The sequence below is a fragment of the Duganella guangzhouensis genome, assembly GCF_009674535.1.
GTDB classification, from domain to species: Bacteria; Pseudomonadota; Gammaproteobacteria; order Burkholderiales; family Burkholderiaceae_D; genus Rugamonas; species Rugamonas guangzhouensis.
The window spans coordinates 55,731-286,416 of the sequence record NZ_WKJK01000007.1 but is presented as its reverse complement, the minus strand read 5'-3'; the positions used below and the strand labels follow the sequence as shown (position 1 = coordinate 286,416).

Here is a 230,686-nt window from a genome sequence, read left to right as displayed (position 1 = left end):
ACGGCTTCCGCGTCACCGATGGTTCGGCGCCGGGGGAGACGCGTGCCAGCGCGGCCGGTCATGACTATGCGCTGATCCGGGTGGTGGTGCGCAATGTGAACACCAGCGGCTACCGCACCCGTGGTGCCGACAGCGGCGCCGATCCGTCCAAGCTCAATCCGCGCACTGGCAAGGTGTGGGGCGCGGAGGATGGTTGCGAGCTGGCGCCGGCGCGCAATGCACGCTGTGCCGACGATGCCGAGCTGGCGCCGGGACGGCCGATGGGGCTGATCTTCGGCGGCGCCTTGCCGTGGGAAGTCAACAGCCTGTCGTTCAGCACCATGGCGCAGGCGCAGTCGTGGCGCATCTCGCCATCGCTGGCCGAGATCCAGGCGGTGATGCGCGAGGTGGGCGCGGAACGCACGGTGCTGGAGATCTACTTCCGCAATCCGTATGTGCTGGATGAGGCCAGTGGCCTGCGCTCGGCCGGCGCGCTGGTGGCGACCTTTGGCGTTTCCGACCGTGCGCTGCTGGATGTGCTGAGCGGGCAGGTCAAGCCGCAAGGCAAGCTACCGTTCGCGCTGGCCAACCGCTTGCAAGCCGTGATCGACAACGATCCCGACGCGCCCGGATACCCGGCAGCCGACACGTTGTACCCTTACGGCTACGGGTTGAGCTACTAGGCCACGCCGGCGTAAATTGTGCGCATAGACCACAATTTGTTGATATAGTGATGTTAATAATTATTGCTAGTCACGACAATGAAAGCTAAGCGCCCCAAGTTATCGCCGGAAATCGTTGCGGAACGAAAAACGATCATGGCCGGACTGCATCCGATCGTGCAAATGTTGGGTGGAATCGTTGGTCCCCATATTGAAGTAGTGCTGCACGATATCACCAAGCCTGACGGCTCGGTGGTCGCCATCGCTAACGGTCACATCTCCGGCCGTAGCGTCGGCGCATCGATTCTGAACGGGCCCAAAGACGATAAGGGATTCGCGGCCGCCACTGCGGAGCTGTCCAAGAGTGGCGATCCGGTGCACTCGGTCATCGAGGGGTATGAGACCGTGAGTGCCAGCCATCGGCCATTGAAATCAGGCACGGTGATTTTCAGAGACAGCGCGGGTAATCCGTTTGCGGCTTTATGCTTGAACGCCGACATGAGCAATTTTGAAATGGCACATGCCTGGCTCGGACAGTTTTTGCGACCGGCATTGCTGGCGTCGCAGCCTGCGGGTGAAAAGCCCGAGATGGATGTTCTGATGCAGGAGATTATTGCTGACGCGGTGAGACGCAACGGCAAGCCGATCACCATGATGAGCAAAGCCGAGAAGACCCAGGCCGTGCTCACGATGCAGCAGCGGGGACTTTTTATCGTCAAAGGGGGCGTGGAACGCGCCGCTGCGGCGTTGGGTGTGACCCGCTACACCATCTATAACTATTTAGAGGCGCTGCGCCAAAACGAATCGGCGTAAATCACCGCCGCGCAATGGCGGCGGTTGGTGTCTTCTTACTTCAGGCGGCAGCCGGCGCCATGGCGATGCAATCTATCTCAACTTCCGCACCCAGCGCCAAACCGCTTGCGCCAAAGGCGCTGCGCGCCGGCAGGCGCGCAGCGTCAAAGTACGACACATAAATCGCGTTGAAGGCCGGCCATTTGTCCATGTCGTCCATGAACACCGAGCACTTGACCAGGTGTTCCATGCCCAGGCCCAGTCCTTTCAGCGTGGCCTGAACGTTATCCATCATCTGCTTCACTTGCGCGTCAAAGCCGGGCACCAGGCCGCCCGCGTTAATGCCGATCTGTCCTGAAAGGTATATCGTGTCTCCAACGCGGACCGCTTCCGAGAACGGATAACGGTTGTTTTCCGGCGCATAAAATTCCGCTACCGGGCCGCTGGTTTTTTTCAGGTGGGTCATGCTATTCCTTGCTGTCAGTGGTGAGTCAGGACATCAATCAACTTCTCGATATCGTCCATGGAGTTGAATACGGAAGGCGACACACGCAAGCGATGCGCATACAGCTGGATGTTGATCCCCGCATCGCGCAAGCGCGGTTGCAAGGACATGGCGTCGCGCCAGGCGAAAGCGGCAATCGGGCCGCCGCTGTCGCGCCGTGTCAGCGGAATGAAGCCGGCGCCGGGCAGCGCATCCTGCAGGCGCGCCATCATCGGCGCGCGGTGGGCCTGGATCACGTCCACGCCGGTCTCCAGCAGGTATTCCAGCGACACCCGCAGCGCCGCCACTGCGGCATTACCGAGCGTGCCGACTTCAAAACGCGCGCCGCTACCAGTACCTTGGTCAAAGCTGAACAGCGCATCGGCCGGCGATTCGAAGGGCAGGAAATTGGAGCCAAAGCGCGTCAGCTGGCGGTAACCATACTGCGACTGGCGCAACTGATCCAGGCGGTCGCGCCGCACGTAGAGGAAGCCGACGCCGAAATCACCCATCAGCCATTTGTAGGTGGAGCAGGCGCAGAAATCAACGCCGCTATCGCGCACATCGATCGGTACCGCGCCAGCCGCCTGGATGATGTCGGCAAACACCAGCGCGCCCTTGGCGTGGGCCAGCGCGCACACCGCCTTAAGGTCGTGCTGGAAGCCGTTCAGCGCCGACACCAGCGACAGCGCGACCAAGCGCGTGTCCGACCGGATCGCCTGCTCCAGCTGATCCAAGTCGATGCCGTTGTCTTGCAGCGGCAGCACCGTCACTTCCACGCCAGCGTGCCGCAGCTGCTCGTACATATAGAGCGAACCTTCGAAGTGCGCGGCATCGGTGACCACGTGCGCGCGGCGGCCGGCCAGATCCATGCCGGCGGTAATCAGGTTCTCGCCCACCATGGTGCTGGGCACCCAGCACAATTCATCCGCATCGCAATTGATCAAACGTGCAAACAGCGCTTTGGCCTGATTGCGGTCGTCCATCATGTTGTAGCCGTCGGCCAGGCCATTCGCCATGCGCGAGTCGACATAGGTCGCCATCGCGTCCGCGCTGGCACGGCTCATCGGGTGCGTGTAGGCCGAGTTGAGGAAGGTGCCGCGCACCTCGAAACGATCGCGGTGCGGCAGCGGCTTAATGGTCATCGCCAGCGTCCTTTATCATGGCGTGCAGATCGCTGCTGAGACGCTTCAAGCTGGCTTCGATGGTGTAGAACATATGCCCGCCCTGGTAGTAGTACAAGTGCGTGCGATTGGCCGGCCAGCTGGACTGGCTGACCGCATACTCGGTGGCGCCGACGGTGGTCAGCGTATCCTGATAACCGACACCGATGGCCAGCTTCAGCTTCGGCAGCAGCGTCATCGCCTTGCCGATGTTGTCCATGTATGGCCAGTTGCTGAACGGCGTGGTGGCGCCCCAGCGCCAGTCGTCCAGGCCACGCACCGGCGACTCGGTCAGGTAGTCACCATCGGCCGGCACGCCCAGCGTGGCGCTGATGTATTGTTTGAAGGCCGTGCCCACCGCCGGCACCACCGCATCGGCCGGATCGCCTTTGCCTGCGGGGCCGCTGTAGCGCGCATCGTTCGCGCCCAGCACCGCGCCATCGGCTTTCAGCAGTTGGTTGCGATACTGCGGCTTGGAGATGCGCAGATGGCTGGCCAGGAAGGTCTCGGCCGACAGGCCGGTCATGTCGGCCAGTTTGGCCGCCAGACGGCGCTCTTCGGTCACGTCCAGCGCGCTGCCCTGGTACAGCGCCACCAGATAGTCGGTGCGCGCGAACAGGCGTACTTCGTCCATGAACTGTTCAAAGCTGCGGCCGCGCCGCTCCACCTTGCCGTGATACCAGCCGGTGGCCGCCAGCGTTGGCAACGAGGCCGTGTAGCTGACGATATTGGCAGGGCGGTACACCGTTTCGACGATGTTCAGCGCTTGCCCCAGCAGGATCACGCCCCGCAGGTTTTGCGGTTCTTTCAGCTCGGCGATCTGCTGCGCGGCGACGGCGGCGCGGATGGTGCCATAGCTTTCACCCAGCAGATACTTGGGCGACGCCGTGCGGCCATGCTTGCGCGACCACTCCTGTACCAGGTTGGTGAGCTGGCGCGCGTCGGCGTCGGTGGAGAACATGGCTTCCGGCTTGGTGCCATCGGTCACGCGGCTATAGCCGGTGCCGGCAGGGTCGAAGAACACCAGATCCGCCACGTCCAGCAGCGAGTAGCTATTGTCGACCAGCTTGAAGCTCGATGGCGGCGTGCTCAGATCATCCGGAATCGCCAGCCGTTTTGGGCCCAGCGCCAGAATGTGCAGGAAGTAAGACGGCACAATCGGACCGCCGTTGAAAATAAAGACCACCGGCCGCGTGACCGGCGCTTTGCTGGCGACATAGGAAAACGCCACCAGATCGGCAGCGGTTCCGGCCTTGTCGTCGCGAACCGGGATGTGCTCGAGGTTAGCGGTGTAGCCAACCTTGACCTGGTTGAACACCCCCGACTGCGGCTTGCTGATCGTATCCACTGGTACTGCCGCCAGTGCCGCTCCAGACCAAGCCATGGTAATTGCCAACAGTATTTTTTTCATGCTTTTGCCGATCTAAACACTTGGTAATATATGACAACATTTTGTTGATATTAACCGTCATTTCAACAGAGTGTCAAGCAACGAAAATTCGCAAAACAACATTACAACAATTTGTTGATATGTCCTAAAAAATATGTAGAATCGATCGCATTTTATCGCCAGCTTGCAAAGAGAAATCCATGAAACTCACTCGCAGAAACTTGCTTACAGCCATAGGACTATCTGCCGCTGGCCTACCATTGGCTGGCCGCGCAGAAGAGGGCAGCACTTCAGCGGCACTGTCGCTTCCGGACCGCGCATCCTTCCTGACCGGTAAGCTGTGCTACCTGGATTCCGGCTCGCAGCATCCGCTCAGCAAAGGCGGGCGTCAGGCGGTCGATGGCTACCTGGCCCACCGCATGCTGGACCCCGACGCGCCGGCCACCCAGTTCGATGAAGACAAAGTGCGCGCCAAGTTCGCGCGCCTGATCAACGCCGATCCCGATGAAGTAGCCTTCGTCACCAGCACCACCGCCGGCGAGCAGATGGTGCTGCGCGGCCTGAATCTGCCGGCCAGCCGCGCCCACATCATCAGCGACGAGCTGCACTTCTTTGGCTCGCTGCCGCTGTATGAAGAGATGGCGCGCCAAGGGGCGAGTGTCAGCTGGATCAAGGCGGTCGATGGCCGCATCCGGCTTGACGACATTCGCCGCGCGCTGCGCAAGGACACCCGTTTGATCGCGCTGTCGCTGGTCTCCACCATCAACGGCTTTGAGCACGACCTGAAAGCGGTGTGTGACCTGGCCCACGCCAACGGCACGCTGGTGTATGCCGACATCGTGCATGCCGCCGGCTGCGTGCCGGTCGACGTCAAAGCCAGCGGCGTCGACTTCGCCGCCTGCGCCAGCTACAAATGGCTGATGGGCGAATTTGGCCTGGGCTTCATCTACGCCAGCAAAGCCGCCCAGGCGCAACTCAAGCGCACCGAATACGGCTACTACGGCATGAGCGCCTTCGACAGCCACATCTACCCATTCGACAAGCCGGGCGCGCGCGTGGTGGACTATGCTTACGCCGACAACGCCACCGGCCACTTCGCCCACGGCACCATGGCGCATCCGGTGATGGCGCAGCTGGACTACTCGCTGGACTATATCGACAAGCTGGGCGTGGCGCGCATTCAAGCACACGCGCGCACGCTCACCGCGCAACTCAAGGAAGAACTGCCACGCCTGGGCTACACGGTGATCACGCCGCCGGAGTCGGGCGCGCCCATCGTCACCTGCGCGCTGCAGGACGCGCGCACCAAGCTGGCGGCCCGTCTCAAGGCTGCCGGCATCCGCATCACCGTCTCGCAAAACCGCTTCCGCGTGACGCCTTCAGTTTTCAACACGCATGCCGACATCGAGTATCTGCTGTCCACGCTCGGCCGCGCGGCCGCGCGGCCTAACCCACCACGGAGTCCTGATCACATGCCATCGTTCCCTCGCGCCCTGCGCACCACCGCGCTGTTGCTTGCTCTCGCCACCTGCTATCCGCCGCTGCACGCCGGCGAAGCGCCCGCCGAGGGCGTGCGCCACACCCTGCAACTGCCTGGCGGTGCGATTTCTTACCGCGCCATCTGGAGCGAACTGGTTTTGAAGGACAGCGCTGGCGCCGAGCAGGCCACCATCTCCACCATCAGCTACCTGCGCGAAGGCGTGACCGCGCCGGAGCAACGTCCGGTGATCTTCGCCTTCAACGGCGGTCCCGGCGCCTCATCCTCGATGCTGCATACCGGCCTGCTTGGCCCGCAGTTGTCGGCCAAGGGCGTGTTCCGCGATAATCCGGACACGCTGCTGGACGCTGCCGACGTGGTGCTGATCGACCCGGTCGGCACCGGCTTCAATCGCGAGATCAAGCCGGGCGGCGCCAAAAGCTTCTGGACCGTGGAAGCCGATGCCAAGGCGGCCGAAGCCGCGATCCGCGACTGGCTGAACGTACACCAACGCACCGCTTCACCGATTTACATCATCGGCGAGAGCTACGGCGGTTACCGCCTGGCCACCATGTCCAGCAGCCTGAAAGACCTCAACGTCGGTGGCCTGATCATGATTTCGCCATTGCTGGACATCTCCGCCACGGCTGGCTTGGGCAACGACTTGCCCTTCATCTTCGAACTGCCGACCATGGCCGCCACCGCCTTCGCCCATGGCAAGATCAAGACCAAGGGCCGCACCGTCCACCAGGTATTTGAAGAAGCCCGCGCATTTGCACAGAGCGACTATGCCAGTGCGCTGCAACAGGGGAGCGAGCTGTCCGCGACCGAGCGCGATCGCATCGCCAGGCGCATGGCTGCGCTGATTGGCCTGACGCCGGAGGTGGTGGCCGGCTTCAATCTGCGGGTGCCGTCGCAGGAATTTCTGGAGCAACTGGTGCCCGGCAAAATTGTCGGCCGCATCGACACCCGCGTGACCGCGCCCAAGCCGGAAAAGGCGCTGGTGGAAGGGCGCAGCAAGGCAGCGGATGATCCGGCGTTGGGCATGGGTAAATCCAACGTCATCAAAAATGCGCCATTGCGCGACTACCTGAAACAAGCCACCGGCTGGCAGGGCGATCAGGATTACATCGGCCTGACCCTGGAGCTGAATTTTGCCTGGGATTGGCGCGCACCGACGGCGAAGTACGAAGACAACGCCGCGCGCCAAGCCACGCCTTCGTTGGCTGAATTCATGAAGGCCAAACCGCAGGCCAAACTGATGCTGATCAACGGCTACTACGATCTGGCCACGCCCGTGCTGGAACAGCGTTACAGCTTGCTGCACTCCGGCATAGAGCGTAGCCGCATGGAGCTGGTGACCTTCGATTCCGCCCATGCCGTGTACGACGATGCAAACCGCGCCACCGCCGCCGCCACATTGCGACGCTTTATTACGCGCTGATAGTCAACAACACGTTGAATTTTGGTGCGTGGTCGTATAAATCCGTGCACCAAACCGATCACTTGAACCGCGTATTTGCACTGTTATGGCGAGCGAAATATGCGACATGACATTTCGTTCAATCGCTTCAACAATCCGTTGTATTTTGACTGCGTTATTCCCTTCTAAACCAGCGATTTGGCTTGCACCCTGCGCAAATCTGATCATAGAATATCAACAGAACGTAGAGTAATAAACTAATTGTTGATTCATCGGTTCACGCGTTCAACGCACATATTTATAACGACCTATTGGGATGGAACATGATGCAAAAGAGCAAAACGAATTCTTCATTTGTCGTAACTGCTATCGATCGAGGTGGTGTTTCCCGTCCCACGCCACTGACCCGCGCGATCCGATACGCCTTGTATGGCAGCTTGTGCGGCGCCACCTTGGTCGCCAATGGCGCCTGGGCCGATGATGACAACACGACCGCCACTGCCGCCGCCGATACGCATGGCAAAGTACAGACCGTGGTGGTGACCGCGCAAAAGCGTTCCGAGAGCGTCAAGGAGGTGCCGATCTCGGTGGAAGTGGTCGACGGTGAAGCGCTGAGTAGTCAAGGCATGGTGAAGCTGGTTGACTATTTCTCCCAAATACCAGGACTGAGCTACACCCAAAACTATATGAGCAGCGCGATCGTGATGCGCGGCATCGGCACCGATAGCGGTATCGGCGTGCGTCCGACCGCCGGCGTGGTGGTCGACGACGTGCCATACGGCTCGGCCACCAACACCGGCGTGATTCCTGATCTGGACCCATCCGATCTGCGCCAGGTGGAAGTGCTACGTGGTCCGCAAGGCACGCTGTACGGCGCCAGCAGCATGGGTGGCCTGATCAAATATGTGATGAACGATCCCGATACCAAGCACGCCACGCGCCGCATTGAAGTGGGGAGCAGCACCGTCTCCCACGGCGATAACGGCTTCATTGGCCGCTTCGCCATCAATCAGCCGATCGGCGACGACATCGCGCTGCGCATCAGCGCTTTCCGCCGCAAGGACCCCGGCTTCATCAAGGACGTCAATTCTGGCGCCACCAACGACTCGGACGTGAAAGGCGCGCGCATCGCCGCCATCTGGAAGGTCTCGAAAGACGTGACGATACGCGCCTCGTCGACGATGCAGATGACCAGTACCGATGCCAGCCCGTATTCGGACGTGCATTACGATTTCACGCCAATCTACGGCACCTATGAACATAGCCGCGTGGTTGGCGCCGACACCTACGACGCGCGCAGCCAGATCACCACATTCAAAGTCAACGCGGACCTGGGCTTCGCCACGCTGGATGCGATCACTGGCTATAACTCCCACCGTCAATTCGCGCTGCAGGACGTGTCGTACACCTCGATCGGCTCGGCGGCGCCTGGACTGAACGCAGCCTTTGGCCTCGGCCTGGCGCACCCCGGCGCGTTGATCCAGAATGGCTACAACAGCCAAACCCCGTCGCAAGAATTGCGTCTCTCCTCCAAGGACGAGGGCAAACTGCAATGGCTGGTCGGCCTGTTCTTCAGCAGCGAACGGGTGCAGAGCAAGCAGAACTTCTATCTGGCCGAAAAACTGGTGCAGAAGGTGGTCGAAGATCCAGCGCTGCTGACCTCAGAAGACAGCAGCACCTACAAGACCACCGCGCTGTTTGGCGATACCACCTACCGCTTCACCGAACAGTTCGACATTCAGACCGGTGTGCGCTTCGCGCGCGGTAAATATTCAAGCAATTCGGTGTCCGGCGGCGCGCTGACCGATCCCGATGTGACCAGCGGCGTCAACCGCGACCACAACTTCACCTACCTGGTGTCGCCACGCTACAAGTTTGATAAAAACCTGATGGCCTACCTGCGTGTGTCGTCGGGCTACCGTCCGGGCGGCGACAATGGCGTTCTGTCCGGATCGACCGCACCAGCATCCTACAAATCCGACACGCTCAACAGCTATGAGCTGGGTTTCAAAGGCACTTTCCTGAACCAGACCCTCAGCCTGGACTCGGCTTTGTACCGCATCAACTGGAGCGATCTGCAACTGTCGCAAGTGGACTTGACCTACGGTTCGTCGTACACCACCAATGCCGGCAAGGCCACCAGCACCGGTCTGGAACTGAGCGGCACCTGGCTGCCGACGCAGGACTGGAAGGTCAAAGGCACCTACGCCTATACCGACGCGAAACTGGCCAGCGACATTCCCGGCTTTGTGCAAGGTTCCACCGCCTACGGTCTGAGCGGCGATCGCCTGCCGTATTCGGCCAAGCAGACGGCGGCGCTCAACGTCACCCGCTTCTTCACCGTCGGTAACAATCTGGACCTGTTCGTAGGCGCCAACGCTAACTATGTCGGCGATCGTCTGATGGAGTTCGTCCAGTCGAGCACTGTGCCGCGCATCCATCTGCCAAGCTACACGACTTACGGCCTCAACCTCGGTCTGCAAGGCATCAACTGGACGCTGACGACCTACGTGCACAACCTCAGCGACAAGGTGGCTTACACCAACGCCAACCGTCGCGCCGCATCGCTCTCCAGCGGCACCTCCGCCACCTTGGGCGCGGCCATGATCGCGCCACGTACCATCGGCGCGACGCTGTCCTGGGACCTGTAACACCTGCGGCATGACGCCGCCCATGGACAGTGTCGGGATGGCTAGCCCGACACTGTCCGCATAAGGGATACCATGAAAAAAGATGTGAGGGCATACGCTTCAATTTTTGCGCTGCTGATGACCGCAGGCGCCAACGCGATCGCCGCCACCACGCCTGACGCGGCCCTCGCCGTGCGCTTGAAGCCACTGGCGCCGGATGCGCATCAACACATACCTGCGCTGGATGTCACGATCACCGTCAACGGTCCAGGCGTACCGGCGGGGCAGCCCATACTGAAAATGCCATTGGTCACCTCCAATGTCGAGTCCATCGCAAAAACGCTCACCGGGTTGTCGGCCGAGGACGGACAAGGGCCGCTGTCGCTGACCATCGTGGATGACACCGGAGCGGGCGCCAGCCGCCACTGGAAAGCCGACCGTGCCACCTCCGGCGAGGTGGTCGTACATTACCGCGCCCCCATTTCCGATATTCTGGCCACGCGCGGCGCCGCGCCGCCGCTTGAATTACGCACCGACACAGGCGCCTTTTCCGGCCAGGGCGCCACCTTCCTGCTGCTGCCGGAAGCGAAGCTACCGTGGAAACTCTCCGTCGCATGGGATCTCAGCAATCTCGCGCCAGGCGCAATCGGTGTCTCCAGCTTTGGTCCAGGCAATGTGGCACCTGCCGTGAATGGCGCCGATGAAATGGGCGAGAGCTATTTCATGGCGGGCAAGGTACAGGTGTATCCGAACACCGCACCGGCCGCCGGCTTCTTCTCGGCCTGGTACGGCAAACCGCCATTCGAGCTGCATGACCTCATGGCGTCCGAGCAAAAACTCTACAGCTACTACGAGAAATTTTTCAGCCGCCCCAGCACCGCGCCGTATGTCGTCTTCATGCGCGAAAACCTGGTCAATGCCGGCGGCGGTGTCAGTCTTGGCACCAACTCCTTCGTCACCACCTTTGGACCCAAGACCGATCTACAGGACGTGAAGATTACGCTCGCCCATGAGATGCTCCACACGTTTGCCGGCCATATCGACGGCGATCTGGAAAGCTCATGGTACGGGGAAGGCCTGGCGGTCTACTACGCGCGCCTGCTGGCGCTGCGCGCCGGACAAATCACACCAGATGACTTCCTCAAAGATCTCAATGACACCGCTGGCCGTTACTACACCAACGCGATGATCGCTAGGCCAAACAGCGAAGTCGCCGCCAACTTCTGGCTCGACACCCGCATCCGCGTGCTGCCTTACGATCGCGGCTCGATGTATTTCGCCGTGCTGGATGGCACGCTACGCGCCGCTTCGGACGGCAAGGTCACACTCGACACGCTGTTACTGGCCATGTTGGAGCGGGAACACCGCGCCCTGCCAGTCAACCTGGACGCCTGGCGCGCGCTGCTGAAACAGCACCTTGGTGACGCCGGCGTGAAACAACTGGATGCGATGCTAAGCGGCGCCGTCATGCTGCCGGAAGCGCAGGGCTTCGGCCCATGCTTTACCCGCACCAGCAAACCAATGCGACGCTACCTGCTCGGCTTCGAACCGGCCGTGTTGGTTGAACCGAAACGCATCGTGCGCGGCCTGGTCGCAGGCTCCGCCGCTGAAAAAGCAGGCTTGCGCAATGGCGACGCGATCACCAAGCCGGTGCCGCAGGACATGATCCAAGGCCAGCAGAACGCCATGCTCACGCTGGAGATCCAGCGTGACGGCAAACCGTTGACCATCACGTATCTGCCACGCGCCGAAACCGTCGACGCCTACCAATGGGCACGCACCGGCAACCTGCCCGACAGCGCTTGTGCTTACTGACAGTCTTCACACGTAGCGGCCGGTGAAAGGCGACCGGCCCACGCTGTGCCGTCGGATAGCCTTGCGGCTACGGACTTAGTTGCTAAGCCATTCTTTGAATTATGAAGCTGTCGGGGCATCTGTAATGGCTATCAGGGGGGGCACTATAAGTCAAAGCCGCGTCTCTGGTCCTTGGACGGAAAAATTGAGCTGTCTCAGCGCCTCCGGGCACGTTCGATTGACAGAGAATGACTGTAAAAACTGCGCTTCTCTAAGTATTCGCTCCGTTGAGATTTGCTTAGAGTGGCGCTACATTCGTGATTGTTAACCATCCCACATAGAATGCTACCAGTATGTTGACACTCAGTAGCTATTAAGCACGGAATGGTATTTTTGAGCCGATAACCTCTATCCAGTATTCTATGTTTGAGGACTCTATCTGCCAATCACGCTCGATTCGTTCGCAAAATCCTCTCATCGAGAGGAGCGCTGCGCCTTGGTCGGCCATCGGGCCCACGTGGATTGCTTTTATGCAGTCGAGCGTAATAGGGCGCTCGATGTACGGTATGAGCATTTGGCCTCGAACTCGGTACTGTATGCCCCCGTTGGGCACCTCATCAACGATTAGTCTTGTTTCTTGCTCTTCTACGAAGCCGCCATTTTTAAAAGTCGAGGCAAGCTCATAGAGTGTTGTTATCGCTTCGGCTCCTTTTATGCCGACGACGTCATTGCTCTGAAAGTCTTTGCTAACTATGATGATTGCATCTGACAGACACTGCAGTGCAGCCTGCTGCTGTTCGGTTTCCCCGTAGATACATTCCCGTAAGCTCGGGATTTGCCGAGTAAGCTCCTCCTCGTTAAACTCGATAGCATAATGACCATATCCTCGCCATTGGCTCAACAAGTCGGACCTTCGGCTCAACGACATAACAAAGTACGGATTGTATTGAGAGAAGTCCGACACCGCTCTTTGGAGCGCATTGTGCACATATTCTCTGGCTGCTTTAGACCTCGGGTGGTATTCCATCCAACTTGGCATAACAATGGTGAAGGCGTTGCAAAGCTGTTCCACGCCATGCTTAAACTCAGCCTTGTCATTCAGATATCTTAAATCGGTGAACCTAAGTTTCGGTTCGGTTAAAATCGATACGACAGCGTTGAGGTCGGTATAGTGGATTAATGCCATGGTAGTTTGTTTTTAGTGCGCAGCATTTGCGAAAAATCGCATGGAAATTAGCACTGACGCGAGTCATCAAAATTCATCTGGAAGTTCGGCTGCGTTCGTAGTCGTGTCTATTTTCAGCAGCACTGCGGCCACCAATGACACCCCAAGCAAATCCTTCCACTTCAAGGTTCTTTTCTTTGCGAGCGAATGGGATGGCGCGTACCACAAGACCCATAAGCTGGTGAAGGCGGTTTGTTGATTAATGCTGTCTGATGCCGCGCGGTCAGGACCAATGGTTAAGTCAACATCGCCGGCCGCCACGGCGCCAGCCAATGCATCGACGGCGAGGTCGCGGACGCGGATGACGACTTTAGGACGCAAGGCCTGGTGCTCCCGTATCGCCTCCGGCAAAGCTGTGCTCGCTAGCACGAGGGGGCGCTCACTTGCACAATACCGGTTGCGCGATTGCGGACGTCAGAAGAGGCGCTTTCTGCCGCTCGGACGTGGCGCAGCATGGTTTCTGGCGACGGCAGCAAGTAACCAACCAATTTCTCAGTGTGCTTCCGAGGTGTTTTATTCGTTGAAACATTGTAATAAGATTACCGTTGTTTTTACACTACTTCACATAACACGATAACTGCACACTTTCTTTTAGGCGCATTATTTCTATAACTTCATAACCAAAGTGCAAGAGTACATCATGCTGATTCCAAATTGTCTAAGAATTATTTGGCTAGGTTTGGCGCTGTGGGCAGGTTCAGCTTTGGCACAACCGGGTGGTACAAGCACACGCTTGCGTGACGAGTTAATGCAGCATTTTTCGCAGGACAATTTGGTACCTGTATTTTTGCCCCGCAGCCAGGAGGTCGGCGACGTGCTCGATGTTCGAGGCGCCGTCTACGCGCGCCGCGCAGACTGTTTTCCTGGATTGGTCCTGTCCAAGCCGAAGCTTGGCAATACGCTGCAGGAAGTCTCCATCAGTTTGGAAACCGAAGGTAATTTCGGATTAGGCCTCAAACGGCTCGTCAGCGTTTTTGCTTCAGGAAAGGCCTCCGCCGCGACACGGCTGTCCATCGTGTTCACCGATCAGTATTACGTAAGCGCTTCGACCATGGAATTGAAAAACACTTATTCGAAAGCGAAATGCCCGTTCTTGGCTGCCATTGTCGAGGGCAAGGCACTTGACATTGCATCAGTGAAAGAACCGTTGCTGGTTTTGCAGGAAGTATTCTACGCCAAGAAAAAATTGGCAATTGATATTGGAAAGGATGCTGACGTAGGGGCTGAATTTGAGAAAGTCAAAGGGGCTCTGGCATTGGGGCCGAGCGGTCACCTTGGTGTCAAGCATACGTCAGGCAATCAAATTCTGGTGGAGTCGACGCAGCCCGTTCCTATAGCGGCTCGGGTCGCATTTTTGCCCACTACCATTACCGGCACCACGCTGGGCACCGGCGGCTCGCCAGTGGTCCGCAAAGTCCTCTGGCAACCAGCATCCACAAATCCCGCACTCGATGCCAAGGGAATGACGTTGATTTACAAGGAAGTCTACAATGCAACGGCAGGCGAGCAAAATCCTTTGCTCACCGACGACTGAGTACCGGTAATGGCGTGGACGCGCGCATCGCCGACCTTGCTCCTGGCAATGTTATGCCTCTTGGCGTGCGGGCTGTGCCAGGCTGGCATTCCGCAAAAGCTGGATGAGCGCGCGCTCATCGCGCGGCTCGAAACTAATCCAAGCAAGAAACCCCTGAATAGGGAAGAACGGGTTTGGACGCTCGCCGCGCTTGGCCGCCTGCGCATTGCCCAGAACCGCATCGGAGAGGCGGAAATATTTTTCGCTAAAGCGGATGTCGACGCTACTGTCGCTGGACTCGAAAACTTGAAATCGACGGTCGCGCAGTTCGCGCTCGACTTGTTTGCGCGTAACGCTGCGGCAAAAGGAGACTGGCAGCGGTTCGACGAGCTCGCTGCCGGCTTTCGGCCATACACGATGGCCGATGGGCCACGGCTGGTTCGCCCTGCGCTGGCATTGGGGTACTGCATGCGGCGTCCGGAAACACGTTGTTTGCGCCAAGCGCATTCCGATTTCATGCGGACATTGGACTCCATTCGAGGGCTGGCATGGACTGAGGATGTTTACGTATTGCAGGCCCTCGCGCGCATTGCCGCTGAGCGCGGATTCGGTATATGGGCGTCGGAACTTCAATTTCGGTTTGCCTCAAGTCTGAAACTCAGCGACGAGGAAAAAGTCCGGATGCTGCTGATAGGTGTGAGCTATGGGCTGGATAACGGATATGGGTTCGACATATTTGGCGTTGTGTTGCAGCAGACGCGTACGATTGTCGATCAGTGGCAAGAACTGGAATCAAAAAGCAAGAGTCGTATGTCGACGCAGCTTTTGTCAGTGCGCCATAATCTGCAACGGTTGCTGACCGTGCTAGAGACACGCCAGTATCTCATCACCGGCTCGCCAAAACGGGAAGAAGTATGGCGCCGTATCGACGATTCTCACGGGCTGGAAACCATCGCGGAGGATGACGTGAGAGACGTTGAGCAGTGGACTACTCAGCAATTTCTTGGTGCAAGTGGCTTGCTGCAAAGCGCACTTGAGCAGGCCACGAGTGACCAGTTGGGCGAGACGACGGCCCATCATTTTGACAGACGCGTTTATTTGATGATCCAAGTCCCGGCCCTCGCTTCCTCTCCGATGGGGCAGCTGTATGCGCGCGCCTACGCAGCGTCGATCCCGATGGATCCGTCGCTGCGTCGTCAGGATGCCCGTGCGACAGTCAACATACTGCGAAATAGCGGGCTGTTCGACGAGGCACTCGCGCGCGCCCTGCTCATCACGCGTCCACTGGTTGATTCTGCTGAAGCGGGCGGTCACTTTTCAGCGGTGCTGCGCAGTGACCTGGTGGGGTTGACGGAGCTTGCACTGCGGGCCACTGCTCCGAATGCATTGGTAGCGGTGCGGCAATTGACTGCGCGGGCCGCCGCTGTCGTCCAAGTCCAAGATGATATCCATGTGCTGCTGAAGGTGCAGGATGCAGCATTGGTACCGGCTCAGATACCGTTGTCGGAACGCGCAGTACAGGAAGTAGTGGCGTCCCCAACCCTGTCCGCTGACACAAAGATGAGGCTCCTTTGGTCAGTAGCCCGTATGCAGTCACAGAACCAAGCCCCGGCAGTCGACGATCTCCTGGCACAGATCGAAACCGCTGCAATTACGCTCAATGACGAGTTTCTGCAACACGTGCTGCCGCTCATCCGAGCGCATTTGGCACTCGGTCGACGCGACCAGCCTGGAATGGAGAGGCTCATCCGCCAATTGACCTTGGAGCGATACGCTGCGAGGTCCGTGCCCGAACTTGTCATTGCAGCGGCCATCATACAGCGCGCCGGGGCGCCGTCTAAGCCTGGCAATACCGCGCACGCCCTGTGCGCCGTGCGCGGGTTATATCAGCAAGCAGGCTCCCCGACGACAGGTTGGTTCGCATTAACGCCGGAGGAACACGCGGTATTAGCTTATCAGCCAAAGCCCGGCATACCGGCGCTCTGCCCGTCACAGACTCCGATGCCGGCAGTTCAGGGGGAGCGGCTCGGTGCTTTCCACGCGCTACCGTTCCCGCCTGACGCGGACCTGGAGCTCTCGAAGGAACTCGCACAGGCCGTACTCGAAATGGCGCGGTTACCGGACAATGCGCCCGAACGGGTGCGCATGATTGAGGCGGTTATCGACGGCATCGAAGCTAGTCCAAAGCGTGCGCAAAAAAATGAGCGTTACCGTCAACTGCTTTATGAGTTTGACCGCTTGAACTTGTCCTTTGCCCCTGAAGTGCTGCACCTTTGCAGCCGTGTGGTGAAGGCAACTGGGTTGGACGACAATCTGGTTGCCACCGCGACCGAACGCCTTGCGATGGCCTATGCTTTTGGCTTGGCGGTAGACACGCCAGCGCAACGCTTTCAGGACACGCTAGCCGGGCGCCTAATGAGCATCAAGCCTGACTCACTGAAATACGACGACGACGGCAAGGCGTTATTTGACCCGGCGCAGTCCGTGGATCACATCGGCCAAGGTGAACTTGCGTTCAACGAAAGCAATGTAGCGAACGAACTCTATTTAAACCGTGTGGTGCGCGAGACAGCTGCGGCACCGGCGGGAACTACTTGTACGGAGGAACAGGTCGAAACCATCAAGCGCATCGCGACATCGATAGACCAGCATCAAGGAGCACGCCTGCCAGTCCATTTGCAATACCGCCTCGCGCAGGCGCATCTTTTCTGCGGCGACACCGAAGCGGCAGAACGCCGCTTCAGCCAAGCGGTTAGCCCCGAATCTGACGCCGATATGGACCGTGTACGTTTGTACGGTTACTGGGCTGCGGATAACCGCGCGATGCGGCGGCCATCTGTGTCCGACGCTGTGGCACAGCGGATGCTGGACAGCTATGCGCTGCTCGACGAAGACAAGCGCACGTTCAAATCAGATCGGCTGTTTCAAAATTCATCGTTCGAACTCCTGAAGAGCACCCTGTTCGCGCTGGTGTCGGCAGGCATGCATGACTACGCCCGGCAGCTAAGTGAAAGTGCTTACAAGGAAATCTGTAAGTTGCAGCGTAGGCGTGTCGAATGTTCCGGGCTCGCTCTTGTGCACATACTGACAACACAAATCAACGTTGCGGATGGAGAGTTGGCGCCGCAACTTGCCACTGCAATCGACGGAGCCGACGCGGTTACCAAGCGGGAAATTGTGTCTGTCGCAACATTTGCTGCAAGACAGGCACTAAGTCGGGGCGACCGCGCGACCAGCCGGAAGCTGCTCGCGCAGGCAGAGGCAGCGCTGGCATCGCTTGGAAAGGCGGCTTCCGTGACTGTGGGCAATGCGCGCGTTCTCGATGTCGCTATCGGACACGCATGCCTGGGCGACTGGCAAAGCACCATACAACGCGCGCGCAACGTGCGGGGAACGCTCATGGAGCCTTGGCTGCACTGGGACAGGGACCCGAATGAACTCGGGCTGTCGGGCGAGTCGCAAGCGTTCGAGCGCGCGTTCACCTTGTCTCCCTTGGAAGCAATCATCTTTCAGGATCCCGAAGCGATAAAAGCGTGGAACAAGGCGGGCATGCCGTCGTTGACGCACATGGCAGGGCAACTTAGATCCATTTCCGTGAGTGTTCGCGCCAATGCCCTGTTTCTCGCAGGGTATCCAAACCAAGGTTTGGATTTGCTGCGGCAGCATCTGCCGCAGTTTGCCAAAGAGCTTGAATTTTTGTCGGATAAAAAATTCCTAGAAACGGTGTTGTCTCATCTTGCGAAAGTCGACGCGGCTGTTCTCTACCGCCATGGCGGCCTGATCGATGCCCTGTCTCATACCAGCCTTGGCCACGATGGTTCCACCGCCCAAGCCACGCTGCTTCGACTGCATGCTGCAATTGCACATGCGGCGGGCAGTTCGCGGGCGGCGCTCGATTGGCTGATCGCCGCAAACGCCATTGACGGCCGCGAAACGCAAACGCAGATGCAACCGTCAATGCAGGGCGAGGATATCCCGGGTGCATTGACGATTGCGGGTCAGATAACGCGCTATATGGTAGAGGATCTTGCGGCTGTAACTGGCAAAGTTCCAGGCAGATGGGCCGCAGTGGAGCAGCCACTGGCTGCGGCACACCAAGCCCTTCGGCGAGCGCAGCGCCCATTGCTTGCCCTGCTGCTGGTCCGTCATGGAAGTGCAATTGTGGCGGACAATCGCGCACGCCAGGATCTCGCTTTCAAAATCATGCAAGCTGCCACCGTTAGTCCGACCGCACTCGAATTGTCAACCACACTACAGCGTGCGGGAATTCTGGATACGGCACTGCGCGATGCGCAACAAACGGTACAACGTGAGGAGGAGGAGCGACGCGAGCGATTCCAAAACATCGCTCCCTGGTGGCTGCAGCTTGGCATTGAACGACGACTCGACATTCCCCGGCTTTGCCCAGGAAAGATCGAGAAGTCATCCGGGCCGCTTCTCGCGGCAGCCATCGCGCAACTGCCCGAAGCGATGGCACAATATGACGCATTTCCCCGAATTCCGACTGGCAACGACACGGAAAGTACCATGAAGGAGCGTGTGCGTGCAGAATCTGCCTGGAAAACGCTAACGACTGCACAGGGAGGATTGGTGGAATTTCGCTCCTCACCAGAGAATCTGGCGGGCGTAACGGCCACGTTGTCGCCGAAAAAGGCGATCTTACTGGCCGTGACTGAACGGGACGCGACTTATCTTGCGTTAATTGCCAAGAATGGCATGTCCATCGTTGAAATGACTGAGGCAGGCCGTGCCTTGGGGAGCGCTCCCGTTTCCGCCATGGTCGCCGAAGTGCGCAAACGGCTCGACCCCTCTGCTACCTTCCACATTCCGTCAGGTGGCGACGCTCTGTATCACGCCTTATTCGCGCCATTCAAGCAGCAGCTGGGGGAGATTGAAGAATTGGCCATCATCGCCCGCGGGCCGCTCGAAGCGTTGCCGTTTTCCGCACTCGCAATCAAGGGCGCAACCTTGACACACCCCGCCCCCTTGTGGCTGGATGACCGTTTTGTCTGGTCGTTTGCGATGGCTGCGGGCCGCCTCCAGCCCGCAGCCGATTCCACCAGCGTACAGCGCGTCATCCAGCTTGGGCCTCCTGAATTTTCAGGCGGGCCTGAGTGCAATCGTCCCATCGTGATGGGCGATACCGCCAACGCCGATTTACAACACAGGATGTGTAGTATCGACCAACTTGCGACACTACATGAAAGCTGGCCCGCGCTCCCCGGCACTCCCGGTAAAAAAGTGCTATTAACCGGAAAGTCGGCGACCAGGCAGCGCATTACGGCACTAGGTTTCGGCCCAGCGCAAAACACGGACGCGGTGATGATCGTGGCAACGCACGGCCTCTTGCCATCGGAAACGGCCATCCTGGTTGGCGTCGAAGAACCCGCAATTGTGCTAATGTCCAATACCTCGGGCGGCCCGCGCGAAGCGGTGATGTTGGCGTCCGATATCGCCCGCCTGAACCTGCATACCCAGGAAGTCATCCTCGCCGCATGCAATTCCGCCAGTGCGGCCAAATATGGCGATGAACGCGCATTTTCAGGACTTGTACGCGCCTTCATTAGGGCTGGCGCCGAGCGTGTTGTGGCGGCGATGGCTGCAGTTAATAGCGACACCACGCAACTGGCGCTTCAGTTCTATTTCGAGGAGCGTGCGAGGGGCCTAGATATGGCACATGCAATGAGCGCCGCGCGCCGCAGACTTCGCGATGCCGACTTGACCGAGCCGGAGTATTGGGCGGGTCTGGTTGCTATCGGCAGCTACTAAGAGCCGTTAACACAAGTCATCTAAGCAGCCCGAAGTTATAATCGCACCAGCTAGTGAGAGCAGCGCTTTACGAATTTCGAGTCGGCGTTTAAAACGGATTCGCGACTTCCCAAAACCGGCGAACCATGAGTATGTTAGTGCAGCGCCCCAGCGGTGCCGGCCTAGACGATCTTTGTTTTCGATGTCAACGGCTCCAGCGCTGCCCACAACCATGCAAGGGTTGGCAGCCATGAACATGAAAGGGAAGCTGATCCTGGCAGGCATTGAGGTGCTCAAAGACAGCAAGCGTGAAGTCCGTCAAAGCTGGATATGCGACTTGCTACCTCCGGACCATGCGAGGGGCTACAGGGTCACCGATATCTATAGCAATGGCAGTGCACGTCCGCGCAGCGCCATTCGGGACATGGGAAGCAACACTGGTGATCTTGACCGTATTGAGGCTTTTTGAGGCTGTGCTGAATCGACATGTGATGACGGCCGAACGGGCTGCTTATTGTTGATTTGCGGCGAAATCTGATAATCACCGTCGCTGAAAATCTACCACCGATTTGCCACCGATTCGTCCAGCATGGAGCTGGTGCTGCGATAACTCATTGTCCTGAAAGGAGTTTTTGGTCGGGGCGAGAGGATTCGAACCTCCGGTCTCTACGTCCCGAACGTAGCGCTTTACCGGACTAAGCTACGCCCCGACTGTGTTGTTAATTACAACATGTTTCCCCCTCCTTTTCAACTCCCACTCTCTTAATTGCAGGCAAGTAGTTGCATAAATGGAATTTCATTTTATAATTGGCTTTTTACCAATTATGGATGCACGCATGAAATTGAAGTTTCACCTGGCACTGCTCGCCGTCACTCTGCTGTCGCTGACCGCCCACGCTGAAGAAGAGGCGGTTCAAAATGTCGCGATGTTGTCGTTGATCGGCAATAACCTGACCACTGAAGTCTTCGCCGGCAACACCGGCACGCGCTTTCAGGACAACCGCAAGTTCGCGCTGCCGATCGATAATCCGGTATTTGACGTGGAAGCCATCCAGTCCGCCAACACGGTCTACAAGCGGCTGCGTCCCGGCGTAAAGACCACGCTGCTGGTCACGCAAGACCCTGGCCTGTATCAGGCGCAGAACGAGCTGTTCGACAACGAGGATGGCAACAAGGACAACCGCACCTATCTGAGCAGCCTGCTGAAGAATCGCGCTGTGACCAAGCTGATCCTCATTACCAAGTATCGCTCCTATGCCGAGTTCAAGCTGCTGGACGGTAAGGTCGGCAATGGTCGTATCGAGGGTCTTGGTTTTTACATGGACAATGAAACGCGCCTGATGAATTCCCGCTCGCTGGCGATGGGCAATGGCTTCATCGCCGCCTACGTCTATGCCAAGGTGCGCTTGATCGATGCCGATACCTTGACGGTGCTGAAGGAGGTCAACGTCAAGGAGTCCGATTTGAACGGCAATTTCCCGCTCACTGGCACCCATCTGGCGGCATGGGATGCGCTGACGTCGCAGCAGAAAGTCACGCGCCTGAATGACGTTATCAAGGGTTCCATCGCTGAGGCGATTCCGAAATTGCTGCAACCCTGAGCATAGGCTACTATTTCCAATTTAATAAAGGGGGAGTCATTGATGCGCGTTCATACTGGTTTGTCCCTGGCTGCGGCCTGCTTCGTCACTTGCGCTCAGGCCGCGCCAACTACCGTCGCCGTGCAGTGCGGCCAGCTGCTGGATACGCAAAGCGGCAAGCTGCTGGGCGCGACCACGGTGCTCATCGATGGCACGCGCATCACCCAGGTTAGCGCTGGCCGTAGCGCGCCGGATGGCGCCAAGGTGATCGATCTGGCCGGCCAGACTTGTCTGCCTGGTCTGATCGATAGCCACACCCACCTGACCATGGAGACCAGTCCCACCGCTTATTCCGACCAGTTCCGCTGGAATATCGCGGACCATGCGATCCGCTCCACCAACTACGCGCGCGTGACGCTGTTGGCTGGTTTCACCACGGTGCGCAATTTGGGCGATAGCGACAATATCTCGATCGCGCTGCGCAAAGCGATCAACGCCGGTGCGATTCCCGGTCCGCGCATTTTCACCGCCGGCAAACCGGTCGGCTCGACCGGTGGCCACGCCGATGGTTCGAACGCCTACCGCGCCGACCTGGCGGCCGACTATGGTCCCAAGAACGGCATCATCAACAGTCCGGAAGATGCGTGGAAGGCGGTGCGCCAGCATTACAAGGATGGCGCGGACCTGATCAAGATCATGCCGTCCGGTGGTGTGCTGGATGAGAGCAAGAGCGCGGACAACGCGCAGATGACGATCGAGGAAATCAAAGCGGTGGTGGCTGCCGCCCACGATTACGAGATGACGGTGGCGGCGCACGCGCACGGCGCCGAGGCGATCCGCCGCGCGGTTCTCGCCGGCGTCGATTCGATCGAGCATGGTACCTACATGAACGACGAGGACATGAAGCTGATGAAGGAGCATGGCACTTTCTACGTGCCGACCATCATCGCCGGCAAATACGTCGAGGCCAAGGCCAAGGTGCCGGGCTACTTCCCGCCACAGGTGGCGGTCAAGGCGGCGGCGGTCGGCCCGCTGATTCAGGCCACGGCCGGTCGTGCCTACAAGGCTGGCGTGAAGATCGCGTTTGGCACCGACTCCGCCGTCTATCCGCACGGTGAGAATGCCAAGGAATTCGGCTACATGGTGGAGGCGGGCATTCCGCCGCTGGTGGCGATTCAATCCGCCACCACGCAGGCGGCGCTGCTGCTCAAGCAGGACAAGGATCTGGGCAGCATCAGCGCCGGCAAGTTTGCCGATCTGGTGGCGGTGCCGGGCAATCCTCTGGCTGATATCGGCCTGATGTCGAAGGTGAGCTTTGTGATGAAGGCGGGCGTGGTCTACAAGCAGGATGACAAGCCACTGTCCTTCGTCGCCACCGATGACGGCGTGGCGCCGAAGGATGTGGACTACGGTTTTTAAGCCAACTAAGCCAACTGCATAGTCCGCAACAGGTTGGTGGTACCCGGCGTGCCGAATGGGATGCCGGCTGAAATCACAATGGTGTCGCCAGCCTGCGCCACGCCCTCGCGCTGCACGGTGCGGGCGGCCCAGTCGCTCATCTCCATCACGTCCACCACTTCGTGACACAGCACCGGATACACGCCCCAGGCCAGCGCCAGGCGACGTGCGATGGCGGCGCGTGGTGTCATGCCGACGATGGGCGCGTGCGGTCGTTCGCGCGCCATCCGCAGCGCCGAGTAGCCGGAGCTGGTGTAGGCCACCACCGCTGCCACCTGCATGGTCGACGCCACGCTGCGTACGGCGGCGCCGATGCCGTCCGAAGCCAGCGTGCCGGCGCCTGCGCACAGTCCCGACGCTACTGTCTCGCGGTAGTGCGGATCGGCCTCGGTGCGGGCGATGATGGAGTCCATGATGCGTACCGCGTCGCGCGGGTATTGGCCGGATGCCGATTCGGCCGACAGCATCACCGCGTCTGCGCCGTCGTAAATGGCGGTGGCGACGTCGGATGCTTCGGCGCGCGTGGGCACCGGTGCGCTGACCATCGATTCCAGCATTTGGGTGGCGACGATCACCGGTTTGCCGGCCTTGCGGCAGGCGCGCACGATGCGCTTCTGGATCGCCGGCACCTGCTCCGGCGGCATCTCCACACCCAGGTCGCCGCGCGCCACCATGATGGCGTCGCTGGCGGTGACGATGGCTTCCAGGCTGTGGATCGCGGCCGGCTTTTCCAGCTTGGCGACGATGCCGGCGCGGCCGTTGACGATGCGTTTGATTTCTTCAATGTCTTCGGGCCGCTGCACGAACGAGAGCGCGATCCAGTCCACGCCCAGGTTCAAGCCGTAGTCGAGGTCCGCGTGGTCTTTGGCGGTCATGGCGGACAGCGGCAGCACCACGCCGGGCACGTTGACTCCCTTGCGGTCAGATACGCGGCCACCGACCACCACCCGGGTTTCGGCATGTTCGGGGCCGAACGATTCAACCCGCAGGCGCACGCGCCCGTCGTCGATCAGCAGTTCGGCGCCGACTTCCAGCGCGGCGTAGATTTCGGCGTGCGGCAGCGGTGCGCGATGGCGGTCGCCCAGCAGTTCGTGGTCCATGTCGAGGCGGAAGCTGTCGCCGGCTTGCAGTGTGACCGGGCCGTCGACAAACGCGCCCAGACGCAGCTTGGGTCCTTGCAGATCGAGCAGCACGCCGATCGGGCGGCCGCTATCGCGTTCGATGGCGCGGATGATGTCGAGCCGTTGTTTGTGGTCGGCGTGGCTGCCGTGGCTGAAGTTGAGGCGGAACACGTCGGCACCGGCGTTGAACAGGGCTTCGATGGTGTCACGGTCGCTGCTGGCCGGGCCGAGCGTGGCGACGATTTTGGCGTTGCGTTGGCGGTGCATGCTCAGTTCCTCTCGGGTGCGATCAGCAGCGCCCGGAAATCGTTGACGTTGGTGAGGGTGGGGCCGGTGACGACGCTGTCGCCCAGTGCCTGGAAGAAGCCGTGGCCGTTGTTGTTATCCAGGTGGTCGGCGGGGCGCAGGCCGGCGGCCCAGGCGCGTGCCAGTGTGTCGGGTGCGATGCAGGCGCCGGCGATTTCTTCCTGGCCGTCGACGCCGTCGGTATCGCCGGCCAGGCCGTAGATGCCAACCTCGCCGCGCAGCGCGATGGCGCAGGACAGCAGGAATTCGACATTGCGTCCGCCACGTCCGCTGCCGCGCACGGTGACGGTGGTTTCGCCGCCGGATAGCAGTACGCAGGGTGTGCTAAATGGCTGGCCGTGGCGCGCGGTTTGCAGTGCGATGCCGGCCATGACTTTGCCGACGTCGCGTGCTTCGCCTTCGATGCTGTCGCCCAGGATGTGGGCGGTGATGCCGTGTGCTTGTGCCACGCGGGCGGCGGCTTCCAGCGCCATCTGCGGGGTGGCGATGATGTGGACTTCGTTGCCGGCCAGGCGGGCGTCGCCGGGTTTGATCGATTCGCCTCGGCCGCTGTGTAGCACGTCCAGCACGCGCTGAGGCAGGTCGATGCCGTAGCGTTGGATGATGGCGAGGGCGTCCTCGCAGGTGCTGGCGTCGGCTACGGTGGGGCCGGAGGCGATGTCGCGCGGGTCGTCGCCGGGGACGTCGGAGATCAGCAGGGTGACCACTTTGGCTGGGTGGCAGGCTGCCGCCAGACGGCCGCCTTTGATGGCGGATAGGTGGCGGCGCACGCAGTTCATTTCGCTGATGCTGGCGCCGGATTGCAGCAGCGCGTGGTTGACTTGTTGTTTGTCTTCCAGGGTGATGCCTTCCAGCGGCAGTGGCAGTAGTGAGGAGCCGCCGCCGGAGATCAGGCATAGCACGGTGTCGTCGGCGCTCAGGCCTTGCACGCGGTCGAGGATGCGGCGCGCGGCTTGTAGGCCGGCGGCGTCCGGCACCGGGTGTGCGGCTTCGACGATTTCGATCCGTTCGCATGGCACCGCGTAGCCGTAGCGTGTGACCACCAGGCCGGTGAGCGGGCCGTTCCAGTTGCGCTCCACCGCGCGCGCCATTTCGGCCGAAGCTTTGCCGGCGCCGATCACAATCAAGCGGCCCTTGGGCGTGGCCGGCAGCGCAGGCGGCACGCACAGCGCCGGCTGGGCGGCGGCGATGGCGGCGTCGAACATTTGGCGCAGCAGGGTGCGCGCATCGGCCGCCGTCAGCGGCGACGCTGCCGCAGCAGCACCGCCGACACGTGCGCCGCCGGTCAGCGCTGCTGGCGCAGACGCGCTGCCGATACGCGCGTCGCCCGGGGTGTGCGTGCCGCTCATGCCGGCACCTTGCGGATAGCGGTCACCTCGGCCGGCGTCGCGGCCACCGAGGCCGATGGCGCAGCCGTGGCGGCAGCGATGGCGACGGGGCGGGGGGCCGCATCGGTGGCATCTTGCGGTGCTTGCAGTTCTACGATGCCGATGTCTCCATTCAGCACTCGATGCATGCGCTCCTCATCCAACGCGCCGACCCATTTGGCGATCGCCATGGTGGCGACGGCGTTGCCGATGGTGTTGGTGATGGCGCGCGCTTCGGACATGAAGCGGTCCACGCCCAGCAGCAGCACCATGCCAGCCACCGGAATCTTGCCCATCGATGCCAGCGTGGCCGCCAGCGTGATGAAGCCGGAACCGGTCACACCGGCCGAACCCTTGGACGTCACCATCAGCACACCCAGCACGATGAACTGATCCATCATGGTCAGCGGCGTGTTGGTGGCCTGCGCGATGAAGATCGCGGCCATGGTGTAGTAGATGCACTGGCCATCCGGGTTGAAGGTCACGCCAGCCGGAATCACCAGCCCAACCACCGGCTTGGACACGCCAACATGCTCCAGCTTCTGCATCATCTGCGGCACCACCGACTCCGACGACGAGGTACCGAGCACAGTGAAAATCTCATCCTTGATATAGCGCAGGAATTTCCACAAGCTGAAGCCGGAAATCCGCGCCACCAGTCCCAGCACGCCGAACACGAAGGCGACGCAGGTCAAGTACATGCAGCCCATCAGCTGGCCCAGCGACAGCATCGAACCCAGACCGTATTTGCCAACCGTGAAAGCGATCGCGCCAAACGCCGCCAGCGGCGCCACACGCATGATCATGCCGACCACCACGAACATGCCGTTGCTGAACGCCTCCAGAAAATCCACCACCGGCTTGGCGCGCTGCCCCATGTGCGACAGCGCGATGCCGAGCAGCGTGGCAAACACCAGGATCTGCAGAATGTCGTTCTTGGCCAGCGCATCGACCACGCTGGTGGGGATCATGTGCAGCAGGAAGTCGACGAAGCCGCCGTTGTGCGCGGCGGCGGCGGTGTAGTTGGCGATGCTGTGCGTGTCCAGCGTGGAGGGATCGACGTTCATGCCAGCGCCGGGCCGTACCACGTTCACCACGATCAGGCCGAGCGCCAATGCGAAAGTGGACATCACCTCAAAGTAAATCAGGGCGCGCGTGCCGACGCGGCCTAGTTCCTTCAAGCTCTCCATCTTGGCGATGCCCAGCACCACCATGGCGAAGATCACCGGCGCGAACACCATCTTGATGAGTTTAATGAAGGCGTCGCCCAGCGGCTTGAAGTCGGCGCCGAGCGAGGGACAGAAATGGCCGAGCAGGCCGCCGGCGATCACGCCGATCAGCACCTGCACGTATAGCTTGCCGAAAAATCGCTTGGACATGATGTGTCTCCTATGGATGTGGCCAAGGCATGCCTCGCCAGGCTCTTGGCGGCTGGTCGAGGCGGAGGGGCGGAACGAAGGTCAGGCGGCTTTGCGCTCCTTGTCGGCGGCCAGGTGGGCGCACACCGCGTTGGTGACGTCGACCGTGGTGGCCTTGCCGCCCAGGTCACCGGTGTGCAGCGACGGCGTGGCGGTGACGGCTTCGATGGCTTGCATCACGCGTTGCGCGGCGGCGTGTTCGCCCAAGTGCTCCAGCAGCATCACCACCGACCAGAAGGTGCCGACCGGATTGGCCAGCCCCTTGCCCATGATGTCGAAGGCGGAACCATGAATCGGCTCGAACATCGACGGATAGCGGCGCTCCGGATCGATGTTGCCGGTCGGGGCGATGCCCAGGCTGCCCGCCAGCGCGGCGGCCAGGTCGCTCAGGATGTCGGCGTGCAGATTGGTGGCGACGATGGTGTCCAGCGTGGCCGGCTTGTTGACCATGCGCGCGGTGGCGGCGTCCACCAGTTCCTTGTCCCACTTCACGTCCGGGAAATCGCGCGACACTTCCAGCGCGATCTCGTCCCACATCACCATCGCGTGGCGCTGGGCGTTGGACTTTGTGACCACGGTCAGCTGCTTGCGTGGACGCGATTGCGCCAGCTTGAAGGCGTAGCGCAGAATGCGTTCGGCGCCAACGCGGGTCATCATCGAGACGTCGGTGGCGGCTTCGATCGGGTGGCCCTGATGCACGCGACCACCGACGCCGGAGTATTCCCCTTCCGAGTTTTCGCGCACGATGACCCAGTTCAGGTCTTCCGGTTTGCAGCGTTTCAGCGGACCGTCGATGCCGGGCAGGATGCGGGTAGGGCGCACGTTGGCGTACTGGTCGAAGCCCTGGCAGATTTTCAGGCGCAAGCCCCACAGCGTGATGTGGTCCGGGATGTCCGGATCGCCGGCGGAACCGAACAGGATGGCGTCCTTGTCGCGCAGCGCGTTCAGGCCGTCCTTCGGCATCATCTCGCCATGCAGGCGATAGTAGTCGCCGCCCCAGTCGAAGTCTTCAAACGTGAACTGGAAGCTGTCGCTGCCGGCGGCCAGCGCTTCCAGCACTTGGCGGCCTGCGGGCACGACTTCCTTGCCGATGCCGTCGCCTGGAATGGTTGCGATGTTGTAGGTTTTCATTGCGGTCTCCTTAAAGTGAATGGGGCTACTTTAAGGAATGGACGGCACGCGCTAAGGTGGCTAAACTCAATCCATTATTAACCCTGAACTCCACAATCAATGAACACCGGTTTTCAGCCTGCGGAGCTGAATTTTATTGTCGCGCTGTCCAACGCGGGCAGCTTGAGCGGGGCGGCGCGCGAGTTGGGCATCACCACTTCGGCGGTCAGCAAGCGGCTGGCGTTTATCGAATCGCGCGTCGGCGTGCCGCTGGTGAACCGCACCACGCGCCGTATGAGTCTGACGCCGGAAGGCGAGGTGCTGCTGGAGCATGCGCGCCGCATCCTCGGCGAGATTGCCGATCTCGATCAGCTGCTGACCAATTCCAAGGGCGTGCCGACCGGGCAGCTGCGGGTCAACGCCACGCTGGGTTTCGGCCGGTTGCACATCGCGCCGGCGATTTCGCAGTATGTGCTGAAGTACCCGCAGGTGGATGTGCAGCTGCAGCTGTCGGTCGATCCGCCGCCGCTGACGGACGACCAGTTCGACGTCTGCATCCGCTTCGGCGCGCCGGCCGATACGCGCGTGATCGCGCGCCGGCTGGCCGCCAACCGCCGTCTGCTGTGCGCCTCGCCGCGCTATCTGGAGCAACACGGCGAACCCAAATCGCCGGCCGAGCTGGCGCGCCACAACTGCATCTGCATCCGCCAGGGCGATGAGGCGTATGGCGTGTGGCGTTTGTTCAGCGGCCGCGAGACCGGCCGGGGCGGCGACGCGGTGCGGGTGCGTGGCAACCTCACCACCAACGATGGCGAAATCGCAGTCAACTGGGCGCTCGATGGTCACGGTATTCTGATGCGCGCCGAATGGGACATCGAGCGCTATCTGCAAAGCGGGCGGCTGGTGCAGGTGCTGCCGCAGTTTAAAACTCCGGACGCGGACATTTACGCGGTCTATCCGCAGCGGCACCAGCTGTCGGCCCGCATCCGCACCTTCGTCGACTTCCTCTCGGAGAGCTTCAAACGCTTCAAATAACTGTGGTGCGTGTCCAACGCCGTGGCAAACTTCTTGCTTTGCTAAAAGATTAATGTGGTTAATATTAGCAACGAGCCCGGAATGCATCATTTTGGGGCATAAGGAGATGATCGGACATGGATATTCGACGCAAACTCATCGCAACCGCCGTGTTGACGGCATTCGGGGCACCCGCCTGGGCGCAGCAACAGCAGGCACAGCCGGCGGACGAAATTGAAGTGGTCAAAGTGACCGCGCAAAAGCGCAAGGAAGACCCGGCCAAGGTGGCGATGAGCATCAGCGCCGTCACCGGCAGCCAGCTGCAGGCCGAGCATGTGCGCGACATCACCGACCTGACGCGGGTGGTGCCGAATATCTCCTTCACCGCCGCCAGCGGCAATGGCGGCGCCGGGCCGGGCACCTCCAACATCGAAATTCGCGGTATCAGCTCGACCGCCGGCGCGGCCACGGTTGGCGTTTATCTGGGCGATACGCCGGTCACCGTGGGTAACGTCTACACCATGGGGAATATCGAACCGCGCTTCTTCGACATCGACCGGGTGGAAGTGCTGCGCGGCCCGCAGGCCACGCTGTACGGCGCCAGCTCGATGGGCGGCACCATCAAGTTCGTGCCGAACGAGCCGGATCTGAAAGAGCGCGAATTCACCACCTACACCGAAGCTTCCAACACCAAGGGCGGCAGCGCCAATTACGCGGCCAATGTGGTCGGCAACTTCCCGCTGATTCCGGACGAACTGGCGCTGCGCATCGGCGTGCAGGCGCAGCACACCGGCGGCTACATCAACCAGGTGGATGGCGACGGCAATGTGCTGGCCAATAACATCAACAAGATCAGCGACCAGGAAATCCGCGCCTCGCTGAAGTGGCGGCCGACGCGCACGCTGACTATTTCGCCATCGATCTACTACCAGCGCATTGATGCCAAGGATATTTCGGCCTTCAACCTCGATCTGCCGCTGTATTCGGCGCAGAAGCAGATACGCGAACCGTCGATCGACAAGCTGCTGGCGCCCAGCGTCACCGTCAACTGGGATCTGGGTGAGGTCGACCTGACCTCGGCTACCAGCTACTTCCAGCGCAAGTTCGACCGCACGCAGAACGGATCGGCCTACAACAGCTATTCTCTGTCCACCTTCCTGACTTCGACCGCCGACGGCGGCAAGGCGCCGCCGGAACTGATCGACGCGATTGCCGGCCTGCCGTCGGCGGTCTACCTGAACAACCAGGTGCGCCAGGTGTCGCAGGAATTCCGCCTGGCTTCGCGGCCGTATGACGAGAAGGTGTCGCCGTGGACCTGGCTGGCGGGGACCTACTTCTCCAACCAGCACACCAACATCATCGAGAACGATCCGATCTTCGGCGTCACCAAGACCTTTGCCGATTACGGTTTCGACATCGCCGATCCGGACCTGCTGCCGGATGCGGTGCCGGGCCAGTTCCCGAACGATAACTCGTTTGCCGGCGCCTTCCACTATCGCGAGAAACAGGGCTCCGTGTTCGGCGAGCTGAATTACTACTTTTCGCCGACCGTGCACGTCACCGTCGGTGCGCGCTACCTGAAGGCGAATACCACGCTGAGCCAGCGCAATGGCAACTACCTGGCCGGCGCCGGTAACAACAGCAGTGCCGAAACCACCTCGCATGCGTTCACGCCGAAGTACGCGCTGACGTGGGAGGTTAGTCCGACCAATACCGTCTACACCAGCGTGGCCAAGGGCTTCCGTCTGGGCGGCGCCAACATCTACGTGCCGACCACCACCTGCGGCCCGGACCTGGAAGCGAACGGCATCACCGCCGGCCCGCCATCGTATGCGCCGGATAGTCTGTGGAGCTATGAAGTGGGCAGCAAATCGCGCTTCCTGAACAACCGCGTCAGCTTGAATGCGGACGTGTTCTACGTGAAGTGGAAGAACATCCAGCAGGGCGTGTACCTGCCGACCTGCGCCTACACCTACAACGCCAATGCCGGCGACGCCACCACCAAAGGCTTCGAGTTCGACATCAAGGCCAAGCCGCTGCCTGGCTTGACCTTGAGTGCATCCGGCGGCTATGTCGATGCCACGCTGTCCAACGACAAAGGCATCGAAAACGGCGTGGTCGGTGCGGTGGCTGGCGCGCGGATTCAGGGCGTGCCGAAATATAACGCCGCCGTCAACGCCACCTACAACTTCTCGGCGTGGGAGCGGCCGTCGTTTGTGATGGCGGGCATGCAGTGGGTGGGTTCCAGTCGTGGTTCGCTGGACCCGGATTCGACCGACTATGACCGTCCGGGCTATCACACCACCGACTTCAGCGCCGGCATGACGTTTGGCGCCTACGCCTTCACCGTGTTCGTGAAGAACGCGTTCGATACCGACACCATCATCCAGCATCCGCAGGTGGCGTCGATCGTACAGGGCTACCGCCTGACGCCGCGCAGCATAGGCGTCAGCATGGCCACCAAGTTCTAAGCGATAATGCTGCCTTTGTCATACAGCACAAGGGCAGCATCATGAGCATCACGATTTATCACAACACCGCCTGCGGCACCTCGCGCAAGACGCTGGAAGCGATCCGCGCCACCGGCGTTGAGCCGCAGGTAATCGACTACGTCAAAATTCCGCCATCGCGCGCGGCGTTGAAGGACATGATCGCCAAAGCCGGCATCAGCGTGCGCCAGGCCATGCGCAACAAAGGCGATCTGTATGTGGAGTTGGGGCTGGCCGATGCATCGCTATCAGACGAAGCGCTGCTGGACGCGATGATGGCGCATCCGATCCTGATCGAGCGCCCGTTCGTGGTCAGCGACAAAGGCGTGCGCCTGTGCCGCCCATCCGAGCTGGTACAAGAGATCCTGTAATGAAAAACGGCGCCTGAGGCGCCGTTTGTTTTAGTGGTTGCGGTGCACCGAGAAGTGCGCCAGTTGCAGCAGCGATTCTTTGTAGACGCTGTCCGGCAGGTCGGCAATCGCGTCGGCGGCGCGGCGCGAGGCGATTACGGCTTGTTCGCGCGTGTAGTCGAGCGCGCCGCTGCTGGTGATGGCCGACAGTACGGCGTCGAATTGCTCTTCGTCGCCATTCTCGATGCACGAGCGTACCAGCTGGCGCTGCTCGGCGGTGCCGTTTTCCATCAGGTAGATCAGCGGCAGCGTTGGCTTGCCTTCACGCAGGTCGTCGCCGACGTTCTTGCCGATTTCGCTGGCGTCGCCGGCGTAGTCCAGCACGTCGTCGATCAGCTGGAACGCGGTGCCCAGCGAGCGGCCGTATTCGCCGGCGGCGGCGATTTGCGCGTCGTTGGCGCCGGCCACCAGCGCGCCCAGCTCGGCCGCCGCTTCAAACAGCTTGGCGGTCTTGGAGCGGATCACTTGCAGGTAGCGTTCGCGCGTCACGTCCGGGTCGTGCATGTTCAGCAGCTGCAGCACTTCGCCTTCGGCGATCACGTTGGTGGCATCGGACAGGATTTGCATCACGCGCATATTGTTCAGGCTGACCATCATCTGGAACGAACGCGAGTACAGGAAGTCGCCCACCAGCACCGAGGCGGCGTTGCCGAACAGGGCGTTGGCGGTGGCGCGGCCGCGGCGCAGCGACGATTCGTCCACCACGTCGTCGTGCAGCAGGGTGGCGGTGTGGATGAATTCCACCACCGCCGCCAGCTCGTGATGGGCCACGCCTTTGTAACCGTAGGCGTTGGCCACCAGCAGCACCAGCACGGGACGGATGCGTTTGCCACCGGCGCTGATGATGTATTCGGCAATCTGATTGACGAGGCTAACCTCGGAATGCAGGCGTTGACGGATCACCGAGTTAACCGCGTCCATGTCGGCGGCGATAGTTTGGGTGATGGTGTTTTGAGTGGCGTTTTGGGTAGCGGCAGACAAGGCGAACCTGTAGCAGTTAGACTATTAGTGGCGAGATTATACGCCATGGCCCGCCAACGGTGGCTTGCAAGGCGGTAACGGGCGGAATAATTGGCGGAAGAGCAATGCTTTCTAGTCGCAAACTTGACTGACATACCACGCCCGTCCGCATTTGTGAATAGTTTTTGACGCGAATTCGCATCCCATGTATAATCTGCGGTTCTCCGGTTTCCCGGGGGATTTTTCCAACATTTGAAGAGGTTTCAAATCATGTACGCGGTCATAAAAACCGGCGGCAAACAATATAAAGTTGCTGCAGGCGAAAAACTCAAAGTAGAACAGATACCGGCTGACATTGGTTCCGAAATCACCATTGACCAAGTCCTCGCCGTTGGCGCGGGCGACAGCATCAAGTTTGGTGCTCCGCTGGTTGAAGGTGCAAAGGTTCTGGTCACCGTTGTTTCCCATGGTCGTCACGACAAAGTGAAGATCTTCAAGATGCGTCGTCGTAAGCACTACCAGAAGCATCAGGGTCACCGTCAGAACTACACCGAAATCCAAGTTGTTTCGATTAACGCCTAAGCGCGTATCGACACTTTTTTAGTATCCAAGGAGCTTTAGCATGGCACACAAAAAAGGCGGCGGCACTACGCGAAATGGTCGTGACTCAGAATCAAAACGTCTGGGCGTTAAAGTCTACGGCGGTCAGAAAATCAATGCAGGCGGCATCATCATTCGTCAACGCGGCACCCCAGTGCGCGCCGGCGAAGGTGTAGGCACCGGCAAAGATCACACCCTGTTCGCTCTGGTGGACGGCGTGGTCAAGTTCGTGATCAAGGGCGAAGGCTCGAAGCAGTTCGTCACCGTAGTCGCAGCGTAAATACGCTCACGGCCTGCTCGTCAGGCCGTCTTGTAAGGCGCAAGCCTTCAATCGAAAGGCTCTGCCCCCTAGGTAGAGCCTTTTAGTTTTATGGCGGTACATCATGAAGTTTATCGACGAAGCAAAAATTGAAGTGATCGGTGGCGACGGCGGCAATGGCTGCTCCTCGTTTTGCCGTGAAAAATTCCGCCCGTTTGGCGGCCCTGACGGCGGCGACGGCGGCAAGGGTGGCTCGATCTGGGCCATAGCGGACCGTAACATCAATACCTTGGTCGATTTCCGCTTCTCCAAAGTACACCGCGCCGGCAACGGCGAAGCCGGCCGTGGGGCCGACTGCTATGGCCGTGGCGCCGATGACGTGCAGCTGCGCATGCCGCTGGGCACCCTGATCATCGACGACGTCAGCGGCGAAATCCTGGCCGACCTGAGCGAACACGGTCAGCTGGAATTGCTGGCCAAGGGCGGCGAGGGCGGTTGGGGCAATATCCACTTCAAGACCTCGACCAATCGCGCGCCGCGTCAGAAGACTCCCGGCAAGGAAGGCGAACATCGCACGCTGCGCCTGGAACTGAAGGTGCTGGCCGATGTGGGCCTGCTGGGCATGCCGAACGCCGGCAAGTCGACCTTCATCACCGCCGTGTCGAACGCGCGTCCGAAGATCGCCGATTATCCGTTCACGACGCTGCACCCGAATCTGGGCGTGGTGCGCGTGTCGCACGAAAAGAGCTTCGTGATCGCGGACATTCCTGGCTTGATCGAAGGCGCCGCCGAAGGTGCGGGCCTGGGTCACCAGTTCCTGCGCCATTTGTCGCGTACCGGCCTGCTGCTGCACATCGTCGATCTGGCGCCGTTCGAGGCGACTGTCGATCCGGTGAAGGAAGCCAAGGCGCTGGTCAATGAACTGAAAAAATACGACGAAGAGCTGGTCGACAAACCGCGCTGGCTGGTGCTGAACAAGCTCGATATGGTGCCGGAAGAAGAACGCGCCAAGAAGATCAAGGACTTCGTCAAGAAGTTCGGCTTCAAGGGGCCGGTGTTCGAGATCTCCGCGCTGAGCCACGACGGCACGCAGGAACTGGTCAACGCGATCCAGAAGCATCTGGAAGAAACCCGTCAGACCGAGCAGCGCGCTGAAGAAACCCAGATGGAAGAAGATGTGCGCGGCATTTCGTCGATCGATCCGGACGATCCTCGCTTCAAAATCCTCGACTAACACACTGCATCACCGGCATAATCAGTTATCAGCTGATTATGCCTTCCCATTCGGCGCCGCCCTCGCATCACGGGGCCGGCGACTGTTCGCGGCAAAGCCGGGCAATCCGCCCGCCAAATCACAGCAGATTTTCCTACGCTTGTTTTGAGAATGTCGCCCCCATGAATTCCGTCATACAAAAAGCTAGCCGCATCATCATCAAGGTTGGCTCCTCGCTGGTCACCAACGATGGCCGCGGTCTCGATCACGCAGCGATCGCACGCTGGGCCGCGCAGATCGCCGGTTTGCGCTCGCTGGGCAAGCAAGTGGTGCTGGTATCGTCCGGCGCCATCGCCGAAGGCATGCTGCGCCTCGGCTTCGAGCAGCGCCCGACCGATATCCACGAACTGCAGGCATGCGCCGCCGTTGGTCAGATGGGCCTGGCCCAGATCTACGAAACCAGCTTCCGCGCGCACCAGCTGGGCACCGCGCAAGTGCTGCTGACGCACGCCGACCTGGCCGATCGTGAACGCTATCTGAACGCCCGTTCAACGCTGACCACCTTGCTGCGGCTGGGCGTGGTCCCCATCATCAACGAGAACGACACCGTGGTCACCGACGAAATCAAGTTCGGCGACAACGACACGCTGGGCGCGCTGGTGGCCAATCTGATCGAAGCCGACGCGCTGATCATCCTCACCGACCAGCAAGGGCTGTACAGCGCCGATCCGCGCAAGGACCCGTCGGCGGTGTTGATCCAGCAGGGTCGCGCAGGCGATCCGGCGCTGGAAGCGATGGCGGGCGGCGCCGGTTCAAGCCTGGGTCGTGGCGGCATGCTGACCAAGATCCTGGCCGCCAAGCGCGCCGCCAAATCCGGCGCGCACACGGTGATCGCCTATGGCCGCGAAAGCGAAGTGCTGGCGCGGCTGGCCAATGGCGAGTCCATCGGCACCGAACTGGTGGCGCAGACCGGCCACCTGACCGCGCGCAAGCAGTGGATGGCCGATCACCTGCACACCGTCGGCCAAGTGGTGCTGGACGCCGGCGCGGTGCAAAAGCTGACCGGTGATGGCAAATCGCTGCTGCCGATAGGCGTGGTGGGCGTGAAAGGCGAGTTTGGACGTGGCGCCGTCATCACCTGCGTCAACGAAGCCGGCGAGCCGGTGGCGCGTGGATTGTCCAACTACACCAGCGACGAAACCCGCCGCATCATGCGCAAGCCATCGAGCGAAATCGAAGCCATCCTCGGCTTCGTCGAAGGCAAAGAGCTCATCCACCGTGACAACCTGGTACTAGTCTAGAGCTCGTGTCCACTTCGGGGTCAGTTCCAAAAAACGGACATTGAGTCGCGCGCGACTCAATGTCCGTTTTTGGGAACTGACCCCGAAGTGGGGACATTTGGTCAGGCGCTGGCGGGGGCTGGGGTTTTGCTGCGGTAGTCGCACAGGTCGAGCTGGATGCAGTTCCAGCATTCGGGCTTGCGCGCTTTGCAGGTGTAGCGGCCATGCAGGATCAGCCAGTGGTGGGCGTCGTGCAGGAATTCTTTCGGGACGAATTTCAATAGCTTTTGCTCGACGATGTCGACGTTCTTCCCCGGCGCCAGGCCGGTGCGGTTGGAGACGCGGAAGATGTGAGTGTCTACCGCCATGGTCGGCTGGCCGAAGGCGGTGTTCAGCACGACGTTGGCGGTCTTGCGGCCGACGCCCGGCAGTTCTTCCAGCGATTCGCGATCTTCCGGTACTACGCCGCCATGCTTTTCCACCAGGATCTGGCAGGTGGCGATGACGTTCTTGGCTTTGGTCTTGTACAGGCCGATGGTGCGGATGTATTCGGTCAGTTCGTCGAGCCCCAGATCCAGCATCGCTTGCGGCGTGTTGGCCACCGGGTACAGCTTGCGCGTGGCTTTGTTGACGCCGACGTCGGTCGCTTGCGCCGATAGCAGCACGGCGATCAGCAATTCAAACGGTGTGGTGTATTCCAGTTCGGTGACGGGCTTGGGATTGGCGGCGCGGAAGCGCACAAACATTTCGTAGCGTTTGGCTGCGTTCATTTGTTCTCGGATTCTTTTTTCAATCGTGCACGCTCCATCGCGGCGGCGATGATGGCGCGTTTGCGTTCCAGCGCGGCCGCCGATTCGGCGTCGGCGGGATCGATGGTGTTCACTTTTTCCATCTTTTCCTGGGCCTTGGCGGCCAGGCGGGCGTCGTTTTCCTGCTTGTCGCGCTTGAGGCGGAAGCTGCGGAAGTCATGCCGTTCGCGCGCGGCGTTGGCATCGCTCTGCGTCCATGCGGCCCAGCCGGTGGTTTCGGTGACCGGGTACATGACGATGCAGTCGACCGGGCAGGGCGCCACGCACAGGTCGCAGCCGGTGCATAGCGATGGCACCACGGTGTGCATCAGCTTACCCGCGCCGACAATGGCGTCGACCGGGCACGCCTGGATGCACAGCGTGCAACCGATGCACAGCGATTCGTCGATGTAGGCGACCGCGCGCGGCCGTTCCAGTCCGTTGACCGGATTCAGTGGAATCACCTTGCGGCCGGTGACGGCCGACAGCCGTTCGATGCCCTCGGCGCCACCGGGCGGGCATTGGTTGATGTCGGCGGCGCCGGCCGCTATCGCTTCCGCGTACGGACGGCAGCCGTCATAGCCGCACTTGGTGCATTGCGTCTGCGGCAGGGCATTTTCGATGCGATCGGCGAGGGTAGCTTGGTCGGACACGGCGAACGGTGGTCAGGCAAAAACGCCATTATCCGATATCTGCCTGCGCCTTACCAAAAAACCTCACCTTGCGTACGGTTAGACGTTCCAGTTCCTCGGCATGCAAGGTCAGCGCCGGCTTCATTAAGTCGCTGTGGCTGATGATGCCGATCAGGCGGCGCGACTGCATGTCGGCCACCACCGGCAGCCGGCCGACGCCGTGCACCGCCAGCCGCGTGGCCAGCGCGCGGCAGGTTTCATCGGCCAGCGCGACGATCGGTACGTTGACGCCAAACAGGTCACCCACGCGCACAGCATCCGGCTTGCTGGCGATGCCGTGGCGGTCCAGCATGCCGACCAATGCGCCCTGACGCAGCACCGGATAGGCGCCGTGGCGCGGGTGGGCGTGGAAGTGAGTACTCATCACGTCGGTGATCAGGGCGTCGGCGTCGATGGTGTCCACCGCCGTGGTCATCACTTCGGCCACGCTGTGGCGCTCCATCGGGTCGATGCCGTATTCGCGGTAGATGTGGTGACCCCGCCGTGCAATCTTTTCGGTCAGGATCGAGCGGTGCATGGTGATGACGGTGAAGCCATACGCCACGGTGGCGGTGGCCAGTACCGGCAGCAGCGCGTTGACGTCGTGCGTCAGCTCGAACGCGAACACCACCGCCATCACCGGCGCGCGCATCATGCCGCCCAGCGTGGCGGCCATGAACACCAGCGGCCACACCGCCGGTTCGCCGCCCGGCAGATAAGGACCGAGCAGCGCGCCCAGGCCGGCGCCCAGCATCAGCAACGGCGCCAGCACGCCGCCCGAGGTGCCCGAGCCCAGTGCCAGCAGCCAGATCACGGCCTTGGCGATCAGCAGGCTGAGGATGGCGGCGGCGGCCATGTGGTTGTTCAGCAGGTCGGCGATGACGTCATAGCCGACGCCCAGCGCGCGCGGCTGGAAGTAGCCGCCGATGCCAACCGCCAGGCCGCCCAGCGCCGGCCACCACATCCAGTGGATCGGCAGTTTGTGGAAGCCGTCTTCGACGCGGTAAAGCGCGGTCGACAAGGCCCAGGCCATGGCGCCGCATAGCACGCCGCCGATCAGGCAGGAGATCAAGGCCGATGGCGGCAGCACGGCGGTGTGCAGCGGGAACAGCGGCCCGCTTTCGATCAGCAGCGGCCGCAGGAAGCCGGCCACGGCGCACGCCACCGCCACCGGCGCCAGGCTGCGCGGGCGCAGTTCAAACAGCAGCAGTTCCACCGCCAGCAGCAGCGCCGCGATCGGCGTGCCGAATACGGCGGTCATGCCAGCGGTGGCGCCGGCCACCAGCAGCGCCTTGCGCTCGGCGCTGGTCAGGTGGAAGTGCTGCGCCACCAGCGAGCCGACCGCGCCACCGGTCATGATGATCGGGCCTTCGGCGCCAAACGGGCCGCCGCTGCCGATGGCGATGCCGGACGCCAGCGGCTTCAGCACCGCGACCTTGGGCGACATGGTGGACTTCTTGAACATGATGGCTTCGATCGCCTCGGGGATGCCGTGGCCGCGGATGGCCTCGGTGCCGTAGCGGGCGATCAGGCCGATGATCAGGCCGCCGATCACCGGCACCACGATCACCCAGGCGCCCAGCGTGTGGGTGGCCGGCGAGGTGAATTGCGTCGACAGGGTCTGGAAGAAGAACAGGTTGGTGAAGAAGCGGATGGCGTGCAGCAGCAGGTCGGCGGTGACGGTGCTGCAGGCGCCGACCACGGCGGCGATGCTGGTGATCAGGATGAGCCGGGGCTGGCCATCGAAGTCGCGGCGATTGTCGTATTTATTCATGGCGGATGTTCGGAATGGTGAAGATGCCTTGCAGTGACAGCAGTTCAATCCGATGCTGTTCGGCCAGCTGGGCAAGGATGGTTTCGCCTTTCGGCAGCAAATGGACTTCGACCCGGCGCCGGTCTTCGACGCTGTGGCGGCGCGCCACCAGTTCCATGGCTTCGCAGCGCGTGATCAACGCGACCACGCCATGGTGTTTGGCTTGCAGGCGTTCGGCCAGTTCGCCCACGGTGGCCCAGTCGCGCTCGGGGTAGCCCTTCAGGTGCAGCAGCAGCAGGTATTGCAGCGGGGTGATGCCTTGCGCTTGCACCACGTCTTCGGAAAAGCGTTCGAAGCGGCGCATCTGGTAACGGAATTCGGACAGGGCGGCGAAGTCGGATTTTTTTAGCTTGGTGGAGGTCATTCGGCAAATATATCACAACGTGATGTATTTGGTCGAAAAAAAAGCCCTGTGTGCTGCGACGCTCAAGATCGTCGCACGGCCACAGGGCTTGGCTTGTGCTTAACCGTGCTTTTTGATGAACTCGGTAATTTTCGGACACACCATCTCGCGCCAGCGGCGGCCGGAGAAGATGCCGTAGTGGCCGGCACCCGGCGCCACGAAGTCTTGCTGCATGTCGGCTGGAATGCCGCTGCACAGGTCGTGTGCGGCCTGGGTCTGGCCGGCGCCGGAGATGTCGTCCAGCTCGCCTTCAACGGTGAACAGCGCGACGGTCGTGATGTCGGCCGGCTTGACCAGCTTGCCGCCCACCAGCCATTCGCCTTTCGGCAGCGCGAAGTCCTGGAACACGGTCTTGATGGTGTCTAGATAGTACTCGGCCGGCATGTCCAGCACGGCGTTGTATTCGTCGTAGAACTTGCGGTGCGATTCAGCGGTTTCCTCGTCGCCTTCCACCAGGTGGTTGTAGAAGTCGCGGTGGCTTTGCGCGTGACGGCCCGGGTTCATGGCGATGAAGCCGGCGTGCTGCAGGAAGCCCGGATAGACCTTGCGGCCAAAGCCCGGATAGTTCGGCGGCACCGCGTAGATCACGGTGTTTTCAAACCACGAGAATTTCTTTTCGGTGGCAAGATTGTTGACCGCGGTCGGCGAGCGGCGCGGATCGATCGGGCCGCCCATCATGGTCATGGTTTTCGGCAGCTTGGGATCGTTTTCAGAAGCCATCAACGAAATCGCCGCCAGCACTGGCACGGTAGGCTGGCAGACCGAAATCACATGCACGTCCGGGCCCAGCTCGCGGATGAATTCCTGCACGTAGAAGATGTAGTCGTCCAGGTGGAACGGGCCGGCCGACAGCGGCACCATGCGCGCGTCGGTCCAGTCGGTGATGAAGACGTCGTGGTCGACCAGCAGGCCGCGCACGGTGTCGCGCAGCAGCGTCGAGTGGTGACCGGACAGCGGCGCCACCAGCAGCACGGTCGGCTGCTTGAGTGCCTTGAACTTCTTGTCGTCCAGGTCTTTCTTGAAATGGATCAGGCGGCAGAACGGTTTGTTGACCGCGACATGCTCGATGATGCCGATTTGCTCGCCCTTGATCTCGGTGCTGTCGATTTCAAATGCCGGTTTTTCGTAATCCTTGCCCAGCCGGTACATCAGTTCGTAACCGGCGGCGATGCGCTGCGAGAACGGCGTGTGCGCCAGCGGCGATACCGGGTTGGTGAACAGTTTGGATGACGCGTCGGCCCACTGCATCAGTGGCGTGAGGAACGAGCGCTGCATTTCATGGAGTTGGTAGAGCATAGGGCGGTCCCGGATGGTGAGCGTGGTGCGATGCATCAATAACTGACATCATATGCCAAATTATCGGCGCTGTGTTCGTAACATAAAGCATATGCTCGTTCTTATGGGCAAGGCTACGTGGAATCCACAGGCAACCTTGTAAGAAAGAATAATACTGTTTAGGGAATAAAAAAAGCAGCCTTTCGGCTGCTTTTGTGTAGGACATTTGCCCGTCATAAGTATTTAATCGAACACTGGCGTCTCGACGCCCAGCACCTTGTGCAGTTTCGGCGAGGTGGTGGTGTACTGCATGTGGATCTTCTTGTCCGGGAAGATGTACGGCGCGGCGCCGAAGGCGGCCAGCGCGGCTTCGTGGAAGCCCGACAGGATCAGCTTTTTCTTGCCTGGGTAGGTGTTGATGTCACCCACGGCGAAGATGCCTGGCACGTTGGTTTCGAACTTCTCGGTGTTCTGCACTTTCAGCTGGCGGCGCTCGATGTCCAGACCCCACTCGGCGATCGGGCCCAGTTTAGGCGACAGGCCGTAGAACACCAGCAGCATGTCCAGCGGCACGCGGCGGGTAACGCCGTCGGCGGCGGTCACTTTCAGGTGTTCCAGCTTGCCGTCGGCCGAGGTTTCGTAGCCGGTGGCGGTGCCGATCAGCAGCTGCATTTCGTAGTCGTCGCACAGCGCTTTCATCTTGGCCACCGAGGCTGGCGCGGCGCGGAATTCGTCGCGGCGGTGCAGCAGAACCACCGATTCAGCTTTGCCGACGAAGTTCAGCGCCCAGTCCAGCGCGGAGTCGCCGCCGCCGCAGATGACCAGGTTTTTGCCTTCGAAGATCGATGGGTCTTTGACCTTGTAGTGCAGTTGCGAGCCTTCGAACACGTCGATGCCGTCCACTTTCAGGGTGCGGGCCTGGAACGAGCCAACGCCGGCGGCGATGAAGATGGTCTTGGTGATGAACTGGGTGCCCAGCGTAGTTTCGACGTCGAAGCGACCGTCGGTGCGACGCTCGACCTTGGTCACTTCCTGACCCAGGTGGAAGGTTGGTTCGAACGGTTCGATCTGCTTCAGCAGGTTGTCGGTCAGTTCCTGGCCGGTGCACGATGGCACGGCCGGGATGTCGTAGATTGGCTTGTCAGGATACAGTTCCACGCACTGGCCACCTACGGCGTTCAGCGAGTCGATCACATGGGCCTTGATTTCCAGCAGGCCGAGTTCGAAGACCTGGAACAAGCCGACCGGGCCGGCGCCGATGATGACGGCATCGGCTTCGATGACGCCCGTAGGGGTGACAGTGGTATTCATTCGTAATTTCCTGTGATTTCAATAATGGTTAGGCAGCGCAATGACTGCGCGGGGCGGATGCGCTCGCGATAGGCGCTGCTATGCTGCCTGGCCGGACAATCGGTCTCAGCGCACCAGCAGGTTCAGCTTTTCCTTGACGTCCTTGAATTGCTCGGCTTCCGGCAACGCAGGGATGGTCTTGGTGATCGAAGGCCATTTGCGCGCCAAATCAACGTTGATCTTGATGAATTGCTGCTGATCGCCTGGGACGTCTTCTTCGGCATAAATCGCGTTGACCGGGCATTCGGCGACGCATACGGCGCAGTCGATGCACTCGTCCGGATCGATGGCGAGGAAGTTCGGGCCTTGGCGGAAACAATCTACCGGGCAAACATCGACACAGTCCGTGTAACGGCAGGCGATGCAAGATTCGGTGACAACGTGGGTCATAACAGTCCTATCAATGTTGGTTTGCAGCGGCGTCGGTGGCGGGGCAGTTGCCTGGCTAACCTCGGCAAAGCACTGTATTTTAAGGTAATTCGCTATTTCTCACAAATTGCGCTTATATACAATACATATAAGCAAATTCATTCAGTCGAGACGATCTGGCGCAAGCCGGCGCCACTGGACTGGCGCGGCGGGGGCGCAACTGGCATCATGGCGCCTTTGTTTATTCAGAGCAGGGGGATCCGCATGGCGGACATCAACATCGTCCAGGAACATCAACTGGCGCCGGAGCAGGCCCGCGCGGCCGCCCAACAAGTGGCCGACAAGCTGGCCGAACAATTCGAATTGGCCTGCCGCTGGGACGGCGACGTGTTGCGTTTCGAGCGCAGCGGCGTCAATGGTTCGCTGACTTTACGGCCGAATCAGGCTCAGGTGCAGATCGCGCTGGGCTTCCCGATCAGCATGATGGCGGGCCAGGTGGAAGCCAAGGTCAGCGAGAAAATGCGGGCGTTGTTTGTCGCATAATTGCGTTGCATAATTTCAACTAAAGTTGTTTTTTGAAAAAATTAATTGCGTTATAGTATTGCATAGGTATAATCGCCGGCTTGGATGTATTTTAATTAACCAACCTGCCACCTGTTGAAGGATACCGTTATGCGTTCCACGCTCGCCATCGCCGCCGTAGTCGCTTCCGCGTTTGCTATTCCCACCGCAGCTTCCGCCACCGCCATCGACCTCAGCACGCTGAACCTGGCGGGCAGCGCCCAGCTGGTCGGCGGCAGCCTGCAGCTGACCCACACCAGCAGCGTTTCGAACGCGTCCGGTGTGTCGGGCGCGGCCTGGCTGACGCAGGGCATCTCCACCGCCAGCTCGTTCAGCACCACGTTTTCGTTTTCGCTGGCCGGCAACGACAGCGGCAGCATGGCGGACGGCATCGCGCTGGCGTTCCAGAACGTCGGCACCAATGTGACCGGCGTCGGCGGCGGCGATGTGGGCTACTGGAATATCGGCGGCTCGGGTTCGAGCGCGGTTGGTTCGGTGATCCGCACCTGGACCAATAACGACTATGGCTTGAGCACCAACGGCGTGGTGCAGGGCTTGAAGGACACCCCGTTCGACCTGGGCGCGGCCAACAAAGTGACGGGTACCGAAACGGTCAGCTACAACGCCACCACCCATGAGCTGACGCTGAGCGGCGTGTTCATCGATGCCAACACCGGCCAGTCCTATAACATCAGCGACAGCAAGACGGTGGACCTCAGCGCCAAGTTTGGCAGCACCATGTATGTCGGCTTCACCGGCGGCACCGCCGGCGCCGACGCCAACCAGAGCATCACCTCGTTCAGCCTGACTTCGGCGGTGCCGGAACCGGCGACGTATGCGATGCTGCTGGCCGGCCTGGGCATGGTCGGCGCCATCAGCCGCCGCCGCAAGAAAGCGGTGTAAGCAAAAAAAAAAGCCCCGCAAGGGGCTTTGTCTTTATTACTTCAGTATTACTTCAGATCTTCGATCAGATCGATGTACAGCTGTTTGGCCTCGTCCGAGGTTTTGCCTTTCAGCTCGGCCCAGGCATCGTATTTGGCGCGGCCGACGAAGTCGGTCATGCCGGGACGGTCGCCGTTAACGTCGCCGCTTGACGCCTGCTTGAACAGCGCGTAGATCTTCAGCAGCGTCATGTTGTCCGGACGTTCCGGCAGATTCTTCGAGTCCGCCTGGGCTTGTTCAAACTGTTCTTGCAAACTCATACCGCGCTCCTTGTGATGTGGTCGATGGATGCGCCATCATAACCGCAGCCACCTCAAAAGCCGCTAGAGGACAGGCTCCAAAACAGAACGGCGGTCATGCCGGGCCTGAGCCTGCATGAACCGCCGTTGCCGGTGCCCTCGCGGGCACTGCTCAAACCGCCTTAAGAATTACTTCTTTTTCGTCGGGTTGACAGCCGATTTCAGCGTGGCGCCAGCCGAGAATTTTGGGGTTTTCGACGCGGCGATTTTGATCGCTTCGCCGGTTGCAGGATTGCGGCCTTTACGTGCAGCGCGCTTGGCTACGGAGAAGGTGCCGAAGCCGGTGATGCCTACCGAGTCGCCTTTTTTCAGACGCTCAGTGATGATGGCGATCAGAGTGTTCACTGCGCCGTTGGCGGCAGCAGCGGACAGCTCGGTGCGTTTCGCAAATTCTGCAATCAGTTCGCCTTTTTTCATTACTACCTCCTTGGTTATTAGAGCGCGCAGATTAGCATAAATATTGTCAAATGTAATGGTTTCTGTGTGAAGCGAGCCTTATATTTGTTGAGCTGCTGCGGCGCGCTGCAAATAAGGCCTTGTATTTAAAGGGCTTACGTCATTTTCATGAAACCGCATGCTGACAAAAAAAGGTTTATGATGAATGCTTAAAGGACCGGGAAACATGAGCTTTTCAGATGAAACACTGATCGCATATGCCGATGGCGAACTGGACGAGGCGACCCGCTTGCAGGTCGACGCGGCCATGCGTCTCGACAGCAGCCTGGCGCGGCGCGTGGCGCGTTTGCGCGCGGCGCGCGATGAAGTGTTTGCTGATCAGCAGAACCCATCCGGTCTGCGCGCTCGCCAGGGGGCCAACGTGGTGCAGTTGGCGGCGGTGCGGGCGCAGCGCCTGGCCACGCAGCAGGCGGCGCGCAAGGCGTCCCGGCGGCGCTGGGGCTGGCTGGAATGGAGCGCGCTGGCGCTGGTGATGGTAGTCGGGCTGGCGGCCGGTAAATTCGGCCTGGCGCGCTGGCAGCCCAACTGGTTCAGCGATAGCACGCCGCCACCGACCGAGGTCAGTAGTCGCAATGGCTGGCTGGTGGCGCAGGGACGGTTGGCTGCCGCCCTTAGCCAGCAATTGGGCGGCGCCGCGCAGACCGAGGGCGATGTCCGGGTCGGGCTGAGTTTCTTGTCCAATGAGGGGAGTTACTGCCGCAGCTTTACGCTGGTGGGAGTGACGCAGGATCTGGTGGGGATTGCTTGTCGCGCCAACGAGGAGTGGCGGATACCAGCGCTGGTACAAAATGCGCGGCCGTTGCCGGCGATGGGAAATTACAGAATGGCCGGTACCGAGATGCCGACCGCGGTGCTGGAAGCGATAGACCAGCGCATTGTCGGCGGCATGCTCGATACCCGAGCAGAACTGGAAGCGCTGCGCAGAAACTGGCAGCGCTAAGCCGGCTTAAACCGCCAGCAGTTCGACGTCGAAGATCAGGGTAGCGTTCGGTGGGATCACGCCGCCGGCGCCGCGCGAGCCGTAGCCCAGATCCGATGGGATGATCAGCTGACGGCTGCCGCCAACCTTCATGCCTTGCACGCCTTCGTCCCAGCCACGGATGACCATGCCGGCGCCCAGGGCGAATTCAAACGGATCGTTACGGTCTTTGCTCGAATCGAATTTCGGGCCTTTGCTGCCGTCGTCGTTTTGCAGCCAGCCGGTGTAGTGCACGGTGACGTTCTGGCCGGCCTTGGCTTCGGCGCCTTCGCCGACGGTCAGTTCGATGTATTGCAGGCCGCTAGGAGTGGTGATGGTGGACATGGTTCTTCCTTTCATTAGAAACAGGCCGGAATTGTAGCAGGGCGGCCGTGAGCGTGAAGTTTTGTCGGCGTTGGCGCTTGCCCGCGCCCGGTTTGCACGTAAAATAAGGTTTTGCTTTTCTTATAGCGATTCCTTCATGCTCCGCAGTTTCCGTCGTATCGTCCTTTCCTGCGTGCTGGCCGCTGTCGGCAGCGCGCAAGCCAATGTGGTGGTGGTCCTCAATTCGCGCGACGCCACCGTGCAACTGCTGGACCAATCGACGTACCAGGACTTGTCCACCATCCCGGTTGGCAAGGAACCGCACCACCTGATGGCGACGCCGGACAACAAGTCGCTGATCGTCGCCAGCTCGGTCGGCAACGAGTTGATCTTCCTCGATCCGAAAACCGGCCAACCGCAGCGCACCGTCAAGAACATCCTCGATCCCTACCAGATCGGCTTTTCGCCGGACCAGAAGTGGTTTGTGTCGAACTCGCTGCGGCTGGACCGCGTCGACCTCTACCAATACGACGGCGCCAACATGACGCTGGCCAAGCGCATCCCGCTGGCCAAGCTGCCTAGCCACATGGCGTTCAACGCCGCCAGCAATATGGTGTTCATCACCCAGCAGGGCAGCGACCAGGTCAGCGCCATCGACCTGAGCACGCAAAGCGTCAAATGGACGCTGCCGGTTGGTAAGCTGCCGGCCGGGATCGCGATGACGCCGGATGACAAATATCTGTTGGTCGGCATCATGGGTGCTGACTATGTCGAGGTGATCGACTGGAAAGCGCAAAAGACCGTCAAGCGCATCAAGACCGGGCAGGGCGCGCACAACTTCCGCTCGGCCGGCGACGGGCGTTATACCTATGTGTCCAACCGTGTTTCCAATTCGATTAACATCATTGATCAGAAGATATTGGAAAACGTCGGCCAGATCAACGTCCCCGGCGGCCCGGACTGCATGGAAGTGACGGCCGACGGCAAGACCATGTGGGTCACGCTGCGCTGGATTAAAAAGGTGGCGGTGATCGATCTGCCGTCGCGCAAAGTCATCAAGATCATTCCGGTCGGGCGCTCGCCGCACGGCGTGTTCTTCTTTAATTCCGCGCAACGCTGATGAGACACGGCGCCGCCCTGATCCTGATGGCGCTGGCGGCCGCACCGGCCGTGCAGGCCGCCTGCAAAGGCACCATCTATCTGACCTTCGATACCGGCAGCCAGTCGCAAGCCGAGCTGATTGCCGACACACTGCAGCGCCACCACATCCAGGCCACTTTTTTCCTGGCCAACGAGAAAACCGTGCGCGGCGATTATTCGCTCGATCCGGCCTGGGCTGCTTACTGGAAGGCGCGCGTGGCCGAGGGCCATGCGATCGGCACCCACAGCTGGGACCACGCGGTGTTCGTGCGCGATGGCGCCGATGGTCAACTGGTGTTCAAGCCCGGCTTCGGTCCGCAGGCCGGCAAACTGGTCAGCTGGACCCCGCAGCAATACTGCGAGCAGCTAAAGCGCGTCGACCAACGCTTCAGTGAGCTGACCGGCAAGCATCTGGACCCGCTGTGGCGCGCGCCGGCCGGGCGCACCTCGCCACGGCTGCTGGCGGCCGGTCAGGCTTGTGGCTATGCGCATGTGGGCTGGTCGCCGGCCGGCTTCTCGGGCGATGAGCTGTCGAGCGAAAAGTATCCGAATCCGGTACTTCTGCAAAAATCGTTGCGCGAGCTGCGCGGCGGCGATATCGTGCTGATCCACATGGGCATCTGGTCGCGCAAGGATGCCTGGGCGCCCGCCAATCTTGAACCGCTGATTAGCGGACTGGAGCAGAAAGGCATGTGCTTTGCCACGCTGCGCGAACATCCGGATTACAAAAAATGATAGACACCTTGTCCGACTGGTTGGGCCTGGCTCAGGGCTGGTTGTTTGAAACCGCGATCCAGCCGCTGGTATTTCAGCTTGGCCTGGGCGCATATGTCGAGGATGCCTTCGAGGGCACCGAATGGCTGTTGATCGGCCTGCTGGAACTGGTGCTGCTGTTCCTGGTGTTGCGGCCGCTGGAAGCGCTGATCCCGGCGCAGCGCATCACCGATCCGCAGGCCCGCTGGAACGATTTCATCTACACCTTGTTGCATCGTATCGGCGTGTTTTCGGTGCTGATCTTCTTCACGCTGAACCCGCTGCTGGACAGCCTGGCCGCCGCGCTGCGCTTTGACGGCTTCCACCCATTTAATCTGGAAGCGCTGTGGCCAGGGATCAGTCCGCTGGGCGCGTTCTTCGTCTATTTCGTGGTGCTGGATTTCTGCGATTACTGGTATCACCGGGCCTCGCACCACTTCAACTGGTGGTGGGGGCTGCACAGCCTGCACCACAGCCAGCAGAACATGAACCTGTGGAGCGACGACCGCAACCATCTGCTGGACGACCTGCTGCGTGATATCTATATGGGGGTGATCGCGCTCGGCATTGGCGTCGAGCCGGCGCAGTATGTGCTGCTGGTGTCGGTATCGCGCATTCTGCAAAGCCTGCAGCACGCCAACGTGCGGCTGCATTTCGGCTGGCTGGGCGAGCGCCTGCTGGTGTCGCCGCGCTATCACCGCATGCACCATGCGATCGGCGTCGGCCACGAAGGCCGCGATGGCAAGCTGGGCGGTTGCAATTTCGCGGTGCTGCTGCCGGTGTGGGACATGGTGTTCCGCACCGCGAACTTCACGCCGCAATTCGTCGCCACCGGCATCCGCGACCAGCTGTCGGGCCGCGATTATGGCCGTGGCTTCTGGTCGCAGCATTGGTTGGGACTGAAACGCATGATTGAATATGCACGCAAGGAGATAGTCTGATGGGTGGTGTGTTGCGCGCCTGGGGCCGCGCTTTTCTGTCGCAGTGGCACGGCAAGATGCTGTTGATGAGTCTGGCGCCGTTCCTGCTGGCGCTGGGTGTCTGGGCCGCCGGCCTGTATTTCTTCCTGCAGCCGCTGATTGATTTCGTGCAGGCGCAGTTCGTCGCCTACGACGGTTTCAGCTACAGCAGCAGCTGGCTGGCGTCGCTCGGGCTTGGCACCTTGAAAACAGTTGTTGTGCCCCTGATAGCAATGCTGGCCTTGCTGCCGCTGATGATACTGACCGCGCTGATCTTCATCGGCGTGGTGGCGATGCCGCTGATCGGCCGTCACGTCGGCCTGCGCCACTTCCCGCAGCTGGAGCAGCGCAAGGGTGGTTCCATCCTCGGCAGCGTCGGCGTGGCGCTGGGCGGCATGCTGGTCTTCATCTTGCTGTGGGTGCTGACCCTGCCGCTGTATGCCTTCCCGCCGCTGGCGGTGCTGGTGCAGGCGTTGCTGTGGGGCTGGCTGACCATGCGCGTAATGGTGTACGACACGCTGGCCGATTACGCCGATGCCGACGAGCGCCGCGCCATCCTCAAGCAGCATCGCCTGCCGCTGCTGGTGATCGGCGTGGTGTCCGGCGCCGCCGGTGCGCTGCCGGGCGTGATCTGGCTGGGCGGGGTGATGGCGGTGGTGCTGTTCCCGCTGCTGGCGGCGGTATCGATCTGGCTGTACGTACTGATATTTATCTTCACCGGGCTGTGGTTCGCGTACTATTGCCTGGATGCGCTGGCGCGGTTGCGCGCGCAAACAGTGCTTGAATAAGGAGTAGGCTATGGCAATCGGACTCATCATTATTGGCGACGAAATTCTATCCGGGCGGCGGGTCGACCAGCATTTTCCGAAAGTGCTGCAAATGCTGACCGCGCGCGGGCTCAAGCTGGGCTGGGCCGAGATTCTGCCGGATGATCCGGCGCGCATCACCGCCACGCTGAAGCGCACCTTCGCCAGTGATGACATCGTGTTTTGCTGCGGCGGCATCGGCGCCACGCCGGACGACCACACCCGCCAGGCCGCGGCCGACGCGCTGGGCCTGCCGCTGGCGCTGCACGAGCAGGGCAAGCGCAACATCCAGCAGCGCATCCTGCAGATGGCGCAGGAGGCCGGCCAGCAGGCCGATCTGAATTCAGCCGAGAATCTGCACCGCCTCAAAATGGCAGAGTTCGCCGAGGGCGCGGCGCTGATCCCTAATCCGTATAACAACATCGCCGGCTTCGCGCTGCGCCAGCATTACTTCGTGCCGGGCTTCCCGGTGATGGCGTGGCCGATGATCGAATGGGTGCTGGACCACCACTACGCCGACCTGTTCAACCGCGAGCCGCATCTGGAGCAGTCGGTGCTGGTATACGAGACCGCCGAATCGGCGCTGACGCCGCTGATGGTGGCGATCGAGCAGCAATTCCCGCGCGTCAAAGTGTTCAGCCTGCCCAGCGTGGGCGATGCGCAGACGCGCCGCCATATCGAGCTGGGCGTCAAAGGCGAGCCGGTCCAAACCGCCACTGCTTTCATTCAATTGTGCGACGAGTTGCGCAGACTCAATGTAGAGTTCAGCAACACCTAATCCGTCTTGATCACGGCGGGCAGAAGCGGCGTTCCCCCATCCGGGAGAACGCCGTTGTTTTTTTGCGAAAAAAGAAGCGCGCAGTAAATTTATTGTGCGTCCGCTCCGGTTGGCGGCACGCTGATGTGGTGCAATGGAAGCTAGTAAGTTTGATTGAACATCGACCGGTTTGAATCATATGTTAAGCAATCGTCGTTTCCGCCGGCCCCGTATCGTTGTCCGCGCAGTGCGCAAATTGCGTGCAGGCGCGGCAGCATTTGGTTATCGCCGCAAACGCCACCTGCGGGTGGTGCCTCCTCCTACTCCCGAACAAACTGAAGCCCATCTGGCGCAGGCGCAAATGGATCCGCCGCTACCGCCTGACGCGGGCGCGCCCAGAAAGAGCAAGCGCTCGCGCAATGCCTTGTTGCTGGTGCTGTTGGTCGGCGTCTCGTTTGCGATCTGGTGGGGCTATCAGGAAACCCGCAGCTCAGCCATGCAGGCGCGCGTGTTCAGCGATCTCGCCAGCAAGATGACCTACAAGATGGGCAACGGGCCGAGCAAGTCGATCCGCTTCCCGCACGACAGCCCGTATGACGAGCGGCTGGGCTATGCCGGTCTGCCGGATTACATCGGCAAGCTGAGCCAGCGCGACTACCAGGTGGCGGCGCAGGTGCGCATCTCGCCCAAGATGGCGGAACTGGTCGACATGGGCGTGTTCGCCACCTACCACGAGAAGACCAAGACCGGCCTGACGATCTACGATTGCCGCGCGCAGGAATTGTTTGCCGCCAGCTATCCGGAACGCATCTACAACAAGTTCGAGGCGGCGCCGCCGGTGCTGGTCAGCAGCCTGCTGTTCATTGAAAACCGCGAGCTGCTGGACAACACCTATCCGAAGCGCAATCCGGCGGTGGAATGGGACCGTCTGGGCAAGGCGGTGCTGGAAAAGACTGCCAGCGCGGTGGCCGGCGGTCATCGCGCGGCTGGCGGCAGCACGCTGGCGACGCAGATCGAAAAGTATCGCCACTCGCCGGAAGGCCGCACCGGCTCGATGAAGGACAAGCTGCAGCAGATGGTGTCGGCCAGCCTGCGCTCCTATCAGGACGGCACCGACACTTCCAAGGCGCGGCGCCGCATCGTCATCGATTACCTGAACACGGTGCCGCTGTCGGCCAAGCCCGGCTATGGCGAAGTGAACGGCATCGGCGATGGCATGTGGGTGTGGTATGGCCGCCCATTTGACGAGGTCAACCGTCGTCTCAACGGCAAGCTGGACAATCCGGACGCGCAAACCGCGCTGGTCTACAAGGAAGCGCTGAGCCTGATGATCGCGCAACGCCGTCCCAGCTACTACCTGGGCGATGGCGCGGCGGATCTGGATGTGCTGGCCAACAGCCACCTGCGGATTCTGGCCACCGATGGCGCCATCACGCCGGCGATGCGCGACATGGCGCTGAAACAGACGCTGCATCCAGCGGCCGGCAACGGCCTGCAATTGGCGCCGCCGCAGACCTTCGTCAGCCGCAAGGCGTCGAACGCGATCCGCAACCATCTGGCCAATCTGCTGGGCGACAACCGCATGTACAACCTGGACCGGCTGGACCTGACCGTGGTCAGCACGCTGGACGCGCAGGCGCAGACCGCCGTCACGCAAGTGCTGCGCGATTTGCGCGACCCGGAAAAGGCCAAGGCCGCCGGCCTGACCGGCAAGGGCATGCTGGGCAATGGTGATCCGGCCAATGTGGTGTACAGCTTCACCTTGCTGGAGAAGGGCGAGCAGAACAATCTGCTGCGGCTGCAGACCGACAACTTCGACCAGCCGCTGGACATCAACGAAGGCGCCAAGCTGGACCTGGGCTCGACCGCCAAGCTGCGCACGCTGATCAGCTATCTGGACATCATGGACCAGATGCACAAGAAATACGCCGGCATGGACAACGCCGCGCTGTCGCAGGTGCGGGTCGATCCGCAGGACAAACTGACGCAGTGGGCGCTGGAGTACTTCAAGGGGCTGCCGCTGGACAAGCGCGAACTGACGCCGATGCTGAACGCGGCCATGGAGCGCAAGTATTCCGGCAATCCGGGCGAGGGCTTCTTCACCGGCGGCGGGCTGCACCACTTCGGCAACTTCTCGAAGGAAGACAACTTCAAGATCCTGACCGTGACCGAAGCGCTGCGCCATTCGACCAACCTGGTGTTCGTGCGGCTGATGCGCGACGTCGCCAAGTACTATATGTTCTCGAATCCGGGCTCGTCGGCTTCGCTGCTGTCGGATGCCGACGATCCGCGCCGCGCGGTGTATCTGGCGCGCTTCGCGGACAAGGAAGGCAAGGAATTCCTGGCGCGCTTCTATGCCAAGTACAAGGGCAAGCAACCGGGCGAGCTGGACGACATCCTGCTGGCCAACATCCGCAGTACGCCGGTGCGGCTGGCGGTGATTTACCGCACCGTGTATCCGGAGGCGACGGCGGAACAGTTTGCCGCCTTCCTCAAGCAGCATCTGCCATCGCAGAACGAGGTGCCGGAAGACCGCGTGGCCAAGCTGTATGAACAGTACGCGATCGACAACTGGTCGCTGGCCGATCGCGGCTATCTGGCCAGCGTGCATCCGCTGGAACTGTGGATGGCGGCTTATCTGCGCCAGCATCCGGGCGCCACCTTGAGCCAGATGACGGCGGCCAGCGAGAAGGAGCGTCAGGACGTCTACCAGTGGCTGTTCAAAACCCATCGCAAGCATGCGCAGGACAAACGTATCGCCGGCCTGATCGAGGTGGAAGGCTTCATGGAAATCCACAAACAGTGGAAGAAGATGGGCTATCCGTTCGAATCGCTGGTGCCGTCGTATGCCACCACGCTGGGCGCCTCGGCCGACCGGCCGGCGGCGCTGGCCGAGATGATGGGGATTATCGTCAACGGCGGCGTGCGCAAGAGCTCGCAGCGCGTGACCTCGCTGCACTTCGCCAAGGGAACGCCGTATGAAACCGTGGTGACCAAGGCGCCGCCGACCAGCAACGAGCAGGTGATCGCGCCGGAAGTGGCGCGGGTGGTGGCCGACGCGATTCGCGGCGTGGTGTCGGACGGTACCGCCAAGCGCGCCAAGGCGGCGTTTGTGGCGGCCGATGGCACGGTGATTCCGGTTGGTGGCAAGACCGGTACCGGCGACCAGCGCTTCGACGTGTATGCGGCCGGCGGCCGGCTGATTGAGTCGCGTTACGTCAACCGTTCGGCCACGTTTGTGTTCAACATCGGCGAGCGCTTCTTTGGTTCGATGACGGCTTATGTGCATGGGCCGGAATCGAAGAACTACGACTTCACCAGCGCGCTGCCGGTGCAATTGCTGGTGGTGCTGGCCCCGACGCTGATGCCGCTGATCGAGCCGCATCCGGTGGCCAAGCCAGGCGCCGTGCCGCCGGCGGTGGTGCTGCGGACTGGTGGACAGCCGGGCAACATGGCCGCTGCGCCGACTGCGCCGACTGCGCCACTGCGCGCTTGCGGCGGCTAACCGTCGTCGTCCCCGCCGGCGCGGGGACGACGGTTCCGCTTGCATAGTTGCTGATTTCTTGGCAATGTGTGTGCCCATGAAACCTATGCGCCATCACATGACCAAGATCCTCAAATTCACCCAGTTCTCGATCCGGGATCTGCTGGTTGCCGCCGCGCCCACCGTGCTGACCATCATCGGGGTTTGTTTGCTGGCCTATTGGGTGGTCGACCCGGCGCCGCCGCGCACCGTGCGGCTGGGCACCGGCCAGGAAAACTCGGCCTATGAAGACTTCGGCAAAAAATACGCTGCCGCGCTGTCCAAGCACGGCGTCAAGGTTTCGCTGGTGCCATCGGCCGGCTCCAGCGAAAACCTGCGCAACCTGAAGGAAGGCAAGGTCGACATCGCCTTCGTGCAGAGCGGCTCCACCAACGAAGAGGCGGCCGAGCGCGAAGGACTGTCGTCGCTGGGCAGCCTGTTTGTCGAACCGTTGTGGCTGTTCCTGCGCGAAGAGAAGGGCAAACCGCCGATCACCCAACTGACCCAGCTGCGCGGCAAGAAAATCAACTACGGCCCGAAAGGCTCGGGCTCGCCACGGCTGCTGCGTCAGATCCTGGAATTGAACGGCGTCGAAAAGGATGACGTGCAGCGTTTCGGCCTGGCCAACACGCCGGCCACGGTGGAGCTGCTGGAAGGTCGTATCGACGGCCTGGTGTTCACCTCGGCGCCGGAAGCGCCGCTGATCCAGATGCTGCTGCAAACGCCAGGCATCAAACTGTTCGACTTCAGCCAGGCCGAAGCCTATGCGCGCAAGCTGCCGTTCCTGACCCATGTCACGCTGCCGCAGGGCATCGTCGACCTGGGGCGCAACATCCCGGCCGAAGACTACAGCCTGATCGCGCCGACCGCCACCCTGGTCAGCCGCGAAGACCTGCATCCGGCGCTGGTGGACTTGTTCGTGCAGGCGGCGGCCGGCATTCATGGCGGCGCCGGCTGGTTCCAGCAGCAGGGCCAGTTCCCGTCGGCCAAATATTCTGAAATCCCGGTCGATGCCGAAGCGGCCAAGTTCTACAAGAGCGGCCCGCCATTCCTGCAGCGCTACATGACCTTCTGGCTGGCCAACTTCTTCGACCGCATGTGGGTGCTGGTGGTGGCGCTGGGCGCGCTAATCCTGCCGCTGTCGAAAGTGGTGCCGCCGATCTACGTGTGGCGCATCCGCTCGCGCGTCTACAAATGGTATGGCCAGCTGCGCCTGGTGGAGCAGAAAGTGGAAGACGCGCCAGCGGACACGCGCATGCAAGTGTATGAAGAACAGCTCAAGCGGCTGACCGAGATTGAAGAGCTGGTCAACCAGGTCTCGATCCCGCTATCGTTTGCGGACGGCTTGTACGGCTTGCGCAGCCACATACAATTCGTGCGCAAGCGCATCCTGTTCCTGATGGACGAAGCCGCGCCGGCCAGCGAGGCGGTGCCGGTTTAGGCGCCTAGCCAGGGCAGGCCGTCGTGGCACCAGCCGTTGAGGTTTTTGCGGTGGCCGTGCTCGTCCTTCTCGCCTTCGAAACCGCCCAGGATGTCGAAGCAGTGCTGGTAGCCGTGTTCGGACGCCAGCGTGGCTGCACCACGCGAGCGCACGCCGCTGCGGCACAGGAACAGCAACACCTGGTCTTTGCGCGCCACCGAGTTCAATTGTTCGATAAACGCGTGGTTGGCGACGCCGCCCGGATAGGTGCTCCATTGCACCGCACCATGTTGGGCGTCCGGAATGGCCACCCGGCCCACCCAGTCGCGCTCGGCGTTGGTGCGCACGTCGATGATCTTGACGGCGTTTTCCAGGCCGATTAATTCATACGCTTCCTGCGGCGTCACCGCGCCTTCATAGGCCCAATCACGGCTGCGGCTGCGGGCCTGGGCGAGGATCTCATCTATTTTGCTCATAGGGTGTTCCGGTTGTAAGTTTAAGTTTATTATATGGCGTCCGCGCAAGCCCGCGACCCGGATGCACCAAAACCATGCGCTTTTCAAAAAATATCCTAAAACGCACTCATAAGGTGCAAAATGTGAGAAACGCACTAAAGCGGTGCGAGCTTGATCTGCTGTAAATTTGGGCACTTAGACTCGCTGGTGCATTTTAGATTCATTTTGCCTGCGAGTTCAAAGACGCTACCAACATATCGATATACGTTTAGGGCTGGCACGGATACTGCTTATTGACCTCTCACGAGTTCCACATATTCCCTTTAGGAGATACGCATGGCAATTACGGCCGCAGAAGTTTTGAAAATGGTCCAGGAAAACGAAGTCAAATTCGTTGATTTCCGCTTCGCAGATACCCGTGGTAAAGAACAGCACGTCACCGTGCCTGTGTCGGCTTTCGACATCGACAAGTTTGAATCGGGTCACGCGTTCGACGGTTCCTCGATCGCCGGCTGGAAAGGTATTGAAGCATCGGACATGATTCTGCTGCCGGATCCAAACACCGCGCGCATCGACCCATTCATGGAAGAGACCACGCTGTTCATGCAGTGCGACGTGATCGAGCCAGCTGACGGCAAGGGCTACGACCGCGACCCACGCTCCATCGCCAAGCGCGCTGAAGCCTACCTGAAAGCCTCGGGCATCGGCGATACCGCCTACTTCGGCCCAGAGCCAGAATTCTTCATCTTCGACAGCGTGCGCTGGAAGATCGACATGTCCGGTTGCTTCGTTAAAGTGGATTCGGACGAAGCTTCGTGGTCGACCGACAAGGAAATCGAAGGCGGCAACAGCGGCCATCGTCCAACCGTCAAGGGCGGCTACTTCCCAGTGCCTCCAGTGGACAGCTTCCAGGACATGCGTTCGGAAATGTGCCTGATCCTGGAATCGCTGGGCATCCCGGTTGAAGTGCACCACCACGAAGTGGCTGGCGCCGGCCAAAACGAAATCGGCACCAAGTTCTCGACCCTGGTTGAGCGCGCCGACTGGACCCAGAACCTGAAATACGTGGTGTGGAACGTGGCGCACAGCTACGGCAAAACCGCTACCTTCATGCCGAAACCTATCGTTGGCGACAACGGTTCGGGCATGCACGTGCACCAGTCGATCTGGAAAGACGGCAAAAACCTGTTCGCTGGCGATGGCTATGCCGGCCTGTCGGAAGAAGCGCTGTTCTACATCGGCGGCATCATCAAGCACGCTAAAGCACTGAACGCGATCACCAACCCAGGCACCAACTCGTACAAGCGTCTGGTGCCAGGCTACGAAGCTCCAGTGAAACTGGCGTACTCGGCGAAAAACCGTTCGGCTTCGATCCGTATTCCGCACGTCGCCAATCCAAAAGGCCGTCGTATCGAAACCCGTTTCCCAGATCCACTGGCCAACGTCTACCTGTGCTTCTCGGCGCTGCTGATGGCTGGTCTGGACGGTATCCAGAACAAGATTCACCCAGGCGAAGCTGCGTCGAAAGACCTGTACCACCTGCCGCCAGAAGAAGATGCACTGATCCCAACCGTCTGCGCATCGCTGGAAGAAGCACTGGACAACCTGAACAAAGACCGCGAGTTCCTGACCCGTGGCGGCGTGTTCAGCGATTCGATGATCGATGCTTACATCGAACTGAAAATGCAAGACGTACAGCGCATGCGCATGACCACTCACCCAGCTGAGTTCGACATGTACTACTCGCTGTAATCACTGCGCGCCGGCCGGTCCGGCGCCATGATGAAGTCAAGAACGCGGGGCAGGCTGTGCTTTCCCCGCGTTTTTATTTGGATGCTGTATATTCGGGATGGATAGTTTCCCACCCACGGATTACGAATGACAACGAGTTTGAAACTGAGTGTGTTGCTGGCGCTGGCAGTCACCGGCGCGGCGCACGGGCAGGGCGTGATTTACAAATGCCAGCCGCCTGGCGGCAGTGTGGAGTTCACGGATATTAACCGTGGCAGTTATTGCAAGCCGATGGATTTGCCGGGCATGACGGTGCCGGCGCCGCCGCGCCGCACGGCGCCATCGCCCCGCAATGCCCAGCCGGTGGCGACGCCGGGCGAGTTCCCGCGCGTCGACAGCGCCGAGCAAAAGGCGCGCGACAACGACCGCCGCGCCATACTTGAAGAAGAGTTGAAGAACGAGCAGCAGAAGCTGACCGAGCTGCGCCGCGAATACAACAACGGCGAGCCGGAACGACGCGGCGACGAACGCAACTACGCCAAATACCAGGAACGGGTGGCGACGCTGCGCGACAGCATCAGCCGCTCGGAAAAGAATATCGATGCCTTGAAACGTGAGATCGCAAATATCCGATGACGAGTTTACTATGAGCCTGGTGAGTAATATCGCGGCCCGCGCGGCGGCCGCCATCAACCGTCCGCCGGCACTGGCCGGCCTGGAACTGCTGGCTTCGGCCGTGGTGCTGTTGGATGCGCAAGGCCACATCGCCTACGCCAACGCGGCGGCCGAAAACCTGCTGGAAAACTCGCTGAAGGCGCTGTCGCGCCAGACGCTGAGCGCGCAATTCCTCAATCCCGAAGAGCTGGACCACATCTGCACGCAGGCGCGCGCCCACAAGTTTTCCAACCTGCGTCAGGATCTGACGCTGGAACGCGCCGGCCGCGAGCCGCTGCATGTGCACAGCATTGTGTCGGCGCTGGACGAGCCGGCCGGCCATGTGCTGATCGAGTTGCGCGAGCATCTGCAGCATCTGAAGCTGGACCGCGAGGAACGCATCCTCGACCAGAGTCAGGTCAACAAGGAGCTGATCCGCAACCTGGCGCACGAGATCAAGAATCCGCTGGGTGGCATCCGTGGCGCCGCGCAGTTGCTGGAGATGGAGCTGCCGGGCGCGCACGCGGTGCAGCTGCGCGAATACACCCAGGTCATTATCAAGGAAGCCGACCGCCTGCAAACGCTGGTCGATCGCCTGCTGGCGCCGCATCGCCGGCCGCACATCGTGGGCGACGTCAACATCCACGAAGTGCTGGAGCGGGTGCGTAGCCTGATGCTGGCCGAGTTCCCGTCCGGCCTGACCATCTTGCGCGATTACGATGCCTCGATTCCCGAGTTCCGCGGCGACAAAGAGCAGCTGATTCAGACCGTGCTGAATATCGCGCACAACGCGGCGCAAGCGCTGTCGGCGCAGATCGATGCCGGCGATGCGCAAATCGTTTTCAAGACGCGGGTGGCGCGTCAGGTCACGCTGGCCAAGGTTCGCTACGGGCTGGCATTAGACTTGCATATCATTGACAATGGACCGGGTATCGCACCGCAAATCCGTGACCGCATCTTCTACCCACTGGTCTCAGGCAGGGAGGGCGGCAGCGGACTGGGCTTGACGCTGGCACAGACCTTCGTGCAACAGCACATGGGCGTGATCGAGTGCGAAAGCCGGCCTGGATTTACGGACTTCCGTATCTTGCTGCCGCTGCCATAAGCCGTGGTTGGCCAAGCCGGACCGTGTCCCTTGATAGACGATCCATCGCGGAACTAAAGAAAACACATGAAGCCAATCTGGATAGTAGACGACGACGAATCGATCCGCTGGGTACTGGAAAAAGCATTAGCCAGGGAAAATCTGGCCACGAAAAGTTTTGCCAACGCGCGCGATGCCATCGCCGCGCTGGAGTTCGAGACGCCGCAGGTGCTGGTGTCCGACATCCGCATGCCGGGTGACTCCGGCCTCGACTTGCTGCAGCTGGTGAAATCGCGCTTCCCAGGGCTGCCGGTCATCATCATCACCGCCTTCTCCGACCTGGATTCCGCCGTGGCGGCATTCCAGGGCGGCGCCTTTGAATACCTGGCCAAGCCGTTCGACATCGACAAGGCTGTCGAGCTGATCCGGCGCGCGCTGGACGAGAGCCTGCGCGAAACCAGCGTCGAATCAGGACCGGCCGAAACGCCGGAAATCCTCGGCCAGGCGCCGGCCATGCAGGAAGTCTTTCGCGCGATCGGTCGCCTCTCTCAATCGAACGTGACGGTGCTGATCACCGGCGAATCCGGCTCCGGTAAAGAGTTGGTGGCGCGCGCGCTGCACAAGCATTCGCCGCGCGCCTCGCAGCCCTTCATCGCGCTGAATACGGCAGCAATACCGAAAGACTTGCTGGAATCCGAATTGTTCGGTCACGAGCGCGGCGCCTTCACCGGCGCGCAAACCACGCGTCGCGGCCGCTTTGAGCAGGCCGAGAACGGCACGCTGTTCCTGGACGAGATCGGCGACATGCCGTTCGATCTGCAGACGCGCTTGTTGCGGGTGCTGTCGGATGGTCATTTCTACCGCGTCGGCGGCCATCAACCGCTGAAGGCCAATGTGCGCGTGATCACGGCGACGCACCAGAATCTGGAGCAGCGCGTGCGCGAAGGGCTGTTCCGCGAGGACTTGTATCACCGCTTGAACGTGATTCGCCTGCGCCTGCCCAGTTTGAGGGAGCGCCGCGAGGACATCCCTATTTTGGTGCGTCACTTCCTGGTGCAAAGTGCCAAACAGCTGGGCGTGGAAGCCAAGCGCATGAGCGACGCCGCGCTGCAGTTCCTGTGCAGCCTGGAGTTGCCGGGTAATGTGCGTCAGCTGGAAAACCTGTGCAACTGGATCACTGTGATGGCGCCTGGCCAGACGGTGGAAGTCAAGGATCTGCCGATCGAGCTGACGCAGGAAAAGAGCAGCGCTTCGCCCGGCGCGATGGCGCTGGCCTCGGCCGCGTCGGCCGACAGCTTCAGCACGCAACAGCATCACGGCACCGTCAATCCGTTGGCGGCCGAGCATGCGAACGGCGCCAGCGCGCCGGACGCCTGGCTGGATCTGCTGGAAGCGCAAGCCGCCAGCATGCTCAGCGGTGGTCAGCAGGAAGTGATGGCGGTGCTGGGCCGGCAATTTGAGTCGGCGCTGATCCGCACCGCGCTCAAGCACACGCATGGCCGCAAGAACGACGCGGCGGTGCGGCTGGGCATCGGCCGCAACACCATCACCCGCAAGATCGCCGAACTCGGCATCGACGGCGCCAAGGACGACTAGTCGCCGCGCCGGACCGCCGGGTCCGATTGGCCGTTCGCGAAGGCGCCCGTGATGGGCGCCTTTTTTTACATCAGTGCGAGCGCGTCGGCGCCGGCGGCAATCCGCAGCGGCGCGGCGGCATCGGTCGCGGCGCGCCAGATCGCCTCCGCCACATCCTGCGCCTGCGTGACTGCTTCGGTGGCGGCCGCCCATTCGGCAAACACGCTTTGCGTCAGCGCTGCATAGGCGTCATGCGTCTGCAAGCGGTCGCGGGCGTTGGCGCCAAAGCTGGTGTCCGGCGCACGCCCCGGCAGCACGATGTGGGTGCGGATATTGAACGGCCGCAGTTCCAGCGCCACTGTTTCGGTAAACGCATCCAGCGCCGCCTTGCTGGCAGTGTAGACCGCCAGCAGCGGCAGCGCTTTCAGCGTCACGGCGGAAGTGACGTTGATGATGATGCCGTCACGCCGCTGGCGGAATTGCGGCAGCACGGCTTGCGTCATGGCGATCGCGCCCAGGGTGTTGGTCTCGAACACCTCACGCGCCGTGCCCATGTCGGCGCCTTCCAGCGCACCCAGCATGCCGATGCCGGCGTTATTGACCAGCACATCGACCGGGCCGGCGGCGGCGATCAGGCGTTCGATGCTGGCGGCGTCGCTCACATCCAGCGGCAGCACGCGCGCGCCTGGCAGTAAGTCGGCACGCGGCGTGCGCATGGTGGCGATCACTTGCCAGTCGCGCTGCAGAAAATAGCGCGCGGTTTCCAGGCCAAAGCCGGACGAACAGCCGGTAATCAGGATGGTTTTCATACAAAGTTCCTTTACGGTTGGGGTACTTGACTGTAGTTCAGCATGTCCGGACTTGCTACAATAGGAAGTCCATAATTCTTTAGCCAAAGTCCAAAGATGATTGATCCCTTAGCCGAAGTGGTGACGCTGCTGCAGCCGCGCGCCCGCTTCTCCAAAGTCGTTGGCGGTTCCGGCGCCTGGCGGGTGCGGCGTTCGCATCAGGGGGAACCGTTCTATTGCGTGGTGCTGGAGGGCGAGAGCCGGCTGGTGGTCGCGGGACGGGAGCCGCTGGCGCTGCGGCAGGGCGACTTTGTGCTGATCCCCGAATCGCACGACTTTGCGATGACCAGCGTACAGCCGCCGCCCGAGCGCGCGCCCGATGCCGCGCCGGTGCAACTGGCACATGGCGAGTGGCGTCTGGGCGATACCGATGGGCCGGCGCAGACTGTGCTGCTGGTGGGACATTGCGCCTTTGACGCGCCGGATGCGGCGCTGCTGGTCGCGCTGCTGCCGCAGCTGATCCACGTGCGCGGCGAGCAGCGGCTGGCCACACTGGTGCAACTGGTCGGCGGCGAGTCGCGCGCGCAGCGGCCAGGGCGGGAGCTGGTGTTGGCGCATTTGCTGGAGGTGCTGTTGATTGAAGCCTTGCGATCGGCCGCTGTCAGCGCCGGCTCGCCGGGACTGCTGCGCGGACTGGCCGATGAACGGCTGGCGCAGGCCTTGCGCTGCATGCACGAGGAGATGGCGCGGCCATGGACTGTGGTGCAACTGGCCAGGCAGGCGGCGTTGTCACGCTCGGCATTCTTCGAGCGCTTCAGCGCCGCGGTCGGTGTGGCGCCGATGGCGTATCTGCTGCGTTGGCGCATGGCGCAGGCCCGGCAACTGCTGCGCCGGCGCTGCAGCGTGGCTGAGGTGGCGCAGCGCGTCGGCTATGGTTCGTCCAGCGCGTTCAGCGTGGCGTTCACGCGCCATGTCGGGCTGCCGCCCGCACGCTATGCCGCAGCCGTTTAAGGTAAGCTCGGCCCTGATGAAAGTTCTTTTTATGGATTGCGTATGCTGATTAATTGTGTGGCCTATCAGGATGGTAAAAAACTGGCCGACATCCCGGTCGAAGATATCAGCGAATATATCGAGCAGCCGGAAACCTTTGTGTGGGTGGCGCTGCGCGATGCTCAGCCCGATGAGCTGGCCCAGATGCAGGAGGAATTCGGCCTGCACGAACTGGCGGTGGAAGATGCCAGCCGTGGTCATCAACGGCCCAAGATCGAGGAGTATGGCGATTCGCTGTTTGTGGTGGTGAAGACCATCGAGTGCCATCAGGGCGAGGTGGTGGTGGGCGAGGTCGATATTTTCGTCGGCCAGGATTATGTGCTGTCTTCGCGTGACGGCAATAGCCAGCAGGGCTTCCTGGGCGTGCGTGCGCGCGCCGAGAAGGAGCCGCACATGTTGCGTCTCGGTCCGGCCTTCGTGCTGTATGCGCTGATGGACGCGGTGGTCGATCGTTATTTCCCGGTGCTGGATATGCTGGAGACCGAGCTGGAAAAGATTGAGGACCTGATCTTTACTCAGGGCCAGCAGCGCGACAATATTCAGCGTCTGTATCAGCTGAAGAGCAAGGTCACCATCGTGCGTCACGTGGTGGGGCCGTTGATGGAGGCGGTCGGCCGGCTGCACGGCGGTCGCGTGCCGTCGATGTGCACCGAGACGCAGGAATACTTCCGCGACGTGCATGACCATCTGCACCGCATCAGCACCTCGCTGGACGGCATTCGCGACACCATCGCGACCGCGATTCAGGTCAATCTGTCGATGGTGGCGATTGAGGAAAGTGAAGTGAACAAGCGGCTGGCGGCGTGGGCGGCGATCTTCGCGATCGTCACCGCGTTTGCCGGGCTGTGGGGCATGAATTTCAAATACATGCCGGAGCTGGATTGGAAGTTTGGTTACCCGATGGCGATTGCCATCATGGTTGGTGTGTGCCTGTACCTGCACCGGCGCTTCAAGAAAGCTGGTTGGCTATAAAAAAATCCCCGGACCAGCCGGGGATTTTTTATACCTTCAACTGATTAGAAGTTGTAGGTGGCGCGTACGTAGAAGGTACGGCCGGTTGGGTCGGTGTAACGTGGATCGTAGCCAACCTGGAAGTTGCTGGTCTGGTACGACAGCGGTGGATTGCGGTCGAACAGATTGCGCACGCCAGCGGTCAGGGTCAGATTCTGCATCGCTTCATACGAACCATAGGTATCCCAGGTGGTGTACGAAGCTACGCGGTGATCGGCCACTTCAGCGTCTTCACCGTTGTAGTCCTGGTAGCCCGATTTGTAGTGACCGGTCAGACCCGCACCGTACTTGCCCTTGCTCCAGTTGACGTTCAGGGTGTTCTGCCAGCGGAAGATCGGACCGTCACCCGAGTACACGCCTACGCGCTGGTGCATTTCATCGCCAGCGAAGTTCTGGTACTCATACTTGTGTACCCAGGTGGCGTTGTCGCTGAAGGTGAAGCTGCCGTAGTCCTTGGTGCGCAGACGGTAGTTGGCCGACAGGTCGATACCGTTGGTGTTGACGTCGCCCAGATTCTGGGTACGCAGGTCCAGGTAGCCGCAGGTCAGCGGGTTAGGGCACAGCGAGCCGTCGGTTGCCAGGTCGCCCGAAGCATTACGGATGATGTGCGAAGCAAACAGTTCTGGGTGAGCCAGCACGTCGCTATCGGTCAGGGTGCCGATCTGGTTGGTCAGACGAATCGACCAGAAGTCCGCGCCCACCGACAGGTTCTTGATTGGTTCCCACATCACGCCGAAGGTGGCGTTCTTCGAACGTTCCGGGCTCAGGTTGGTCGAACCACCGGTCAGTACCTGGAACTGCTGGCTGCAGTTGGCGTTGGCTGGCTTGCCTGGCGCTGCGGTGCCGCCTGGGCAGTTGACTGGATCGTTCAGGGTGCTGGCGCCGTTGGTGTAAGCGTTGCCGGCGTACAGGTCATACAGCGAAGGCGCGCGGAAGCCCTTCGAGAACGAGCCGCGTACCAGCAGGTCGCCGGTTGGACGGTAGTTGAACGAGAACTTAGGATTGGCGGTGTGGCCGAAGTCGCTGTATTTGTCGTAACGCACTGCGGCGGTCACGTCCAGGTTCTTCAGCACCGGCACGTTCAGTTCCGAGAAGAACGCGGAAACGTTACGCGAGCCCGAGTTCAGGGTGTCTGGGTCGATACCGGTCGACGCTACCACTTTGGCGGCGAAGTCGGTGTTGGCAGCCATGCGGAAGTCCTGGTGCTCGTACTGCGCGCCGACTGCCAGACCGGCCTGATGACCGGTGCTGAACCAGTCGCCCACTTCACGGCTGAACTTGAGGTCCGCGCCCTTGTTGGTGCCCTTGGCGTTCATGATGTTGCCGTTCAGCGCAGCGCTGTTCAGCAGCGCGGTACCGGCGGCGTCTTGGGCGCCGAACGGGTTGATGATGCCGTTCATCACGCCAGCAGAAATGATGTCACCATTGCTGTAGCCGAACAGGTTTTCACGCACCTTGTTTTCGTTGTAGGTGACCGCGCCTTCGTAGTCCCAGCCTGCGACCACGCCTTTGAGCGACACCACCAGGCGGTTCTGCTTGTTGATGTTTTCATCGCGACGCGAGCCGTTCGGCAGATCGCGCCATTTGGCGACCACGTAGCCTGGCTTCAGACCATCGACCAGCGAGCCGGCTTCGGTCATGTAGGTCGGATCGATGCCAGCCGCGCTAGGGAAGTACGGGTTGGCCGAGCCGTCGGTGCGGGTGCTGTTGACGTACAGGTTACCGTAAGGAACCGGCGCGATCGCGGTCTGCACTTTGCTCTGGGTCGACAGCAACTCGACGCCCAGTTCGTGGTTTTCATTGATCTTGAAGGTACCGCGGATCAGGCCGGTGGTGCGCTCGCTCTTTGGCACGTAGTCCACGTATGGCGAGGTGCTCATGTAGCAAGTGGTGGCGTTGCCTGGCACCAGGTTGTCGCCGGCGGTGCAATCAGGCGCGGCCGGGTTGCCGCTGGCGTTCGAACCTTGCGACCAGTTCGCTGGATACGGCGACGACGACAGGCCACCGAAGAAGCGGCGGTTGTAATCGCGCTGGGTACCGCTGATGCGGTGCTGTTCCTGATGGTCAACCACGGCGAAGATGTTGAAGCCGTTCTTGTCCAGATCGCCCCAGCCGTAGCCGGCGTTGAAGTTGTTGGCGGAACCGCCAGCGTGTTGCGGCGAGTCGGCGCCCAGGGTGATGGTGCCGCCCTGGTAGTCTTTCTTGGTGATGAAGTTGATCACACCGCCGACGGCGTCGGAACCGTACAGCGAGGAAGCGCCGTCACGCAGCACTTCAACGCGCTCCAGCGCGGCGAATGGGATCATGTTCAGGTCGGGTGCCGAGCTGTCGAAGGCATTGTTGCCCAGACGACGGCCGTTCAGCAGGACCAGGGTCTTGTTCTGGCCGATGCCGCGCAGGTCGGCGAAGGCTGCGCCGCCGGTGCTGGAACCAACCGATTGGCTGGTGCCCTGGCTGGCTTGCGCCACGCTCAGGTTGGCCATCACTTGCTCGATGGTGGTAATGCCTTCCTTCTTCAGGTCGTCCATTTTCACCACGGTAACAGGCACGGCAGTCTCAGCGTCGATACGCTTGATTGCCGAACCGGTAATTTCAACACGCTGGATAGGGGCGTTGTCCTGGGCGAATGCCGGTTGTGCCAGCATCAGCGCCGCGCCGCTGGCGAACATCAGGCGCAGCGAACGCGACAATGCGGTTTCGATCATCATTGATTCAAACTCCTTGGGGGCTTACTTGTTGCTTTGTTATTGAAACTTACATTATGAATAATCTACAAATGAAATTATTCAAGGGAAGCTATCTGACCACCGCAGCCCAAGGACGGTCAATTGTGGGTCTGTAACAGCTTTGAAATAAACAACACTTTCTGCGGTTTTTAAGGGAAATTTCGCGTTTTTTACATAGATATACAAAGTTTTCGATAAATTATGCGTAAAACGTGGTATGAGACCGTGGAATATTTAACTGGGTTCAGCGCGGATAATAACGTTACAATGAGACCACTTAGCGAGCTGGAGCCGGCCATGAGCGAGGACAAACAGGCAGCGCCGTTGTTTGATGCAAATCAGGGAAAGGTATTGGCGGAGGCCGCGCTGCGGTCGATTACGGCCTCGACGGCGCGGGTGCGCGGCGACGACTTTCTGCGCATCCTGGTGCGCGACCTGGCGCGGGCGCTGGATGTCACCTACGTGATCGCCGGCCGCGTGATCGAGCTTGACGACGGCGACCAGGGCATCCGCACGCTGGCGGTGTGGGGCGGCGCCGACTACCTGCCGAATATGGACTACAGCCTGCGCCACACGCCGTGCCAGGACGTCACCGAACAATGCATGTGCTTTCACGGCAGCGGCATCCAGGCCGACTATCCGCAGGACAGCTTGCTGGTCGACATGCGGGCCGAGAGCTATATCGGCTTGCCGATGATCGATACCGAGGGGCAGGTGCTGGGCATCCTGTCCGCCATTGACACCAAACCGATGTCCGAGGATACCCGGCTGCTGGCGCTGTCGCTGCTATCGATCTTTGGCGCGCGCGGCGCCGCCGAGCTGCAGCATCAGGACCGCGAGCAGCAGCTGGAAAGCAAGGTCCAGCGCCGCACCGAGGCGCTGCTGGCGGCCCAGGCCACGCTGGTGGAGCAGGAAAAGCTGGTGGCGCTGGGCGCGTTGGTGGCCGGCGTGGCGCACGAGGTCAACACGCCGATCGGCGTTGCGGTCACGGCGGCCTCCACCATGTCCAGCTATGTGGATGCGCTGAATCAGTGCATAGGCGCCGAACGCGTCAGCCGCTCGGAACTGCAGGCGCTGGCGCAGCGCTTGCGTGAAGGCTCCCAGTTGATCGAACGCAATCTCGCCCGCGCGGCCGACCTGATTGGCAACTTCAAGCAGCTGGCGGTGGACCAGGGCAGTCAGCACGTGTCGGAAGTGACGCTGCGCGACCATGCGTTGAGCGTGGTGTCGGCGCACGGGCCGGAATTGCGCAAGGTCGGCATCAGCGTCGAGGTTGATATCGCGCCCGATCTGCGCAGTTGGCTGGACGCGGGACGCTGGTCGCAGGTGCTGTCGAATCTGTTGATGAACGCGGCCAAGCACGCCTATCCGAATGGCGGCCCCGGCAAAGTGACGCTGGCCGCGCGCATGGCGCTGGAAGATGGCCTGCGCTGGTTGCTGTTTGAATTTGCCGATGACGGCGTCGGCTTGACGCCGGAGGCGCGCGAACGGGTGTTCGAACCCTTCTTCACCACCAAGCGCGGGCAGGGCGGTTCAGGGCTGGGCATGCACATCGTCTACACCATCGTGCATCAGATGGGCGGCCAGACGGCGGTAGCCGCCAGCACGCCCGGCGCCGGCTGCCGCATCAAACTGCGGCTACCGGTACGCGACCGCTAAACGAAATCCGGGGTCAATCCTCCCAAAGCTACACGGGCTCTACCGTAGCGGAACGCTACGGTAGAGCCCGTGTAGCTTTGGGAGGATTGACCCCTGGTTGCTTTAGGCTTGTTCGGCGGCGATCGACAGTGCGACCGCTTCCGCTACTTTGATGCCGTCGACGCCGGCCGACAGGATGCCGCCGGCATAACCGGCGCCTTCGCCGGCCGGGAACAAGCCTTTGGTGTTCAGGCTTTGCAGGGTGTCGTCGCGGCGCTTGATGCGGATCGGCGACGAGGTGCGCGTTTCCAGCCCGGTCAGCACGGCGTCATGCTTGAAGTAACCCTTGAGCTGCTTGTCGAACGCGGGGAAGGCTTCGCGCAGCGCGGTCACGGCAAATTCCGGCAGGATCTGCGCCAGGTCGGTCAGGGTGATGCCCGGTTTGTACGAGGGCACCACGGCGCCGAAATCGGTCGAGGCCTTGCCGGCCACGAAGTCGCCCATCAGCTGGCCCGGCGCATTGTAGGTGCCGCCGCCCAGATGGAAGGCTTTTTCTTCCAGCTCGCGCTGGAAGGCGATGCCGGCCAGCGGATGGCCAGGGTAATCGACTTCCGGCGAGATGCTGACCACGATGGCGCTGTTGGCATTGCGTTCGGCGCGCGAGTACTGGCTCATGCCGTTGGTGACCACGCGGCCCGGCTCGGATGCCGCCGCCACCACCGTGCCGCCCGGGCACATGCAGAAGCTGTACACCGCGCGGCCATTGGAGGCATGGTGCACCAGCTTGTAGTCGGCCGCGCCCAGGATCGGGTTGCCGGCGTTGGGGCCGAAACGGCAGGTGTCGATCAGCGATTGCGGGTGTTCGACGCGGAAGCCGATCGAGAATGGCTTGGCTTCTATATAGACACCGCGCTCATACAGCATCTCGAAGGTGTCGCGCGCGCTATGGCCGACGGCCAGGATGACGTGGTTGCTGACGATGCGCTCGCCGCTTTCCAGCGTGACGCCACGGATCTGGCGGCCATCCGCCGTGTCCTCGATGTCGATGTCGGTGACCTTGCTTTCGAAGCGGTATTCGCCGCCCAGCGCCTCGATGTTTTCGCGGATCGATTCCACCATCTTCACCAGGCGGAAGGTGCCGATGTGGGGCTTGCTGACGTAAATGATTTCTTCCGGCGCGCCGGCCTTGACGAACTCGGTCAGCACCTTGCGGCCGTAGTGTTTCGGGTCCTTGATCTGGCTGTACAGCTTGCCGTCCGAGAAGGTGCCGGCGCCGCCTTCGCCAAATTGCACGTTCGATTCCGGATTCAGCTTGCGCTGGCGCCAGAAACCAAAGGTATCGACGGTGCGCTCGCGCACCACCTTGCCGCGTTCAAGAATGATGGGACGCAGGCCCATCTGCGCCAGGATCAGCGCCGCCAGCAGGCCGCACGGGCCGATGCCGATCACCACCGGACGCTGGAAGTCGGGATGGGCGGCCAGCGCCTGGCCGTCGGCGACGTATTTATAGCTGGTGTCCGGCGACGGCATCACATGCACATCGTTGTGATGGCGTTGCAGCAGCGCCGCTTCATGCTTCAGTTCGATGTCCAGCGAATAGATCAGCACGATCGCGGATTTTTTGCGGGCGTCGTAACTGCGCTTGTAGATGGTGAAGCCGAGCAAGTCGTCGGCGGGGATCTCCAGGCGCTTGAGGATGGCGGCTGGCAGCTCCTCCTCGCGATGGTTGAGGGGCAGCTTGAGTTCGTTGAGTCGCAACATGGCGTGTATTCCTGGTGGGACGCTGTTTAGGCGTCATGGCTGGGTAATCCGGTATTTTACCCCAGCTCGGACCGCCTTTCGAAATGCGGAAAAACGCCCGTAGGAAAAATTTAAGTGCGGAAAAGGCGTGCTTTTAAATATTAAATTCAGCGCCGGTGTCGGCGTCCTGATGGCGATGGGCAGCAGGTGGCGCGGCCGCCGCCGCACTCTGAAAACAGCACGGTTAATGCGTATATTCGCGCTTATTTAAAAGAGAATATTTAAAATAAATACGCTGAATTTCATTCAGAAAATTCCTACACCGATGGCGCCCGAACAAATTATCAAAGTGAAAATTTCACTAATGAAGTTTCTTGCCGGCTTGCAAATGATCAGTTTGTTGTAAAAGAGCGACTTGCACCAAACTGGTTCACCGCTGCACCACATACTGAAAATCAGCCAAGTTGGTTGCTTTGCAGCATTTAATCTGTAACAAACGGTTGAGCACGTGAAGGTGTAAAGATGGAATAAGGATGGTGTTTATTTTGGGCTTATCCTAGTTTTACTTGATTTTAAGTGGGTAGTCCTTGACGGCTGAGAAATTTTGATGAAAGCCGGGGGATTTCGCTGTTTCCGTGCTGCAGACCAACAATCTCTCCGAGAGTGTTGTTTTTTTGTGCGCGCATTTATGATTGCAGGTCAATTTTACGTGCAAATTAGAAAACATTCCTCCCATAAACGGTGCATTTGTAACAGCCATGTTGCAGCAAGACGACAATTTTGAAACGATGTTAAAAATGCATTCAGGCACTTCGTCTGCCTGTTTTTTCAGCGATGCGCCAAACCGGTGCGAAATTTTTGGGCAGTGTCCGGGCGGACGTACGGGCGGACTCAGGCTCGTTGACAACATTTGAGCCCGTATGCTTCCATGATCCTTGGAAAGATTGGTGTTTATTCCAGCGATGATGAATTAAGCACCGATATACCGAGAAATGAAAGAGTGATCAGTAGTTCGCCAAACCAGTCAATGTTTTATCCAGACGTTTTCTGTTAAGGCCGGTTTATATAAAAAGTGGCGTTTTTTTTTATTAAAAATAGAAATGAAACGTTAATAATCACACTCCCATGGGAAATGAAACAATGATCAAGGAAACAGTCTTGTCTCGCTCGATCCGCCTGATGTCTGTCGGCGGTGTCGTGCTGGGTATGCACATGGCTGCGATGGCGCAGGATGCTGCGCCGGAGGCCATGCAAAAAGTCGAAGTGACCGGCTCGCGTATTCCGACCCTGGTGACCGAAGGTTCGAGCCCGATCACGGTGCTGAGCCAAAAGGACATCAAGGCCGACGGTGTACGTAACGCAGAGGACTTGCTGAACAACCTGCCGCAAGCATTTGCCGGCCAGGGCGCCGCCGTCTCCAACGGTGCCACCGGTACCGCCACCGTCAACCTGCGTAACCTGGGCGCCGACCGTACCCTGGTGCTGGTCAACGGCAAACGTCTGCCAGCCGGTAGCGTGAACAGCTCGGCACCTGACTTGAACGAGATTCCAGCTGGCCTGATCAAGCGCGTTGAAGTGCTGACCGGCGGCGCCGGCGCCGTGTACGGTGCGGGTGCAGTGGCTGGTGTGGTCAACTTCATCCTGCGCGACAACTTCGAAGGCGTGGAAGTCCAGGCCAACCTGTCGGGCTACAACCACCAGCAGCACAGCGATGTCGCATCGGTGGTACAGAACAAGGGCTTCGCCCTGCCAGGCGACGCCAAGTTTGACGGCAAGACCAAGGACGTCAGCGTCCTGATGGGTGGTAACTTTGCCGACGGCAAAGGTAATGCCACTGTCTACTTCAGCTACAAGGAAACCGACGCCGCCCTGCAATCGCAGCGCGACTTCACCTCCTGCGCGCTGTCCGGCAGCAATAGCGGTTACTCGTGCCTGGGTTCGGGCACGCAGGCCAGCGGCCGTGTGACGGCTGCAGCCGACAAGACCACGGGTTACGCCGGTGGCGCCTTCACCAACAACGGCAGCGGTGGCGTGAAAGCTTACACCTCGGCCGATTCCTACAACTACGGCCCGCTGAACTACCTGCAGCGTCCGTCGCAGAACTGGAACGTGACCGCGCAGGCGCACTACGATATCGATGACAAGACCCGCGTCTACAGCGAATTCGGCTTCCACAACTACTCGACCGACGCGCAGATCGCGGCCGGCGGTATCTTCTACGGTATCCAGACCACGCTGCACGGCGACAACCCGCTGCTGAGCGATGCCTGGCTGGCCGCACTGGGCCTGACCAAGGGCGACTACAACTCGACGCGCACGGTTACCATCGGCAAGCGTAACGTCGAAGGTGGTCCGCGTATCAGCTCGATCGCTGACACCTCGTTCCGCGAAGTGCTGGGCGTGAAGGGCGAAGTCGGCAACTGGACCTATGACGTGTTCGGCCAGTACGCTCGCGTCAATCACTCGGAACAGAGCAAGAACTACTTCTCGGCCGCGCGTATCGCCAAGGCGATGGATGTGGTCAATGTCAACGGCAAGGCGGTTTGCGCCTCCTACGCCAACGGCAGCGACCTGAATTGCGTACCGTACAACCTGTACGGCGGCACCATCACCCCGGAACAGCTGGCTTACCTGAGCGCTTCCGGCCAGATCGGCGGCTATGTGCAGCAGATCGTCTACGGCGGTAACATCGGTACCGATCTGGGCGTCTATGGCATCAAGTCGCCATGGTCGAGCAACGGCGTCGGCGTGTCGTTCGGTGTTGAACACCGCGCTGAGAAATTGGCGTTCATCCCTGATGAAACCTCGCTGTCGGGCGACCTGTCCGGTGGTAGCGGCGCTTCGCCAGCACTGACCAACGGCTTCAACGTCAAGGAAATCTTTGGCGAGTTCCGTCTGCCAGTGGTGGAAAACCTGGCCTTCGCCAAGTCGCTGGATCTGACCGGTTCCTACCGTCACTCCGACTACAGCACCAACCGCAAATCCAACACCTACGGTGTGGGCGCGGACTGGGGCGTGGTTGACCAGCTGCGTGTACGCGGCAGCTACCAGAAAGCGGTGCGTGCACCGACCATTTCCGATCTGTACAACCCAACGACCGTTGGTAACAACGGCCCGACCAGCGACCCTTGCTCGGGCACCAGCCCATCGGCGACCCTGGCGGAGTGCGCACGCAGCGGCGTGACGGCGGCGCAATACGGCACCATCGAAGCGAACTCGTCTAACCAGTACCATAGCCAGACTGGCGGCACCGCCACCTTGGCGCCGGAGCGCGGCACCACCTACACCCTGGGTCTGGTGTTGAACCCGGTCAAAAACCTGACCATGACGTTGGACTACTTCAACATCAAGATCAAGGATACGATCTCGGCGATTGACCCAACCATTGCTCTGAATCAGTGTCTGGAAACCGGCGCTGCGCTGTTCTGCTCGCTGATCCACCGCGACTCGCAGGGCTCGCTGTGGCTGACCGATACCGGTTATGTTGTGCAGCGCTCCGCCAACATCGGTTCGGTCGCCACCAGCGGTTTCGACCTGGGCGCTTCGTACAGCCAGCGTGTCGGTCAGTTCGGCAGCCTGGCGTTCAACCTGAACGGCACCCTGATGAAGAGCTCGAGCGTGGAAAACGTTCCTGGCCTGGGTTCGTACGATTGCACCGGCTACTTCGGCGCGACCTGCGGCACTCCGACTCCGAAATGGCGTCACAAGTTCCGTACCACCTGGTCGTCGCCTTGGAAAGCTGACGTAGCCCTGACCTGGCGTTATATTGGCCGTACCAAGTCGGAACTGCTGAGCGACAACGCGCTGCTGGCCGGTGATACGCCTGCCACCATCGAAGACCATCTGTCGGCCCGCAACTACTTTGACCTGAACGTTCAGTATCCACTGACCAAGAAGGTTAGCCTGAGCGCCGGTATCAATAACTTGTTCGACAAAGATCCTCCGATCGTGTCGACCAACGTGACCGCCGCTGCTGGTACCGCCAACGGCAACACCTACCCACAGGTGTACGATTCGATGGGTCGCTTCATCTACGTGAACGTGACCGCTCGTTTCTAATCTGAGTCGGGTTAACTGAAAACGGCGCCTTCAAACGAAGGCGCCGTTTTTTTATGGGCGCTGCTGTTTCAGGCGCCGTAGCTTTCCTGCTGACCTTTAAAGCTGTTGATGCCGTCGGTCAGTGCGGTGATGAGTTTGCGTTCAGTCGGCGACAGGTGTGGATGCCAGATGTCGAAGATCAGGATCACGCGCAATTTGTCGCTGTTGTTCCAGGCTTCGTGCTGGATGGTGTCGTCGAACGCCCAGGCCTGGCCCGGCACCCAGGCGCGCGTTTCATTGCCAACGCGGAAGCCGCAATCGGGCGGCACGATCAGCGGCAAGTGCGTCACCAGGCGCGCGTTGCTGACGCCGACGTGGGTTGGGATACGGGTCTTGGGCTTGAGCAGAGAGAACATGGCCACCGGCGTGCGGCCTGGCTGATCCGGCTGCGGCGCGCCGGCCAGCAACTCCATGGTGCGCGGGCATTGCGCGGCGTGCTCCGGCACCGGCAGGCCATCCTTGATCAGGTGGAAGGCGCTCCAGTCGGGTGAGTTATTCAGCTCGGCAAACTGGTTGTGCGGCAAGTCGTCTGGATAAGTCAGATAGGGCGTGAAGCCTTGTTGACGCTCCAGCACCTGCAGGAATTCGTCGCGGATGGCGTCGGTGCCGGCCTCGATCGCGTCCAGCCAGGGGAATTCCTCGCGCGGGAAGAAGGCGTACGGCACCAGCCCCGGATAGTGGTACATCATCGATTCCGACTCGTAGCGGCGCTTGCGGCCGACCATGAGGTCGATCGAATCGCGGAAGCGGCGCAAGTCTTCGCCGGCGTACTGCTGGTATTGCTGTTCCAGGAATTGATCGAGGAATTGGCCGTAGCCCTCTTTATATTGATCGACATACTGCATCGCATGCTCGACCGCGCCGCGCAGGCCCGGCTCCAGCTGCGTCAGCGGTGGCGATACTGACGCCACCGCGCCATACACCGACGACGCCTGGTGGGTCTTGCCCTGGCGCTCCAGCAGGTTGGCGCGCATGATCAGCGCCACCAGATGCGAGGGATCGGCCACCAGCGCCTTGTACAAGGCGGTTTCTTCGCCGGCCTCATCTTTCAGACCCTGGCAGGCCAGCGCCAGATTGATCCAGCTTTGCGGATCGTCGGGCGCCACCTCGGCCAGCCGGCTGAAAGCGCGGTGCGCGGTGGCCACGTCGCCATAGCGGAAGGCGCGCTTGCCGAGCGAACTCAAGGCGAGGGCGTGTTGCGGATTCAATTCCAGGATGCGCGCCCACATGCGCGCCGCGTCCTCTTCTTTACCGGCTTGTGCGGCTTTGATGGCAGCCGCCTCCAAAATCGCCATCTCTGCGCGAATATCTTGCATGTATTGAATCACTTCTGACAGTTGTTGTATGGCTAAAAAAAATTATAGCCCCCAGGAATTCCTTGCAAGATCCGTGCAAGCGTAAAACCAGGTTAATGTCAGAAGTTGTTACATTAGCGCTACATGCCGCCCCAGGCTGCGGCCAGAATCGCCAGCGCCGACAGGCCGGCGGTCTCGGTGCGCAAGATGCGCGGCCCCATTGCCAACGGCAACGCGCCATGGCGGATCGCGGCTTCCTCTTCCTGGTCGTTGAGGCCACCCTCGGGACCGATCACCAGCGTCACCGCCTGCGGCGGCTGATGGCGCGCCCAGTCGGCCAGCGACTGCCCGGCGCGCGGCGTCAGGATGATGCGGCGGTGCAGATCTTGCTGGGTGATCCAGTTCTTATACTCTTGCGGCGGCGCCAGCTTGGCCAGGCGGTTGCGGCCGCTCTGCTCGCTGGCGGACACGATGATGCCGCGCCAATGTTCCAGTTTTTTCTCCGCGCGCTCGGCCGACAGCCGCACCACGCAGCGCTGCGCCGCCAGCGGCTGGAAGCCGGACACGCCCAGTTCGATGGCTTTTTCGATGATCCAGTCCATCTTGCTGCCCTCGGGCAGCGCCTGCGCCAGCGTGACGGCGAACGGCAGCTCGACCTCGCGCGGCGTGTGCGCCTTGATCTCGGCGCTGGCGCTGCGGCGGCCGATCTCGCTCAGTGCCGCCGTGTACTCGCCACCCTCGCCATTAAATAGTGTAATCAGATCGCCCTGCGCCAGCCGCAGCACCTGGATGTGGTGGGCGACCGCGTCCGGCAGGGAAACGATCTGGCCGATGGCCAAGGGCTGAGGGCAGTGGAAGCGAGGCATAACGGGGTATCCGGGCAAGTTAGAAGTGCAATTTTAAATGGTCGATGTCATCGTCTGGTAAAATAATGGGCTCAGCAAGCGCCGTGCGCCTTCGTAACTGCGCCCCTTGCGCCCAGTTTTCATACTTCTGTGATATCGACATGACTTCTACGCTCACCCACCCACAAAAGGCTAACGCGATCCGCGCGCTGGCAATGGACGCCGTCCAGAAGGCCAATTCCGGCCACCCAGGCATGCCGATGGGCATGGCGGAGATCGCCGTTGCGCTGTGGTCCGGCCATTACAGCCACAACCCGGCCAATCCAACGTGGGTGAACCGCGACCGTTTCCTGCTGTCGAACGGCCACGGCTCGATGCTGCACTACGCGCTGCTGCACCTGAGCGGCTATGCGGTCAGCATGGACGACATCAAGAATTTCCGTCAGCTGCATTCCAAGACTCCGGGTCACCCGGAAGTCGGCTACACCCCGGGCGTGGAAACCACCACCGGCCCGCTGGGTCAGGGTATCGCCAACGCGGTCGGCATGGCGCTGGCTGAATGGCTGCTGGCCAACGAATTCAACAAGCCGGGCCTGGACGTGGTCGACCACTACACCTACGCTTTCCTCGGCGATGGCTGCCTGATGGAAGGCATCTCGCACGAAGTCTGCGCGCTGGCCGGCACCCTGGGCCTGAAAAAACTGATCGCGCTGTACGACGACAACGGTATTTCGATCGACGGTAAAGTCGAAGGCTGGTTCACCGACGACACCCCGGCCCGTTTCGAAGCCTACGGCTGGAACGTGATCCGCGCCGTCGATGGTCACGACGTGACCGCTGTTGCGGCCGCGATCGAAGCCGCCAAGAAAGCCGACAAGCCAACCCTGATCTGCTGCAAAACCATCATCGGCAAAGGTTCGCCTAACCTGCAAGGTGGCGACAAGGTGCACGGTGCGGCGCTGGGCGACAAGGAAGTTGCCGCAGTACGCGAATACATCGGCTGGAGCGCCGCGCCGTTCGAGATCCCGGCCGACGTCTACGCCGCCTGGGACTTCAAGGCCGCCGGCGCCAAGCTGGAAGCCGACTGGAGCGCCAAGTTCGCTGAATACACCGCTAAATACCCGCAACAAGCGGCAGAACTGACGCGCCGCATGGCTGGCGACCTGCCAGGCAACTTCGACGCCGTACTGGCCGCCGGCATCGCCGCCACCGTCGAAAAGAAAGAAAACATCGCCACCCGCAAGGCCAGCCAGAACGCGATTCAAGCGCTGGCGCCGGTGCTGCCGGAATTCCTGGGCGGCTCGGCCGACCTGACCGGCTCCAACCTGACCAACTGGAAAGAAATCGTGCCAGTGCGTTCGGGCCAGCCTGGCAACCACATCAACTACGGTGTGCGTGAGTTCGGCATGTCGGCGATCATGAACGGCGTTGCCCTGCATGGCGGCTACATCCCGTTCGGCGCCACCTTCCTGACCTTCGCCGACTACAGCCGCAACGCGCTGCGCATGGCTGCGCTGATGAAACAGCGTTCGCTGTTCGTGTTCACCCACGATTCGATCGGCCTGGGCGAAGATGGCCCGACCCACCAGTCGATCGAGCACGTCTCGTCGCTGCGCCTGATCCCTAACCTGGACAACTGGCGTCCATGCGACACCACCGAATCGATGGTGGCGTGGGGCGAAGCGGTCAAGCGCAAAGACGGTCCATCGACCCTGATCTTCTCGCGTCAGAACCTGCCGTACCAGGAGCGTACCGATGCCCAGATCGCTGATATCAAGCGCGGCGGCTACGTGCTGCGCGAAGCGGCCGACGCCAAAGTGACGCTGATCGCCACCGGTTCGGAAATCGAACTGGCCCAGGCCGCCGCCTCCGCGCTGGCCGCCGAAGGCATCGTCGCGCGCGTGGTGTCGCTGCCGTCGACCGATGTATTCGACCGTCAGGACGCCGCCTACAAGGCTGCGGTATTGACCAAAGGCGTGCCGCGCGTCGCTATCGAAGCCGGCGTCACCGATTTCTGGTACAAGTACGTCGGCCTGGAAGGCGCTGTGGTCGGTATCGACACCTTCGGTGAATCGGCTCCGGCGGGCGTGCTGTTCAAGCACTTCGGCTTCACGGTCGAAAATGTCGTCGCGAAAGTCAAAGCTGTCATTGCTTAATCTATAATTGCTGGTTGCATTAACAATATTTTTAATCAGGAGCAAAGTATGACGATCAAAGTTGCAATCAATGGCTATGGCCGTATCGGCCGTAATGTACTGCGCGCTTTCTACGAAGGCGGCAAAAAGCAAGACATCCAGATCGTGGCAATTAACGATCTGGGCGATGCAAAGTCCAACGCCCATCTGACCCGTTACGACACCGCCCACGGCAAGTTCCCTGGCACCGTGGAAGTTGACGGCGACAACATGATCGTGAACGGCGACGTGATCCGCGTGTTCGCACAGCGCAATCCGGCTGAAATCCCATGGGGCGACCTGGGCGTGGACGTGGTGCTGGAGTGCACCGGCTTCTTCACCACCAAGGAAAAAGCTTCGGCCCACCTGAAAGGCGGCGCCAAGAAAGTCATCATCTCCGCTCCAGGCGGTAAAGATGTCGACGCGACCATCGTCTACGGCGTCAACCACGGCGTGCTGAAAGCGTCGGACACCGTGATCTCGAACGCATCGTGCACCACCAACTGCCTGGCCCCTCTGGTCAAGCCGCTGAACGACGCCATCGGCCTGGAAAACGGCCTGATGACCACCGTCCACGCTTACACCAACGACCAGGTGCTGACCGACGTGATGCACGAAGACCTGCGCCGCGCCCGTTCGGCTACCCAGTCGATGATCCCGACCAAGACCGGCGCCGCCGCTGCGGTTGGCCTGGTGCTGCCAGAACTGAACGGCAAGCTGGACGGCTACGCCATCCGCGTTCCGACCATCAACGTATCGATCGTCGACCTGTCGTTCATCGCCAAGCGCGACACCACTGTGGACGAAGTCAACGCGCTGATGAAGGCCGCCGCTGAAGGCCCGCTGGCTGGCGTGCTGACCTACCAGACCGAGCCGCTGGTATCGGTTGACTTCAACCACAACCCGGCATCGTCGAACTTCGATTCGACCCTGACCAAAGTGTCGGGCCGCCTGGTGAAAGTATCGTCGTGGTACGACAATGAGTGGGGCTTCTCGAACCGCATGCTGGACACCACCGTTGCACTGATGAACGCGAAGTAATCCTTCGTCGCTTCACGACAGGCCGCCCCAAGGGGCGGCCTTTTTTATTAGCGGAACTTGTACTCGGTTGTCGCCGTAATCGGGACGACGGTAGCCGTCGCGCGACCAGTCGCCAAAGCCGGTGGTGACGCTGGCGGTGCGGGTTGGCCACTGATTGTTCGTAGTTGGCGCTCGTTATAGTCGGCCATTGCATATGGCACTACCCGGCGCGAATTTAATAAGATTAGCGTCGATTGTTTGCCGAGATTACGCAAGGAGGCGGAGGAAGCACCGCTGACAAATAAATTGGAATCGCCGATGTCCGATAAAGTGCCACGATCGAAAGAGGTCAGGATGTCGATAATGTCGCGTACTAAATTAACCCCCGAGCCGGTTAATATCTTCGTGCCGGATAATCTGCACTGGTGTCGTGGTTTCAGTATCGCTGTATTTAATATTGGAACCGGCAATAATCATCTTTTCAATTGGTTTGCCTGGGTTGTGCCCAGCGTCAGCGCGACAGCAGCCGCGCTCGTTTTCATAGCGAGTTTTTTCATTCTATTCCCCGAAGTTTTATTATGGAAAGCCTGATGCTGAGCACAGACTTATTCAGTATTTGTCAGGAATCGGTAAATGCCAGTGAACGGACGGGAATACAACCGCAAATATGTAAGCTGATGCGCGCTGTCGTACGCTAGGTAGGTGTTGCGCCCGGCTTGCGCTGGTTTTTGGCTTCTTCGTGCTTATTTTTGGCATGATTGCCGGGCGCGGACGTAAAAAAACCGGGACATGTCCCGGCTAGCGATATTGCGGTCTGAACTTAGCGATAGATGCCGGAACCGATCAGGAAATCATCGATGCGCTCGACATAACCGGCCTTGGGTTCCACCGTCTTGGTGACGGGATTTGGCCATTTATATTCGATCCAGCCGCTGCCTTTCGATTTCGCCACCTCGATCATTTCCTTGATAATCAGCTTGCTCTCATTATCTTTCATGGTGATCAGGTTTTTGCCTATCATTTTAGGATTATTGCCGTGAGCTAAAGCCACGCCATTAAAATCATAGACATAAATATATAAATCACGATCATGGAAGGTGGTATTGGCCGGATCGGCAATGGCGGCAAAGGTCTTTTCCTTGCCTTCCGCTTTTACCATGGCAACAGCTTTTTTGACCATCGCCACAGCTTCCTCTTTGCTGCCTTTATTTTCGGCGGAGGCCGTTCCAGTCAGCGCCAGACTGATAACGGTGGTGGCAAACAAAGTCTTCATATCGATTCTCCTGTTTTAAATAGACCGGTGCGCTTTTATGATTATGGTCTATCCATATTAGCGCACCGGCACAGGCTTGCGGTATTCAAACCGCAATCGTTGCTAAACGGCAACGTGATCGTCAAACAGGCTATGCCACAACGCCTGGACCTGGGCGGCCTGTTCCGTCACCAGCTCCGGCGCCACCCGCGCCTGCTCCTGACCTTGCAAGCGCATCTGGTGTTGCAGCTTGCGATACTTGCGGTAAGCGTCGGCCACATTGCCGGCCAGCGTGGCGTCGATCAGGCCGAGACCGGCGCACAGTTTCAACAACGCAATGTTGCCAGAATTGGCCGTCAGTTCGGGGTAGGCGGCCGCGTGCTGCAGCACCAGGAATTGGACGATGAACTCGATGTCGATCATGCCGCCGGCGTCTTGTTTGAGGTCGAACAAACCGCTGTGATTTGGCTTGGCGTCCATCATGCGTTTCCGCATTGCAATAACTTCCGGCTTCAGCGGGCCATCGGCCGGACGCTCCTTGCGCAGCACCGCCTCGCGGATTTGCTCGAAACGCTGGCCGATGGCGGTGTCGCCGGCGCAATAGCGGGCGCGGGTCAGCGCCTGATGTTCCCACACCCAGGCCGAGTTGCTCTGGTATTTCTCGAAGGAACCGACGCTGGACACCAGCATGCCGCTGGCGCCGTCCGGCCGCAGCGCGGTGTCGATGTCGAACAGGATGCCGGCCGAGGTGTGCGAGGTCATCCAGGTGATGAAGCGCTGCGCCAGCTTGGCGTACTGGGCCGGCGCTTCCTGGTCGGGATCGTCGTACAGGAAGATCACGTCCAGGTCGGACACATAGCCCAGTTCCTTGCCGCCCAGCTTGCCATAGGCGATAACGGTGAACAGCGGCACCTCGCGATGGCGCGTGGCCACGGTCTGCCACACCGCCTGGATGGTGGCGGCGACGATGGTGTCGGCCAGCGCCGACAGGTAATCAGCCAGTTTCTCGACCGTCAAGTCGCCAGCCAGGTCTTGCGCCAGCAGGTGGAACAGCTGGGCGTGGTGGATTTCGCGCAGGATGTCCATCTGGCGCTCGGTGTCGCCGGGCGCGGCGGCCAGCTGCTTTTCGATGTCGGCCGCCAGCGCCACCGGGTCGAACACGGCGTCGTGCACACGGTCGTCCAGCAGCTCGTCCAGCAGGATCGGGTGCTGGCTGAGGAATAGTGCGGCCCAGCCGCTGGCGTGCACCATGCGAATCACGCGCGCCAGCGTGTGCGGGTATTCAGTCAGCAAGGACAGATAGGCGGAACGGCGCGCGATGGCTTCCAGGAAATCCAGCAGCCGGCCCAGGGTGGCCAACTGCTTGCCGCCGCTGTTTTCCTCGGCGGCGCGGACGATCAGCGGCAGCGCGCTGTTGATCAGCCCCTGCAGCCGGTTGCGGCTAGCTTCGGGCAGCGATTGCAGTCGTGGCGCCTGCCAAGTGGCGATCAGGCGCTTGGTCGCGCCTTCGGCATCGTCGAAGCCGAGCGCGGTGAAGCGGGCCACCAGCGCTTCGCGGTTGTCGGGATCGGCACATTCGTTGCTCGATTGCAGTTCGATGTCGTTTTCGCTGCTTTCCGTCTTGTCGGAGAACATTTCGTCGAACTGGCCGGCGACGAAATGACGGTGCGCTTCCAGCTGGCTCAGCAGGGTGGCCACGTCGGGCAGGCCCATCATTTCAGCCACGGTCTGGCGGTCGGTGTCGTTGGCCGGCAGGGTATGGGTCTGGGCGTCGTCCAGATATTGCAGGCGGTGTTCCAGGTTGCGCAGGAAGGTGTAGGAAGCCAGCAGTTGATAGACGATGGCGTGGCTTAACAAGCCTTTTTCGGCAATGATGCGCAAGGTGGTGCGGGTCGAGCGGTCGCGCAGGGCGGCGTCGCGGCCGCCGCGGATCAGCTGGAATACCTGCGCCAGGAATTCGATTTCGCGGATGCCGCCGCGCCCCAGCTTGACGTTGTTGCTGCGGTCCGGGTGCAGCCGCTCCTGGCGGTTGACCTCGGCGCGGATTTGCGCGTGCATATTGCGGATGGCGTCAATCACGCCAAAGTCCAGGTAGCGGCGGAAGCAGAACGGACGGACAATTCCATCCAGTGCGGCGATATCCTCGGCGCGCCCGGTGACAGCGCGCGCCTTTACCCAGGCGTAGCGCTCCCACTCCCGGCCCTGGACGATCAAATAGTTTTCCACCATGCCCAGGCTGCAGGCCAGCGGGCCGGAGTTGCCGTTCGGCCGCAAGGCCATATCAACCCGGAACGTGTAGCCATCTTCTGTGATCTCCGCCAAAGCGGCAATCAACTTCTTGCCGAGGCGGATAAAGAATTCGTGGTTGGACAGGCCGCGCTGGCCGGGGCCGGCGGCGGTGTCGCCATCTTCCGGGTAGACGAAAATCAGGTCGATGTCGGACGATACGTTCAGCTCGCCGCCGCCCTGCTTGCCCATGGCCAGCACGATCATTTCCTGCGGCAGGCCGGAGTCGCGGCCGATCGGCTGGCCGTGCGTCGCCACCATCTCGGCGTGCAGTTCGGCCATATGTTGCTGAATTGCAAAATCGGCAAAGCGGGTCATGGTCTCGACCACTTCGGCCAGGTTGGCTTTGCCTTCCAGATCGCGCCGGATCAGGGTGCAGACCAGCAGGTTGCGCAGGCGGCGCATCGAGCGCACCAGCGGCAGCGGCAGCGGCGGCGCGCCGGCCGTCACCGGCTGCGCCTCTTGTGCCAAATAGTCAGCCAGATCGATCTGGGCAAGGGATAATTGCGCTAATGCATCAGCTTTGGCGGCGCGGTCGGGGGCGGCTGCCAGCCAGCGCTGGTAGAAACGGGAGACGGACGGTGAACTCATGCGCGGGATGTTTCCTTGATTTGGTTACGGCGTGTAAAGCATGTAAAACCGGCGCTTTCTGCTCATCCGTGACGGGTTTCCGCAGGGGGATAAGGTAGAATGAGCGCGCAGGCTTCAGAGCTTGAAAACCGAGTTTAGCGATTTATTTGACGCGTGGCCTGATTTATTAGCGTATTAATGCAAAAACCAGAAGAGGAGACCGTGACAGGCGAGGGCCCATTGGCCGCGCGCTGGCATCGGCTTCGTGCGGCCTATCGGATCTGCAATCTGGCCACCCACCATGTGCTGGGCTTCACCCTGAAGCTGGCGCTGGTGTTGTATTTTGCCTTCACCATCCTGTTCCTGACGCTGCGCTACGTGGTGCTGCCGAACATCGATCATTACAAGGGCAATATCGAAGATGTTGCCAGCCGCGCGCTCGGCAATCCGGTCACTATTTCCCGTATTTATGCCTCGTGGAACGGTTTCCGTCCCTATCTGTTCCTGGGCGACGTGGTGCTGCACGATGGCCAGGGCCGGGCGGCGCTGACGCTGCCTAGCGTGTCGGCCACGCTGTCGTGGTGGAGCTTGCCCAGCGCCACGCTGCGCCTGCACGCGCTGGAACTCGGCAGGCCGGACTTGTCGATATTGCGCGAGGCCGATGGCCGGCTGTATGTGGCTGGCGTGTACGTCGACCTCAACAAGAAAAGCGATGGCAAGGGGCTGGACTGGCTGCTGACCCAGCGTGAAATCGTGATCCAGGAAGGCCGGCTGCAATGGACCGATCGCCAGCGCGCGACGCCGCCGCTGGTGCTGGACAATCTGTCGCTGGTGCTGCGTAATAACTGGCTGCACCACCAGTTTGCGGTGCGGGCGACGCCGCCGGCGGCGCTGGCCGCCCCGCTCGACCTGCGCGCCGACTTCACCCATCCGGCCTTTGGCGCGCGCGTTTCCAATGTATCGATGTGGCGCGGCGAAGTCTATGCCGATGTGCGCAACGCCGACCTGCTGGCGTGGAAGACCTGGATACCGTATCCATTCGAACTGAGTCGGGGCAGTGGCTCGCTGCAGGCCTGGGCCAGTGTGGACCAGTCGCGCCTGACCGAGTTCACCGCCGACGTCGGCCTGAACGATGTCACCGCCGTGCTGGGCAAGGAATTGCCGTTGCTGGATTTGCAGCAGTTGAGCGGCCGCATCGCCGCGCGTGAAGAAGTGCGGCCGCCGCTGGCGCGCCAGGGCGCCGCCACGCCGGGCTTTGGCGCGCTGGGCCACAGCCTGCAGCTGGACAATCTGACGCTGACCACGCGCGACGGTTTGGTGATGGCGCCGACCTCGCTGTCGGAAACCTATGTGGCCGCGTCCGGCGCGCGGCCGGAACGGGTCGAAGTACAAGCCCGCCAGCTGGATTTGCAAACCCTGGCCGGCCTGGCCGAGCGCCTGCCGCTGACCGAGCAGCAGCACAAGATGGTGGCCAGTTTCGCGCCGCGCGGCCTGCTGCAGAATTTCTCCGCCGAGTGGCAGGGCACGTTCCCGGCGCTGCAAACCTATCGCATCAAGGGCGATCTGGTCGGGCTGGGCCTGAAGCCGCAGCCGCCGCGCCAGGCGCAGCCGAAAGTCGGCAAGACCCCGGCGATTGCCGGCATGCCGGCGCTACCCGGCTTCGACAACCTCACCGGCTCGATCGACGCCACCGAGAAGGGCGGCAGCTTCAACCTGAATTCGCAGCAGCTGGTGCTGCAGATGCCGGATTATTTTGCCGAAGCATCGATGCCGTTTGACTATCTGAATCTGAAAGCGCGCTGGTCGTTCGAGGCCGACAACCAGTTGCTGTTCCAGATCGATTCGATGGATTTCGAGCAGGAGGGCATGAAGGGCACGCTGCAGGGCTCGCACACGATACCGCTGTCTGGCAAAGGCCCGGGCAAGGCCGACCTGAGCGGCACGCTGACCGGCTTCCAACTGAACCGTATCGGCCGCTACCTGCCGATGCAAACGCCGCCGGAGTTGACCCACTGGCTGACCGGCGCGCTGGAGGGCGGCGTCGCCACCGACGTCACGCTGCGCCTGCGCGGCGACCTGGCGCATTTCCCGTTCCATGGCGCCGACAAGGCGCGCGGTGAATTCCGCGTCGCCGGCAAGCTGACCGAAGGCAAGCTGAATTACGAGCCGGGCTACTATCTGCACGACGGCAAGGAGCTGGGCAAGGATGGCAAGCCGCTGCCGCTGTGGCCGCAGGCCGAACACATCAAGGGCAGCTTCGTGTTCGAACGCGCGCGCATGGAAATCAATGGCGACACCGCCACCACCGGCGGCGCCGCGCTCAGCAACGTCAAGGCGGTGATCCCGGATCTGATGGTGCACGATTCGATGCTGGAAATCGACGGCAACGCCGCCGCGCCGATGCAGGAATTTCTCAAGTACGTGGCCAGCAGCCCGGTGCTGGAATGGATCTCGCACTTCACCGACGAGACCCAGGCCAGCGGCAACGCCAAGCTGGCGCTGAGTTTGCGCATTCCGCTGGCGCATGCCATCGACACCAAGGTCAACGGCACGGTGCAACTGAACGGCAACGACATCACGCTGATGAACGATATGCCGGTGGTGCAAGGCTCGCAGGGCAAGATCGAATTCAACGAACGCGGCGTTAATCTGAACCAGCTGTCCGGCAACTTCCTTGGCGGTCCGGTGTCGATTACCGGTGGCACCCAGAAGGACAACGCCATCGTGGTCAAGCTGGGTGGCCTGATGACGGTGGACGGCTTCCGCCAGGCGTATCCGATGGCGTCGATGCAGCGCCTGTCCGATCACTTCTCGGGCGCGACCCGCTACAACGGCACGGTGACGGTGCGCGATCACCAGGTGATCGTGGCGGTCGATTCCAGTCTGAATGGGCTGGGGCTGAGCTTGCCTGCGCCGCTGCGCAAGCCCGCCGCCGACAACATGCCGTTGCGCTTCCTGCTGACCAGCGGGCTGGTGGCGGATGCCGCCGGCGCTTACCACGACGATATCCGCATCAGCCTCGGCAGCGGCGTGGCGGCGCGCTACCAGCGCCAGAAGCTGCCCAAAGGACATTGGAAACTGGTGCGCGGCGGCATCGGCGTCAACACGCCGGCGCCGGAGCCGGACAGCGGCATGGCTTTCAACATCAGCCTGCCGCAGCTGAATGTCGACAACTGGCTCGACTTTGGCGACACGATCGCCAGCGCCGGCGGCAGTGCGAACACGGCGCCGACATCGTCCGACAGCAGCGACTTCAGCCAGTACGTGATGCCGGATACCCTGGCCGCGCGCGCCAGCGAGCTGGTGCTGGGTGGCCGCAAACTGGAAAACGTGGTGGTCGGTGTCACCCATCAAAAAGGCACCTGGCAGGTCAGCGTCGACTCCACCCAGGCCAATGGTTTCGTCACCTGGGCCGAGCCGTCCACCGGCGCCGGCCTCGGCAAGGTGACCGCGCGTCTATCCTCGTTGGTGATTCCGGAATCGGCCTCCAGCGATGTGCAGGAACTGCTGGATGGCAAGGGCAGCACCACCACCATCCCGGCGCTGGACGTGGTGGTCGAGCGCTTCGAATTGTTTAACCGGCCGCTGGGCCGGCTGGAGCTGCAGGCCAACAATGCGCAAGTGCAGAGTGCGCGCGAGTGGCGTGTCAACAAGCTGTCGCTGGCCAATGCCGATGGCGAGCTGAGCGGCACAGGCAAGTGGGTCAGCAAGGATGGCGTGCACGACACCAGCCTCAACTTCAACCTCGACATCCGCGATTCCGGCAAATTGCTGGAGCGCTTTGGCTACGCCGACACCATCAAGGGCGGCAAGGGCTCGCTGAAGGGCGAGGTGGCGTGGAAGGGCTTGCCGTATTCTATGGATCTGCCCAGCCTGTCGGGCAATATCATGCTGAATGTTGAGAAGGGCCAGTTCCTCAAGCAGGATCCGGGCGCCGCCAAGCTGCTGGGCGTGCTGAGCCTGCAAGCGCTGCCGCGCCTGCTGAAGCTGGATTTCCACGACGTATTCTCGGAAGGGCTGGCATTTGACGGCATTACCGCTGGCGCCAGCATCGATCGCGGCATCGTCAAGACCGACAACTTGAAAATGCACGGCGTGGCCGCCACTGTGCTGATGGATGGCAGCGCCGATATCGCCAACGAAACCACCAATCTGCATGTGGTGGTGATACCGCAGGTCAATCTCGGCACCGCGCCGCTGGTGTATGCGCTGGCGGTCAATCCGGTGATCGGGCTGGGCAGTTTCCTGGCGCAACTGTTCCTCAGTGCACCGGTGATGAAAGCCTTGACCTATCATATGCAGGTGTCCGGCCCATGGAAGGCGCCGGTCGTCACCAAGCTCGATGCCACTAAACTGGAACCCGCCAAAGGATCGCCATGAACAATACCGTCGCCGCCGTACAAATGATTTCCTCGCCGTCCGTGGATGAAAACATCGTCACCGCGCGCCGCCTGGTCACCCAGGCCGCGCAGGACGGCGCCCGGCTGGTGTTGTTGCCGGAATACTGGGCCATCATGGGCTTGCATGACAGTGACAAGGTCAAGGTGGCCGAACCGCTGGGCAGCGGTCCGATTCAGGACTTCATGTCCGGTCTGGCGCGCGAACTGAAAATCTGGCTGATCGGCGGCACGCTGCCGCTGGCGTCGGATGATCCGGCCAAGGTCATCAACACCACGCTGGTGTACAACCCGGATGGCGAGCATGTCGGCCGTTACGACAAGATCCACCTGTTCGGTTTCACCAAGGGCACCGAGTCGTACAACGAATCGAAGACCATTGTGCCGGGCCAGCATCTGGGCGTGTTCGAGGCGCCGTTCGGCAAGGTCGGCATGTCGGTGTGCTACGACCTGCGCTTCCCCGAGCTGTTCCGCGCCATGGGGCCGGTATCGCTGATCGTGCTGCCGGCCGCGTTTACTTACACCACCGGCATGGCGCACTGGGAAATCCTGCTGCGCGCGCGCGCCATTGAAAACCAGTGCTATGTACTGGCGGCGGCGCAGGGCGGCATCCATCCAAACGGCCGCCGCACCTGGGGCCACAGCATGCTGATCGACCCGTGGGGCTCGGTCAAGTCGGTGCTGGCCGAGGGCGAGGGCGTGGTCAAGGGCGAGATCGACCTGACCTACATGGAAGGCGTGCGCGAGAGCTTGCCTGCCTTGAAACACCGCACCATGTGATATCCACTACAATGGCGCTAACCTTTTACAGAAAGCATCACCATGAAGCCATTTGAACCGAATCTGTCCACCCTGTCCGTAGCGCGCGATATCCTGCTGACGCCGTTCGGGCTGGACGAAGGCAAGCTGCTGAAAACGCTGGGCGCGATGTTCACCCACAAAGTCGACTATGCCGACTTGTATTTCCAGTTCACCAAGAACGAGGGCTGGAGCCTGGAAGAGGGGATCGTCAAGACCGGCAGTTTCTCGATCGACCAGGGCGTCGGCGTGCGCGCGGTGTCGGGCGACAAGACCGCGTTTTCCTACTCCGACGAGATTTCCGAAGCGGCGCTGCTGGACGCGGCTGCCGCCACCCGCACCATCGCCCGTGCTGGCGCTGGCAAGATCAAAGTGGCTGGCGCCATGAACCATGTCGGCGGCCGCGCGCTGTATCTGCCGCATGATCCGCTGGTGTCGCTGGACGCCACCGCCAAGGTGCAGCTGCTGGAGCGCATCGAGAAAATGGCGCGCGCCAAGGATCCGCGCGTGGTGCAGGTGATGGCCAGCCTGGCCGGCGAATACGATGTGGTGCTGGTGGTGCGCAGCGATGGCGTGCTGGCGGCCGATATTCGTCCGCTGGTGCGGGTCTCGCTGACCGTGATCGTTGAGCAGAATGGCCGCCGTGAAGTCGGCTCGTCGGGCGGTGGTGGCCGTTACGACTACGGCTATTTCAGCGATGCGCTGCTGGATCAGTATGCGACCGACGCCGTCAACTCGGCGGTGGTGAATCTGGATGCGCGTCCGGCGCCGGCCGGCCCGATGACCGTGGTGCTGGGCCCTGGCTGGCCGGGTATCCTGCTGCACGAGGCGATCGGCCACGGCCTGGAGGGCGACTTCAACCGCAAGGGCTCGTCGACGTTCTCCGGCCGCATTGGCGAGCGCGTGGCGGCCAAGGGCGTCACTGTGGTCGACGATGGCACGCTGGCGGATCGCCGCGGTTCGCTCAACATCGACGATGAGGGTAATCCAACCCAGTGCACCACGCTGATCGAGGACGGCATCCTGAAAGGCTATATCCAGGACACCATGAACGCGCGCCTGATGAAGATGCCGGTCACCGGCAATGCGCGTCGCGAATCGTTCGCCCACCTGCCGATGCCGCGCATGACCAACACTTATATGCTGGGTGGCGACAAGGATCCGGGCGAGATTCTGGCTTCGGTGAAAAATGGCTTGTATGCGGTGAATTTTGGCGGTGGTCAGGTCGACATCACCAACGGCAAGTTCGTGTTCTCGGCCAGCGAGGCCTACATGATCGAGAATGGCAAGATCACCTATCCGGTGAAGGGCGCGACGCTGATCGGCAACGGTCCGGAAGTGCTGAACCGTGTGTCGATGATCGGCAATGACATGAAGCTGGACCCGGGCATCGGCGTGTGCGGCAAGGAAGGCCAGAGCGTGCCGGTTGGCGTTGGCCAGCCGACGCTGCGTCTGGACGGCGTCACCGTCGGCGGCACCGCGTAAGCATAAAAAAAGCCCGGCAAACGCCGGGCCTGGTAAGCGAGCCCGGCAATGCCGGGCTTTTTTACGTGCTTAGAACTTGTAGGTCGCTTTCACGAAGAAGGTGCGGCCCAGTGGGTCGGTGTAGCGTGGATCGTAACCGCTCTGGAACGTGGTGCCCTGGTTGGTGTACGGTGGCGCGCTGTCGAACAGGTTCTTGATGCCGACGGTCAGGTCGACGTTCTTGATGCCGGTGTAGCTGGCCGAGGTCGAGTAGGTCGAGTAGGCGCGTACTTTGTGGTAGTACGCGGCCGCGACGTCGTTCTCATCTTCGTAACCGCTCAGGAATTTGTTCGAGAACGATGCGCTCCACACGCCTTTTTTCCAGTTCAGAGTGGCGTTGTGCTTCCAGCGGAAGACCGGACCGTTGTCGCCGTAGACGCCGACGTTTTCAACGAACTCGCCGCCGGTTTCGTTCTGGTACTTGTAGCTGTGGACCCAGGTGCCATCGAACGAGAAGCCGAAGTCGCCGAACGACGAACGTGGCAGTTTCCAGCGCAGGCTGGTGTCGATGCCCGAAGTTTTCACTTCGCCCAGGTTGTCCAGCACCGCGTTCACGTACTCCAGCGTTTTGCCGTCAGCCGAGTACACGAAGTAGCTCTTGTACTTCTCGTAGTTGTCGAAGATGGTCGACTCGGCCACGGTGCCGATCGAATCCTTGATCTTGATGTTGAAGTAGTCGAACGAGACCGACACCGAGTTGACCGGCTCGAACACCACGCCCAGCGCGAAGGTTTTCGACTTCTCTGGTTTCAGGTTCGGGTTGCCGCCGCTGCGGATGTATTGCTGGGTGTTGCAGACGGTGTTCGGGTTGGCGCCCGATACGGCGGTGCCGCCAGCGCACAGCACTGGATCGTCATACGCGTTGCTGGTGTAGGTTTTGGTGGCCGGGCCGTGCAGGTCGTACAGGGTCGGCGCGCGGAAGCCGGTGTTGTACGAGGTGCGGAACAGCACTTGCTTGCTGGCTTCCCAACGCAGGCCGACCTTCGGATTGAAGGTGCCGCCAACGTCGCTGTAGTGGTCGTAACGCGCGGCGCCCGACAGTTCCAGCGATTTGGTCAGCGGAACGCTGATTTCCGAGTACAGCGCGGCGATGTTGCGCTGACCTTCCTGGTCTTGCGCGTCGGCGTAGCCGGAGCTCGATGCCTGCGAGGCCAGCGCGGTGTTGACGTCGTAGGTGGCTTTGTCGTGACGGAATTCGGTACCGACCGCGAAGCCGACGCCGCCGGCTGGCAACTGGTAGATTTCACGGCTGACTTTGCCGTCGACGCCGATGCTGGTCATCTTGGCCGCCAGGTATTCGCCTTTCAGCTTGGCGGCGTCGATGTAGGCTTGGCCAGCGGCCGATTGCTCGCCGAACGGATTCAGGATGCCGCTCAGCACGCCAGCCTTGATCAGCGAGTCGTTGGTGTAGCCGTCGACGAAGGCGCTGGATGCCTTGTTGATCGAGTAGGTCAGGCCGACGTTGTAGTCCCAGCCCGCCACCAGACCTTCCGACGCCAGTACCAGGCGGTCGGAGATCGAGGTGTCGTAACCCTGGCGCTTGCCGGCGGCCACGGTACGCCAGTTCAGCGTCAGGTCTTCACCGGTCAGGCCGGCCACGGCCGGCACGCCGGCGCTGCCGCCTGGATAGTACGGGCTGGCCGAGGTCATGGTGATGCCGGTCAGCGGCGACGGCGCGATGCTGCTGGCGTTGGTCGAACGGCTGTGCAGGTATTCCAGGGTGGCGATGTTGTCTTCGCTCAGCTTGTAGGTGGCCTTGCCCAGGAAGGATTCCTGCTGGGTTTTAGGAATGTCCTGGATGTAGGCAACGGTGTTGGTGCGGCAGGTGCCGTTGGCGCTGTTGGTGATCAGACCCTTGCCGACGCAACCGCTGGCGTAGTAAGGGTTGCCGGTGATGCCGTTGTCGGAATAGAAGTTGGCCGGCTGCGAGGTGCCGCTGCTGTTGTTGATGCCCTTGTCGGCGCGCACGCTGGTGCTGGAGAAGTCGCGCGAGGCGGCGTCCAGTGCGGTTTGCTTGTGGAAGTCGAACACGCCGAACACGTTCCAGCCGTCCTTGTCCAGGTCGCCGTAGCCGCCCGACAGGTTCATGCGCGATTCCGCGCCGGCGCCGCTGGCTTGCGGCTGGTAGCGTTCGACGCTGACGGTGCCGCCGGTGACCGAGCGCTTGGTGATGAAGTTGATCACGCCGCCGATGGCGTCGGTACCGTAGATCGCCGAGGCGCCGTCGCGCAGCACTTCCACGCGTTCCAGCGCGGACACAGGAATGATGTTCAGGTCGACCGAGGAGCCGTTGAACGGGTGGTTGGCCAGACGGCGGCCGTTCAGCAGCACCAGCGTCTTGTTGCTGCCCAGGCCGCGCAGGTCGGCGGTAGCGATACCACCGGTGCCGGAACCGACCGACTGGCTGGAGCCGGTCGAGCTTTGGTTCATCGACAGCGTGTTCATTACTTCAGCGGCGGTGGTCAGACCTTGCTTTTCGAAGTCGGATGCCTTGATGGTGGTGATCGGCAGCGCGGTTTCGGTGGCCAGGCGCTTGATGCTGGAACCGGTCACTTCAACGCGTTGAATCGGCGCGTCATCGGTTTGGGCAACAGCGGCGTGCATGCCAACAGCCAGGCTGCCGGCGAACATCAAGCGCAGAGATCGGGTAAGAGCTCTTTCAATCATCATGGGTTTGTCACTCCTGATATTTATTTGGGTATTTGGGATTTCCATCAGAACATTCAGTGGCATCAGTAACAATGATCGAAAGATAATTATGCGAATATCCAACAGTAGCAAACAAACGCACATGTAAAGACAATTTTTTGCATTAATGAACTATCAGGCTGCAAGCCAGTGTTTTCGGGGGAGTTGATGCTTACAATTGGTTACAGTCTCTAAAATGTAACGATGGCGGCGAAGATGTAAAGTTTTGTAGGGAGGCTTGTTTGCCGAAAAAAAATCGCTTGCCAAGGCTTGCGCTATGGCGCTATAGTCGTTTCATGACCAAATTCTTCTTTACCGGCTATTTTTACTTTAGCAATTCCAACCCAAAGGCGGTGGAGTAGCGGCCGGTGCACGTAGAAGCAAAACGAGTCCCGCAGAATCCCGAAAAACCGCCTCCCCGAGGCGGTTTTTTTTTACCCCTACAATTTGATCACTTGGAGAACAGCAATGCCCCGTACCGATGATTTGCGCATCCGCGAGATGAAGGAACTGACCCCACCATCGCATCTGATCCGCGAGTTTGCCTGCACCGAGGCGGCCGAGCAGACCGCTGCCAACGCCCGCACCGCGCTGCACCGCATTCTGCACGGCCAGGATGATCGCCTGATGGTGGTGATCGGCCCGTGCTCGATCCACGACACCAAGGCCGCGATGGAGTACGCGCGCCGGCTGGTGGTGCTGCGCAAGGAACTGGCGGCCGATCTGGAAATCGTGATGCGGGTCTACTTCGAAAAGCCGCGCACCACGGTGGGCTGGAAGGGCTTGATCAACGATCCGTACATGGACAACAGCTTCCGCATCAACGACGGCCTGCGCATGGCGCGCGAGCTGCTGCGCGACATCAATGAACTGGGCCTGCCGGCCGGCACCGAGTTCCTGGATGTGATCTCGCCGCAGTACATCGCCGACCTGATCGCCTGGGGCGCGATCGGCGCCCGCACCACCGAATCGCAGGTGCACCGCGAGCTGGCGTCGGGACTGTCGTGTCCGGTGGGCTTCAAGAACGGCACCGATGGCAATGTGCGCATCGCCGTCGACGCCATCAAGGCGGCGTCGCAACCGCACCACTTCCTGTCGGTGACCAAGGGCGGTCACTCGGCCATCGTATCGACCAACGGTAACGAAGACTGCCACATCATCCTGCGCGGCGGCAAAGCGCCGAACTACGACGCGGCCAGCGTCGACGAAGCCTGCAAGGCGATCGCGGCCCAAGGGCTGGCGGCGCGCCTGATGATCGACGCTTCGCACGCCAACAGCTCGAAAAAACCGGAAAACCAGGTGCCGGTGTGTGCCGACATCGGCGGCCAGATCGCTGGCGGCGAGAGCCGTATCGTTGGCGTGATGGTGGAGTCGCACCTGGTGGCCGGTCGCCAGGATCTGGTGCCGGGCAAGGAACTGACCTATGGCCAGTCGGTCACCGATGGCTGCATCGACTGGGATAGCAGCGTGCAGGTGCTGCAGGGTCTGGCCGCCGCCGTGCGCCAGCGCCGTCTGGCCACCCAGGCGCGCGAAGCCGCCGCCAAGTAAACCGCCGCACGCTGTTCCGCACGGGGCCCGATGGTAAGTTGGGCCCCATCTTTTTTGCATCTGGCTAGCAAGCCTGTTGTAAGAACACCAAACTCCCCCCTTGGTTCGATTGACACTTAATTACTTGGCATGTTTTTATACAAAACATGGCCGGTGTCGTTGAACACCTTCCTGAAGTCTTTCCCCAAGTTGCTGTCATTGTTACCGTCCCGAGGCCACCCGGCCGAGGGCGTTGTACTGCTTCGTCCCAAAAAAAACAAATCGGAGGTTGGTCATGATTCAAGAAAGAGTGTTGTCCCGTTCCTTGCGCCTGATGTTCTCGGGCGGCATGCTGGGGTTGCTGGCGTTGCCGGCACTGGCGCAGGATGCCGCGCCTGCGGCGGATGCCCAACCGATGCAGCGCGTCGAGATCACGGGTTCGTCGATCAAGCGTATCCAGAAAGAGGGCTCGCTGCCGGTGCAGGTGTTGACGGCGGCCGAGATCAAACAGACCGGCGCCACCTCGGCCACCGATCTGATCCAGATGCTGCCGTCGATGCAGGGCTTTGTGCCATCGTCCAGCTCGGTGAACGGCGGCGGCGCCGGCGTCACCACCGCCTCGCTGCACTCGCTGCCGTCGAAATACACGCTGGTGCTACTCGATGGCCAGCGCGTGGCACCAAGCGCGATTGGTTCCGGCCAGGGCGGCGGCTACGCGGTCAATCTGTCCAGCATTCCGCTGGAAGCGGTGGAGCGGGTCGAAATCCTGACCGACGGCGCCTCGGCGTTGTATGGCTCGGACGCGATTGCCGGCGTGGTCAACTTCATCCTCAAGAAAAACAATACCAAGGGCGAGGCCTACGCCACCTATGGGCAGCCGGGCAAGAATGGCGGCAGCTGGAGCAGCGCCGGCCTGACCAAGGGCTGGGGCGATCTGGAGAGCGACGGCTGGAATGTGCTGGCCTCGTACAGCCACGAGGAGCTGGAGCGCATCACCGCGCTGCAACGCGACTTCTCGGCGCGCGGCGCCTTCTTCAAATTCAGCGCCAACGGCAAGCAATATTATTTTGACCAGCGCACCGGCAACACCGAACCGGCCAACATCACCTTCACCGACACCAACGGCGTCGGCCACGCGATCAATCCCTACTATCTGGCCAACGGCAATTGCGGCAGTTCGCTGGCCGGTCCGCTGGGCGATCAGTGCCGCTTCAACTACGCGGCCACGGTGGAAGACGTGCCGGGCAGCCGCCGCGACAGCGGCCTGCTGAAAGGCACGCTGAAGATCAACGACAACACCACCGCCTGGGCCGAGCTGGTGCTGTCGCGTTACGCGATGACCGCGCAGTACGCGCCGTCGGCACAGCCGATGGGCCTGAGCACCACGCGCTTCCCCAGCCTGTACGCCAAGTACGTCACGCCCTACCTGACCGCCAACAACCTGACCATCGACGGCACTGCCACGCTGGGCTATCGCTCGGTGCTGATCGGCGGCCGCGCCGACGAATACCAGACCACCGCGCGTCACTTCGCCACCGGCATCGACGGCACGGTCGGCGGCTGGGGCTATAACGCTTCGCTGATTCTGTCGCAGGCCAAGCTGAAGGACACGGCGGCCGGCGGCTATTCCGACTTCAACAAGCTGGAGGCGCTGGTGGAGGCGGGCAGTTACGATCCGGTCACCGGCCAGGGCGCGTCCAACCTGACCGGCGCGCTGCTGAACGGTACCGTGTTCTCGAACACCAAGTCGACGCTGAACACGGTACACGTCGGTGCCCAGCATGACCTGTTCAATCTGCCGGGCGGTACCTCCATCATCTCGCTGGGCGGCGATTATTCGAAGACCCGCTACCAGATCGATTACAACGACCTGATTCTGTCGAACTCGGGCTTTTCGACGCAACCGGTAGACACCAACTATCCGGTCGGTGGCAGCTACGGCCAGGTGCCGTTTGACGCCAAGCGCGACAACTGGGGCGTGTTCACCGAGATCCTGCTGCCGCTGCACAAGACGTTGGAAGCGACCGTGTCCGGCCGCTACGACAGCTATGACAAGGTGTACAGCAACTACATCTTCGCCACGGTGCCGGATGCCACCGGCCTGATTCCGCGTCTGGCCAGCGGCGAGATCGGCAACACCGCCAGCGCCGGCACCTACAAGCTGAGCTTGAAATGGACGCCGACCGACAACCTGCTGTTGCGTGCCGCCTACGGCACCGGCTTCAAGGCGCCCAATCTGAGCGACGTGGCCGGCGCCAACACCTTCAATGGCAGCACGGCCGGCAGCTATGCCTGCCCGTTCCCGGGCTCGACCGGCTGCCAGGTCGGCCAGGCGCAGTATGACCTGTTGACGGGCCCGAATAGCCAGAGCGGCGACGCCGGCCTGAAGCCTGAGAAATCGAAACAATGGACGTTGGGCGGCCGCATCGAACCGCTGCGCGGCCTGTCGCTGGGCCTGGACCTGTGGAATGTGCAGATCCGCAATCAGGTGCTGTCGGCCGGCGTGCCGGAGCAGGAAGGTTTCAAAAATCCGCAGGCGTACAAAAACCTGTTCGTGAATCCGTATCCGGACCCGGCCGGTTACACCACCATCGCTTACCTGCTGGCGCCGGTGAACGGCGGTGTCGCCAACTACCGTGGCGTGGACTGGGACTTCAGCTACCGCACCAAGACCGGTATCGGCGATTTGCGCGCGTCGTGGAACGGCACCTACATGCTCAAGCAGAACTACACCGTGTCGGCGGGCGGCACCGTGTATTCCGACCTGGGCAAGTTTGGCCAAGATAATGGCGTGGTGTTCCGCGTCCAGAGCAACATCAGCCTGGCACTGACCACCGGCAAGCTGACCAACACCCTGACCGCGCACTACAAGTCGGGCTACCACGACCAGTCCTATCCTGTCGACACGGCGGTGTTTGCGGTGAATGCCGACGGCAGCGTGGGCGACTCGGTGGCGTTTGACGGGCTATGGGTGCCGTCGTACACCACCTTCGATTGGCAAGCCAAGTATGACTTTGGCAAGTTTGCGCTGACCGGCGGCATCAAGAATCTGTTTGACCGCGATCCGCCGTTCACGCTGCAGAACGCCGGCGGCGGCAACCAGATCGGCTACGACGGCCGCTATGCCGATCCGGCCGGGCGCTCGTTCTACCTGACCGCCAACTACAAGTTCTAAAAAACAAAAAGCCGGGATAACCCGGCTTTTTTATTTCAGCGCTAGGCTGATTACAGCATGTAAGGACCGTGCGAGTAGTGCTTGCCCAGGGTCTCGAACGCGCGGCGGATGATTTTTTTCCACGAGCTGGTTGGTGCTGCTGGGGTGATCAGTTTGGCGGCGATGGTGGTCATGAGAGTTCTCCTGTGCTGCATTCAATGTCGATGTGTGTAGATTACAGGAAACTCAGTTATAAATATAATTCTATGTTTCGATATGTGGCATGTGAAACGTGAATGTCTTGTCCCATATGCGATATGCGTGCCATGAATGACAAACGGCTCCCGAGGGAGCCGTTTGTGTTTTTTATCAGACCTTATCAGAACTTATACGACGCGTTCAGATAGAACTGGCGACCCAGCGGATCGGTGTAGCGGCCATCGTAGCCCGACTGATTACCACCACCGGCGTTGCGGATCGTGAACGGTGGCGCGATGTCGGCCAGGTTCTTGATACCGCCGGTCAGCGTGAAGTTCTTGCTCAGCTGCGCCTTGGTCTGCCAGTCGAAGGTGGTGTACGACGACACCTGGCGCGTGATCGGCACATAGCCGCCCAGCGTGCCGTCGGCCAGCACTTCACGCACCACGCTGTCATCCGAGTTGTACACCTGGTCGGTATAGCCGGAGTGGTAGTTGGCGGTCAGCGAATTGATGAAGCGGCCGGTGTTCAGCGACGCGGTCAGCTTGGAGATCACACGGAAAGTCACCTCGGAGTACGAGTTGAAGCGGCCGATGTTTTTCTCCAGACCGGTGCCCGGGGTTTCCTGCTCAGCCTTCAGCATATAAGTACCGGTCCACTGCAGGTTGAACTTGCCCAGCGCGGTGTTGGTCTTGTAGCTGTGATCCCAGTCGATGCCGCGATAGTGCGAGGTGGCCAGGTTGAACGGGGTCAGCGCCGCCACCAGCACGTTCTGCTTCTGGATCGGGTCATAGTAGACGCGCAGCAGGCTGTCGTACACGGCCGGGTTGTTGAACACCAGGTCTTCCGACAAGGTCTGGATCTGGTCGCGCAGCTTCACGTCCCACCAGTCGAAGCCCAGCGACACGCTGCTGATCGGTTCGACGCGCAGGCCCAAGGTCGCTTGTTTCGATTGTTCCGGACGCAGCGCGCCGGCGCCGGTGGCGGCGTTACCGCCCGACAGCAGACCGTATTCCGACGAGCCAGGGTTGCACAGCTTGTAGCGCGCATCGCTGGTGTTGGTGATCGGGCAGGCGTGGAACTGCGACGAACCGCCGTTGACCAGCGGTTTGACGATGCTGGTCATGCTAGGCGCCTTGAAACCGGTGCCGTAGGAACCGCGGATCAGCACCTGGTCGATCGGATTCCAGCGCAGCGCCAGCTTGTAGGTGGCCTTGCTGGCCGACTCGCCTTGCTTGCCCGGCGCGATCAGGTAACCGTCGCTGTCGAAGTTTTTGTTGTTGGTGACGGCGCTGAAGTCGTCGTAACGGCCGGACACCGTCAGGTCCATATTCTTCAGTGCAGGCAGCAGCAGCTCGCCATAGGCGCCCCAGTTCTTGCGGCTGGCGTCGACCGGCAGCGCGCCGGCGCCACCGCCGACAATCGCGTCGGTGAAATCAGGCTGCTGCTTGTTCTCACCCTGCGAGTAGGCGTCCGGCTCTTCGGTGTAGGTTTGCTTGGTGAAGTCGGCGCCGAGAGCCAGCATGGCCGGGCCGGCCGGCAGCTTGAAGGCTTCGGCCGAGGCGCTGGCTTGCAGCATGTCGATCTTGGAGCGGGTCACGCTGAAGGTGTTGTGCAGCACGGCCGAGGCCAGCACGGCTTGCGAGGTGCCGGCCGGTGCGAACGGATCGAACTTGCCGGCGGCCACCAGCGCGTCGAAGGCGTTCAGGCTCATGTAGCCACCAGCGGCGGTGTCGGTCTGCTTGTTTTCCGAGTGGGTGTAAGCGGCGCGGTAGTCGATGTTCTTGAACGAGCCGTCGACGCCAAACGCCAGGTGCTTGGCGATGGTTTTGTATTCGTCGGCACGGCCGCCAGCATCGGCCAGACGCAGGTTCATGGTCACGCTGTCGACGGTGGCGGTGGATGGCACACCCAGCTGGGCCAGGTAGGGGGCGATGTACTTGGCGTACAGCGGGCTGCTCTTCGACAGGCCCAGTGGCTGTGCTGGCGGCGCGTATTGCGCCAGGTTGCTGAACGACGAGATCATCGCTTCGGCAAAGAAGTTGGTGCTGTCGTTGATCTTGTAGTTGAACGAGCCGAAGCCGCTATCGCGTTTCAGCGCCGGGGTGTTTTGCACGGTGGCGGCATAGTCGAACAGGCAGCGGTTGCCGACCTTGAACAGGTTGGCGCCGTTGCAGCTGCCGGTGGCCAGCAGGTTGGGGCTGAACGCGACGCTGCTGGCGCTGCCGTCGGCCTTGGTGTACTTGACGGTGGCGGTGCCGGGAATCGAGTTCGAGCTCAGTTGATACAGGCTGTAGGCCTTGCCGTTGGCGTAAAACGGAATCACGCCGCTTTGGGAGAAGTCGCTGTCCTTGGCCCAGGAAGCGCGGCTCTCATCGTGCGCCACCGACAGCAGCACGTTGAAGCCGTCTTTTTCCAGATCGCCCCAGCCTTTGGAAATGGAGGCGGTGGAGGTGGCGCCGCCGCTGCTGCGCGGCTGGTTGTACGAGGCTTCGACCACGGCGTCCTGCTGGTTTTTTTTCAGGATGAAGTTGACCACACCGGCGATCGCGTCCGAGCCGTACAGGGTGTTGGCGCCGTCGGTCAGGATCTCGACACGCTCGACCGCTGCCAGCGGAATGCTGGCCAGGTTGACGGTGGAGCCGGACGTGGACGGCGCCAGGCGGCGGCCGTTCAGCAGTACCAGGGTGTAGCCTTCGCCGATGGCGTGGATGGACGCGGTCTGCAGGCCGCCGCCGCCGCCGTTGACCGACATCGACGAGGTGGTGAAGCCCTGCATCGACGGCAGCGTGGCGATCAGATCGGCCACGCTGCTGGCGCCGGACTGCTCGATCTGCGCTTTGGTCAGCGTTTGTACCGGCAGCGCGCCTTCGGCGCTGATGCGTTTAATACTCGAACCGGTAATTTCCACGCGTTGGATAGACGCGTCCGTGCTTTGTGCCATGGCGGTGTGCATGCCCAGCGCCAGGCCACTGGCGCAGATCAGGCGTACTGACCGCGACATTACGGTTTCAACCATCATCGGATTTTTCTCCCAAATTGAACAGGTGTGTTTATGATTTCGGCAACTTTTTGCGCCGTTAATTCATCAAATCATTTGGCGGGAAATGCTGTCAACGTAGAAACCCTTATATGGATATTGTTTAATTTTGCGTCGATTTGCCCCGAATTCCAGCGAAAATGCGCTCTAATTTGGTGCGCAATGGGGTGGAAACGATGGAAAGATTGATTTACTTTCATAAAACTAGCAAAAGTACGGTCGTGCAGATATCGCAGTGCACCAATTTGGTGATTGGAAACGTTTGTTAATCTGAGTTCATCTTGATACAGCGCGTTACATTTCTGCCACATTTGCAGTGTTGTGCGCGCTGGGGTATAAAAAGATCCCGTCCTATCAAGGTTCAAGACACGATGCCTGCCTACCTGATGCGCCGCCTGTGGCAGATGTTGCCGACCATGCTGGGCGTGGTGTTGCTGGTGTTTGTGCTGTTTAACTGGGTGGGCGGCGATCCGGCTTACATGCTTGCGGGGAAGATGGCGGATGCCGGCAGTATCGCCAACATACGCCGCCAGTTGGGCGTGGATGAGCCGATATACGTGCAGTTGGGGATTTTCATCCGCCAAGTGGCGACTTTCGATTTTGGCCTTAGTTGGGCCACCGGCGAGCCGGTCTCGCATATCATCGCCTCGCGGCTGGGGCCTTCGCTGACGGTGCTGTTGCCAATGACTGTGCTGGAGACCGTGATCGGCATTGCGCTGGCGCTGGCGGTCGGGTTCACGCGCGGTTCGCTGACCGACCGGCTGGTGATGGCGGCCTGCACAGTGGGCATGTCGGTCAGCATGCTGGTCTACATCATCGTGTTTCAATACGGGCTGGCATACAGGCTGGGCTGGTTTCCGGTGCAGGGCTGGGGCGAGGGATTGGGCGAGAATTTGCTGCGCTATTCGGCGCTGCCGATTGTGATCGGGCTGGCGGTGTCGCTGGCGCCCACCTTGCGGCTGTTCCGCAGCTTTGTGCTGGATGAGGTCGGCCAGGATTATGTGCGCACCGCGCGCGCCAAGGGGCTCAGTGAGCGGCGTGTGATGTGGGTGCATGTGCTGCGTAATGCGGCGATTCCGGTGCTAACTTACGTTATGTCGAATCTACCGGCGCTGTTGATCGGGGCGTTTTTGCTGGAGCGCTTCTTCGGCATCCCCGGCATCGGGCGCGAGGTGATTCTGGCGGTGGAGCGCAGTGATTTTCCGGTGATTAAGGCGATTACCGTCTACGTGGCGGCCGCTACCATGGTGTTCAATCTGCTGACGGATGTGCTGTACCAGGCGCTCGATCCACGGGTGTCGCTCAAATGATGGCGTGGCGGCGCTTGCGCGCGGACCGATTGGCAGTGGCGTCGCTGGCGGTGGTGGTGGCGTTTCTGGTGATGGTGTTGCTGGCGGCCGCCGGCCTGATTGCCGCCGACTGGGAGGCTGAGGCCGGCGTCAGCTACGCGCCGCCGGCCTGGCTGGCCAACGCGTCTTTCGCCGCGCCGGCCGCCATGCCGGGCGCCGCGTCCGCGGCCTTGCCTGACAACCCGTTCGACCCGCTGGCCGACGACATCCGCGCCTTGCGCGCAGCGGGCGAGGGCGGCGGCATCGCAGGCGCCGGCCGTCGCGCCGGTTTGCCGTTCGGCGCCGACAAGTGGGGCCATGACATCCTGAAGAAAACCATCAAGGGCGGCGAAACGTCGATCGTCATCGGCCTGGGCGCGGCTTTGCTGGCGGTGAGCCTGGGCACCGTGTTCGGCGCGCTGTCCGGCTATTGCGGCGGCGTGGTGGACGATTGCTTCAACTGGTTCTACAGCATCTTCACCGCCATCCCCTCGGTGCTGATGATCTTGGCCGTGGCCGCCGTGCTGCAGCAGAAAGGCGTGCTGACCATCGTCCTGATCCTCGGCCTGACTGGCTGGACCGGTCCCTACCGCCTGATCCGCGCCGAATACCTCAAGCACAAGGGGCGCGAATACGTGTTGGCCGCCGATGCCATCGGCGCCTCGCACTGGCGCCGCATGTTCGTCCATATTTTCCCCAATGTCAGCCATGTGGTGCTGGTGCAGTTGTCGATACTGGTGGTGGGCTTCATCAAGGCCGAAGTCATCCTCAGCTTCCTTGGCTTTGGCGTGCCGGTCGGCGTGGTGTCATGGGGCAGCATGCTGAACGAGGCGCAGGGCGAATTGCTGCTGGGCCGCTGGTGGCAACTGGCCGCCGCCGCCGGCGCCATGGCCGTGCTGGTGACCGCCTTTTCATTGTTCACCGACGCGCTGCGCGATGCGCTCGACCCCAAGGTGAAATCATGAGCCTGCTCGAAGTGCGCGACTTGCGCATCGCTTTCCGGACCGAGGCCGTCAAAGGCGTCAGCTTCGAGGTGCCAGCCAACGCCACCGTGGCATTGGTGGGGGAATCCGGCAGCGGCAAATCGGTCAGCGCGCTGGCGGTGATGGGGCTGCTCGATGCGGCGGCCAGCGTAAGCGGCAGCATCCGTTTCGACGGCCGCGAGCTGCTGGCGCTGGACCGCACGCAACGGCGCGCGCTGTGCGGCAAGGAGATCGCGATGATTTTCCAGGAGCCGATGTCGTCGCTGAATCCGGTCTTCACGGTGGGCGCGCAGATAGCAGAAGTGCTGCGGCTGCATATGGGCATGGGCCGCGCTGAAGCGCGCCGCCGTACGCTGGAGTTGCTGGAAGAGGTGGGTATTGCCGATCCGGCCAGCAAGATCGACGCCTATCCCAGCCAGCTGTCCGGCGGCCAGCAACAGCGCGTGATGATCGCGATGGCGATCGCCTGCGAGCCGAGGCTGCTGATTGCGGATGAGCCGACCACCGCGCTCGACGTCACGATCCAGCAGCAGATCCTGGAACTGCTGGCGCGGCTGCAACAGCGGCGCGCGATGTCGGTGCTGTTTATTACGCATGATCTCGGACTGGTGGCGCAGATTGCCGATCAGGTCGTCGTGATGCGCCACGGCGAGGTGCGCGAGGCCGGTCCGGCACGGCAGGTGCTGACGCAGCCGGCCGACCACTACACGCGCGCGCTGCTGGCTTGCCGGCCGACGCTGGATGCGAGTCCGCGGCGCCTGCCCGTGATCGGCGACCTCGCCGTCATTCCGGCGCAGGCCGGAATCCATAGGACGCAGGAAGGCCAGCTCAGCATGGATTCCGGCCTATGCCGGAATGACAGCGGGCGGCCGTTGCTGGAAGTGCGCCAGCTCAGCACCAGCTTCTGGCAGCGCGACGGCTGGTTCGGCCAGCGCGAATTCCGCGCCGTGCAAGACGTCTCGTTCACGCTGGCGCGCGGCAAGACGCTGGGCATCGTCGGTGAATCCGGCTCCGGCAAGACCACGCTCGGCCTGACCCTGCTGCGGCTGCGCCAGGCCAGCGGCGGCAGCGTGCTGTTCGACGGCCGCGACTTGCTGAGCATGCCCGCACGCGAATTCCAGGCATACAAGCGCCGCATCCAGATCATCTTCCAGAATCCATACGCCTCGCTGAACCCGCGCCACACGGTGGGGCAAATCCTGCTGGAGACGATGCAAATCCACCGCATAGGCGCCGATGCGCCCGCCCGCGAGGCGGCGGCGCGGGCGCTGCTGGACCAGGTCGGCTTGCCGGCCACCGCCTGGCAGCGCTACCCGCACGAATTTTCCGGCGGCCAGCGGCAGCGCATCGCCATCGCGCGCTGCCTGAGCCTGCGGCCGGAAATCCTGGTGTGCGATGAATCGGTGTCGGCACTGGATGTGTCGGTGCAAGCGCAGGTGCTCAACCTTTTGCGGGATTTACAGGACGAGCTGGGGCTGTCATACATCTTCATATCGCACGATCTGGCGGTGGTGAAATTCCTGGCCGATCAGGTGATGGTGATGCGGCATGGTCAAGTGGTCGAGCTGGCCGATGCGGAGGCGTTGTACCGCAATCCGCAACAGCCCTATACCCAGGCACTACTCGCTGCGGTGCCCCGGCACGGTTAAGCGGTTTTTAAGTTAAGATATCTGTATGGCGAATTTAATCCTCCTGCTCCAGGAATATGGTGTCCTGATCGTGTTTGGCGTGGTGCTGATCGAACAGCTCGGCCTGCCTATTCCTGCGTTTCCCATTCTGATCGTGGCCGGCGCCATGTCGGTCGATGGCGATACCCATTGGCCGGTGGTGCTGGCGGTGGCCATCGTCGCTTGCCTGATCAGCGACTATTTCTGGTTCCGCGCCGGCCGCTACTACGGCAAGCGCATCCTCAAGCTGCTGTGCAAGATTTCGTTGTCGCCGGATTACTGCGTCAGCCAGACCGAAGACAATTTCAACCGCTGGGGACCGAAGGCGCTGATCGTCGCCAAGTTCATTCCCGGTTTTAACACCATCGCGCCGCCGCTGGCCGGCGCCATGGGCACCAGCAATAGCACTTTCCTCGGCTTCAGCGTGCTGGGCGGGCTGGTCTGGAGCGGTACCGGTATTGCCATCGGCGCCTTCTTCCATACCAGTGTCGACCAGGTGCTCGACATCCTCAGCACCATGGGTACCACCGCGCTGATCGTGCTGGGTGTGCTGCTGCTGTTGTTCGTCTCGTTCAAATATGTCGAGCGCAAGCGTTTCCATCAGTCGGTGGATATCGAACGCATTTCGATCGACGACTTGAAACAGCTGCTGGAGCAGGGCACGGAACCGGTGCTGGTCGACGCCCGCAGCGTGACGGCGCAGATGCTGGACCCGGCCGTACCGGGCGCGCTGCTGTTCAACGGCGGCGACCCGACGGCCGACATCATCGCGCTGGACAAGGGGCGCCACATCATCGTCTATTGCAGCTGCCCCAACGATGTCACCGCCGCCCACGTGGCCAAGGGCTTGATCGGCCATGGCTACCACCGCGCCCGGCCGCTGCACGGCGGGCTGGAAGCGTGGAATGCCGCCTTCGGCAACCGCGACACACTGCCCGAAGACAACACCGCCTCCGCCTGATCCAACGCCGCTGTTCGCGGCGTTAATTTTTTCTGCGTCCGGAATCGATTCCAGCATGACGTGGTAGTCATACTACGGCTTAAATCTTCGCAATCGTAAAGTTGTGTAGCAAACTGTACTAAAACTACAAACTTTGCTTGCTTGAGTGGGTGAAAATACCTTAAGCTTAAGCCTCAACTATTTTTGACCCATCATGACTGCTCAATCCGTACAAACGCCTCCCTCCCTGACCACTGCCTTCCCTGGTGGCCCGCGTCTGCTGGCGGATGTCGGCGGGACCAACGCGCGCTTTGCGCTGGAAATCGCGCCGGGCAAGATTGAGGCGATCGATGTGCTGGCTTGCGCCGCTTACCCGACCCTGGCCGCCGCCCTGGTCGCGTACCTGGCGTCGCCGATCGTGGCCCAGCTGGGCGTGACCGGCATCCGCAATGGCGCCATCGCGATTGCCAATCCGGTCACCGGCGACATGGTCAGCATGACCAATCACCACTGGGCATTCTCGATCGAGGCGCTGCGCCGTGAAGTCAACTTCGACACGCTGGTGGTGGTCAATGACTTTACCGCGCTGGCCAGCTCGCTGCCGCAGCTGTCGGCCACGCAGAAACATCAGGTGGGTGGTGGCGTCGGCGTGCCGGGCACTCCGCTGGGCCTGATCGGCGCCGGCACCGGCCTGGGCGTGTCGGGTCTGATTCCGGGCAAGGATGGCTGGACCGCGTTGCTGAGCGAAGGCGGTCACGTCACTTTCTCGCCGGCCAATCCGACCGAGCTGGCGATCCTGCAATTCGCCTGGAAAGAATTCGACCACGTGTCGGCCGAACGCCTGATGTCCGGCGCCGGCATTGAACTGATCTATCGCGCGCTGGCCGATCTGGGCGATTTGCCGGCTGAAAAGCTGAGCGCCGCTGAAATTTCGCGCCGCGCGCTGGCTGGCGAGTGCACGCTGTGCGACGAAGTGATCGAAGCGTTCTGCTGCATGCTGGGCACCATCGCCGGCAACCTGGCGGTGACGCTGGGCGCGCAGGGCGGCGTCTACATCGGTGGCGGCATCGTGCCGAAATTGGGGGCGCGCTTCGACCGTTCGGGCTTCCGCGCCCGCTTCGAAGCCAAGGGCCGTTTCAATAAATACCTGTCGGCGGTGCCGACCTGGGTGATCACGGCGGAATACCCGGCGTTCGTTGGTGTTTCTGCAATTTTGTCAGAAAGACTTGCCCCTGTGTAAGCTCAGTTACATTTCGACGACGTCGAAATGCGCGTTTTGCGCTTTTATCAGGTACAATTCGCGTTGTTGGATGAAACGTCTGGCTTCCTGCCCACGTTTCACGTAGAAAGCAATGGCTTCGGCCATTGCCGGCATGTCCCTCCTTCCCGCCGGGTGCGCATAGGCCTTGGTGTCGGAAAAGCAGTTCAGCGAGTCCTCCCGCCAGCCTCAATGAACGTGATTGATTTCTTTCGATTTTGCTTATGGATACAGTTGAGGCTAAAAAAGTCCTCGAAACCGCCTTGCTATGCGCTCGTGAGCCGCTATCGATCCACAGTCTGAAAAAGCTGTTTGTCGAACTGGACGACCAGGACCGCCCGTTGGGCGTCGGCGTAGGTGCCGATACGATCAAGGAATTGTTGGAAGAATTAAGGGTCGACTGGGCCGGCAAAGGCGTGGAAGTGATCAGCCTGGCCACCGGTTGGCGCTTTCAGAGCCGTCCCGAGATGAAGTTGTATCTCGAGCGGCTGAATCCGGAAAAGCCGCCCAGATATACGCGGGCGACGCTGGAAACGCTGGCGATCATCGCCTACCGACAGCCGGTCACGCGGGGCGATATTGAAGAGATACGCGGCGTAGCCGTCAATTCGCAGACGATCAAGATGCTGGAAGACCGTGGTTGGGTGGATGCGGTCGGCTATCGCGATGTGGTGGGGCGCCCGGCCTTGTTGGGCACCACCAAGCAGTTTTTGGATGATCTGGGCTTGAATTCGCTGTCCCAGCTGCCGCCTTTGCAGCAAATCAGTGAAGGGCAGAATGCCATGGAAACATTGGAAGCGGCCCTGCAAGAGAACTTTGAAAAAGCGGCGCAGCAGGACAGCGCTGAGCAAGAACCCGGCCCCGCGCCAGATTTAACGGTTGACGCTGAGCACAACCAAGAAACGAATAATGAACAATCCTAATACTCCTGAGACAGTGAACGACGCCCCTGCGGCCGACGTTGTCGCCAAGCCTAAACGCCGTACCAAAGCCCAGATCGCAGCGGAAGCCGCCGGCACCGCCGAGGTCACCGCAAGCGCTGACGCCGCGCCTGCCGCCAAGCCTAAGCGCAAGCCCAAGGCTGCCGCCGAAGCTGTAGCCGACGCCGCCGACGCTCCGGCGCCGGTCAAAAAGCCGCGCGCCCGCAAGGTCGCCGCCAGCGAGGCGCCTGCCGCCAGTGTCGCCGATGCCGCGCCGGCCGCTGCTGAAGCCGCCCCGGCCGCTGAAGCCAAGCCAGCTCGCAAGCCGCGCGCCAAGAAAGCGGAAGCCGTTGCCGTGGAAGCGCCAGCCGCTCCGGCCTCGGAAGCGCCTGTCGCCGCCGCGCCAGCCGCCGAAGCTGGCGAGCTGCGGGGTGATCGCCAGCGTCCGCGTGGCCCGCGTCAGATGCGTGAAATGCGCGCCGCCCGTCAGGCCGCGCAGCCGCGTCCTGAGTCAGTGGAAGCCGTCGAAGGCGCCGTGGTCGCGGAAGAGGGCGCGCCAGTCGCCGCCGCCGCCCAGGACGGCAAGCCGCAGCGCAACAACAATCAGCAGCGCAACGGCAAGCAAGCCCGCAACAACAATGGCAAGAACAAGAACGGCAAGCAGCGCGGCCAGAACGCCGGCGGCAAGCCGAATGACGCCGATGCGGCATTCTCCTATGTCACGTCGGACGCTTTCGATAGCGAAGAGCCGAAGGGCCGCCAGCAGCCAAAGCCGGCGCGCCGTGATCTGACTGCCGACGACGATGCGCCTAAGCTGCACAAGGTGCTGGCCGAAGCCGGTCTGGGTTCGCGCCGTGACATGGAAGAACTGATCCTGGCCGGCCGCGTGTCGGTCAATGGTGAGCCAGCCCACACCGGTCAGCGCATCCTGCCGACCGATGCGGTGCGCATCAATGGCAAGCTGATCCAGCGCCGCGTCAGCAAGAAGCCGCCGCGCGTGCTGGTCTACCACAAGCCGGCTGGCGAAATCGTGTCGATGGACGATCCGGAAGGCCGTCCGTCGGTATTCGACCGCCTGCCGACCATGAAGGCTGGCAAATGGCTGGCCGTGGGCCGTCTGGACTTCAACACCGAAGGTCTGCTGCTGTTCACCACCTCCGGTGACCTGGCCAACCGCCTGATGCACCCGCGCTACGGTATCGACCGTGAATACGCGGTGCGCACGCTGGGTGAGCTGGAAGAGGGCATGCGTCAGAAACTGCTGGCCGGCGTTGAGCTGGAAGACGGCACGGCGCAGTTCTCCAAGATCGCCGATGGCGGCGGCGAAGGCATCAACAAGTGGTACCGCGTGGTGATCGGTGAAGGTCGTAACCGCGAGGTGCGCCGCATGTTCGAGGCGATCGGCCTGACCGTGTCGCGCCTGATCCGTACCCGCTACGGCGCCATGACCCTGCCTAGCAGCTTGAAACGCGGCCGTTGGGACGAGCTGGAAGAAAACGCGGTGCGCGCGCTGATGGCGGCGTACAGTGTCGAGAAAAAAGGTGGCGGCCAGCCGCAACCGCAGCAACAGCAAGCACAGCAACAGTCGAAGCAGCAAGCCAAGCCGGCGCAGAACAAAGGCCCGGAAAAGCGTCCGCAGAAAGGCCGCGATCAGCACGCTGAACGCGCCGATCGCTACGAAGATCGTGATTACGACGACGATGAGGACGACGAGAACGAGCCTAACTTCAACCGTGCCGACGTCAGCAACGCCAACGCGCTGCCATTCGCCAAGCAGCCCCGCAATGGCCGTGGCCAGGGCGGTTTCGGCGGCAACGGCGGTGGCAATGGTGGCAACCGTGGCGGCAAGGGCCGCCCGGGCCAGGGTGGTAACGGCGGCAACGGTGGCCAAAGCTCGAGCCGTCCAGGTGGTCGTCCACAAGGCATCGGTGCATACGCCGGCGGTCGTCCGCTGGGCGAGGCGCCAGCGCCGCGCGCGCAAGGCCAGGGTAACCGTGGCCAAGGTGGTCAAGGTGGTGGTCAAGGCGGTCAGGGTGGTCAAGGCCGTAGCAATCAGCAAGCCAAGGGCGCGAGCCGCGGTCCGCGTCAACCAGACCCGTTGCAGACCACGTTCGGCTTCGCCGGCGCGGGTGCCGGTGCCGGTGCGCAACGCCGTGGCCAACAGCCGCGCGGCGGTGCCAGCGACCATGGTACGGCGCGTCGCCGCAAGGGCTGATTTCGGCCCATCGCCTTTGTTGTAAGCCTGCTCATGCCGCCCTGCGGCATTGCAGCGCAGCTGATATAAGGTTATAATATCTAGCCTAGTATAAAAGTTCTGGACCGGTTCTAAACCTCCAAGCAACCTTCATCTGGCTAGGTGTTATTAAAAGATGGGCAGATGCCCATTTTTTTTTTGTTGAATCGTTTTGAAGGGTTCGTTTTTGCACCATGCAAACGAGCCTTGAACTGGAGAATTTTCTTGCAGCTGCCGGAATTAATTGAAAAGACCGTGACCGGTCTGGGCTATGAGCTGGTTGATGTCGAACGGGCCGAGCGCGGACTGCTGCGCGTGTTTATCGATTTCAGCGCCGAAGAAGCCGAAGAAAAAGGTCCGATCACCGTGGAAGATTGTGCCACGGTCAGCCATCAGCTGTCGCACGTGCTGACGGTCGAGAACGTCAATTACGAACGTCTCGAAATCTCGTCGCCGGGACTGGATCGGCCGCTGCGCAAGCTGTCGGATTACGCACGTTTTGCCGGCCTTGAAGCAGTCATCAAGCTGCGCACGGCCATGCCGGGTACGAACAACCGGAAATCGTTCACGGGCATCATTCAAGAGCCCGCTGGCGATAATTTGTCGTTGGAATTTGAAAGCAATGAAGGCCCGGCGCTGTTGGAGTTTACGCTCGCCGATGTAGATAAGGCACGCTTGGTGCCACAGGTGGATTTTAAGGGACGCAAAGCATGAGTCGCGAAGTTTTGTTATTGGTAGACGCGCTGGCGCGTGAGAAGAACGTCGACAAAGACGTGGTATTTGGCGCACTGGAATTCGCTTTGGCGGGTGCCACGAAGAAACGGTATGAGGGTGAAGTAGACATCCGCGTTTCGATCGACCGCGAGTCGGGTGAGTTCGAATCCTTCCGCCGCTGGCACGTGGTGCCGGACGAAGCGGGCCTGCAACTGCCGGACCAGGAAATCCTGCACTTCGAAGCGAAAGAACAAATCGCCGACATCGAAGTGGACGACTACATCGAAGAGCCGATTGAATCGGTGGAATTCGGCCGCCGCTTCGCGCAAGACACCAAGCAAGTGGTGCTGCAGCGCGTGCGTGACGCCGAGCGCGAACAGATCCTGGCCGACTTCCTGGAACGCGGCGACTCGCTGGTCACCGGCACCATCAAGCGCATGGAGCGCGGCGATGCCATCGTTGAATCCGGCAAGATCGAAGCCCGTCTGCCACGCGACCAGATGATCCCGAAAGAGAATCTGCGTATCGGCGACCGTGTCCGTGCCTACATCCTGCGCGTTGACCGCAATATGCGCGGCCCGCAAGTGATTCTGTCGCGCACCGCGCCGGAATTCATCATGAAGCTGTTCGAGCTGGAAGTACCGGAAATCGAGCAAGGCATGCTGGAAATTAAATCGGCTGCCCGCGACGCCGGCGTGCGCGCCAAGATCGCCGTGTTCACCGCCGACAAGCGCATCGACCCGATCGGTACCTGCGTCGGCATGCGCGGTTCGCGCGTGCAAGCGGTTACCGGCGAGCTGGGCGGCGAGCGCGTGGACATCGTGCTGTGGTCGGAAGATCCGGCCCAGTTCGTGATCGGCGCGCTGGCCCCGGCCAACGTGTCGTCGATCGTGGTGGACGAAGAGAAGCACGCCATGGACGTGGTGGTGGACGAGGAAAACCTGGCAATCGCGATCGGCCGTTCCGGCCAGAACGTGCGCCTGGCTTCGGACCTGACCGGCTGGAAGATCAACATCATGACGGCCGAGGAATCGGCCGACAAAGCCGCCCAGGAAACCGCCGCGATCCGCGCGCTGTTCATGGAAAAACTGGACGTCGACCAGGAAGTGGCCGACATCCTGGTGGAAGAGGGCTTTGCCAGCCTGGAAGAAATCGCCTACGTGCCGATCTCCGAAATGCTGGAAATCGAATCGTTTGACGAAGACACCGTCAACGAACTGCGTACCCGCGCCCGTGACGCGCTGGTGACCGAAGCGATCGCCTCGGAAGAGGGTCTGGAAGGCATGGAAGAAGCGCTGGTCGGTCTGGAAAGCATGGACCGCATCACCGCTGGCAAGCTGGGTCTGGCCGGCATCAAGACGGTGGAAGCATTCGCCGGTCTGGCCTACGACGAATTCGGCGCCATTCTGGCGCTGTCGGCGGACCGTGCCCGTGCCCTGATCAAGAATGAATTTGAAGATGTGACCGACGATGAGATGAAGTTGGTCGACGCTAAGTACGACGACCGCGCCAAGGCGCTGCAAGCCAAGGCGTGGAGCCTGACTGAAGCCGCCAAAGCGTAATTTTTATCTTTATCATCTCCGCGACACATAGAAAAGAGGACTGAATGGCGAGTAACAACGTAGCCCAATTTGCCACCGAACTGAAGATGCCTGCAGATTTGCTGCTGACGCAGCTGCGTTCTGCTGGCGTCGACAAAAGTTCGGCGTCAGATCCATTGTCGAAAGAGGATAAGGATAAGCTGCTGGAACATCTGCGCCGCACTCACGGCGCCGAGCAGCCTGAGAAGAAAAAGATCACGCTGACCCGCAAGGAAACCACCGAGATCAAACAGGCTGACGCCAATGGCAAGGCACGCACCATCCAGGTAGCGGTCAAGAAAGTACGCACCTTCGTGCAGCGCGACGAGCCGCTGACCACCACGCCTGCCGCAGCGCCGGCGCCAGTGGTGGACCCGGCTGAAATCGCGCGCCGCGAAGAAGAGGCCAACAAGCAAGCCGAACTGATCGCGCGCCAGGAAGCCGAGCTGCGCGAGAAGCAAGAGCGTCTGGCCAAGCTGGAAGCCGACAAGGCCGCCCAGGCCAAGGCCACCGCCGAAGCGGAAGCCGCCGCGAAGAAAGAAGCCGAAGAGGAAGCCAAGCGCGCCGCTGCCGCCGCTGCCGCCGCCTCGGCCGCCACCGTGGTGGAGCAAGCCGCGGAAGAAGCCAAGAAAAAAGCTGCTGCCGATGAAGCCAAGAAGAAGGCTGTTGCCGCCAAGGAGGCCGCTGAACAAGCCGCCGCCACCGAGCGCGCACGCCAGGCCGTGGCCGATGAAGTGGCACAGATCAAGGCCATGATGAGCCAGCCTCGTCGCACCGTGAAGGCGCCGGAACCGGCACCTGCGGCCGCGCCGGCCAAGCCGAAAGTGGCGGAAGGCACGCTGCACAAGCCAGCCACGGCGGCGAATGCCGCCAAGCCGGCCGCTGACAAGAAAGACGACAAAAAGCCAGCCACTGGCGACAAGAAGGCCATCAAATCGGCCAACGTGTCGTCGACCTGGCAGGACGATGCCAAGAAACGTGGCGCACCGGGTGGTTCGAAAGGCCGTGGCGGCAACGCCGGCGGCGGTGCTTCGACCGGCCGCGACGGCTGGCGTGGTGGCAAAGGTGGTGGCCGTCGTCATCACCAGAGCGACGACCGCGAAAGCAACTTCCAGGCGCCGACCGAAGCCATCATCAAGGACGTGTACGTTCCTGAAACCATCACCGTGGCCGAACTGGCGCACAAGATGTCGGTCAAGGCATCCGAGGTCATCAAGCAGCTGATGAAGCTGGGCCAGATGTGCACCATCAACCAGGTGCTGGATCAGGAAACCGCGATGATCGTGGTGGAAGAGATGGGCCACAAGGCGCATCCTGCCGAGGTGGACGATCCGGAAGCGATTCTGGCCGACCAGGGCGAGCACGCCAGCTACGAATCGGTGCCACGCGCGCCGGTGGTGACCGTCATGGGTCACGTCGACCACGGTAAAACCTCGCTGCTGGACTACATCCGTCGCGCCAAAGTGGCGTCGGGCGAAGCCGGCGGCATTACCCAGCACATTGGCGCTTACCACGTGGACACCCCGCGCGGCATGATCACCTTCCTGGATACGCCGGGTCACGAAGCCTTTACGGCGATGCGTGCCCGTGGTGCGAAAGCCACCGACATCGTGATTCTGGTGGTGGCGGCCGACGACGGCGTGATGCCGCAGACCAAGGAAGCGATCTCGCACGCCAAAGCTGCCGGCGTACCGCTGGTGGTGGCGATCAACAAGATCGACAAACCGGGTGGCAACGTCGACCGTGTGACCCAGGAGCTGGTCGCCGAGAGCGTGGTGCCGGAAGAATACGGTGGCGATTCGCCATTCGTGCCGGTATCGGCCAAAACCGGTGAAGGCATCGACAACCTGCTGGAGCAAGTGCTGCTGCAAGCCGAGGTGCTGGAACTGAAAGCGCCGGCCGATGCGCCTGCGCGCGGCCTGGTGGTCGAGGGCCGTCTGGACAAGGGTAAGGGCCCGGTGGCCACCATCCTGGTGCAGTCCGGTACGCTGAAGCGCGGCGACGTGGTGCTGGCGGGTTCGTCCTACGGTCGCGTTCGTGCGATGCTGGACGAGAACGGCAAGCCGATCAACGAAGCCGGCCCATCGATCCCGGTCGAAATCCAGGGTCTGACCGAAGTGCCGCAAGCCGGTGAAGAAGTCATGGTCATGGCGGACGAGCGTAAAGCCCGTGAGATCGGTCTGTTCCGTCAAGGTAAGTTCCGCGACGTGAAACTGGCGAAACAGCAAGCCGCGAAACTGGAAAACATGTTCGACCAGATGGCCGAGGGCGAGGTGAAGAACCTGCCGCTGATCATCAAGACCGACGTGCAGGGTTCGCAGGAGGCACTGGTGGCATCGCTGCAGAAACTGTCGACCTCGGAAGTACGGGTCCAGGTGGTGCACGCGGCGGTCGGTGGCATCACCGAGTCGGACGTCAATCTGGCGGTAGCCTCGAAAGCGGTCATCATCGGCTTCAACGCCCGTGCCGATGCCCAGGCGCGCAAGCTGGCCGAATCGAACGGCGTGGATATTCGTTACTACAACATCATCTACGATGCGATCGAGGAAGTGAAAGCGGCGCTGTCCGGCATGCTGGCACCAGAGAAACGCGAAACCGTCACCGGTCAGCTGGAAGTGCGTCAGGTCATCCTGGTGTCCAAGGTTGGCGCGATCGCCGGCTGCCTGGTTACCGATGGCGTCGTCAAGCGTACCTCGTCGGTCCGCCTGCTGCGCAACAACATCGTGGTCTGGACTGGCGAAATCGACTCGCTCAAACGCTTCAAGGACGACGCCAAAGAAGTGCGCGCCGGTCTGGAGTGCGGCCTGTCGCTGAAGAACTACAACGACATCCAGGTGGGTGACTCGCTGGAAGTGTTCGAAGTGCAGGAAATCGCGCGTACCCTGTAATTTACGGGTAGCAAAGCAGTATCTGGTAAAGTGGACGGGCCTTCCCGTCCACTTGCCGTTTATGGAATCATCATGGCAAAACATAGCAAAAACATCCCACAGCGCGGTCAGCGCGTGGCCGATCAGATCCAGAAAGACTTGTCCGAACTGATCGCCTTTGAACTGAAAGATCCGCGCGTCGGCATGATCACGCTGGCCGAGGTGCAACTGACCCCGGACTACGCGCACGCCAAAATCTACTTCACCATGCTGAAGGACGATGCGGAAACCGTGAAGAACACGCTGGCCGGCCTGAACGCCGCCGCCGGCTATCTGCGCAACCAGCTGGGCAAGCGTCTGCACATCCACACGCTGCCGGCGCTGCATTTCGTGCACGACACCTCGGCCGCGCGCGGCATGGCGATGTCGGCGCTGATCGACCAGGCCAATTCGACCCGCTCGCTCGACGACGGCAAGGAAGACGGCGAAGCGTAATGAATCAAGCCCGTATGAAACGCGTCCGCGATCTGGTGGACGGCGTGCTGCTGCTCGATAAACCGGTCGGTCTGTCGAGCAACGACGCGCTGATCAAGGCCAAGCGCATCCTCAACGCCAAGAAGGCCGGCCACACCGGCACGCTGGACCCATTCGCCACCGGCCTGCTGCCGCTGTGCTTTGGCGAAGCCACCAAGTTCTCGCAAGACTTGCTGGAAGCGGACAAGAGCTACGACACCATCGTCCACCTCGGCCAGACCACCGATACCGGCGACACCGAAGGCCAGGTGCTGGAAAGCCGCGAGGTCAACGTCACGCAGGCGCAGATCGAAGCGGTGCTGGCGCAGTTCCGTGGCCCGATCAAGCAGGTGCCGCCGATGTATTCGGCGCTGAAGCGCGACGGCAAGCCGCTGTACGAATACGCGCGCGAAGGCATCACGCTGGAACGCGAAGCGCGTGACGTGGTGATCCACAAGCTGGAATTTATTTCGTACGAAGCGCCATTCCTCAAGCTGTCGGTCACCTGCAGCAAGGGCACGTATATCCGCGTGCTGGGCGAGGACATCGGCAAGGCGCTGGGCTGCGGCGCGCACCTGAACGCGCTGCGCCGCACGCAAGTCGGCGCGCTGACCACCGAGCGCATGATCACGCTGGAAGAGCTGGCCGCGCACGCCGCGCCGCTGACGCTGCTGTCGCCGGTCGACGCGCTGCTGTCCAGCTTCCCGGCGGTACAGCTGAACGAGGCGCTGGCCAAGCGCTTCCTCAACGGCCAGCGTCTGCCGCTGGGCAAGGAACCGTCGATCACGGTGCCGCCGGTGCAGGGCCGGGTGCGCGTCTATCTGGACGACAAGCTGCTGGGCACCGCCATCCTGGCCGAGTACAGCATTCTGCAGCCGGAACGTCTGATCGCCGTCAGTCACGGCTAAGTCATACCGCGCGCTGATCCTGCTGGCAAGCCTGTTTGATGGTCTGCCGCAGCCAGCGGTGCGCGGGATCACTGTCCAGGCGCGGATGCCATGCCTGCACCACCTTCACCGTGGTCAGCGGCAGCGGAAATTCAAAATGCCGCACCCGCATGCCCAGTCGCTGGATGCTGTGCAACATCGAGCGCGGAATCAGCGGCGCCACCAGGTCGGTATCGGCCAGCGCAAACACCGCCGAGTGAAAACTGGGCACGATCAGTGCCACATGCTGTTCCAGCTTGAGTTCGGCCAGCAGCTTGGCGGCCGGGCCGTAAGCGCGACCCTTGCGCGAAACGCTGATGTGGTCGAACTGCACCAGCCGTTCGGCATCGACCGGCGCGTCAAAAATCGGATGGTCTTCGCGTGCCAGACCGATGAATGAATTCTCGAATAATTCCTGTACCTTGATATCGGCGCCGAAGTCGCGCATTGAGCTGATGTAGAGATCGATGCGGCCTTCCTGTAGCGCGCCATCTTCCATATCGCCTTCCGGCACGAAGCGCAGCACGGCGTTGGGCGCGTGCTGGCGGAAGGCTGTCCGCAGCGCGCCGCTATAGGCGTTGATGAAGACGTCGTTGGCGCGGATGCTGAAGGTGCGTTCCAGCGTCGCCAGTTCCACTTCGCGGCCGGTGTAGAACACGGCATGGGCTTGTTCGATCACGCTGCGCACCTGCTCGCGCAGCGCCAACGCGCGCGGCGTTGGCGCCAGGCCGCGACCGGCGCGCACCAGCACCGGGTCGCCGATGGCTAAGCGCAGCCGCGCCAGGGTGCGGCTCATGGCGGGCGTGCTCAGATGCATGCGCTGAGCGGCGCCGACCACGCTGCCTTCTTCCAGCAGGATGTCGAACGCCACCAGCAGGTTGATATCGGGCATTTTCATGGGCTGAGCTTACCATGCTCCTGCCAGCCACCGCCGAGCGCTTTGTACAGGTCAACCTGGGCCAGCGCGGCGGCGGCGCGGCTTTCGGTGAGCGCGGCTTCGGTGCTGAGCAGCGCGTCTTGCGCGCTCAGCACGTTGAGGAAGTCTACGCTGCCGGCCTGGTATTGCTGCTGGGCGTAGCCGAGTGCGCGCCGGGTTTGTCCGGTGGCGGTGGTCAGACCTTGCTGACGTTGCTGTTGGGCGCGCACGGCGTTGGCGGCTTCGTCGACTTCGTGCCAGGCGGTCAGCACGGTTTTGCGGTAGGCCAGGGCGGCTTCCTGCTGGCGTGCCGCGCTCAATGCCAGTGTGCCGGCGCGGCGGCCGCGATCAAACAGCGGCAGGCTGATGGACGGGCCGATGCCGAAGCTGCGGCTGTCCCAGCTGCCAAGCTCGGACAGTTGCATGGCTTGACTGCCGACGCTGGCGCCGAGGCTGATGCGCGGATAGAAATCGGCCTGCGCCGCGCCGATGCCGGCGGTGGCGGCATGCAGCACAGCGCTGGCACGGCGAATGTCGGGTCGCCGTTGCGCCAGCTCGCTCGGCAGACCCAGCGCGGTGAGCTGCGGCCCGGCGGGGATGGTGCTGAGCGCATGGTCGCCGGCTTCGCTGGCATCGCCTGCGCTGGTTGTCAGTTCTTTGCTCAGCTCTTTGCTCAGCGCTTGCGGCGGCTGGGCCAGCAGCAGGCCCAGCGCGGAGATCAGCTGGTGTTCGCGTTGCGCCAGCGCCGGCAGTCGGGCTTCGATGGTGGCGACCTGGGCGGCAGCGCGTGCGACGTCGAGCTCGGTTGCTACGCCTTCCTGGCGGCGCAGTGCGGTCAGCCTGGCGCTGTCACGGGCGATGTCGAGATTCTTTTGCGTCAGCGCCGACAGGCTTTGGGTGGCACGCAGCTGAATGTAGGCGTGTGCGGTCTCGGCGGCGACGGCCAGCAGCACAGCGTGGCGTTGCTCCTGCGCGGCTTCGACTTGCGCATCGGCGGTTTCCACCGTGCGGCGCACGCGGCCCCACAGGTCCAGCTCCCAGCTGGCGCTGAGGCCGGCGTTGCCGACAGTGTAGGGATGGGTGCCGTTCAGGCCGGAAGGATCAAGCAGGCCGATCTGGCTGTTGCGGGCACGCGCGGCGTCCAGCGTGGCGTTCAGTTCCGGTTGCTGCGCGCCGGCGATGCTGGTGCGGGCGGCGCGCGCTTGCTCCAGGCGGCTGGTGGCTGTCTGCAGATCGAGATTGTCCGCAGTGGCGCGGGCGATCAGCGATGGCAGCAGTGGGTCGCCAAAGCTGTGCCACCACAACAGGTCGACGGCGCCGGCTGCGCTCTGCTGCGCCGGCCATGCGGCGGGCAATTGCGCGGTTGGCGGCTGGAAGTCCGGGCCGAGGGTGGTGCAGCCAGTCAGGGTGGCGATCAGCAAGGTGGCTAATGTTGTTGTGAGCGTGGGCCGTGGTTGCAGGCGGCCGGCGCTGGCCGGGTGAGGGCGGGCGCTCATTGGGCACCTGCCATTGCGAGCGGCGTCGGCTTGGGCGCGGCGGCGGTGTCGATGCTGGCGGTGACGGACATGCCAACCCGTAGCTTGCCGCGCCATGCCGGGTTGCTGTCGAGTGCTATCCGGGTCGGGATGCGCTGCACGACCTTGGTGAAGTTGCCGGTCGCGTTGTCTGGCGCGGCGGCCGAGAAGGTGGCCCCGGTGGCCGCCGCGATACTTTCGACATGCCCGGTGACGACCGCATCCGGCCAGCCGTCCACGGCAATGCTGACCGGCTGGCCCGGCTGTACCCGCGCCAGCTGCGTCTCGAGGAAATTCGCCACCACATAGGCTTGCTGCAAGGGCACCACCGCCATTAGCGCGGTCGCGGGGCCGACGTGCGCGCCAACCCGCGCGCTGCGCCGTGCAATCACGCCATCCTGCGGCGCGCGCACTTCAGTGTGTGACAGGTCCAGCGCCGCCTGCTGCTGCACGGCCTCCGCCTTGCGCAACTGCGCCTGCGCCACCGCTAGCTGGGTTTGCAGCACATTGCGCTGCTGGCCGGTGGCGCCCAACGCGGCACGATCTTGCGCCAAACGGGCTTGCAACGCGTCGTGCTTCGCCTGTGCCTGCTGGGCGTTCTGCGCGGTGCCGGCGCCTTGGCTGGCCAGACGGTTGTAACGCGCCAGCTCACTGCGCGCCAGCACCAGATCGGCATCGTCAGCGCGCACTGTGGCCTCGGCCTGCGCGATCAGGAAGCGTTGCCGTTCCAGCGTGGCGGCGGCGTTGTCGATCGTGGCTTGCGCATTGGCGACACCAGCCTGCGCCGCCGCCAGCGCGGCCTGATAGTCGCGCGGGTCGATGCGCAGCAGCAGATCGCCCGCTTTGACGGCCTGGTTGTCGGTCACCGGCACCTCGGTCACGATGCCGCTCACTTTGGGCATCAGCACGGTGACATCGGCGGCAACGAAAGCGTCGTTGGTGGTTTGCAGTTGCGGCGTGCTCAGCAAACGCGAGCCGCCATATGCGACGCCGCACAGCAGCAGGGCGGCGATCGCCAGCGCGGAAGTTTTGGGTAAATGTTTCATCAGGGTTCCAGTATTCAAAAGGTCAGGCTGCGCGCGGCGGATAGACACGCGTGGGCAGCACCGGAATCAGCAGGATCATGGCCGCCGCCAGCGCGGCGGTAATCCAGTACATATCGGCGGCGGTATCGGCGGTCACACGTTGATGCAACTGGCGCAGCACTGGCGCCGTTGCGTCGAGCCAGGGGCTGTTGCCCAGCCGGTCCGCCATGGCGCTGGCGTGGAAGCGGGCGCGTTCGGTGCCGGCGAAATCCAGCACGCCGCCGGCCAGCACTGCGGCAAAGCCTTTGATGGTGTTGAACCAGGCTGAGGCAAACGGACCATCCTGCGGCGGCAGACCGGTGGTGGCCAGCATCAGCAGCGGGATCACCGCCATCGGCTGCGCCACGATGTGCAGCGACAGCAGCAGGTAGAAGTTGTCGCGATGCCATTCCGGCGTGATCGCCGTCCCCAACACGGCGGACAGCGCCAGCAGGCCGAGTCCGGCCGCCAGCACCCAGCGGCAATCGACGCGTCGCAGGTTGCACAGCGCGCCCACCGCCACCAGCGCCAGTAACTGCGGCAGCGCCACCAGCAGGAATAGCGGTGCGCTTTGCAGCGGCCGGTAACCCTGCACCTGCGCCAGGAAGCCGCCCGGGATGCGGCTGGCCGCCAGCAGCACGAACAATACGCCGCCCAAGGTCAGCAGTGCATGTGACAGATTGCGCCGCGCCAGCAGTTGCAGCTTGAAGAAGGGCAGCGGATGCGACCATTCGTTGACCATGAACGCCAGCAGCAGCAGGCTGCCGCCGACCAGCAGCACGGCGATCAGGCCGGATTGCATCCAGTTGTAGTGTTCGCCCAAGGACAGGCCCAGCACTAGCATGCAGATCGCCGGCAGTCCCAACAGCAGACCCAGCCAGTCGAATTGGCGCAAGCGCTCCAGCTTGAGCGGGTCTTGCGGCAAGCCCCAGGCCACGACCGCCATCGCCAGCAGGCTGGGCGGGATGATGTTCCAGAATGCCCATTGCCAGCCGGCGGCTTCGGTCCACAGCGCGGTCAGCGGCGTGGCCAGGTTGGGGCCGAAGGTGGCGGTCAGCGCGTAGCTGGCCAGACCGTACAGTTTGATGTTGGCCGGCAGGAAGCGCAGTGCCACCGTCATCAGCATCGGCGGCAGCGCGCCGCCGGCCAGGCCCTGCAGTGCGCGCAGCAGCAACAGCGTCGGCACGTTCGGCGCGAACGGGCTTAACAGGCCCAGCACCGCAAACGCGGCAATCGCGCCGATGGTGAAGCGGCGCAGCGAGAAGGTCACCGAGCACCACGGTGCAAACGCCATCGCGCTGACCGAGGCGGCGGCGTACACCGCCAGCAGCCAGACGCCATCGTCGGCGCCAATCCCCATGGCGCCGCGAATGTCGCCGAGTGCCGCTTTGGTAATGTTTTCGTTCAGGCCCGCCATCAGCACGGCCAGCAACACACCGCCCAGGCCGGTCGCCAGCCGCAGTCCGAACGCGGTCTGAGCGGCTGGCGCGGCGGCGGGTAAATCGCTCAGTCGCATATAAAACTCCAGTGTTTGCTCACTGAAGCAGTATAAAAACGGCAGTGCGTTGCGAAAATTGATGTTTGGGTAATCGTCGATTGCACCAAACGCAACGATTGCCTGAAAAATATTCAGGCAGCGGACGACAGCAGTTGCATCGCAACATGCTATACTAGCCGGCTTCGTGTACCTCGAAGGTACTCACTCGCAGTTTTTCCGCACATATACAACCATGTCTAATACTAAACGCGCAATTCGCAATATTGCTATCATCGCCCACGTTGACCACGGCAAAACCACGCTGGTTGACCAACTGCTGCGCCAGTCGGGTACCTTCCGCGAAAACCAGGCGGTCGACACCCGCGTGATGGACTCGAACGACCTCGAAAAAGAGCGCGGCATTACCATTCTGTCGAAAAACTGCGCGGTTGAGTACGAAGGCACGCACATCAACATCGTCGACACCCCAGGCCACGCCGACTTCGGCGGCGAGGTGGAGCGCGTGCTGTCGATGGTGGACTCGGTGCTGCTGCTGGTGGATGCGCAAGAAGGCCCAATGCCACAGACCCGTTTCGTGACCCGTAAAGCGCTGGCGCTGGGCCTGAAGCCGATCGTGGTGGTCAACAAGGTGGACCGTCCAGGCGCGCGCGCTGACTGGGCCATCAACCAGACCTTCGAACTGTTCGACAAACTGGGCGCCACCGACGAGCAACTGGACTTCCCTATCGTTTACGCATCGGGCCTGAACGGCTACGCCGGCCTGACCGAAGACGTGCGCTCGGGCGACATGAAGCCACTGTTCGACGCCATCCTGGAACACGTGCCAGTCCGTGACGACAATCCGGACGGTCCGCTGCAGATGCAAATCACCTCGCTGGACTACTCGTCGTACGTCGGCAAGATCGGCATTGGCCGTATCAACCGCGGCCGCGTTAAAACCGGCCAGGACGTGATCGTTCTGAACGGTCCGGGCGCGACCCCGATCAAAGGCCGCATCAACCAGGTGCTGAACTTCAAAGGTCTGGAGCGCGTGCTGGTGGATGACGCGGTTGCCGGCGACATCGTGCTGATCAACGGTATCGAAGAAATCGGCATCGGCTCGACCGTGTGCGCACCGGACACCCCGGACGCGCTGCCGATGCTGACCGTCGACGAACCTACCCTGACCATGAACTTCATGGTCAACAACTCGCCGCTGGCTGGCCGCGAAGGCAAGTTCGTGACTTCGCGTCAACTGCGCGACCGTCTGGACAAAGAACTGAAAGCCAACGTGGCACTGCGCGTTGCCCCAACCGAAGACGACACCACTTTCGAAGTATCGGGCCGCGGCGAGCTGCACCTGACCATCCTGATCGAAAACATGCGTCGTGAAGGTTTCGAGCTGGCCGTATCGCGTCCACGCGTGGTGTTCAAAATGGTGGATGGCGTACGCCACGAGCCGTTCGAGCAACTGTCGGTTGACGTTGAAGAAGCCAACCAGGGCGGCGTGATGGAAGAACTGGGCCGTCGTCGTGGCGACCTGCAAAACATGGAATCCGACGGCAAAGGCCGTGTGCGTCTGGAATACCGTATTCCAGCCCGTGGCCTGATCGGCTTCCAGGGCGAGTTCATGACCCTGACCCGTGGTACCGGCCTGATGTCGCACGTGTTCGATGCGTACGCACCGGTCGATAACTCGAAAGGCGAACTGGGCGGCCGTCGTAACGGCGTGCTGATCTCGCAAGACGACGGCGCCGCCGTTGCCTACGCGATCTGGAAACTGCAAGATCGCGGCCGTATGTTCGTGGTCCACAACGACCCAGTGTACGAAGGCATGATCATCGGTATCCACTCGCGTGACAACGATCTGGTGGTTAACCCGATCAAGGGCAAGCAGCTGACCAACGTGCGTTCGTCTGGTACCGACGAAGCGGTGCGCCTGGTGCCGCCGATCCAGATGTCGCTGGAATACGCTGTTGAATTCATCGACGACGACGAACTGGTAGAAATCACCCCGAAATCGATCCGTCTGCGCAAGCGTCACCTGAAAGAGCACGAGCGTAAGAAAGCTTCGCGCGAAGGCGCATAAGCCGACATCGCCGGCCACAAAAAACCGCCTTTCGAGGCGGTTTTTTTTCGTCTTCATCAGTTTTGATGATGCGGTGCGAAAAACCTGTCGATATGATAATTTTTGCCCGACTTGGGCGATTAGACTACGACAGGGGATCTATCATGCGTTTTGCCACCTCGCGCCTGGGACGGGCGCTGTGCGGACTGCTTTTGCTGACCGCGCTGCAAGCTAAAGCCAACACCACTTATGTCGCCGATTTCAGCACCAGCACGCTGGATCCCAATCTGCAGGTCCACATACTCAAGAATGGCAGTTGGTCGCCCGACGTGGTGTTGCCGTGGATCGTCAGCACCGGCGACGGCTATCTGGCGCTGGCGAAAACTTTTACCCTGCCCGGCAGCATCTATCCGGACGGTCCGCACGTGCAAACCAATGTTGGCATTGCGGGCGACTTCATCGCCACCGTGACCGCCGATTCGTCGTATAACGGCGCCGGCGGCGCCGGTTTCTTCCTGGATACGCCGACTGGCTATACCGGCATCAGCTTCGGCACCAACTGGCTGGGCGACTCGGCTGGCGACGGCTTTAGCAGCACCGGTTACAGCGCCGTCGCCACGCCACTGATCACCTTGCAGATCACGCGCATCGGCAATACGCTGACCAAGGCATACAAGCTGGACGGGCAAAGTGGCTTCACGGTGATTTCCTCGCTCACCGATGACTCCACCACCGGCTGGGCGTGGTTTGACCTGACCAATTATTCCGACCAGACGGCGGCCACTGCGGTCTTGTTCACCAGCTTCACTGTGGAACAGCTGGCGCCGGTGCCGGAGCCGCAGACCTGGGCCATGCTGGCCGGCGGTCTGGTGTTGCTGGGGGCGCTGCAACGCCGCCAGCGCCGTCAGCGCGGCGCCTGAGCTCGGCGGACACAGGGCAGGGTAGCCATAACAAGTGTCAGGGAATTTGTTTGCCTTTTCCCGGTTACTGGGGTACTTTGGTGCGTGGCAGCAAAACCGCATGGAGGCGTACCTTGAGTGACGACAAGAGCTATTCCTGGCTGAATTGGCCTGGCAATCCCTACAACCTTGCGCAGCAGGCGACCGACTACTGGGTCGACGCCTGCCAGCGCAGCGTGCTGTTCCTGGACGTGCTGCGCGAGCGCGGTGACGAGCGCAATCATCGCGCCGAACAGACCGCACCGCACGTGCTGACGTTTGAATTTGAAGTGGTGATGGATGGGCGTCATCTGGAGCGCCCGGTCAACTACGGCCTGCTGAAGATCAAGCAGCCGGACGGCGTCGAGCCTGATCCGACCAAGCGCCCGTTCATCGTGTTCGACCCGCGCGCCGGCCATGGTCCCGGCATCGGCGGCATGAAGCACGACAGTGAAATTGGCGTGGTGCTGAAGGCCGGTCACCCCTGTTATTTCGTCGGCTTCACGCCGCATCCGGTGCCCGGCCAAACCATCGAGGATGTATGCCGCGCCGAAGCACTGTTCATCGCCAAGGTGGCCGAGCGCCATCCGCAGGCCGACGGCAAACCTGCGCTGATCGGCAACTGCCAGGCTGGCTGGCAAATCATGATGACCAGCGCCCTCAATCCCGATCTGGTGGGGCCGCTGGTGCTGGCCGGCGCGCCGCTGTCGTACTGGGCTGGCGTGCGCGGCAAGAATCCGCTGCGCTATCTTGGCGGCATACTTGGCGGCACCTGGATGACCGCGCTCGCGGGCGATCTGGGCAAGGGCGTGTTCGACGGCGCCCAGCTGGTGGCCAACTTCGAGAAGATGAATCCGGCCAACACCTTCTGGTCCAAGAACTACAATGTCTATTCGAAGATCGATACCGAAGCGCAGCGCTTCCTCGACTTTGAAAAATGGTGGGGCAATCCGGTGCTGCTGAACGCCGGCGAGATGCAATACATCGCCGACTCGCTGTTTGTCGGCAACCGCCTCAGCGACGCCGCGCTGCTGGACAGCGCCGGCCACCGTATCGACCTGCGCAACGTGAAGTCGCCGATCGTGGTGTTCTGCTCGTGGGGCGACGACATCACGCCGCCGCAGCAGGCGCTGGGCTGGGTGCTGGATCTGTACGAGGACGACGCGGCGCTGGTGTCCGGCGGCCAGACCATTATTTACTCGATGCACCAGAGCATAGGCCACTTGGGCATCTTCGTGTCGGCCTCGGTGGCCAACAAGGAGCACGAGGAATTCACGGCGGCGATGGACATGATCGACATCATGCCGCCCGGCCTGTACGAGGCGGTGTTCCTCGACAAGGATGAAGAGATGCTGCAGGCCGAAATCGCCGCCGGCGATCTGGCGGCCGGCGATTATGTGATGCGCTTCGAGCGCCGCAACCTGGATGCGCTGCGCGCGCTGGGCGGCAACGATGTGGAGGACGAGCGCCGCTTCGCCACCGTGGCGCGGGTATCGGAAATCAACAAGGGCTTGTACCAGACCTTTGCCAGCCCGATCGTGAAGTCGCTGGTGAGCGAGACCACTGCCGAACATCTGCGCGAGGCGCATCCGCTGCGCATGCGTTACACCATGTTCTCCAACAAGAATCCGCTGCTGAACAACATTCCCCAGCTGGCCGAGAAAGTGCGCGCCGAGCGCCGCCCGGTGGCCAAGGACAATGTGTTCCTGCAGTTGCAGGAAGCATGGTCGAAACAGATTGTCGCGGCACTGGACCGCTATCAGGAGGCGCGCGACCAGGCGACCGAAAACATCTTCCTCAGCGTGTATGGTTCGCCGGTGCTGCAGGCACTGGTCGGCTTGAACACCGATGGCGGCAAGCCGCGCCGCATCGGCCGCGACATCGCGCGCGAGGCCACCATCAACGCCAACCGCTCGGCGGCGGCGCTGCGCACCAAGGAAGGCGGCGTGACCGAGGGCATCATTCGCGGCTTGCTGTACATTTTCCGCAGCCCGGAGATGAGCGCGGCCGACGAACGTGCCTTTGCCGCCATGCGCGCGCTGCGCCTGCGCACCTCGGACGACAAGGAGATGAGCGTCACGCTGCTGAAGAAGATCTTACGCGAGCAATATCTGATGCTGCAGGTGAACGAGGAGCAGGCGCTCAGCGACTTGCCGCTGCTGCTGCCGGAGGAACCGGAAGCGCGCGCGGCGGCGCTGGGCATCGTTCGTCAAGTGGCGGGCGCGACCGGCACGCTGACCGGCGAGGCGGCGCTGCGACTGGAGCGCATCGCCGAGATCTTCGGCCCACAGGCACCCAAGCTGGAAGTGGTGAAGGCCAAGAAGAAGGGCGCCTAACCGCGCGCCGCCGGCTCACAGGCCGCTGGTCGGCGTAATGGTGCGGATCACTTTGCCGGCTTCGTCCAGCATCTGGATTTCCGCCGCCCCGCTCGCGCTGACCAGCAGCATCATGCGCGTGCGACCTTGGGCATCCTTGAGTTGCAGGGCTGAGCCCTTGTCGCGCGTATTGCCCAGCCAGATGCGGTTGGCGCCGAGGCGTCCGGCATCGTTGAGTTTTTGCCAGTACGCCTGGCGCTCGGCGGCCGGCAACTGCCTGGCCTCTTGGCCGAAGCGTTGCTGGTCGGCGAGCGAAGTCAGCTCGAAGTAGGGCACGTCGTTGATCTTGATGGCGGTTTGCTGCCAGTCGTTGCTGTCGGTGTTCAGCAGTTGTAGCGCCTGATCCTGGCGGAAGCGGTCAAAGGTCAGCGACAGGCCGGAGCTGATCTTGCCATCCGGGCCGATGCTGCCTTTCTGGATCAGGCCGCCATTTTCGGTGCCTTCCTCGTTCACGAAAATCATGCCGGCAAATGAGCGGCGGTCGGGGCGTTCGCCTTCCTTGCCCTGCATGAAGTCGCCGGGGAATTGGGCGCGGTTGGAAATCACCAGCCGCTTGCTGCCATCCGGTTCGACGATGTTGATGCGGCCGACGGTGATTTCGTCAAACTGCGCATTGCGCGGCTCGCGCGCGCCGGTCAGCAGCACCACGGCCGCCAGCGCGCTGGCCATGGCGGCGGCACCGGCAAAGAAGGTCTTAAGCTGCGACATGATGCCTCCCTTTGGCTGCCGCGCGCATGCGCCATTCCACCACCAGTAACAGCAGGCCGCCAAAGGTCAGCAGCGCGCCCAGGTATTGCAGGATGCGGTTCTGCGGTGCGTGAATCATGGTGCTGTCGGTCAGTTCGAATTTGCGGCGGCCGTTGGCGGTGTTTTCAAAGAATACGCTGCCACGATGGCCCCACACCTGGATGGTCTCGACCTTGACGCGATCGGTTTCGAAATCGGCCTTGGCTTTTTGCGATTCTTCCGGCGTGATGGTGCGGGCCATCATTTTCATTTCCTGAATGCGGGGGTATTGCTCGAAGATCTGGTCCGATTCGCCGGCCAGAATCACGCCCGGCGATTTGTATTTGTACAGGTTGTTGGCAAAGAAGATGCCGTCGTTGGCCGCCAGCATCAGTGCAAAGCCGAGCATGCAGGCGGCGGCCGCGCTCCAGATGTAATGGCGGGCACTGTGCAGCCGCTGCTGCACTTCGCCGTTGAGGAACTGGCTGACTTCGGGAATATGCCGCAGCGAGCTCTGCAGGATCTTGCGATCGATATCGGCCAGCAAATCCTTGGGCGACAGGTTCAGCGCTTTGACGATGGCGCTGAACATATCGGCCGACGGCTGGGACTTGTCGTTCTCCAGCTTGGACAGATAGGATTGCTCGATGCCGATGGCCTCGGCAAACTGCGGCTGGGTCAGGTTCTTCTCGACGCGGATCTGCTTAAGTTTGTCTCCGAAATGCATGCTCAAGTCCTTTCTGGGGTGGGCTTGAGACGTATTCTTCGGTATTCACGCAGGAATGAACAGCTGAATATGGTGGAATATGCAAGAATTTGCAGCTTAGCTCAGCATCTTGCGCATGAACACGCTGTACGGATCGTCCGGATAGTCGCCGTAGGGGCCGCAGCGCTCAAAGCCGTGCCGCATGTACAGCGCCAGCGCTTCCGGATTGTCCGGCCCGGTCTCCAACACCAGCGCCGGGCTGCCGGCCTCACGCGCGGTCTGCTCCAGCAAGCCCATCAGCTTACGCGCGATGCCGGCGCCGCGCGCGGCCGGACGCACATACATGCGCTTGATTTCGGCAAACTCCGGCGTCAGCAGCACGGCGCCGCAACCGATGGCGGCGCCGGCGGCGTCGCGGGCGACCGCAAAGCGTACCTGTGGCTGCAGCAGCGCGCTGACGTCCAGCGCGTAGACCGATTCGGCCGGGTAGAGCGCCAGCAGGTAGGCGTCCAGTTCGCTGATCAGGGCGTGCACCTCGGGCTGGTCGGGCGTTTCAAAGGCGATGGTCATGGGATGTCATTTTATTGGATGATGATCCAGTATAATGGATGACATGGACATCAATCAACTTATTGCGCGCCGGGTGCAGGCGTTGCGGGCGGCGCGTGGCCTGTCGCTGGCGGCGCTGGCCGAGCTTAGCGGCGTTAGCCGCTCCAATATCTCCCTGATCGAGCGCGGCGAGAGCAGCGCCACCGCGACCGTGCTGGACAAGCTGGCCGGCGCGCTGGGCGTCACGCTGGCCTCGCTGTTCGAGGCCGAGAGCGCGGCGCCGTCGCCGCTCAGCACGCGCGAGCGGCAGCCGGTGTGGACCGATCCGGCCTCCGGCTACACGCGGCGCCAGCTGTCGCCCGGCGTGCGCTCGCCGATGCAGCTGGTGGAGGTGGAGTTTCCGCCTGGCCGGCGCGTGTCCTACGAACAGGGGCACAACGAGGCCGACATCTACCAGCAGTTGTGGCTGCTGGAAGGCACGCTGGAGGTGACGGTGGGCACGCAGCACTGGCGGCTGCAGCCGGGCGATTGCCTGGCGTTCCGCGAAGTGGCGGACATCAGCTATGAAAATCCGGGCCAGGTGGCGGCGCGTTATCTGGTCAGCCTGGTGAACTTGCCGTTCAGTCCGGTCTAGCGATGGTATTCCTGTTCCTGCGGCGAGGCCAGCTGGCGGAAAAAATCCTTCATGGCGGCGCCGTAGCGCTGCGTGGTCTCCTTGCTGATCCAGCGCATCTGCGCCTGCGACAGCATGGCCGCGCCTTCGGGCGAGGCCAGCAACTGGTCGATGTGGCGGATCTGGTTGCGGCCCCAGGCGTTGCGCGGGCAGGCGATGCCGCCCACCATCAAGCCGGCGCCGCCCGCCAGCGGCGCGGTTTTTAGGTGCGTCAGCGTGGCGTCCTGGGCGCGCGCGTGGGTCATGACGAAATCCATTTCGATGGTGTAGTCGGCGCGGTTCATGGCCAGCATGGTCAGAATGCTGCGGCCGTAGTTGCCGGGCGCCAGGCGCTTGAGGTGGGCGCTGTTGGCGGGATCGGCCAGCAGGGCGTCGATGCCGGCGCCGTAGGAGCGGGTTTCCACCACCAGGCCGCGCAGGCTGGCGTTGCGCAGTACCGCCGGCAGTTCGGCCTCGCCCTTGCGGTTGAGGCGGATCGCGTCCTGGGTTTCGGGCCGGTACACCAGTTGCGGCGGCGGCAGCAGATAGGCGTTGCGGAAATAGGCCACTTTTTCGCGCTCCGGCGTGCGCAGCGCGCTGGCAAAGCAGGCGTGTTCGCCGGCCGCCAGCATCGACCAGACCCGGTTGGGATTGGCGTACAGATAGCGGTGCGTGGCCTCCGGCCAACGGGCGATCAGGTATTTGACCACTTGGTCGGTCATGCCGTTGCCGGGCTGGCCGTTGATCTGCTCGCCCACCGGCGGGAAGTCCGACATCAGCCAGGTGATGGTCTCGGCGGCCCGCGCGGGCAGGCTGGCGCTCAGCAGCGCGGCGAAGGCAAATGGCAACAAGCGCACGTCGGGCATCCTCGCTCGGACGGTGGTCGATCAGCTCAGGGTAACTGAAGTTGCGCTATAATGTCGACCCTTTAGCCTATCCTGTAGCGTTGCCGCCATGACCATCCTCGACCCGACTGCCGCCGCCGTCCCAGCACCTGTGGTGCCGAGCCGCCGCCTGTCCGTGGCGCCGATGATGGACTGGACCGACCGCCACTGCCGCGTCTTCCACCGCCACATCAGCAAGCACACCTGGTTGTACACCGAAATGGTGACCACCGGCGCGTTGGTGTATGGCGATGTCGAGCGCCATCTGCGCTTCAACGAGGAAGAGCATCCGGTGGCCTTGCAGCTGGGCGGCAGCGATCCGGCCGATCTCGCCACCAGCGCTAAGCTGGGCGAGCAGTGGGGCTATGACGAGATCAACCTCAACTGCGGTTGCCCGTCGGAGCGGGTGCAAAAGGGCGCGTTTGGCGCCTGCCTGATGGCCGAGCCGCAACTGGTGGCCGATTGCGTCAAGGCGATGCGCGACGCGGTGTCGATCGACGTCACCGTCAAGCACCGCATCGGCATCGACGACGTGGCCAGCTACGACTTCGTGCGCGATTTCGTCGGCCAGGTGGCCGAGGCCGGTTGCACGACTTTCATCGTGCACGCCCGCAACGCTATCCTGAAGGGCTTGTCGCCCAAGGAAAACCGCGAAATCCCGCCGCTGAAGTACGACTACGCCTATCAGCTGAAGCGCGATTTCCCTGACTTCGAAATCATCATCAACGGCGGCATCAAGACCGAAGCCGAGATCGATGAGCATCTGCAACATCTGGATGGCGTGATGCTGGGCCGCGAGGCGTATCACAATCCCTTCCTGATGGCCAATTTCGACCAGCGTTACTACGGCGACAGCAGCGCGCCGAAGACGCGCGAACAGGTGCTGGAAGCCATGATTCCCTACATTCAAGCCCAACTGGCGCAGTATGGCCCGCTCGGTTTGAAACTGAACTCCATTACCCGCCACATGCTCGGCATCATGACCGGCCTGCCGGGCGCGCGCGCGTTCCGCCAGACCCTGTCCGATTCCAAGAAGCTCGCCCTGGGCGACGCCCATCTCCTGCTCGAAGCCGCAGCCCGCCTGCGCATTGCCGCCTGACGCTACCCTGTAGCAAACTTTCATCAGGTGTTGTGTAATTTCCACTCGGAAATGCATTTACGTATTTACGCGTAGCAATTGCTTGCTTTGAGGAAAAATTTACATCTATAATTTCCGAATATACACACATATCCACCGACTTTCGTGGTGTATTGCGGTTCAAAAAACTACATGCAAGCTGCTGGTGGAGCCGCAAATTTTGCATTCGCAGTCATTGTTTGCTAATGTCATGTTTTATTACTTAGCAGCAAGGGTTTTGTTTGGATGGCATCGCCCACAAAGCCGGTGTCGTTCAGGGCAACTTCATCAACGGTATCACTAACGAAGAAGACGAAATGAATTTAGCAAAAATGAAAGTCGGTACACGCCTGGGCCTCGGATTCGCCCTGGTGCTGGTGTTCCTGGTGGCCGTTACTGCCGTTGGCATTCTGCGCATGGCGCAAATCCAGGATCGTCTCGATCACGTGATCAACGTGAACAATGTGGTATCGCGCCTGGTGCTGGATATGCGCAACAACGTTGCCGACCGCATCAACTCGCTGCGCGTGCTGACCCTGATGACTGACCCGGGCGATATGGAACCGGAAATGAATCGCATCAAGGAAATGGCCGGCAAATACGATGAAGCGCAGAAAAAACTGAGCGCGCAATTCGCCAAGGAAGCCACCGCCGAAGAAAAAGCCCTGCTGGCCACCATCAAGGACGCGGAAGCGACCGCGATGCCTGCCATCGCCAAGGCGTCGGAAATGTGGCTGGGCAACAAGGCCGAGGAAGCCACCCGCGTGCTGATCAAGGAAATTCGTCCGGCACAGAAAAAATGGATGACCGCGCTGGAACAACTGGGCGGCCTGGAAGACAAGACCAATGCGCAGATGCAAGTGGACGCCGCCAGCGGCTTCTCCAGCGCACGCAGCTTCATGATCATCATGGGCCTGCTGGCGGTAGCGATTTCGGTGGCCGCCGCGCTGGTGATCACCCGTGGCCTGCTGAAACAGCTGGGCGCCGAGCCTGACTACACCGCCGCCATCGCCGGCAGCATCGCCGACGGCGACCTGTCGATCGCGATCAACACCAACAGCGGCGACAAGCACAGCCTGCTGGCGGAAATGAAAGAAATGCGCAACAGCCTGGTGGACATCGTCAGCCAGGTGCGTACCGGTACCGAAACCATCGGCACCGCCTCGCGTGAAATCGCCGCCGGTAACGTTGACCTGTCGTCGCGTACTGAAATGCAGGCATCGTCGCTGGAGAAAACCGCGTCGGCCATGGATGAACTGACTTCGACCGTGAAGCAGAATGCTGACAATGCCCGTGAAGCCAATCAGCTGGCCTCGGCGGCGTCGGATGTCGCGATTCGCGGCGGCCAGGTGGTGTCGGAAGTGGTCGATACCATGAGCTCGATCGACGCGTCGGCCAAGAAGATTGTCGACATCATCGGCGTGATCGATGGCATCGCCTTCCAGACCAACATTCTGGCGCTGAATGCGGCTGTTGAAGCGGCCCGTGCCGGTGAACAAGGCCGTGGCTTCGCAGTGGTGGCATCGGAAGTGCGTAACCTGGCGCAGCGCAGCGCCGCCGCCGCCAAGGAAATCAAATCGCTGATCGATGACTCGGTGGAGAAGGTCGGCGCCGGTACCAAGCTGGTTGGCCAGGCCGGTGTCACCATGGATGAGGTGGTGTCCTCGGTGCGTCGCGTGACCGACATCATGAGCGAAATCGCCAATGCCAGCCAGGAGCAGAGCGCTGGTATTGCCCAGGTCAACCAGTCCATCATCGAGATGGACAGCATGACCCAACAGAATGCCGCGCTGGTGGAAGAAGCCGCCGCCGCAGCACAAAGCTTGCAGGATCAGGCTGGCGAGTTGGCTCGCGTGGTCAGCATCTTCAAGCTGGTGGAAGGTGAGGAGCGCGTGCCGGTGGCGGCGCCCGCGCCAGCCGCCAAGGCCGTCGTCAAGCCGATCAGCGCGGCCCGCGCTCCGGTGAAGAAGCTGGCCGCCAAACCGGCGCCGGCAGCGGCCGCCAAACCGAAGAAAGTCGCCGCGGCAGCCAGCACCGCCGGTAGCGATGAGTGGGAAGAGTTCTAATCTGTACAACTATTTGCCGCAGTCTGCCGTCCGCCCTTGTGGACTCATGGCCCGCTGTGGAGTTCGTTTAACCAGTAGTGAATAACAATTGTTGGGAAATCACATCATGAACAAATCTGTAATCGCCGCTTTGATCCTGTCCGCCACCAGCTCGGCTTTCGCCGCCGAAGTGCCGGCCACGCTGAACGATAAAAACTGCAAGGCTGAATACCCGAAAGCCTCGCTGATGAATGAAGAACAGGGCGATGTGACCATGGCTTTCCTGGTCGGCTCCGACGGTAACGTGGTCGAGTCGAAAGTGGAAAAGTCGAGTGGTTACAAGAACCTCGACAAGGCCGCGCTGAAAGCGCTGAGCTCCTGCAAGTTCAAGCCGGGCACCAAGGATGGCGCCGTGGCACAGACCTGGACCAAGGTCGACTATAGCTGGAAGCTGTAACTGTCTGACCCAGGCCATGCATGGGCATGGCCTGCACGCCGCATCTAAAAAACACTTGGGGAAATCATGTCTAAAAATAAGCGTTGGTTGAGTGTTATCGCAGCAGTGCTCGTGTCGAGCGCCCCGGCTTTTGCCGCTGAAGTGCCAGCCAGTTTCGATGCCAAAAACTGCAAGGCGGAGTATCCGAAAGCGTCGCTAATGAATGAAGAGCAGGGCACGGTGTCGATGTCCTTCCTGGTCAAGGCCGACGGTACCGTGGCCGATTCCAAGGTCGAGAAATCGAGCGGTTTCAAGAACCTGGACAAGGCCGCCATCAAGGCGCTGAGCGCCTGCAAATTCAAGCCAGGCACCAAGGACGGCGCCCCGGCCGAAACCTGGACCAAGGTCGATTACGCCTGGAAGCTGGACTAAGCTGCGGCGGTGTGCAAGCAAGAAGGAGCCGTTGTGGCTCCTTTTTTTTCACCCGTGCTTGCGGTTGTAATAATCTGTAATGGGGCAGGAATCGGGCCGTGATTTCCTTATATAGTACGATCTGGAATGAGGAGAATCGCCATGAAAACTATCGTTGTCGTAGTCGCCGCGCTGGCGGCACTGACGGGCTGCGCAACGCAGCGTCCCGCTTATTACACCACCGCCCGCGTGCAGGATCCGTACCAGTGGCACACGGTGTCGGTGCTGCCGGCCGGTGCGCAGGTGCAGTCGGGTACCTGGACCGAGGAAGCGCCAGCGCAAACCTCGTCGCGGGTGGTGACCACGTATGCGGAACCGGTCTACGCCACCTCGACCACCACCTATGTCGCCGATCCGGTGCCGGTGTATTACGCGCCGGCACCGGCGTATTACTACGCACCGGCGCCCGCGTATTACTACCCGCCGGTGTCGATCGGCCTGGACTTTTCGTTCGGTCACTGGTGCTGCGGTGGTGGACGCGGCTGGGGCGGTGGACGCGGTTGGGGTGTGGGCGGCCGCTTCCGTCCGCGCTGAACCGCGCTGCGGATGCAAAAATCCCGCTGACGCCTTGGGGCGCAGCGGGATTTTTCTTTTGGGGGACGGCGTTCAGCGCAGCGTGTAGACCGATGCCTGGCTCAGCAGATTTTCCGAGCACAGTTCATAGGTGGAGGCGCCGGCCAGCATGATCAGCAAAGCGCCTGCTGCAATAGGGAGATAGCGTGCCATGACGGGCTCCTGAAAGAGGGACTGGATGGATGACTCCAGCATAATTCAGGGGCATGTCGGTTGGCATCAGCCAAACGTCCGAGGCGTTGTAGGACGAATGCTCGTCTCTATCTTTTCCTCAACTTTACTTGGTTTTCCACAGCGTGACCGGGCTGGCCGGGGCGGTGTCCAGCGCGTTGGCGCGTTCCAGCCAGGTGTGCAGGCGTTCCGGTTGCTTGAGGTGGATGCCCATGCCGTCGATGGTGCCGATCTGTTCCAGCGTGCTGGCGTTGAGCTTGGCCTTGGAGACGGTCGGCGCGCCCATCACCATGCGGTCGTAGGCTTTGCGCGCCTTGTTTTCCCACTTATGCAGGCTGCTGTCGTCGAAGCGGTTGCCTTCGAAGTACACGGTCAGCGTGCCGTCCGGGTTGCCGAAGCCGACGATGCCGGAGCCAAGGCGGATATTGGCGTTGTTGGCGGCGTCAAAGGTTGCGGACGGCACGAAGACGGCGGCGCGGCCATCGGTGTCTGGGCGGCCGATGGGGGTGTCTTTGCCATAGGTCGTGACTTCTGTAAGCGTTTTTTCTTGCGACATAGACTTATACGGGTATAGGGGATAAGCGGGAGGCGGTGCAGGGTTTGCATGGGAATGCAAACGACCGTGCCATTGTAGCGTTAACCTAGTTCCAGCGGGCAATGTCTATAGCCAAAATATTGTAACCTTACACAGCGGTAAGGACATTGCGTTATAGTTGACGTAATGACAGCCACGGAGGTTTGCATGCCAACACACCAGGGACTGAGCGTATTCATCATCGATGACAATGAAATGACGCGCGGCTTGCTGCGCGTGATTATTCAGGGCGAGCAATACGATGTGGTGGGCGATGCGGGCACGGCGGAATCGGCGCAGCTGCGGCTGCGTTCGCAGCGGGCCGACATCATCTGCCTGGACGTGCAGTTGCCGGATGGCGACGGACTGGATCTGCTGAATTGGATACGGGCCAAGCAGCCCAAGGCGGCGGTGTTGATGGTGACCGCCAGCACCGAGCGCAGCACGGTCGAGCAGGCATTGCGTAATGGCGCCAAGGGCTATATCGTCAAGCCTTTCAATCCCGGCACAGTGATGAACACGCTGGATAAAATCGCCGGTCAGATCAAGGCCGCGCGCGCGGCGGAGCGGCCGGCTTAAAGGATAGTGCATGCAGTTTCAACACCAATGGTCGCGCCGGCATTTTCTGGCCGCGGCGGGCGCCGGCATGATGCTGGGGCCATGGGCCGCGCGGGCGGAGGAGGCGCTGGAGGCGCGGGTGGCCGGCATTGTGGCCGCCAGCATCGGCATCGACAGCCATAACCATGTGGACGTACCGCTGGCGGCGGCCCAGCTGCCGGGGCCGGATCTGGATTTGGCCGGCGAGCTCAAACGCTCCGGGCTGACCGCCATCAGCATGACCTTTGCGGTCGATTACCAGCAACTGCGCAATCCGGGCGAGGCTTATGAGCGTTTCCAGAACGGGCTGACCGCGATGGACCAGCAACTGGCGCGCAACGGCATGCGGCGCGCCTTGAACCTGGCCGATCTGCGCGCCGCGCGCGAGCATGGTCAGCCGACCGTGATTCAGTCGGTGGAGGGCGGGCATTTTCTGGAGGGGCGGGTCGAGCGGCTAGTCGGCGCTTACCAGCGCGGGCTGCGCCATCTGACGCTGCTGCACGATAATGACGCGACGCCGCCGCTGGGCGATGTCTACACCAATCCGCCGCGCTGGGGCGGGCTGACGGCGCTGGGCGCCGAGGTGATCCGCGAGTGCGAGCGGCTCGGCATATTGATCGATCTGGCGCATGCGGATGTGGCGACCACGGCCGCCGCGCTGAAGGTGGCGACGCGGCCGGTGCTGGTGTCGCATACCGGGCTGGATAGCCGGTTGGGTGACAACCCGCAAATGGCGCGCATGATGCGGCCACGCCTGATCAGCAAGGAGCAGGCCAGGCTGGTGGCGGACGCGGGTGGTGTGATTGGCGTGTGGACCCATCTGGCCGAGACGCCGCTGGCGTATGCGGAAAACATCAAGGCGCTGGCGGATGTGGTGGGCATCGACCACGTCTGCATCGGCACCGACACCAAGCTGACGCGCGCCACGCGGCCGGGCGAGGGCAGCAACCAGGCGTGGAAGGGGCAGCAGGCCGGCTTCTATTACGTGGTAGTGGACGCCATGCTGAAAAGCGGCTTCACCGAAGCCGATATCGCCAAAGTCGGCGGCGCCAACTTCTGCCGCATCTTCGACCGCGCCACCACGCCGCGCACCGCCTGACCGGCGGGGTTACAGGTAGCGCGCGAACGCAAAGCCAGCGCTCAGTAGCAAAGCGCAAAAGCCAGCCATGCGCCAAGTGAGCAGATAGACCGCGTTCGCCAGTTCCTGCTTGGTGGCGAAGGTTCTGTGCATTTCCTCGGTGTGCGCCTTGAATGCCGCGTCGAGCTGGATTTTGATCGACAGTTCGATCTGTGCCTTGAACGCGGCCATTTCGGCCTTGAAAGCCTCGCTCTGGCGATCCATGTTTTCATGTTCTATCGCGCCCACCCTGCGATGGAGCAAGGTCAGGCTTTCATGGATGACGGCGAGCTGGTCGTCGTTGGAATCGGCGGGCGTAGTCATGGCGCTGCTTAGTCTTGAATGCGGCATCATCGGCGGCGGTCGATTGATCTTCCTGCCATCGTGATGCGCTGTCAAGCAAGCTCGTCACTGCGCTTCGCGGATCAGGCTGGCTACTTTGGTGGTGATGACGTCCATCGCCGGGCCGTTGGCGCCGTGCGGCAGGATGACGTCGGCATGGCGCTTGGTCGGTTCGATGAATTGCTTGTGCATCGGCCGCACGGTTTCCAGGTACTGGTTGATGACGCTGTCCATGCTGCGGCCACGCTCGGCGATGTCGCGCTGCAGGCGGCGGATGAAGCGCACGTCGGGCGCGGTGTCGACGAAGATCCGCAGCGACATCATGTCGCGCAGGTCGGCATCAAACAGCGCGAACAAACCTTCGATCACGATCACCGGCGCCGGCTTGACGCGGATGGTGCGGGTCGAGCGGTTGTCGATGGTGAAATCGTACTCGGGCATGTCGATCGCCTGGCCCTGGCTCAGCGCGTGCACCTGTTCAATCAGCAGCGGCCAGTCGAACGCTTCCGGGTGATCGTAGTTGGCCTGGCGCCGCACCTCGGGCGTGAGGTGGGTCTGGTCGCAATAGTAGTCGTCCTGCATGACCACCGATACCACGTCGGCGCCAAAGGCGGACAGGATCTGCTGGGTCACTGTCGATTTGCCGCTGCCGCTGCCACCGGCGACGCCAATCACAAACGGTAATGTGGAATGTTTTGTCATATGCGGAAGGGGAAATGAAAAAGCCCAGTCCGGAGACTGGGCTTTCAAATTCGTGGGGTGGCTGATGGGGCTCGAACCCACGACAACAGGAATCACAATCCTGGACTCTACCAACTGAGCTACAGCCACCACTGATTTACTACTCGCTGTCTTGCTAGTGCTGAACAACGAGCCAGAATTATACAGTCGGATATGCATTCCTGCAAATCTAAATTCAGGCTTTTTTTACCATGGCCTAAACGTCAACCTTTTCCACCGCCACCCGCAGCGCCAGCAACTGCACGAAGGCCAGTGCGAACGCGTCGGCGGCGCCGGTGGTGTAGCCGCGCAGCGTGGCGTCCGGCTTCAGTTCCGGCCGCAGCAGGCCGGCCGCTTCCAGCAGTCGTCCCAGCTGACGCGCCACGGCGTCGCCGGTGTCGATCAGCGTGACGTCATCACGGCCGTGCGCATGCAGCACGCGCGCGATGCCGTCTTGAACAAACGGGTAGTGGGTGCAGCCGAGCACCAGCGTGTCGGCGCCCTGGTCCAGCAGCGGCGCCACATATTGTTCCAGCATGGCGTGGATGGCTGGCGCCTGCAGATCGCCTTTTTCGATTTCGTCGACCAGCCCCACCGCCGGCTGCAACAGAAACTCGGCGTGGGTGGCGGCGCTGATCTGCTCACGCAGCGCGAGGAATTTGTCGCCCTTGAGCGTGCGCGCGGTGGCCAGCACGCCGACCTTGCCGTTGCGCGTCGCCGCCGCAGCCGGCTTCAGGCCGGGCTCGACGCCGACCACCGGCAGTTCCGGATGGCGCGCCCGCACCGCCTTGATGGCGGCCACGGTGGCGGTATTGCAGGCCACCACCAGTGCCTTGGCGCCGTGTGACAGCAGGAACTCGGTCACGGCCAGCGCGCGCTCGACCACGTACTGTTCGCTTTTGTCGCCATACGGCGCGTGGCCGGAATCGGCAAAGTAGATCAGGTGTTCGTTCGGATACTGCGCGCGGATGTGGCGCAGCACCGAGAGCCCGCCCACGCCGGAATCAAACACGCCGATCGGGGCGCTGGGTGAGCGGGCGGTCAGCATCAGGCCGTTACAACAGGCACGTTGAGCTGCTCGATGCGGGTCTTCCATTCCGCCGGGCCGGTGTTGTGCACCGAGGTGCCTTGCGAATCCACCGCCACGGTGACTGGCATGTCGACCACGTCAAACTCGTAGATCGCTTCCATGCCCATGTCGGCGAAGCCCAGCACGCGCGATTGCTTGATGGCTTTCGACACCAGGTAGGCCGAGCCGCCAACGGCCATCAGGTAGGCCGATTTGTGCTTCTGGATCGATTCGATCGCGGTCGGGCCGCGCTCGGCTTTGCCGATCATCGCGATCAGGCCGGTTTTCTCCAGCATCATCTCGGTGAATTTGTCCATGCGGGTGGCGGTGGTCGGACCGGCCGGGCCCACCACTTCGTCGCGCACCGGATCGACCGGGCCGACGTAGTAGATGACGCGGTTCTTGAAGTCCACCGGCAGTTCTTCACCGCGCGCCAGCATGTCCTGGATGCGCTTGTGGGCGGCGTCGCGGCCGGTCAGCATTTTGCCGTTCAGCAGCAGGGTCTGGCCCGGCTTCCACGAGGCCACTTCTTCCTTGGTCAGCGTGTCGAGGTCGACGCGTTTGGATTTTTCGGTGTCCGGCGCCCACGACACGTCAGGCCAGGTCGACAGCGGTGGCGGCGTCATGTAGGCCGGGCCGGAGCCGTCCAGCACGAAGTGGCCGTGGCGGGTGGCGGCGCAGTTCGGGATCATGGCGACCGGCTTCGACGCGGCGTGGGTCGGGTAGGTCATGATCTTCACGTCCAGCACGGTGGTGAGGCCGCCCAGACCCTGGGCGCCGATGCCCAGCGCGTTGATCTTGTCGCACAGTTCGATCCGCAGTTCTTCCAGCTTGTTTTGCGGGCCGCGCTGCTTCAGCTCGAACATGTCGATGTCTTCCATCAGCACTTCTTTCGCCATCAGCATGGCTTTCTCGGCGGTGCCGCCGATGCCGATGCCCAGCATGCCCGGCGGGCACCAGCCGGCGCCCATGGTTGGCACGGTTTTCAGCACCCAGTCGACCAGCGAGTCGGACGGGTTCATCATGATCATCTTGGATTTGTTTTCCGAGCCGCCGCCTTTGGCCGCGACCTTGACGTCGACGGTGTTGCCTTCCACCAGTTCCATGTGCACCACGGCTGGCGTGTTGTCCTTGGTGTTCTTGCGGTCGAAGTGCGGGTCGGCCACGATCGACGCGCGCAGCTTGTTGTCGTCGTAGTTGTAGGCGCGGCGTACGCCTTCGTTGACGGCGTCGGTGACGGTGCCGCTGAAGCCTTCAAAGCGCACGCCCATGCCGATCTTCAGGAAGACGTTGACGATGCCGGTGTCCTGGCAGATCGGACGCTTGCCCTCGGCGCACATGCGCGAGTTGGTCAGGATCTGCGCGATGGCGTCCTTGGCGGCCGGGCTCTGCTCGTGTTCGTAAGCGCGCGCCAGGTGTTCGATGTAGTCGGCCGGGTGGTAGTAGCTGATGTACTGCAGCGCGGCGGCGACGGATTCAATCAGGTCTTCTTGCTTTATGATGGTCATGATGTTCTCGCGTGAGAGGGATGGACTTAATGATGCTTGGAATCGTTATGCGTCATGGTGGTGATGCGGTCGGTGTAGGCGATGGCCATGGCCGACAGCAGGAACACCACGTGGATGATGGTCTGCGCCGCGATCACCTCGGTCTTGTAGGAGGCGGCGTTGATGAAGGTCTTCAGCAGGTGGATCGACGAGATGCCGATGATGGCCATCGCCAGCTTGGTCTTCAGCACCGAGGCGTTGACGTGCGACAGCCACTCCGGCTGGTCCGGATGGGTGTCCAGATTCATGCGGGAGATAAAGGTCTCGTAGCCGCCGATGATGACCATCACCAGCAGATTGGAAATCATCACCACGTCGATCAGGCCCAGCACCACCAGCATGATGGTGGTTTCATTCAGCTTGTCGGGGATGGGCGCGCCGGGCACGGCCACGGCCTGGAAGATGTGCTGCAGCGCGGCGTCGTTGCCGAGCGCGGCGCCGATCAGGTCTTTCAGCTCGACCCAGAAATGGAATACATAGACGCACTGCGCCAGAATCAAGCCCAGGTACAGCGGCAGTTGCAGCCAGCGGGTCATGAAAATGAAAGCGGGCAGCGGACGCAGCTTCTTGGATGGCTCGGTCATTACGGCAAAACTCCTGGAAATGAGGCAGACTATGAAGACTGCCGACATTTTACACGCGCCGCCGGGCAATCGCATCGGCTCGCTGAATTGAAATATTGGTAAAATTGTCGGCCATGCCATCCTCCGCCGGGGAAGGCCGGCTGTAAGGGCGCAGTAAGCGACTCCGGTTATGTTAATAGCAAACCACAACTACTACATTGGAGACACCATGAGCGGCACTACTACCCAACAAGGTCCACAAGAATCCCGCGTCTTCGCGCCACCGGCGGCGTTTGCAGCTAATGCTGCCGTGTCCGGCATGGACGCCTACAACGCGCTGTGCGCGGAGGCGGCGGCCGACTACGAAGGCTTCTGGTCGCGTCTGGCCAAAGAACATCTGGAATGGCAGCAGCCATTCACCCGCACCCTCAACGAAGACAACGCGCCGTTCTACAAGTGGTTTGAAGACGGCAAGCTGAATGTCTCGTACAACTGCCTGGACCGCAATCTGCAGAACGGCAACGCCGACAAGACCGCCATCATCTTCGAGGCGGACGACGGCAAGGCGACCCACGTGTCGTATAAAGAGCTGCACGAGAAGGTCTGCAAATTCGCCAACGGCTTGAAAGCGCGCGGCATCAAGAAGGGCGACCGCGTCATCATCTACATGTCGATGTCGGTGGAAGGCGTGGCCGCGATGCAGGCGTGCGCGCGCATCGGCGCCACCCACTCGGTAGTGTTTGGCGGCTTCTCGGCCAAGTCGCTGCAGGAGCGCATCATCGATGCCGGCGCGGTGGCCGTGATCACCGCCGACGAACAGCTGCGCGGCGGTAAGCACCTGCCGCTGAAAGCCATCGTCGACGAGGCGCTGGGCCTGGGCGGCTGCGATTCGATCAAGGACGTTATTGTTTACCAGCGCACCGGCGGCGCGATCGCCTTCAAGGAAGGGCGCGACCTGTGGCTGCACGATCTGGTCGACGGCCAGTCGGCGGTGTGCGAACCGGAGTGGGTGGATGCCGAGCATCCGCTGTTCATCCTGTACACCTCGGGTTCGACCGGCACGCCGAAGGGCGTACAGCACTCTAGCGGCGGTTACCTGCTGTGGGCGGCGCTGACGATGAAATGGTCGTTCGACCTGAAGCCATCCGACGTCTACTGGTGCACCGCCGATATCGGCTGGGTGACTGGTCACAGCTATATCGCCTACGGCCCGACCGCGGTTGGCGCGACCCAGGTGGTGTTTGAAGGCGTGCCGACCTATCCGCACGCTGGCCGCTTCTGGGAAACCATCGCCAAGCACAAGGTCAGCATCTTCTACACCGCGCCGACTGCGATTCGTTCGCTGATCAAAGCGTCGGATGTGGACCCGAAAGTGCATCCGAAGAATTTCGACCTGTCGACGCTGCGCCTGCTGGGCACGGTCGGTGAGCCGATCAATCCGGAAGCGTGGATGTGGTACTACACCCAGGTGGGCCGCGAGCAATGCCCGATCGTCGACACCTTCTGGCAGACCGAAACCGGCGGCCACATGATCACCCCGCTGCCGGGCGCGACGCCGATGGTGCCGGGTTCGTGCACCTTGCCGCTGCCGGGCATCATGGCGGCGATTGTCGACGAGTCGGGCCATGACGTGCCGAACGGGCAGGGCGGCATTCTGGTCGTCAAGCGTCCGTGGCCGTCGATGATACGCACCATCTGGAATAATCCGGAACGCTTCAAGACCTCGTACTTCCCGGAAGAGCTGGGCGGCAAGATGTATCTGGCCGGCGATGGCGCGATCCGCAACAAGGATACCGGTTACTTCACCATTACCGGCCGCATCGACGACGTGCTGAACGTGTCGGGTCACCGCATGGGCACGATGGAGATTGAATCGGCGCTGGTGGCCAATCCGTTGGTGGCCGAGGCCGCCGTGGTCGGCAAGCCGGATGACACCACCGGCGAATCGATCTGCGCGTTTGTGGTGCTGAAGCAGGCGCGTCCGACTGGCGACGATGCCAAGAAGATCGCGCTGGAGTTGCGCAACTGGGTGGCCAAGGAGATTGGCCCGATCGCCAAGCCGAAGGAAATCCGCTTTGGCGACAACTTGCCGAAAACCCGCTCGGGCAAAATCATGCGCCGCCTGCTGCGCGTGCTGGCCAAGGGCGAGAGCATTACGCAGGATGTTTCGACGCTGGAGAATCCGGCGATTCTGGAGCAGCTCAAGGAAACCTCTTAAGCTACTTTGGACTTCGCTAAGAAGCCGCCGCAAGGCGGCTTTTTTGTTGCGGCGATTTGCTTCAGTGGATGTCTTCCAGGGTGTCGTATTCGCGGCGATTTTTTGGAAGCCGGCGTTCCAGGATGGTGGTGGATTGGTGGTCCACATGTTGGATCAGCAGGACGGCGGCATTGAGCGCCTGACTCATGGCTTTGGCTGCGGAGTGCAAGGTATCGGCTTGCGAAGTGGGGAGCTTATCCAGCTGTTGGTTTTGTTGGGCGCGCAGGCGCGCGGCATTGATCCAGTTGCGCTCGCCGGGCAACAGTAGCCAGAGATCGCGCCACGCATTGCGGCCATCGCCAGCGACGGCGAGGGTTATGCCGCGCGGGGTGGTGGGGCGCTGGCGGAAGATGATCTTGTCATTCGCAACTTTGGCATAGTGGGACTTGCCGTCGGAAGTCATGCGGATCTCCGTGCCCTCTGGAAGGAATAGTTCCTTCCACTGATAACCTCGGGTGGACGGTTCGGCTTTGCGCTGGCGTTCTATCCATTCATCGATCGCGATTTTCACCACCTCTTGCGGTGACAAGGTGCTGCGGCTTCTGGACAAAAATTGTCGCAGCAGGGTGAGGGTATGGGGTGGTATTGCATGGTCTCCTGCGGCATTCATACTCGTTCTCCTGTCTTGTTTTGTCTCGTTTTGTGGTGTTCTGCCTCGGTTAGACACGCTGCGCTGCACAAGGTTCAAACGGGTACAAACAAGACAGAACGAGACATCCAAACGAGACGTAATGCCAGAGGGGAGTGCGCAGCAGACCACCTCTGTGTATTCTCGTGGCAAGGAAGCAGGCTGCGGCGACAGGAAGTCGCGAGCGGGAAATAAGTTTTGTACTCTCGGGAATGTTTGCTATAATTCGGCGCTTCCTGATTATCGGGAAATGCAGGAGAGATGGATGAGTGGTTGAAGTCGCACGCCTGGAAAGCGTGTATAGGTTCATAGCCTATCGGGGGTTCGAATCCCCCTCTCTCCGCCAGAATCAAGTACGACAACGTCCGATGACGTTCAGAAACCCGCGATACTCCCAGTGAGATCGCGGGTTTTTTGGTTCAGGACGTCCGATAGCGTCTATTAAAATCCAGCAACTTTGACAGTATCTTTGACGGTATCTACTCATACCGTCAAACGCACGCTGAGGCGATCGCACCGATAATGGCGTCAGGTAGCTTCACCTTGGGACCGGTTATGTGCTGATGGCGGGGAAGTCGTAGCTTGAAAGCTCGACGGTCGCCTGTTTGCAGCCACCAAGCATGTCGATGAAGATGTTGGTGTCGAACAGGATCAGCGCCATTCATCCCTCAGTTGCTCTTGGACTTGAACGCCGTCCTTCGCTATGTCCGTGCGGTCTTTCCAGAGTCCTTCCGCCGCCTTGAGGGCGGCCAAACGCCGTGCGCGGGCCAGCGCAAGCGGGTCTTCCGTCTTCGAAACCGTTACCGGCTCTGATTGATGCCCCTTTTCGTCCGGCACGGTGCTCATGGCACGCCTCTTTAAAGAAAACCCGATGGATAGGATCAGTGTAGCGCAAACACTTTGTCCTGTCGTCCTATGCGCCAGAGCATCCATTTTCACTCAAGCATCTTTGCATAACTTTACACATGTAAGTTAAAATTGTCTTTTTGGAATTTCCTGAGAGAACGATTTGTTTACTTTGAAGATGAACCGGTTGTCGTTTGTGGCGGCAATCGGGCTGTCGTGGCTGCTTGCGGCTTGTGGCGGCGGAGGCGGTGGTGGCTCGTCCAGTTCCGGAGGCGGTTCGGCGCCCGATCCGGCGCCGGGATTTTCGGTCAGTATCGACCGCACGCAGTTGCGTTTCTCCGGCGATGAGGGCAGTGTGATTTCGCCGCAGATCATCGTCGGCACGGGCAGCGGCAGCAATGTGCCAACCACCGCCTATTTCGGCGGTCAGGATCTGGGCACGGCGATTGACCGGGTCGAGGCGCGCATCAATGGCACGCAGGCGCAGTTCTCTGTCTATCCGAAGACGCAGCTGGCGGCGGGCGAGTATGCCGGCACGCTGAAGCTGTCGATGTGTGCCGATGCGCAATGCGCTCAGCATTTCAAGGGTTCGCCGGTGGATGTGGCGTACACCGTCAGCATCAGCAAGGGCTTGAAGGTGTCGCCGGGCAGCGTGGATCTGCGCGCGCTGGCGGGGGCGATGGCGTCGGCGCCGGTGACTGTCGAGTTGCCGAGCGGCGTTAGCAGTTTTTCCGCGACCACCAGCGTGTCATGGCTGCAGGTGTCGAATATCACGTCCAACAGCATGACGGTCTCGGCTTCGGCCAAGGCGCCTGGCACGTACACCGCATTGGTGACGATCAGCGCGGCCAGCCGTCAGACCACGATTCCGGTGACCTACACCGTGACCGCCGACGCGTCCTCGATCACGGCGATCACGCCGGATCGCGCCAGCCTGGACTTCTCGGCGCCGACCGGTTACGCCAGCGGTGGCCAGCAACTGAAGGTGACGCTGCCGGCCTGGGGGCAGGCGCTGACCAGCAGTGTGCAGTATCGCTACGGCGATTCGGGCTGGCTGACGGTGACGCCGGGCGCGTCGAATACGCTGAGCGTTACCGCGTCGGCCGGCAGTTTGCAGCCGGGCGTGTATCGCGCCGATCTGGTGTTGGGCGGCGGTACCGATGTGCTGCCGTTCACGGTGCCGGTGACGCTGAATGTGCTGGCGGCGGATTGGACCATCACGGGCACCTCCACGCTGACGGTGGATGCGGCCAGCACGCAAAGCAGCTTGAATGGACAGCTCAGCATCGACATTCCGAACCTGCCGGTGCAAACCTGGCAGGCCAGCAGTAGTGCCAGCTGGCTGGTGCTGTCGCGCAGCAGTGGTTCGTTGCGCACCGATAAGCTGGGTCTGTCGGTGAACGTGGCGGAGATGCTGAAGCTGGCCAACTTCCGCGCCCACACGGCCGATATCACCTTGAGCCTGCCGAGCGGCAAATCCGCCGCCACCAAGTTCACGGTCACGCTGGACAAGAAGCTGCCGGAGCTGAATTTCATCAGCCCGCATACCCGCTTGCCGGGCGAGGCTGGCAATTACATCGTGCGTGGCCGCGGCTTTGACGCGATCAGCAACCTGAGCTGGCTGCTGCAGGTCAGCGGCGCCACGCCGTCCAAGATCACGCGCGTCAACGATACCCAGCTTGAACTGAGCCTGCCGGCGGCGCAGGGCGATGCGACGTTCGCGCTATCCAACAGCCTGGGCGCCAAGTCCGGCACGGTGACGCTGAAGGCGCTGGCGCAACCATCGTTCACCTACGCGGCCGTGGCGGCGCAGGGCAGCAAGGGCAGCATCGTGTTCGACGCCGAGCGTCAGTCGGTGTACACGGTCAATAAAACCTTGGGTTCGCTGATGCGCTTCAGCAAGAGCGGTTCCGGCTGGGATGTCAACAGCGTGTCGGTCACCGGCGTCGATGCGGTGGCGATGTCACCCGATGGCAAGCGTCTGATTGTGACCGTCACTTCCGGCCTGATCAAGCTGTTCGATCCGACCACGCTGGCCGAACAGGGCAGCTTCAAGGCCGGCGGCGTGTACGGCGATAGCTTGAACAGCCTGCCGCGCCTGGCGGTGCGCAACGACGGCAAAGTGCTGTTCAGCGGTTACTCGGGCGTGTCGGACGGCGCCGGCTCGATGGCGTATTTCGACCTGGTGACGCAGAGCTTCGGCAATATCGGCGGCTACTATGCGTTTGGTTGGGCGGTGGCGTCCGGTGATGGTTCGCACATCAACATCGTTCAGTCGGCCAGCTATTCGCCGCAGCCGCCGATGGTGTCGCTGGACGGCAGTGACGTGGTGGCGAAAGTGGCGCCGTCGGAACTGACCTTCTGGTACGAGGCGGCGCAGAGCCTGCGCGGCGAGCGCTTCGCGGAAGGCACTTACGTCGTGTGGGATCGCGACTTCAACAAAATCGGCAACGTGAAAATCCCGGACAGCGCCTACTTCGGCCGCACCCCGGTGTTCTCACCGGACGGTCAGCGTCTGTACGTGATGGCTTACGATAGCTATAACCTGAATGGTGGCACCACCAGCAAGCCGCGCGTCTACGTGTTCGATAGCAGCACCCGCATGGTGACCAGCACCGATTTGCCGGTGCTGGGCTACTTCGAGCTGGCGGACTACCCGACCTGCAACACCAGCGACTATGGATGCGACACGCGCGCGCTGGGCACCATCAGCCCGGACGGCAAGACGCTGTTCTTCGTCGGCGACACGCGCCTGGTGGTGGCGCCGATCCCGGCTGTTTCAGCCAGCAAGGCGCTGGCCATGAAACGTCTGGTGCTGCCGGCATCGCGCTAAAACATCCCGCGCTGACGCCAACCCCGAAAGCTGATCTGGCCTTCGGGGTTTTTTTTATACCTATGCAAGCCGGCAGGATCTTTCTGGAAAAGTTCCCGGTTGCGCAATCATTTTGGCTGGAGAGTGTGCTATCTTCTCACCCAATTATAAATGATTGCGCAATCATGAAAATACGGGGACTACGCTGGTGGATGATCGCTCTGGTCATGCTGGGGGCGGTAATTAACTACTTAACGCGCAGCACGCTGGCGGTGGCGGCGCCGACGCTGCTGCACGAGCTGCAGATCAGCACACAGGAATATTCATATATCACCGCCGCCTTCCAGGGCGCGATCATGCTGCAGCCGCTGTGCGGCTATGTGCTGGACGTGATCGGTTTGAAATTCGGCTTCGCCATGTTTGCCACCGCCTGGTCGCTGATCTGCATGGCGCACGGCTACGCCACCAACTGGCACACGCTGGCGGTGCTGCGCGGCCTGCTGGGGCTGGCCGAGGGTTCGGCCAATCCGGCCGGCATGAAGACCGTGGCCGAGTGGTTCCCGGCGCGCGAGCGCGGCATGGCGGGCGGCATCTTCAATATCGGCGCTTCGTTCGGTTCGATGCTGGCGCCGCCGCTGGTGGTGTGGGCCATCCTGCATTACAACTGGCAGTCGGCGTTTGTGATCACCGGCGCGCTGGGCCTGATCTGGGTGGCGCTGTGGCTGCTGCTGTATGACGCGCCGGCGCGTCATCGCCGCTTGTCGGCCGAAGAGGCGCGGCATATCGCGGCCGGGCAGGAGCCGCATCTGCAAGCAAGCGGCACACGGCGCTCCATCGTCAGCATCCTCAAGCTGCGCAATTTCTGGGGCATCGCGCTGCCGCGCTTTCTGGCCGATCCGGCCTGGGGCACGCTGTCGTTCTGGGTGCCGCTGTATCTGACCACGGTGCGGCATTTCGACCTGGCGCAGATTGCGATGTTTGCCTGGCTGCCCTTCCTCGGCGCCGACCTCGGCTGCTTCTTCGGGCCGATGGTGGTGCTGGCGCTACAAAAGCGCGGCGTGCGGCTGATTAACGCGCGCCGTGGCGCCTTCACGCTGGGCGCGTGCATGATGATGGGCGTGGCGTTTGTCGGCTATGTCGACAATCCATACGCGGCGATTGCCTTGCTCAGCCTGGCCGGCTTCGCGCATCAGACCTTGTCGGTGACGGTGATTACGATGTCGTCCGATCTGTTCCGGCGCGACGAGGTGGCCACGGTGGCCGGGATGTGCGGCACCTTCGGCAATCTGGGCCTGCTGCTGTTCTCGCTGCTGATCGGCGGCCTGATGGCCAGCGTCGGTTACACGCCGTTCTTTGTGACGCTGGCCGTGCTGGACCTGGTGGCGGCGGCCTTGCTTTGGATTTTGGTGAGAGAGAAAACAGCATGATACAAAACCCCATTTTGCGCGGCTTCAATCCCGATCCGTCGATCGTGCGCGTGGGCGGCGATTACTACATCGCCACTTCCACCTTTGAGTGGTATCCAGGCGTGCAGATCCACCATTCGCGCGATCTGGTCAATTGGCGTTTGCTGACGCGACCGCTCACGCGCGCCAGCCAGCTCAATATGCTGGGCGCGCAGGATTCGTGCGGCGTGTGGGCGCCATGCCTGACCTATGCGGACGGCTTGTTCTGGCTGATCTACACCGACGTCAAGCGCTACGGCCGCACCTCCAGCAGTGGCGCCAGCGGTGGCGCCTCGCTGCGCGATTTTCATAACTACCTGGTCACCAGCCCGAGCATCGAAGGGCCGTGGTCGGACCCGGTGTATCTGAACAGCAGCGGCTTCGATCCATCGCTGTTCCATGACGACGATGGCCGCAAGTATTTGCTGAATCAGTTGTGGGACCATCGTCCTGGCAATACGCGCTTTGCCGGCATTATGCTGCAAGAGTATTCGGTGCAGGAGGGCAGGCTGATCGGGCGGCGCGAGAATATCTTCAAGGGCACGGCGCATGGTCTGACGGAGGCGCCGCATCTGTACCGGCGCAATGGCTATTACTATCTGCTGACGGCGGAGGGCGGCACCGGATGGCAGCATGGCGTGACGATGGCGCGCTCGCGCAGTCTGCTCGGGCCGTATGAACTGCATCCGCAGCAGACCATGCTGACCGCGCGCGATCGGCCGGATGCGGCCTTGCAACGCGCCGGTCACGCCGACCTGGTGGAAACGCCGGATGGGCAGACTTATATGGTGTATCTGTGCGGCCGTCCGCTGCGCAATCGCGGCACCTGCACGCTGGGGCGCGAGACCGCGATACAGCCGGTGGTATGGGGCGAGGATGGCTGGTTGCGTACGCTCGACGGCAGCGGCACGCCAGAATTGCTGGCCGCCGCGCCGGCCTTGCCTGAGCATCGCTTCGCGGCGCCGCCCGAGCGCGAGGATTTCGATACGCCGCAATTGCCGCTGGCGTTCCAGTGGTTGCGCACGCCGTGGCCGGAGGAGTTGTTCAGTTTGACGGCGCGGCCGGGATATCTGCGTTTGTTTGGTCGCGAGAGCATGGGCAGCCAGTTCCGGCAGGCGCTGGTGGCGCGGCGGCAGCAGGCGCATTGCTACAGCGCGGCCACGCTGGTGGAGTTCGAGCCGGAACATTATCAGCAGCAGGCGGGGCTGGTGTGTTATTACGGGGCGACCAAGTTCCACTATCTGTACATCACGCATGACGATGAGGTCGGCAAGCATGTGCGGGTGATGAGCAGTCTGCCGAATCATGTGCAGACCGATGCATTCACCGCGCCGATCGCGTTGCCGGCTGGGCCGGTGCAGCTGCGGGTGGAGGTGGATGAGGAGCGGCTGTACTTCGGCTACCGTGTGGGCGGCGGCAACTGGCAGTGGTTGCCGCAGCAGTTCGACGCCAGCATCCTGTCCGACGAGGCCAACGCGCCCGGCCAGCCCAACTTTACCGGCGCGTTTGTCGGCATGGCGTGCCAGGACATGGCCGGCACCGGCCTGCACGCGGACTTCGACTATTTCACTTACCGCGAGCGGGCTTACTGCCGCGATCCGCGTTAGCTGGTGTTGTGCGTTTGCTCTGTGCCTGTAGTATCAGGGCATTGGTGGCATCAGCTTGCCGCCTGATCTCTTTTGCCAGTTCCGCAGTGGCTTCGGCCTGTTGGCGGGCTTCGCCGACCAGTCGGCGGTTTTCATCGGTCTGTTGCTTGACCTCCATGTACAGGGCTTGCATCTCCTTGCCGCCAGTGAGAGCGGCCAGCATGTTGGACTGCATGTTGGCGTTCAGCGCGGCGATGCCGAAGGTGGCCGCCAGCACGCTACTGATGCCGGTGATGACGATGGTGACGCGCAAGCTGGCAACGCTGGCGCGGATTTCCGCAATCATGGCCTCCATCCGGTCCATTCTTGCTTCCGAGGCGCGGTGGCGCTCGTCCATCAACTGGACGAAGGCGGCGAAGGTGGCCTCCATGGACGAGATCCGACCGTCCAGCCGGGCTTCGACTGTTTCGATGTGTGGTGCGGCGGCATTGTTGGAAGGCGGGGTCATGCATGGTTAGACCGCGCGCCGGCCGCCAAGTTCAATATTATTGGTGCGCTTGGTGAATTTCGTAATTGCCGGGCGCGGAAAGTGATATCACAATGGTGCGCATAAAAAATCCATGAGACACCCCATGAAAATCCGCCTCGCCACCTTGCTGGCTGTCTTGTCTTCATCCGCCTTTGCGGCGCCCCATGACTTGCCGGTATACGCCGGCCATCCGCTCGATGGCGGCCGCATCAGCATTTCCGATGCCGATACCAGCAAGACGCTGGAAGGCGATACCGTCGCCATCCCCAAGGCGCCCGCTGGCGTGGTCGCGGTCAGCAAATCGGCCAAGGCGAAGCCGGACGACGCGCTGACGCTGAATTTCGACCAGGCCTGGTACGCCAGCCTGCGCGTGCAGGGCGGCAAGCCGGTGGATCTGCGGCCGTATCTGGCCAAGGGCGTGCTGGCGCTGGATCTCAAGGTGGACGAGCTGGCCAGCGGCGGCCTGTCGTTCCGCGTCAGCTGTGGCGAGCAGTGCGAACGTAGCGTGCCGTATGTGATCCCCGCGCGCGCCGCCGCCGGCAAGGGCTGGCAGCATCTGGTGATGTCGGCCAGCTGTTTCTATCGCGACGGCGATGATTTCAGCCAGATCACCCAGCCGTTCGAATTGAACGGCACCGGCAAGGGCAAGGTCGCCATCGCCAACGTCAAGTACCAGCTGAGCGGCAAGCCCAACGTCAGCTGCCCGGATTACAAAACGGTCTCGGTCACGCCGGATAAACTCAACGAGTCGTGGTCGATCAGCTGGTGGACCGCGCGCCACGAGAGCAAGCTGGCCGAAGCCAAGCAACTCGGCAAGAGCGCGCAGGTGGTCTTCATCGGCGACTCGATCACCGAGGGCTGGGAAAAGAGCGGCGCCCCGGTTTGGCAGCGCAACTACCAGCCGCTGAAAGGCCTGGCGCTGGGCTTTGGCGGCGACCGCACCGAGAACGTGTTGTGGCGTTTGCAGCACGGCGAGGTTGATGGCCTCGATCCGAAAGTCGCGGTGCTGATGTTCGGCACCAACAACACCGGCCATCGCCAGGAAGATCCTCGGACCACGGCGGCCGGCATCCGGCGCAACATCGACGAGCTGCAACAGCGTCTGCCGAACACTAAAATTCTGCTGCTGGCGATTTTCCCGCGCGGCGCCACGCCGGCCGATCCGCTGCGTCAGATTAACGAGAAGATCAACGGCATCATCGCCGGCTTTGCCGATAACCAGAAGGTGTTTTTCCTGAATATCAATCAGGCCTTCCTGCAGCCGGATGGCACGCTGTCCAAGGACATCATGCCGGATCTGCTGCATCCGAATGAGCAGGGCTACGAGATCTGGGCCAAGGCGATGGCGCCGACGCTGAACCAGCTGCTGCCGGAATCGTCCAAATACGCGTGGGATAACGTCTCGATCGGTGGCAGCGGCTTCGTGTCCGGCCTGATCACCAGCAAGACCGAGAAAGGGCTGATCTACGCCCGTACCGATGTCGGCGGCGCCTACCGCTGGGACGTAAAAAAAAACGCTGGATTCCACTGATGGACTGGGTGTCCGATAAGGACACCGGCCTGCTAGGCATCGAATCGCTGGCGATCGATCCATCGTCGCCCAACAAGCTGTATATGTCCGCTGGCATCGCCTACCTGAACGGCGGCGCCAGCGCGATCCTCAAGTCCGACGATTACGGACAAACCTTCCAACGCATCGACGTCACCAGCCAGTTCAAGGTGCATGGCAACGGCATGGGGCGCGGCAACGGCGAAAAGCTGCAAGTCGATCCCGACAACGGCAACGTGCTGTACATCGGCACCCGCGCCAACGGCCTGTTCAAGAGCACCGACGCCGGGCTGAGCTGGCGTCATCTGGATGGGCTGGACGTCAGCACCACCAACAACAAGAACGGCATCAGCCTGGTGCTGCTGGATCGCGGCAAGATCTATGTTGGCGTGTCGCGCTATGGCGAGAATATGTATGTATCGGCCGATGGCGGCAACAGCTTCCGCGCCATGGCGGGCGGGCCGCAGCACCTGATGCCGCAGCGCGCCGTGATCGCCAACGGCAAGCTGGTGGCCGCCTTCGCCAAGGGTGCCGGGCCGCACGCGGACCAGGCCCGCGATGAGGGACTGGAGGAGGGCGGCGTATGGCAGTACGACCTCGCCAGCGGTCAGTGGGCGGATATCTCGCCGCCGCTGAATCATGCGTATTCTGGCATTACGGTGGCGCCGGATAATCCGCTGCGCATGGTGGTGTCGACCATTTCCTATTACAAGAACAAGCGCGCCGGCATCGGCGATCAGTTTTACGAGACGCTGGATGGCGGCAAGAACTGGCGCAGCATCGTGGCGAAGGGCGTGCAGATCGATGCCAATGGCGTCAGCTGGATCGCGGGCAGCTTTATTCACTGGACCGCGTCGATTGAGTTCGATCCGGCCGATGCCAATCGGCTGATGGTGGTGTCGGGGAATGGCGTGTTCGTGTCCAACGATATTCATGCCGATAAGCCGGTGTGGAAGTTTGAGGATATCGGGCTGGAGGAGTCGGTGCCGCTGAATCTGGTGTCGATACCCGGCGGGCCGGTGATTTCGGCGATTGGCGATTACGACGGTTTCCGTCATACGGATGTGACGCAGTATGCGCCGATCCATACGCCGACCATGGGCACCACCTGGGGGCTGGATTACGCGGCGCAGGCGCCGGATGTGGTGGCGCGGGCTGGCAAGGCGATGTATCTGTCGCGCGATATGGGCCTGAGCTGGACCCAGACCGCCAGCATGCGCGGCGCGCAGGGCCAACTGGCGCTGAGCGCCGATGGCAAGGTGATCGTGCATTGTCCCGAGAAGCAGACCACCTGCTACCGCTCGGCCGACGCGGGCGCGACCTGGGCCGAGGTGGCCGGGCTGCATACGGAGCGCGGCCGGGCGGTGGCTGATACGGTGAATCCACAGAAGTTTTATGCGCTCAGCGGCGACCGCATGCTGGTCAGCGTGGACGGCGGCGCCAGCTTCGGGCCGGCGGCGGGCGCCACGGCGGATGGCGGCAAGCTGCCGGTCGCCGGCGGCTCCAAGGTGGTGCGCGTGGCGCCGGGGCGCGAGGGCGATGTGTGGGTGGCGCTGTACGGCGGCGGGTTGGCGCGCTCGACCGATTCCGGCGCGACGTTCAGTGTGCTGAAAGGCGTCAGCTACGCGGCGGCGGTCGGTTTCGGCAAGGCGGCGCCGGATGCGGATTACCCAGCCATCTACATCTGGGGCGAGGTCGGCGGCGTGCGTGGCGTCTACCGTTCCACCGACAGCGGCCTCACTTGGTTGCGTATAAACGACGATCAACACCAGTACGGCGGTCCCGGCGACGCCCAGTTTGTGGTCGGCGACATGAACAGCTTTGGCGTGGTTTACATGAGCACGGCAGGGCGCGGCATCGTCTTCGGCAAGCCGAAAACGTAATCTCAGTTAAGTATTTAGTCAAATTCGTTATGGAAGAAGCGAAATATTTCATATCTAGCCCGTCGAAACAGCGTGTAACAATAATAAGAAGGCCACATACGTCTCGAAGCGGAGTAGTAGATATGCAGATGAAGTCACACCGGATTGCGCTGCTGTTCAATGCAAACAAAATCTTTGATCGCGAGGTCATCGCCGGCATTGCCGCCTACCTCAGCTCCACGCGCGCCAGCTGGGATTTGTTTTTGGAAGAGGACTTTCGCCTGCGCCTGCCCGGCATCGAACGCTGGCAGGGCGACGGCATCATCGCCGACTTCGACGACCCGGCGGTGGCCGCGGCGCTGACGCGCAGCCGCATCCCGGTGGTGGCGATCGGCGGCTCGTACGAAAACCAGGCCGCCTATCCGGACGATGTGCCTTACGTCGCCACCGACAACTTCAAGCTGATTAAAATGGCGCGCGATCACCTGATCGAGGCCGGCCTGCGCCACTTCGCCATGTTCTCGCTGCCGGAAGCGCAGGAGAACCGCTGGGCGCAGGAGCGCGAATACGCGTTCCGCCGCCTGATGGATCAGGACAAGATGGAGTCGCACATCTACCGCGGCCTGGGCACCAGCGCGCCGTCGTGGGACGAGGCGGTGGAGCAGCAGATCCAATGGCTGCATAGCCTGCCCAAGCCGGTCGGCATCATCGCCGTCACCGATGCGCGCGCGCGCCAGCTGATGCAGGCTTGTATCATGGCCGGCATCGCGGTGCCGGAGCAGGTGGCGCTGATCGGCATCGACAACGATCCGCTGGCGCGCATGCTGACCCGGATTCCACTGAGCTCGGTGATCCAGGGCGCGCAGGAGATGGGTCGCACCGCAGCCCACCTGTTGGACCAGATGCTGCACGGCGTGCGCATGAGCGGCACGCGGGTGCTGGTGCCGCCGGTCGGCATCAACGTGCTGGCGTCCACGCAGCACGAAGCGCCCAAGCATCCGCACGTGATGCGCGCGCGCCACTTCATCCGCCAGTACGCCTGCCAGGGCATCAAGACCCACCAGGTGGCGGAATATGTCGGCATCTCGCGCTCGTCGCTGGAATCCTACTTCCGCCAGGAGCTCAATTGCAGCGTGCATGACGTGATCCTGCGCTTCAAGCTGGACGCCGCCACCTCGATGCTGGCGCGCGGGGAGCGCAGCATCGCGGAAGTGGCGCTGTGCTGCGGCTTCACCTCGGTGCAGTACATGCACGCGGTGTTCAAGCGCGAACTCGGATGCACCCCGCGCACCTACCAGGACCGCGCCATGATGGGCAGCGTCGACGATGGCTCGGCGCTGCCGCCGCCGGAGTTGGCAGCGTAATAATCATTGCCGGGATTGGTGATTTTCGTAATTGCGGCTTATGTTTAGGCGGGTCAAAATCCTCCAGCTATTTTGGAGACGAGACCTTGGACAAACAATACAATACGCTGCGCGAGCAGGTTATCTATCCCAGCCTCGCAGGCAAGCGTGTGGTGGTTACCGGTGGCGGCAGCGGCATCGGCGGCGGCATCACGGAAGCCTTTGCACGCCAGGGTGCGCTGGTCACCTTCCTCGACATCGCGGAGCATGATTCGCGCGCGCTGCAGGCCAGCCTGGCCACGCTGGCCACGCCGCCGGTGTACGTGCCGTGCGATCTCACCGATCTCGATAAAATCGCTGCCGTGTTCGAGGCCATCGGCCCGGTCGACATCCTGATCAACAATGCCGCCAACGACGACCGTCACGTCATCAAGCAGGTGACGCCGGCGTATTGGGAGAACCGGATGGCGGTCAATCTGCGTCACCTGTACTTCTGCGCCCAGGCCGTGGTGCCGGGCATGCAGGCGCGCGGCGGCGGCGTGATCCTGAACTTCAGCTCCATCTCGTGGCACCTGGCGTTGTCCGAACTGACGCTGTACATGACCGCGAAAGCCGGCATCGAAGGCATGACGCGCGGCATGGCGCGCGATCTCGGCCCGGACAACATCCGCGTCAACGCACTGATCCCCGGCGGCGTGCGCACGCCGCGTCAGGAAGCGCTGTGGCATACGCCGGACGAAGAGGCGCGCATCCTGGCCGGCCAATGCCTGCCGCAGCGCGTCGAAATCGGCGACGTGGCGGCGTTGACGCTGTTCTTGGCGTCCGACAGCGCGGCGCGCTGCTCCGGACGCGAGTACTTTGTGGACGCGGGCTGGTACGGAGCCTGATGTACTATTGCCGGGCGAGGATGACACCGCCCCGCAATAACATGGAGACTCAATCGATGAAGAAATTACTGAGCACGGCCGCTGTCGCCGTGATGATGGCGATCGCCGGTGGTCATGCGATGGCCGACGCCAAGAATCCCAAGATCGGCTTTTCCATCGACGACCTGCGGCTGGAGCGCTGGGCGCGCGACCGCGATTACTTCGTCGCCGCCGCCGAGCAGCAGGGCGCCAAAGTGTATGTGCAGTCGGCCGACGCCAGCGAGCAGCGCCAGATCGCGCAGATCGAGAACCTGATTTCGCGCGGCGTCGACGTGCTGGTGATCGTGCCCTACAACGCCACCGTGCTGACCAACGCGGTGCGCGAGGCCAAGAAGGCCAAGATCAAGGTGGTGTCTTACGACCGCCTGATCCTCAACGCCGACATCGATGCCTACATCTCCTTCGATAACAATATGGTGGGCCAGCTGCAGGCGCAGGGCGTGCTGGCGGCGAAGCCGAAAGGGAATTTCTATCTGCTGGGCGGCGCGCCCACCGACAGCAACGCCAAGATGCTGCGCGAGGGCCAACTGAAAGTGCTGCAGCCCTTGATCGACAAGGGTGACGTCAAGATCGTCGGCAAGCAGTGGGTCAAGGACTGGAGTCCTTCCGAAGCCATGTCCATCGTCGAGAATGCGCTGACCGCCAACGGCAACAAGATCGACGCCGTGGTGGCTTCCAACGACGCCACCGCCGGCGGCGCGATCCAGGCGCTGGCGGCGCAAAAGCTGGATGGCAAGGTGGCGGTGTCGGGCCAGGACTCCGACCTGGCGGCCGTCAAGCGCGTACTCGCCGGCACCCAGACACTGACCGTGTACAAGCCGCTGAAGCTGATCGCGTCCGAAGCCGCCAAGCTGTCGGTGCAGCTGGTGCGCAACAAGAAGCCGGCCTTCAACGCCAAGTACAACAACGGCTACAAGGAGGTCGACGCGGTGTTCCTCAAACCGGTTGCGCTGACCAAATCCAATGTGGATCTGGTGGTCAAGGATGGCTTCTACACGCAAGCGCAGCTCGGGCTGAAATAAGCCCTGTCTACGGGGCCGCCGCGCGGCCCCGTGCATCTGTCTGATCCACGCTACGATTGCTGATAATCATTCGCCTGCTTGGTGAATTTCGCAATTGCTTGCGGGTTTCCTAAACAGGACAATTGCTCAAAATCGCGCACCTTGGCACCCGGCCAGACGGCAGCAGCGATACAAAAATATACTGCGAGCGAGACGATATCAATGAAGACCAGATTACTGCGCTGTCCAGCGCCTGCGGACTGACTCACCCCGCGTTTCCCGGTTCCACCCCCACAGACAACGACAACACCAATAACTAATAGCCAAAGAGCTATGAAATATTCGTATAACTTTGGAGAGCGTAGATGAAACATCTCAAGAAAACGGCAATCGCGCTGGGCCTGGCCCAGATGACGATGATGCTGAGCGGCGCCGCCGTAGCCCAGACGACCGATGCACCCAAGACTGATACCCCGGCTGCGGAACCTGTCGCCGTGGTGGTGACCGGCCAGCGCGCAGCGCTGCAGTCGGCCCAGAAGATTAAACAGAACTCCGATGAAATCGTCGACTCCATCGTCGCCGAGGACATGGGCAAGCTGCCGGACCGCTCGGTGACCGAGGTGCTGCAGCGCGTGGTCGGCGTGACCATCGACCGCACCATGTCCAAGGGCGACCCGGAGCACTTCTCGGTGGAGGGCTCGGGCGTCAACATCCGTGGCCTGAGCTATGTGCGTTCGGAGCTGAACGGGCGCGACTCGTTCTCGGCCAACGGCGGCCGTTCGCTGAACTTCGAAGACGTGCCGCCAGAGCTGGTGGCCGGCGTCGACATCTACAAGAATCCATCGGCTGAGCAGATCGAGGGTGCCGTCGGTGGCCTGGTGAATCTGCGCACCGCCATGCCGTTCGATTACAAGGGCTTCAAGTCCGCCATCTCGGCCGACCGCACCTACTCGGAACTGAAGAAGGGCAAGACCTCGCCATCGTATTCCGGCCTGGTGTCGAACCGCTGGAAGACCCCGATCGGTGAAGTCGGCGCCCTGCTGGATCTGGCCTATTCGGAAAGCGCGACCCGCACCGACGCCTTCCAGGTCGAGCCTTACTATCCGCTGACCGACGCCAACGGCAACCGCGTGTTCGTGCCGAAGGGCGCGCAATGGCGTACGCTGGAATTCAACCGCAAGCGCGAAGGTGCTTACGGCGCGCTGCAATGGAAGAACGCCGACTGGTCGAGCGGCCTGACCTACTTCAAATCGAAGTATGAAATGCAGTGGGACGAACAGGCGATCTTCGCCCAGTCCAGCCCCTACAACATCGTGGTGTCGAAAGACGCCACCTTCAACTCCAAGGGCGCGCTGCTGACCGGCACCCTGACCGATCCAACCGACGGCGGCATCAACTTCGGCGACGACACACGTACCGCCAACCGCAAATCGGACACCACCGACATTTCGTGGAACCTGCGCTGGCGCGTCAACGATCGCTGGACCTTCACCACCGATCTGCAGCACATCAAGGCCAAGACCCAGAGCTTCGACTCCACCGTCGCCACCGGCGTGACGCTGCCGTCGGAAACCCTGGACCTGACCGGCAATGTGCCGAAGATCCTGTTCAGCGATGCCAACCGCGCCTACCTGGCGGACCCCAACAATTACTACTGGGCGTTCACCATGGAGCACATGGATAAATCGAAGGCCGACGAAACCGCGTGGAAGACCGACGGCAAGTACGACTTCGACGATCCGGTGCTGCGCGACTTCCGCTTCGGTGTGCGCCTGACCAAACGTGACGCGGTCACGCAGAACTCCAACCCAAGCTACAACTGGGCCGCCATCACCCAGCCATGGCAAGTTGGCTCGTGGGGCATTCCGCACGTGGCTTACCTGGGCGACCCGCGCTTCGCCGGTAACACCAGCCTGCACTCGTTCGACAACTTCTTCAACGGCGGCGTGTCGGTGCCTTCCGTGGTGTTCCCGAACGTGTCGCTGGCACAGGGCTATCCAAGCACCTACTCGGCACTGCACAAGTACTACGAGATCCTGTGCGCTGAAAACGGCAACACCTGCGCGCCATGGACGCCTGCCACCTTCGGTACCGATCCGGCCGGCACCAACGACCAGTCGGAGAAAACCAAGGCGATGTACGGCCAGTTGCGTTTCGGCTGGGATGACCTGAAATACCCGATCGACGGTAACATCGGCCTGCGTTACGTGAAGACCGATTCGAGCGCGCACGGCTACACCGTGTTCACCTCGACGCTGCCAACCACCGGCAACACCACCGGTGTGACGCTGCCGGTGTTCACGCCGTTCTCGCAGTCCAAGGACTACGACAACAGCTACCACAACGTGCTGCCTAGCCTGAATCTGCGCCTGAAGTACTCGGACACGCTGCAGTTCCGCTTTGCGCTGGCCTCGGCCATGTCGCGTCCGGACTTCACCCAGCTGCAGGGCTACACCACGCTGTCGGCCAGCGCCGATACCTCGACCAATGCGGCCGGCCTCACCACCGTCAACAGCGTGAGCCTGACTGGTGTCGGCACCGGCAACCCGATGCTGCGTCCGATCACCTCCAAGCAGGTCGACCTGACGGCCGAGTGGTACTTCGCGCCTTCCGGCTCGATTACCGCGGCGGTGTTCAACAAGCGCCTGAAAGACATCATCATCAACCAGGTGTACAACTACCAGTTGGCGGATACCTCGGGCAAGCTGCATGACTTCACCGTGACCGGTCCGGTCAACGGCGCCAAAGGCCACGCACGCGGCATCGAGCTGGCTTACCAGCAGTACTTCGACAAGCTGCCGGGCGCCTGGTCCGGCCTGGGCCTGCAAGCCAACTTCACCTTCGTCGACAGCAAGCGTGAGCTGTACAACCCGGTCTACACCAAGTACTGCACCGGCGGGAACACCGCGGCCAACGTCAACCTGAACCTGAACGGCTGCGACACCGACGGCACCACCTTCGGCAACCTGCCGCTGGAAGGTCTGTCGCGTCAGACCTACAATCTGGCGCTGCTGTACGACAAAGGCCCGATCTCGGCGCGTCTGGCGTACAACTGGCGTTCGAAAGCCCTGCAAGCCGTGAACGTCAACGGTACCCAAGGCACCGATGGTCTGGATTCGAACCCGGCCAGCGCGACCTACGGTCAGCACGTAGTGGCATGGGCGCTGCCTACCTGGTCCGATTCGTACGGCCAGCTGGATGCGTCGATGTTCTACAAGTTCACCGACAAACTGCAACTGGGTCTGGAAGCGCAAAATCTGACCGATGCGACTTACAAACAGCTGATGCAGCAAAATATCGGTATGATGGGGCGCGCATGGTTCAAGACTGGCCGCCGCGTGGTCGCCAAATTGAGCTACGACTTCTAACCTGACGAAAGGCATACGACTAGATGAAGCAATCCGCCCGCCAGCTTGTACTCTCCCTCAGTTTAATGATGGCCGCGGCTGGCGCGGCGGCCGCCTCGGATATTCCGCAGATTGTCAAGAAGGACGGCCGTTTCGCCTTGATGGTGGACGGCCAGCCCTTCGTGATCCTCGGCGGCCAGGCGCAGAATTCCAGTAACTACCCGCTGGCCCTGGACAAGGTCTTCGCGGCGATTAAGGACATGCACGCCAACACCCTCGAAATCCCGGTGGCCTGGGAACAGATCGAGCAGGTGGAAGGCAAATTCGATTTCAGCTACGTCGACAAACTGGTCGCCGAAGCACGCAAGAACAAAGTTAAACTGGTGCTGCTGTGGTTTGGCACCTGGAAGAACACCGGCCCGAGCTACGCGCCGGAATGGGTCAAGTTCAACAACACGCGTTTCCCGCGCATGCTGGACCAGAACGGCAAACCGATTTACTGCCTGTCGCCGCACGGCGACGAAACCCTGAAGGCCGACAAGAAGGCTTTTGTGGCGCTGATGAGCCACATCAAACAGATCGATGAAGCGCAGCGCACCGTCATCATGGTGCAGGTCGAAAATGAAGTCGGCACCTACGGCTTCTCGCGCGACCGGTCGGCCAAGGCCGAAGCGCTGTTCAAGGCGCCGGTGCCGAAGGCGGTGCTGGACTATAAAAAATCCCCGGTGGCGCTGGCCAAGAGCGGCAGCTGGAAGGAAGTGTATGGCGATTACGCCGACGAGTACTTCCACGCCTGGGCGATTGCCAGCTACATCGAAGACATCGCCAAGGCCGGCCGCGCGGTCTACAACCTGCCGATGTACGTGAATAATTCGCAGCGCGATTCGCTGGAAAATCCGGTCATGCCGTGGAAGGACAACTTCGCCAGCGGCGGCCCGACCTACGACGTGATCGATATCTACCGCGCCGCCGCGCCGCATATCGATTTCGCCGGCCCGGACATCTATGGCCCGGACTGGAAGAAGTTCAACGCCTCGCTGAATCACTTCCAGCGTCCGGACAATCCGCTGATGGTGCCGGAGATGAGCAACGCCGCGCTGTACGTGCGCTACACCTATCTGGTGCTGGGCAAGGGCGCGATCGGCTTCTCGCCGTTCGGCATCGACTACGCGGACTACAGCAATTTCCCGCTCGGTCACAAGGCGATCGACAAGACCATGGTGGAACCGTTCGGCAAAATCTACGCCGCCTTCCGTCCGATGGAACGGCAGTGGGCCAAGTGGGCGTTTGAAGGCCGTACCTACGGCGTGGCCGAGGGTGACGACCGCCAGCCGCAGACCATCGACATGAAGGGCTGGAAAGCCACCATCTCGTTCCGCGAATGGCAGTTCGGCGAGAAGGAGTACTTCAAGGACATCAAGGACATCCCGGCAGGTACCGAGATTCCTAATGGCGGCGTGGCCATCGCGCAGACCGGCGAGCGTGAGTTCATCATCATCGGCCAGCGCGCGCGCGTGAAGATCGACAGCGCCGACGGCAAGACGACGCTGTGGGGCCGCGTCGAGGAAGGTCATTACGACGCTTCCGGCAAATGGATCATGGAACGCAACTGGAACGGCGACCAGACTGACTATGGCCTCAACCTGACCGGCAATCCGGTGGTGTTGAAGGTCACGGTCGGCACTTACTAAAACGGAGACAATATGCGCATCAAGATGATCGCCACGGCTGTAGCCGTGCTGGCGGCCGGGCAAGCCACGGCCGGCACTTTTGAAAAGACCGCCACCGGTGTGGTGGTCAAGCCCGACACCGGCGCCGCCAAAGAAGTGCGGCTGGAGGTCATGGCGGATAACATCGTTCACGTGGTGAAGCTGGACCAGGATGGCAAGCAGCTGAATCCCTCGCTGATGACCGTGGCCGCTTCTGTTAGCGGTAACTTCAGCGTTGCCGCGACGGGCAAGGACAAGGTCACGCTGAAGGCCAAGAAGATTTCGGTCGCGGTTTCGCTGGCCACCGGCCAGGTACAGTTCTTCAACGCCGCCGGCAAAGCCTTCCTGACGCAGGAAGCCGAGACCATGGCGCCGACTTCGGTCGACGGCAAGCCATTCCTGGCGGTGAAGCAGGGCTTCAACTACGGCACCAAGGACGCCTTCTACGGCCTGGGCCAGCATCAGAATCACCAGATGAACCTCAACGGCGAAGATGTGCTGCTGATGCAGCACAATATGGCGATTGCCGTGCCGTTCGTGGTCTCGGACAAAAACTACGGCGTCCTGTGGGATAACAACTCGATCTCGCGCTTTGGCGATGCCAAGCCGTATGCGTGGCTGAGCCGCGACCTGAAGCTGACCGACGCCGACGGCAAAGAGGGCGGCCTGACCGCGCGCTACTACGTTGGCGACAAGCTGGTGTTCACGCGCCAGGAAAAAGACATCGCCTACCAGTATCTGAAGGACGTGGCCGAGAACTGGCCGAAGGAAGTCGATCCCAAGGCCGCCAACCTGAAGGTGGTGTGGGACGGTGCGATGGCGTCGCCGAAAGCGGGCGTGCACAAGCTGCAGCTGTATTCGTCGGACTACGCCAAACTGGCGGTCGACGGCAAAGAGATCATGGACGTGTGGCGCCAGGGTTGGAATCCGTGGTATCACAACTTCGAAGTGAAGTTTGACGCCAATAAGCCGGTCAAGCTGCACCTTGAGTGGAAGCCGAGCGGCGGCATGGTCGCCATCACGCACAACGATCCGCTGCCGGATGCCGAGCGCCATTCGCTGACCTTCTCGTCCGAAGTCGCGCAGAGCATCAACTACTACGTGGTCAGTGGCGACAGTATCGACAACGTCATCGCCGGCTATCGCTATCTGACCGGCCAGGCGCCGATGATGCCGAAATGGGCCTACGGCTTCTGGCAATCGCGCCAGCGTTATGAGACGCAGGAGCAGCTGCTGGGCGTGCTGCGCGAGTATCGCAAGCAGGGCTGGCCGGTCGATAATATGGTGCAGGACTGGTTCTACTGGCCGGAGAACGGCTGGGGTTCGCATGACTTCGACAAGGCCCGCTTCCCGGATGCGAAAGCGATGGTGGACGAGGTCCACAAGTCCAATGCGCGCATTATGATTTCGATCTGGGGCAAGTTCTACGCCAACACCGACAACTACAAGGAGCTGGCGGCCAAGGGCCATATGTGGACCAAGAACGTCGAAAACGGCGATCTGGATTGGGTCGGCCCCGGCTACAAGAACAGCCACTATGATCCATATACGCCGGAAGCGCGCGACATCTATTTCCGCCAGATGAAGCCCAAGCTGGTGGACCTGGGCTTTGACGCCTGGTGGATGGACAACACCGAGCCAGATGTGTTGTCGAATACCCGCCCAGCAGACTTCAAGAAGCTGATCGGCCCGACCATTTACGGTGGCGGCGAGATCACCTTCAACCCGTATAGCCTGGTGCATACGGAAGGCTTCTATTCGCATCTGCAGAAAGACCAGCCCGAGAAGCGTCAATTCATTTTGTCGCGTTCCGGCTTTGCCGGCATCCAGCGCAACGCCACCGCCGTGTGGAGTGGCGATACCGCCAGCCGCTGGAACAATCTGTATGACCAGATCTCGGCGGGCGTGAGCATCTCCATGTCGGGCATCCCGAACTGGACGCACGATATCGGCGGCTATGCGCAGGAGACCCGCTTCCAGGTTGGCGACGTCGGCTCGGCACAGGAGAACCGCAGCACCGGTATCAAGCAGGGCAATCCGGAAGACATCAAGGAATGGCGCGAGCTGAATCTGCGCTGGTTCCAGTTCGGCGCGTTCTCGCCGCTGTTCCGCTCTCACGGCGAAGTGGTGAAGCGCGAGATCCACGAGATTTCGCCAGCCGGTTCGCCGATGCGCGAGTCGATGGTGTGGTACGACCAGCTGCGTTATCGTTTGATGCCGTACATTTACTCGGCCGCCGCCGAGACGCACTACGATTCCGGCTCCATCATGCGCGGCCTGGTGATGGACTTCCCGCATGACGACGCGGTGAAGAACATCAACGACCAGTACCTGTTCGGCCACAACATGCTGGTGGCGCCGGTGTACGTGTACGGCGCGCGCGAGCGCAAGGTCTACATGCCGAAGGGCGCGGACTGGTATGACTTCTACACCGGTCAACTGCACAAGGGCGGCACCAGCGCGGTGGTCGCAGCTCCCGAGACGCGCATGCCAGTGCTGGTGAAAGCCGGTGCCATCCTGCCGATTGGACCCGTGACGCAGTACGTGGACGAGAAGCCAGATGCGCCGATCACGCTGTATGTGTACACCGGCGCCGACGGCAAATTCAGCCTGTATGAGGACGATGGCGTCAGCAATGGCTACCTGCGAGGCGCTTTCAGTCGCATCCCGCTCAGCTACAATGACAAGACCGGCACGGTCACCATCGGTGAGCGCACTGGCCAGTACAAGGGCATGGTGGCCAAGCGCCAGTTCAAGGTACGCTTCATCAAACCTGGCGTGTCCAGCACCGATAACTTCGACGTGGCCGACAAGACCGTCAGCTACGAGGGCAAATCCGTTACTGTGAAACGCTAAGCATGAAGACTTTGACCGTTGCTGTTTTGTTTGCCCTGGCAGGCGTAGCATCGGCCGCCGATGTGCGCCGCATCGCGGTGGACGCCGCCGCTCCCGGCGCGCCGCGTGACCGTTTCGCGGATCTGTCGGTGGGCTCGGATTATCCGGGCACGCTGATACGCGACGACAGTCTGGCGCAGCTGAAGCTTGCGAAGGACGAACTGGGTTTCCGCTACATCCGCTTCCACGCCATCTTCCACGATGTGCTGGGCACCTACAAGGAGGTGGACGGCAAGCCGGTGTACGACTGGACCAAGCTCGATTATCTGTACGACCAGCTGCTGAAGATTGGTATCAAGCCTTTTGTGGAGCTGGGCTTTACGCCGTTGGCCATGCGCTCGTCGGACCTGAGCATCTTCTACTGGAAGGGTAATACCTCGCATCCCGATCCGAAGAAGTGGGCGGCGCTGGTGGATGCGTTTGTTCGCCATGTGCAGGAGCGCTACGGCAAGGAAGAGGTGCGCAGCTGGTTCTTCGAAGTGTGGAACGAGCCGAATCTGGATGGCTTCTGGGAGAAGGCGGATCAGAAGGTCTACTTCGAGCTGTTCGACATCACCTCGCGTACCATCAAGGCGATTGATCCGGCGTTGCGTGTTGGCGGCCCTTCGACCGCCGGCGCGGCATGGGTGCCTGAGTTCCTGGCGCACGCCAAGCAATCCGGCGCCGTGGTCGATTTCGTCACCACCCACACCTATGGCGTGGATGGCGGCTTCCTCGATGAAAATGGCAAGGACGATACCAAGCTGTCGCCATCGCCGGACGCCATCGTGGGCGATGTGCGCAAGGTGCGCAAGGAGATGGCGGTGGCCGGTCATCCGAATATGCCGCTGTACTTCACAGAGTGGAGCACCAGTTACACGCCGCGCGATCCGGTACACGATTCGTACATCAGCGCGCCCTACATCCTCAGCAAGCTGAAAGCCACCGAGGGCGTCGCGCAGGGCATGAGCTACTGGACCTACAGCGATTTGTTCGAGGAACCGGGGCCGCCGACCGCGCCGTTTGAGGGCGGCTTCGGTTTGATGAATCCGCAGGGCATACGCAAGGCTTCCTGGTTCGCATACAAGTATCTGAACCAGTTGGGCGACACCGCGCTCAAGACCGCCGATGCGCAAAGCTACGCGGCCAAGGATGGCCGTGGCGTGCAGGTGCTGGCCTGGGATTTTCAGACGCCGAAGCAGGGGCGTAGCAATCGCGGTTTCTACACCACAGTGCAGCCGACGCGCGATGGCGCGCCGCTCAGCATCGATCTGAAGGGCTTGAAGCCGGGGACGTATTCGGTCAGCGTGTATCGCACTGGCTTTGAGGCCAATGATGCACAGACGGCGTATTTGAAAATGAATTCGCCCAAGACGCTGACGCCGAAAGAGATCGAGCGTCTGCAGGCGTTGACGATGGATAGGCCGCAAACCAGTACGGTGCGTGTGCCTGCATCCGGCGCCGCCACGGTGAAGGTGAAGATGCGCGTTAATGATGTGGTTCTGGTGAAGATTAATCCGCAATGAAACAGCTGCTTGCCCTGACCTTGGTTGCCGTCGTCGCCAGCGCGGCGGCCGCGCCTGACCTGACTTTGCGTTATGCCCAGCCGGCGGGGGATTGGGAAAAGGAAGCGCTCCCGATCGGCAATGGCCGCATCGGTGCGATGATCTTCGGACAGCTGGCGCGTGAGCGTTTGCAGTTCAACGACATCACGCTGTGGACTGGCGATGAAACAGCGATGGGGGCGTATCAGCCGTTTGGCGATGTCTACATCAATCTGCCGGGGCATGAGCAGGGCACAACTGCCTATGCGCGCACGCTGGATTTGTCGCGCAGTGTGCATACGGTGAGTTATACGCACAATGGCGTGAAGTTTCAGCGCCAGGCGCTGGCCAGTTATCCGGCGCAGGTGATTGCGGTGCGGCTGACGGCGGACAAGCGCGGGCAGTACACTGGCTCGATCGAGCTGACCGATATGCACGATGCGCAGATCAGCGCGCAGGATGGACGCATTACGGCGATTGGCTCGTTGCGCGGCAAGGGGCAGCAGCCGTCCAGCAATGCGATGGCGTATGCCAGCCAGGTGCGCGTGCTGAACGAGGGCGGTACGCTGGCGGTGGAGGGCAACCGCATTAGCTTTAAGGGTGCGGATGCGATCACGTTGATTCTCGGCGCCGGCACCAGCTATCTCAACGACGCCGCCCGCCACTTCAACGGCGATGCGCCGCTGCAGCGCGTGACGGCGCAAGTCGGCGCCGCCGGTGCGTGGGCCGCGCTGGTGGCGGCGCATGAACGCGACTATGGCGCGCGCTTCAAGCGGGTGGCGGTGGACTTTGGCGCCGCCTCGTCCGCGCGCCGCGCGCTGCCGACCGATAAGCGCATCGAAGCCTACACCGCCGAGGGCAACGATCCCGAACTGGAAGCGCAGTTCTTCCAATTCGGCCGCTACCTGCTGATCTCCAGCTCGCGCGACTCGCTGCCCGCCAATCTGCAAGGCCTGTGGAACAACAGCATCACGCCACCGTGGAATTCGGACTACCACACCAACATCAACATCCAGATGAACTACTGGCCAGCCGAACCGGCCAACCTGTCCGAACATGCCAACCCGTTCTTCAACTTCGTGCAGGGCGTGGCGCCGGTCTACCGCAAGCTGGTGGCCGACACCGCCGCCAAGGCCATCACCGATCCATCGTCGGTCAAAATGTCGGCCCCGGACCTGAGTGGCGAAGCGGTGCAGCGCGAAGAAACCTTCGTCAGCGCCGCAGGCAAGCCGGTGCGCGGCTGGACCGTGCGCACCGAATCGAATCCGTTCGGCGCCATGGGCTACGTCTGGAACAAGACCGGCAACGCCTGGTACATGCAGCACTTCTGGGAACACTACGCCTACACCCAGGACAAAGCCTACCTGCGCAACGTCGCCTACCCGCTGATGCAGGAAGCGGTGGCGTTCTGGGAAGACTATCTGAAGCCGCTGCCGGACGGCCGCCTGGTCGCGCCACTCGGCTGGTCGCCGGAACACGGTCCGATCGAAGATGGCGTCAGCTATGACCAGGAAATCATCTGGGACCTGTTCAACAACACCGTGGAAGCCGCCGATGCGTTGGGCGACAAGGCCTACCGCGATCGCATCGCTGCATTGCGCGACCGTCTGGCCAAGCCAGGCATCGGCAGCTGGGGCCAACTGCTGGAGTGGATGGACGAGAAAAAGGACAAAGTCCTCGACACGCCAGGCGATACCCACCGCCACGTCTCGCACCTGTTTGGCTTGTTCCCCGGCCGGCAGTTCTCACCGACCCAAACTCCGGCGCTAGCCGCTGCCGCTCGCAAGTCGCTGGAAGCGCGCGGCGACGCTGGCACCGGCTGGTCGATGGCATGGAAGACCGCTTACTGGGCGCGTCTGCTGGACGGCGATCACGCCTACAAAATGTTGCGCGGCCAACTGGCCAAGCCTGGCGCGCGCGCCGCGCAGCAGAGCAGCCAGGGCACGGAATCGAACAACGCTGGTGGCACCTATCCGAACATGTTCGACGCTCATCCGCCGTTCCAGATCGACGGCAACTTCGGCGCCACCGCCGCCATCTGCGAGATGCTGCTGCAATCGCAGACCGGCGAGATTCATCTGCTGCCGGCGTTGCCGTCGGCATGGGGCACAGGCTCGGTCAAAGGGCTGCGCGCGCGTGGTGGTTATGAGGTGGACCTGTCCTGGGCCAATGGCAAACTCACCGCCGCTACCATCCGCCGCGTGGCCGGCACGGGCGCCGGCAAGGTGCGTTACGGCTACAAGGTCGTTTCAATTAATTTGAAGGTGGGCGAAAGCAAACGCTTCGGAAGGAGTCTGTAATGCGCTGGCTGCTGAGTGTCTTTTTACTGGCGCTGAGCAGCCAGTGTTTCGCGGAACCCACCCAGATTCAATACCTCAGCGGCACTGACAAGGACCATCGCGTCGACTGGGACTTTCAGGTCAACGGCGGCCGCAATAGCGGCGCGTGGAAGAAGATTCCGGTTCCTTCCAACTGGGAGATGGAAGGCTTCGGCACCTACCGCTATTCCAACGACTGGCAGAAGGATCCCGCGCCGGACAGCGTTGGCGTGTATCGTCACCAGTTCGCCGTGCCGGCGGAGTGGCGTGGCAAGCGGATCGACATTGTGTTTGGTGCGGCGATGACGGACACGCAGGTTGTCATCAACGGCCAGCCAGCGGGACCGGTGCATCAGGGCGGCTTTTATGAGTTCCGCTACGACGTCTCTCGGCTGCTCAAGCCCGGCGAGAGCAATCAGCTGGAAGTGACGGTGCATCGTTACTCCGCCAACGCATCGGTCAACCGCGCCGAACGCAGCTCGGACTACTGGCTGTTCAGTGGCATCTACCGGCCGGTGTGGCTGGAGGCCAGGCCGCAAACCAATATCGAACGTGTCAGTCTGGATGCGCGGCATACCGGCGATTTCAGTGCGGACGTGTTCCTGGATGGCGCTACTGGCGGCAAAGTCAGTGCGCGCATCACCACGCTGGATGGCAAGGCGATGGGCAAGGAGATTAGCGTCGAGGTGGTGGACGGCAAGGCGCATCTGCTTGGCCACGTCGATCGCGTGGTGCCGTGGTCGGCGGAGAATCCGCAGCGCTATCAGGTGCGCTTCCAGCTGCTCAAGGGCGGCAAGGTGGTGCATGAGGTCAGCAAGATTATCGGCTTCCGCACCATCGAACTGCGGCCGCGTGATGGCGTGTACGTCAACGGCAGCAAGGTGCGCTTGAAGGGATCGAATCGCCACTCGATCTGGCCGACTTCCGGCCGAACCACCAGCAAGGCACTCAGCTATCAGGATGCGCGGCTGATGAAAGAGATGAACATGAACGCGGTGCGCATGTCGCACTATCCACCCGATCCGCATTTCCTCGACGTGGCCGATGAGGTGGGCCTGTACGTGATCGACGAGCTGACCGGCTGGCAGAAAGCCTATGACACCGACGTCGCCACGCCGCTGGTGAAGGAGCTGGTGCAGCGTGACCAGCATCATCCATCGATACTGTTTTGGGCCAATGGCAATGAGGGTGGCTTCAATCGAGAGCTGGATGGCTTGTATGCCGGCTGGGATGCGCAGCGGCGGCCGGTGATCCATCCGTGGGAGAACTTCGGCGGCATCGATACCGCGCACTATCCGACCTATAATTGCTGCGCCACGTCGCTGTTCAACGGCCGCGATGTGTTCATGCCGACCGAATTCCTGCATGGCTTGTACGACGGCGGCGCGGGCGCGAGCCTGAACGATTGGTGGAACGCCATGCTGGCCAATCCGCTTAGCGCGGGCGGCTTTATCTGGGCCTTTGTCGATGAAGGCATCGTGCGGGATGATCGTGGTGGCGCGGTTGATGTCGCCGGCAATCTGGCGCCGGATGGCATTCTCGGGCCATATCGCGAAAAGGAGGGAAGCTTCTTTGCGATCAAGAAGATCTGGTCGCCGTTGTATCTGCCGTTGTCGGAGCTGGCTTCTTTGCCGTCGACTTTTGATGGCCGGATCACGCTGGAGAACCGCTACGATTTCACCAACCTCAATCAGCTGAAACTGCGCTGGCAGTTGGTGCGCTTTGGCGCGGGTACCGGCTATGCTGTTGTCGCGCAGGGTAATGTGAAAGTGCCTGATGTGGCGCCGGGCATGCGCGGCGCGGCCAGCATCGCCTTGCCTGCGGATTGGGCGCGACAGGATGCGCTATATCTGAGCGCAACCGACCGCGATGGCCGCGAGATCTACACCTGGTCGTGGATGATCGCCACGCCGCAGCAGGTTGCCGAGCGCATGCACGGAGCACGCGACGCGGTGGCGGTCCCGGCCCCTGCCACGTCCTCGGCTACGCTGGTCGAACTGGCGGACGGTTACCGCCTGCAGGCTGGCGCGGTGAGCGCGTTGATCGACAAGTCTACCGGCTATCTGCGCGAGTTGAAGAGGGGCGACGTGCTGGCGCCGCTGAGCAATGGCCCACGCCTGGTGACTGGCACGGCGCAACTGAAAACCATCCACGCCGCGCGCGATGGCGACGATGTGGTGGTGGCCGCCGAATACAGCGGCAATCTGCGCAAGGTCAACTGGCGGTTGACGTCCGCTGGCCGGCTCACTGTGAACTATGGCTACCAGATGGAAGGCAGCCGCTATGTCGACGCGCTGGGCGTGACATTCGATTATCCCGAAGCGGAGGTGAAGTCCATGCGCTGGCTGGGGCGCGGCCCGTATCGGGTCTGGAAGAACCGCACCCAGGGCGTGGAGTTTGACGTCTGGCAGAAGGACTACAACGATACGGTCTCGGGCCAGTCGTGGAACTATCCCGAGTTTAAAGGCTTCCACGACAAGGTCTACTGGGCCACGCTGAACACGGCGCGCTTGCCGATCACCTTCATCAACCATGCCGACGATATCGCGCTGCGCGTGTTCACGCCGAAGGAAGCCAGCGGCGCCGGCTTCGAGCCGAAGGCCACGCATGTGGATTTCCCTCAGGGCGATATCTCCTTCCTCAACGCGATTCTGCCGATCGGCACCAAGTTCCATCCGCCGGCGGAACTGGGACCGTCGGCGCAACAGGCGCGCACGCCCAACCTCGGTATCTGGCTGGAGAACACCATCGATATCGTGGTGGGCGAGGCGTCACGATAATGCCGGCCCGCGCGTGCTGAGCCACTTGCGATAGCGTCTGGTCAGCAGGGCAAGCCGCACTTGGTCCGTCACCAGCGTGTATAGCGCATTCAGGCTGCCGCCGTGGGCGCCGCCGCTGCCGAGCGCGCGCAGACGGCGCCGTGCCAGCGCCATGGTGGCGATGCTGGCCAGCGTCTTGTCTTTCCAGTTGACCGCTGCCGCCGTGGCCTGCGGTGCCTGGCCAGCGCGCCACTGGCGTGGCAGGTTGGGCGCCACTGCCAGCGCGGTGGCGATGCCCACCACCGCCACGCCGCTGGCCAACACCTGTTCCGCCACCGCCGGACGGGTGATGCCGCCGGTGGTCATGACCGGCATGCGCGCCACGCCAGCCAGCGCCTGCGCGAACTCCAGGAAGTAGGCTTCGCGCGCCAGCGTGCGCCCATCCGCCGTGCGGCCCTGCATCGCCGGGCTTTCATAGCTGCCGCCGGACAGTTCGATCAGGTCGACCGGCAGCTCGTTCAGCATCTGCACCACTTGCCGCGCATCGTCTTCGGAGAAGCCGCCACGCTGGAAGTCGGCCGAATTGAGTTTGACCGCGACGCTGAATCCGGCCGATACCCGCGCCCGCACCGCACGCACCACCTCCAGCAGCAGACGCGCGCGGTTTTCCAGGCTGCCGCCCCATTTGTCGTCGCGCCGGTTGGTCAGCGGCGAAAGGAACTGCGACAGCAGGTAGCCATGCGCGGCGTGAATCTGCACGCCGCTGAATCCCGCCTGTTCGGCGGCATGCGCGGTGTCGGCGAAGCGGCGTATCACTTCCGCGATCTGCGCCGCGTTCATCGCTTCCGGCTGGGCGAACAGTTTGCTGTGCTTACCCAAGTCGAGCGAGATGGCGGATGGTGCCCACGCCAGGCCGCCCATATTGGCCATGACCTGGCGGCCGGGATGGCTGATTTGCATCCACACCTGCGCACCATGCGAGCGGGCCGCTTGCGCCCACGCCTTGAACGGTGCCAGCGGAGTATCGGCTTCCAGCGCGACGGTGGCGGGGCCGGTCAGCGCGCGGCTGTCGACCATCACATTACCGGTGATGAGCAGCCCGATACCGCCTTCCGCCCAGCGCTGGTACAGGCGATGAATGGCGCTGCCGGGCAGTTGGCCGGCATCGGCCATGCTTTCTTCCATGGCAGCCTTGGCGAGGCGGTTGGGCAGGGTGCTGCCGTTGGGCAGAGTGAGCGTTGTAAACAGCATAAGTATTCCCAAATCGGTAGAGGAGATGAGCCATGCTAAGATTAAAGTTCACTTTAAGGTCAAGCGAAATATGAAGATAGGTGAACTGGCCACGCGCGCGGGCATTGCGGCCTCGGCGATACGGTATTACGAGCAGGCCGGCTTGATGCCGAAGGCGGAGCGCGGCTTCAACGGCTATCGCGAGTACGGCGAGTCGGCGCTGGAGCGCATCAATCTGATTCAGATCGGGCAAAAGCTCGGCTTCACGCTGGAAGCGATACGTGCGGCGACGCAGCTGGAAGGCGAGGCGTTGCATGAAGGTCTGATGAAAAGCCTGGATGCGCGGCTGGCGGATATCGATCAGATGATGGCAACCCTGAGCCAGCAACGTAGCGCGCTGCTGGAAACGCAGCGGGAAATCCAGGCGATGCATGAAAAGGGCGAATGCCCGCCCCGCTTGTAATTCAGAGCGTGCGCGTCATCATTGCTGCGCGTCGGCCGTCTGGCTGGCGAGGAAGCTGGCGATCAGTGGGTTGACGGCATCGCCATGGGTGATCGGCGCCATGTGGCCGCCGCGCGTTGACGTCGTGGTGGCGTTGGGCAGGGCGGCGGCCAGCGCTTCCACCAGCAGGCGCGTGGAAGCCGGGCTGCGTTCGCCGGCCATTACTAGCGACGGCATGGTCAGCATCCCCAGATCGGCCAGCGTGGCGGGTTCGCCCAGCAGCGCCTGGAAGTCCAGCAGCACCTTGGCGATTTGCGCCGCCATCTTGTCTTGCGCGCTGTGTGGCGCGTCGTCGAAGGCGCCGGCGCGATTCCAATAGTCGATGAAGACGCGGGTGGCATCGCGCTCGCTGGCGGCGGCCTTGATGCTGTCGGTGACGGCGACGATTTCCTCGCGCGCCGGATGCGACGGCGGCAGCAGGTGGAAGGCCACCGGCTCAAACAACGTCAGCGACTGTACGCGCTCCGGCAGGCGGCGCGCAAGGTGCAGCGCGCAGACGCCGCCGAAGGAGTGGCCGACCAGGTGGAAGGCTTCGCCCGGTTCCAGCCGCGCGGCGACGGTGGCCATCACCGCATCCACTTCGTGCGCCAGCGTGTGCTGATAGCCTTCGCCCGCGTCGGACGGGAAGGGCGCGGCGCCATAACCCTGCAGATCGACGGCGATGCAGCGCCACGACGCTTCCAGCTGCGCCTTCAGGGGCAGCCACTGGGACTTGGAGCTCATGGAGCTGTGCAGCAGGACGACGGCAGGTTTCATTGTCGGCAAATCATGAAAAAAGCGAAGCGCAGATTATACCGGGTTGGGCGCGCCGGCTTGAGAAAGCGGCAATTGGCCGCATGTGTGGCTTGAATCGTACGCCGTCGTGAATTTTGTGCGTCAACGCGCAGCGGCCTTGCAAGAGAAGAGTAAAGTAGAGTCATGAATAATTCGAAAAAAGTCGCCGGTTTGGCGGGCGTCGTGAGTGTGCTGTGGATGGGATTGACCGCTGCGGTCGCGGCCAACCAGAAGCGGCTGCTGTTCAATCCATTGGGCAGCAAGCGCGAAGTTCTCAAGCCTTATAGCAGCGGCCATCGCACCCGTCCTATTGTGGTGCGGGCCAAGGATGGCACACGCCTGTCCGGCTGGCTGATGACACCGCCGGTGGCCGGCCCTCATCCGGGCGTGGTGTATTTCGGCGGCCGTTCGGAGGAAGTGTCGTGGGTAGCGCGCGATGCCGGCAAGCTGTTCCCCGGCATGGCGGTACTGGCGGTGAACTATCGCGGCTATGGCGATTCGCATGGCGATCCGGCCGAGGAGCATTTCGTCGACGATGGCCGCATGCTGTACGACTGGCTGAGCGAACGCCATCACGTCGATCCGAAGCGCATCGCGGTGGTTGGCCGCAGCCTGGGTTCAGGCGTGGCGGTGCAGGTGGCGATGGAACGTGACGCCAATTCCATCGTGCTGATTACGCCGTACGACTCCATCCTCGCCATTGCCAAGCGCAAGTTCAAGACGCTGCCGGTGGAGTATGTGCTGAAGCATAAATTCGAATCGGTGAAGTACGCCCATCAGATCAAGGCGCCTACCTATGTGTTGCGGGCGGCGGTGGACGATATCGTGCCGCACTCGCATACCGATCTGCTGGTGGAAAAACTGGGGACGCTGCATGCGGACGAAATCGTGCCCGACTCCGACCACATCAACATCCCCTATCTGGAATCGACCCAGAGCCGCATCGCCAGTTTCCTGGCGAGCCGCTTCAGTGTTTAGCGCTGCCGGAGAGCTGGTGGTGCAGGCGGCGCAAGCCTAGCCACACGCCGCCGATCACCAGCGGCACCGCGATGCCGGTCATCAGATCCGGATTGACCGGCAGGCTGCCGGCCTTCATCGCCTTGCCGACGTAGCCCACCAATCCCAGCGTGTAGTAGGAAATCGCCGCTACCGACAAGCCCTCGACCGCCTGTTGCAGCCGCAGTTGCTGGGCCGCGCGGGTATCCAGCGATTGCAGGATCTTGCGATTCTGCTGTTCCTGCTCGATGCCGACCCGCGTGCGCAGCAGGTCGTTGCTGCGCGCGATACGCTTGGCCAGCGCTTCCTGCCGCTGCGACACCGAGGTGCAGGTGTTCATGGCTGGCGCCAGGCGGCGGCCCATGAATTCGGCCAGCGTCGGGATGCCTTCGATGCGCACTTCGCGCAGCTCTTGAATGCGCGCCTGCACCAGGTTGAAGTACGCCTGCGAGGCGGCGAAGCGGTAGCTGTTGTTGACCGAGATTTTCTCGATCCGTGCCGCCAGGCTGGTGATGCTGGTCAGCAGATCCTGGTCCTCATTGCCTTCGCTCTTGACCAGTGTCGCCGTCAGCGACGCCAGTTCGTTCTCGATGCCGTTCAGCTCCGGCTGCGTGGCTTCCGCTTGCGGCAGTCCGAGTAGCGCCATCATGCGATAGGTTTCGATTTCCAGCAGACGGCCGACCAGACGGCCGGACTGGAACTCGCGCAGCTTCTGGTCACGCACCACGAAGCGGCTGAAGCCATCCGGCTGGATCAGGAAGTCGGTCCACACCTCGGCATTGCCGCCGGCGCTGCTGCCGACCAGCGAGCGGCCCTGGAACAGGTCGCGGATGCTGTCGGCGAAGCCTGCATCGTCGGCATCGCCCTTGCACAGCAGGACGTGGGCGGCGACGATGATCTTGCCGTCCAGGCCAGCCAGCCATTCCTGTGGCACGTGCTGCAGCGGCGTGCGGTCGAACGAACCGCGGCAATCCATGCCAGGCTCGCCGCGTTCGACGAAGGTGTAGGTGGCGAACTCGGTGTGGCATTCCCACTTCAGGCGGAAGCGGCCGAAGTCATGGAAGAAGTAGCGCGCCTGCGAGGTCGGTCCCGCCACGCCGTAGTGCATGCACAGCTGCTCCAGGATGTGGTGCTGGCTGCTGCGATGGTTCTGGCGCGAGGGCTGGTCCTGTTTGAGGTAGATCGCAAAGTGGGTCAGGCTTTCCGGCGCCTGCAATTGCAGGAACGGGCGTGAATGGATCTCCGCCGACAGCGGTACCCGCATCGGGTGATTGAGCTTGGCGAAATCGGCGTTGGCACGATAGGCGAGCGACATGAACTTCCTTCAAAAATACTAATGGGTTGGTAACGCGTTAGCGCATTCGGAGCCCTGCATGTAGCAGGCGAGATTGGCAAACGTGACGGCGGCGATTTCGCGCATAGCTTCCATGGTGAAGAAGCCTTGATGGCCGGTGACCAGCACATTGGGGAAGGTCATGAGACGCTGGAACACATCGTCAGCGATGATGTCGCTGGAGTGGTCCTCGAAGAAGAGGGTGCTTTCCTGTTCGTAGACGTCGATCGCCAGCGCGCCGAGCTGGCCGGATTTGAGTGCCTCGATGACGGCGGCGGTGTCGATCAAGCCGCCGCGCGAGGTGTTGACCAGCATGGCGCCGCGCTTCATGCGCGCCAGGCTGGTGGTGTTAATCATGTGCCGGGTGGCGTCCAGCAGCGGGCAATGCAGCGAGACCACATCCGACTGCGCCAGCAGCGTCTCCAGCGAGGCACGTTCAGCCACGCCGTCCAGCTGCGGCGTTGGTGCCGGATCGCTGATCAGTACCTTGCAGCCCATGCCGTGGAAGATGCGCGCCGCGCAAGCGCCGATCTGGCCGGCGCCGACGATGCCGACGGTCTTGCCGTGTAGCGTGGTGCCGAGCAGGCCGTCCAGCGCGAAGTTCCCTTCGCGTACGCGGGCATAGGCGCGGTGGGTACGGCGATTCAGCGTCATCACCAGCGCCAGCGCGTGTTCGGCCACCGCTTCCGGCGCGTAAGCCGGCACGCGCGCCATGAACAGGCCGAGTCGCGTGGCGGTTTGCAGGTCGACGTTATTGAAGCCGGCGCAGCGCAGCAGCACGGCGCGCACGCCCAGCGCGTGCAGCGCTTGCAGCACCGGCGCGTCGAGGATGTCGTTGACGAATACGCAGACGGCAGTGCAGCCCTGCGCCAGCGGCACCGTATCCAGCTCCAGACGGTCGGAGAAATAGGTGGCGTCCACGCCGGGCAGGGTGGCGCGTGCTTCGTCGAGGAAGCGGCGGTCGTAGGGCTGGGCGCTGTAGACGGCGATTTTCATAGGTCGGGTACCCATACCAGCAGGTCGGTGATACCGATATCGATATCGGCTTGCGTCAGCAGCGTGCTGGCCTGGCCGCGATGGTGCGTCTGGTGATTGAAAAAGTGTAGTACCACGCTGCCGAAGTGCTTGCGGAATAAATCGCCGCGCGTATTGCGGTATTCGAAGGTGTGCTCCAGATCCGCCGCCGTGATCTGCGGCGCCCAATCGAGGATGATGGCGTCCAGTTGCTCGCGGTGCGCGCGCAGGGTGGCGATGTCGTCACCGAAGAAGTGCGTCAGGCCGGATGGCTGCGCCAACGCCTGCATCGCCCGCAGCGCGGGGAAGTCGGCGGGGTGGGTGCTGAAGCGCTTGAGCCAGATGGTGTCGCCGGCCAGCAGGTGATTCAGCGTGCCGGCCACGGAGCCGAAGAAGGCTTTGCGGTCCGCCGTCAGCTCACCTGCCGGCAGCTGGGCCGCCGCGTCGTATAGCTGGCGGTTCATGTCGGCGTTGTAGCGCGCCAGCAGGTTGAGGTGATTAGCGATGGTGGGCATGGTGGGCGTCGTCATGAATCCATTATAGGCTGGTTTATTCGCGCGGCGCCCTGCCACCGCCTGAAGATCAGGCGGCGCGGTGCAGTCCCGGCTGCGGGCGTTGCTGGTCCGGCGTGTACGGGCTGGCTTGCAGCTCGTGCAGCGCGTCGAAGGTGATGAATTGGCGTGGACGTACCACGTCGGTGCCGTATGGCGCGACCGACACCGTCCACAGGCCTGCATCGGCGGCGGCGCGCAGTGCCGGCACGGCGGTGTCGATGGCGATCGCATCATGCGGCGCGGCGCCGATGGCGTGCAGCGCGTGCGCATACGGACCGGCGCCATTACCAGCGTCGAAAACGACGCCGCCGGCGACCACGCTGAACAGGCTATTCACGTCCGCGCCGAAGTGGCGTTCCAGCAAGGCCGAAGTGGCCGGCGCCGGCAGATCGGTCAGCAGGCAAATCTTGGTGCCGGCAGCGGTGGCATCCTCGATCAGCGCCAGCGCGGCGGCCTGCGCTTGCGGTGGACGCGCCAGGATCGCTTGATGGAACTCGCGATGCTGGTCTGCCTGCAGCTCGGCCAGGCGGCGTTTTTCACGCGCCAGCGCGCTGATGGAGTGGATGGCTCGCGCGTAGCCATGGCTGGCGGCTGCGGCGCGCAGTGCCGGCAGGGTCCAGCGTATCGACAGGCCGGCGTTGGCAAACGCCGCATTGCAGGCAGCCAGGTGCAGCGCTTCGGTATCAAACAGAACGCCGTCCAGGCCCAGGAAGATCACGTCTATGCTCATATCACTCTCCGCTCAACGATGTCAGATGGTTATTAATATAGAGGTAGAATGTTCAAAAGAAAAATTAAAGATTTTGGATAATCAATAAGGAATCCTTATGTATCATGCCAATTTTCGCCAATTACAGTCACTTGTACTGGTCGGCCGCCATGAGAGCGTGTCGCGCGCGGCGGACGCCATGCACCTGACCCAGCCCGCCGTGTCGCTGCAATTGCGCACGCTGGAAGACATGGTCGGCATGCCGCTGACGCGCAAGGTCGGACGCAATATTCAGCTGACGGCGGCGGGCGAGGTAATGGTGGAATTCTCCGAGCGCATCCTGCGGCTGTGGGAGCAGGCCACCGACGAATTGTCGGCGCTGCGCGGCGTCACCTCCGGTACGTTGCGCATCGGCGCCGTCACCACCGCCGAGCACTTGCTGCCGCCGCTGCTGGTGCCGTTCACGCTGGAGCGGCCGGACGTGCGGCTCAAACTTCAAGTGGGCAACCGCACCGAGATCATCAACATGCTGGCGCGGCACGAGATCGAACTGGCCATCATGGGCACGCCGCCGCGCGAGTTGCGCACCAACGCCGCGCGCTTTGCGCGTCACCCGATGGCCTTCATCGCCAGCCCCTCGCATCCGCTGATGAAGAAGAAAAAAATCACCCTCAACGATGTGATGGCGGCCAACCTGCTGGTGCGCGAGCGCGGTTCCGGTACCCGCACCGCAGTGGAAAAGCTGCTGCGAGAGGAGGGCCACGCGGCGGAATTCGGTTCCGAGGTGTCCAGTAACGAGGCAATCAAGCGCATGGTATCGGCCGGGCTGGGCGTCGGCTTTTTGTCGGTGCACGCCTGCGGGCTGGAATTTGAAAACGGCCTGCTGGCGATGCTGCCGATGGCACAGAATCCGGTGGAAGCCGACTGGCAGATCATGCACTTGACCGACCAGCCGATTCCCAAGGTGGCGGCGTCGTTCCAGGACTTCGTGATCGAAAACGGCCAGGAGCTGGTGCAGCGCGAGCTGGAAAGCTTCAACAAGCAAGTGGGGCGCCGCAAGTCGTATCGGTAAAACCACCTATACAGTGGCGGAGATTGTTTGCTAAAGTGTACTGGTACACGCCAGTACACTTGGCCGTACAATGCAAGCACACTACGCAAACGGATACCCATCATGTCGCCAGAATTGCTGCTGCCCTTGTGCGCATTTGCCGCCGTCAGTTCCATCACGCCCGGCCCGAACAACACCATGATTCTGGCCTCGGGCCTGAATTACGGCTTTGTGCGTTCGCTGCCGCACTTGTTCGGCATTTGCTGCGGCTTCGCCTTCATGATCTTCGCCACCGGACTGGGATTGCATGTGGTATTCGACCAGTTTCCGATGCTGCAGACCATCCTCAAATACGTCGGCGCGCTGTACATGCTGTGGCTGGCCTGGAAGCTGGCGCACGCCGCGCCAATGAGCGGCGAGCAGGCGGCTGCGGCGAAGCCGATGGGCTTTTTCGGCGCCGCCGCCTTCCAGTGGGTGAATCCCAAGGCCTGGGTAATGGGCCTGAGCGCGCTCACCACCTACCTGCCGCAGGGCTTTGGCGTGATGGATGCGGCACTGCTGGCCGGCGTGTTCTGGGTGATCGGCATCTTCTGCGTCGGCGCCTGGGCCATGTTTGGCGTCGCCATGCGGCGTGTGCTGCAAGACCCGCGCTCGGTGCGCATCTTCAACCTGGTGATGGCGCTCGCACTGGTAGCCACCCTGTATCCGATGCTGGCCTGATACCATAGGGGTCTTTACCGGATTTTGAAGGAATGCCCATGTATCGTCGAATTGCGCTGGCATTGAGCGCCTCCCTGCTGACCGCCGCCGCCCACGCCGTCACCTTGCCGTCGAACCTGATGTTGCCGGAGCCGGAACGCGCCGCGCGCGGCTATGTGGAAAGTTGGGTGCTGACCATCGCGATCGAATCGGACAACCTGACCGGCCTGGATGCCTGCCGCAAGATCCTGACCGATCACGGCTTCAAGCCGGCGCTGTCGAAGACCGCCAGCACCGCCGCGCCGGCACTGCACTTCAAGATCAGCGGCAGCAAGGTGTACGCGCAGGCCAGCACCGAGGCCGACGACACGCTGCAGGCGGTGCAGCAGGCCAAGTGCCCCGGTAATGTGAGCTGGAACGTGGTGTCGCGCCCAGCGCGGCAGTGATCAATGCTTGAGATGCGGCAGCCGTAGCGCTTGCAGGCTGTCGCGCAACGTGGCGAGATCGGCCGGCTGGGCGGCCTGCTGCGCCACCAGATAGCCGCGCGCGAACTGGATCGCGCCGGCCGCATCGGCGTGCTGCTGCGCCAGTTCCTGCAGCAGGCGTTCGGCCACCACCAGATCGTTGTGCTGGCCCAGTTCCTCTTGTGCTGCGGCCAGCGCTTGCAGATAAGCGCGCGCGCCCTTGTCGCGGTACAGCGCATGGAAAAACTCCAGCGCATAGCGGCCGCGCTTGGTAGCGATGCGGGTGCGGTGCGCGCTGGCCGGATCGCCGTTGTCCATGCGATGGGCGCGTTTGAGCATTTTCTTGTGCAGCGTTTGCAGCGTGTGACGCGAGAAGCTGGCGGCCACGCCGTGCAGCAGCGGCGCGGTGTGCAGCATCCACACGCCCAGCGTCAGCATCAAACGCGTGTAGCGTGGCGACAGTATGGCTTGCGCCGCCTCGCGCCGTTTGGCTTGGGCCGTTGCCAGCGCCAGTGCCTGCACATCCATCATGCCATGGCGGCCGCCGGGCGCGGCTTCGACCCGCGATAGCGTCGACGACAGCAGCACATCCCAGTCGCGCGCTGTGCCCAGTTGGGTGCCCAGCCAGGCGATGTCCTCGGCCAGCTGCGGCGTGCAGGGCGCGAGCGCGTCGAACAGCTTGAGCGCCGAACGCAAGCGGCGCACACCGACGCGCATCTGGTGCAGGGTTTCGGGATCGTGTCCCTCCACCACGGCCAGTTCGTTGCGCTGGATGTGCTGGATGCAGTTGTCCAGAATCGCGCTGAACGCCTGCGCCATGCCGGCATCGGACGGCAACTTCACCGCCTGCGCGCGATAGGGCGCGTGGCCGGTTTCGCGCACCAGCATGTAGCCGCGCTGCGCCTTGTTGATGTTGCTGATGCGCAGAGGGATATCCTCCAGCAGTTGCAACGCCAGCGCGTACAGGCCGGCGGCGTCGCCTTCTTTTAGTTCCAGTTCGATTTCGTTGACCGGCACCCGGTGCGACTTGCGTTCGATGTGGCCGACGTCCAGTGCCACCTCGATGCGGTTGCCGTCGACTTCCACCTCCCACAGGTGGCGTTCCACGTCCACCACAAACAGCGCCTCCAGGCGGTCTTTCAGATCGGGTGCATCTAGGATGGCCAACCAGTGATCGTCATCGCCGATCAGCTTGCGCAGCTTGCCGAGGCGCGGCCAACTGCGGTCCACCGCGCCTTCCCATTCGTTGCGGCTGTGCAGACCGCTTTGCACGCTGCCGCCGGCCTTCATGGTCTGAATCCATTCACCGTCGATCTTGCGCACGCGCAGGCCCGCGCCGTGACGCATCAGATGCAGATCCGGCGTATCGAAATAGCGCGCGGCCAACTGCTGCACGCGCGTCGGCGTGCCGAGCAGCGGATGGTGCAGCAGCTTGTCGTTATCCTGCGCCGCGAGTAAGAGTTTGAGTTCGACTTCCATTGGATCAGTGTAGAGAAAAGCGGCGATGCGCAGCGCACGACATCACGGCCGCCGCGGCAGGGTTTGCAGCAATTGCGCCCAGGCAGGAATGGCGGCGCGCCAGAAGGCATCGATGTTGTCGGCGTGCAGATCGAGGCCGAGGAAGCGGGCCGCCGGCAGCATGGCCTCGTGCAGCAGATGGTGCGGATCGCCGCCATCGTCAAAGGCGCGCGCGCCGGTTTGCTTGGACAGCTTATCGCCCAACTCGTTGACCACCACCGGCACGTGCAGATAGCTCGGTTGCGGCAGGCCCAGCACCTGTTGCAGATAAAGCTGGCGCGGCGTGGAGTCGAGCAAATCCGCGCCGCGTACGATGTCGGTGATGCCCTGCGCGCCATCATCGACCACCACCGCCAGCTGATAAGCCCAATAACCGTCGGCGCGACGGACGACGTAATCGCCCACCTCATCGGTCAAATCCTGACTGTAGTGACCGCTCCAGCGGTCGTCGAAGGACAGTATGCAGTGCGGTTCTTGCGGCACCTTCAGCCTTAGCGCGCGGCCGACCTTGCCTGGCGCCAGACCATGGCGACAAGTGCCGGGATAAATCAGCGCCTGCGCCTGACGGCCGCTCAGCGACAATTGCGAATCCGCGATTTCCTTGCGCGAGCAGCCGCAGGGATAGATCAGATCACCGAGTTGGCGCACCGCCGCCTCATACAGCGCATAACGTTGGGTTTGCCAGGTAACCTCGCCATCCCAATGCATGCCGCAGCGCTGCAGCGAGGCGAGAATATGCTGATCGGCACCGGCCACATTACGGCCGACATCCACATCCTCGATCCGCACCAGCCACTGGCCATGATGCGCCTTGGCATCAAGATAACTGGCCATCGCCGCCACCAGCGAGCCGGTATGCAGCGGCCCGGTAGGCGAAGGCGCGAAGCGGCCGATATAAGAAAAGTTACGAACAGTCATGCCTCCATTCTACAACTCCGGGGTCAGGTCCATCATTTCTACACGGGCTGTGCCGTGGCGGAACGCCACGGCACAGCCCGTGTAGAAATGATGGACCTGACCCCGGAGTTAGCGGAAGCCGACGGTGATGCTGGTGCCGCTCAGGTCGATGCCTTTGATGCTGATGCTGCCGAAGCTGCTGCCTTCGGTGCCGCGTACGCGGATGTTGTTGAAGGCGATTTCGCCGATCGAGGATGGCAGGCTCAGCGTCAGCGTGCCGTCTTTGTTGATGGTGGCGGCGGCTTTGCTGGGGTCGTAGACGACGTTTTTCATCGTGGTGTCGGCTTCGAGGAAGCCTAGTACCGGATTCAACAGTTTGCTCATTTCGCCCACTACTTCCAGATTGTTGCTTTTGGCGTGTTTGACGGCGCTGACCAGGTCGTCACTGAGCCCCTGCGCCGAGGTGTCGCCCAGTTCTTCTTCGGTCAACGCGCGCAGCGCGCGGCCGGGGACGCCGACCGGGGCGCTGGCGGTCAAGGCGGCCGCCGGTAACGCGGACGCGGCATAGGTTTCCAGCGGCGCCAGCAAGGAGGCGGCAATCGCCGCCGCCATCCGCAGCCGTCGCTGCTTGCGCAGGGCGTCTTCGATGTGCTGCTGGGTGATGAGGTTGAGCTCGGCAAAGATGTCGCCCAGCCGCTGACCGGTCTGGCGTTGCAGCGCGATCGCGTTGGCCAGCTGTTCTTCGGTAATCAGCTTTTGCCGGACCAGCAGCTGGCCCAGCATCGATTTGTTTTGATTGTTTGATAGCCATCCCATGGGGTGCTCCTTTATGCGGATTTGTGCCGTGACGCCGGTGCCTGCAGTACGTCCGGCTCCGGTCCCGGCTGGTGTGCAAGATGCTGGATGTCGGACGGCGCCATGCCGAACCAGCGTTTGCAGGCGCGGTAGAACGCGCTCGGCTCGGAAAAGCCGAGCTGGAAGCTGAGCATCTTCAGCGATAGCTCGCCGGCGCTCAGCGATTGCCGTGCCAGCTCGCGCCGGGTGTCGTCGACCAGGTTGGTGAAGCTGGTGCCTTCCTCGGCCAGCCGGCGTTGCAGCGTGCGCTCGCTCATCATCATTTGCGCGGCGACGTCGTCCCGGTGCGGCGGACCTTTCGGCAGCAGGCTGGCCAGCAGCCCCTGAACTTTGGCGCTGAAGGTCGGCGGTTCGGCGGCGGCCAGGGTGGCCAGCACGCGTTCGCCGCCGCCATTCAGCAGCGGCGGATTGGCGGGCAGGGCCGAGACCAGGTCGGTGTCGGAAAATTCCATCACGTTGTGCGGCATGTCGAAACGCACCGGGCAGCCGAAGGTCTCTTCGTACACCAGCGCGTTGGCCGGCGCCGGGAAGTTGTATTCGACTACCACCGGGGCGATGTCGTCGCGCCCGGCGGCGCAGCGCAGCGATCGCAGCAGTACGCACCAGACGAAGTCGTAGCGCTGGCGCGGCACGTCGCGGCGCGCGCCCGGCAGCAGCAGGCCGACCCGGGTTTGGCCATGGCAGCGCTCGATCGAGCTTTGCACCGTCGGCGATACCAGCATGATGTGGCCCATCACCCCCAGCCAGCCGAGCCGGTGCGGGGTGGCGATCTTCAGGCCGATCAGCGGGTCGCCCGATTGCGCCACCAGCAACTCCCACAGGTGGCTCAGTTTGTCCGACAGTGTCAGCGCGTCGCAGGCCAGGCCGTCGCCTTCGTCCAGCCCGGCTTGTGCGAACAGCGCGTCCGCTTGCACGCCGGACTGCGCCAGCCGCGATTTCACGCCGCGCACCAGATGCAGGGCGGATGAGTACGTCATGGCGTGACCGCAGCGCGCAGACGCAGGCCGATTTTTTCTTTCAGGCCCTGCAGCTTGGGATCGATCACCGCGCGGGTGTCGGCCGCCACGCCTTCACCCAGGGTTTTCTGCATTTCCGGCAGCATGGCTTCAAACTTTTTCTTCACCGGCGATTCGAGGATGGCGATCAGTTGCTTCAGCTCGTCCTCGGTGTAGCGCTCGGCCAGCAGCGGGGCGATGGTGCTCGGGATCAGCTTGTCGGCGCTGGCGCGGGTGATGGGCGTGGTGTCGGCCATGAATTGCTTGGCGTCGCCGACGATGTCGTTCATGGCGGCATCACGCTTTTCCGGCGCGGCGCGGCCCTGCAGCATGGCGCGCGCCTGTTGCACCGCGTCCGCCACCGGCACTTGCAGCATGGATTGGCCGATGCTGTCGATATTCCACAGCTTCAGCACCTGGTCCACCAGCGCCTGCTTGGCGGGCGGAATCGGCGCGGCGGCGTGGGCCTGCCAGCAGGCGGCGCTCAGGGCCAGCAGCGCCAGACATTGTTTGGTTTTTTTCATTGTGCTCTCCTCCAGGTCGATCAGAAACGCTTGTTGATTTCAAAGCCAAAGTAGCGGACGTGGATGTCGCCGGCCACGTTTTGTCCCGCGTACGGGTTGTAGATAATGTTGAGGAAGGTGTTGCAGTTCATATTGCAGCTGCTGTTGGCCGGCGCGTAAAACTTGCCGGTCAGGTAGGAGCCGGTGATGTTGATGTCGGTGTTCTTGTCCAGCTTGAAGCCGATGCCGGCGCTGAACAGCTTGGCATTCGGCAGCGGCGCCAGCAGGTCGATCTTGTCGGCCGGGATAGAGGTCTTGCGCGGTTCAAAGCCCAGTCGCAGCGCCAGCCGTTCCAGCGGTTGCAGCTGCAGGCCATACGCGAAGTTGACCACGCTCTTGTAGCCGCGCGGGATCACCAGCTTGCCCGAATCCGGTATGCCGTACAGCCGCGCCACTTCCAGCAGCTTGATGCTCTGGTCGAACTGGAAGCGCAGCGCGTCCCATTCGCTCCAGTGGGCGTAGCTGGCGTCGACGTTGAGCTGCACCCAGCGCACCGGCTTGAGCTTGAGCCCGACCTGCATGTGCCAGGGGAAGGGGATGGTGGCGCTCATATTCCCCTTCTGTACCGCCGGAATCGACGATGGGAAACCCAGCACCGCGCCGGCGATCGGTCCCAGCAGGCTGGCGTTCATGCCCGCCACGAAGTTGCGCAGCATCGGTTCGGTGGTGAACACGTAGCTGCCGGTGTAGTGGGTCTTGGAGCCGCCCTGGTAGACCGCGCCCAGCGCGAATTTTTCCGATGGTTCCCACAGCACGCCAAAGTTGACGGTGGGGTCGAACGGCGCGGTCAGTTCCAGCCGCATATTGGCGGCTTTCTTGAACGGGCTGACCATGCCATCCTTGCCGCCGCCGCACACGCCAAAGCCGAACACGTCGATGATGTTGCCGCCATCTTCCGGACACCAGCCTTTTTGCAGCTGACCGAACACGCCCAGCAGCTCGTTGGGAAAGCGCATATTGGTGTCGACCACAAAGGCAGCGTGGGCGATCGGGATCGCCATGCCGAAGCGCAGCGTGTCCGAGTATTTGTAGCCCACCGCCGGCGATGCGTACACCAGACGCTGGATCTGCTGCTGCCGGCCCTGGTACTGGCCGGGATCGTTGGGATCGCTAGTGCGGTCCAGGCTCATTGCCTGCGACATATAGCTGTCGGTGGCGAAGGTCCACGGCGAGCCCGGCGTGTTCCAGGCCATGCCGATGCCGGGCACGGCCACCGCCGGCAGCCGCCAGCCCGGCATGCCGTAGCCGGGCACGTACATCACCTGGCGCACCGGGCCGGTCGAGGTATTCGACAGCGGATCGTCGGTCCAGCCGCCGACGTCGAAGCCATCGCCCGGCGTGAAGCGGGCGCTGGTGCGGATCGAGGCCACGAAGTTGTGGATGCTTTCGCTGTCGCCAGTCAGCCGCGCCAGTCCGGCCGGGTTGAAGTGGATCGACTGGATGCCGGGCGGGTCGGCCGTGACGGCATTGCCCATTGCCATCGCCACCACGCTGGTGGTCAGGTTTTCGGTCAGGGCCGCGTGCGCGGACAGGGACACGCTGAGCGTGCCGCTGACAGCGACGGCGATGGCAAGGCGGCGCATATCAGAAGCTCAAGGGCATGTTCATGCCGAGCATCAGGTTGGGCGAATCCGGCGTGACGCCGATGCCGACCGAGAAGTTGAGCGTGGTCTTGGGCGACACGCGGTAGCCGAGGCCGAAGTTGATCACGCCGGAAGTCTGCAGATGGGTCTTGGCTTCCAGCCCGTCGGCAAAGCGCAGCTTGGCGCCGGCCGAAATCGCTTCCTGGAACGAGACCGTGGTCGAGATGCCATACGACAGCGCGTACGCGAAGCCCATGCCGAAGCCAAAGCTGGAGCCGGGCTGAACCCGGGTCAGGATGCGGCTGCCGTTGACTTGCCACAGGTCCTTGGCCGGCGTGTACATGGTGTAGTTCAGCGAGCCGAACAGCGCGACCGGGTCGACGATTTTGTTGACGTTGACGCCGACCGTGGCGGCGCCGACGCCGGCGCCGGTGGCCTCCCCGGTGCCGGCGATGATTTTGTACGGGCTGCGGCCGGTCGGCAGACGCACGGTGCCGGTCAGCGTCAGGCCCGGCTGGTCACGGCGCGCTTCAAACGGTTGCCAGCGCGCGCCAATGCCGATGTCGCCCAGCGAGTTGGACATGCCGCTGCGGGTGGCGGTGTCGGCATAGCGCGACAGCAGCGGCAGCGTGACGTTGGCGGTCAGGTTGTCGCGCACGCCGTAGTCGGCCGAGAAGGTGTTGGTGACGGTGTGCGAATTGTTGTTCTGGATGTTGAACAGGGTGGCGCTGCCGTTGGCGATGTCGGTGACGATGGTTTCCTCGCCCACGTAGGCGTAGTTGAGGTCGTAGGTCACGGCGACCTGGTTGCGGCGGATCAGCGTGTACTGCTTGTCGACTGCGGTCAGGGTTTGCTTCAGCAGCGCGCTCTGGTCGCCTTCGCCTTCCTTCTTGGCCAGCGCGTCGCGCGCGGCATCGGCGGTGGCCGGCGCGGCCGGGGTCTGTTGTTCCTGGGCGTGAACGGTGATGGCCGTCAGCGCAACGGCGACGGCAAACGGGATGGTGCAAAACTTCATGTCGGCTTCCTTGTGAGAGTGACTGCGCTGAGGGGTTAATTGCGATGCGACCAGGTGCCGGCGGCGCCGGAATTGACGGCGCGCATCAGCAACAGGGCTGTGTTGCTGAGCGTGCCTTGCTGGCCTTTGCCGGTGACGCGGTCCATGTCGACCACGCCCAGTTCCTGGTCGGTGAGCGCCAGCTGGCGTACCGGTTGCTGGCCCTTGGCCGGCGAGATGATGAACAGCGTGTTCTTGTCCCACCAGCGAGCGAACTCTTCCACCGAAAACACGATGTTGCCGGCCGATGGATCGGCGATGTAGACCACGCCGTCACGGATGCCGCGCAACACCACGAAGTGCTTGGAGCCGGCGTAGTCGATCGGCACGATGGCCGGCTCGTCCAGCGTTTGCAGATCCTTGATCTCGGCCTTGAAACCGGCGCCGGCCAGGCCCAGCGAGCCGACGTAGCGTTTCATGTCCAGCAGCGAAAAGCCGCGCCGCTCGATGATCTTGTCCTTCTCGCCCTTGTCCAGCATGCCTTCCATGGCTTGCTGCTCGTTGACCATTACCCCGAGGTGGTAGTTGAGGATGGTGACCAGCGCGGCCGAGCCGCAGCTGTAGTCGAAGGCCTGACGCACGATGTGTTTGTACTTGAGCTCGGAAAACGGCTCCATCTGCACCGACTCCACATAGGCGCCGCCACCGGTCAGGGTTTGCGGAATTTCGAACTGGCCCTTGGGCCGGTCGGCAGGTTCGTGTCGGGACATGACACCGGCGCCGCCTATCAAGGCGGCGATTACGCCCAGCAATAACGCCAGCATGGGCTCAGCTTTCGCGCGCGCTTACGCGTGGGGGCGTGCAGGGGAGCGCGGTCAGGCGCGCGCGTAAAAAATGGTGTGGTGAGGTCTGAAGCGAAGCGTTGGCGTAAGCTTCGCCCAGAGGCGTCCGGCGCCCCGTTGCGTGTGTCATCTAGTCTCCAATATTCTCGATTAGTACGGTCGTGCTTTATTTAAGCGGCAACACGTCTTTTCTTTTTAGTAATTCATTAACGCACGATTTTTAGGGCGTCGACATCTTCTTTTTTAGAAATGTGACTCTAGCTTTTGGCTTGGAACTTATGCTACGGCACGCCACAAATACACAACACCCGCTTCGCTCTGGATGGCTCTCAGGGCCAAGTTGTTGGCCTTCGCGGTCAGCGCGCCGGGCTGGACCCGTGGCGGCGGCGACTCATATGATTGTTTTTAATTAATAGTCAAATATTAAGATTCCACGGACTGGTGGCGGCGCGCCGCGGCCCTTACCGGGGCTGCCGGACCAGCAGCAGGGACGTGCTCACTCATAACAATTCATTGATAACCGGAGATACCAAATGCAAATCATCAAAACCGCAGTCGCAGCAGCCCTGGCCACCCTGGCATTCTCGGCATCGGCCATGACCCCGATCCAGGACGCTGAGCTGAGCACCGTCAGCGGCCAGGACGGCGTGTCGATCGCCGCCAACCTGAACATCAAAATCGATTCCTTCGTCTACACCGACACCGACGCGCTGGACGCCAACGGTCTGGGCGGCGGCTCGGTATCGTTCAACGGCATCAAGGTCAACGGCCTGATCGCCGCCAACATCGACATCCTGTCGAAGGCGTCGTTCCTGACCGCCGCCGGCGCCGCTGGCGTGACCGATCCAGGCAGCTTCTACAGCAAAGCCACCGGCGGCGACGTGGTGCAGATTGCCATCCCATCGACCGTGGTGGCCGATGGTCACTACCTGAACGTGTCGGTTGACTCGATCAAGATGGGCAACAACGCCGCTTCGTTCGGCTCGGTCGCCCTGAACCAGATCGACATGCGCGGCACCACCGTCTGGATCTTCGCGCACTAATCGTCCCGGCTCCCCAGGCATGTAGCTTGGCCTGAGGAGTCATGGACGGTCCCGGCTGCGGGGCCATAAGATGGTTCCGCAGCACGACACATAACAAGATGCACCCCAAAACCATCACGGAGACGATCACATGCAATTCATCAAAACCGCAGTCGCAGCAGCCCTGGCAACCCTGGCCTTCTCGGCTTCCGCCATGACCCCGATTCAAGATAGCGAGCTGAGCACCGTCAGCGGCCAGGATGGCGTGTCGATCGCCGCCAATCTGAACATCAAGATCAACTCCTTCACCTACACCGACACCGACGCGCTGGACGCCAACGGTCTGGGTGGTGGTTCGGTCTCGTTCAACGGCATCAAGGTCAACGGCCTGATCGCCGCCAACATCGACATCCTGTCGAAAGCCTCGTTCCTGACCGCCGCCGGCGCCGCCGGCGTGACCGACCCAGGCAGCTTCTACAGCAAAACCGCCGGCGGCGACGTGGTGCAGATCGCCATCCCATCGACCGTGGTGGCCGATGGTCACTACCTGAACGTGTCGGTCGACTCGATCAAGATGGGCAACAACGCCGCCTCGTTCGGCTCGGTCGCTCTGAACCAGATCGACATGCGCGGCACCACCGTCTGGATCTTCGCCCACTAATAGGCGAGCGGCGACGGCTTCGGGGGCGGAGCTGTCGCCATCTCCCATGAGGATCTACACCACATTGCGCCAGCTGCTGCTGGGCGCGGCGCTGCTGTGCGGCATGCAGGCGGCGTCGGCGCAGATGCAGCTGATGAGCGAAGAGGAACTGTCCGCTGTCAATGGACAGGGTCTGGTCACGCTGACCAACACCAGCCTGAACGGCTATGACTTCAGCAAAGTCGCGCTGGACGCCGACATCACCCTGAGCGCCAACCTGCGCAATATGCGCTTGGGCGAATACACCTACAGCGCGCGCAACGGCAGCGGCGCGGATTTGGACATCGGCCTGCTGCAATTCGGCCGCAGCGACGGCACCGACGCGCAGCGCACGGTTCAGATCAGCAATCCCTATTTTGAATTCGTCTACAAGCCTTCGACGGATGGCACTTCGCGCGAAGCGATTGGCATGCGCTTTGGCTTTGAATCGATCAGCGGCGACATCGGGCTGCAGATCACCACCTTGTCCGGCTCGATGAAAGTGACCGGCACTGCGGCCGATGGCAGCACCATCGTGCTCGACTCGCGCACCGACGCGCTGGGCGGCAAGCGCTGGGACGGCTCGTGCACCGCGCCGTGCCTGACCCTGTCGCAACTGGGCGGCGTGACCGCCGGCGATGCTTCTGGCGGCAGCCGCGACTTCTGGGTCTCGCTGCTGAAAACGGCGGTGCAATTCCCGGCCACTTCGGGCGTCTCATCCGACACCGCGCAGGCCGGTGTATGGCTGAACTGGCGCGACAAGCTGGCCGCGCTCAGCACCAACGGCGTCACCCCGCCCAACTTGCCGAAGACCCGCTGATGCGTACCTTGCTGCTGCTGTTGATGCTACCGGCCGTGGCCGCCGCGATGGAGCCGATGAGCGACAGCGCCTTGTCGGCGGTGCGCGGACGCGATGGCGTCAGCTTCGACCTGAACGGCTTTGCGATGAGCGGCGACGCGCGCGTCAGCTACACCACGCCGAGCGGTACCAGCCTGTACGTCGAAAAATTCAGCGCTTCGCGCAGCGACAGCGCGCAGCCGTTTGCCGATCCGTATCGGCTGGATATTTTGCCGGGCGCCAGCGGACTGGCGGACTACATCAACATCGCGTTTCCGGCCAACGCCAGCGGCGAGCAGCGCTGGCAGATGGCGTATGACTGGGGCATCAACGCCGACGGCGTCGACCGCGCGCAGAGCAGCGTGGTGGTCAAGGACATGGTGCTGTATGGCGGCGGGCTGCAGTTCACCACGCCGCAGGTCAACGAAGGAATCGCGTTTGGCGCCGCGCTGAAAATGGACATCGCCCAGCTGTCGTTCCAGCCGCGCGGGCGCGACGATGCGAGCGAGGCCATGATACTGAGCGGCATCCACATCGGCGGCGCCGATGGCGGCGTGTGGACGCTGGCCAACGTCGCGGCGCAACCGGGCGTCATCAACGCCGTTACCGACGAGACCGGACCACGGCTGCACATCGGCATCGACTGGCCGGATGCGCGCTATGGCAGCGGACAGGCATCGGCCGGCAGCATCGTGGTCGACAACATCTCGTTCGTCAGCCCAGGGCAGCCGACCGTGGACCTGGGCTCATCGCGCATCGGCTCGGTGCAGATCCAGTACCTGGACATCCGGTTCAAGCAATGAGCCGGCGCGCGCTGCTCCCCTTGTTGCTGTGCTTGAGCTGCGCGCAAGCCGGCGAGTTGCGCCCGCTGGACGACCAGGAACTATCGCAAGTACGTGGCGGCGACGGCATCAGCTTTGCCGCGCACGTGGTGCTGAACGACCCCACGCTGGTGGGCGCGGTGGCGGACAGCCGGCTGTCACTGGGTTTCAGCGGCGATGGCGAAAAGCGCTACATCGTCTTCAAAAACGTGCGCGGCGTGGTCGACATGTTCGCCGTCAGCCTGGGCGTACAGACACGCAGCGATGGCGGCGGCGACTACATCGCCATCGGCCTGCCGGGTTACGTCCGCTACACCAACCTCGGCTTCGAATCGCTGAGCGTCCAAACCGACCCCACCGCAGCGGTCACCGGCAACCTCGGCAGCGTCAACATCAACGGCACCGTTTCCCTCCAAGGCCAAGTCCGCTTCTGGGGCCACTAAACCCGGGGTCAGGTCCATCATTTCTACACGAGCTCAGCCACTGCGTGGCTGAGCTCGTGTAGAAATGATGGACCTGACCCCGGAGTTATTCGGTGGCGAAGATGGCGAGGGCGATCAGGGGGAAGGCGAGGCCGGTGCACAGTACGCCGGTCCAGTCGTGCGCGGCGAACATCCAGGCGCCTAGCGAGGAGCCGATCGCGCCGCCCATGAAGAATAGGGCCATGTAGAGGCCGTTCAGGCGGCTGCGGATTTCGGCCGGTAGCGCGAAGATGGCCCGCTGTCCGGTCACCAGGTTGGCGGAGACGCCCATGTCGAGGATGATGGAGGCGACTACCAGCACGCCAAGGTCGATCAGCCGGTTGCTGTGGATCAGTAACGGCAGCGCGAACGCCAATGCGCCCAGCGTCAACGCGATGGCGGTGGTGCTGCGGCTTTTGCCCTGGTCGGCGCGGTGGCCAGCGATCGGGGAGGCGATGGCGCCGGTCACGCCGACCAGCGCGAAGATGGCGACGCCACTTTGGCTGATCTGGAAGTACGGCCCGGTCAGCTCCAGCGATACGCAGGTCCAGAACACGCTGAAGGCGCCGAACATGCAAGCCTGGTAGGCGGCCCGCCGACGCAGGATCGGTGTGGTTTTAAGCAGATGCCACATCGAGCTCAGCAGTTCGAAGTAGTGCATGCCGGCCTGCGGCTGGCGCTCTGGCAACCGCGCCCGCAGCACCAGCGCGACGCCGGCGGTGATCACGGCGGACAACACGAAGATGGCATGCCAGCTCAGCGCGTCGGCCACCAGGCTGGCCACCGGTCGCGCCAGCATGATGCCCATCAGCAGTCCGCTCATGACTTTACCGACGGTCTTGCCGCGCGTTTCGGGCCGCGACAGGTGGGCCGCAAACGGCACCACCACCTGCGCCGCCACCGAGCCGATGCCGATCGCCAGCGCGGCCAGCAGGAACACGATGGCGCTGCTGGCCACGGAGGCCGCCAGCAAGGCGACGGCGGTGGCTAGCAGGGCGATCAGGATCAGGCGCCGGTTTTCCACCAGGTCGCCCAGCGGGACGATGAATAGCAGGCCGAGCACGTAGCCGATTTGCGTCAGGGTGACGATCAGGCCAGCTGCGCCGGGCTCCAGTCCGGTGGCGCGGCTGATCGGGCCAATCAAGGTTTGCGCATAGTACAGGTTGGCGACGATGAGGCCGGTGGCGATGGCAAACAGCCACACCATGCCGGGACTAAGGTCGTGCTGCGTGTCGACTACCTTCACAGTCCAGCCTCGGCGCGGGCCAGCGCTTGCCGTGCTTCGGCGGTGATTTCGTACGAGCGCAGCCGCTGGGCGTGGTCGTAGATTTGCGAGGTGATCATCAGTTCATCGGCGCCGGTGCGGGCGATGAAGTCCCGCAGCTGCGCGCTGACGGTGGCCGGTGCGCCGATTGCGGTGCATGACAGCACCGAGTCCAGCATCGCGCGCTCGGGCAGGCCCAGCGTGTCGAGGTAGCCGGCTTTCGGTGGCGGCAGTTGCGACGGCCGGCCGGTGCGCAGGTTGACGAAGGCTTGCTGCATGGAGGTGGCGCGGAAGTGCGCTTCTTCATCGCTGTCGGCGGCGAACACGTTAAAGCCGAGCATCACATACGGCTTGGCCAGTTGCGCCGATGGCTGAAAGTTGGCGCGGTATAGCGACAGCGCTTGCATCATCATCTGCGGGGCGAAGTGTGAGGCGAACGCGAACGGCAGGCCGAGATGCGCGGCCAGTTGCGCGCCGAAGGTGCTGGAGCCGAGTATCCACAGCGGCACTTTGGCGCCTTTGCCGGGCACGGCCAACACGCGCTGGCGCGGATTGTCGGACATGTAGTCCTGCAGTTCCAGCACGTCTTGCGGGAAGGCGTCGGCGTCGCTTTCGAGATTGCGGCGCAGCGCGCGCGCGGTGGTCTGGTCAGAGCCGGGCGCGCGGCCCAGGCCGAGGTCGATACGGCCGGGGAACAGCGCTTCCAGCGTGCCGAATTGTTCGGCGATCACCAGCGGCGAGTGATTCGGCAGCATGATGCCACCGGCGCCAACGCGGATGGTCGAGGTGCCGCCGGCCACGTGCGCCATCACCACGGCGGTAGCGGCGCTGGCGATGCCGGGCATGCCGTGGTGTTCGGCCAGCCAGTAGCGCTGGTAGCCCCAGCGCTCGCCGTGCTGGGCCAGGTCCAGCGTGTTACGGAAGGAAGTTGACGGATTGCTGCCTTCCGCAATCGGCGAAAGGTCGAGGATGGAAAATGGAATCATGGGTGTTTCTCTCTTGAATATTCACATGCCCATTGAAAGTGAGTGGGTATAATCTTTCAACATGGATAGAGAAGCATACACAGATTGGCGCAGGCTTGCAGGGCGCTGCCTGATTCTCGCCGCCTTTGCTCTGGCGACGCAGGGCATGGCCGCGCCGCTGCCGCCGCTGACGGTGCTGGTCGATACCGGCACCGAGATGCCGATGGCGGGCTTCGCGCATGACCGTCTGGTCGATGGTATCCACAAGGAGCTGGGCGAGGCGCTGGCCGCCAGGCTGGGACGTCAGGCGGATTTTCTGCTGTTGCCACGCAAGCGCATCGCGATGGCGCTGGAATCGGGGCGCGCCGATGTGATCTGTCTGTACCTCGAACCCTGGCTGCCGGGACATTTTCTGTGGTCGCGCGGGTTCTTTCCGGTGACCGAGGTGGTAGTCACCGATACTTCGGTGCCACAGCCACATAAACTCCAGGATTTGGCTGGGCAGCCGATTGCCACTATATTGGGTTATTACTATCCCGAGCTGGAAGCGAAAATAGGCAAGGAGTTTGTGCGCGAAGATGGTCATTCGTCATCCGGTAATTTGCGTAAATTGGCGGCCGGACGTTTGCACCATGTGGTTACTCAGGAGCGCACGCTTGAGTATTATCTCAAGATTGACGAGAAACTATCGATATATCCGCCTTTGGTGGTAAAGAGTTACAAATCCCAGTGCGCGGTATCGCCACAGGGCCGCGTCAGCCTGAACGAGGTAAATAAGGCAATAGAGCAGATTGTTAAAGACGGAAGTGTGGTTAAAATAATCAGTCATTATCAACCTGCTCAGAAATAATGTTTTATTTTGCCGACGGTTTTTAAAAATATTTTCGCCGCCGCGCATTCCTGATTTACCATTGGAAACAGTAAGGTCTTATTCTCCCTTGATTCCATTGTTAATATTATTTCGATGATACTTTTCATCGGGCGGGAACTCGCATGCGTAAATGGTTGTTGGTTGTTCTGCTGGCTTGCTGCCAGACCGTTTTTGCCGCCGGCACGGCGGAAACTTCGGCTCAGCATCGTGGCCAGTTGTATCGGGTGACGCATGATGGCAAGGTGAGTTATCTGTACGGCACTGTCCATGTCGGCCGCGATGGTTTCTATCCGCTGGACGCAGTGGCGTCGCGCGCGCTGCTGGATTCCAAGGCACTGGTGATCGAGCTGGATATCCGTGAGGATAAGGCGTTTCAGGTGGCGCTGGCGCGTCACGGCCGCTATGCGGATGGCGATACCATCCAGAACCATCTGACCCCGGCCACGCTGCAACTGATGGTACAGGCGCTGGCGCATGCCGGTATCTCGCTGCAGGCGGTGCAGTATTACAAGCCGTGGCTGATCGCCAATCTGCTGGTGGGGGCGGAATTGGACAAGCACGGTTATCAGCGCAGCCAGGCGGTGGAGTACGCGCTGCTGGCCGCCGCCCAAAAGCAGGACAAAACGGTGCGCGAGCTGGAGAGCGCCGATTATCAACTGGGCCTGTTTGACAGCCTGGATGAACGCCAGCAGGAGCAATACCTGCTGGAGAACCTGGCCGACTTGGCCGATGGCGATTCGCTCAAGCGCTCGCAGGCGCTGATCGATGCCTGGAGCGTGGCCGATGCGCCCGGCATCCGCGCGGCGTGGCAGAACGCCATCAGCGGCGATACGGTGTCGGCCGGTTTCATGAACCGCGTTCTGCTGGGCAAGCGCAATCCGGAAATGGCGGCCAATATCGAACGCATCATGCAGCAGGATCAGGTGGCGTTTGTCGGCGTCGGCCTGCTGCATCTGGTCGGCGATGATGGCGTGCCGGCGCTGCTGAAGCGGCGCGGCTATCAAGTCGAGCAGCTGTACTAGTACGCCTGCACGCTGCCGTTGCTGTAGCGGACGCGGTCACCGATCTTGTAGCCGGGCTGGGATTCCAGCACCACCAATTGCGTGCTGCCGTCGTCCATGCGGACGGTGACGCGGTACACCTTGTCGGTGGGCGAGCCGCTGGCACCGCCGCCAGCCGCCGCCGCGCCCACCGATCCCATCGCGCCCATATCCTGACGCTGCATCTGGTCGATGGCCTGGACCACACCATAGCTGGCGCTGGCTTGCCGGGATGTGCCACCCATGCCGCCGCCGGTCATCGCACTAGCGCTGGGACTGTCGTTATTGATTCGATCCGCGCAGGCCGACAGCGAAAACAGGCATAGCGCGATGGCGTATTGTCGAGTCTTGTTCATGTTCACCTCCAAACTGATTCAGAGGGGCGGCGCGCGTCATCGTTCCGCGAGCTTGGGCCGTCATTGATGTACATCAATTGAAACATGCTACCCGCACGCAATAATTGTTCGGTATCACTTGAGAGGACATCGATATGTTGACACGCGTGACAGACACTCTTATCGAAGAGCTAATAGATGCCACCTGCGCTGATACCCGCAGCCGGTATTTCTTTCTGCATGCGCTGCACGGCCTGGTACGCGTGGCCAAAGCCGAGCAGCTGCAGGAAATGCGTCAGGATCTGGACCTGGCCACCGGCGACGTCAGTTTGCCGACAGAATGCGGTAGCGACTCCAGAGAGCCCACATAAAGCCGGCGGTCAGCACAGCCGCATTGCAGTCCACCAGCCAGTCCGACACCGCGCCATGGCGATACGGGAAGAAGCTTTGCACGTATTCGTCCAGCGCACCCATCAAGGCGATGGTCAGCACCGCCTTGAGGGCGCGCTGCGGCAGGGCGCCGACGCTGCCGGTGAACAGTAAAAAGGTCAGGCCGGCGTAAGCCAGCGAGTGCAGGATAACGCCAGAGGCAACTTCGCCGATGTCCTGGCGCGCACCGGGTATCGAGCCCAGTATCAGGATCAGCAGGTACAGCACGATGGCAGTCCAGTAGCGCAGGCGGGCGAGGGCAGAGGTGAGGAGGATTTGTTTGAACATGGGGGAGACAATACCATGTGCCGCCGCAGAGCGGGAGGGGTGCGCCGGGATCCCGGCGCACCTTTTCTTCAGTCATGCCTATCGGTTGCATGTACTTAAGATGTGACCAGTATAGATCGGGTTTGTTACGCGGCTATGACAGCGCAAAAAAAAAGCCCGCTGACTTGAGCGGGCTTAAAACTATTTTCTTGGAGGAGAATAGTGGAGACAGGTGTAATTATGCGGGCGCATCAGATATGTGTCTAATTGTTGTTTCAGATACCAGTCATTAGGCCAGCGCATAACTGTGTTTATTTGACCGGCACCGTGTAGTTCAGTGCCAGCCGGCCGCCGTCCACATACAGGGTTTGGCCGGTCATATAGCTGGCGTCATCGCTGGCCAGGAAGGCGGCGATCGACGCCACTTCCTCTGGTTCGCCGCAACGGCCCATCGGCGTGCGCGACAGAATCGTGTTGCGCGATTCCGGGCTGGCCATCACCGCTTTCTTGGCCAGCTCGGTCAGGATGGTGCCGGGGCCGATGCCGTTGACGCGAATACCGTGCTCAACCAGATTGAGCGACATCACCTTGGTCAGCTGATTGATCGCGCCCTTGGACACCACATACGGCACCTGGTTCGGAATCGCCAGCTCGGCGTTGACGCTGGACATATTGATGATGCAGCCGCTCTGCTGCTTGACCATCACCCGCGCCACCGCCTGGCCGCACAGGAACATCGATTTCAGGTTGATGCGCATGACGCGGTCGAAATCCTCCTCGCACACATCGAGGAAATTGGCGGCGTGGGTGACGCCGGCATTGTTGATCAGGATATCGATGCGGCCGAAGGCGGCCAGTGTGGCGGCCACCAGCGCATCCACATCGGCCTTCTGGCTGACGTCGGCGGCGAAGAAGCGGGCCTGTTCGCCCAGCTCGGCGGCGGCCTCGGCGCCTTCCGGTTTGATGTCCACCAGCATGACCTTGGCGCCTTCGGCGATCATGCGCTGGGCGCAAGCCAGGCCGATGCCCTGGGTGGCGCCGGTAACGACCGCGACTTTATTCAATAATTTCATGGGTTTTGCTTTCGAAGGTGGCGATGGCAAATTTTAACAGCCCGCCATGGTCGGGTTACAATAGAGGGTTTGCAATTTTCGTGAGGGAGCCGTCGTGACTTTTATCAACAAATTATCCGCCGCATGGACGGCCAACGACTCCCTGCTGTGCGTGGGCCTGGACCCTGACTTGGACAAGCTGCCGGTACAGTTCCGGAACGACCCGCAAGGTATCTACCATTTCTGCCGCGAGATCATCGACGCCACTGCCGACCTGGCGTGCTCGTTCAAGCCGCAGATCGCCTACTTTGCCGCGCTGAGCGCGGAAGACCAGTTGCAGCGGATTTGCGATTACGTGCGTGAGCACTATCCGCACATCCCGCTGATCATGGATGCCAAGCGCGGCGACATCGGCGCCACCGCGCGCCAGTACGCGCGCGAAGCCTATGACCGCTATGGCGCCGACGCGGTGACCGTCAACCCCTACATGGGCTTTGATTCGGTCGAGCCGTACATGGAGTGGAGCGAGCGCGGCGTCATCATCCTGTGCCGCACCTCGAACGCTGGCGGTTCGGACCTGCAATTCCTGGATGTGGGCGGCAAGCCGCTGTACCAGCACGTGGCGCAACTGGTGGCGCAGAAGTGGAATAGCAACGGCCAGTGCGCGCTGGTGGTGGGCGCCACCTTCCCCGAAGAGCTGGCGCAGGTGCGCGCGATCGTGGGCGACATGCCGCTGCTGGTGCCGGGCATTGGCGCGCAGGGTGGCGACATCGCCGCCACCGTCAAATCGGGCCGCACCACCAATGGCACCGGCATGATGATCAACTCCTCGCGCGCGATTCTGTACGCCGCGCAGCAGCCAGGCGAAGACTTCGCCAGCGCCGCCCGCCGCGTCGCCGAAGACACCCGCGACGCCATCAACCAATACCGCTAAAAGACGGGGTCAATCCTCCCAAAGCTACACGGGCTCTACCGTAGCGTTCCGCTACGGTAGAGCCCGTGTAGCTTTGGGAGGATTGACCCCGGGTTTTAGTGCTGCGGCGCGACCAGTTCGGCGTATTCGTACAGGTCGCCGAGGATTTGTTCGGCGCGTTCGTCGGCTTGCTGTTGCAAGTCGTCGATCTGGGCGAAGAAGTCGTCGATGGTGCGGCCACCGCCGCTGCCTTCGTAGAAGCGCGCCGCGCGGTGCTGTTCCCAATGCTCCAGCTCGGTTTCCGACAGCGTCTCCGGGAAGTTGCGCGCGCGGTAGCGGAACAGCAGTTCGGCCAGCCTGCCATCGCTGAACGAGGGCGACGCCACCGCCAGCCGCGCCGGTGATTCACGCCGCAGGCTGTCCAGCAGGCGCCGGTCTTCTTTGCTGATGAAGCCGTTGTACAGGTCCTCGTCCACATCCAGCGGTTCGCCGGCCGGACGGTGGAATACTTCCGCCCATACCGCGCTCAGGTCGCGCCCGGCGGCGGCGATCGCGGCGTGTGCTTTGCCTTGCTCCAGGTCGATGCCCCAGCGCGCCGCCATCGCCGGCGACAGGGTTTTCAGGTTGGCCACCAGCATCGGCGATTTGTTCAGATGGACGCTTTTCACCGGCAGCCGCGTCATGCCCTCCGGCAGCGCGTCGCTGCGGGTGAAGATGCGGGTGCGGATGGTGTCGGCGTCCAGCGTGTACAGCTCGCTCGGGTCGTAGCTGCAATCCCAGACGATGATTTCATTCTTGTTGGTTGGATGCGTGCCGAGCGGGTAGACCAGCGCGATGCAGCCGCGTTCGGCCGGGAACATACCGGACACGTGCAGGAATGGCTGCCGCAGCTCGCGCGCCAGATGCATGCCGATTTCGTCGGCCACGCGGTCTTTCTTGTGCAGCGCGAAGCAGAAGTCGAACAGCTTGGGCTGGTGCTGGCGGATCAGCCGCGCCAGCGCGATGGTAGCGCGCACGTCGGACAGCGCGTCGTGCGCCGCTTCGTGCAGCAGGCCGTTGGCGCGTGCCAGGTCTTCCAGCTTGAAGCTGGGCTTGCCGTCTTCCTTGGTCGGCCACTGGATGCCGTCCGGCCGCAGCGCATAGGTCATGCGCACCACGTCCAGCAGATCCCAGCGGCCGCAGCCGTTTTGCCATTCGCGCGCATACGGATCGATCAGGTTACGCCAGAACATGAAGCGGGTGATTTCATCGTCGAAACGAATGGTGTTGTAGCCGACGCCGATGGTGCCCGGCTGCGAGAACGCTTGTTCAATCACATGGGCAAACTGGTGCTCGGGCACGCCCCATTCCAGGCATTGCTGCGGGGTGATGCCGGTGATCAAACAGGATTGCGGATCCGGCAAGAAATCGTTGGCCGGTTTGCAATAAATCATGATCGGATCGCCGATCTCGTTCAGTTCGGCATCGGTGCGGATCGCGGCAAACTGGGCCGGGCGGTCGCGGCGCGGGACGGCGCCAAAAGTTTCATAGTCGTGCCAGAGAAAGGTCTGTGTGCTCATAGGTGCTACAGTAATTGGTAAAACTGCCGATAATTGCAGGGTGTTCAATGAGGAGCAACATCATGGCTACTCCCGTATCGCTGACCTCCGGCAACAGCAGCGCCGCCACCCAGGTCCAATCCACCGATGACAGCAAGCCGGTCTCGCCGACCGCTAAAGCCAAGGCGGAGCTTAACGCTTCCATCGTACAAGCTTCGTTGACGGTGTCACTGAATTCCTCCAACGACCCGATGTCGGTGGTGCTGAAAACCGCGCTGACCGGCATCAACGAGGCGCTCAAGGACGATTTCGGTGACAACGCGATCGAAAATGCGATGTCGCAGGATAACACCCCGCAAGGCACCGCAGGCCGCATTGTATCGTTGTCGACTGCTTTTTACGAAGCCTATAAACAGCAGCATCCGGGCGAGGATGAGGAAACCACGCTCAATAATTTCGTCGCCACGTTGAAAAAAGGCGTCGATCAGGGCTTCAAGGAAGCGCGCGATGTGCTGCAGGGCTTGAATGTGCTGAACGGTGATATCGCCAGCAATATTGATAAGACCTACGACCTGGTGCAGCAGGGCTTTGACGATTTCATCGCCGCTCACAGCAGCAAGTCCAAGGATGATGGCGACAGCAGCGCCAGCACTAGCACCAGCACGACTGCAACCACAACCGCCAGCGTCACTGCCAAGGCGGCCTGAACCTGGCCGCGCGCCTCAGTCGGTGACGCGGTCGCGGCCCTGTTCCTTGGCGCGGTACAGCGCCGCGTCGGCGGCGGCGATCAGGTCGTGCTCGTTTTGTCGCGGCTTCAGTGAAGACACCCCCAGCGAGGCGGTGATGTGCGGCAGCGCGCGGGCATCGCTGAACACCTTGGCCTGGCGCATGCGCTCGCACAGCCGCTCGGCCACCGACATTGCGACTTTCTGATTGGTATCCGGCAGCAGCACCATCATTTCCTCGCCGCCGTAGCGCACCGCGAAGTCGGTCGGCCGCAACGCGCCGCTCAGCACCTGTGCGGCCAGCCGCAGCGCTTCGTCGCCGGCCAGGTGACCGTGCTGATCGTTAAACTGCTTGAAGTGGTCGAGGTCGATCATGATCAGCGACAGCGGCGAGCCCGAGCCCTGGGCGGTGGCTACCATGGTCGGCAGCAGGTCGTTCAGCCAGGCCCGGTTGTACAGGCCGGTGAGGCCGTCGATCATCGACAGCTGGCGGTAGAACTCGCCCAGCTTCTGGCGCCGCCGCAGCTGCGCGTTGGCGGCGCGGATACGGAACGACAGCAGCCGCAGCAGGTTGCGCGCCAACACATTGGATTCATCGATCAGCTTCCACACCAGGTCGGCCTCGATCACCAGCACTTCGCTTTCCTCCAGCGCGGTGATGCTGGCCAGGTTGGCTTCCTCGTCCAGTACCGATTGCTCGCCCACGCTTTCGCCCGGCAGGATCTTGCTGACCGTGCCGTCGGCCATGCCGGTGCGGGTATCGTTGGCTACCGACAGCGCGCCGCGCAGCAGGATGTACAGGCGCGCGCGGCTGGACTCGGTAATCGCCTCGTCCGCATCCAGCAGCATGATGGGGCAGTGCGCCAGCAGTTTGGCGACCGCGGCATCATCGTCCGAGTTGCGCAGCAATTGCAAGTCGCTGATACGGTAGCCCGATGAGCCAAATATACTGATTTCTTTCAAGGTGTCTTCTCAGGATGCCAAAAGGCAATCAATAATTCCTTCTTCATCATAGCCGAAAACGCCTAGTGTTAGCGAAGTTTCATGCGGTTTGTGGTTCAATACCGCCATCGCAACCCGAATGGATACAACATGGCCTTTACCGACGCCCTGGGCACCGTGCATCAGCCCGATCCGAACGCCCGCATCGTCTCGCTGGTGCCGTCGATTACCGAGCTGCTGTGCGACCTTGGCCTGGCCGCGCAATTGGTCGGCCGCACTGGTTTTTGCATCCATCCGTGGGACGTCGTACAAGCCATTCCCAAGGTCGGCGGCACCAAGGACGTCAACCTGGACAAGATCCGTGCGCTGGCGCCCACCCACGTGGTGCTGAATATCGACGAAAACGAAAAACCCACCGCCGATGCGCTGGCGGAGTTTGTGCCCCATATTGTAGTCACGCATCCACTACGCCCGCGTGACAATCTGGCGCTGGCGCAACTGATGGGTGGAATTTTTTGCCGTCAGCAGCCGGCGGACGACTGGTGCGCCGCCTTCGAGACCGAATACGCGCGCCTGCAGGCCATGCCCAAGGGCCGGCCGCAAACCATGCTGTACTGCGTGTGGCAAGATCCGTGGATGACGATTTCGCGCGATACCTACATCGCCCGCATGCTGGAGGAAATCGGCTGGAGTGTGCCGGAGTTGGGCGAGGAACGTTATCCAGCCTTCCGCTGGTCGAGCGAGCTGATTGATAGTGTCGACGGTGTGCTGCTGTCGAGCGAACCGTATCGCTTTACCGAGGCCCATGCGGATGTGCTGGAACGCCAGATCGGCAAGCCGGTGTTGCTGGTGGATGGGGAAATGATGTCGTGGTATGGCAGTCGCGCGTTGCAGGGACTGAAGTACTTGCGGGAGCTGGCGCAGCGCTAGGCGCCGGCTCCCGTCGCGGAATTATTCTTCCACGTTGGCCACCACCGCGGCCGAAGCGGCGCCAACGCTGTCGGCGTGGCGCTTGTTATCGTGCAGCTTGCCGACCGCGCTGTCGACTGAGCGTTTCAGCTTGTCGGCGGCGCCGCTGATGGCCTGGTGCAGCGTGGCAGCATGGTCGCTGACCGCGATCGGTTGCAGGCCATTCAGGCGGGCTTCCATCAGGCAACGGTTGTCGCCATCGGCCGATTTCTGGCCCAGGTTATCGCTCAGATGGACTTCGACGCGGGTGATCTGTTCGCCGAAGCGTTGGAGGGCATTGCTTACGACAGTTTGTACATGGTCGTCCAGACCGGCATGACGAGTGATGGTTTTGTCGGTATTGATTTGGATTTGCATCGCTTGCTCCTGTTGTTAGACTGCGTAACCATCTTACTCCTTGCGGACTTAAGTGGGGGTTAATTGCCTAACCGTCTTGCGGAAACTTGATGTCGCCGGGTTTTTCAGCGGACGGATGTGAGCGTGCGGGAATGTCGTGCTATCTTCAGACGTCCAACGTGCGGCTGCCATCGATGTTCAGCAACTGGTATTGCGCCGGTGATTCCTCTAGCGCGTTGGTGCGGCGTAGCGTGGCAATCAGTTGATCCAGATCGGCATAGTTGAACTGCGCGCACCAGCGCGCCATTTTGGCCAGGCTGCGGACATACTCGGCGGGCTGATTATCCCGCGTGAGCAAGCGCACACAATCGATGTACTGCGGATGAAATAGCGTTGGAATGATGATGCGGTGCAGACCAACGCGCGACAGCTCGGCATTCATCACCAGCCGGGAAAGACGGCCGTTGCCATCATCGAAAGGATGGATTTCGGAGATGAGAAAGGCATAAAACACGGCGCGCGCAAATCCCTCCGGTATCGACAGCGATATGCGCGAACCTTCTTCCAGCGTGCCGCGCACATGCGACGGCTGGACAAATTCGGTGGTGCCGGCATAATTGGCCTGGCTCTTGATGCGGCCTGGATTCGCCTCCGGCCGCATGTGCAGCATCTCGACATGCCATGTCTCCAGCCCTTGCAGAAACTCTTCCCCGGCGATGGGCGGGCTATGACGGTAAGGGGCTTCGACCGCAAGACGGAACACGCCAAGAATGTCGTGTGAGTCCTTGGGGCGGCTTGTTACGATCCGGTTGTTCATCACGATATCGCGCGCTTCTTCAATGGCGAACTTCGTGCCCTCAACGTAGTTCGAGAAGTACGATTCGATGAAGGCGGCGTGGTGTCTTGCGACGCCGGCGGGAATGCCATCGATGCGTGGCAGGCTGGCGCCGCGCAGGTGGTCGGCCAACAGGTTGAGGCGTTCGATGCGCGCCTGGTCGACTGGTTTGCCGAGGGCGACCAGTATGCCTTCGCGGGTCTGCAGTTCGCCGCGCTGGTGAGTGCCGAGCAGTGCGCCGATCACATGCCGTAGCGTGATCGCTTCGTCCTGCAGGTCCAGACTTTGCGCTAGCGATGCCGCTTCATCGCGGATCACAGTCAGTGCCTGCTCGCCGGACGAATTCAATATATTGATGAGCCGATGCTCAACTGCCTGCTGGCCGGCGCGGATAGGGGATTTGCGCCCGATGTTTTCGAGTAGCGCGCGTGTGCGGCCGGCGAAATGCAGGCCGAAGCCGCCCAGCGGCATGTCGCCGGCCAGGATGCCCGCGCCGTTGCGGATTTCCAGCGTCAGGCCGGGCAGTTTGATACTGCGCCGCGTCAGAGTGGGATGGGAGATGACGACCATGCCGTCCTTCGGCCCGCCAGCCAATGCGCTCCAGTGCGAGACCACGCCACCGGGCGCCACCACACCCGCGACAGCCGCCCATTTGGCGGCGACACTGCGCGCCACATCGGCGTCGCTGCCGTCGGAGCGGATGTACAAGCCCTTGTAGACCCTGGTCAGCTCACCGTCCTTGGCCAGCCGTTCGACGCGTTTGCGCTCGGCCGGCGTTAGCTGTGCCGTGACGTAGATGTCTTGCTGGGCGAGTGATTTGAGCAGGGTGTTCATTGCGCAGGAATGTCGTTTTCCCTCGCAATTCTGGCACAAATAGTCCGAAATTGTCGTTTTGCCTCGCAAAAATTGGCAATTTTGTCGTTTTCCTTCTCATTTAGCCGTTGATCAGCGAGGCGGCGATGTTGATGGAGAGGCCGAGGATGGCCAGGTTGTAGAAGAAGCACAGCACCGACTGCCCCAGCACCACCTGCCGCATGCGGCGATCGCGCACCGTCACGTCCGAGGTCTGCACCGCCACGCTGATGGTGAACGAGAAGTACAGGAAGTCCCAGTAATTCGGCGTCTTCAAATCCTCCGGGAAACCGAGCGGCTTGTCGCCGCATTCGTCGGTGTAGTACAGGTGCGCGTAATGCGAACAAAACATCACGCCGACCATGAACCACGACCCGATCAGCGTCAGCACCGCCAGCGTGTAGCGCAGCGCCAGCGTTTCATCCGGCAGCCCCTTGATGGTGGCCAGTTGCGAGACGATGGCCGCCAGGCTGACCAGCACTGCCAGCGACAGCACGGCCAGGATCACCGGCCCTTTTTCATCCTGCCGGCAGGCCGCGCGCTTGATGTCATGATGGTCGGCCTGGACCATCATCCACGCCATCATGGCCAGATAAGTCCAGACCAGGATGTCCCAGCCAGCCAGCACCCGGGTCAGCCACGGCCAGCTGTCGGGCAGCAACGGACTCGCCACCGCGCCCAGCACAATCGCCAGGCTCAGATGCGGACGGCTGTGGATGATGGATGGCAGCGGCAGGCGGATGCGCATTATTTTTTATCCTCGTGCGGGAATCGGTCCATGCGTGACAATACCGGGAACAGCACGGTCCAGGCGCCCACCACGGCCAGCGTGGCGGCGCCGCCGAACAGCACCGCGCGCGTCAGGCCCAGCCAGCCGGCGGTGATGCCGGACTCGAACTCGCCCAGCTCATTCGAGGCGCCGATGAACACCGAGTTGACGGCGCTGACGCGGCCGCGGATTTCATCCGGCGTTTCGTACTGCACCAGCAGGTGCCGCACGTAGACGCTGATCATGTCGCCGGCCCCCATCAGGAACAGCGCCACCAGCGCGACGCCGAAGGTGGTGGTGGAACCCAGCACGATGGTGCAGACGCCAAACACCGCCACCCCGCCCAGCATCCAGGCGCCGACCCGGCGCGTAATCGGGAAGAACGCCAGCGCGATCGAGCACAGCGCCGCGCCCACGCCGGGCATGGTGCGCAACGCCCCCAGACCGCTCGGGCCGATATGCAGCACGTCGTGCGCCAGCGCCGGCAGCAGCGCGGTGGCGCCGCCGAACAGTACCGCGAACAGGTCGAGCGAGATCGCGCCCAGCACCACCTTCTTGTTCCACACGAAGCGCAAGCCTTCCAGCACGGTGTGCCACGAGGCCGGGCCGCTGGCGCTGGCCTGCTTGACCGACTTCACCATGCACATCATGATCACCGCCAGCACCAGCAGGATGGAGGAAATCATATAAACCGTTTTCGGGCCGGCCAGGTAGAACAGGCCGCCCAGCGTCGGGCCGACGATCACCGCCACGTGGAACGACGAGGAACTCAGCGCCACCGCCTTGCTGAAGCTCTCCTGCGGCACCAGGTTGACCAGGATGGCCTGGGTGGCCGGTCCCATGAAGGCGCGCGCGCTGCCGTACACCGCCAGCACCGCAAACACCGGCCACACCGCCGGCAGCCCGGTGTAGGTGAAGCCCAGCAGCATCAGGCCGCACAGCAGCTGGGCGCCGAGCGCCAGCGCGATCAGGTTGCGGCGGTCGTAGCGGTCGGCGGCGTGGCCGGCGATCAGGATCAGCGCCAGGAACGGCAGGAACTGCGCCAGGCCGATCAGGCCAAGGTCAAACAGATTGTGGGTCAGCGAATAGACTTGCCAGCCGATGGCGACGTTTTGCATCTGCACGGCCAGCGTGGCGAAGGTACGGGCGGTAAGGTAGAGGGTGAAGTTGCGGTGGCGCAGAACGCTGAAACCGTTGTGTGAGCTACTGTCTGACATTGGTGCTTTCGGGATGCGGGCCTTGGGAGACGCTGCATCCCGAAGGCCCGGTGGGGTGGATGCTTATTGGTGGATGTCGGCTTCGGTGGTGAAGGCATCCGCGTAAAACTCATCTTCCGGCAAGCGGCACTGGGCCACAAAGTCGGTGCGGGCCGATTCCACCATGATGGGGGCGCCGCAGGCATATACCTGGTGGCCGGACAGGTCGGGCAGATCGGCCAGCACCGCCTGGTGCACAAAGCCGGTACGGCCGGCCCAGTGGTCTTCCGGCAGCAGGTTGGACAGCACCGGCACATATTTAAAGTTCGGCATCTGCAGCGCCCACTCGCGGCACAGCGCGTCCATGTACAGGTCTTGCGGACGACGGCCGCCCCAGTACAGCGTCATCTGGCGCTGCGAGCCTTGCGCGCGCAGGTGTTCGACAATCGCCTTGATCGGCGCGAAGCCGGTGCCGGAGGCCAGCAGCACCATCGGCTTGTCGCTGTCCTCGCGCACGAAGAAGGTGCCCATCGGGCCTTCAAAGCGCAGGATGTCGCGTTCCTTCATGGTGCCGAACACCTGGTCGGTGAACAGGCCGCCCGGCAGATGGCGGATATGCAGCGTCACCGGCTGGCCCGGTTCCGGCGGCGAGGCCAGCGAATAGCTGCGGCGCTTGCCATCCTTGAGCATGAATTCGATATACTGGCCGGCGCGGAATTTCAGCGTCTCGTTGGCTGGCAGCTGCAGCGTCATGATGATCACGTCCGACGCCACTTTTTCCAGCGTGGTCACGCGCGACGGCATCTTGCGGATCGGGTAATCGTCGCTGCCCATCACTTCGCGCGCCTCGATCACCAGGTCGCCCTGCGGCACGGCGCAGCAGAACAGCGACACGCCCTTGGCCGCTTCGTCGGCCGGCAGCGCGCGTTCCTGGTGCGGCTTGTGCGTCACCGCGCCCTGCAGCACCTTGCCCTTGCAGGAGCTGCAGGCGCCGTTCTTGCAGCCATAGGGCAGGCCAACCCCGGCCCGCATCGCGGCCGCCAGGATGGTTTCGTCGTCCTCGCAGCTGAATTGATGGCCGCTGGGCTGTACAGTTATTTGAAACGTCATACAATCTTTCTGATGAAAAAGCTCAAAATTCACAAGTTCAAGCGGCCGCGCCTGTTGATCGTCGGCTGCGGTGATGTCGGCATGCGGCTGTTGCCGCTGCTGTTGCCCACCTTCCGCGTCTTTGCCACCACCAGCCAGCCGGAGCGTTGCGCCGAGTTGCGGGCCGCTGGCGCGGTGCCGCTGGTGGCCGACCTGGACCAGCCGGCCAGCCTGCGCCGCCTGGCCGGGCTGGCGCCGTGGGTGGTGCACCTGGCGCCACCACCCGCGGAAGGCGTGCTGGACAGCCGCACGCGCAATTTGACCGCCATTTTACCCGAGCAAGGGCGCTTGGTTTATGTCAGCACCACCGGTGTCTACGGTGACTGCGGCGGCGCGCGTTTCGACGAGAGCCGGCCGGTGGCGCCGCGCAATCCGCGCGCGCTGCGCCGGGTCGACGCCGAGCGCACCTTGCGGCGCTGGGCCCGGCGCAGCGGCGCCAGCCTGTCGGTGCTGCGTGTGCCCGGCATTTATGCGGCCGAGCGCTTGCCGCTCAAGCGCTTGCAGCAGGGCACGCCGGCGCTGATCGAGGCCGACGATGTCTACACCAACCACATCCATGCTGACGATCTGGCAAGGATTATTGCCCGCGCGCTGTATCGTGCGTTGCCTAACCGTACTTATCATGCGGTGGATGACAGCGATATGAAGATGGCGCACTATTTCGATGCGGTGGCCGATGCGTTCCAGCTGCCGCGCCCGCCGCGTCTGCCTCGTGCGCAATTACAACAGGTGGTGACGCCGGCGTTGCTGTCGTTCATGTCGGAGTCGCGCCGCTTGCGCAATGATCGTATCAAGCGTGAACTCGGGGTAAGCCTGTGTTATCCGACGGTGGCGGACTTGCTTCGAGGAATGTAAAGATTCGTAAAGAAGCAACGAAAATTAAGATAATGCAACAGCTGGCGTGATGCTTATGTGTCAAAATCATAAGATGGCTTATTTGAGGCATATCAAATATGTCATCACATGTTAAGATATTGTTAGCCATCTTCCACCAAGGAGTGCGCGTATGGTAGCCACTTTGCAGCCGACCAAAGAGCAGGTCCGCGCGTATATGCTCCAGCGCCAGCGTGAATTTTGCCGTCGCCCGCCACCGCTGCCGGAAGAGATCCGGCGCCAACTGGGGTGGCACTACGGTCCGGAGCATAGCGAGCACTTCTCTTCCACCACTTTATTCCTTCCAGGCACGATCGCCCAGCTCGCCACTTTGCTGGCGGTTGAATGGTGTTTCCTTGCCGCCGGCGTGCGCCGTTCCAGCTAATCTTTACATCGTTTTATACTTTTTTTTACAAGAAAGTTTGCCGCTACCACGAAAAATGGGGTTAGAATCTCTCTAAATCTCACGGAAATCTCCGCCGAGTTAGCCTATTTGTAACTGTAACGTGTATTATCTTGGATAAGCACTAAAAACCAGCATAAATGTCTGTGTTTTGTAGTGCTTCAATGGTAATTGAGCTAAAAATTTTTCTTACCCATGTGTCGCTTTTTTGCAAAAAGTGGCAGCGAACCTACTTAAAACACTATGTCTGCTCTGAAAGAAATCACCGCGTCGCCCACCTACAACCCAAACCGTGTGCTGGACGCCATCATCGAGAAACTGCAACTGAAAAACGATGCGGCCCTGTCGCGCGCGCTGGAAGTGGCCCCGCCGGTCATCTCCAAGATTCGCCACAACACGCTGCCGATCGGCGCCACCATCCTGATCCGCATGCACGAGATCAGCGATTTCAGCATTCGCGAATTGCGCGACATGATGGCGTCCTGATATCGGACCGGCAAAAGAAAACGGCGCGTACCCAACGGTAACGCGCCGTTTTTTTTAGCCGGAGCCGGGCTCAGGCCGAGGTGCTGATGGTGGTGCCGATGCGCTGGCCACTGGTATTGACGGTGGGCGCGGTTGCCGCCTGCGGTGGTGGCGGCGGTGCTGCTTGTTCGACACGCTCGGCAGGCTTGCTCACCGCCTGCAGCTGATCAGTCTGGCGGGGGGCATTGGTCTGCTGAACCACGGTGCTGCTGGTGGAGGCGACGCTGTTGACGGCCATGATGTACTCCCATCATCTGTAGACCCCCGAGTATGCCACTTATTTGAGCAGGCTGCCGGATTTTCTGCGTCAGGCGGACAAGCCCAGGCGTGGCCGCAGCGTGTAGAAGCTGGCTTGCTGCGCCGCCAGGATGGCCGCCCCGGCCTCGATGGCACTGGCGCCAGCCACGCCGGAATGGGCGATTTGCGCCGCCGCCACGCCCGAGTGCGCCACCTTGGCGGCCACGCCGGAGTGGGCAAACGACACCGCCGCCACGCCCGAATGCGCGAAGCCGGCTGCGGCCACCCCCGAGTGCGCGGTCGCGGCCGGCGCGGCCGGGCGCACATAGTCCTCGCCAAAAGTGTCCTCATACAGCTGTTTCATGCGCAGGCCGACGCGGATGTGGGCCGCCTCGTCATCCTCGCCGCGCAGGCCGATATAAGGGAAGTGGTGCAGGAAGTAGCCGAACACGGCGTCGCAATCGGCCGCGTATTTCATGGTGTCCAGAATGTGGTAGTGCCAGAAGGTGTCGACATCCACCAGCGGCGCGGTCTGTTCATGCGGGAATTGCTGCATCAGGTAGAGGAAGCGGCGGTATTCGAATTCGACCGCGTTGGCGCGTTCCAGCGTCCAGCCTTCGCCGGACGCTTCGTGCATCAGTTTGACTTTGATCGGTTCCAGGTCCAGGGCGGCGATGGTGTGCAGGGTTGGGGCGTTCATCGGATTTCCTTTGCAGGTATTGATGCGGGTTGATAAAGGCAGCGAACGCCTTTGATTTTGCCCCTGGGAGACAGTTGTTCCTTGAGGTTAATCAATGTTTGGAAGGAAATTTCAGATGGCCAAGTCAGCGGTGGCGGCGCTCACCTGGCGCGCCGTCACGCCGCCCACCGGCACGCTGATGGCGACCGTGGTGCCGGCGTTGGGACTGCCGGTGATGGCGCAACTGCCGCCCAGCAGGTGGATGCGTTCCTCGATGCCGACCAGGCCAAACGAGCCGATCTTGTTGCGGCTGCCGTCGCGCAGGCCGATGCCGTTGTCGCTGATGGTCATGCTCAACAGGCCGCCGGCCTGGTGCAGCTCAACCCGCACCAGGCTGGCGTGGGCGTGCTGCTGGATGTTGCTCAGTGATTCCTGCAGGATGCGGAAAATCGCGGTGGCGCCGTGATCGTCGATGTGAATGTCGGTGTCGTGGCCGACCAGCTCGCACATGATGCCGCAGCGTTGGCGGAACTGCGCGATCTGCCATTCCACCGCCGCGTTCAAGCCCAGGTCCAGCACCTGCGGCCGCAGGTCGTTGATGATGTGGCGCACGCTCTTGATCGAGCTGTCGATCTGGCCCAGCATCTGCTGCGCGCGCGCATGCAGGCGCGGATGGCGGTGGCGGGTGCGGGTGGCCAGGATGTCGATGTCGATCCGCAGCACCAGCAGGTTCTGGCCGAGGTCATCATGAATTTCGCGCGCGATGCGCTTGCGCTCCAGTTCCTTGATCTGCTCGCCGTGTGCCGCCAGCCGGCGCAGCCGGATGTGCGATTGTTGCAGCCGTGCCTGGCTGGTGCGCAGCTCGCGCGTCATTTCCTTGGCCATTTTCACGGCGCGCATGCGCGATGACGATAGCGTGTGGAACAGCAGGTAAAACAGCAGCGAGCCGGTGAAGCCGCAGCCCATCGCCACCCACGGCAGCAGGCTGTCGAAGCGGCTGTACCAGCTGCGTTTGGGTGAACTGAAGTGCGCGGTCCATTTGCGTTCGTGGAACTCGATCGGCAACACCACGCTGAACAGGTCGCCGGGCCGCAGTCCCATGCCGGCCCGGCGACTGTCGAACAGCAGCACCGGCGCGTGCGGCATCAGATCGCTGCCGACATCGTGCAGCACCAGCCGGGTGTCGCTGACCTGCATCTGCTCCAGCGCGGCCTGCAGCAGGCGCGGCACGCTGAAGCCGATGCCCACCGAACCGATGTAGGCGGCGCGGCGCTGCTCCACCGTGTGCAGCGGCATGCCGTTGCGGTACACCGGCAAGCGCAGCGCCAGCCCGGCGCCCAGCGGCTGGTGGACGCTGTCGATCGGCGTGCCGGACGCGCTCAGCGTGCCGGTGTCGCGGCCGCGCGCCAGCGCCCGCGCCACCGGCGCGCGGAAGCCGATGTCGCGGCCGATTTTTTCGCGAAACTCGGCCAGTGGTTCGATCATGGTCAGCACCCAGTACTGCTCGCGCTGCCCAGCCGGCCAGATGTGCAACTGCGGCGGATAGCTGTGCGCCGGGTCTTCGTTGTGGTTGCGCATCGCCAGCTCGAAGGCCGGGCGCTCGGCCGCGCTGACGTAGTGGGCGTAGTTGATGTTGTCCAGCGCCGGAAACTGCTGCTCGATGTTCAGCCCGTTCACGTAGCGGTGGAAGCTGGCGCGGTCCACATGCTCGGCCGCATGGAAGAAGCTGACCGTGCCGCGCAACACGTCGGTATAGGCGTTGAGGCGCGAATTGATGTTGTACTGCGCGTTCTGCGCCTGGTGCAGAAAGCGCTCGCTGGCATCGTACTCGATGGTTTTGTTGGCGGCCAGATGGAACATCGCCCCTATGCCCAGCGACAACAGCACACCCGCCCACCACGCCGGGCGGGAACGTGAAAACAGCGGTTTATGCGCAAGTAGTCCAGCCACTGTCTGCCCTTTTAAGCAACCATGGTATTTTGACTATAGGAAATAACAGTTCAGCTAGTCAAGAAATTTTGCATAAAAATCATTTGTCCTGAACATTTTGTCAGCAATAAAAAACGGCGCCGATGGCGCCGTTGCAAAGAGGGAAACGCTGCCGCTTATTTGGCGACCCAGCTATCCTTCAGTGTGACGATGCGGTTGAACACTGGCTTGCCTGGCTGCGAATCGACGCGGTCGGCCACGAAGTAGCCATGGCGCTCGAACTGGTAGCGCTGATCGGCTTGCGCCGCGCTCATGCCCGGTTCCAGATAGGCGGTCACCACTTCCTTGGCGTTCGGGTTCAGCAGCGAGATGAAGTCCTTGCCGCCGGCGTCCGGCTGGGCGTCGGTGAACAGGCGGTCGTACAGGCGCACTTCGGCTTCCAGCGCGGCGACGGCCGACACCCAGTGGATGTTGCCCTTGACCTTGTAGTTGTCCGAACCCGGGGTGCCGGATTTGGAGTCCTCGAAGTATTTGACGTGAACCGCGATGACCTTGCCGTTTTCATCCTTGTCGTAGCCCACGCATTCGGTCACGAAGCCGTGACGCAGGCGCACCCGGCTGCCCGGGGTCTCGCCGATTGGCGGGTAGTAGCGGAAATAGCCCTTGACCGGCACTTCCATGAAGTCTTCTTCCTCGATCCACAGTTCGCGCGAGAACGGGAAGGTGCGCACGCCCATTTCCGGGTGGTGCGGGTGGACCGGCGAGGTGCATTCCTCGGTCTGGCCTTCCGGGTAGTTGTCGACGATCAGTTTCAGCGGACGCAGCACGGCGGTGGCGCGTGGCGCTTTCGGGTCCAGGTCTTCACGCACGCAGCCTTCAAGCGTGCTCATGTCGATCCAGCCGTCGGCCTTGGTGACGCCGATGCGTTCGCAGAACAGGTGGATCGCTTCCGGCGTGTAGCCGCGACGGCGCAGGCCGACGATGGTTGGCATGCGCGGGTCGTCCCAGCCGTCGACGATGTTCTCTTCCACCAGTTGGCGCAGCTTGCGCTTGGAGGTCACCACATAGGTCAGGTTCAGGCGCGAGAATTCGTACTGCTTCGGCACCGGCAGCGTGAAGAAGCCGCCTTTCGACAGGGTGGCCAGCAGCCAGTCGTAGAACGGGCGGTGGTCCTGGAATTCCAGCGTGCAGATCGAGTGGGTGATGTTTTCCAGCGCGTCCGAAATCGGGTGCGTGTAGTCGTACATCGGGTAGATGCACCAGGCGTCGCCGGTACGCACGTGGTGGGCGTGGCGGATGCGGTAGATCGCCGGATCGCGCATATTCATGTTCGGCGAGGCCATCGCGTCCTCACTGATCTTGGCGCGCAGGATGTGTTCGCCGTCAGCGTATTTGCCGGCTTTCATGTCGCGGAAGATTTGCAGCGATTCAGCCGCCGGACGGGTGCGGAATGGCGAATTGGTGCCCGGCGTGCTGAAATTGCCGCGGTTGGCCGCCATGTCTTCGGCCGACTGGCTGTCGACGTAGGCGTAGCCTTGCTCGATCAGCCATTCGGCCATCAGGTACAGCTGCTCGAAATAGTCGGACGCGTAGTGCAGGTGGTGTTCGACCGCGCCATCCTTGGCCGGATAGTCGTAGTCAAAGCCCAGCCATTTGACGCTGTCGATGATGGTGTCAACGTATTCCTGTTCTTCCTTGGCCGGATTGGTGTCGTCGAAACGCAGGTTGCAACGGCCCTGGTAATCGCGCGCCAGGCCGAAGTTCAGGCAGATCGACTTGGCGTGGCCGACGTGCAGATAGCCGTTCGGCTCGGGCGGAAAGCGCGTGATCACGCTGGGCATGCCGTCGCGGTTGTGGGTGCCGGCGGCCAGGTCGTGTTCGACGATGGCGCGCAGGAAATTGGAGGGTAGGGCGGGCGCTGGGCTGTTTTTGTCGTTGCTCATCTGAAAAGTTGACTATGCGAGTTCTCTATAGGCACATTTTACCGTATTGCCAGAGCCGGGACGGCGGCGCGGTATAATGATCGATTAATTTGCGTTTTATTTGTTCCTGCACCACGGCCCGGAGTTTCCAAAATGGAAAATTACTACAATACACTGGGTATCGCGCCTAACGCCAGCGAAGATGAGATCAAAAAGGTTTATCGCTCGCTGGCCATGCGGTTCCACCCGGACCGCAATCCCGAACCTGGCGCGGATGCGCGCTTCAAGGCCGTCACCAAAGCCTATGAAATCTTGTCCGATCCGGCCAAGCGCGAGGAATACAACCAGAGCCTGAACCACCGCATCATCATCGATTCTGAGGCCGAGGCGTATCAGCTGTGGCGTTCGCTGTTCGCCCTGCACGGCACCACGCTGCCGGCGGCCTGATTTACCTGATTTAAGAAAGCAAGCAATGAGAAAAGTACACCCGGAGTTCGCCTATCAATCGCGCGAACTCGAAGGCCAGATCGAAGGCATCCTGGGCGATCCGCCCGATCGCAAGAATTACCAGCGCATGGTGCAAGCCCTGGTGGGCGAGTACGCCCAGGGCGGCGGCATCGAAGACGTCAACATGCTGGCGTTCGCGCTGGTCGATCACATCGAGTTCAGCGATCCGAAAGGGCTGCTGGCCGAGGCCGAGGACTACGAGTTCGGCGACCCGGCCCGGGTGTTCGCCATGGCCTCGTGCAAGGGTGACGAGGCGGCCAAGATGTATGAGGCCATCGCCGAGTCGATGCCGGAGCTGGCGCGCCAGGCCATCATCACCGCCTTCCTGCACAAGAATCCACGCCGCTGGGACGATGACGACCAGTCGCTGGACCAGCTGTCGCGCAACGACGACGGCGACGACGTGGACGACGAAGACATGGCCAGCGACGACTTTGCCCAGATGTTCGACCAGGAGGGGGAATAATGTCCGACAAAAGCAATCTGCCCGCATTGAGCAAGCAGGTGACCGAACTGGTGTTGGCCGGCTCGCTGAGCCACGCCGAGGAGGCATTTGCCGAGGCCGCCGACCAGTACGGTGACCTGGCGGTGGTGGAAGTGCTGAACAATATCCCGCCGCAAGTGACGGCGCTGCACATGGCCGGCTTTGACGGCGGCAAAATGTCGCTGACCACGCTGCTGGTGCCGCCCAAAGTCTGGGCCGACAGCCTGGCCTTTATCGCCGCCACCTGGCCGGATGACCAGATCGAGGACGATCCCGAGCGCATCGCCGAATCGCTGTTTGCGCACATTCATGGCGTGGCATTTGCCACCGACGACGACGAGCGCCGCAACGAATTGCTGGCGGCCGCCTCGGCCACCGACCACGGTGCGACCATCTTCGCCATCCTGTTCTCGCTGGCGCCGAAGGAAATTCTGGAAGTGGCCAGCGAAGTGATTTCCAAAGGTCCGTACCTGACCGGCCAGACCTCGTCCGACAGCGACATCGTGCCGGTGGCGATCGCGCTGGCGCAGGCGTCGGAAGATGGCTGGGACCGCGCGCTGTTCGAGCTGTTCCCGGAATTCCGTCACAGCGCCGACCTGGCCGACGCCGAGTATGACGATGATCCGGACGCCGAGCCGAGCATCCTGCAGCGCTCGACCAAGGAATTGCTGTACCGCCTGCGCAAGCAAGTGCCGTCGACCCGTACCGCGCGCACCTCGCGCCGTACCGTCGGCACCAACATCTTCTCGTGATGGGTGGCGGATCGATGCTGCCTGCAATTGTTGTCGAAACTCTGCCGCGCCTGACCCGCGCGATCCAGCAACTGGCCAAGCACCCCGACGATGACGCCGCCTACACGCTGGCCGACGAGCTGACCGGCATCACCGCCATGGTGGCCGAGAAGTTCACCAACGACCGCACCGCCGAGGGCATTCAGAAAGCCCAGCAGCTGACGGTCGGCTGCGTGTCGCTGGGGCTGGACGAGGAGTTGCCCAACCAGGACGATCTGGCGGCGCTGGACCTGCTGATCGAAGAGGGCGCCGAACACGCGTTCCAGGTTGGCTTCCGCATGATCAAGGATCTGGTGGCGATGCCGGAGGACGCGCTGGTCGGCGAGTACGATAGCGATCCGGTGTATGCGCAGCGCCGTCTGCGCGACAAGTTCTTCGATATCTGCCTGGCCGACGCCAACCAAAACTGGAACGGCAGCGAGCGTTACCTGGCCCAGCTGAAGCAACGCAAGGAAGTGCAGGCGGTGGTGCGGCTGGCCAACTGGCTGCGCCGCCATAACACCGCCGGCCCGGTCAAGGATGCCGATCTGAATGCCGAAGGCGTGATCGCGCTGGCCATCATTTTTGCGGTGGAGGGGATTAGTCACGTGGTCGCCCGCACCGGTCAGAAGGAGTTCGAGCGTTTCGTCAAAGCGGTGCGCAAGGACAAGCCGGATTACGAGGCTGGCTGGGCGCAGCTGGTGGCGCAGGTGCCGGTCCAGCATCATTCGGTGCTGCTGGAGCGCATCAACAGCTACCGCGAAACCTGCACTGTCCTGCAAAGCATCAAGGGCCGCACGGCGATGAAAACGCTGTTCGCAGAACTGGAAAACTACGCCGGCTCGGAGCTCGACGCGGACTACTCCTGAGACATGTCGCTCCGGCGCAGGCCGGAGCCTATAGAACGCATGCTCAGTATGGACTCCGGCTTTCGCCGGAGTGACCGGCGGCTTCCGTGGCCACTGCCACGAAAGCTGCCACCAACGGCGACACCGCATCCTTGCGCTTGGCGAGGTACAGCGCGGTGGTCGCCTCGGCATCGGCCAGCGGCCGGTAGCACACCTCGCTCATGTGGATGATGTCGAACGAACTCGGCAGCACCGACACGCCGCAACCGGCCGCCACCAGGCCGATGATGGTGGACGCCTCGCCGGCCTCCATCGCAATGGTCGGCTTGAAGCCGGCTTCCCGGCACAGCCGATTGATCTGCGGGTGGATACCGGTACCCGCGCTTTCCGGATACATCACCAGCGGCACGCCTTTCAGATCGCTGATGGCGATACTGTCCTTTTGCGCCAGCGGATGCGCCGCCGGCAGCACCATCACCAGCGGATCGCGCCGCAAAATCGTCATTTCCACCGCATCCGGCAACTGCAGTTCCGGCGGCCGCACCAGGCCCAGATCCAGCTCGCGCGCGGCCAGCGCCTCGATCTGGCCGACCGTCGACATCTCCTGCAAAGTCAGCTGCACGCCCGGATAGCGCTGGCGGTAGCGGTTGATGACCGCCGCAAACAGCGGCGTCAGCGGTGTGGAGAAGGTGAAGCCGACGCGCAGCTCGCCAGCCTCGCCGCGTTCAGCCCGGCGCGCGGTCTGCATCGCCTGCTCGGACAGCGCCAACACGCGGCGCGCATCGTCCAGAAACAGTTTGCCGGCCTCGGTCAGCCGCACCCAGCGCTTGCTGCGCTCCAGTAACTGAGCGCCCACTTCGGCTTCCAGCTGCTGAATCTGGTGGCTCAGCGGCGGCTGGCCGATGTGCAGACGCTCGGCGGCGCGGGTAAAGCTTAACTCTTCGGCAACGGCGACGAAGTAGCGCAGATGGCGTAATTCCATTATCTTTAATAAGTATTACTAACGGTTTAAATATATATTGGACAGCTTAGTGTGGCAATCCTAATATGAAGTCATCGTACCTCGCAGGAAATCCGCATCATGTCCGTCAGCGCCACCTCCGCTTCAGCCATTCCCACGCCACGGCCCGCGCGCCGGATTGCTGTTGGCAGTCCCGAATTCAAGCGGACCAACCGCGCCATGTTCTTTGGCGGCTTTTCCACCTTCGCGCTGCTGTACTGCGTGCAACCGCTGATGCCGCTGTTGTCGCATGAATTCGGCCTGAGCGCGGCACAGAGCAGCGTGGTGCTGTCGATCTCTACCGCCGCGCTGGCGCTGACGCTGGTGGCGTCCAGCGCGATTTCCGAACGCTTCGGCCGCAAGCCGCTGATGGTGGGCGGGATGGCGATCGCCGCGCTGATGACGCTGCTGTGCGCGTTCGCCCACAACTATCCGCAACTGCTGGTGATGCGTGCCTTGCTGGGTGTCGCACTGGGCGGCATGCCGGCCATCGCCATGGCTTACCTGGGCGAGGAAATCGAACCGGAATCGCTGGGCTTGTCGATGGGCTTGTACATCAGCGGCAGCGCCTTTGGCGGCATGGTGGGGCGGGTGATGACGTCGGTGTTGAGCGACCATTTCTCGTGGCGGCTGGCGCTGGGGCTGGTCGGCGTGGCCGGGCTGTACGCGGCGTTTGAATTCTGGCGCAGCCTGCCGGTGTCGCGCCACTTCACGCCAACGCGCGAGGGCTGGCGCACGCTGCCTTCCGGCTTCAAGCTGCATTTGTCGGATGCCGGTTTGCCGTGGCTGTTCGCGCTGGCGTTCCTGTTAATGGGTGCTTTCGTCAGCATGTACAACTACATCGCCTACCGCCTGCTGGCCGAGCCGTTCGCGTTGAACCAGAGCGTGGTGGGCGCGGTGTCCTTCATGTATTTGCTGGGCATTTACAGCTCGGTGTGGGCGGGGCGGTTGGCTGACCGCTATGGCCGGCGCCATGTGCTGTGGGTGATGTCGTTGATCATGTTCAGCGGTCTGCTGCTGACGTTGTCGAACTGGCTGCCGCTGATTGTGGTGGGCGTGGCGGTATTCACTTACGGTTTCTTCGCGACCCATTCGGTGGCCAGCAGCTGGGTTGGCCGTCGGGCGACCAGCAACAAGGCGCTGGCATCCGCCTTGTATCTGTTCTTCTACTACCTCGGTTCGAGCGTGATCGGTTCGGCCACCGGCGTGATGTGGGGCCACTCGGCGTGGCCGGGCGTGGTGGCGGTGCTGGCGTGCGCGCTGGCTCTGGCAGTGGTGGTGGCGCTGCGCCTGCGCACGCTGGCGCCGGTGGGACAGGCGGAGCGTTGAGCATGCTGACGGTGGTCCAATCGCCGCGCCGTTGCACGGTGCGCGAAGGGCTGGGCGCCAGCGCGCATCTGCGGCAGGGACGCGAGCTGTTTGTGCCGGAGTTGTATGTCGGCCAGAGCACGGTGGTGCTGGTGCTGGCCGGCCGCAAGACCGTGTTCGGCCAGGGCGAGTTGTGGCGTTGCGACGAGGGTGGGCTGATCCTGCTGCCGCACGGCGCCAGTTACGGCGTCACCAACCAGCTGAATGGTGACGCGCCGTACGAGGCGATCAGCCTGATGTTCGACGATAGCCTGATCGCCGCCTCGGCCGAAGCCGCCACCGCGATGGGTGCCGGCCCGTCCGCCGCGTCCGCCGCGTCCGATGAATCACGCGCCGCGCCGGCTGTAGCTGCCGCGCCAGGCATGTCTGGCGCTTCGGCATTTGCGCCGCTGGTCGCGCCGCGCGTGTTGGCGGCGCCGGCGGCTGGTTTGCGGCAGGCGGTCGAGCGGGTGCGGGCGCTGTGGATGGAGCCGCACACGCCGGACCAGATCGCCCGTCACGCGGCACAGGAAGTATTGGTCTGGCTGGCGCTGCAAGGCAGCCGATTCGCGCCGGCCACGCAACCCTCGTTCCTGGCCCGCCTGCGCGCCTTGCTGGCCGCCGCTCCGGCGCAGCCATGGAACGCGGCCTCGGCCGCAATCGCGCTCAACGTCAGCGAAGCCACGCTGCGCCGCCGCCTCGCCCGCGACGGCCACAGCATGAGTGGACTGCTGCTGGAAGTGCGCCTGAGTCAGGCCATGATGCTGCTGCAGGCCACCGACGATTACGTCGGCCAGATCGCGCTCGACTGCGGCTTCGCCAACCACGCGCACTTCTCGCGCATGTTCAAGGGCCGCTTCGGCATCACACCGACCCAGCTGCGCGACCCCGAGCACGCGGTGGCCTGAGCGCCACAGCACAGCGATTGCGCGGCCCAGACAAGCGTCACGTCGCCGCGCTGCCTACCATATGGATTCTTTCATCTGAACAGGAATCCCATGAAACTCCACGCCACCTTGGGCGCCGTGCTGGCGCTGGCTGGCGGCCTCGCGCAGGCCGCTCCCTTCACCTTGTCCAGCCCCGACCTGACCGACGGCGGCTTCCCCGCGCGACACGTGCTGAACGGCTTTGGCTGCAGCGGCGAAAACATCTCACCGGCGCTGAGCTGGAGCGGCGTACCGGCCGGCACCCGCTCGCTGATGTTGATGGTGTACGATCCGGACGCGCCGACCGGCAGCGGCTTCTGGCACTGGACCGTGTACGACATCCCGGCCAGCGCGCAGGGTCTTGCACGCGGCGCCGGCAATAGCGCCACCACGCTGCCGGCCGGCGCGCGCGGCGGCATCAACGATTACCAGGACACCGGCGCCACCAACGGCAATGGCAACTACGGCGGCCCGTGTCCGCCGGCGGGCGAGGGCAAGCATCGCTACGTGTTCACGCTGTACGCGCTGTCGGTCGACCATGTGGCGCAGGCCGCCGGCATCCCGGCCAGTGGCACGCCAGCGCTGTACGGCTTCGTGCTGAACCGTGGCCTGGGCGCGGCGGTGCTGGGCAAGGCCAGCTTTACCGCTACCTACGGCCGCTGACGCAGCAGGGCGGCGAAAGCATCCGGCGCCAGCGGACGACTGAAGTAGTAGCCCTGTATTTCGTCGCAGCCCTGCTGGCGCAGATAGTCCAGCTGCGGTTCGGTCTCCACGCCTTCCGCCACCACCTTGAAGCCCAGGCTGTGGCCCAGCGTCAGCACCGAGCGCACGATGGCGGCCACCTTGGGCTCGTCCAGCATCTCGCGCACAAAGGATTGGTCGATCTTCAGATAGTCGACCGGGAACTGTTTCAGGTAGGCCAGGCTGGAGTAGCCGGTGCCGAAGTCGTCGATCGACAGCGCGATGCCCAACTGCTTCAGATTGTGGCTCGCCGCCACCGCCAGTTCGACGTTGTGCATCATCATGCTCTCGGTCAGTTCAAGGTCCAGACAGTGCGGGTCCAGTCCGCTGTCGTCCAGCGCCGCGCGCACTTCCGCAATCAACGCTTGATCGGTGAACTGCCGCGCCGACAGGTTGACCGCCACCCGCAACGGTCCCAGCCCCTCGCGCTGCCAGGCCTTGGTCTGGGCACAGGCGGTGCGCAGCACCCAGCGCCCGATGGCGACGATCAGCCCGGTCTCCTCGGCCACGCCGATGAAGCGTGCCGGCGACACCATGCCCAGCGTCGGATGCTGCCAGCGCAGCAACGCCTCCATGCCGGTGAGGACGCCGCTATGCAGATCCAGCTTGGGCTGATACACCAGATGCAGTTGCTCGCGCGCCAGCGCATGCCGTAGCTCGGCCTCGATCAGCGCGCGTTCGGCGATGCGCGCATGCATCGCCTCTTCGTAGAACTGCACCTGATTGCGCCCCGCCTCCTTGGCGCGGTACATCGCAATGTCGGCATGCTTGAGCAACTGCTCCGGATCGGCGCCATCGTCCGGATAAACGCTGATGCCGATGCTGCAGGTGACCGTCACTTGCTGCCGCTCCAGCATCACCGGCGCCGCGACCGCTTCCTGCACCAGTTGCAGCAAGCCGGCCATGGGGCGCTGGTCGGCCACCGGCAGCAAGAGCAGAAACTCGTCGCCGCCCAGCCGCGCCACGGTGTCGCCCTCGTTGGCGCAGGCCAGCAAGCGGGTGGCGATGGTGCACAACAGCTGGTCGCCGGCCGCATGGCCCAGGCTGTCGTTGATGAGCTTGAAATTATCGAGATCGATGAACAGTAGCCACAGGCTGTGGTTGAAGCGCTGCGAGAAGGTCACCGCTTGCGCCATCCGGTCATTCAGCAGCGCGCGGTTGGGCAGGCCGGTGAGGGCGTCGTGATTGGCTTGATGCTCCAACTGCGCCTGGTAATCGATGATGGCGGTCATGTCGGTCAATACACAGACATGATGGTCGATGGCGTCGTCACCGGCGCTGACCGGCGCCACATGCAGCTGCGTCCACAGCGGCGTGCCGTCGCGATGGCTGGTGCGCAGCAGCAGCGTGACTTCCTGATGCGACTGCATGGCGGCGTTGAGCGCCTGGCGCTGTTCGTCCTGATGCTGCCCCAGCAGGGTTTCCAGCTGCCGCCCCAGTACCGCCGATGGCGCATGGCCGAACAGCCTGGAGAAGGCCGGATTGGCGTATTCGATGCGCTCGCCATCGGCGCCGCGAGTGGTGATGACAATCGCATTGACGCTGGCCTCCAGCGCGCGCCCGCGCAGTTGCAGCGTCAGCTCGGCCTGCTTGCGGTCGGTGATGTCTTCGATCGTGCCCAGCACGCCGATGATGCGGCCTTGCTGGTCGTGGAACGGCAGCTTGTTGATCAGATACCAGCGCACCGCGCCATCAGCCTGCGTCATGCGCTCTTCGTAGTTAAGGCGTGGCTGGCCGGTGGCGATGACGGCCTGATCGTCGGCGCGGATGGCATCGGCATTGCGCGCCCACGGGAGATCAGTCTCACGCTTGCCGACCACCTCGGCGTTACTGTTCAGACCCGCAAAGCGGGCGAACACGCTGTTGCAGCCGATGTAGGCGCCATCCAGCCCCTTCCAGAAAATCTGATGCGGGATGTGGTTAATGACCAACTGCTTCAGTTCGCGCGAGGCGTGCAGCGCCGCCGCCAGCCGGGTACGCTCGCTGATGTCGTGCGCGAACACCAGCCGGCCCGGATGGCCGGACAGCGTCACCGAGTGCGATGAAATCTCGACCTGGAAACGGCTGCCGTCGCGCCGCATATGGGTCCAGGTGCCGGCCTGCTCCGGCCCTTTGATCGGCGCGGCGGCCAGATTGTCCGCCAGCCGCTCCAGCTCTTCCGGCGGGCGGATGTCGCGGATGGTCATTTGCATGAACTCGGCCTCGGTGTAGCCGTACTGGGCCACGGCGGCGGCGTTCACCACCAGGAAGCGCAGCGATGCCAGGTCGTACACCCACATTGGCTGCGGATGGGCTTCGAACAGGTATTTGAAGCGCAACCGCGATTCGTAGACATCGTAATCATCGGTCGGGTAGGCCAGGCACAGGAAGCAGGGCGGCTGCGCGCTGGGGCGCCATTCGATGGTTTGCGCGACCGAATGGCTGCTGCCGTCGCGGCCCTGCAGCGCGACCTCGCCACGCCAGTAGCCGCGCACGCGCGCGGTGGGCAGGGCTTCATTTTGCAGCATCGGCAACATCCAGGCGGCGTATAGCGCGGTGGCTTGCATCTGCGGTTCCAGCGGACCGAGCCGGGCGTCGGCATGCTGGTTGAAAGCCAGCAGCCGGCCGCGCTCGTCGATGGAAAAGACGAAATACGGGCTGGCATGGAACATGCGGTCAAACGCCGGGTCTGGCTGGCCGCTGGCCGGCGCTTGCTTGCGGCCAGCCCGCTCGCGTTGACGGGCGCGGCGACCCACAGGCTGCGGCATAGAATCCATGGCAAGTTGCCCAGGCAGTGATGATGTTGCCTGATATTAGCGAACGGCGAGGAAACTTGTCGCACAGCTAGGTTCTGCTGTGCGTCCTGGACAAACCGCAGCGTGTCAGCCCGGCGTTTTCAGCGTCGCCATGTCGATCACGAAGCGGTACTTGACGTCATTTTTCACCAGCCGCTCGTAGGCCAGGTTGACGTCCTGGATGGCGATGATTTCGACGTCGGATACGATGTTGTGCTCAGCGCAGAAGTCCAGCATGTCCTGGGTTTCCTTCATGCCGCCGATGGCCGAGCCCGCCACCGATTTGCGGCCCAGGATCAGGTTGACGCCGGCCGGCGGCGGGTCCAGCAAGGTCAGCACGCCGACCATGGCCATGGTGCGGTCGCGGTGCAGCAGCGTCAGGTAGGGATTGATGTCGTGCGGTACCGGAATGGTGTTGAGCAGGAAATCGAAACTATTGGCGTGCGCCTGCATGGCGGCGGCGTCGGTGGACAGCAGCACCTCGTCGGCGCCCAGGCTGGGCATCGCGGCCCTTGTCCGGCGAGGTGGTAATCATCACCACCCGCGCGCCCATGGCCTTGGCGAACTTGACGCCCATGTGGCCCAGGCCGCCGAGGCCGATCACGCCAACCTTGTGGCCGGGACCGACTTTCCAGTGGCGCAGCGGCGAGTAGGTGGTGATGCCGGCGCACAGCAGCGGCGCCACCGCTTTCAGGTCCAGCCGCTCCGATACTTTGACCACGAAGTGTTCGTCCACCACGATCAGGTCCGAGTAGCCGCCATAGGTTGGGGCGCCGCTGTCGCGCTCCTGGCCGTTGTAGGTGACCGTCATGCCGTGTTCGCAATACTGTTCGAGGTCCTCCTGGCAGGCCGAGCAATGGCGGCAGGAGTCGACCATGCAGCCGACGCCGGCCAGGTCGCCCACCTTGAACTTGCGCACCTCGCTGCCAACCGCGCTGACGCGGCCGACGATTTCATGCCCCGGCACCATTGGATAGATGGCGTTGCCCCAGTCGTTGCGGACCTGGTGCAGGTCGGAGTGGCAGACGCCGGAGTACAGGATGTCGATCACGACGTCGTGGGGGCCGGGCGCGCGGCGCTCGAAGTTGAACGGAACAAGGTTGGAATGGTCATTGTGGGCGGCATAGCCATGAACTCGGTACATAAGGACTCCTGGGTGAGGATAAACACGATTGTTATCTGTCCTTGCACTATAATTTCCTGGCGCCTGAGGAAACAAGCGCGTTGGTCTGCATAAATTAAACAGGAAATCTGCACAATGCAATTGGATAATCTGTCTCACATGGGCGTGTTCGCGGCGGTGGCGCGGCACGGCAGTTTCCGCAAGGCGGCGTCGGAGCTGGCTTTGTCGGCATCGGCGGTCAGTTATGCGGTGCGCACGCTGGAGGACCGGCTGGGCGTCGGCCTGTTCAACCGCACCACGCGCAGCGTGGCACTGACCGAGGCCGGCAAGCATTTGCTGGAGCGCTTGCAGCCGGCGCTGGGCAGCGTCAACCAGGCGCTGGAAGAGATGAATATGTACCGCGCCTCGCCGGCCGGCACGCTGCGCATCAACAGCCCGCGCGATGTGGCGGTGATGGTGATCGGTCCGCTGATCCAGCGCTATCTGGAGGCGTATCCGCATATCAGCCTGGATATCGTTAGCGACGATGGCATGGTGGATATCGTTGAGCGCGGTTTCGATCTGGGCATCCGCTATGAGGAGCATGTGCCGGAGGACATGATCGCGGTGCCGGTGTGGCCGGCGCAGCGCTTTGTGGTGCTGGGCTCGCCGGCGTATCTGCGGCGGCATGGCGTGCCGCGCCATCCGGACGATCTGGCGCGCCACAACTGCACGCGCTACCGCTTCCCGCGCGGGAATGTCTACAAATGGGAGCTGGGGCGCGGTTCGGTGCAGATGGAAGTCGATGTGCCGGGGCGGCTGTCGGCCGGCGATACGCGGCTGGGCCTGCGCGCGGCGCTGGATGGCGTGGCGCTGACCTTCCTGCCTGAGCACAGCGTGCAGGAGCATCTGGATGCCGGCCGGCTGGTGCGGGTGATGGAGGAATGGTGTCCGCCCAGCACGCGACTGATGATGTATTACCCGCGTCAGCGCCGCATGTCGTCGGCGTTGCGGGCCTTTGTCGACATGGCGCGCCTGGCGGTCTAATTGACTGCGGCCTGATCTGCATCAGAGCCGCGCTTGGTTGTTGAAACTGGCGGGTGTGCTTCGCGGTCGAATTCGCTCGGGCGAATTCTGACAAGGAGGGACATCATGTTGCATACCAACGATCTTCAGCACCGGTTTTATTTTGTCGAGCGCGCGGTACGGCTGGCGGCGCAGGCCGCCTCGGCCGAGCCTGGGCTGCCGAGGGAGCTGCGCGGCTGCATCGAACAGCTGGACCGCTTGAGCGACCAGGCGCGCGAGATATTGCCGGCGGCGGACGAGGCGCGCATCCGCAAGCTGGTGCGCGATCTCGACCTTCAGGCCGGCAAGGCCAAGCGCATCTGCGAATACATCCCCACGTTATCCGGCCAGATCAAAGGCGCGGTCAGTCACATGCACAGCCAAATCCAGGAACTCAAGCGCGATCTGCACATCTAACGTGGAGCAGGCCGCCAGCATGGGGCCTGAATAAACATGGACCATAACCAAACAGTCATGAACCAGATAGT

Annotated in this window: 191 protein-coding genes, 3 tRNA genes and 2 pseudogenes (2 of these 196 only partly in view); 110 read left to right on the top strand and 86 right to left on the bottom strand. The window is 62.0% G+C overall.

Annotated features, from left to right (window positions below):
* Nucleotides 1-662, top strand: the end of a protein-coding gene (locus GJ699_RS15640; protein WP_229262117.1) for a glycoside hydrolase family 3 protein. Its footprint begins 1,561 nt before the window's first position; the window shows 662 of its 2,223 coding nt (coding positions 1,562-2,223); its start codon lies beyond the left edge, outside the window; the stop codon is at nt 660-662.
* Nucleotides 663-740: 78 nt separating this feature from the next.
* The gene (locus GJ699_RS15635) at nt 741-1,454 is read left to right on the top strand and encodes a helix-turn-helix transcriptional regulator (RefSeq protein ID WP_154377790.1); all 714 of its coding nucleotides are present in this window, start codon (nt 741-743) and stop codon (nt 1,452-1,454) included.
* A gap of 40 nt (nt 1,455-1,494) precedes the next feature.
* Here GJ699_RS15635 and GJ699_RS15630 read toward each other — a convergent pair whose 3' ends face one another.
* The 3 genes from GJ699_RS15630 to GJ699_RS15620 are packed head-to-tail and all read right to left on the bottom strand — an operon-like array spanning nt 1,495 to nt 4,464.
* Nucleotides 1,495-1,899: a RidA family protein gene (locus GJ699_RS15630; protein WP_154377788.1), complete on the bottom strand. Its 405-nt coding sequence runs from the start codon at nt 1,897-1,899 to the stop codon at nt 1,495-1,497.
* 14 nt (nt 1,900-1,913) lie between these two features.
* On the bottom strand, nt 1,914-3,062 hold the full coding sequence (locus GJ699_RS15625; RefSeq protein ID WP_154377786.1) for an aminotransferase class V-fold PLP-dependent enzyme: 1,149 nt from the start codon (nt 3,060-3,062) through the stop codon (nt 1,914-1,916).
* The gene (locus GJ699_RS15620; RefSeq protein ID WP_154377784.1) at nt 3,052-4,464 is read right to left on the bottom strand and encodes a S10 family peptidase; all 1,413 of its coding nucleotides are present in this window, start codon (nt 4,462-4,464) and stop codon (nt 3,052-3,054) included. Before GJ699_RS15620 ends, GJ699_RS15625 begins: the two co-directional genes overlap by 11 nt.
* A 266-nt stretch (nt 4,465-4,730) precedes the next feature.
* Here GJ699_RS15620 and GJ699_RS15615 point away from each other — a divergent pair, with 266 nt between their 5' ends.
* The 3 genes from GJ699_RS15615 to GJ699_RS15605 all read left to right on the top strand — a co-directional run bounded on the left by GJ699_RS15615 (nt 4,731) and on the right by GJ699_RS15605 (nt 11,815).
* The gene (locus GJ699_RS15615) at nt 4,731-7,391 is read left to right on the top strand and encodes an aminotransferase class V-fold PLP-dependent enzyme (protein ID WP_229262116.1); all 2,661 of its coding nucleotides are present in this window, start codon (nt 4,731-4,733) and stop codon (nt 7,389-7,391) included.
* Between the two features lie 302 nt (nt 7,392-7,693).
* Nucleotides 7,694-10,021 (top strand): TonB-dependent receptor, encoded by a 2,328-nt coding sequence (locus tag GJ699_RS15610; RefSeq protein WP_154377780.1) that lies wholly within the window; start codon nt 7,694-7,696, stop codon nt 10,019-10,021.
* A gap of 117 nt (nt 10,022-10,138) precedes the next feature.
* Nucleotides 10,139-11,815: a M61 family metallopeptidase gene (locus GJ699_RS15605; protein ID WP_195763553.1), complete on the top strand. Its 1,677-nt coding sequence runs from the start codon at nt 10,139-10,141 to the stop codon at nt 11,813-11,815.
* A 352-nt stretch (nt 11,816-12,167) separates the two neighbouring features.
* Here the strand turns inward: GJ699_RS15605 and GJ699_RS15600 are convergent, their stop codons facing one another.
* Both GJ699_RS15600 and GJ699_RS15595 read right to left on the bottom strand, forming a co-directional pair.
* Nucleotides 12,168-12,980, bottom strand: coding sequence for a DUF2971 domain-containing protein (locus GJ699_RS15600; RefSeq protein ID WP_154377776.1), 813 nt, complete (start codon nt 12,978-12,980; stop codon nt 12,168-12,170).
* Between the two features lie 66 nt (nt 12,981-13,046).
* On the bottom strand, nt 13,047-13,340 hold the full coding sequence (locus GJ699_RS15595; RefSeq protein ID WP_229262115.1) for a LysR substrate-binding domain-containing protein: 294 nt from the start codon (nt 13,338-13,340) through the stop codon (nt 13,047-13,049).
* A 319-nt stretch (nt 13,341-13,659) separates the two neighbouring features.
* Here GJ699_RS15595 and GJ699_RS15590 point away from each other — a divergent pair, with 319 nt between their 5' ends.
* Nucleotides 13,660-14,553: a hypothetical protein gene (locus tag GJ699_RS15590; RefSeq protein WP_154377770.1), complete on the top strand. Its 894-nt coding sequence runs from the start codon at nt 13,660-13,662 to the stop codon at nt 14,551-14,553.
* Nucleotides 14,554-14,562: 9 nt separating this feature from the next.
* Nucleotides 14,563-20,301 carry a CHAT domain-containing protein gene (locus GJ699_RS15585; protein ID WP_154377768.1) on the top strand — a complete coding sequence of 1,913 codons (5,739 nt, stop codon included), beginning with the start codon at nt 14,563-14,565 and terminating at the stop codon, nt 20,299-20,301.
* Between the two features lie 6 nt (nt 20,302-20,307).
* Here GJ699_RS15585 and GJ699_RS34600 read toward each other — a convergent pair.
* Nucleotides 20,308-20,484: pseudogene (locus GJ699_RS34600) on the bottom strand (IS5/IS1182 family transposase); the annotation flags it as partial.
* Between the two features lie 52 nt (nt 20,485-20,536).
* On the opposite strand from GJ699_RS34600, the gene GJ699_RS15580 reads away from it, so the two are divergent.
* Nucleotides 20,537-20,749: a hypothetical protein gene (locus GJ699_RS15580; RefSeq protein ID WP_154377766.1), complete on the top strand. Its 213-nt coding sequence runs from the start codon at nt 20,537-20,539 to the stop codon at nt 20,747-20,749.
* 164 nt (nt 20,750-20,913) lie between these two features.
* On the opposite strand, the gene GJ699_RS15575 is transcribed toward GJ699_RS15580, so the two are convergent.
* Nucleotides 20,914-20,990, bottom strand: a tRNA-Pro gene (locus GJ699_RS15575).
* A gap of 126 nt (nt 20,991-21,116) precedes the next feature.
* On the opposite strand from GJ699_RS15575, the gene GJ699_RS15570 reads away from it, so the two are divergent.
* Together GJ699_RS15570 and GJ699_RS15565 are read left to right on the top strand one after the other, a co-directional pair.
* A complete protein-coding gene (locus GJ699_RS15570) occupies nt 21,117-21,881 on the top strand; it encodes a hypothetical protein (protein WP_154377764.1) in 765 nt (254 codons plus the stop codon).
* 42 nt (nt 21,882-21,923) lie between these two features.
* Nucleotides 21,924-23,279 carry a metal-dependent hydrolase family protein gene (locus GJ699_RS15565; protein ID WP_154377762.1) on the top strand — a complete coding sequence of 452 codons (1,356 nt, stop codon included), beginning with the start codon at nt 21,924-21,926 and terminating at the stop codon, nt 23,277-23,279.
* A 5-nt stretch (nt 23,280-23,284) separates the two neighbouring features.
* On the opposite strand, the gene pyk is transcribed toward GJ699_RS15565, so the two are convergent.
* From pyk to GJ699_RS15545, 4 genes are all read right to left on the bottom strand, one after another.
* Nucleotides 23,285-24,706, bottom strand: a complete 1,422-nt coding sequence (gene pyk / locus GJ699_RS15560; RefSeq protein ID WP_154377760.1) for a pyruvate kinase — start codon at nt 24,704-24,706, stop codon at nt 23,285-23,287.
* A gap of 2 nt (nt 24,707-24,708) precedes the next feature.
* Entirely contained in the window at nt 24,709-25,950 is a 1,242-nt protein-coding gene (locus GJ699_RS15555; protein ID WP_154377938.1) for a glycerate kinase type-2 family protein, read from the bottom strand.
* Between the two features lie 140 nt (nt 25,951-26,090).
* A complete protein-coding gene (locus GJ699_RS15550) occupies nt 26,091-27,491 on the bottom strand; it encodes a dicarboxylate/amino acid:cation symporter (RefSeq protein WP_154377758.1) in 1,401 nt (466 codons plus the stop codon).
* Between the two features lie 81 nt (nt 27,492-27,572).
* On the bottom strand, nt 27,573-28,661 hold the full coding sequence (locus tag GJ699_RS15545) for a tartrate dehydrogenase (RefSeq protein WP_154377756.1): 1,089 nt from the start codon (nt 28,659-28,661) through the stop codon (nt 27,573-27,575).
* 99 nt (nt 28,662-28,760) lie between these two features.
* Here GJ699_RS15545 and GJ699_RS15540 point away from each other — a divergent pair, with 99 nt between their 5' ends.
* From GJ699_RS15540 to arsC, 3 genes are all read left to right on the top strand, one after another.
* Nucleotides 28,761-29,675 carry a LysR family transcriptional regulator gene (locus GJ699_RS15540; protein WP_154377753.1) on the top strand — a complete coding sequence of 305 codons (915 nt, stop codon included), beginning with the start codon at nt 28,761-28,763 and terminating at the stop codon, nt 29,673-29,675.
* A 116-nt stretch (nt 29,676-29,791) separates the two neighbouring features.
* On the top strand, nt 29,792-32,125 hold the full coding sequence (locus tag GJ699_RS15535) for a TonB-dependent receptor (RefSeq protein WP_154377751.1): 2,334 nt from the start codon (nt 29,792-29,794) through the stop codon (nt 32,123-32,125).
* A gap of 41 nt (nt 32,126-32,166) precedes the next feature.
* The gene (gene arsC / locus GJ699_RS15530; protein ID WP_154377749.1) at nt 32,167-32,514 is read left to right on the top strand and encodes an arsenate reductase (glutaredoxin); all 348 of its coding nucleotides are present in this window, start codon (nt 32,167-32,169) and stop codon (nt 32,512-32,514) included.
* A 30-nt stretch (nt 32,515-32,544) separates the two neighbouring features.
* On the opposite strand, the gene ispB is transcribed toward arsC, so the two are convergent.
* On the bottom strand, nt 32,545-33,534 hold the full coding sequence (gene ispB, locus GJ699_RS15525) for an octaprenyl diphosphate synthase (protein WP_154377747.1): 990 nt from the start codon (nt 33,532-33,534) through the stop codon (nt 32,545-32,547).
* 249 nt (nt 33,535-33,783) lie between these two features.
* Here ispB and rplU point away from each other — a divergent pair, with 249 nt between their 5' ends.
* From rplU to proB, 4 genes are all read left to right on the top strand, one after another.
* Nucleotides 33,784-34,095, top strand: coding sequence for a 50S ribosomal protein L21 (rplU, locus tag GJ699_RS15520; protein WP_135204478.1), 312 nt, complete (start codon nt 33,784-33,786; stop codon nt 34,093-34,095).
* Between the two features lie 40 nt (nt 34,096-34,135).
* On the top strand, nt 34,136-34,393 hold the full coding sequence (rpmA, locus tag GJ699_RS15515; protein ID WP_154377745.1) for a 50S ribosomal protein L27: 258 nt from the start codon (nt 34,136-34,138) through the stop codon (nt 34,391-34,393).
* 103 nt (nt 34,394-34,496) lie between these two features.
* Nucleotides 34,497-35,606, top strand: coding sequence for a GTPase ObgE (obgE, locus tag GJ699_RS15510; RefSeq protein ID WP_154377743.1), 1,110 nt, complete (start codon nt 34,497-34,499; stop codon nt 35,604-35,606).
* Between the two features lie 161 nt (nt 35,607-35,767).
* Nucleotides 35,768-36,886 carry a glutamate 5-kinase gene (proB, locus tag GJ699_RS15505; RefSeq protein ID WP_154377741.1) on the top strand — a complete coding sequence of 373 codons (1,119 nt, stop codon included), beginning with the start codon at nt 35,768-35,770 and terminating at the stop codon, nt 36,884-36,886.
* A gap of 101 nt (nt 36,887-36,987) precedes the next feature.
* Here the strand turns inward: proB and nth are convergent, their stop codons facing one another.
* The 7 genes from nth to fdxA form a co-directional block, all read right to left on the bottom strand.
* The gene (nth, locus tag GJ699_RS15500) at nt 36,988-37,635 is read right to left on the bottom strand and encodes an endonuclease III (protein ID WP_154377740.1); all 648 of its coding nucleotides are present in this window, start codon (nt 37,633-37,635) and stop codon (nt 36,988-36,990) included.
* Nucleotides 37,632-38,306 carry an electron transport complex subunit RsxB gene (gene rsxB / locus GJ699_RS15495; RefSeq protein ID WP_371867569.1) on the bottom strand — a complete coding sequence of 225 codons (675 nt, stop codon included), beginning with the start codon at nt 38,304-38,306 and terminating at the stop codon, nt 37,632-37,634. Before rsxB ends, nth begins: the two co-directional genes overlap by 4 nt.
* A gap of 28 nt (nt 38,307-38,334) precedes the next feature.
* A complete protein-coding gene (locus tag GJ699_RS15490; RefSeq protein WP_154377738.1) occupies nt 38,335-40,098 on the bottom strand; it encodes a chloride channel protein in 1,764 nt (587 codons plus the stop codon).
* A complete protein-coding gene (locus GJ699_RS15485) occupies nt 40,091-40,501 on the bottom strand; it encodes a MarR family transcriptional regulator (protein ID WP_154377736.1) in 411 nt (136 codons plus the stop codon). Before GJ699_RS15485 ends, GJ699_RS15490 begins: the two co-directional genes overlap by 8 nt.
* Nucleotides 40,502-40,600: 99 nt before the next feature.
* The gene (locus GJ699_RS15480) at nt 40,601-41,836 is read right to left on the bottom strand and encodes a polyhydroxyalkanoate depolymerase (protein ID WP_154377734.1); all 1,236 of its coding nucleotides are present in this window, start codon (nt 41,834-41,836) and stop codon (nt 40,601-40,603) included.
* A 222-nt stretch (nt 41,837-42,058) separates the two neighbouring features.
* Complete coding sequence (locus GJ699_RS15475) at nt 42,059-43,126, bottom strand: NAD(P)/FAD-dependent oxidoreductase (RefSeq protein WP_154377732.1); 1,068 nt, start codon at nt 43,124-43,126, stop codon at nt 42,059-42,061.
* A gap of 105 nt (nt 43,127-43,231) precedes the next feature.
* Nucleotides 43,232-43,555 carry a ferredoxin FdxA gene (gene fdxA / locus GJ699_RS15470; protein ID WP_154377730.1) on the bottom strand — a complete coding sequence of 108 codons (324 nt, stop codon included), beginning with the start codon at nt 43,553-43,555 and terminating at the stop codon, nt 43,232-43,234.
* A 243-nt stretch (nt 43,556-43,798) separates the two neighbouring features.
* Between fdxA and GJ699_RS15465 the strand changes: the two genes are divergently transcribed.
* Nucleotides 43,799-44,077, top strand: a complete 279-nt coding sequence (locus tag GJ699_RS15465) for a polyhydroxyalkanoic acid system family protein (RefSeq protein ID WP_154377728.1) — start codon at nt 43,799-43,801, stop codon at nt 44,075-44,077.
* Between the two features lie 129 nt (nt 44,078-44,206).
* Nucleotides 44,207-44,998, top strand: a complete 792-nt coding sequence (locus GJ699_RS15460) for a PEPxxWA-CTERM sorting domain-containing protein (RefSeq protein WP_154377726.1) — start codon at nt 44,207-44,209, stop codon at nt 44,996-44,998.
* 47 nt (nt 44,999-45,045) lie between these two features.
* Here the strand turns inward: GJ699_RS15460 and GJ699_RS15455 are convergent, their stop codons facing one another.
* Entirely contained in the window at nt 45,046-45,297 is a 252-nt protein-coding gene (locus tag GJ699_RS15455) for an acyl-CoA-binding protein (protein WP_154377724.1), read from the bottom strand.
* A gap of 168 nt (nt 45,298-45,465) precedes the next feature.
* Nucleotides 45,466-45,771, bottom strand: a complete 306-nt coding sequence (locus tag GJ699_RS15450; protein WP_343730338.1) for an HU family DNA-binding protein — start codon at nt 45,769-45,771, stop codon at nt 45,466-45,468.
* Nucleotides 45,772-45,958: 187 nt separating this feature from the next.
* Here GJ699_RS15450 and GJ699_RS15445 point away from each other — a divergent pair, with 187 nt between their 5' ends.
* Nucleotides 45,959-46,732 (top strand): hypothetical protein, encoded by a 774-nt coding sequence (locus GJ699_RS15445; RefSeq protein ID WP_154377722.1) that lies wholly within the window; start codon nt 45,959-45,961, stop codon nt 46,730-46,732.
* Nucleotides 46,733-46,738: 6 nt separating this feature from the next.
* Here GJ699_RS15445 and GJ699_RS15440 read toward each other — a convergent pair whose 3' ends face one another.
* Nucleotides 46,739-47,095, bottom strand: a complete 357-nt coding sequence (locus tag GJ699_RS15440) for an FKBP-type peptidyl-prolyl cis-trans isomerase (RefSeq protein WP_154377720.1) — start codon at nt 47,093-47,095, stop codon at nt 46,739-46,741.
* Between the two features lie 136 nt (nt 47,096-47,231).
* Here GJ699_RS15440 and GJ699_RS15435 point away from each other — a divergent pair, with 136 nt between their 5' ends.
* From GJ699_RS15435 to GJ699_RS15405, 7 genes are all read left to right on the top strand, one after another.
* Complete coding sequence (locus GJ699_RS15435; protein ID WP_154377718.1) at nt 47,232-48,194, top strand: YVTN family beta-propeller repeat protein; 963 nt, start codon at nt 47,232-47,234, stop codon at nt 48,192-48,194.
* Nucleotides 48,194-48,949 (top strand): polysaccharide deacetylase family protein, encoded by a 756-nt coding sequence (locus tag GJ699_RS15430; protein WP_154377716.1) that lies wholly within the window; start codon nt 48,194-48,196, stop codon nt 48,947-48,949. Before GJ699_RS15435 ends, GJ699_RS15430 begins: the two co-directional genes overlap by 1 nt.
* On the top strand, nt 48,946-49,908 hold the full coding sequence (locus GJ699_RS15425; RefSeq protein WP_154377714.1) for a sterol desaturase family protein: 963 nt from the start codon (nt 48,946-48,948) through the stop codon (nt 49,906-49,908). Before GJ699_RS15430 ends, GJ699_RS15425 begins: the two co-directional genes overlap by 4 nt.
* Complete coding sequence (locus tag GJ699_RS15420) at nt 49,908-50,714, top strand: EI24 domain-containing protein (protein WP_154377712.1); 807 nt, start codon at nt 49,908-49,910, stop codon at nt 50,712-50,714. Before GJ699_RS15425 ends, GJ699_RS15420 begins: the two co-directional genes overlap by 1 nt.
* Before the next feature lie 10 nt (nt 50,715-50,724).
* A complete protein-coding gene (locus tag GJ699_RS15415; protein WP_154377710.1) occupies nt 50,725-51,510 on the top strand; it encodes a competence/damage-inducible protein A in 786 nt (261 codons plus the stop codon).
* 340 nt (nt 51,511-51,850) lie between these two features.
* Entirely contained in the window at nt 51,851-54,994 is a 3,144-nt protein-coding gene (locus GJ699_RS15410; RefSeq protein WP_154377708.1) for a transglycosylase domain-containing protein, read from the top strand.
* Nucleotides 54,995-55,091: 97 nt separating this feature from the next.
* Nucleotides 55,092-56,453 (top strand): TAXI family TRAP transporter solute-binding subunit, encoded by a 1,362-nt coding sequence (locus GJ699_RS15405; RefSeq protein ID WP_154377706.1) that lies wholly within the window; start codon nt 55,092-55,094, stop codon nt 56,451-56,453.
* On the opposite strand, the gene GJ699_RS15400 is transcribed toward GJ699_RS15405, so the two are convergent.
* Nucleotides 56,450-56,908: a rhodanese-like domain-containing protein gene (locus tag GJ699_RS15400; RefSeq protein ID WP_154377704.1), complete on the bottom strand. Its 459-nt coding sequence runs from the start codon at nt 56,906-56,908 to the stop codon at nt 56,450-56,452. The two genes, GJ699_RS15405 and GJ699_RS15400, sit on opposite strands and share 4 nt — an antisense overlap.
* A 315-nt stretch (nt 56,909-57,223) precedes the next feature.
* On the opposite strand from GJ699_RS15400, the gene glnA reads away from it, so the two are divergent.
* The 4 genes from glnA (at nt 57,224) to ntrC (ending at nt 61,952) form a co-directional block, all read left to right on the top strand.
* Nucleotides 57,224-58,639, top strand: coding sequence for a type I glutamate--ammonia ligase (glnA, locus tag GJ699_RS15395; protein WP_154377702.1), 1,416 nt, complete (start codon nt 57,224-57,226; stop codon nt 58,637-58,639).
* Nucleotides 58,640-58,765: 126 nt separating this feature from the next.
* Complete coding sequence (locus GJ699_RS15390; protein WP_154377700.1) at nt 58,766-59,254, top strand: DUF4124 domain-containing protein; 489 nt, start codon at nt 58,766-58,768, stop codon at nt 59,252-59,254.
* A 10-nt stretch (nt 59,255-59,264) separates the two neighbouring features.
* Nucleotides 59,265-60,377 (top strand): nitrogen regulation protein NR(II), encoded by a 1,113-nt coding sequence (gene glnL, locus GJ699_RS15385; protein WP_154377698.1) that lies wholly within the window; start codon nt 59,265-59,267, stop codon nt 60,375-60,377.
* A 66-nt stretch (nt 60,378-60,443) separates the two neighbouring features.
* Nucleotides 60,444-61,952, top strand: coding sequence for a nitrogen regulation protein NR(I) (ntrC, locus tag GJ699_RS15380; protein ID WP_154377696.1), 1,509 nt, complete (start codon nt 60,444-60,446; stop codon nt 61,950-61,952).
* Between the two features lie 65 nt (nt 61,953-62,017).
* Here ntrC and GJ699_RS15375 read toward each other — a convergent pair whose 3' ends face one another.
* Nucleotides 62,018-62,740, bottom strand: a complete 723-nt coding sequence (locus GJ699_RS15375) for an SDR family oxidoreductase (protein ID WP_154377694.1) — start codon at nt 62,738-62,740, stop codon at nt 62,018-62,020.
* A gap of 96 nt (nt 62,741-62,836) precedes the next feature.
* On the opposite strand from GJ699_RS15375, the gene GJ699_RS15370 reads away from it, so the two are divergent.
* Together GJ699_RS15370 and corA are read left to right on the top strand one after the other, a co-directional pair.
* A complete protein-coding gene (locus tag GJ699_RS15370) occupies nt 62,837-63,730 on the top strand; it encodes an AraC family transcriptional regulator (protein WP_154377692.1) in 894 nt (297 codons plus the stop codon).
* Between the two features lie 42 nt (nt 63,731-63,772).
* A complete protein-coding gene (gene corA / locus GJ699_RS15365; protein WP_154377690.1) occupies nt 63,773-64,741 on the top strand; it encodes a magnesium/cobalt transporter CorA in 969 nt (322 codons plus the stop codon).
* Between the two features lie 44 nt (nt 64,742-64,785).
* Here the strand turns inward: corA and GJ699_RS15360 are convergent, their stop codons facing one another.
* Entirely contained in the window at nt 64,786-67,488 is a 2,703-nt protein-coding gene (locus GJ699_RS15360; protein WP_154377688.1) for a TonB-dependent receptor, read from the bottom strand.
* Nucleotides 67,489-67,803: 315 nt separating this feature from the next.
* Here GJ699_RS15360 and GJ699_RS15355 point away from each other — a divergent pair, with 315 nt between their 5' ends.
* Nucleotides 67,804-69,165 carry a sensor histidine kinase gene (locus GJ699_RS15355; protein WP_154377686.1) on the top strand — a complete coding sequence of 454 codons (1,362 nt, stop codon included), beginning with the start codon at nt 67,804-67,806 and terminating at the stop codon, nt 69,163-69,165.
* A gap of 102 nt (nt 69,166-69,267) precedes the next feature.
* On the opposite strand, the gene GJ699_RS15350 is transcribed toward GJ699_RS15355, so the two are convergent.
* Nucleotides 69,268-70,905 carry an NAD(P)/FAD-dependent oxidoreductase gene (locus GJ699_RS15350; protein WP_154377684.1) on the bottom strand — a complete coding sequence of 546 codons (1,638 nt, stop codon included), beginning with the start codon at nt 70,903-70,905 and terminating at the stop codon, nt 69,268-69,270.
* A 1,137-nt stretch (nt 70,906-72,042) separates the two neighbouring features.
* Here GJ699_RS15350 and GJ699_RS15345 point away from each other — a divergent pair.
* Complete coding sequence (locus GJ699_RS15345) at nt 72,043-74,943, top strand: TonB-dependent receptor domain-containing protein (RefSeq protein ID WP_229262114.1); 2,901 nt, start codon at nt 72,043-72,045, stop codon at nt 74,941-74,943.
* 68 nt (nt 74,944-75,011) lie between these two features.
* Here the strand turns inward: GJ699_RS15345 and GJ699_RS15340 are convergent, their stop codons facing one another.
* Complete coding sequence (locus GJ699_RS15340; RefSeq protein ID WP_154377680.1) at nt 75,012-76,298, bottom strand: aspartyl/asparaginyl beta-hydroxylase domain-containing protein; 1,287 nt, start codon at nt 76,296-76,298, stop codon at nt 75,012-75,014.
* 119 nt (nt 76,299-76,417) lie between these two features.
* Complete coding sequence (locus tag GJ699_RS15335; protein WP_154377678.1) at nt 76,418-77,143, bottom strand: 16S rRNA (uracil(1498)-N(3))-methyltransferase; 726 nt, start codon at nt 77,141-77,143, stop codon at nt 76,418-76,420.
* Between the two features lie 140 nt (nt 77,144-77,283).
* Here GJ699_RS15335 and tkt point away from each other — a divergent pair, with 140 nt between their 5' ends.
* The 3 genes from tkt to GJ699_RS15320 all read left to right on the top strand — a co-directional run bounded on the left by tkt (nt 77,284) and on the right by GJ699_RS15320 (nt 80,907).
* Nucleotides 77,284-79,278, top strand: coding sequence for a transketolase (gene tkt, locus GJ699_RS15330; protein WP_154377676.1), 1,995 nt, complete (start codon nt 77,284-77,286; stop codon nt 79,276-79,278).
* A gap of 48 nt (nt 79,279-79,326) precedes the next feature.
* Nucleotides 79,327-80,337 (top strand): type I glyceraldehyde-3-phosphate dehydrogenase, encoded by a 1,011-nt coding sequence (gene gap / locus GJ699_RS15325; RefSeq protein WP_154377674.1) that lies wholly within the window; start codon nt 79,327-79,329, stop codon nt 80,335-80,337.
* Nucleotides 80,338-80,679: 342 nt separating this feature from the next.
* Complete coding sequence (locus tag GJ699_RS15320) at nt 80,680-80,907, top strand: hypothetical protein (protein ID WP_154377672.1); 228 nt, start codon at nt 80,680-80,682, stop codon at nt 80,905-80,907.
* Between the two features lie 229 nt (nt 80,908-81,136).
* Here the strand turns inward: GJ699_RS15320 and GJ699_RS15315 are convergent, their stop codons facing one another.
* Together GJ699_RS15315 and glnE are read right to left on the bottom strand one after the other, a co-directional pair.
* The gene (locus GJ699_RS15315; RefSeq protein WP_154377670.1) at nt 81,137-81,589 is read right to left on the bottom strand and encodes a cache domain-containing protein; all 453 of its coding nucleotides are present in this window, start codon (nt 81,587-81,589) and stop codon (nt 81,137-81,139) included.
* Nucleotides 81,590-81,691: 102 nt separating this feature from the next.
* Complete coding sequence (glnE, locus tag GJ699_RS15310; RefSeq protein ID WP_154377668.1) at nt 81,692-84,445, bottom strand: bifunctional [glutamate--ammonia ligase]-adenylyl-L-tyrosine phosphorylase/[glutamate--ammonia-ligase] adenylyltransferase; 2,754 nt, start codon at nt 84,443-84,445, stop codon at nt 81,692-81,694.
* A 177-nt stretch (nt 84,446-84,622) separates the two neighbouring features.
* Between glnE and GJ699_RS15305 the strand changes: the two genes are divergently transcribed.
* The 3 genes from GJ699_RS15305 to tldD are packed head-to-tail and all read left to right on the top strand — an operon-like array spanning nt 84,623 to nt 91,104.
* Nucleotides 84,623-88,804 carry a YhdP family protein gene (locus GJ699_RS15305; RefSeq protein ID WP_154377666.1) on the top strand — a complete coding sequence of 1,394 codons (4,182 nt, stop codon included), beginning with the start codon at nt 84,623-84,625 and terminating at the stop codon, nt 88,802-88,804.
* On the top strand, nt 88,801-89,601 hold the full coding sequence (locus tag GJ699_RS15300; protein ID WP_154377664.1) for a carbon-nitrogen hydrolase family protein: 801 nt from the start codon (nt 88,801-88,803) through the stop codon (nt 89,599-89,601). Before GJ699_RS15305 ends, GJ699_RS15300 begins: the two co-directional genes overlap by 4 nt.
* Nucleotides 89,602-89,643: 42 nt before the next feature.
* Nucleotides 89,644-91,104 carry a metalloprotease TldD gene (tldD, locus tag GJ699_RS15295; protein WP_154377662.1) on the top strand — a complete coding sequence of 487 codons (1,461 nt, stop codon included), beginning with the start codon at nt 89,644-89,646 and terminating at the stop codon, nt 91,102-91,104.
* A gap of 69 nt (nt 91,105-91,173) precedes the next feature.
* Here the strand turns inward: tldD and GJ699_RS15290 are convergent, their stop codons facing one another.
* Nucleotides 91,174-93,813: a TonB-dependent receptor gene (locus GJ699_RS15290; RefSeq protein ID WP_154377660.1), complete on the bottom strand. Its 2,640-nt coding sequence runs from the start codon at nt 93,811-93,813 to the stop codon at nt 91,174-91,176.
* A gap of 486 nt (nt 93,814-94,299) precedes the next feature.
* Between GJ699_RS15290 and aroG the strand changes: the two genes are divergently transcribed.
* Together aroG and GJ699_RS15280 are read left to right on the top strand one after the other, a co-directional pair.
* Nucleotides 94,300-95,379 (top strand): 3-deoxy-7-phosphoheptulonate synthase AroG, encoded by a 1,080-nt coding sequence (gene aroG, locus GJ699_RS15285; protein WP_154377658.1) that lies wholly within the window; start codon nt 94,300-94,302, stop codon nt 95,377-95,379.
* A gap of 274 nt (nt 95,380-95,653) precedes the next feature.
* Nucleotides 95,654-98,533, top strand: a complete 2,880-nt coding sequence (locus GJ699_RS15280) for a TonB-dependent receptor domain-containing protein (protein WP_154377657.1) — start codon at nt 95,654-95,656, stop codon at nt 98,531-98,533.
* Between the two features lie 50 nt (nt 98,534-98,583).
* Here GJ699_RS15280 and GJ699_RS34985 read toward each other — a convergent pair whose 3' ends face one another.
* Nucleotides 98,584-98,706: a hypothetical protein gene (locus tag GJ699_RS34985; RefSeq protein ID WP_267877722.1), complete on the bottom strand. Its 123-nt coding sequence runs from the start codon at nt 98,704-98,706 to the stop codon at nt 98,584-98,586.
* Between the two features lie 185 nt (nt 98,707-98,891).
* Complete coding sequence (locus GJ699_RS15275; protein WP_229262113.1) at nt 98,892-101,714, bottom strand: TonB-dependent receptor domain-containing protein; 2,823 nt, start codon at nt 101,712-101,714, stop codon at nt 98,892-98,894.
* A gap of 407 nt (nt 101,715-102,121) precedes the next feature.
* Between GJ699_RS15275 and GJ699_RS15270 the strand changes: the two genes are divergently transcribed.
* The 5 genes from GJ699_RS15270 (at nt 102,122) to GJ699_RS15250 (ending at nt 107,908) form a co-directional block, all read left to right on the top strand.
* A complete protein-coding gene (locus tag GJ699_RS15270; protein ID WP_154377653.1) occupies nt 102,122-103,060 on the top strand; it encodes an ABC transporter permease in 939 nt (312 codons plus the stop codon).
* A complete protein-coding gene (locus GJ699_RS15265; protein ID WP_154377650.1) occupies nt 103,057-104,043 on the top strand; it encodes an ABC transporter permease in 987 nt (328 codons plus the stop codon). The genes GJ699_RS15270 and GJ699_RS15265 overlap by 4 nt, the downstream gene beginning before the upstream one ends.
* Nucleotides 104,040-105,710: an ABC transporter ATP-binding protein gene (locus GJ699_RS15260; RefSeq protein ID WP_154377648.1), complete on the top strand. Its 1,671-nt coding sequence runs from the start codon at nt 104,040-104,042 to the stop codon at nt 105,708-105,710. Before GJ699_RS15265 ends, GJ699_RS15260 begins: the two co-directional genes overlap by 4 nt.
* A 25-nt stretch (nt 105,711-105,735) precedes the next feature.
* Nucleotides 105,736-106,689: a VTT domain-containing protein gene (locus GJ699_RS15255; protein WP_154377646.1), complete on the top strand. Its 954-nt coding sequence runs from the start codon at nt 105,736-105,738 to the stop codon at nt 106,687-106,689.
* Between the two features lie 193 nt (nt 106,690-106,882).
* Nucleotides 106,883-107,908, top strand: a complete 1,026-nt coding sequence (locus GJ699_RS15250; RefSeq protein WP_154377644.1) for a glucokinase — start codon at nt 106,883-106,885, stop codon at nt 107,906-107,908.
* A gap of 6 nt (nt 107,909-107,914) precedes the next feature.
* Here the strand turns inward: GJ699_RS15250 and GJ699_RS34980 are convergent, their stop codons facing one another.
* Entirely contained in the window at nt 107,915-108,043 is a 129-nt protein-coding gene (locus GJ699_RS34980; RefSeq protein WP_267877721.1) for a hypothetical protein, read from the bottom strand.
* 107 nt (nt 108,044-108,150) lie between these two features.
* Here GJ699_RS34980 and scpB point away from each other — a divergent pair, with 107 nt between their 5' ends.
* The 7 genes from scpB to truB all read left to right on the top strand — a co-directional run bounded on the left by scpB (nt 108,151) and on the right by truB (nt 117,661).
* The gene (gene scpB / locus GJ699_RS15245; RefSeq protein WP_154377642.1) at nt 108,151-108,849 is read left to right on the top strand and encodes an SMC-Scp complex subunit ScpB; all 699 of its coding nucleotides are present in this window, start codon (nt 108,151-108,153) and stop codon (nt 108,847-108,849) included.
* On the top strand, nt 108,836-111,061 hold the full coding sequence (locus GJ699_RS15240) for a pseudouridine synthase (RefSeq protein WP_154377640.1): 2,226 nt from the start codon (nt 108,836-108,838) through the stop codon (nt 111,059-111,061). The genes scpB and GJ699_RS15240 overlap by 14 nt, the downstream gene beginning before the upstream one ends.
* A gap of 243 nt (nt 111,062-111,304) precedes the next feature.
* Nucleotides 111,305-111,793, top strand: a complete 489-nt coding sequence (gene rimP / locus GJ699_RS15235; RefSeq protein WP_154377638.1) for a ribosome maturation factor RimP — start codon at nt 111,305-111,307, stop codon at nt 111,791-111,793.
* Nucleotides 111,790-113,355 (top strand): transcription termination factor NusA, encoded by a 1,566-nt coding sequence (gene nusA / locus GJ699_RS15230; protein ID WP_154377636.1) that lies wholly within the window; start codon nt 111,790-111,792, stop codon nt 113,353-113,355. Before rimP ends, nusA begins: the two co-directional genes overlap by 4 nt.
* A 44-nt stretch (nt 113,356-113,399) precedes the next feature.
* Nucleotides 113,400-116,261 carry a translation initiation factor IF-2 gene (gene infB, locus GJ699_RS15225; protein WP_154377634.1) on the top strand — a complete coding sequence of 954 codons (2,862 nt, stop codon included), beginning with the start codon at nt 113,400-113,402 and terminating at the stop codon, nt 116,259-116,261.
* Between the two features lie 72 nt (nt 116,262-116,333).
* Complete coding sequence (gene rbfA, locus GJ699_RS15220) at nt 116,334-116,735, top strand: 30S ribosome-binding factor RbfA (protein ID WP_154377632.1); 402 nt, start codon at nt 116,334-116,336, stop codon at nt 116,733-116,735.
* Complete coding sequence (truB, locus tag GJ699_RS15215) at nt 116,735-117,661, top strand: tRNA pseudouridine(55) synthase TruB (RefSeq protein WP_154377630.1); 927 nt, start codon at nt 116,735-116,737, stop codon at nt 117,659-117,661. Before rbfA ends, truB begins: the two co-directional genes overlap by 1 nt.
* Before the next feature lies 1 nt (nt 117,662).
* Here the strand turns inward: truB and GJ699_RS15210 are convergent, their stop codons facing one another.
* The 4 genes from GJ699_RS15210 to GJ699_RS15195 are packed head-to-tail and all read right to left on the bottom strand — an operon-like array spanning nt 117,663 to nt 122,689.
* Complete coding sequence (locus GJ699_RS15210) at nt 117,663-118,577, bottom strand: LysR family transcriptional regulator (protein ID WP_154377628.1); 915 nt, start codon at nt 118,575-118,577, stop codon at nt 117,663-117,665.
* Complete coding sequence (locus tag GJ699_RS15205) at nt 118,574-120,091, bottom strand: efflux transporter outer membrane subunit (RefSeq protein ID WP_154377626.1); 1,518 nt, start codon at nt 120,089-120,091, stop codon at nt 118,574-118,576. The genes GJ699_RS15210 and GJ699_RS15205 overlap by 4 nt, the downstream gene beginning before the upstream one ends.
* Nucleotides 120,088-121,155 (bottom strand): HlyD family secretion protein, encoded by a 1,068-nt coding sequence (locus tag GJ699_RS15200; RefSeq protein WP_154377624.1) that lies wholly within the window; start codon nt 121,153-121,155, stop codon nt 120,088-120,090. Before GJ699_RS15200 ends, GJ699_RS15205 begins: the two co-directional genes overlap by 4 nt.
* 22 nt (nt 121,156-121,177) lie before the next feature.
* Nucleotides 121,178-122,689 carry an MFS transporter gene (locus GJ699_RS15195; RefSeq protein WP_154377622.1) on the bottom strand — a complete coding sequence of 504 codons (1,512 nt, stop codon included), beginning with the start codon at nt 122,687-122,689 and terminating at the stop codon, nt 121,178-121,180.
* A 214-nt stretch (nt 122,690-122,903) separates the two neighbouring features.
* Between GJ699_RS15195 and typA the strand changes: the two genes are divergently transcribed.
* The 3 genes from typA (at nt 122,904) to GJ699_RS15180 (ending at nt 127,992) form a co-directional block, all read left to right on the top strand.
* Nucleotides 122,904-124,739, top strand: a complete 1,836-nt coding sequence (typA, locus tag GJ699_RS15190) for a translational GTPase TypA (RefSeq protein WP_154377620.1) — start codon at nt 122,904-122,906, stop codon at nt 124,737-124,739.
* A gap of 143 nt (nt 124,740-124,882) precedes the next feature.
* A complete protein-coding gene (locus GJ699_RS15185; RefSeq protein ID WP_195763552.1) occupies nt 124,883-125,638 on the top strand; it encodes a PEP-CTERM sorting domain-containing protein in 756 nt (251 codons plus the stop codon).
* Between the two features lie 113 nt (nt 125,639-125,751).
* Nucleotides 125,752-127,992: a DUF3141 domain-containing protein gene (locus tag GJ699_RS15180; protein WP_154377616.1), complete on the top strand. Its 2,241-nt coding sequence runs from the start codon at nt 125,752-125,754 to the stop codon at nt 127,990-127,992.
* Nucleotides 127,993-128,007: 15 nt separating this feature from the next.
* Here GJ699_RS15180 and GJ699_RS15175 read toward each other — a convergent pair whose 3' ends face one another.
* The 3 genes from GJ699_RS15175 to GJ699_RS15165 all read right to left on the bottom strand — a co-directional run bounded on the left by GJ699_RS15175 (nt 128,008) and on the right by GJ699_RS15165 (nt 130,033).
* On the bottom strand, nt 128,008-128,739 hold the full coding sequence (locus GJ699_RS15175; RefSeq protein ID WP_154377614.1) for a hypothetical protein: 732 nt from the start codon (nt 128,737-128,739) through the stop codon (nt 128,008-128,010).
* The gene (locus tag GJ699_RS15170) at nt 128,726-129,484 is read right to left on the bottom strand and encodes a helix-turn-helix domain-containing protein (protein WP_154377612.1); all 759 of its coding nucleotides are present in this window, start codon (nt 129,482-129,484) and stop codon (nt 128,726-128,728) included. Before GJ699_RS15170 ends, GJ699_RS15175 begins: the two co-directional genes overlap by 14 nt.
* A 96-nt stretch (nt 129,485-129,580) precedes the next feature.
* The gene (locus GJ699_RS15165) at nt 129,581-130,033 is read right to left on the bottom strand and encodes a GNAT family N-acetyltransferase (protein WP_154377610.1); all 453 of its coding nucleotides are present in this window, start codon (nt 130,031-130,033) and stop codon (nt 129,581-129,583) included.
* Nucleotides 130,034-130,076: 43 nt separating this feature from the next.
* Here GJ699_RS15165 and GJ699_RS15160 point away from each other — a divergent pair, with 43 nt between their 5' ends.
* On the top strand, nt 130,077-130,646 hold the full coding sequence (locus GJ699_RS15160; protein WP_154377607.1) for a helix-turn-helix domain-containing protein: 570 nt from the start codon (nt 130,077-130,079) through the stop codon (nt 130,644-130,646).
* On the opposite strand, the gene GJ699_RS15155 is transcribed toward GJ699_RS15160, so the two are convergent.
* Nucleotides 130,643-131,521: a TIGR02285 family protein gene (locus GJ699_RS15155; RefSeq protein WP_195763551.1), complete on the bottom strand. Its 879-nt coding sequence runs from the start codon at nt 131,519-131,521 to the stop codon at nt 130,643-130,645. The genes GJ699_RS15160 and GJ699_RS15155 overlap by 4 nt on opposite strands.
* A gap of 97 nt (nt 131,522-131,618) precedes the next feature.
* On the opposite strand from GJ699_RS15155, the gene dusA reads away from it, so the two are divergent.
* From dusA to GJ699_RS15130, 5 genes are all read left to right on the top strand, one after another.
* The gene (dusA, locus tag GJ699_RS15150; protein ID WP_154377603.1) at nt 131,619-132,647 is read left to right on the top strand and encodes a tRNA dihydrouridine(20/20a) synthase DusA; all 1,029 of its coding nucleotides are present in this window, start codon (nt 131,619-131,621) and stop codon (nt 132,645-132,647) included.
* Nucleotides 132,648-132,982: 335 nt separating this feature from the next.
* Nucleotides 132,983-134,731, top strand: a complete 1,749-nt coding sequence (locus tag GJ699_RS15145) for a methyl-accepting chemotaxis protein (protein WP_229262112.1) — start codon at nt 132,983-132,985, stop codon at nt 134,729-134,731.
* Between the two features lie 106 nt (nt 134,732-134,837).
* A complete protein-coding gene (locus GJ699_RS15140) occupies nt 134,838-135,167 on the top strand; it encodes an energy transducer TonB (RefSeq protein WP_154377601.1) in 330 nt (109 codons plus the stop codon).
* 66 nt (nt 135,168-135,233) lie between these two features.
* Nucleotides 135,234-135,578: an energy transducer TonB gene (locus GJ699_RS15135; protein WP_154377598.1), complete on the top strand. Its 345-nt coding sequence runs from the start codon at nt 135,234-135,236 to the stop codon at nt 135,576-135,578.
* Between the two features lie 141 nt (nt 135,579-135,719).
* Nucleotides 135,720-136,151, top strand: a complete 432-nt coding sequence (locus tag GJ699_RS15130; protein WP_154377596.1) for a hypothetical protein — start codon at nt 135,720-135,722, stop codon at nt 136,149-136,151.
* A 316-nt stretch (nt 136,152-136,467) separates the two neighbouring features.
* Here GJ699_RS15130 and GJ699_RS15125 read toward each other — a convergent pair whose 3' ends face one another.
* On the bottom strand, nt 136,468-136,917 hold the full coding sequence (locus GJ699_RS15125) for a hypothetical protein (protein WP_154377594.1): 450 nt from the start codon (nt 136,915-136,917) through the stop codon (nt 136,468-136,470).
* Nucleotides 136,918-137,103: 186 nt separating this feature from the next.
* Here GJ699_RS15125 and GJ699_RS15120 point away from each other — a divergent pair, with 186 nt between their 5' ends.
* Both GJ699_RS15120 and GJ699_RS15115 read left to right on the top strand, forming a co-directional pair.
* Nucleotides 137,104-137,514, top strand: a complete 411-nt coding sequence (locus GJ699_RS15120) for a response regulator (RefSeq protein ID WP_195763550.1) — start codon at nt 137,104-137,106, stop codon at nt 137,512-137,514.
* Nucleotides 137,515-137,524: 10 nt separating this feature from the next.
* Entirely contained in the window at nt 137,525-138,631 is a 1,107-nt protein-coding gene (locus tag GJ699_RS15115) for a dipeptidase (RefSeq protein ID WP_154377589.1), read from the top strand.
* A 9-nt stretch (nt 138,632-138,640) separates the two neighbouring features.
* On the opposite strand, the gene GJ699_RS15110 is transcribed toward GJ699_RS15115, so the two are convergent.
* The 6 genes from GJ699_RS15110 to GJ699_RS15085 all read right to left on the bottom strand — a co-directional run bounded on the left by GJ699_RS15110 (nt 138,641) and on the right by GJ699_RS15085 (nt 142,911).
* Complete coding sequence (locus tag GJ699_RS15110) at nt 138,641-138,973, bottom strand: hypothetical protein (protein WP_154377587.1); 333 nt, start codon at nt 138,971-138,973, stop codon at nt 138,641-138,643.
* A gap of 84 nt (nt 138,974-139,057) precedes the next feature.
* On the bottom strand, nt 139,058-139,693 hold the full coding sequence (udk, locus tag GJ699_RS15105) for a uridine kinase (RefSeq protein ID WP_154377585.1): 636 nt from the start codon (nt 139,691-139,693) through the stop codon (nt 139,058-139,060).
* Nucleotides 139,694-139,746: 53 nt separating this feature from the next.
* Nucleotides 139,747-139,822, bottom strand: a tRNA-His gene (locus tag GJ699_RS15100).
* 106 nt (nt 139,823-139,928) lie between these two features.
* On the bottom strand, nt 139,929-140,759 hold the full coding sequence (murI, locus tag GJ699_RS15095; RefSeq protein ID WP_154377583.1) for a glutamate racemase: 831 nt from the start codon (nt 140,757-140,759) through the stop codon (nt 139,929-139,931).
* Entirely contained in the window at nt 140,759-142,288 is a 1,530-nt protein-coding gene (locus GJ699_RS15090) for a fumarate hydratase (protein ID WP_154377581.1), read from the bottom strand. The genes murI and GJ699_RS15090 overlap by 1 nt, the downstream gene beginning before the upstream one ends.
* Before the next feature lie 26 nt (nt 142,289-142,314).
* Complete coding sequence (locus GJ699_RS15085; RefSeq protein WP_154377579.1) at nt 142,315-142,911, bottom strand: YqhA family protein; 597 nt, start codon at nt 142,909-142,911, stop codon at nt 142,315-142,317.
* 208 nt (nt 142,912-143,119) lie between these two features.
* Between GJ699_RS15085 and acs the strand changes: the two genes are divergently transcribed.
* Nucleotides 143,120-145,108: an acetate--CoA ligase gene (gene acs / locus GJ699_RS15080; RefSeq protein WP_154377577.1), complete on the top strand. Its 1,989-nt coding sequence runs from the start codon at nt 143,120-143,122 to the stop codon at nt 145,106-145,108.
* Between the two features lie 61 nt (nt 145,109-145,169).
* On the opposite strand, the gene GJ699_RS15075 is transcribed toward acs, so the two are convergent.
* Nucleotides 145,170-145,757: a hypothetical protein gene (locus GJ699_RS15075; RefSeq protein ID WP_154377575.1), complete on the bottom strand. Its 588-nt coding sequence runs from the start codon at nt 145,755-145,757 to the stop codon at nt 145,170-145,172.
* Between the two features lie 273 nt (nt 145,758-146,030).
* Between GJ699_RS15075 and GJ699_RS15070 the strand changes: the two genes are divergently transcribed.
* Nucleotides 146,031-146,121 (top strand) — tRNA-Ser (locus GJ699_RS15070).
* A gap of 305 nt (nt 146,122-146,426) precedes the next feature.
* On the opposite strand, the gene GJ699_RS15065 is transcribed toward GJ699_RS15070, so the two are convergent.
* Nucleotides 146,427-146,621, bottom strand: a complete 195-nt coding sequence (locus GJ699_RS15065) for a hypothetical protein (protein WP_154377573.1) — start codon at nt 146,619-146,621, stop codon at nt 146,427-146,429.
* A 163-nt stretch (nt 146,622-146,784) separates the two neighbouring features.
* Here GJ699_RS15065 and GJ699_RS15060 point away from each other — a divergent pair, with 163 nt between their 5' ends.
* From GJ699_RS15060 to GJ699_RS15050, 3 genes are all read left to right on the top strand, one after another.
* Complete coding sequence (locus GJ699_RS15060; protein ID WP_154377571.1) at nt 146,785-149,454, top strand: WD40 repeat domain-containing protein; 2,670 nt, start codon at nt 146,785-146,787, stop codon at nt 149,452-149,454.
* 164 nt (nt 149,455-149,618) lie between these two features.
* Nucleotides 149,619-150,860: an MFS transporter gene (locus GJ699_RS15055; RefSeq protein ID WP_154377569.1), complete on the top strand. Its 1,242-nt coding sequence runs from the start codon at nt 149,619-149,621 to the stop codon at nt 150,858-150,860.
* Nucleotides 150,857-152,485, top strand: a complete 1,629-nt coding sequence (locus GJ699_RS15050) for a glycoside hydrolase family 43 protein (protein WP_154377567.1) — start codon at nt 150,857-150,859, stop codon at nt 152,483-152,485. The genes GJ699_RS15055 and GJ699_RS15050 overlap by 4 nt, the downstream gene beginning before the upstream one ends.
* Here the strand turns inward: GJ699_RS15050 and GJ699_RS15045 are convergent.
* Complete coding sequence (locus GJ699_RS15045) at nt 152,445-152,972, bottom strand: hypothetical protein (protein ID WP_154377565.1); 528 nt, start codon at nt 152,970-152,972, stop codon at nt 152,445-152,447. The genes GJ699_RS15050 and GJ699_RS15045 overlap by 41 nt on opposite strands.
* 124 nt (nt 152,973-153,096) lie before the next feature.
* On the opposite strand from GJ699_RS15045, the gene GJ699_RS34595 reads away from it, so the two are divergent.
* From GJ699_RS34595 to xylF, 5 genes are all read left to right on the top strand, one after another.
* Nucleotides 153,097-154,524, top strand: a complete 1,428-nt coding sequence (locus GJ699_RS34595) for a GDSL-type esterase/lipase family protein (protein ID WP_229262111.1) — start codon at nt 153,097-153,099, stop codon at nt 154,522-154,524.
* A complete protein-coding gene (locus GJ699_RS34590) occupies nt 154,524-156,425 on the top strand; it encodes a WD40/YVTN/BNR-like repeat-containing protein (RefSeq protein WP_229262110.1) in 1,902 nt (633 codons plus the stop codon). Before GJ699_RS34595 ends, GJ699_RS34590 begins: the two co-directional genes overlap by 1 nt.
* Nucleotides 156,426-156,553: 128 nt before the next feature.
* Nucleotides 156,554-157,768, top strand: a complete 1,215-nt coding sequence (locus tag GJ699_RS15035) for a XylR family transcriptional regulator (protein WP_154377932.1) — start codon at nt 156,554-156,556, stop codon at nt 157,766-157,768.
* Between the two features lie 86 nt (nt 157,769-157,854).
* Complete coding sequence (gene xylB, locus GJ699_RS15030) at nt 157,855-158,634, top strand: D-xylose 1-dehydrogenase (RefSeq protein ID WP_154377563.1); 780 nt, start codon at nt 157,855-157,857, stop codon at nt 158,632-158,634.
* A gap of 92 nt (nt 158,635-158,726) precedes the next feature.
* The gene (gene xylF / locus GJ699_RS15025; protein ID WP_371867571.1) at nt 158,727-159,695 is read left to right on the top strand and encodes a D-xylose ABC transporter substrate-binding protein; all 969 of its coding nucleotides are present in this window, start codon (nt 158,727-158,729) and stop codon (nt 159,693-159,695) included.
* Nucleotides 159,696-159,745: 50 nt separating this feature from the next.
* Here the strand turns inward: xylF and GJ699_RS15020 are convergent, their stop codons facing one another.
* Entirely contained in the window at nt 159,746-159,943 is a 198-nt protein-coding gene (locus GJ699_RS15020) for a hypothetical protein (RefSeq protein ID WP_154377560.1), read from the bottom strand.
* Nucleotides 159,944-160,039: 96 nt separating this feature from the next.
* Here GJ699_RS15020 and GJ699_RS15015 point away from each other — a divergent pair, with 96 nt between their 5' ends.
* The 6 genes from GJ699_RS15015 (at nt 160,040) to GJ699_RS14990 (ending at nt 174,246) form a co-directional block, all read left to right on the top strand.
* Nucleotides 160,040-163,042: a TonB-dependent receptor gene (locus tag GJ699_RS15015; protein ID WP_154377558.1), complete on the top strand. Its 3,003-nt coding sequence runs from the start codon at nt 160,040-160,042 to the stop codon at nt 163,040-163,042.
* A gap of 65 nt (nt 163,043-163,107) precedes the next feature.
* Complete coding sequence (locus GJ699_RS15010) at nt 163,108-164,712, top strand: GH35 family beta-galactosidase (RefSeq protein WP_229262109.1); 1,605 nt, start codon at nt 163,108-163,110, stop codon at nt 164,710-164,712.
* Between the two features lie 12 nt (nt 164,713-164,724).
* Nucleotides 164,725-167,586 carry a glycoside hydrolase family 31 protein gene (locus tag GJ699_RS15005; RefSeq protein WP_154377554.1) on the top strand — a complete coding sequence of 954 codons (2,862 nt, stop codon included), beginning with the start codon at nt 164,725-164,727 and terminating at the stop codon, nt 167,584-167,586.
* A gap of 2 nt (nt 167,587-167,588) precedes the next feature.
* A complete protein-coding gene (locus GJ699_RS15000; protein ID WP_154377552.1) occupies nt 167,589-169,130 on the top strand; it encodes a GH39 family glycosyl hydrolase in 1,542 nt (513 codons plus the stop codon).
* Nucleotides 169,127-171,448, top strand: a complete 2,322-nt coding sequence (locus tag GJ699_RS14995; RefSeq protein ID WP_154377550.1) for a glycoside hydrolase family 95 protein — start codon at nt 169,127-169,129, stop codon at nt 171,446-171,448. Before GJ699_RS15000 ends, GJ699_RS14995 begins: the two co-directional genes overlap by 4 nt.
* Nucleotides 171,448-174,246, top strand: coding sequence for a glycoside hydrolase family 2 TIM barrel-domain containing protein (locus tag GJ699_RS14990; protein WP_154377548.1), 2,799 nt, complete (start codon nt 171,448-171,450; stop codon nt 174,244-174,246). The genes GJ699_RS14995 and GJ699_RS14990 overlap by 1 nt, the downstream gene beginning before the upstream one ends.
* Here GJ699_RS14990 and GJ699_RS14985 read toward each other — a convergent pair.
* Nucleotides 174,238-175,476, bottom strand: coding sequence for an NADH:flavin oxidoreductase/NADH oxidase family protein (locus tag GJ699_RS14985; RefSeq protein WP_154377545.1), 1,239 nt, complete (start codon nt 175,474-175,476; stop codon nt 174,238-174,240). The two genes, GJ699_RS14990 and GJ699_RS14985, sit on opposite strands and share 9 nt — an antisense overlap.
* Before the next feature lie 70 nt (nt 175,477-175,546).
* Between GJ699_RS14985 and GJ699_RS14980 the strand changes: the two genes are divergently transcribed.
* Nucleotides 175,547-175,918, top strand: coding sequence for a MerR family transcriptional regulator (locus tag GJ699_RS14980; protein WP_154377543.1), 372 nt, complete (start codon nt 175,547-175,549; stop codon nt 175,916-175,918).
* Between the two features lie 18 nt (nt 175,919-175,936).
* Here GJ699_RS14980 and GJ699_RS14975 read toward each other — a convergent pair whose 3' ends face one another.
* On the bottom strand, nt 175,937-176,713 hold the full coding sequence (locus GJ699_RS14975; RefSeq protein ID WP_154377541.1) for an alpha/beta fold hydrolase: 777 nt from the start codon (nt 176,711-176,713) through the stop codon (nt 175,937-175,939).
* Between the two features lie 162 nt (nt 176,714-176,875).
* On the opposite strand from GJ699_RS14975, the gene GJ699_RS14970 reads away from it, so the two are divergent.
* Complete coding sequence (locus GJ699_RS14970) at nt 176,876-177,709, top strand: alpha/beta hydrolase (RefSeq protein ID WP_154377539.1); 834 nt, start codon at nt 176,876-176,878, stop codon at nt 177,707-177,709.
* On the opposite strand, the gene GJ699_RS14965 is transcribed toward GJ699_RS14970, so the two are convergent.
* The 4 genes from GJ699_RS14965 to GJ699_RS14950 all read right to left on the bottom strand — a co-directional run bounded on the left by GJ699_RS14965 (nt 177,699) and on the right by GJ699_RS14950 (nt 181,358).
* Nucleotides 177,699-179,042 (bottom strand): DUF3422 family protein, encoded by a 1,344-nt coding sequence (locus GJ699_RS14965; protein WP_154377537.1) that lies wholly within the window; start codon nt 179,040-179,042, stop codon nt 177,699-177,701. The two genes, GJ699_RS14970 and GJ699_RS14965, sit on opposite strands and share 11 nt — an antisense overlap.
* Before the next feature lie 18 nt (nt 179,043-179,060).
* Nucleotides 179,061-180,056, bottom strand: a complete 996-nt coding sequence (locus GJ699_RS14960; RefSeq protein ID WP_154377535.1) for a 2-hydroxyacid dehydrogenase — start codon at nt 180,054-180,056, stop codon at nt 179,061-179,063.
* Complete coding sequence (locus GJ699_RS14955) at nt 180,053-180,589, bottom strand: DinB family protein (protein ID WP_154377930.1); 537 nt, start codon at nt 180,587-180,589, stop codon at nt 180,053-180,055. Before GJ699_RS14955 ends, GJ699_RS14960 begins: the two co-directional genes overlap by 4 nt.
* A 67-nt stretch (nt 180,590-180,656) precedes the next feature.
* Complete coding sequence (locus GJ699_RS14950) at nt 180,657-181,358, bottom strand: HAD family hydrolase (RefSeq protein ID WP_154377533.1); 702 nt, start codon at nt 181,356-181,358, stop codon at nt 180,657-180,659.
* A gap of 97 nt (nt 181,359-181,455) precedes the next feature.
* Between GJ699_RS14950 and GJ699_RS14945 the strand changes: the two genes are divergently transcribed.
* From GJ699_RS14945 to GJ699_RS14935, 3 genes are all read left to right on the top strand, one after another.
* Nucleotides 181,456-182,409 (top strand): LysR substrate-binding domain-containing protein, encoded by a 954-nt coding sequence (locus tag GJ699_RS14945; RefSeq protein ID WP_154377531.1) that lies wholly within the window; start codon nt 181,456-181,458, stop codon nt 182,407-182,409.
* A gap of 102 nt (nt 182,410-182,511) precedes the next feature.
* On the top strand, nt 182,512-183,108 hold the full coding sequence (locus GJ699_RS14940) for a LysE family translocator (protein WP_154377529.1): 597 nt from the start codon (nt 182,512-182,514) through the stop codon (nt 183,106-183,108).
* A gap of 38 nt (nt 183,109-183,146) precedes the next feature.
* Nucleotides 183,147-183,533 (top strand): hypothetical protein, encoded by a 387-nt coding sequence (locus tag GJ699_RS14935; RefSeq protein WP_154377527.1) that lies wholly within the window; start codon nt 183,147-183,149, stop codon nt 183,531-183,533.
* Here the strand turns inward: GJ699_RS14935 and GJ699_RS14930 are convergent, their stop codons facing one another.
* The 8 genes from GJ699_RS14930 to GJ699_RS14895 form a co-directional block, all read right to left on the bottom strand.
* Nucleotides 183,534-185,030, bottom strand: coding sequence for a CYTH and CHAD domain-containing protein (locus GJ699_RS14930; protein ID WP_154377525.1), 1,497 nt, complete (start codon nt 185,028-185,030; stop codon nt 183,534-183,536).
* Between the two features lie 42 nt (nt 185,031-185,072).
* Nucleotides 185,073-185,987, bottom strand: coding sequence for a tRNA glutamyl-Q(34) synthetase GluQRS (gene gluQRS, locus GJ699_RS14925; protein WP_154377523.1), 915 nt, complete (start codon nt 185,985-185,987; stop codon nt 185,073-185,075).
* Nucleotides 185,988-186,095: 108 nt separating this feature from the next.
* The gene (locus tag GJ699_RS14920) at nt 186,096-186,782 is read right to left on the bottom strand and encodes a cyclic di-GMP-binding domain-containing protein, MshE-related (RefSeq protein WP_154377521.1); all 687 of its coding nucleotides are present in this window, start codon (nt 186,780-186,782) and stop codon (nt 186,096-186,098) included.
* 11 nt (nt 186,783-186,793) lie between these two features.
* Entirely contained in the window at nt 186,794-187,798 is a 1,005-nt protein-coding gene (locus GJ699_RS14915; protein ID WP_154377519.1) for an AraC family transcriptional regulator, read from the bottom strand.
* The gene (locus GJ699_RS14910; protein ID WP_154377517.1) at nt 187,795-188,340 is read right to left on the bottom strand and encodes a DUF2059 domain-containing protein; all 546 of its coding nucleotides are present in this window, start codon (nt 188,338-188,340) and stop codon (nt 187,795-187,797) included. The genes GJ699_RS14915 and GJ699_RS14910 overlap by 4 nt, the downstream gene beginning before the upstream one ends.
* A gap of 20 nt (nt 188,341-188,360) precedes the next feature.
* On the bottom strand, nt 188,361-189,962 hold the full coding sequence (locus tag GJ699_RS14905; RefSeq protein ID WP_154377515.1) for an OmpP1/FadL family transporter: 1,602 nt from the start codon (nt 189,960-189,962) through the stop codon (nt 188,361-188,363).
* A gap of 1 nt (nt 189,963) precedes the next feature.
* Nucleotides 189,964-190,977: a transporter gene (locus GJ699_RS14900; RefSeq protein WP_154377513.1), complete on the bottom strand. Its 1,014-nt coding sequence runs from the start codon at nt 190,975-190,977 to the stop codon at nt 189,964-189,966.
* A 35-nt stretch (nt 190,978-191,012) separates the two neighbouring features.
* Complete coding sequence (locus GJ699_RS14895; protein ID WP_229262107.1) at nt 191,013-191,726, bottom strand: C39 family peptidase; 714 nt, start codon at nt 191,724-191,726, stop codon at nt 191,013-191,015.
* A 605-nt stretch (nt 191,727-192,331) separates the two neighbouring features.
* Here GJ699_RS14895 and GJ699_RS14890 point away from each other — a divergent pair.
* From GJ699_RS14890 to GJ699_RS14870, 5 genes are all read left to right on the top strand, one after another.
* Nucleotides 192,332-192,841 carry a DUF6160 family protein gene (locus GJ699_RS14890; protein ID WP_154377509.1) on the top strand — a complete coding sequence of 170 codons (510 nt, stop codon included), beginning with the start codon at nt 192,332-192,334 and terminating at the stop codon, nt 192,839-192,841.
* 130 nt (nt 192,842-192,971) lie between these two features.
* Complete coding sequence (locus tag GJ699_RS14885) at nt 192,972-193,481, top strand: DUF6160 family protein (RefSeq protein WP_154377507.1); 510 nt, start codon at nt 192,972-192,974, stop codon at nt 193,479-193,481.
* Nucleotides 193,482-193,527: 46 nt separating this feature from the next.
* Nucleotides 193,528-194,319, top strand: a complete 792-nt coding sequence (locus GJ699_RS14880) for a hypothetical protein (protein ID WP_154377505.1) — start codon at nt 193,528-193,530, stop codon at nt 194,317-194,319.
* On the top strand, nt 194,319-195,140 hold the full coding sequence (locus GJ699_RS14875; RefSeq protein WP_229262106.1) for a DUF6160 family protein: 822 nt from the start codon (nt 194,319-194,321) through the stop codon (nt 195,138-195,140). The genes GJ699_RS14880 and GJ699_RS14875 overlap by 1 nt, the downstream gene beginning before the upstream one ends.
* Nucleotides 195,137-195,601 carry a hypothetical protein gene (locus GJ699_RS14870; RefSeq protein ID WP_154377503.1) on the top strand — a complete coding sequence of 155 codons (465 nt, stop codon included), beginning with the start codon at nt 195,137-195,139 and terminating at the stop codon, nt 195,599-195,601. The genes GJ699_RS14875 and GJ699_RS14870 overlap by 4 nt, the downstream gene beginning before the upstream one ends.
* An 85-nt stretch (nt 195,602-195,686) precedes the next feature.
* On the opposite strand, the gene GJ699_RS14865 is transcribed toward GJ699_RS14870, so the two are convergent.
* Complete coding sequence (locus GJ699_RS14865; RefSeq protein ID WP_154377926.1) at nt 195,687-196,826, bottom strand: MFS transporter; 1,140 nt, start codon at nt 196,824-196,826, stop codon at nt 195,687-195,689.
* A 35-nt stretch (nt 196,827-196,861) separates the two neighbouring features.
* Nucleotides 196,862-197,869, bottom strand: coding sequence for an LLM class flavin-dependent oxidoreductase (locus GJ699_RS14860; RefSeq protein ID WP_154377500.1), 1,008 nt, complete (start codon nt 197,867-197,869; stop codon nt 196,862-196,864).
* Between the two features lie 61 nt (nt 197,870-197,930).
* Between GJ699_RS14860 and GJ699_RS14855 the strand changes: the two genes are divergently transcribed.
* The gene (locus GJ699_RS14855; RefSeq protein WP_154377498.1) at nt 197,931-198,698 is read left to right on the top strand and encodes a substrate-binding periplasmic protein; all 768 of its coding nucleotides are present in this window, start codon (nt 197,931-197,933) and stop codon (nt 198,696-198,698) included.
* 143 nt (nt 198,699-198,841) lie between these two features.
* The gene (locus tag GJ699_RS14850) at nt 198,842-199,741 is read left to right on the top strand and encodes a TraB/GumN family protein (RefSeq protein WP_154377496.1); all 900 of its coding nucleotides are present in this window, start codon (nt 198,842-198,844) and stop codon (nt 199,739-199,741) included.
* On the opposite strand, the gene GJ699_RS14845 is transcribed toward GJ699_RS14850, so the two are convergent.
* The 3 genes from GJ699_RS14845 to GJ699_RS14835 all read right to left on the bottom strand — a co-directional run bounded on the left by GJ699_RS14845 (nt 199,738) and on the right by GJ699_RS14835 (nt 201,863).
* Entirely contained in the window at nt 199,738-200,115 is a 378-nt protein-coding gene (locus tag GJ699_RS14845; RefSeq protein ID WP_154377494.1) for a hypothetical protein, read from the bottom strand. The two genes, GJ699_RS14850 and GJ699_RS14845, sit on opposite strands and share 4 nt — an antisense overlap.
* A gap of 303 nt (nt 200,116-200,418) precedes the next feature.
* Nucleotides 200,419-200,811 (bottom strand): VanZ family protein, encoded by a 393-nt coding sequence (locus GJ699_RS14840; protein ID WP_154377492.1) that lies wholly within the window; start codon nt 200,809-200,811, stop codon nt 200,419-200,421.
* A gap of 290 nt (nt 200,812-201,101) precedes the next feature.
* Entirely contained in the window at nt 201,102-201,863 is a 762-nt protein-coding gene (locus tag GJ699_RS14835; protein ID WP_154377490.1) for an SDR family NAD(P)-dependent oxidoreductase, read from the bottom strand.
* 94 nt (nt 201,864-201,957) lie between these two features.
* Here GJ699_RS14835 and pyrF point away from each other — a divergent pair, with 94 nt between their 5' ends.
* Nucleotides 201,958-202,776: an orotidine-5'-phosphate decarboxylase gene (gene pyrF / locus GJ699_RS14830; protein WP_371867568.1), complete on the top strand. Its 819-nt coding sequence runs from the start codon at nt 201,958-201,960 to the stop codon at nt 202,774-202,776.
* A gap of 95 nt (nt 202,777-202,871) precedes the next feature.
* Here the strand turns inward: pyrF and sbcB are convergent, their stop codons facing one another.
* The gene (gene sbcB, locus GJ699_RS14825) at nt 202,872-204,314 is read right to left on the bottom strand and encodes an exodeoxyribonuclease I (RefSeq protein WP_154377488.1); all 1,443 of its coding nucleotides are present in this window, start codon (nt 204,312-204,314) and stop codon (nt 202,872-202,874) included.
* 62 nt (nt 204,315-204,376) lie between these two features.
* Between sbcB and GJ699_RS14820 the strand changes: the two genes are divergently transcribed.
* Nucleotides 204,377-205,000 carry a DUF5610 domain-containing protein gene (locus GJ699_RS14820; RefSeq protein WP_154377486.1) on the top strand — a complete coding sequence of 208 codons (624 nt, stop codon included), beginning with the start codon at nt 204,377-204,379 and terminating at the stop codon, nt 204,998-205,000.
* A 15-nt stretch (nt 205,001-205,015) separates the two neighbouring features.
* Here the strand turns inward: GJ699_RS14820 and GJ699_RS14815 are convergent, their stop codons facing one another.
* Entirely contained in the window at nt 205,016-205,981 is a 966-nt protein-coding gene (locus GJ699_RS14815; protein ID WP_154377484.1) for a GGDEF domain-containing protein, read from the bottom strand.
* Between the two features lie 129 nt (nt 205,982-206,110).
* On the opposite strand from GJ699_RS14815, the gene GJ699_RS14810 reads away from it, so the two are divergent.
* On the top strand, nt 206,111-206,890 hold the full coding sequence (locus GJ699_RS14810; protein WP_154377482.1) for a helical backbone metal receptor: 780 nt from the start codon (nt 206,111-206,113) through the stop codon (nt 206,888-206,890).
* A gap of 21 nt (nt 206,891-206,911) precedes the next feature.
* Here the strand turns inward: GJ699_RS14810 and GJ699_RS14805 are convergent, their stop codons facing one another.
* The 5 genes from GJ699_RS14805 to GJ699_RS14785 all read right to left on the bottom strand — a co-directional run bounded on the left by GJ699_RS14805 (nt 206,912) and on the right by GJ699_RS14785 (nt 212,027).
* Nucleotides 206,912-207,286: an HPF/RaiA family ribosome-associated protein gene (locus tag GJ699_RS14805; protein ID WP_154377481.1), complete on the bottom strand. Its 375-nt coding sequence runs from the start codon at nt 207,284-207,286 to the stop codon at nt 206,912-206,914.
* Nucleotides 207,287-207,431: 145 nt separating this feature from the next.
* Nucleotides 207,432-208,934: a Fic family protein gene (locus GJ699_RS14800; protein WP_154377479.1), complete on the bottom strand. Its 1,503-nt coding sequence runs from the start codon at nt 208,932-208,934 to the stop codon at nt 207,432-207,434.
* Nucleotides 208,935-209,034: 100 nt separating this feature from the next.
* Nucleotides 209,035-209,700 (bottom strand): DUF1345 domain-containing protein, encoded by a 666-nt coding sequence (locus GJ699_RS14795; RefSeq protein ID WP_154377477.1) that lies wholly within the window; start codon nt 209,698-209,700, stop codon nt 209,035-209,037.
* Nucleotides 209,700-210,938 carry an MFS transporter gene (locus GJ699_RS14790; RefSeq protein WP_154377474.1) on the bottom strand — a complete coding sequence of 413 codons (1,239 nt, stop codon included), beginning with the start codon at nt 210,936-210,938 and terminating at the stop codon, nt 209,700-209,702. Before GJ699_RS14790 ends, GJ699_RS14795 begins: the two co-directional genes overlap by 1 nt.
* A gap of 63 nt (nt 210,939-211,001) precedes the next feature.
* Entirely contained in the window at nt 211,002-212,027 is a 1,026-nt protein-coding gene (locus GJ699_RS14785) for a CDP-6-deoxy-delta-3,4-glucoseen reductase (protein WP_154377472.1), read from the bottom strand.
* 12 nt (nt 212,028-212,039) lie between these two features.
* On the opposite strand from GJ699_RS14785, the gene GJ699_RS14780 reads away from it, so the two are divergent.
* From GJ699_RS14780 to GJ699_RS14770, 3 genes are all read left to right on the top strand, one after another.
* Nucleotides 212,040-212,921, top strand: coding sequence for an SDR family oxidoreductase (locus tag GJ699_RS14780; protein ID WP_154377470.1), 882 nt, complete (start codon nt 212,040-212,042; stop codon nt 212,919-212,921).
* Between the two features lie 151 nt (nt 212,922-213,072).
* Nucleotides 213,073-213,324, top strand: a complete 252-nt coding sequence (locus GJ699_RS14775; RefSeq protein ID WP_154377468.1) for a hypothetical protein — start codon at nt 213,073-213,075, stop codon at nt 213,322-213,324.
* 261 nt (nt 213,325-213,585) lie between these two features.
* On the top strand, nt 213,586-213,828 hold the full coding sequence (locus GJ699_RS14770; protein ID WP_154377466.1) for a hypothetical protein: 243 nt from the start codon (nt 213,586-213,588) through the stop codon (nt 213,826-213,828).
* A 70-nt stretch (nt 213,829-213,898) separates the two neighbouring features.
* Here the strand turns inward: GJ699_RS14770 and GJ699_RS14765 are convergent, their stop codons facing one another.
* The 4 genes from GJ699_RS14765 to GJ699_RS14750 all read right to left on the bottom strand — a co-directional run bounded on the left by GJ699_RS14765 (nt 213,899) and on the right by GJ699_RS14750 (nt 218,655).
* Complete coding sequence (locus GJ699_RS14765) at nt 213,899-214,105, bottom strand: hypothetical protein (protein WP_154377464.1); 207 nt, start codon at nt 214,103-214,105, stop codon at nt 213,899-213,901.
* A 69-nt stretch (nt 214,106-214,174) separates the two neighbouring features.
* A complete protein-coding gene (locus tag GJ699_RS14760) occupies nt 214,175-214,804 on the bottom strand; it encodes a glycine-rich domain-containing protein (RefSeq protein ID WP_154377462.1) in 630 nt (209 codons plus the stop codon).
* A 111-nt stretch (nt 214,805-214,915) separates the two neighbouring features.
* Nucleotides 214,916-216,733, bottom strand: a complete 1,818-nt coding sequence (locus GJ699_RS14755; protein WP_371867567.1) for a CHASE domain-containing protein — start codon at nt 216,731-216,733, stop codon at nt 214,916-214,918.
* A gap of 155 nt (nt 216,734-216,888) precedes the next feature.
* Entirely contained in the window at nt 216,889-218,655 is a 1,767-nt protein-coding gene (locus GJ699_RS14750) for a glutamine--tRNA ligase/YqeY domain fusion protein (RefSeq protein WP_154377460.1), read from the bottom strand.
* A gap of 132 nt (nt 218,656-218,787) precedes the next feature.
* Between GJ699_RS14750 and GJ699_RS14745 the strand changes: the two genes are divergently transcribed.
* The 4 genes from GJ699_RS14745 to GJ699_RS14730 are packed head-to-tail and all read left to right on the top strand — an operon-like array spanning nt 218,788 to nt 221,264.
* Nucleotides 218,788-219,081 carry a DnaJ domain-containing protein gene (locus GJ699_RS14745; protein ID WP_154377458.1) on the top strand — a complete coding sequence of 98 codons (294 nt, stop codon included), beginning with the start codon at nt 218,788-218,790 and terminating at the stop codon, nt 219,079-219,081.
* Nucleotides 219,082-219,106: 25 nt separating this feature from the next.
* A complete protein-coding gene (locus GJ699_RS14740) occupies nt 219,107-219,607 on the top strand; it encodes a hypothetical protein (RefSeq protein WP_154377456.1) in 501 nt (166 codons plus the stop codon).
* The gene (locus tag GJ699_RS14735) at nt 219,607-220,377 is read left to right on the top strand and encodes a hypothetical protein (RefSeq protein ID WP_154377454.1); all 771 of its coding nucleotides are present in this window, start codon (nt 219,607-219,609) and stop codon (nt 220,375-220,377) included. The genes GJ699_RS14740 and GJ699_RS14735 overlap by 1 nt, the downstream gene beginning before the upstream one ends.
* A gap of 14 nt (nt 220,378-220,391) precedes the next feature.
* On the top strand, nt 220,392-221,264 hold the full coding sequence (locus tag GJ699_RS14730) for a hypothetical protein (protein WP_154377452.1): 873 nt from the start codon (nt 220,392-220,394) through the stop codon (nt 221,262-221,264).
* Nucleotides 221,265-221,307: 43 nt separating this feature from the next.
* On the opposite strand, the gene GJ699_RS14725 is transcribed toward GJ699_RS14730, so the two are convergent.
* Nucleotides 221,308-222,225, bottom strand: coding sequence for a LysR substrate-binding domain-containing protein (locus GJ699_RS14725; protein WP_154377450.1), 918 nt, complete (start codon nt 222,223-222,225; stop codon nt 221,308-221,310).
* A 99-nt stretch (nt 222,226-222,324) separates the two neighbouring features.
* Between GJ699_RS14725 and GJ699_RS14720 the strand changes: the two genes are divergently transcribed.
* The 3 genes from GJ699_RS14720 to GJ699_RS14710 all read left to right on the top strand — a co-directional run bounded on the left by GJ699_RS14720 (nt 222,325) and on the right by GJ699_RS14710 (nt 225,179).
* Entirely contained in the window at nt 222,325-223,572 is a 1,248-nt protein-coding gene (locus tag GJ699_RS14720) for an MFS transporter (RefSeq protein ID WP_154377448.1), read from the top strand.
* Between the two features lie 2 nt (nt 223,573-223,574).
* Complete coding sequence (locus GJ699_RS14715) at nt 223,575-224,498, top strand: helix-turn-helix transcriptional regulator (protein ID WP_154377446.1); 924 nt, start codon at nt 223,575-223,577, stop codon at nt 224,496-224,498.
* A gap of 90 nt (nt 224,499-224,588) precedes the next feature.
* Nucleotides 224,589-225,179: a YbhB/YbcL family Raf kinase inhibitor-like protein gene (locus GJ699_RS14710; RefSeq protein ID WP_154377444.1), complete on the top strand. Its 591-nt coding sequence runs from the start codon at nt 224,589-224,591 to the stop codon at nt 225,177-225,179.
* On the opposite strand, the gene GJ699_RS14705 is transcribed toward GJ699_RS14710, so the two are convergent.
* Nucleotides 225,167-228,004 (bottom strand): sensor domain-containing protein, encoded by a 2,838-nt coding sequence (locus GJ699_RS14705; RefSeq protein WP_154377442.1) that lies wholly within the window; start codon nt 228,002-228,004, stop codon nt 225,167-225,169. The genes GJ699_RS14710 and GJ699_RS14705 overlap by 13 nt on opposite strands.
* 114 nt (nt 228,005-228,118) lie before the next feature.
* Nucleotides 228,119-229,175, bottom strand: a pseudogene (locus tag GJ699_RS14700) (NAD(P)-dependent alcohol dehydrogenase).
* Nucleotides 229,176-229,289: 114 nt separating this feature from the next.
* Here GJ699_RS14700 and GJ699_RS14695 point away from each other — a divergent pair.
* The 3 genes from GJ699_RS14695 to GJ699_RS14685 all read left to right on the top strand — a co-directional run.
* Nucleotides 229,290-230,180, top strand: coding sequence for a LysR family transcriptional regulator (locus GJ699_RS14695; RefSeq protein WP_154377440.1), 891 nt, complete (start codon nt 229,290-229,292; stop codon nt 230,178-230,180).
* A gap of 105 nt (nt 230,181-230,285) precedes the next feature.
* The gene (locus GJ699_RS14690) at nt 230,286-230,615 is read left to right on the top strand and encodes a hypothetical protein (protein ID WP_154377438.1); all 330 of its coding nucleotides are present in this window, start codon (nt 230,286-230,288) and stop codon (nt 230,613-230,615) included.
* A gap of 57 nt (nt 230,616-230,672) precedes the next feature.
* On the top strand, nt 230,673-230,686 hold the beginning of the coding sequence (locus tag GJ699_RS14685; protein WP_154377436.1) for a hypothetical protein. Its footprint extends 217 nt past the window's final position; the window shows 14 of its 231 coding nt (coding positions 1-14); the start codon lies at nt 230,673-230,675; its stop codon lies beyond the right edge, outside the window.

What these genes read in the sequence shown, in the direction of transcription:
- GJ699_RS15635 (WP_154377790.1), top strand. Translation starts at nt 741, where the DNA reads ATGAAAGCTAAGCGCCCCAAGTTATCGCCGGAAATCGTTGCGGAACGA.
- GJ699_RS15630 (WP_154377788.1), bottom strand. Translation starts at nt 1,899, where the DNA reads ATGACCCACCTGAAAAAAACCAGCGGCCCGGTAGCGGAATTTTATGCG.
- GJ699_RS15625 (WP_154377786.1), bottom strand. Translation starts at nt 3,062, where the DNA reads ATGACCATTAAGCCGCTGCCGCACCGCGATCGTTTCGAGGTGCGCGGC.
- GJ699_RS15620 (WP_154377784.1), bottom strand. Translation starts at nt 4,464, where the DNA reads ATGGCTTGGTCTGGAGCGGCACTGGCGGCAGTACCAGTGGATACGATC.
- GJ699_RS15610 (WP_154377780.1), top strand. Translation starts at nt 7,694, where the DNA reads ATGATGCAAAAGAGCAAAACGAATTCTTCATTTGTCGTAACTGCTATC.
- GJ699_RS15605 (WP_195763553.1), top strand. Translation starts at nt 10,139, where the DNA reads ATGACCGCAGGCGCCAACGCGATCGCCGCCACCACGCCTGACGCGGCC.
- GJ699_RS15600 (WP_154377776.1), bottom strand. Translation starts at nt 12,980, where the DNA reads ATGGCATTAATCCACTATACCGACCTCAACGCTGTCGTATCGATTTTA.
- GJ699_RS15590 (WP_154377770.1), top strand. Translation starts at nt 13,660, where the DNA reads ATGCTGATTCCAAATTGTCTAAGAATTATTTGGCTAGGTTTGGCGCTG.
- GJ699_RS15585 (WP_154377768.1), top strand. Translation starts at nt 14,563, where the DNA reads ATGGCGTGGACGCGCGCATCGCCGACCTTGCTCCTGGCAATGTTATGC.
- GJ699_RS15580 (WP_154377766.1), top strand. Translation starts at nt 20,537, where the DNA reads ATGAAAGGGAAGCTGATCCTGGCAGGCATTGAGGTGCTCAAAGACAGC.
- GJ699_RS15570 (WP_154377764.1), top strand. Translation starts at nt 21,117, where the DNA reads ATGAAATTGAAGTTTCACCTGGCACTGCTCGCCGTCACTCTGCTGTCG.
- GJ699_RS15565 (WP_154377762.1), top strand. Translation starts at nt 21,924, where the DNA reads ATGCGCGTTCATACTGGTTTGTCCCTGGCTGCGGCCTGCTTCGTCACT.
- pyk (WP_154377760.1), bottom strand. Translation starts at nt 24,706, where the DNA reads ATGCACCGCCAACGCAACGCCAAAATCGTCGCCACGCTCGGCCCGGCC.
- GJ699_RS15555 (WP_154377938.1), bottom strand. Translation starts at nt 25,950, where the DNA reads ATGTTCGACGCCGCCATCGCCGCCGCCCAGCCGGCGCTGTGCGTGCCG.
- GJ699_RS15550 (WP_154377758.1), bottom strand. Translation starts at nt 27,491, where the DNA reads ATGTCCAAGCGATTTTTCGGCAAGCTATACGTGCAGGTGCTGATCGGC.
- GJ699_RS15545 (WP_154377756.1), bottom strand. Translation starts at nt 28,661, where the DNA reads ATGAAAACCTACAACATCGCAACCATTCCAGGCGACGGCATCGGCAAG.
- GJ699_RS15540 (WP_154377753.1), top strand. Translation starts at nt 28,761, where the DNA reads ATGAACACCGGTTTTCAGCCTGCGGAGCTGAATTTTATTGTCGCGCTG.
- GJ699_RS15535 (WP_154377751.1), top strand. Translation starts at nt 29,792, where the DNA reads ATGGATATTCGACGCAAACTCATCGCAACCGCCGTGTTGACGGCATTC.
- arsC (WP_154377749.1), top strand. Translation starts at nt 32,167, where the DNA reads ATGAGCATCACGATTTATCACAACACCGCCTGCGGCACCTCGCGCAAG.
- rplU (WP_135204478.1), top strand. Translation starts at nt 33,784, where the DNA reads ATGTACGCGGTCATAAAAACCGGCGGCAAACAATATAAAGTTGCTGCA.
- rpmA (WP_154377745.1), top strand. Translation starts at nt 34,136, where the DNA reads ATGGCACACAAAAAAGGCGGCGGCACTACGCGAAATGGTCGTGACTCA.
- obgE (WP_154377743.1), top strand. Translation starts at nt 34,497, where the DNA reads ATGAAGTTTATCGACGAAGCAAAAATTGAAGTGATCGGTGGCGACGGC.
- proB (WP_154377741.1), top strand. Translation starts at nt 35,768, where the DNA reads ATGAATTCCGTCATACAAAAAGCTAGCCGCATCATCATCAAGGTTGGC.
- nth (WP_154377740.1), bottom strand. Translation starts at nt 37,635, where the DNA reads ATGAACGCAGCCAAACGCTACGAAATGTTTGTGCGCTTCCGCGCCGCC.
- GJ699_RS15490 (WP_154377738.1), bottom strand. Translation starts at nt 40,098, where the DNA reads ATGAATAAATACGACAATCGCCGCGACTTCGATGGCCAGCCCCGGCTC.
- GJ699_RS15485 (WP_154377736.1), bottom strand. Translation starts at nt 40,501, where the DNA reads ATGACCTCCACCAAGCTAAAAAAATCCGACTTCGCCGCCCTGTCCGAA.
- GJ699_RS15480 (WP_154377734.1), bottom strand. Translation starts at nt 41,836, where the DNA reads ATGCTCTACCAACTCCATGAAATGCAGCGCTCGTTCCTCACGCCACTG.
- GJ699_RS15475 (WP_154377732.1), bottom strand. Translation starts at nt 43,126, where the DNA reads ATGAATACCACTGTCACCCCTACGGGCGTCATCGAAGCCGATGCCGTC.
- fdxA (WP_154377730.1), bottom strand. Translation starts at nt 43,555, where the DNA reads ATGACCCACGTTGTCACCGAATCTTGCATCGCCTGCCGTTACACGGAC.
- GJ699_RS15465 (WP_154377728.1), top strand. Translation starts at nt 43,799, where the DNA reads ATGGCGGACATCAACATCGTCCAGGAACATCAACTGGCGCCGGAGCAG.
- GJ699_RS15460 (WP_154377726.1), top strand. Translation starts at nt 44,207, where the DNA reads ATGCGTTCCACGCTCGCCATCGCCGCCGTAGTCGCTTCCGCGTTTGCT.
- GJ699_RS15455 (WP_154377724.1), bottom strand. Translation starts at nt 45,297, where the DNA reads ATGAGTTTGCAAGAACAGTTTGAACAAGCCCAGGCGGACTCGAAGAAT.
- GJ699_RS15445 (WP_154377722.1), top strand. Translation starts at nt 45,959, where the DNA reads ATGAGCTTTTCAGATGAAACACTGATCGCATATGCCGATGGCGAACTG.
- GJ699_RS15440 (WP_154377720.1), bottom strand. Translation starts at nt 47,095, where the DNA reads ATGTCCACCATCACCACTCCTAGCGGCCTGCAATACATCGAACTGACC.
- GJ699_RS15435 (WP_154377718.1), top strand. Translation starts at nt 47,232, where the DNA reads ATGCTCCGCAGTTTCCGTCGTATCGTCCTTTCCTGCGTGCTGGCCGCT.
- GJ699_RS15430 (WP_154377716.1), top strand. Translation starts at nt 48,194, where the DNA reads ATGAGACACGGCGCCGCCCTGATCCTGATGGCGCTGGCGGCCGCACCG.
- GJ699_RS15425 (WP_154377714.1), top strand. Translation starts at nt 48,946, where the DNA reads ATGATAGACACCTTGTCCGACTGGTTGGGCCTGGCTCAGGGCTGGTTG.
- GJ699_RS15420 (WP_154377712.1), top strand. Translation starts at nt 49,908, where the DNA reads ATGGGTGGTGTGTTGCGCGCCTGGGGCCGCGCTTTTCTGTCGCAGTGG.
- GJ699_RS15415 (WP_154377710.1), top strand. Translation starts at nt 50,725, where the DNA reads ATGGCAATCGGACTCATCATTATTGGCGACGAAATTCTATCCGGGCGG.
- GJ699_RS15410 (WP_154377708.1), top strand. Translation starts at nt 51,851, where the DNA reads ATGGATCCGCCGCTACCGCCTGACGCGGGCGCGCCCAGAAAGAGCAAG.
- GJ699_RS15405 (WP_154377706.1), top strand. Translation starts at nt 55,092, where the DNA reads ATGACCAAGATCCTCAAATTCACCCAGTTCTCGATCCGGGATCTGCTG.
- GJ699_RS15400 (WP_154377704.1), bottom strand. Translation starts at nt 56,908, where the DNA reads ATGAGCAAAATAGATGAGATCCTCGCCCAGGCCCGCAGCCGCAGCCGT.
- glnA (WP_154377702.1), top strand. Translation starts at nt 57,224, where the DNA reads ATGGCAATTACGGCCGCAGAAGTTTTGAAAATGGTCCAGGAAAACGAA.
- GJ699_RS15390 (WP_154377700.1), top strand. Translation starts at nt 58,766, where the DNA reads ATGACAACGAGTTTGAAACTGAGTGTGTTGCTGGCGCTGGCAGTCACC.
- glnL (WP_154377698.1), top strand. Translation starts at nt 59,265, where the DNA reads ATGAGCCTGGTGAGTAATATCGCGGCCCGCGCGGCGGCCGCCATCAAC.
- ntrC (WP_154377696.1), top strand. Translation starts at nt 60,444, where the DNA reads ATGAAGCCAATCTGGATAGTAGACGACGACGAATCGATCCGCTGGGTA.
- GJ699_RS15375 (WP_154377694.1), bottom strand. Translation starts at nt 62,740, where the DNA reads ATGAAAACCATCCTGATTACCGGCTGTTCGTCCGGCTTTGGCCTGGAA.
- GJ699_RS15370 (WP_154377692.1), top strand. Translation starts at nt 62,837, where the DNA reads ATGATTGATCCCTTAGCCGAAGTGGTGACGCTGCTGCAGCCGCGCGCC.
- corA (WP_154377690.1), top strand. Translation starts at nt 63,773, where the DNA reads ATGCTGATTAATTGTGTGGCCTATCAGGATGGTAAAAAACTGGCCGAC.
- GJ699_RS15360 (WP_154377688.1), bottom strand. Translation starts at nt 67,488, where the DNA reads ATGATGATCGAAACCGCATTGTCGCGTTCGCTGCGCCTGATGTTCGCC.
- GJ699_RS15355 (WP_154377686.1), top strand. Translation starts at nt 67,804, where the DNA reads ATGAGCGAGGACAAACAGGCAGCGCCGTTGTTTGATGCAAATCAGGGA.
- GJ699_RS15350 (WP_154377684.1), bottom strand. Translation starts at nt 70,905, where the DNA reads ATGTTGCGACTCAACGAACTCAAGCTGCCCCTCAACCATCGCGAGGAG.
- GJ699_RS15340 (WP_154377680.1), bottom strand. Translation starts at nt 76,298, where the DNA reads ATGCAAGATATTCGCGCAGAGATGGCGATTTTGGAGGCGGCTGCCATC.
- GJ699_RS15335 (WP_154377678.1), bottom strand. Translation starts at nt 77,143, where the DNA reads ATGCCTCGCTTCCACTGCCCTCAGCCCTTGGCCATCGGCCAGATCGTT.
- tkt (WP_154377676.1), top strand. Translation starts at nt 77,284, where the DNA reads ATGACTTCTACGCTCACCCACCCACAAAAGGCTAACGCGATCCGCGCG.
- gap (WP_154377674.1), top strand. Translation starts at nt 79,327, where the DNA reads ATGACGATCAAAGTTGCAATCAATGGCTATGGCCGTATCGGCCGTAAT.
- GJ699_RS15320 (WP_154377672.1), top strand. Translation starts at nt 80,680, where the DNA reads ATGTCGCGTACTAAATTAACCCCCGAGCCGGTTAATATCTTCGTGCCG.
- GJ699_RS15315 (WP_154377670.1), bottom strand. Translation starts at nt 81,589, where the DNA reads ATGAAGACTTTGTTTGCCACCACCGTTATCAGTCTGGCGCTGACTGGA.
- glnE (WP_154377668.1), bottom strand. Translation starts at nt 84,445, where the DNA reads ATGAGTTCACCGTCCGTCTCCCGTTTCTACCAGCGCTGGCTGGCAGCC.
- GJ699_RS15305 (WP_154377666.1), top strand. Translation starts at nt 84,623, where the DNA reads ATGCAAAAACCAGAAGAGGAGACCGTGACAGGCGAGGGCCCATTGGCC.
- GJ699_RS15300 (WP_154377664.1), top strand. Translation starts at nt 88,801, where the DNA reads ATGAACAATACCGTCGCCGCCGTACAAATGATTTCCTCGCCGTCCGTG.
- tldD (WP_154377662.1), top strand. Translation starts at nt 89,644, where the DNA reads ATGAAGCCATTTGAACCGAATCTGTCCACCCTGTCCGTAGCGCGCGAT.
- GJ699_RS15290 (WP_154377660.1), bottom strand. Translation starts at nt 93,813, where the DNA reads ATGATGATTGAAAGAGCTCTTACCCGATCTCTGCGCTTGATGTTCGCC.
- aroG (WP_154377658.1), top strand. Translation starts at nt 94,300, where the DNA reads ATGCCCCGTACCGATGATTTGCGCATCCGCGAGATGAAGGAACTGACC.
- GJ699_RS15280 (WP_154377657.1), top strand. Translation starts at nt 95,654, where the DNA reads ATGATTCAAGAAAGAGTGTTGTCCCGTTCCTTGCGCCTGATGTTCTCG.
- GJ699_RS34985 (WP_267877722.1), bottom strand. Translation starts at nt 98,706, where the DNA reads ATGACCACCATCGCCGCCAAACTGATCACCCCAGCAGCACCAACCAGC.
- GJ699_RS15275 (WP_229262113.1), bottom strand. Translation starts at nt 101,714, where the DNA reads ATGTCGCGGTCAGTACGCCTGATCTGCGCCAGTGGCCTGGCGCTGGGC.
- GJ699_RS15270 (WP_154377653.1), top strand. Translation starts at nt 102,122, where the DNA reads ATGCCTGCCTACCTGATGCGCCGCCTGTGGCAGATGTTGCCGACCATG.
- GJ699_RS15265 (WP_154377650.1), top strand. Translation starts at nt 103,057, where the DNA reads ATGATGGCGTGGCGGCGCTTGCGCGCGGACCGATTGGCAGTGGCGTCG.
- GJ699_RS15260 (WP_154377648.1), top strand. Translation starts at nt 104,040, where the DNA reads ATGAGCCTGCTCGAAGTGCGCGACTTGCGCATCGCTTTCCGGACCGAG.
- GJ699_RS15255 (WP_154377646.1), top strand. Translation starts at nt 105,736, where the DNA reads ATGGCGAATTTAATCCTCCTGCTCCAGGAATATGGTGTCCTGATCGTG.
- GJ699_RS15250 (WP_154377644.1), top strand. Translation starts at nt 106,883, where the DNA reads ATGACTGCTCAATCCGTACAAACGCCTCCCTCCCTGACCACTGCCTTC.
- GJ699_RS34980 (WP_267877721.1), bottom strand. Translation starts at nt 108,043, where the DNA reads ATGCCGGCAATGGCCGAAGCCATTGCTTTCTACGTGAAACGTGGGCAG.
- scpB (WP_154377642.1), top strand. Translation starts at nt 108,151, where the DNA reads ATGGATACAGTTGAGGCTAAAAAAGTCCTCGAAACCGCCTTGCTATGC.
- GJ699_RS15240 (WP_154377640.1), top strand. Translation starts at nt 108,836, where the DNA reads ATGAACAATCCTAATACTCCTGAGACAGTGAACGACGCCCCTGCGGCC.
- nusA (WP_154377636.1), top strand. Translation starts at nt 111,790, where the DNA reads ATGAGTCGCGAAGTTTTGTTATTGGTAGACGCGCTGGCGCGTGAGAAG.
- infB (WP_154377634.1), top strand. Translation starts at nt 113,400, where the DNA reads ATGGCGAGTAACAACGTAGCCCAATTTGCCACCGAACTGAAGATGCCT.
- rbfA (WP_154377632.1), top strand. Translation starts at nt 116,334, where the DNA reads ATGGCAAAACATAGCAAAAACATCCCACAGCGCGGTCAGCGCGTGGCC.
- truB (WP_154377630.1), top strand. Translation starts at nt 116,735, where the DNA reads ATGAATCAAGCCCGTATGAAACGCGTCCGCGATCTGGTGGACGGCGTG.
- GJ699_RS15210 (WP_154377628.1), bottom strand. Translation starts at nt 118,577, where the DNA reads ATGAAAATGCCCGATATCAACCTGCTGGTGGCGTTCGACATCCTGCTG.
- GJ699_RS15205 (WP_154377626.1), bottom strand. Translation starts at nt 120,091, where the DNA reads ATGAGCGCCCGCCCTCACCCGGCCAGCGCCGGCCGCCTGCAACCACGG.
- GJ699_RS15200 (WP_154377624.1), bottom strand. Translation starts at nt 121,155, where the DNA reads ATGAAACATTTACCCAAAACTTCCGCGCTGGCGATCGCCGCCCTGCTG.
- GJ699_RS15195 (WP_154377622.1), bottom strand. Translation starts at nt 122,689, where the DNA reads ATGCGACTGAGCGATTTACCCGCCGCCGCGCCAGCCGCTCAGACCGCG.
- typA (WP_154377620.1), top strand. Translation starts at nt 122,904, where the DNA reads ATGTCTAATACTAAACGCGCAATTCGCAATATTGCTATCATCGCCCAC.
- GJ699_RS15185 (WP_195763552.1), top strand. Translation starts at nt 124,883, where the DNA reads ATGCGTTTTGCCACCTCGCGCCTGGGACGGGCGCTGTGCGGACTGCTT.
- GJ699_RS15175 (WP_154377614.1), bottom strand. Translation starts at nt 128,739, where the DNA reads ATGTCGCAGCTTAAGACCTTCTTTGCCGGTGCCGCCGCCATGGCCAGC.
- GJ699_RS15170 (WP_154377612.1), bottom strand. Translation starts at nt 129,484, where the DNA reads ATGCATTTCGGAGACAAACTTAAGCAGATCCGCGTCGAGAAGAACCTG.
- GJ699_RS15165 (WP_154377610.1), bottom strand. Translation starts at nt 130,033, where the DNA reads ATGACCATCGCCTTTGAAACGCCCGACCAGCCCGAGGTGCACGCCCTG.
- GJ699_RS15160 (WP_154377607.1), top strand. Translation starts at nt 130,077, where the DNA reads ATGGACATCAATCAACTTATTGCGCGCCGGGTGCAGGCGTTGCGGGCG.
- dusA (WP_154377603.1), top strand. Translation starts at nt 131,619, where the DNA reads ATGACCATCCTCGACCCGACTGCCGCCGCCGTCCCAGCACCTGTGGTG.
- GJ699_RS15145 (WP_229262112.1), top strand. Translation starts at nt 132,983, where the DNA reads ATGAATTTAGCAAAAATGAAAGTCGGTACACGCCTGGGCCTCGGATTC.
- GJ699_RS15140 (WP_154377601.1), top strand. Translation starts at nt 134,838, where the DNA reads ATGAACAAATCTGTAATCGCCGCTTTGATCCTGTCCGCCACCAGCTCG.
- GJ699_RS15135 (WP_154377598.1), top strand. Translation starts at nt 135,234, where the DNA reads ATGTCTAAAAATAAGCGTTGGTTGAGTGTTATCGCAGCAGTGCTCGTG.
- GJ699_RS15130 (WP_154377596.1), top strand. Translation starts at nt 135,720, where the DNA reads ATGAAAACTATCGTTGTCGTAGTCGCCGCGCTGGCGGCACTGACGGGC.
- GJ699_RS15125 (WP_154377594.1), bottom strand. Translation starts at nt 136,917, where the DNA reads ATGTCGCAAGAAAAAACGCTTACAGAAGTCACGACCTATGGCAAAGAC.
- GJ699_RS15120 (WP_195763550.1), top strand. Translation starts at nt 137,104, where the DNA reads ATGCCAACACACCAGGGACTGAGCGTATTCATCATCGATGACAATGAA.
- GJ699_RS15115 (WP_154377589.1), top strand. Translation starts at nt 137,525, where the DNA reads ATGCAGTTTCAACACCAATGGTCGCGCCGGCATTTTCTGGCCGCGGCG.
- GJ699_RS15110 (WP_154377587.1), bottom strand. Translation starts at nt 138,973, where the DNA reads ATGACTACGCCCGCCGATTCCAACGACGACCAGCTCGCCGTCATCCAT.
- udk (WP_154377585.1), bottom strand. Translation starts at nt 139,693, where the DNA reads ATGACAAAACATTCCACATTACCGTTTGTGATTGGCGTCGCCGGTGGC.
- murI (WP_154377583.1), bottom strand. Translation starts at nt 140,759, where the DNA reads ATGCTGACCGCCCGCTCACCCAGCGCCCCGATCGGCGTGTTTGATTCC.
- GJ699_RS15090 (WP_154377581.1), bottom strand. Translation starts at nt 142,288, where the DNA reads ATGACCATCATAAAGCAAGAAGACCTGATTGAATCCGTCGCCGCCGCG.
- GJ699_RS15085 (WP_154377579.1), bottom strand. Translation starts at nt 142,911, where the DNA reads ATGACCGAGCCATCCAAGAAGCTGCGTCCGCTGCCCGCTTTCATTTTC.
- acs (WP_154377577.1), top strand. Translation starts at nt 143,120, where the DNA reads ATGAGCGGCACTACTACCCAACAAGGTCCACAAGAATCCCGCGTCTTC.
- GJ699_RS15075 (WP_154377575.1), bottom strand. Translation starts at nt 145,757, where the DNA reads ATGAATGCCGCAGGAGACCATGCAATACCACCCCATACCCTCACCCTG.
- GJ699_RS15065 (WP_154377573.1), bottom strand. Translation starts at nt 146,621, where the DNA reads ATGAGCACCGTGCCGGACGAAAAGGGGCATCAATCAGAGCCGGTAACG.
- GJ699_RS15055 (WP_154377569.1), top strand. Translation starts at nt 149,619, where the DNA reads ATGAAAATACGGGGACTACGCTGGTGGATGATCGCTCTGGTCATGCTG.
- GJ699_RS15050 (WP_154377567.1), top strand. Translation starts at nt 150,857, where the DNA reads ATGATACAAAACCCCATTTTGCGCGGCTTCAATCCCGATCCGTCGATC.
- GJ699_RS15045 (WP_154377565.1), bottom strand. Translation starts at nt 152,972, where the DNA reads ATGACCCCGCCTTCCAACAATGCCGCCGCACCACACATCGAAACAGTC.
- GJ699_RS34595 (WP_229262111.1), top strand. Translation starts at nt 153,097, where the DNA reads ATGAAAATCCGCCTCGCCACCTTGCTGGCTGTCTTGTCTTCATCCGCC.
- GJ699_RS34590 (WP_229262110.1), top strand. Translation starts at nt 154,524, where the DNA reads ATGGACTGGGTGTCCGATAAGGACACCGGCCTGCTAGGCATCGAATCG.
- GJ699_RS15035 (WP_154377932.1), top strand. Translation starts at nt 156,554, where the DNA reads ATGAAGTCACACCGGATTGCGCTGCTGTTCAATGCAAACAAAATCTTT.
- xylF (WP_371867571.1), top strand. Translation starts at nt 158,727, where the DNA reads ATGATGGCGATCGCCGGTGGTCATGCGATGGCCGACGCCAAGAATCCC.
- GJ699_RS15015 (WP_154377558.1), top strand. Translation starts at nt 160,040, where the DNA reads ATGAAACATCTCAAGAAAACGGCAATCGCGCTGGGCCTGGCCCAGATG.
- GJ699_RS15010 (WP_229262109.1), top strand. Translation starts at nt 163,108, where the DNA reads ATGATGGCCGCGGCTGGCGCGGCGGCCGCCTCGGATATTCCGCAGATT.
- GJ699_RS15005 (WP_154377554.1), top strand. Translation starts at nt 164,725, where the DNA reads ATGCGCATCAAGATGATCGCCACGGCTGTAGCCGTGCTGGCGGCCGGG.
- GJ699_RS15000 (WP_154377552.1), top strand. Translation starts at nt 167,589, where the DNA reads ATGAAGACTTTGACCGTTGCTGTTTTGTTTGCCCTGGCAGGCGTAGCA.
- GJ699_RS14995 (WP_154377550.1), top strand. Translation starts at nt 169,127, where the DNA reads ATGAAACAGCTGCTTGCCCTGACCTTGGTTGCCGTCGTCGCCAGCGCG.
- GJ699_RS14990 (WP_154377548.1), top strand. Translation starts at nt 171,448, where the DNA reads ATGCGCTGGCTGCTGAGTGTCTTTTTACTGGCGCTGAGCAGCCAGTGT.
- GJ699_RS14985 (WP_154377545.1), bottom strand. Translation starts at nt 175,476, where the DNA reads ATGCTGTTTACAACGCTCACTCTGCCCAACGGCAGCACCCTGCCCAAC.
- GJ699_RS14980 (WP_154377543.1), top strand. Translation starts at nt 175,547, where the DNA reads ATGAAGATAGGTGAACTGGCCACGCGCGCGGGCATTGCGGCCTCGGCG.
- GJ699_RS14975 (WP_154377541.1), bottom strand. Translation starts at nt 176,713, where the DNA reads ATGAAACCTGCCGTCGTCCTGCTGCACAGCTCCATGAGCTCCAAGTCC.
- GJ699_RS14970 (WP_154377539.1), top strand. Translation starts at nt 176,876, where the DNA reads ATGAATAATTCGAAAAAAGTCGCCGGTTTGGCGGGCGTCGTGAGTGTG.
- GJ699_RS14965 (WP_154377537.1), bottom strand. Translation starts at nt 179,042, where the DNA reads ATGTCGCTCGCCTATCGTGCCAACGCCGATTTCGCCAAGCTCAATCAC.
- GJ699_RS14960 (WP_154377535.1), bottom strand. Translation starts at nt 180,056, where the DNA reads ATGAAAATCGCCGTCTACAGCGCCCAGCCCTACGACCGCCGCTTCCTC.
- GJ699_RS14955 (WP_154377930.1), bottom strand. Translation starts at nt 180,589, where the DNA reads ATGCCCACCATCGCTAATCACCTCAACCTGCTGGCGCGCTACAACGCC.
- GJ699_RS14950 (WP_154377533.1), bottom strand. Translation starts at nt 181,358, where the DNA reads ATGAGCATAGACGTGATCTTCCTGGGCCTGGACGGCGTTCTGTTTGAT.
- GJ699_RS14945 (WP_154377531.1), top strand. Translation starts at nt 181,456, where the DNA reads ATGTATCATGCCAATTTTCGCCAATTACAGTCACTTGTACTGGTCGGC.
- GJ699_RS14940 (WP_154377529.1), top strand. Translation starts at nt 182,512, where the DNA reads ATGTCGCCAGAATTGCTGCTGCCCTTGTGCGCATTTGCCGCCGTCAGT.
- GJ699_RS14935 (WP_154377527.1), top strand. Translation starts at nt 183,147, where the DNA reads ATGTATCGTCGAATTGCGCTGGCATTGAGCGCCTCCCTGCTGACCGCC.
- GJ699_RS14930 (WP_154377525.1), bottom strand. Translation starts at nt 185,030, where the DNA reads ATGGAAGTCGAACTCAAACTCTTACTCGCGGCGCAGGATAACGACAAG.
- gluQRS (WP_154377523.1), bottom strand. Translation starts at nt 185,987, where the DNA reads ATGACTGTTCGTAACTTTTCTTATATCGGCCGCTTCGCGCCTTCGCCT.
- GJ699_RS14920 (WP_154377521.1), bottom strand. Translation starts at nt 186,782, where the DNA reads ATGGGATGGCTATCAAACAATCAAAACAAATCGATGCTGGGCCAGCTG.
- GJ699_RS14915 (WP_154377519.1), bottom strand. Translation starts at nt 187,798, where the DNA reads ATGACGTACTCATCCGCCCTGCATCTGGTGCGCGGCGTGAAATCGCGG.
- GJ699_RS14910 (WP_154377517.1), bottom strand. Translation starts at nt 188,340, where the DNA reads ATGAAAAAAACCAAACAATGTCTGGCGCTGCTGGCCCTGAGCGCCGCC.
- GJ699_RS14905 (WP_154377515.1), bottom strand. Translation starts at nt 189,962, where the DNA reads ATGCGCCGCCTTGCCATCGCCGTCGCTGTCAGCGGCACGCTCAGCGTG.
- GJ699_RS14900 (WP_154377513.1), bottom strand. Translation starts at nt 190,977, where the DNA reads ATGAAGTTTTGCACCATCCCGTTTGCCGTCGCCGTTGCGCTGACGGCC.
- GJ699_RS14895 (WP_229262107.1), bottom strand. Translation starts at nt 191,726, where the DNA reads ATGTCCCGACACGAACCTGCCGACCGGCCCAAGGGCCAGTTCGAAATT.
- GJ699_RS14890 (WP_154377509.1), top strand. Translation starts at nt 192,332, where the DNA reads ATGCAAATCATCAAAACCGCAGTCGCAGCAGCCCTGGCCACCCTGGCA.
- GJ699_RS14885 (WP_154377507.1), top strand. Translation starts at nt 192,972, where the DNA reads ATGCAATTCATCAAAACCGCAGTCGCAGCAGCCCTGGCAACCCTGGCC.
- GJ699_RS14880 (WP_154377505.1), top strand. Translation starts at nt 193,528, where the DNA reads ATGAGGATCTACACCACATTGCGCCAGCTGCTGCTGGGCGCGGCGCTG.
- GJ699_RS14875 (WP_229262106.1), top strand. Translation starts at nt 194,319, where the DNA reads ATGCGTACCTTGCTGCTGCTGTTGATGCTACCGGCCGTGGCCGCCGCG.
- GJ699_RS14870 (WP_154377503.1), top strand. Translation starts at nt 195,137, where the DNA reads ATGAGCCGGCGCGCGCTGCTCCCCTTGTTGCTGTGCTTGAGCTGCGCG.
- GJ699_RS14865 (WP_154377926.1), bottom strand. Translation starts at nt 196,826, where the DNA reads ATGGTGTGGCTGTTTGCCATCGCCACCGGCCTCATCGTCGCCAACCTG.
- GJ699_RS14860 (WP_154377500.1), bottom strand. Translation starts at nt 197,869, where the DNA reads ATGATTCCATTTTCCATCCTCGACCTTTCGCCGATTGCGGAAGGCAGC.
- GJ699_RS14855 (WP_154377498.1), top strand. Translation starts at nt 197,931, where the DNA reads ATGGATAGAGAAGCATACACAGATTGGCGCAGGCTTGCAGGGCGCTGC.
- GJ699_RS14850 (WP_154377496.1), top strand. Translation starts at nt 198,842, where the DNA reads ATGCGTAAATGGTTGTTGGTTGTTCTGCTGGCTTGCTGCCAGACCGTT.
- GJ699_RS14845 (WP_154377494.1), bottom strand. Translation starts at nt 200,115, where the DNA reads ATGAACAAGACTCGACAATACGCCATCGCGCTATGCCTGTTTTCGCTG.
- GJ699_RS14840 (WP_154377492.1), bottom strand. Translation starts at nt 200,811, where the DNA reads ATGTTCAAACAAATCCTCCTCACCTCTGCCCTCGCCCGCCTGCGCTAC.
- GJ699_RS14835 (WP_154377490.1), bottom strand. Translation starts at nt 201,863, where the DNA reads ATGAAATTATTGAATAAAGTCGCGGTCGTTACCGGCGCCACCCAGGGC.
- sbcB (WP_154377488.1), bottom strand. Translation starts at nt 204,314, where the DNA reads ATGAGCACACAGACCTTTCTCTGGCACGACTATGAAACTTTTGGCGCC.
- GJ699_RS14820 (WP_154377486.1), top strand. Translation starts at nt 204,377, where the DNA reads ATGGCTACTCCCGTATCGCTGACCTCCGGCAACAGCAGCGCCGCCACC.
- GJ699_RS14810 (WP_154377482.1), top strand. Translation starts at nt 206,111, where the DNA reads ATGGCCTTTACCGACGCCCTGGGCACCGTGCATCAGCCCGATCCGAAC.
- GJ699_RS14805 (WP_154377481.1), bottom strand. Translation starts at nt 207,286, where the DNA reads ATGCAAATCCAAATCAATACCGACAAAACCATCACTCGTCATGCCGGT.
- GJ699_RS14800 (WP_154377479.1), bottom strand. Translation starts at nt 208,934, where the DNA reads ATGAACACCCTGCTCAAATCACTCGCCCAGCAAGACATCTACGTCACG.
- GJ699_RS14795 (WP_154377477.1), bottom strand. Translation starts at nt 209,700, where the DNA reads ATGCGCATCCGCCTGCCGCTGCCATCCATCATCCACAGCCGTCCGCAT.
- GJ699_RS14790 (WP_154377474.1), bottom strand. Translation starts at nt 210,938, where the DNA reads ATGTCAGACAGTAGCTCACACAACGGTTTCAGCGTTCTGCGCCACCGC.
- GJ699_RS14785 (WP_154377472.1), bottom strand. Translation starts at nt 212,027, where the DNA reads ATGACGTTTCAAATAACTGTACAGCCCAGCGGCCATCAATTCAGCTGC.
- GJ699_RS14780 (WP_154377470.1), top strand. Translation starts at nt 212,040, where the DNA reads ATGAAAAAGCTCAAAATTCACAAGTTCAAGCGGCCGCGCCTGTTGATC.
- GJ699_RS14775 (WP_154377468.1), top strand. Translation starts at nt 213,073, where the DNA reads ATGGTAGCCACTTTGCAGCCGACCAAAGAGCAGGTCCGCGCGTATATG.
- GJ699_RS14770 (WP_154377466.1), top strand. Translation starts at nt 213,586, where the DNA reads ATGTCTGCTCTGAAAGAAATCACCGCGTCGCCCACCTACAACCCAAAC.
- GJ699_RS14765 (WP_154377464.1), bottom strand. Translation starts at nt 214,105, where the DNA reads ATGGCCGTCAACAGCGTCGCCTCCACCAGCAGCACCGTGGTTCAGCAG.
- GJ699_RS14760 (WP_154377462.1), bottom strand. Translation starts at nt 214,804, where the DNA reads ATGAACGCCCCAACCCTGCACACCATCGCCGCCCTGGACCTGGAACCG.
- GJ699_RS14750 (WP_154377460.1), bottom strand. Translation starts at nt 218,655, where the DNA reads ATGAGCAACGACAAAAACAGCCCAGCGCCCGCCCTACCCTCCAATTTC.
- GJ699_RS14745 (WP_154377458.1), top strand. Translation starts at nt 218,788, where the DNA reads ATGGAAAATTACTACAATACACTGGGTATCGCGCCTAACGCCAGCGAA.
- GJ699_RS14740 (WP_154377456.1), top strand. Translation starts at nt 219,107, where the DNA reads ATGAGAAAAGTACACCCGGAGTTCGCCTATCAATCGCGCGAACTCGAA.
- GJ699_RS14735 (WP_154377454.1), top strand. Translation starts at nt 219,607, where the DNA reads ATGTCCGACAAAAGCAATCTGCCCGCATTGAGCAAGCAGGTGACCGAA.
- GJ699_RS14730 (WP_154377452.1), top strand. Translation starts at nt 220,392, where the DNA reads ATGCTGCCTGCAATTGTTGTCGAAACTCTGCCGCGCCTGACCCGCGCG.
- GJ699_RS14725 (WP_154377450.1), bottom strand. Translation starts at nt 222,225, where the DNA reads ATGGAATTACGCCATCTGCGCTACTTCGTCGCCGTTGCCGAAGAGTTA.
- GJ699_RS14720 (WP_154377448.1), top strand. Translation starts at nt 222,325, where the DNA reads ATGTCCGTCAGCGCCACCTCCGCTTCAGCCATTCCCACGCCACGGCCC.
- GJ699_RS14715 (WP_154377446.1), top strand. Translation starts at nt 223,575, where the DNA reads ATGCTGACGGTGGTCCAATCGCCGCGCCGTTGCACGGTGCGCGAAGGG.
- GJ699_RS14710 (WP_154377444.1), top strand. Translation starts at nt 224,589, where the DNA reads ATGAAACTCCACGCCACCTTGGGCGCCGTGCTGGCGCTGGCTGGCGGC.
- GJ699_RS14705 (WP_154377442.1), bottom strand. Translation starts at nt 228,004, where the DNA reads ATGCCGCAGCCTGTGGGTCGCCGCGCCCGTCAACGCGAGCGGGCTGGC.
- GJ699_RS14695 (WP_154377440.1), top strand. Translation starts at nt 229,290, where the DNA reads ATGCAATTGGATAATCTGTCTCACATGGGCGTGTTCGCGGCGGTGGCG.
- GJ699_RS14690 (WP_154377438.1), top strand. Translation starts at nt 230,286, where the DNA reads ATGTTGCATACCAACGATCTTCAGCACCGGTTTTATTTTGTCGAGCGC.